The 199,112-nt window shown below is 54.6% G+C and carries 183 protein-coding genes, 12 tRNA genes and 1 pseudogene (1 of these 196 cut by a window edge); 103 read left to right on the plus strand and 93 right to left on the minus strand.

Features of this window, described 5'->3' with window-relative positions; translation table 11 throughout:
• Positions 1 to 48, plus strand: the end of a protein-coding gene (locus ACOTZF_RS05055) for an oxidoreductase (RefSeq protein ID WP_129317854.1). It extends 843 nt beyond the left edge of the window; only the last 48 of its 891 coding nucleotides appear in the window; its start codon lies beyond the left edge, outside the window; the stop codon is at positions 46 to 48.
• Here the strand turns inward: ACOTZF_RS05055 and ACOTZF_RS05060 are convergent.
• Positions 45 to 839, minus strand: coding sequence for an AraC family transcriptional regulator (locus tag ACOTZF_RS05060; RefSeq protein WP_129251551.1), 795 nt, complete (start codon positions 837 to 839; stop codon positions 45 to 47). The two genes, ACOTZF_RS05055 and ACOTZF_RS05060, sit on opposite strands and share 4 nt — an antisense overlap.
• Before the next feature lie 76 nt (positions 840 to 915).
• Here ACOTZF_RS05060 and ACOTZF_RS05065 point away from each other — a divergent pair, with 76 nt between their 5' ends.
• The 15 genes and pseudogenes from ACOTZF_RS05065 (at position 916) to ACOTZF_RS05135 (ending at position 14,465) form a co-directional block, all read left to right on the plus strand.
• A complete protein-coding gene (locus tag ACOTZF_RS05065; RefSeq protein ID WP_421636050.1) occupies positions 916 to 2,895 on the plus strand; it encodes an FUSC family protein in 1,980 nt (659 codons plus the stop codon).
• Positions 2,885 to 3,100, plus strand: coding sequence for a DUF1656 domain-containing protein (locus tag ACOTZF_RS05070; protein WP_058683118.1), 216 nt, complete (start codon positions 2,885 to 2,887; stop codon positions 3,098 to 3,100). Before ACOTZF_RS05065 ends, ACOTZF_RS05070 begins: the two co-directional genes overlap by 11 nt.
• A complete protein-coding gene (locus ACOTZF_RS05075) occupies positions 3,097 to 3,960 on the plus strand; it encodes an HlyD family secretion protein (RefSeq protein WP_129251549.1) in 864 nt (287 codons plus the stop codon). Before ACOTZF_RS05070 ends, ACOTZF_RS05075 begins: the two co-directional genes overlap by 4 nt.
• A gap of 72 nt (positions 3,961 to 4,032) precedes the next feature.
• Complete coding sequence (locus ACOTZF_RS05080; protein WP_129251548.1) at positions 4,033 to 4,470, plus strand: DcrB-related protein; 438 nt, start codon at positions 4,033 to 4,035, stop codon at positions 4,468 to 4,470.
• 17 nt (positions 4,471 to 4,487) lie between these two features.
• A complete protein-coding gene (locus tag ACOTZF_RS05085; protein ID WP_348563259.1) occupies positions 4,488 to 8,726 on the plus strand; it encodes an RHS repeat-associated core domain-containing protein in 4,239 nt (1,412 codons plus the stop codon).
• Positions 8,720 to 9,286, plus strand: coding sequence for a hypothetical protein (locus ACOTZF_RS05090; protein WP_038981060.1), 567 nt, complete (start codon positions 8,720 to 8,722; stop codon positions 9,284 to 9,286). Before ACOTZF_RS05085 ends, ACOTZF_RS05090 begins: the two co-directional genes overlap by 7 nt.
• Positions 9,287 to 9,579: 293 nt before the next feature.
• Complete coding sequence (locus ACOTZF_RS05095) at positions 9,580 to 9,843, plus strand: hypothetical protein (protein ID WP_228486069.1); 264 nt, start codon at positions 9,580 to 9,582, stop codon at positions 9,841 to 9,843.
• A 225-nt stretch (positions 9,844 to 10,068) separates the two neighbouring features.
• Positions 10,069 to 10,626: an imm11 family protein gene (locus tag ACOTZF_RS05100; protein WP_129251547.1), complete on the plus strand. Its 558-nt coding sequence runs from the start codon at positions 10,069 to 10,071 to the stop codon at positions 10,624 to 10,626.
• Positions 10,627 to 10,778: 152 nt separating this feature from the next.
• Positions 10,779 to 11,123, plus strand: a complete 345-nt coding sequence (locus ACOTZF_RS05105; RefSeq protein ID WP_038981059.1) for a DUF7716 domain-containing protein — start codon at positions 10,779 to 10,781, stop codon at positions 11,121 to 11,123.
• A 109-nt stretch (positions 11,124 to 11,232) separates the two neighbouring features.
• Positions 11,233 to 11,817 (plus strand): hypothetical protein, encoded by a 585-nt coding sequence (locus ACOTZF_RS05110; RefSeq protein ID WP_052250602.1) that lies wholly within the window; start codon positions 11,233 to 11,235, stop codon positions 11,815 to 11,817.
• A gap of 161 nt (positions 11,818 to 11,978) precedes the next feature.
• On the plus strand, positions 11,979 to 12,365 hold the full coding sequence (locus tag ACOTZF_RS05115) for a hypothetical protein (RefSeq protein WP_038981057.1): 387 nt from the start codon (positions 11,979 to 11,981) through the stop codon (positions 12,363 to 12,365).
• A 131-nt stretch (positions 12,366 to 12,496) separates the two neighbouring features.
• Positions 12,497 to 13,153, plus strand: a pseudogene (locus ACOTZF_RS05120) (RHS repeat-associated core domain-containing protein); the annotation flags it as partial.
• On the plus strand, positions 13,146 to 13,478 hold the full coding sequence (locus ACOTZF_RS05125) for a hypothetical protein (RefSeq protein WP_038981053.1): 333 nt from the start codon (positions 13,146 to 13,148) through the stop codon (positions 13,476 to 13,478). The pseudogene ACOTZF_RS05120 and the gene ACOTZF_RS05125, both read left to right, overlap by 8 nt.
• A 225-nt stretch (positions 13,479 to 13,703) precedes the next feature.
• Positions 13,704 to 14,090, plus strand: a complete 387-nt coding sequence (locus tag ACOTZF_RS05130; RefSeq protein WP_038981052.1) for a hypothetical protein — start codon at positions 13,704 to 13,706, stop codon at positions 14,088 to 14,090.
• A 90-nt stretch (positions 14,091 to 14,180) separates the two neighbouring features.
• Positions 14,181 to 14,465 carry a hypothetical protein gene (locus tag ACOTZF_RS05135; RefSeq protein WP_129251545.1) on the plus strand — a complete coding sequence of 95 codons (285 nt, stop codon included), beginning with the start codon at positions 14,181 to 14,183 and terminating at the stop codon, positions 14,463 to 14,465.
• Here the strand turns inward: ACOTZF_RS05135 and ACOTZF_RS05140 are convergent.
• A complete protein-coding gene (locus ACOTZF_RS05140) occupies positions 14,462 to 15,361 on the minus strand; it encodes a LysR family transcriptional regulator (protein ID WP_129251544.1) in 900 nt (299 codons plus the stop codon). The two genes, ACOTZF_RS05135 and ACOTZF_RS05140, sit on opposite strands and share 4 nt — an antisense overlap.
• Positions 15,362 to 15,459: 98 nt before the next feature.
• Here ACOTZF_RS05140 and ACOTZF_RS05145 point away from each other — a divergent pair, with 98 nt between their 5' ends.
• Positions 15,460 to 16,182: an SDR family oxidoreductase gene (locus ACOTZF_RS05145; RefSeq protein ID WP_129251543.1), complete on the plus strand. Its 723-nt coding sequence runs from the start codon at positions 15,460 to 15,462 to the stop codon at positions 16,180 to 16,182.
• Between the two features lie 92 nt (positions 16,183 to 16,274).
• Here ACOTZF_RS05145 and ACOTZF_RS05150 read toward each other — a convergent pair whose 3' ends face one another.
• The 3 genes from ACOTZF_RS05150 to ACOTZF_RS05160 all read right to left on the minus strand — a co-directional run bounded on the left by ACOTZF_RS05150 (position 16,275) and on the right by ACOTZF_RS05160 (position 18,412).
• Positions 16,275 to 16,748, minus strand: coding sequence for a GNAT family N-acetyltransferase (locus tag ACOTZF_RS05150; RefSeq protein ID WP_029883730.1), 474 nt, complete (start codon positions 16,746 to 16,748; stop codon positions 16,275 to 16,277).
• Positions 16,749 to 16,846: 98 nt separating this feature from the next.
• Positions 16,847 to 17,302: a hypothetical protein gene (locus tag ACOTZF_RS05155; protein WP_129251542.1), complete on the minus strand. Its 456-nt coding sequence runs from the start codon at positions 17,300 to 17,302 to the stop codon at positions 16,847 to 16,849.
• Between the two features lie 228 nt (positions 17,303 to 17,530).
• Positions 17,531 to 18,412 carry a LysR family transcriptional regulator gene (locus ACOTZF_RS05160; protein ID WP_020684590.1) on the minus strand — a complete coding sequence of 294 codons (882 nt, stop codon included), beginning with the start codon at positions 18,410 to 18,412 and terminating at the stop codon, positions 17,531 to 17,533.
• Between the two features lie 105 nt (positions 18,413 to 18,517).
• Between ACOTZF_RS05160 and budA the strand changes: the two genes are divergently transcribed.
• The 6 genes from budA (at position 18,518) to ACOTZF_RS05190 (ending at position 24,624) form a co-directional block, all read left to right on the plus strand.
• Entirely contained in the window at positions 18,518 to 19,297 is a 780-nt protein-coding gene (budA, locus tag ACOTZF_RS05165; RefSeq protein ID WP_014831009.1) for an acetolactate decarboxylase, read from the plus strand.
• Positions 19,269 to 20,990 (plus strand): acetolactate synthase AlsS, encoded by a 1,722-nt coding sequence (gene alsS / locus ACOTZF_RS05170; protein ID WP_414650489.1) that lies wholly within the window; start codon positions 19,269 to 19,271, stop codon positions 20,988 to 20,990. Before budA ends, alsS begins: the two co-directional genes overlap by 29 nt.
• 20 nt (positions 20,991 to 21,010) lie before the next feature.
• Entirely contained in the window at positions 21,011 to 21,781 is a 771-nt protein-coding gene (locus ACOTZF_RS05175) for a (S)-acetoin forming diacetyl reductase (protein WP_013097651.1), read from the plus strand.
• A gap of 138 nt (positions 21,782 to 21,919) precedes the next feature.
• On the plus strand, positions 21,920 to 22,393 hold the full coding sequence (locus ACOTZF_RS05180) for a cold-shock protein (protein WP_013097650.1): 474 nt from the start codon (positions 21,920 to 21,922) through the stop codon (positions 22,391 to 22,393).
• Between the two features lie 107 nt (positions 22,394 to 22,500).
• Complete coding sequence (locus tag ACOTZF_RS05185) at positions 22,501 to 23,079, plus strand: GNAT family N-acetyltransferase (RefSeq protein WP_129251539.1); 579 nt, start codon at positions 22,501 to 22,503, stop codon at positions 23,077 to 23,079.
• A 384-nt stretch (positions 23,080 to 23,463) separates the two neighbouring features.
• On the plus strand, positions 23,464 to 24,624 hold the full coding sequence (locus ACOTZF_RS05190) for a colicin-like pore-forming protein (protein WP_164989331.1): 1,161 nt from the start codon (positions 23,464 to 23,466) through the stop codon (positions 24,622 to 24,624).
• A gap of 51 nt (positions 24,625 to 24,675) precedes the next feature.
• On the opposite strand, the gene ACOTZF_RS05195 is transcribed toward ACOTZF_RS05190, so the two are convergent.
• From ACOTZF_RS05195 to betI, 4 genes are all read right to left on the minus strand, one after another.
• Complete coding sequence (locus tag ACOTZF_RS05195; protein ID WP_129251537.1) at positions 24,676 to 25,107, minus strand: DUF2569 family protein; 432 nt, start codon at positions 25,105 to 25,107, stop codon at positions 24,676 to 24,678.
• Between the two features lie 456 nt (positions 25,108 to 25,563).
• Positions 25,564 to 27,228 carry a choline dehydrogenase gene (gene betA / locus ACOTZF_RS05200; protein ID WP_038418873.1) on the minus strand — a complete coding sequence of 555 codons (1,665 nt, stop codon included), beginning with the start codon at positions 27,226 to 27,228 and terminating at the stop codon, positions 25,564 to 25,566.
• Positions 27,229 to 27,241: 13 nt separating this feature from the next.
• Positions 27,242 to 28,714, minus strand: coding sequence for a betaine-aldehyde dehydrogenase (gene betB / locus ACOTZF_RS05205; RefSeq protein ID WP_058651703.1), 1,473 nt, complete (start codon positions 28,712 to 28,714; stop codon positions 27,242 to 27,244).
• Positions 28,715 to 28,727: 13 nt separating this feature from the next.
• Positions 28,728 to 29,315: a transcriptional regulator BetI gene (gene betI, locus ACOTZF_RS05210; protein WP_013097647.1), complete on the minus strand. Its 588-nt coding sequence runs from the start codon at positions 29,313 to 29,315 to the stop codon at positions 28,728 to 28,730.
• Positions 29,316 to 29,443: 128 nt separating this feature from the next.
• Between betI and betT the strand changes: the two genes are divergently transcribed.
• Complete coding sequence (gene betT / locus ACOTZF_RS05215; RefSeq protein ID WP_129251536.1) at positions 29,444 to 31,477, plus strand: choline BCCT transporter BetT; 2,034 nt, start codon at positions 29,444 to 29,446, stop codon at positions 31,475 to 31,477.
• 92 nt (positions 31,478 to 31,569) lie between these two features.
• Here betT and entD read toward each other — a convergent pair whose 3' ends face one another.
• Together entD and ACOTZF_RS05225 are read right to left on the minus strand one after the other, a co-directional pair.
• Positions 31,570 to 32,217 (minus strand): enterobactin synthase subunit EntD, encoded by a 648-nt coding sequence (entD, locus tag ACOTZF_RS05220; RefSeq protein ID WP_038981032.1) that lies wholly within the window; start codon positions 32,215 to 32,217, stop codon positions 31,570 to 31,572.
• 82 nt (positions 32,218 to 32,299) lie between these two features.
• Complete coding sequence (locus ACOTZF_RS05225; protein WP_129251535.1) at positions 32,300 to 34,540, minus strand: TonB-dependent siderophore receptor; 2,241 nt, start codon at positions 34,538 to 34,540, stop codon at positions 32,300 to 32,302.
• A gap of 67 nt (positions 34,541 to 34,607) precedes the next feature.
• On the opposite strand from ACOTZF_RS05225, the gene fes reads away from it, so the two are divergent.
• Genes fes through entF form a run of 3 tightly spaced genes read left to right on the plus strand, consistent with a single transcriptional unit; the run spans position 34,608 to position 39,965 of the window.
• Complete coding sequence (gene fes / locus ACOTZF_RS05230; protein WP_277815305.1) at positions 34,608 to 35,885, plus strand: enterochelin esterase; 1,278 nt, start codon at positions 34,608 to 34,610, stop codon at positions 35,883 to 35,885.
• Between the two features lie 10 nt (positions 35,886 to 35,895).
• Positions 35,896 to 36,108 carry an MbtH family protein gene (locus tag ACOTZF_RS05235; protein WP_129251533.1) on the plus strand — a complete coding sequence of 71 codons (213 nt, stop codon included), beginning with the start codon at positions 35,896 to 35,898 and terminating at the stop codon, positions 36,106 to 36,108.
• Positions 36,105 to 39,965: an enterobactin non-ribosomal peptide synthetase EntF gene (entF, locus tag ACOTZF_RS05240; RefSeq protein ID WP_310825186.1), complete on the plus strand. Its 3,861-nt coding sequence runs from the start codon at positions 36,105 to 36,107 to the stop codon at positions 39,963 to 39,965. The genes ACOTZF_RS05235 and entF overlap by 4 nt, the downstream gene beginning before the upstream one ends.
• A gap of 83 nt (positions 39,966 to 40,048) precedes the next feature.
• Here entF and fepC read toward each other — a convergent pair whose 3' ends face one another.
• Genes fepC through fepD form a run of 3 tightly spaced genes read right to left on the minus strand, consistent with a single transcriptional unit; the run spans position 40,049 to position 42,842 of the window.
• Complete coding sequence (fepC, locus tag ACOTZF_RS05245; protein ID WP_129318191.1) at positions 40,049 to 40,849, minus strand: iron-enterobactin ABC transporter ATP-binding protein; 801 nt, start codon at positions 40,847 to 40,849, stop codon at positions 40,049 to 40,051.
• Entirely contained in the window at positions 40,846 to 41,838 is a 993-nt protein-coding gene (gene fepG, locus ACOTZF_RS05250) for an iron-enterobactin ABC transporter permease (protein WP_038981026.1), read from the minus strand. Before fepG ends, fepC begins: the two co-directional genes overlap by 4 nt.
• The gene (gene fepD / locus ACOTZF_RS05255; RefSeq protein ID WP_038981024.1) at positions 41,835 to 42,842 is read right to left on the minus strand and encodes a Fe(3+)-siderophore ABC transporter permease; all 1,008 of its coding nucleotides are present in this window, start codon (positions 42,840 to 42,842) and stop codon (positions 41,835 to 41,837) included. Before fepD ends, fepG begins: the two co-directional genes overlap by 4 nt.
• Positions 42,843 to 42,950: 108 nt before the next feature.
• Here fepD and entS point away from each other — a divergent pair, with 108 nt between their 5' ends.
• The gene (entS, locus tag ACOTZF_RS05260; RefSeq protein ID WP_038981022.1) at positions 42,951 to 44,198 is read left to right on the plus strand and encodes an enterobactin transporter EntS; all 1,248 of its coding nucleotides are present in this window, start codon (positions 42,951 to 42,953) and stop codon (positions 44,196 to 44,198) included.
• 46 nt (positions 44,199 to 44,244) lie between these two features.
• Here the strand turns inward: entS and fepB are convergent, their stop codons facing one another.
• On the minus strand, positions 44,245 to 45,204 hold the full coding sequence (gene fepB, locus ACOTZF_RS05265) for a Fe2+-enterobactin ABC transporter substrate-binding protein (protein ID WP_013097635.1): 960 nt from the start codon (positions 45,202 to 45,204) through the stop codon (positions 44,245 to 44,247).
• Between the two features lie 188 nt (positions 45,205 to 45,392).
• Here fepB and entC point away from each other — a divergent pair, with 188 nt between their 5' ends.
• From entC to entH, 5 genes are read left to right on the plus strand one after another with little or no spacing between them, the layout of a single operon-like run.
• Positions 45,393 to 46,568, plus strand: coding sequence for an isochorismate synthase EntC (gene entC, locus ACOTZF_RS05270; protein ID WP_038418883.1), 1,176 nt, complete (start codon positions 45,393 to 45,395; stop codon positions 46,566 to 46,568).
• Positions 46,569 to 46,577: 9 nt separating this feature from the next.
• Complete coding sequence (entE, locus tag ACOTZF_RS05275) at positions 46,578 to 48,188, plus strand: (2,3-dihydroxybenzoyl)adenylate synthase EntE (RefSeq protein ID WP_108453306.1); 1,611 nt, start codon at positions 46,578 to 46,580, stop codon at positions 48,186 to 48,188.
• Between the two features lie 10 nt (positions 48,189 to 48,198).
• On the plus strand, positions 48,199 to 49,053 hold the full coding sequence (locus tag ACOTZF_RS05280; protein WP_020684613.1) for an isochorismatase: 855 nt from the start codon (positions 48,199 to 48,201) through the stop codon (positions 49,051 to 49,053).
• Complete coding sequence (gene entA / locus ACOTZF_RS05285) at positions 49,053 to 49,805, plus strand: 2,3-dihydro-2,3-dihydroxybenzoate dehydrogenase EntA (RefSeq protein ID WP_129251530.1); 753 nt, start codon at positions 49,053 to 49,055, stop codon at positions 49,803 to 49,805. Before ACOTZF_RS05280 ends, entA begins: the two co-directional genes overlap by 1 nt.
• Complete coding sequence (entH, locus tag ACOTZF_RS05290; protein WP_029883765.1) at positions 49,805 to 50,218, plus strand: proofreading thioesterase EntH; 414 nt, start codon at positions 49,805 to 49,807, stop codon at positions 50,216 to 50,218. The genes entA and entH overlap by 1 nt, the downstream gene beginning before the upstream one ends.
• Positions 50,219 to 50,285: 67 nt before the next feature.
• On the opposite strand, the gene ACOTZF_RS05295 is transcribed toward entH, so the two are convergent.
• Entirely contained in the window at positions 50,286 to 51,398 is a 1,113-nt protein-coding gene (locus tag ACOTZF_RS05295; RefSeq protein WP_129251529.1) for a M20 family metallopeptidase, read from the minus strand.
• Positions 51,399 to 51,690: 292 nt separating this feature from the next.
• Here ACOTZF_RS05295 and cstA point away from each other — a divergent pair, with 292 nt between their 5' ends.
• Together cstA and ACOTZF_RS05305 are read left to right on the plus strand one after the other, a co-directional pair.
• Entirely contained in the window at positions 51,691 to 53,796 is a 2,106-nt protein-coding gene (gene cstA / locus ACOTZF_RS05300; protein ID WP_058683138.1) for a pyruvate/proton symporter CstA, read from the plus strand.
• Positions 53,797 to 53,899: 103 nt separating this feature from the next.
• Positions 53,900 to 54,097 (plus strand): YbdD/YjiX family protein, encoded by a 198-nt coding sequence (locus tag ACOTZF_RS05305; protein ID WP_013097627.1) that lies wholly within the window; start codon positions 53,900 to 53,902, stop codon positions 54,095 to 54,097.
• Here ACOTZF_RS05305 and ACOTZF_RS05310 read toward each other — a convergent pair.
• From ACOTZF_RS05310 to ACOTZF_RS05325, 4 genes are all read right to left on the minus strand, one after another.
• The gene (locus tag ACOTZF_RS05310; RefSeq protein WP_129251528.1) at positions 54,094 to 54,498 is read right to left on the minus strand and encodes a helix-turn-helix domain-containing protein; all 405 of its coding nucleotides are present in this window, start codon (positions 54,496 to 54,498) and stop codon (positions 54,094 to 54,096) included. The two genes, ACOTZF_RS05305 and ACOTZF_RS05310, sit on opposite strands and share 4 nt — an antisense overlap.
• Complete coding sequence (locus ACOTZF_RS05315) at positions 54,479 to 54,775, minus strand: type II toxin-antitoxin system RelE family toxin (protein ID WP_029882114.1); 297 nt, start codon at positions 54,773 to 54,775, stop codon at positions 54,479 to 54,481. Before ACOTZF_RS05315 ends, ACOTZF_RS05310 begins: the two co-directional genes overlap by 20 nt.
• A gap of 183 nt (positions 54,776 to 54,958) precedes the next feature.
• The gene (locus ACOTZF_RS05320) at positions 54,959 to 55,702 is read right to left on the minus strand and encodes an SDR family NAD(P)-dependent oxidoreductase (protein ID WP_129251527.1); all 744 of its coding nucleotides are present in this window, start codon (positions 55,700 to 55,702) and stop codon (positions 54,959 to 54,961) included.
• Between the two features lie 57 nt (positions 55,703 to 55,759).
• Positions 55,760 to 56,848: an oxidoreductase gene (locus tag ACOTZF_RS05325; protein WP_047024254.1), complete on the minus strand. Its 1,089-nt coding sequence runs from the start codon at positions 56,846 to 56,848 to the stop codon at positions 55,760 to 55,762.
• A 159-nt stretch (positions 56,849 to 57,007) separates the two neighbouring features.
• Here ACOTZF_RS05325 and ACOTZF_RS05330 point away from each other — a divergent pair, with 159 nt between their 5' ends.
• The 5 genes from ACOTZF_RS05330 (at position 57,008) to ACOTZF_RS05350 (ending at position 66,161) form a co-directional block, all read left to right on the plus strand.
• A complete protein-coding gene (locus ACOTZF_RS05330) occupies positions 57,008 to 58,510 on the plus strand; it encodes a sugar ABC transporter ATP-binding protein (RefSeq protein ID WP_129251526.1) in 1,503 nt (500 codons plus the stop codon).
• Entirely contained in the window at positions 58,507 to 59,502 is a 996-nt protein-coding gene (locus ACOTZF_RS05335) for an ABC transporter permease (protein WP_058681106.1), read from the plus strand. The genes ACOTZF_RS05330 and ACOTZF_RS05335 overlap by 4 nt, the downstream gene beginning before the upstream one ends.
• Positions 59,503 to 59,521: 19 nt before the next feature.
• Positions 59,522 to 60,586 (plus strand): sugar ABC transporter substrate-binding protein, encoded by a 1,065-nt coding sequence (locus tag ACOTZF_RS05340; RefSeq protein ID WP_029882119.1) that lies wholly within the window; start codon positions 59,522 to 59,524, stop codon positions 60,584 to 60,586.
• Between the two features lie 43 nt (positions 60,587 to 60,629).
• Positions 60,630 to 61,871, plus strand: a complete 1,242-nt coding sequence (locus ACOTZF_RS05345) for an LVIVD repeat-containing protein (RefSeq protein WP_072200471.1) — start codon at positions 60,630 to 60,632, stop codon at positions 61,869 to 61,871.
• A 132-nt stretch (positions 61,872 to 62,003) separates the two neighbouring features.
• Positions 62,004 to 66,161, plus strand: a complete 4,158-nt coding sequence (locus tag ACOTZF_RS05350; protein ID WP_129317877.1) for an Ig-like domain-containing protein — start codon at positions 62,004 to 62,006, stop codon at positions 66,159 to 66,161.
• 30 nt (positions 66,162 to 66,191) lie between these two features.
• Here the strand turns inward: ACOTZF_RS05350 and mtnK are convergent, their stop codons facing one another.
• The gene (gene mtnK, locus ACOTZF_RS05355) at positions 66,192 to 67,391 is read right to left on the minus strand and encodes an S-methyl-5-thioribose kinase (protein WP_040020582.1); all 1,200 of its coding nucleotides are present in this window, start codon (positions 67,389 to 67,391) and stop codon (positions 66,192 to 66,194) included.
• 104 nt (positions 67,392 to 67,495) lie between these two features.
• On the opposite strand from mtnK, the gene mtnA reads away from it, so the two are divergent.
• Both mtnA and ACOTZF_RS05365 read left to right on the plus strand, forming a co-directional pair.
• Positions 67,496 to 68,512, plus strand: a complete 1,017-nt coding sequence (gene mtnA, locus ACOTZF_RS05360) for an S-methyl-5-thioribose-1-phosphate isomerase (protein ID WP_114519091.1) — start codon at positions 67,496 to 67,498, stop codon at positions 68,510 to 68,512.
• Between the two features lie 43 nt (positions 68,513 to 68,555).
• Complete coding sequence (locus ACOTZF_RS05365) at positions 68,556 to 69,026, plus strand: SRPBCC family protein (protein ID WP_020685647.1); 471 nt, start codon at positions 68,556 to 68,558, stop codon at positions 69,024 to 69,026.
• Between the two features lie 65 nt (positions 69,027 to 69,091).
• On the opposite strand, the gene ACOTZF_RS05370 is transcribed toward ACOTZF_RS05365, so the two are convergent.
• The 3 genes from ACOTZF_RS05370 to ACOTZF_RS05380 are packed head-to-tail and all read right to left on the minus strand — an operon-like array spanning position 69,092 to position 70,931.
• Positions 69,092 to 69,634: a 1,2-dihydroxy-3-keto-5-methylthiopentene dioxygenase gene (locus tag ACOTZF_RS05370; RefSeq protein ID WP_058678370.1), complete on the minus strand. Its 543-nt coding sequence runs from the start codon at positions 69,632 to 69,634 to the stop codon at positions 69,092 to 69,094.
• Positions 69,631 to 70,320, minus strand: coding sequence for an acireductone synthase (gene mtnC / locus ACOTZF_RS05375; RefSeq protein ID WP_014831058.1), 690 nt, complete (start codon positions 70,318 to 70,320; stop codon positions 69,631 to 69,633). The genes ACOTZF_RS05370 and mtnC overlap by 4 nt, the downstream gene beginning before the upstream one ends.
• Positions 70,317 to 70,931, minus strand: a complete 615-nt coding sequence (locus ACOTZF_RS05380) for a methylthioribulose 1-phosphate dehydratase (RefSeq protein WP_013097612.1) — start codon at positions 70,929 to 70,931, stop codon at positions 70,317 to 70,319. Before ACOTZF_RS05380 ends, mtnC begins: the two co-directional genes overlap by 4 nt.
• A 122-nt stretch (positions 70,932 to 71,053) precedes the next feature.
• Between ACOTZF_RS05380 and ACOTZF_RS05385 the strand changes: the two genes are divergently transcribed.
• The gene (locus ACOTZF_RS05385; protein WP_040020587.1) at positions 71,054 to 72,214 is read left to right on the plus strand and encodes a pyridoxal phosphate-dependent aminotransferase; all 1,161 of its coding nucleotides are present in this window, start codon (positions 71,054 to 71,056) and stop codon (positions 72,212 to 72,214) included.
• On the opposite strand, the gene ACOTZF_RS05390 is transcribed toward ACOTZF_RS05385, so the two are convergent.
• The 3 genes from ACOTZF_RS05390 to citR all read right to left on the minus strand — a co-directional run bounded on the left by ACOTZF_RS05390 (position 72,215) and on the right by citR (position 75,120).
• Positions 72,215 to 72,841 (minus strand): IbrB-like domain-containing protein, encoded by a 627-nt coding sequence (locus ACOTZF_RS05390; RefSeq protein ID WP_129251524.1) that lies wholly within the window; start codon positions 72,839 to 72,841, stop codon positions 72,215 to 72,217. It lies immediately after the preceding gene.
• Positions 72,826 to 74,049: a phosphoadenosine phosphosulfate reductase gene (locus ACOTZF_RS05395; RefSeq protein WP_129251523.1), complete on the minus strand. Its 1,224-nt coding sequence runs from the start codon at positions 74,047 to 74,049 to the stop codon at positions 72,826 to 72,828. The genes ACOTZF_RS05390 and ACOTZF_RS05395 overlap by 16 nt, the downstream gene beginning before the upstream one ends.
• A gap of 171 nt (positions 74,050 to 74,220) precedes the next feature.
• On the minus strand, positions 74,221 to 75,120 hold the full coding sequence (gene citR / locus ACOTZF_RS05400; protein ID WP_062856827.1) for a DNA-binding transcriptional repressor CitR: 900 nt from the start codon (positions 75,118 to 75,120) through the stop codon (positions 74,221 to 74,223).
• A 638-nt stretch (positions 75,121 to 75,758) separates the two neighbouring features.
• On the opposite strand from citR, the gene ahpC reads away from it, so the two are divergent.
• Both ahpC and ahpF read left to right on the plus strand, forming a co-directional pair.
• The gene (gene ahpC, locus ACOTZF_RS05405; protein WP_008501015.1) at positions 75,759 to 76,322 is read left to right on the plus strand and encodes an alkyl hydroperoxide reductase subunit C; all 564 of its coding nucleotides are present in this window, start codon (positions 75,759 to 75,761) and stop codon (positions 76,320 to 76,322) included.
• 188 nt (positions 76,323 to 76,510) lie between these two features.
• Positions 76,511 to 78,076, plus strand: coding sequence for an alkyl hydroperoxide reductase subunit F (gene ahpF, locus ACOTZF_RS05410; protein ID WP_029882129.1), 1,566 nt, complete (start codon positions 76,511 to 76,513; stop codon positions 78,074 to 78,076).
• A 60-nt stretch (positions 78,077 to 78,136) separates the two neighbouring features.
• On the opposite strand, the gene uspG is transcribed toward ahpF, so the two are convergent.
• Positions 78,137 to 78,565, minus strand: coding sequence for a universal stress protein UspG (uspG, locus tag ACOTZF_RS05415; protein ID WP_013097606.1), 429 nt, complete (start codon positions 78,563 to 78,565; stop codon positions 78,137 to 78,139).
• Positions 78,566 to 78,745: 180 nt separating this feature from the next.
• On the opposite strand from uspG, the gene ACOTZF_RS05420 reads away from it, so the two are divergent.
• On the plus strand, positions 78,746 to 79,984 hold the full coding sequence (locus ACOTZF_RS05420) for a zinc-dependent alcohol dehydrogenase (RefSeq protein WP_013097605.1): 1,239 nt from the start codon (positions 78,746 to 78,748) through the stop codon (positions 79,982 to 79,984).
• 107 nt (positions 79,985 to 80,091) lie between these two features.
• On the opposite strand, the gene rnk is transcribed toward ACOTZF_RS05420, so the two are convergent.
• Complete coding sequence (gene rnk, locus ACOTZF_RS05425; RefSeq protein WP_013097604.1) at positions 80,092 to 80,502, minus strand: nucleoside diphosphate kinase regulator; 411 nt, start codon at positions 80,500 to 80,502, stop codon at positions 80,092 to 80,094.
• A gap of 266 nt (positions 80,503 to 80,768) precedes the next feature.
• On the opposite strand from rnk, the gene ACOTZF_RS05430 reads away from it, so the two are divergent.
• On the plus strand, positions 80,769 to 81,386 hold the full coding sequence (locus ACOTZF_RS05430) for a flavin reductase family protein (RefSeq protein ID WP_038418896.1): 618 nt from the start codon (positions 80,769 to 80,771) through the stop codon (positions 81,384 to 81,386).
• Here the strand turns inward: ACOTZF_RS05430 and rna are convergent.
• The gene (gene rna / locus ACOTZF_RS05435) at positions 81,380 to 82,189 is read right to left on the minus strand and encodes a ribonuclease I (RefSeq protein WP_129317876.1); all 810 of its coding nucleotides are present in this window, start codon (positions 82,187 to 82,189) and stop codon (positions 81,380 to 81,382) included. The two genes, ACOTZF_RS05430 and rna, sit on opposite strands and share 7 nt — an antisense overlap.
• Positions 82,190 to 82,282: 93 nt before the next feature.
• Positions 82,283 to 83,650: an anaerobic C4-dicarboxylate transporter DcuC gene (gene dcuC, locus ACOTZF_RS05440; protein WP_020685657.1), complete on the minus strand. Its 1,368-nt coding sequence runs from the start codon at positions 83,648 to 83,650 to the stop codon at positions 82,283 to 82,285.
• Positions 83,651 to 84,253: 603 nt separating this feature from the next.
• Here dcuC and pagP point away from each other — a divergent pair.
• Positions 84,254 to 84,871: a lipid IV(A) palmitoyltransferase PagP gene (gene pagP / locus ACOTZF_RS05445; protein ID WP_155687007.1), complete on the plus strand. Its 618-nt coding sequence runs from the start codon at positions 84,254 to 84,256 to the stop codon at positions 84,869 to 84,871.
• Between the two features lie 190 nt (positions 84,872 to 85,061).
• Positions 85,062 to 85,271, plus strand: coding sequence for a transcription antiterminator/RNA stability regulator CspE (cspE, locus tag ACOTZF_RS05450; RefSeq protein ID WP_002439184.1), 210 nt, complete (start codon positions 85,062 to 85,064; stop codon positions 85,269 to 85,271).
• A gap of 219 nt (positions 85,272 to 85,490) precedes the next feature.
• Here the strand turns inward: cspE and crcB are convergent, their stop codons facing one another.
• Positions 85,491 to 85,874 (minus strand): fluoride efflux transporter CrcB, encoded by a 384-nt coding sequence (crcB, locus tag ACOTZF_RS05455; protein ID WP_029882131.1) that lies wholly within the window; start codon positions 85,872 to 85,874, stop codon positions 85,491 to 85,493.
• Between the two features lie 67 nt (positions 85,875 to 85,941).
• Here crcB and ACOTZF_RS05460 point away from each other — a divergent pair, with 67 nt between their 5' ends.
• Positions 85,942 to 86,730: a deaminated glutathione amidase gene (locus tag ACOTZF_RS05460; protein ID WP_038980982.1), complete on the plus strand. Its 789-nt coding sequence runs from the start codon at positions 85,942 to 85,944 to the stop codon at positions 86,728 to 86,730.
• Positions 86,731 to 86,855: 125 nt separating this feature from the next.
• On the plus strand, positions 86,856 to 87,059 hold the full coding sequence (gene tatE / locus ACOTZF_RS05465) for a twin-arginine translocase subunit TatE (protein ID WP_013097596.1): 204 nt from the start codon (positions 86,856 to 86,858) through the stop codon (positions 87,057 to 87,059).
• 81 nt (positions 87,060 to 87,140) lie between these two features.
• On the opposite strand, the gene lipA is transcribed toward tatE, so the two are convergent.
• The 14 genes from lipA to leuS form a co-directional block, all read right to left on the minus strand.
• Positions 87,141 to 88,106, minus strand: a complete 966-nt coding sequence (gene lipA, locus ACOTZF_RS05470; RefSeq protein WP_013097595.1) for a lipoyl synthase — start codon at positions 88,104 to 88,106, stop codon at positions 87,141 to 87,143.
• A gap of 207 nt (positions 88,107 to 88,313) precedes the next feature.
• Positions 88,314 to 89,267 carry a YbeF family transcriptional regulator gene (locus tag ACOTZF_RS05475; RefSeq protein ID WP_013097594.1) on the minus strand — a complete coding sequence of 318 codons (954 nt, stop codon included), beginning with the start codon at positions 89,265 to 89,267 and terminating at the stop codon, positions 88,314 to 88,316.
• 291 nt (positions 89,268 to 89,558) lie between these two features.
• Positions 89,559 to 90,200: a lipoyl(octanoyl) transferase LipB gene (gene lipB / locus ACOTZF_RS05480; RefSeq protein WP_129317875.1), complete on the minus strand. Its 642-nt coding sequence runs from the start codon at positions 90,198 to 90,200 to the stop codon at positions 89,559 to 89,561.
• Positions 90,201 to 90,295: 95 nt separating this feature from the next.
• Positions 90,296 to 90,559: a DUF493 family protein YbeD gene (gene ybeD, locus ACOTZF_RS05485; protein ID WP_003858718.1), complete on the minus strand. Its 264-nt coding sequence runs from the start codon at positions 90,557 to 90,559 to the stop codon at positions 90,296 to 90,298.
• 105 nt (positions 90,560 to 90,664) lie between these two features.
• A complete protein-coding gene (gene dacA / locus ACOTZF_RS05490) occupies positions 90,665 to 91,876 on the minus strand; it encodes a D-alanyl-D-alanine carboxypeptidase DacA (RefSeq protein WP_013097592.1) in 1,212 nt (403 codons plus the stop codon).
• A 139-nt stretch (positions 91,877 to 92,015) separates the two neighbouring features.
• On the minus strand, positions 92,016 to 93,128 hold the full coding sequence (gene rlpA / locus ACOTZF_RS05495; RefSeq protein WP_020685663.1) for an endolytic peptidoglycan transglycosylase RlpA: 1,113 nt from the start codon (positions 93,126 to 93,128) through the stop codon (positions 92,016 to 92,018).
• 16 nt (positions 93,129 to 93,144) lie between these two features.
• Entirely contained in the window at positions 93,145 to 94,257 is a 1,113-nt protein-coding gene (gene mrdB, locus ACOTZF_RS05500) for a peptidoglycan glycosyltransferase MrdB (RefSeq protein WP_013097590.1), read from the minus strand.
• Positions 94,258 to 94,259: 2 nt separating this feature from the next.
• Positions 94,260 to 96,161 (minus strand): peptidoglycan DD-transpeptidase MrdA, encoded by a 1,902-nt coding sequence (gene mrdA / locus ACOTZF_RS05505; RefSeq protein ID WP_013097589.1) that lies wholly within the window; start codon positions 96,159 to 96,161, stop codon positions 94,260 to 94,262.
• 28 nt (positions 96,162 to 96,189) lie between these two features.
• The gene (rlmH, locus tag ACOTZF_RS05510) at positions 96,190 to 96,657 is read right to left on the minus strand and encodes a 23S rRNA (pseudouridine(1915)-N(3))-methyltransferase RlmH (RefSeq protein ID WP_003858701.1); all 468 of its coding nucleotides are present in this window, start codon (positions 96,655 to 96,657) and stop codon (positions 96,190 to 96,192) included.
• A gap of 3 nt (positions 96,658 to 96,660) precedes the next feature.
• On the minus strand, positions 96,661 to 96,978 hold the full coding sequence (gene rsfS, locus ACOTZF_RS05515) for a ribosome silencing factor (RefSeq protein WP_003858696.1): 318 nt from the start codon (positions 96,976 to 96,978) through the stop codon (positions 96,661 to 96,663).
• A gap of 268 nt (positions 96,979 to 97,246) precedes the next feature.
• On the minus strand, positions 97,247 to 97,912 hold the full coding sequence (gene nadD, locus ACOTZF_RS05520; protein ID WP_020685664.1) for a nicotinate-nucleotide adenylyltransferase: 666 nt from the start codon (positions 97,910 to 97,912) through the stop codon (positions 97,247 to 97,249).
• Positions 97,905 to 98,936 (minus strand): DNA polymerase III subunit delta, encoded by a 1,032-nt coding sequence (gene holA / locus ACOTZF_RS05525; protein WP_045902312.1) that lies wholly within the window; start codon positions 98,934 to 98,936, stop codon positions 97,905 to 97,907. Before holA ends, nadD begins: the two co-directional genes overlap by 8 nt.
• Positions 98,936 to 99,505, minus strand: coding sequence for an LPS assembly lipoprotein LptE (lptE, locus tag ACOTZF_RS05530; protein WP_421636051.1), 570 nt, complete (start codon positions 99,503 to 99,505; stop codon positions 98,936 to 98,938). Before lptE ends, holA begins: the two co-directional genes overlap by 1 nt.
• A 14-nt stretch (positions 99,506 to 99,519) precedes the next feature.
• Positions 99,520 to 102,102: a leucine--tRNA ligase gene (gene leuS / locus ACOTZF_RS05535; RefSeq protein ID WP_421636052.1), complete on the minus strand. Its 2,583-nt coding sequence runs from the start codon at positions 102,100 to 102,102 to the stop codon at positions 99,520 to 99,522.
• Positions 102,103 to 102,316: 214 nt separating this feature from the next.
• On the opposite strand from leuS, the gene ACOTZF_RS05540 reads away from it, so the two are divergent.
• On the plus strand, positions 102,317 to 102,799 hold the full coding sequence (locus ACOTZF_RS05540; protein ID WP_014831082.1) for a zinc ribbon-containing protein: 483 nt from the start codon (positions 102,317 to 102,319) through the stop codon (positions 102,797 to 102,799).
• A gap of 79 nt (positions 102,800 to 102,878) precedes the next feature.
• Here the strand turns inward: ACOTZF_RS05540 and rihA are convergent, their stop codons facing one another.
• From rihA to miaB, 10 genes are all read right to left on the minus strand, one after another.
• The gene (gene rihA / locus ACOTZF_RS05545) at positions 102,879 to 103,820 is read right to left on the minus strand and encodes a pyrimidine-specific ribonucleoside hydrolase RihA (RefSeq protein ID WP_038985238.1); all 942 of its coding nucleotides are present in this window, start codon (positions 103,818 to 103,820) and stop codon (positions 102,879 to 102,881) included.
• A gap of 120 nt (positions 103,821 to 103,940) precedes the next feature.
• On the minus strand, positions 103,941 to 104,666 hold the full coding sequence (locus ACOTZF_RS05550; RefSeq protein ID WP_014831084.1) for an amino acid ABC transporter ATP-binding protein: 726 nt from the start codon (positions 104,664 to 104,666) through the stop codon (positions 103,941 to 103,943).
• Positions 104,666 to 105,340, minus strand: a complete 675-nt coding sequence (gltK, locus tag ACOTZF_RS05555; protein ID WP_013097580.1) for a glutamate/aspartate ABC transporter permease GltK — start codon at positions 105,338 to 105,340, stop codon at positions 104,666 to 104,668. The genes ACOTZF_RS05550 and gltK overlap by 1 nt, the downstream gene beginning before the upstream one ends.
• Complete coding sequence (locus ACOTZF_RS05560; protein ID WP_013097579.1) at positions 105,340 to 106,080, minus strand: amino acid ABC transporter permease; 741 nt, start codon at positions 106,078 to 106,080, stop codon at positions 105,340 to 105,342. The genes gltK and ACOTZF_RS05560 overlap by 1 nt, the downstream gene beginning before the upstream one ends.
• 155 nt (positions 106,081 to 106,235) lie before the next feature.
• On the minus strand, positions 106,236 to 107,141 hold the full coding sequence (locus tag ACOTZF_RS05565; protein ID WP_014883004.1) for an amino acid ABC transporter substrate-binding protein: 906 nt from the start codon (positions 107,139 to 107,141) through the stop codon (positions 106,236 to 106,238).
• Positions 107,142 to 107,541: 400 nt separating this feature from the next.
• On the minus strand, positions 107,542 to 109,080 hold the full coding sequence (lnt, locus tag ACOTZF_RS05570; protein WP_038985235.1) for an apolipoprotein N-acyltransferase: 1,539 nt from the start codon (positions 109,078 to 109,080) through the stop codon (positions 107,542 to 107,544).
• A gap of 5 nt (positions 109,081 to 109,085) precedes the next feature.
• Complete coding sequence (gene corC / locus ACOTZF_RS05575) at positions 109,086 to 109,964, minus strand: CNNM family magnesium/cobalt transport protein CorC (RefSeq protein ID WP_013097576.1); 879 nt, start codon at positions 109,962 to 109,964, stop codon at positions 109,086 to 109,088.
• A gap of 89 nt (positions 109,965 to 110,053) precedes the next feature.
• Positions 110,054 to 110,521 (minus strand): rRNA maturation RNase YbeY, encoded by a 468-nt coding sequence (gene ybeY / locus ACOTZF_RS05580; protein WP_003858677.1) that lies wholly within the window; start codon positions 110,519 to 110,521, stop codon positions 110,054 to 110,056.
• Positions 110,518 to 111,564, minus strand: coding sequence for a PhoH family protein (locus tag ACOTZF_RS05585; RefSeq protein WP_129317926.1), 1,047 nt, complete (start codon positions 111,562 to 111,564; stop codon positions 110,518 to 110,520). Before ACOTZF_RS05585 ends, ybeY begins: the two co-directional genes overlap by 4 nt.
• A 163-nt stretch (positions 111,565 to 111,727) precedes the next feature.
• Positions 111,728 to 113,152: a tRNA (N6-isopentenyl adenosine(37)-C2)-methylthiotransferase MiaB gene (gene miaB / locus ACOTZF_RS05590; protein ID WP_013097574.1), complete on the minus strand. Its 1,425-nt coding sequence runs from the start codon at positions 113,150 to 113,152 to the stop codon at positions 111,728 to 111,730.
• Positions 113,153 to 113,287: 135 nt separating this feature from the next.
• On the opposite strand from miaB, the gene ubiF reads away from it, so the two are divergent.
• Positions 113,288 to 114,463 carry a 3-demethoxyubiquinol 3-hydroxylase gene (gene ubiF, locus ACOTZF_RS05595; RefSeq protein ID WP_040020616.1) on the plus strand — a complete coding sequence of 392 codons (1,176 nt, stop codon included), beginning with the start codon at positions 113,288 to 113,290 and terminating at the stop codon, positions 114,461 to 114,463.
• Positions 114,464 to 114,568: 105 nt separating this feature from the next.
• Here ubiF and ACOTZF_RS05600 read toward each other — a convergent pair.
• The 12 genes from ACOTZF_RS05600 to nagB all read right to left on the minus strand — a co-directional run bounded on the left by ACOTZF_RS05600 (position 114,569) and on the right by nagB (position 121,434).
• Positions 114,569 to 114,643 (minus strand) — tRNA-Gln (locus ACOTZF_RS05600).
• Between the two features lie 35 nt (positions 114,644 to 114,678).
• Positions 114,679 to 114,753 (minus strand) — tRNA-Gln (locus ACOTZF_RS05605).
• Between the two features lie 39 nt (positions 114,754 to 114,792).
• Positions 114,793 to 114,869: transfer RNA gene (locus ACOTZF_RS05610), tRNA-Met, on the minus strand.
• A 17-nt stretch (positions 114,870 to 114,886) separates the two neighbouring features.
• Positions 114,887 to 114,961, minus strand: a tRNA-Gln gene (locus tag ACOTZF_RS05615).
• 32 nt (positions 114,962 to 114,993) lie between these two features.
• A tRNA-Gln gene (locus ACOTZF_RS05620) sits at positions 114,994 to 115,068 on the minus strand.
• A gap of 23 nt (positions 115,069 to 115,091) precedes the next feature.
• Positions 115,092 to 115,176 (minus strand) — tRNA-Leu (locus tag ACOTZF_RS05625).
• Positions 115,177 to 115,184: 8 nt separating this feature from the next.
• Positions 115,185 to 115,261: transfer RNA gene (locus ACOTZF_RS05630), tRNA-Met, on the minus strand.
• Positions 115,262 to 115,488: 227 nt separating this feature from the next.
• Positions 115,489 to 117,153 (minus strand): asparagine synthase B, encoded by a 1,665-nt coding sequence (gene asnB / locus ACOTZF_RS05635; protein WP_013097572.1) that lies wholly within the window; start codon positions 117,151 to 117,153, stop codon positions 115,489 to 115,491.
• Between the two features lie 249 nt (positions 117,154 to 117,402).
• Positions 117,403 to 118,155 carry a ribonucleotide monophosphatase NagD gene (nagD, locus tag ACOTZF_RS05640; protein WP_013097571.1) on the minus strand — a complete coding sequence of 251 codons (753 nt, stop codon included), beginning with the start codon at positions 118,153 to 118,155 and terminating at the stop codon, positions 117,403 to 117,405.
• A gap of 45 nt (positions 118,156 to 118,200) precedes the next feature.
• Positions 118,201 to 119,421, minus strand: coding sequence for a DNA-binding transcriptional regulator NagC (nagC, locus tag ACOTZF_RS05645; RefSeq protein ID WP_129251521.1), 1,221 nt, complete (start codon positions 119,419 to 119,421; stop codon positions 118,201 to 118,203).
• A gap of 8 nt (positions 119,422 to 119,429) precedes the next feature.
• Positions 119,430 to 120,578 (minus strand): N-acetylglucosamine-6-phosphate deacetylase, encoded by a 1,149-nt coding sequence (gene nagA, locus ACOTZF_RS05650; RefSeq protein WP_013097569.1) that lies wholly within the window; start codon positions 120,576 to 120,578, stop codon positions 119,430 to 119,432.
• 55 nt (positions 120,579 to 120,633) lie between these two features.
• The gene (nagB, locus tag ACOTZF_RS05655) at positions 120,634 to 121,434 is read right to left on the minus strand and encodes a glucosamine-6-phosphate deaminase (protein ID WP_095439891.1); all 801 of its coding nucleotides are present in this window, start codon (positions 121,432 to 121,434) and stop codon (positions 120,634 to 120,636) included.
• Positions 121,435 to 121,763: 329 nt separating this feature from the next.
• Here nagB and nagE point away from each other — a divergent pair, with 329 nt between their 5' ends.
• The 4 genes from nagE to chiQ all read left to right on the plus strand — a co-directional run bounded on the left by nagE (position 121,764) and on the right by chiQ (position 127,769).
• On the plus strand, positions 121,764 to 123,713 hold the full coding sequence (gene nagE / locus ACOTZF_RS05660) for a PTS N-acetyl glucosamine transporter subunit IIABC (protein ID WP_020684946.1): 1,950 nt from the start codon (positions 121,764 to 121,766) through the stop codon (positions 123,711 to 123,713).
• Positions 123,714 to 123,882: 169 nt separating this feature from the next.
• Positions 123,883 to 125,550, plus strand: coding sequence for a glutamine--tRNA ligase (gene glnS, locus ACOTZF_RS05665; protein ID WP_013097566.1), 1,668 nt, complete (start codon positions 123,883 to 123,885; stop codon positions 125,548 to 125,550).
• Positions 125,551 to 125,997: 447 nt separating this feature from the next.
• Positions 125,998 to 127,395, plus strand: coding sequence for a chitoporin ChiP (gene chiP, locus ACOTZF_RS05670; protein ID WP_038418907.1), 1,398 nt, complete (start codon positions 125,998 to 126,000; stop codon positions 127,393 to 127,395).
• A 44-nt stretch (positions 127,396 to 127,439) separates the two neighbouring features.
• The gene (gene chiQ, locus ACOTZF_RS05675) at positions 127,440 to 127,769 is read left to right on the plus strand and encodes a ChiQ/YbfN family lipoprotein (protein ID WP_013097564.1); all 330 of its coding nucleotides are present in this window, start codon (positions 127,440 to 127,442) and stop codon (positions 127,767 to 127,769) included.
• A gap of 105 nt (positions 127,770 to 127,874) precedes the next feature.
• Here chiQ and fur read toward each other — a convergent pair whose 3' ends face one another.
• From fur to ybfF, 4 genes are all read right to left on the minus strand, one after another.
• Positions 127,875 to 128,321 carry a ferric iron uptake transcriptional regulator gene (fur, locus tag ACOTZF_RS05680; protein ID WP_010428651.1) on the minus strand — a complete coding sequence of 149 codons (447 nt, stop codon included), beginning with the start codon at positions 128,319 to 128,321 and terminating at the stop codon, positions 127,875 to 127,877.
• 290 nt (positions 128,322 to 128,611) lie between these two features.
• Positions 128,612 to 129,142, minus strand: coding sequence for a flavodoxin FldA (fldA, locus tag ACOTZF_RS05685; RefSeq protein ID WP_008501067.1), 531 nt, complete (start codon positions 129,140 to 129,142; stop codon positions 128,612 to 128,614).
• A 155-nt stretch (positions 129,143 to 129,297) separates the two neighbouring features.
• Complete coding sequence (ybfE, locus tag ACOTZF_RS05690; protein ID WP_013097563.1) at positions 129,298 to 129,585, minus strand: LexA regulated protein; 288 nt, start codon at positions 129,583 to 129,585, stop codon at positions 129,298 to 129,300.
• 128 nt (positions 129,586 to 129,713) lie between these two features.
• Positions 129,714 to 130,487, minus strand: a complete 774-nt coding sequence (gene ybfF / locus ACOTZF_RS05695) for an esterase (protein WP_129251520.1) — start codon at positions 130,485 to 130,487, stop codon at positions 129,714 to 129,716.
• Positions 130,488 to 130,670: 183 nt separating this feature from the next.
• Here ybfF and seqA point away from each other — a divergent pair, with 183 nt between their 5' ends.
• On the plus strand, positions 130,671 to 131,219 hold the full coding sequence (seqA, locus tag ACOTZF_RS05700) for a replication initiation negative regulator SeqA (RefSeq protein ID WP_020684949.1): 549 nt from the start codon (positions 130,671 to 130,673) through the stop codon (positions 131,217 to 131,219).
• 24 nt (positions 131,220 to 131,243) lie between these two features.
• Positions 131,244 to 132,884 (plus strand): phosphoglucomutase (alpha-D-glucose-1,6-bisphosphate-dependent), encoded by a 1,641-nt coding sequence (gene pgm / locus ACOTZF_RS05705; RefSeq protein ID WP_310824337.1) that lies wholly within the window; start codon positions 131,244 to 131,246, stop codon positions 132,882 to 132,884.
• Between the two features lie 103 nt (positions 132,885 to 132,987).
• On the opposite strand, the gene potE is transcribed toward pgm, so the two are convergent.
• From potE to kdpF, 9 genes are all read right to left on the minus strand, one after another.
• A complete protein-coding gene (potE, locus tag ACOTZF_RS05710) occupies positions 132,988 to 134,301 on the minus strand; it encodes a putrescine-ornithine antiporter (RefSeq protein ID WP_013097559.1) in 1,314 nt (437 codons plus the stop codon).
• Positions 134,298 to 136,496 (minus strand): ornithine decarboxylase SpeF, encoded by a 2,199-nt coding sequence (speF, locus tag ACOTZF_RS05715; RefSeq protein WP_062730145.1) that lies wholly within the window; start codon positions 136,494 to 136,496, stop codon positions 134,298 to 134,300. The genes potE and speF overlap by 4 nt, the downstream gene beginning before the upstream one ends.
• A 255-nt stretch (positions 136,497 to 136,751) precedes the next feature.
• Positions 136,752 to 136,856, minus strand: coding sequence for a leader peptide SpeFL (gene speFL / locus ACOTZF_RS05720; RefSeq protein WP_003858645.1), 105 nt, complete (start codon positions 136,854 to 136,856; stop codon positions 136,752 to 136,754).
• A gap of 279 nt (positions 136,857 to 137,135) precedes the next feature.
• Positions 137,136 to 137,813 carry a two-component system response regulator KdpE gene (kdpE, locus tag ACOTZF_RS05725; RefSeq protein WP_013097557.1) on the minus strand — a complete coding sequence of 226 codons (678 nt, stop codon included), beginning with the start codon at positions 137,811 to 137,813 and terminating at the stop codon, positions 137,136 to 137,138.
• The gene (kdpD, locus tag ACOTZF_RS05730; protein ID WP_129251518.1) at positions 137,810 to 140,497 is read right to left on the minus strand and encodes a two-component system sensor histidine kinase KdpD; all 2,688 of its coding nucleotides are present in this window, start codon (positions 140,495 to 140,497) and stop codon (positions 137,810 to 137,812) included. Before kdpD ends, kdpE begins: the two co-directional genes overlap by 4 nt.
• Positions 140,498 to 141,073: a potassium-transporting ATPase subunit KdpC gene (gene kdpC / locus ACOTZF_RS05735; protein WP_058661449.1), complete on the minus strand. Its 576-nt coding sequence runs from the start codon at positions 141,071 to 141,073 to the stop codon at positions 140,498 to 140,500.
• 12 nt (positions 141,074 to 141,085) lie between these two features.
• A complete protein-coding gene (kdpB, locus tag ACOTZF_RS05740) occupies positions 141,086 to 143,134 on the minus strand; it encodes a potassium-transporting ATPase subunit KdpB (RefSeq protein WP_129317928.1) in 2,049 nt (682 codons plus the stop codon).
• 17 nt (positions 143,135 to 143,151) lie between these two features.
• Entirely contained in the window at positions 143,152 to 144,831 is a 1,680-nt protein-coding gene (gene kdpA / locus ACOTZF_RS05745; RefSeq protein WP_129317929.1) for a potassium-transporting ATPase subunit KdpA, read from the minus strand.
• A complete protein-coding gene (gene kdpF / locus ACOTZF_RS05750) occupies positions 144,831 to 144,920 on the minus strand; it encodes a K(+)-transporting ATPase subunit F (RefSeq protein ID WP_014069365.1) in 90 nt (29 codons plus the stop codon). Before kdpF ends, kdpA begins: the two co-directional genes overlap by 1 nt.
• 309 nt (positions 144,921 to 145,229) lie before the next feature.
• Between kdpF and ACOTZF_RS05755 the strand changes: the two genes are divergently transcribed.
• The 7 genes from ACOTZF_RS05755 (at position 145,230) to nei (ending at position 150,971) form a co-directional block, all read left to right on the plus strand.
• Entirely contained in the window at positions 145,230 to 145,436 is a 207-nt protein-coding gene (locus ACOTZF_RS05755) for a YbfA family protein (protein ID WP_013097552.1), read from the plus strand.
• 236 nt (positions 145,437 to 145,672) lie between these two features.
• Positions 145,673 to 147,085, plus strand: coding sequence for a deoxyribodipyrimidine photo-lyase (gene phrB, locus ACOTZF_RS05760; RefSeq protein ID WP_129251515.1), 1,413 nt, complete (start codon positions 145,673 to 145,675; stop codon positions 147,083 to 147,085).
• A gap of 10 nt (positions 147,086 to 147,095) precedes the next feature.
• Positions 147,096 to 147,839: a type 2 GTP cyclohydrolase I gene (locus ACOTZF_RS05765; RefSeq protein ID WP_023621132.1), complete on the plus strand. Its 744-nt coding sequence runs from the start codon at positions 147,096 to 147,098 to the stop codon at positions 147,837 to 147,839.
• A gap of 14 nt (positions 147,840 to 147,853) precedes the next feature.
• On the plus strand, positions 147,854 to 148,510 hold the full coding sequence (pxpB, locus tag ACOTZF_RS05770) for a 5-oxoprolinase subunit PxpB (RefSeq protein WP_029883019.1): 657 nt from the start codon (positions 147,854 to 147,856) through the stop codon (positions 148,508 to 148,510).
• The gene (pxpC, locus tag ACOTZF_RS05775; RefSeq protein ID WP_013097548.1) at positions 148,504 to 149,436 is read left to right on the plus strand and encodes a 5-oxoprolinase subunit PxpC; all 933 of its coding nucleotides are present in this window, start codon (positions 148,504 to 148,506) and stop codon (positions 149,434 to 149,436) included. Before pxpB ends, pxpC begins: the two co-directional genes overlap by 7 nt.
• Complete coding sequence (gene pxpA, locus ACOTZF_RS05780; protein ID WP_029883020.1) at positions 149,423 to 150,160, plus strand: 5-oxoprolinase subunit PxpA; 738 nt, start codon at positions 149,423 to 149,425, stop codon at positions 150,158 to 150,160. Before pxpC ends, pxpA begins: the two co-directional genes overlap by 14 nt.
• Before the next feature lie 19 nt (positions 150,161 to 150,179).
• Positions 150,180 to 150,971 (plus strand): endonuclease VIII, encoded by a 792-nt coding sequence (gene nei / locus ACOTZF_RS05785; RefSeq protein WP_058682128.1) that lies wholly within the window; start codon positions 150,180 to 150,182, stop codon positions 150,969 to 150,971.
• Positions 150,972 to 151,070: 99 nt separating this feature from the next.
• Here the strand turns inward: nei and ACOTZF_RS05790 are convergent, their stop codons facing one another.
• Positions 151,071 to 152,354: a citrate synthase gene (locus tag ACOTZF_RS05790; protein ID WP_013097545.1), complete on the minus strand. Its 1,284-nt coding sequence runs from the start codon at positions 152,352 to 152,354 to the stop codon at positions 151,071 to 151,073.
• 639 nt (positions 152,355 to 152,993) lie between these two features.
• Here ACOTZF_RS05790 and sdhC point away from each other — a divergent pair.
• From sdhC to sucD, 8 genes are all read left to right on the plus strand, one after another.
• Complete coding sequence (gene sdhC, locus ACOTZF_RS05795) at positions 152,994 to 153,398, plus strand: succinate dehydrogenase cytochrome b556 subunit (RefSeq protein ID WP_044159455.1); 405 nt, start codon at positions 152,994 to 152,996, stop codon at positions 153,396 to 153,398.
• Positions 153,392 to 153,739 carry a succinate dehydrogenase membrane anchor subunit gene (gene sdhD / locus ACOTZF_RS05800; RefSeq protein ID WP_008501088.1) on the plus strand — a complete coding sequence of 116 codons (348 nt, stop codon included), beginning with the start codon at positions 153,392 to 153,394 and terminating at the stop codon, positions 153,737 to 153,739. The genes sdhC and sdhD overlap by 7 nt, the downstream gene beginning before the upstream one ends.
• A complete protein-coding gene (sdhA, locus tag ACOTZF_RS05805) occupies positions 153,739 to 155,505 on the plus strand; it encodes a succinate dehydrogenase flavoprotein subunit (RefSeq protein WP_014831113.1) in 1,767 nt (588 codons plus the stop codon). The genes sdhD and sdhA overlap by 1 nt, the downstream gene beginning before the upstream one ends.
• A gap of 15 nt (positions 155,506 to 155,520) precedes the next feature.
• Positions 155,521 to 156,237 carry a succinate dehydrogenase iron-sulfur subunit SdhB gene (sdhB, locus tag ACOTZF_RS05810; protein ID WP_008501090.1) on the plus strand — a complete coding sequence of 239 codons (717 nt, stop codon included), beginning with the start codon at positions 155,521 to 155,523 and terminating at the stop codon, positions 156,235 to 156,237.
• A gap of 227 nt (positions 156,238 to 156,464) precedes the next feature.
• Positions 156,465 to 159,272: a 2-oxoglutarate dehydrogenase E1 component gene (gene sucA, locus ACOTZF_RS05815; RefSeq protein ID WP_040020635.1), complete on the plus strand. Its 2,808-nt coding sequence runs from the start codon at positions 156,465 to 156,467 to the stop codon at positions 159,270 to 159,272.
• A gap of 14 nt (positions 159,273 to 159,286) precedes the next feature.
• Complete coding sequence (odhB, locus tag ACOTZF_RS05820) at positions 159,287 to 160,507, plus strand: 2-oxoglutarate dehydrogenase complex dihydrolipoyllysine-residue succinyltransferase (RefSeq protein ID WP_013097540.1); 1,221 nt, start codon at positions 159,287 to 159,289, stop codon at positions 160,505 to 160,507.
• A 95-nt stretch (positions 160,508 to 160,602) separates the two neighbouring features.
• Entirely contained in the window at positions 160,603 to 161,769 is a 1,167-nt protein-coding gene (gene sucC, locus ACOTZF_RS05825) for an ADP-forming succinate--CoA ligase subunit beta (RefSeq protein WP_006809579.1), read from the plus strand.
• Positions 161,769 to 162,638 carry a succinate--CoA ligase subunit alpha gene (gene sucD, locus ACOTZF_RS05830; protein ID WP_008501094.1) on the plus strand — a complete coding sequence of 290 codons (870 nt, stop codon included), beginning with the start codon at positions 161,769 to 161,771 and terminating at the stop codon, positions 162,636 to 162,638. The genes sucC and sucD overlap by 1 nt, the downstream gene beginning before the upstream one ends.
• 82 nt (positions 162,639 to 162,720) lie before the next feature.
• On the opposite strand, the gene ACOTZF_RS05835 is transcribed toward sucD, so the two are convergent.
• Positions 162,721 to 163,437 (minus strand): GntR family transcriptional regulator, encoded by a 717-nt coding sequence (locus tag ACOTZF_RS05835; RefSeq protein WP_038986094.1) that lies wholly within the window; start codon positions 163,435 to 163,437, stop codon positions 162,721 to 162,723.
• 171 nt (positions 163,438 to 163,608) lie between these two features.
• Here ACOTZF_RS05835 and mngA point away from each other — a divergent pair, with 171 nt between their 5' ends.
• From mngA to pnuC, 20 genes are all read left to right on the plus strand, one after another.
• Entirely contained in the window at positions 163,609 to 165,525 is a 1,917-nt protein-coding gene (gene mngA, locus ACOTZF_RS05840; RefSeq protein ID WP_013097538.1) for a PTS 2-O-a-mannosyl-D-glycerate transporter subunit IIABC, read from the plus strand.
• Between the two features lie 23 nt (positions 165,526 to 165,548).
• Positions 165,549 to 168,179, plus strand: coding sequence for a mannosylglycerate hydrolase (gene mngB / locus ACOTZF_RS05845; protein ID WP_129317845.1), 2,631 nt, complete (start codon positions 165,549 to 165,551; stop codon positions 168,177 to 168,179).
• Positions 168,180 to 168,849: 670 nt separating this feature from the next.
• The gene (gene cydA / locus ACOTZF_RS05850) at positions 168,850 to 170,418 is read left to right on the plus strand and encodes a cytochrome ubiquinol oxidase subunit I (protein WP_129251513.1); all 1,569 of its coding nucleotides are present in this window, start codon (positions 168,850 to 168,852) and stop codon (positions 170,416 to 170,418) included.
• 15 nt (positions 170,419 to 170,433) lie between these two features.
• A complete protein-coding gene (cydB, locus tag ACOTZF_RS05855) occupies positions 170,434 to 171,573 on the plus strand; it encodes a cytochrome d ubiquinol oxidase subunit II (RefSeq protein WP_013097535.1) in 1,140 nt (379 codons plus the stop codon).
• A 14-nt stretch (positions 171,574 to 171,587) separates the two neighbouring features.
• Positions 171,588 to 171,701, plus strand: a complete 114-nt coding sequence (gene cydX / locus ACOTZF_RS05860) for a cytochrome bd-I oxidase subunit CydX (protein ID WP_003858598.1) — start codon at positions 171,588 to 171,590, stop codon at positions 171,699 to 171,701.
• Complete coding sequence (gene ybgE / locus ACOTZF_RS05865) at positions 171,701 to 171,991, plus strand: cyd operon protein YbgE (RefSeq protein ID WP_038418916.1); 291 nt, start codon at positions 171,701 to 171,703, stop codon at positions 171,989 to 171,991. The genes cydX and ybgE overlap by 1 nt, the downstream gene beginning before the upstream one ends.
• Positions 171,992 to 172,138: 147 nt before the next feature.
• Positions 172,139 to 172,543, plus strand: coding sequence for a tol-pal system-associated acyl-CoA thioesterase (gene ybgC, locus ACOTZF_RS05870; protein ID WP_003858593.1), 405 nt, complete (start codon positions 172,139 to 172,141; stop codon positions 172,541 to 172,543).
• Positions 172,540 to 173,232, plus strand: a complete 693-nt coding sequence (gene tolQ, locus ACOTZF_RS05875) for a Tol-Pal system protein TolQ (RefSeq protein WP_013097532.1) — start codon at positions 172,540 to 172,542, stop codon at positions 173,230 to 173,232. Before ybgC ends, tolQ begins: the two co-directional genes overlap by 4 nt.
• Positions 173,233 to 173,235: 3 nt before the next feature.
• On the plus strand, positions 173,236 to 173,664 hold the full coding sequence (gene tolR / locus ACOTZF_RS05880) for a colicin uptake protein TolR (protein ID WP_003858589.1): 429 nt from the start codon (positions 173,236 to 173,238) through the stop codon (positions 173,662 to 173,664).
• 28 nt (positions 173,665 to 173,692) lie between these two features.
• Positions 173,693 to 174,973, plus strand: coding sequence for a cell envelope integrity protein TolA (tolA, locus tag ACOTZF_RS05885; RefSeq protein WP_102751686.1), 1,281 nt, complete (start codon positions 173,693 to 173,695; stop codon positions 174,971 to 174,973).
• A 133-nt stretch (positions 174,974 to 175,106) separates the two neighbouring features.
• Positions 175,107 to 176,399, plus strand: coding sequence for a Tol-Pal system beta propeller repeat protein TolB (gene tolB / locus ACOTZF_RS05890; RefSeq protein WP_013097529.1), 1,293 nt, complete (start codon positions 175,107 to 175,109; stop codon positions 176,397 to 176,399).
• A 35-nt stretch (positions 176,400 to 176,434) separates the two neighbouring features.
• Positions 176,435 to 176,956, plus strand: coding sequence for a peptidoglycan-associated lipoprotein Pal (gene pal / locus ACOTZF_RS05895; RefSeq protein WP_006177214.1), 522 nt, complete (start codon positions 176,435 to 176,437; stop codon positions 176,954 to 176,956).
• Positions 176,957 to 176,965: 9 nt separating this feature from the next.
• Positions 176,966 to 177,760, plus strand: coding sequence for a cell division protein CpoB (gene cpoB / locus ACOTZF_RS05900; RefSeq protein WP_129251511.1), 795 nt, complete (start codon positions 176,966 to 176,968; stop codon positions 177,758 to 177,760).
• 161 nt (positions 177,761 to 177,921) lie between these two features.
• Positions 177,922 to 177,997: transfer RNA gene (locus ACOTZF_RS05905), tRNA-Lys, on the plus strand.
• 27 nt (positions 177,998 to 178,024) lie between these two features.
• Positions 178,025 to 178,100: transfer RNA gene (locus tag ACOTZF_RS05910), tRNA-Val, on the plus strand.
• Positions 178,101 to 178,103: 3 nt separating this feature from the next.
• A tRNA-Lys gene (locus ACOTZF_RS05915) sits at positions 178,104 to 178,179 on the plus strand.
• A 146-nt stretch (positions 178,180 to 178,325) separates the two neighbouring features.
• A tRNA-Lys gene (locus ACOTZF_RS05920) sits at positions 178,326 to 178,401 on the plus strand.
• A 22-nt stretch (positions 178,402 to 178,423) separates the two neighbouring features.
• Positions 178,424 to 178,499, plus strand: a tRNA-Lys gene (locus tag ACOTZF_RS05925).
• Positions 178,500 to 178,690: 191 nt separating this feature from the next.
• On the plus strand, positions 178,691 to 179,734 hold the full coding sequence (gene nadA, locus ACOTZF_RS05930; RefSeq protein ID WP_058679323.1) for a quinolinate synthase NadA: 1,044 nt from the start codon (positions 178,691 to 178,693) through the stop codon (positions 179,732 to 179,734).
• Positions 179,735 to 179,756: 22 nt separating this feature from the next.
• Positions 179,757 to 180,476 (plus strand): nicotinamide riboside transporter PnuC, encoded by a 720-nt coding sequence (gene pnuC / locus ACOTZF_RS05935; protein WP_020685075.1) that lies wholly within the window; start codon positions 179,757 to 179,759, stop codon positions 180,474 to 180,476.
• On the opposite strand, the gene zitB is transcribed toward pnuC, so the two are convergent.
• The gene (zitB, locus tag ACOTZF_RS05940; RefSeq protein WP_013097525.1) at positions 180,473 to 181,405 is read right to left on the minus strand and encodes a CDF family zinc transporter ZitB; all 933 of its coding nucleotides are present in this window, start codon (positions 181,403 to 181,405) and stop codon (positions 180,473 to 180,475) included. The genes pnuC and zitB overlap by 4 nt on opposite strands.
• Positions 181,406 to 181,511: 106 nt before the next feature.
• A complete protein-coding gene (locus tag ACOTZF_RS05945) occupies positions 181,512 to 181,889 on the minus strand; it encodes a YbgS-like family protein (RefSeq protein WP_020685076.1) in 378 nt (125 codons plus the stop codon).
• Positions 181,890 to 182,193: 304 nt separating this feature from the next.
• On the opposite strand from ACOTZF_RS05945, the gene aroG reads away from it, so the two are divergent.
• A complete protein-coding gene (gene aroG, locus ACOTZF_RS05950) occupies positions 182,194 to 183,246 on the plus strand; it encodes a 3-deoxy-7-phosphoheptulonate synthase AroG (protein ID WP_013097523.1) in 1,053 nt (350 codons plus the stop codon).
• A 61-nt stretch (positions 183,247 to 183,307) separates the two neighbouring features.
• Here aroG and gpmA read toward each other — a convergent pair whose 3' ends face one another.
• The 7 genes from gpmA to modE all read right to left on the minus strand — a co-directional run bounded on the left by gpmA (position 183,308) and on the right by modE (position 191,072).
• Positions 183,308 to 184,060 carry a 2,3-diphosphoglycerate-dependent phosphoglycerate mutase gene (gene gpmA, locus ACOTZF_RS05955; protein WP_008501111.1) on the minus strand — a complete coding sequence of 251 codons (753 nt, stop codon included), beginning with the start codon at positions 184,058 to 184,060 and terminating at the stop codon, positions 183,308 to 183,310.
• Positions 184,061 to 184,280: 220 nt separating this feature from the next.
• Positions 184,281 to 185,324 carry a galactose-1-epimerase gene (gene galM / locus ACOTZF_RS05960; RefSeq protein WP_129251509.1) on the minus strand — a complete coding sequence of 348 codons (1,044 nt, stop codon included), beginning with the start codon at positions 185,322 to 185,324 and terminating at the stop codon, positions 184,281 to 184,283.
• Entirely contained in the window at positions 185,318 to 186,466 is a 1,149-nt protein-coding gene (gene galK / locus ACOTZF_RS05965; RefSeq protein WP_129251508.1) for a galactokinase, read from the minus strand. The genes galM and galK overlap by 7 nt, the downstream gene beginning before the upstream one ends.
• A gap of 3 nt (positions 186,467 to 186,469) precedes the next feature.
• Positions 186,470 to 187,516 carry a galactose-1-phosphate uridylyltransferase gene (gene galT, locus ACOTZF_RS05970; RefSeq protein WP_013097520.1) on the minus strand — a complete coding sequence of 349 codons (1,047 nt, stop codon included), beginning with the start codon at positions 187,514 to 187,516 and terminating at the stop codon, positions 186,470 to 186,472.
• Between the two features lie 9 nt (positions 187,517 to 187,525).
• Positions 187,526 to 188,542, minus strand: a complete 1,017-nt coding sequence (gene galE, locus ACOTZF_RS05975) for a UDP-glucose 4-epimerase GalE (protein ID WP_023622345.1) — start codon at positions 188,540 to 188,542, stop codon at positions 187,526 to 187,528.
• Between the two features lie 201 nt (positions 188,543 to 188,743).
• Entirely contained in the window at positions 188,744 to 190,216 is a 1,473-nt protein-coding gene (gene modF, locus ACOTZF_RS05980) for a molybdate ABC transporter ATP-binding protein ModF (RefSeq protein ID WP_023622344.1), read from the minus strand.
• A gap of 67 nt (positions 190,217 to 190,283) precedes the next feature.
• Positions 190,284 to 191,072, minus strand: coding sequence for a molybdenum-dependent transcriptional regulator (modE, locus tag ACOTZF_RS05985; protein ID WP_040020659.1), 789 nt, complete (start codon positions 191,070 to 191,072; stop codon positions 190,284 to 190,286).
• A gap of 129 nt (positions 191,073 to 191,201) precedes the next feature.
• Here modE and ACOTZF_RS05990 point away from each other — a divergent pair, with 129 nt between their 5' ends.
• The 4 genes from ACOTZF_RS05990 (at position 191,202) to modC (ending at position 194,053) form a co-directional block, all read left to right on the plus strand.
• A complete protein-coding gene (locus ACOTZF_RS05990) occupies positions 191,202 to 191,351 on the plus strand; it encodes an AcrZ family multidrug efflux pump-associated protein (RefSeq protein ID WP_013097516.1) in 150 nt (49 codons plus the stop codon).
• 178 nt (positions 191,352 to 191,529) lie between these two features.
• On the plus strand, positions 191,530 to 192,306 hold the full coding sequence (gene modA, locus ACOTZF_RS05995; RefSeq protein ID WP_040020661.1) for a molybdate ABC transporter substrate-binding protein: 777 nt from the start codon (positions 191,530 to 191,532) through the stop codon (positions 192,304 to 192,306).
• Complete coding sequence (modB, locus tag ACOTZF_RS06000; protein ID WP_013097514.1) at positions 192,303 to 192,992, plus strand: molybdate ABC transporter permease subunit; 690 nt, start codon at positions 192,303 to 192,305, stop codon at positions 192,990 to 192,992. Before modA ends, modB begins: the two co-directional genes overlap by 4 nt.
• A gap of 2 nt (positions 192,993 to 192,994) precedes the next feature.
• Positions 192,995 to 194,053: a molybdenum ABC transporter ATP-binding protein ModC gene (gene modC / locus ACOTZF_RS06005; protein WP_029882496.1), complete on the plus strand. Its 1,059-nt coding sequence runs from the start codon at positions 192,995 to 192,997 to the stop codon at positions 194,051 to 194,053.
• Here modC and ACOTZF_RS06010 read toward each other — a convergent pair whose 3' ends face one another.
• Positions 194,054 to 194,704, minus strand: coding sequence for a pyridoxal phosphatase (locus ACOTZF_RS06010; RefSeq protein ID WP_164989327.1), 651 nt, complete (start codon positions 194,702 to 194,704; stop codon positions 194,054 to 194,056).
• On the opposite strand from ACOTZF_RS06010, the gene ACOTZF_RS06015 reads away from it, so the two are divergent.
• The 4 genes from ACOTZF_RS06015 to ACOTZF_RS06030 all read left to right on the plus strand — a co-directional run bounded on the left by ACOTZF_RS06015 (position 194,703) and on the right by ACOTZF_RS06030 (position 199,037).
• Positions 194,703 to 196,517, plus strand: coding sequence for a recombinase family protein (locus ACOTZF_RS06015; RefSeq protein WP_164989326.1), 1,815 nt, complete (start codon positions 194,703 to 194,705; stop codon positions 196,515 to 196,517). The genes ACOTZF_RS06010 and ACOTZF_RS06015 overlap by 2 nt on opposite strands.
• 1,389 nt (positions 196,518 to 197,906) lie before the next feature.
• A complete protein-coding gene (locus tag ACOTZF_RS06020) occupies positions 197,907 to 198,080 on the plus strand; it encodes a hypothetical protein (protein ID WP_164989325.1) in 174 nt (57 codons plus the stop codon).
• Between the two features lie 78 nt (positions 198,081 to 198,158).
• Positions 198,159 to 198,632 carry an HNH endonuclease signature motif containing protein gene (locus ACOTZF_RS06025; protein ID WP_129317841.1) on the plus strand — a complete coding sequence of 158 codons (474 nt, stop codon included), beginning with the start codon at positions 198,159 to 198,161 and terminating at the stop codon, positions 198,630 to 198,632.
• A gap of 54 nt (positions 198,633 to 198,686) precedes the next feature.
• Positions 198,687 to 199,037 (plus strand): hypothetical protein, encoded by a 351-nt coding sequence (locus tag ACOTZF_RS06030; protein ID WP_421636053.1) that lies wholly within the window; start codon positions 198,687 to 198,689, stop codon positions 199,035 to 199,037.
• Positions 199,038 to 199,112: the final 75 nt, after the last annotated feature.

A 199,112-nucleotide genomic window follows, 5' to 3' on the forward strand; every position in this document is an offset into this window, starting at 1 on the left:
GATGTGATAGTGCCGCTGCTGGCGGCGGGGAGCGAGGGGCCGGGCTAACGGCCGCTGTTTTTCCGTTCGGCAAAGTAGTGCGCGGGCGTGGTGCCCATTGCTTTGCGAAACATGGTGATAAACGCATTCACGGATTCATACCCGAGTTTTGTCGCCACATTCTGCACCGGGGCACCGCTCGCCAGCTCCTGCAGGGCGATAATCAGGTGCAGCTGCTGCCGCCATCGCCCAAAGCTCAGCCCGGTCTCGCGCTGCATCAGACGCGCAAAGGAACGTTCGCTGAGCGCCAGCCGTTTGGCCCAGTCTTTCAGGGTGCTTCTGTCCTCAGGGTGGCTGACCAGCGCGTCGGCCATCGCGCGTATTTTGGGATGCGCCGAAACCGGCAGGCTCAGCTTTTGCTGCGGCATGCTGGTCAGTTCATCAAGCGTTACCCGGGTGAGTCTTGCCGCGTGGCTGTCCGGCGGATAATCAACCTCTTCGCGGGTTAAACGGTCAACCAGTTCCTTAATCAACGGCGAAATTGCCAGGATGCAGCATCGCGCCGGGAGCGCCGCGGCACCGGGCTCAATAAACATATAGTTGAGATGGGCGTTCCAGGTCGCTTTGGCGCTATGCGGAATGCCGCCGGGGATCCAGACCGCGCAGTCTGGCGGCACGATCCAGATATCGTTTTCCGCATAACAACTGACCGCGCCATAGCGGGCAATAATCAGCTGCCCCTTGCGGTGGGTGTGTACCGGCACTTCTGCAGCGTAGTCCACGAAGTCCAGATGACGCGCCACGGCAGGAGAGGCTGTGGCGTCAGGGTCATAGAGCGTATTAGCAAGTTGAGGTTTCATGTTTATGGCAACATTTAGGTATTTTTTGACAGAATAGAGTATTTAAGCGCGCTGACAAGCCGGTAATAATCCCGGCATGAACATCCTCATCTCTCGTTATTTACCAGCCGCACTGCAAAGCGATGCCCGGGCGCTGCTCTATTCCGCAAGGACATTTGCTGCCGCGATGCTGGCGTATTACATTGCGCTGTCGATCGGTCTCGACCGCCCTTCATGGGCCATTATTACCGTTTACATTGTGTCGCAGACGTCGGTGGGGGCATCGCTCAGCAGGGGCCTTTACCGTCTGGCCGGAACCGTAACGGGGGCCTGCGCCACCGTGCTGATCGTGCCCACCTTCGCAAATATGCCGATGGTTTGCAGCGTGGTGCTGACGGGGTGGATCACGTTCTGTCTCTGGTTATCTCTGCTGGAACGCACGCCCCGGGCCTATGCCTTTGTGCTGGCAGGTTACACCGCGAGCCTGATTGGTTTCCCGGCGGTCTCTGAGCCCGGTGCGATTTTTAACATCGCCGTCGTTCGGGTGCAGGAGATTGCGATTGGTATCTTCTGCGCGGCGGTGATTCACCGCTATGTATTGCCTGCGCGTATCTCCGCGCAGTTCAACAGCGCCTTATCGCAGACGCTGCGCACCGCACGCGAGCGGGTAGCCGACACGTTAGCGGGCAAACCCGGTACGGTGACGTCGCCCCTGCATTTTGCGCTGTCGCTGCAGTTCCTGCAGGGAATGAGCCATCATATCCCGTACGATTTCGCCCTTGCCGTTCCGGTACGCCAGGCCCGAAAAGCCATTCATGACCGGCTGGCGCGGTTGATTATGGTGAACTGTGAACTGCGTGACCGCTTACCCCTGACGGCGACAATGCCCGCTGAACTGCAAACCGTGCTGGACGATGTCCAGGCCTGGCTTGCCTGTGACGATGAAGAACAACGAAAACAGCTGGCAGACGCCCTCATTAAGCGTTGCCAGCAGGTCGCTGAGCGCGATGCTTCTCGTGCGCGGAGCCTGAAAGAGGCGGAGCGGGCAAGTTTTACCCGTTATCTGACGGAGGCCGTGCTTCTTTTGCAACAGTGCGATCGTCTTTCAGATGCGATCCACCACAGCCAGTTTGCGTCCGATCGCGTACAGAGCAGCGCGATCAAAGGCTACGTCTTCCACCGCGATCCGCTTACCGCCGCGCGCACGGCGCTGGGGGCGTTCGTCATCATCCTGAGCGGTTGTCTGGTCTGGATTTACTCCGCCTGGCCCGACGGCGGCACGGCAGTTTCGATCCTCGGTGTCTGCTGCACGCTGTTCGGCAGCTTCGACACCCCGGCGCCGCACCTCGTGAAATACATCATCGGCAGCATCTGGGGCGTAGTGATAAGCCTGCTCTACAGCTTTGCGCTACTTCCACAGGTGAGTGATTTCGCCGTGCTGGTGGCGGTACTTGCGCCAGCGTATCTGCTGGCCGGGTCGCTGCAGGCGCGCCCACCCACCACCTTTATGGCGATGGGGATCACCCTCACGCTGCCGGTGCTATCGGAGCTAAGCGCGCGCTACAGCGGCGATTTCGCCGCGGCGCTAAACGCCGCCATTGCTCTCTTTTTCGCGACCGGTTTTGCCGTCATCAGCATGAGCCTGCTGCAAACCGTGCAGGCCGATGCCGCCATCAACCGGCTGCTGAGGTTGTGCCAGCGCGATATCCGCCGCAGCGTGAAAGGAAAAATGCAGAGCGATGAAACCCACTGGATCAATCTGATGATCGACAGGGCGGCCCTGTTACTGCCGCGCTTGCCACGCAGCGGACACGCCACCGAACAGGCGCTTAACCGACTGCTGCACGCGCTGCGGATTGGCCTCTCGGTGCGACACCTCCGCCGTACTGATATGCCGTCGGAGATCAACGCGCTGCTTTATCAACTGACGACGACGTCAGACACCGCCGCCTTACGTGAACGCCTCGCCGCCGCCATTGGCTGCCGTTTGCCTGCGGCTGATGAACAAACGCGGCAGGTTATCGGCAGGCTGGTGGATCTCCACTGCGCATTACGGGGGCCGGACGATGGTCAATGATCTCAATGTCGGGGGCGTATTGCTCCCCGGGTTACTGATGGTGGCGCTCGTGGCACTGGTCTGCACGCTGCTTCTCATACCGCTTTTCTCTCTCAGCAGGCTTTACCGCCGTTTGCCGTGTCGCCCGTTGATGGATGTTTCAACCTGGATCGTTACCTTTTACCTGCTCATGCAGGGGTTAACCGCGTTGGGGTTATTGATATGAAAGCATTACTTTCTCTGCTGGGCCGTTATGCGCTGACGCTCAGCGCCGTTGCGGCGGCAACGTGTCTGGCGTTTATCTTGTGGAAACATTACGCCCAGACCCCATGGACCCGCGACGGACGCGTGCGGGCGGATGTGGTGCAGATAGCGCCGGACGTCTCCGGGCCGGTTATCAGCGTGGCGGTGCGGGATAATCAGTGGGTAAACCAGGGTGATGTGCTCTACAGCATCGATCCGCGCTGGCTCAAACTCGCGGTGGTCAGCGCGCAGGCGGATGTGGAGTCAAAACGCCATGAGATGCTGATGCGCCAGGATGCCGCCCGGCGACGCACGCAGATTAAGGACGCCATCTCCCGCGAGGATTTGCAGCAAACTGGCAGTGCGGCGAACGTCGCGGCAGCCAATTATCATGGCGCACTTGCCGCGCTGGCGCTGGCCGAGCTTAATCTGGCTCACGCCACCGTTCGCTCGCCAGTCTCGGGATACGTCACGCATCTGCGGCTTCGCCCTGGCGATTATGCGACAGCGGGGGAGACAAAGGTGTCCATCGTTGATGCCCACAGCTTTTGGGTGGTGGGATATTTTGAAGAGACCAAACTGCGCCATATCCGCGTGGGGGATAGCGCGCAGGTGGCGCTGATGGGTTATGACCCTGTACTCACGGGGCACGTAGAGAGCATCGGTCATGGGATTGGCGATAACAACGACGAGACCGGCGGGCTGGGTCTGCCCGACGTGGAGCCCACCTTCAGCTGGGTGCGGCTGGCGCAGCGCGTGCCGGTGCGCATTCATATCGACAGCTTACCGAAGGGAGTTGAGCTGGTGGCGGGCCTGTCGGCGAGCGTGGCGGTGGGACAATAATCTGGGGATAGTCAGCCTTAAACACATATGCGAAACTTACCGCTTCTGAAAAAATGTGGTGGGACCCGCTCAATGTCAGAACCATCTTCGCAGTGCCTGTTTAATGAAGGAATGATCGCTTTTCCTGAGGGCTATCAGGATCGTACCGTCAATGTCTTCGCGCCGCCTGCAGCGGATGCGCCAGCATTCAACATCTCCCGTGATACCCTCAACCCCGGCGAAGCGCTTGCCGCGTATATCGATCGCCAGCTCGCCCTGATGGAAAAACATCTCAAGGGCTGGAAGCAGGGTGAACGCAGTGCCGCAACGCTCGGCGACGGCCTTTTGCAGGGTGAAATTATCCACGCCAGCTATCTGCGCGACGGGAAACGCATCTGGCAGCAGCAGGCCGTGTTTAATGCCGAAGGCGATAACATTCTGGTGTTCACCATGACCTGCACCCGTACGCTGGGCGATACGGACTGCGCGCTGTTCGGCGATCTTCTCAGGAGCTTTCGCTTCCACCATTAACACCAGGGATAGTCGTTATGTTTGAAGCTGCACGCGTTGGTGATGATATCGGCCACTCCGGTGCGCTGGCCGGGATGATTGCCGGAACGATTGTCGGTGGCCTGATTGCCGCCGCCGGGGGCATTCTGGCGGGGGCGATGTTTATTGCCGGTCTCGGCGCATCCTGCCTTGGCGTGGGTGTGCTGCTCGTCGGCGCAAGCCTGGCCGTGGGGTATTACACCGGGGAGCTGGCGACCGCCGCCCGGGACAGTATCGCCGACGCCGGGGCATCCAGTATGACGAAGAAAGGCGTCATCACCTCCGGCTCGCCCAATGTGTTTATCAACAGCAAACCCGCAGCCATCGCGACGGACAGCGCGGTGAAGTGCTCGGACGATGGCTCGCAGCAGATGGCCGAAGGCTCTAAGCGTGTCTCGATTAACAGCCAGCCTGCGTCCCGCATCGGGGATCGCACCACCTGCGACGCGAAGGTGATGACCGGCTCGGACAACGTCTTCATCGGCGGCGATCCCCAGCAAACCCTGCCCATTCAGTCTGAAGTGCCCGAGTGGCTCTATAAAGTCTCCGATCTTACTTTGCTGTTCGCCGGGCTTCTCGGCGGGTGGGGCGGTGCGGCCGGCAAAGTCGGGGCGCTCTCTAAGCTGCTGGGCAAAATCCCTGGGATCAATAAGCTGGCCCGTATCGCCTGCCGCGCCGGCACGCTGATGACCGGCGTAGCGGCCGCGGGGATCATCGCCCGTCCGGTGGATATCGTCAGCGGACAGAAGTTTCTCAGCGGGGATGATGAACTCGATTTCGTTCTGCCGTCGCGCCTGCCGGTGCGCTGGCAGCGCTACTGGCGCAGCGGCAACCCCGGTGACAGCGTGCTGGGCCGCGGCTGGAGCCTGTTCTGGGAAAGCCGCCTGGAGCCCTATCAGGACGGGCTGGTGTGGCGTGCGCCGTCCGGCGATTACGTTGCCTTCCCGAACGTGCCGAAAGGGATGCGCACCTACTGCGAGAGCGAAAAAAACTGGCTTGAACATCACCATGACGACAGCTGGTCGGTGTATGACGTCAGCGGCGAGCGCTGGCACTATGCGCCGCTGCAGGATGACGCACCGTCACTGCTTCAGCGCATCTCAGAACCCTGCGGCAACGATATCCTCTTCGAGTGGAATGCGGATAATACCCTGCATGCCCTGACCGACAGCGCGGGCCAGCGCGTGGTCTGCCGCTACGACCGTGACAGGCTCGCCAGCGCCTGGCTGGATGACGAGATTTGCCTGGTCAGTTACGCTTATGATGAACAGCGCCAGCTGGTCTGTGTGACCGGCCGGGGCGGTAGCGTGCGCCGACGCTTCCGCTGGCAGGACGGGCTGATGAGCGCCCACGAGGACGCCAATGGCCTGCTGAGCGAATACCGCTGGCGGGAGATTGACGGCCTGCCGCGCGTGGTCGGTTTCCGCCACAGCGGCGGCGAACAGCTGACGTTTGAATACGATTTTGAAAACGGCATCCGTCGCGCCATTCGTGATGATAGTGCGCAGGCGCACTGGCTGATTGACGACGACGACAACGTCGCGCGCTTCACGGATTACGACGGTCGACAGACGACGTTTGTCTACCGCGACGGCGAGCTCAGCGATGTCATTCTGCCCGGCGGTGCGATGCGCTGCAGTACCTGGGATAAGTATGGCCGCATGACCAGTGAGACGGACCCGGCAGGCCGTCGCACAGAATATTACTGGTATCGTCTGACCGATCGCATCACCCGGACGGTCTACCCGGACGGTACTTCATCGCAGGCGATGTACGACCTTCGCGGTCGTCTGCTGTCGGAAACGGATCCGGCCGGTAACGCCACCGCGTATCACTATCCCGATGAGGAAGAGAACCTGCCGGAGAGCATCACTGATGCCCTCGGCGGCGTGGTACGTCTGGTCTGGAACATCCAGGGGCTGCTGACGCAGCGCACCGATTGCTCCGGCAGCGTGACCCGTTTCAGTTACGACCGTTTCGGGCAGCTGATTGCCAGCGAGGATGCGGAAGGGAATATCACGCGTCGGGAGTGGAACAACGCCGGGCTGCTGAGTGCCGTGATCCATCCGGACGGCAGCCGCGAGTCGCTGGTGTGGAACGAACGCGGCCAGCTCACGGGCTGGCGCGACCCGCTGGAAAGCGAGGTGCGCTGGGCCTATAACGCGCTCGGCCTCCCGGTCAGCCTTACCGACCGTATTGGCCGCGTGCGCCAGTGGCGCTACGACCCGCGCGGTAACCTGCTGCGACTCGATAACGGCAACGGGGCGGAATACCGCTTCACCTATGACGCCGTGGGCCGCCCGCTCAGCGAAACGCGCCCGGACGAGACCGTGCGCCATATGGAATGGGATGCGCGAGGGTTCCTCTGCGCGCTCGAAGAAAACGGCCGACCTGCCGCCGACGGCGGCATTGCCCGTCGCGTCCAGCAGTTCAGCTATGACGACAGCGGGCTGCTGATCGGGCGAACTCAGCGCCACGCGGAGTACCGCTACGTCCGTGACCTGAGCGGCCAGATCACCCGCATCCGTCGCACCCCAACAGCCGAAGGCGTTGCGCTGGGTATCGAAAGCGATGAGATTGCATACCGCCATGATGCCGCCGGGCGCGTGCTGAGCGAATCCGGCATTAACGGCGCGGTGGGCTATGAATGGGATGCCCTGAGCAACCTGACCGGCCTGACGCTGCCCGGCGAGCAAAAGCTGGCCTGGCTGCACTATGGCTCCGGCCATGTCAGCGCCATCCGCTTCGGGCAGCAGTTGGTGACCGAGTTCACCCGCGACCGCCTGCACAGGGAAATTCGCCGCACCCAGGGCGCGCGCGAGCAGCTCCGCCAGTATGACAGCCTTGGCAGACGTACCCTGCAGCGCAGTGAGCTGAGTACGGAGGTGACCCTGCCGGAGCAGGCGATACTGGAACGTCTGTATCGCTACACCGCACGCGGTGAGCTTTCTGGCGTTAGCGACACCCTGCGCGGTGAGGTGGATTACGGCTACGACGCCGAAGGGCGTCTGCTGAAGCACTACGAGGCCCGACAGGGGCACAGCCGCGCGCAGTTCAGCTATGACGCCGCGGATAACCTCGCCGCCAATGACGATGCGGTACCGGTCACGGATAACCGCCTGCAGCACTGGCAGGCGCTGTTTATGAAATACGACCACTGGGGCAACCTGGTCAGCCGCCGCAACGGACTGTATGAACAGCATTATGCGTATGACGCCGAGAACCGGCTGGTATCCGCCCGCGGAACCGGGCCGGAAGGGCGGTTTGAGGCGCGCTATCACTACGACGCGCTGGGCCGCCGTACCCGCAAAATCGTCACCACCGCGCACGGCACCACCGAAACGCGCTTCCTGTGGCAGGGCTACCGCCTGTTGCAGGAGCAGCAGCAAACCGGGCTGTGCAGTACGTATATTTATGACCCGAATGAAGCCTGGAGCCCGCTGGCGCGGGTGGATCACCTTCGTGACCAGAGCAGCGGTGAGATTTACTGGTTCAACACCGACCTGAACGGCGCGCCGCTGGAAGTGACCGACGAACGTGGTGCGGTACGCTGGAGCGGCCAGTACGGCAGCTTTGGCGAGGTACGCCATCAGAGCGAAGGGTTCTCACGGGTTGTGAATCGCACAGCGATGGCGCATCAACCGCTTCGCTATGCAGGGCAGTACGCTGACGGTGAAACGGGGCTGCACTATAACCTGTTCCGCTACTACGACCCGCAGGTCGGGCGGTTTATTGTGCAGGATCCGATTGGGTTGAATGGCGGGTGGAACCTTTATCAGTATGCGCCGAATCCGTTGGGGTGGATTGATCCGCTGGGTTTAATAAATGAATTTGGAATCGCAGGCTATGGAAGCCCCGTCCATGCAAAAGATGGTTTAACTGCACATGAATTATTACAAAATGCATGGCTAAGAAATAATGGCATAATAAAAGGTAGAATGTCTGGTATCGCAACTACCAACCCAGCGATAGCTTTACAAGAAAATGCTATGCATAAAACTATATCTAAATTACAGGCCAAATATGGATTGCATAATCCTAATGTATTAAAAAACCAGACCGCATTGCAGAATATAAACAGGAATACTGCAATTACTCGAAGGGGTATTTACGAAGACTTGGTGAACAACAGAGGTTGGGAACGTCAAAACGCTAAGAAGTTTGCCACTGAAACGGCAATGAAACTTAGAGAAGAGTCTATTGGGTTTGCAAGAAAAAATGGGTTAACAAAATGTTAAAATCTAATCTGATCGCTAAAATAAGTACCCTCCCTGATGGTGATATCATTGGGCGGATTGGTGGAAATATCCCTGAATTCTTTTTAGATAAACTTGATGATATTCAGGGTTATAAGTTTTATTTGACAGTTCAGAATCCTGATGATGGACATGAGTATATTACGATACTTACTCCTGAAGGATATGATGATATGATTGATAACAATATATACCCTAATTGTTCCGTAAAAGTTATTACGCATACTTTTTCTGATGAAAGCAATAATGATGCATTTACGATAAAACACATTAATAAGGCAGCTATTGTTGGGTATGATAAAGTTGAAAGTGAAGAGTTTGATTTTATCACTAAAACTGAAGAAGCAAGGTTAATACAATCGGAAGACTATTATTTTGATTCATTGCAAAAGGATGGTTATAAATTCTTCATGCAAATAGATGAAGATTATTATCCAGATGCATTGCTTGATGGTGATTACATCTTTGGTTACGGTGCTTTGTATTTGTATAAAAAAATATCCGGCGGAAATATTATAGCTGGTTTTTGGCAGTACTCGTAAAGACAAGTGATTAATATAAGCCGGATTAATATTAATTATTCCGGCTTATATAATATAGATGATGTTTTTATGCGGAATGAATTTTTTCTTGATTTTTTACTTACGTCTATAAAATTTCTCTAATTAATAATGGTGTTATTGTCAGGCGTCAGGAAAAGAAATTTTATATAATTTAATAATACTTACGCGCCCGTGTTTAAAATTCTAACTCCGCCAAAATGTTAATGTTTAAAGCTACATAGTTTCAATTGGTTAAGAATGTAATTCGATATGCACAACAGAGTATTGTTGATATGAATATAAAGTCAATAGAAACAAAATATGATATGATTTACGGTCGTGATGCTTTAATAGTATCTAGCACCGAGCTAAAACTTTACCTCTTTATTTTTTTGGTAAATGCTTCTTTAAGTTTATCTTTTTGTAAGCCAAGTATAAAAGATGCTCCTGATGTTCGTATTGAGTTTTTATTCAGTAACGTCGAAATGATGCCTGTATATAAAATAGATGATTATCCTTATGATGGGAATTTAAAGTCGAGCTTTGATTTAATCTAAACTGAAAGAGAAGATGATCTGCAAAGAGTAGTGCTAAGCACATACGACCACGTTTTTGATATTATTGCAAAATGTGAGGTTAATTATCTTTAGATAAAGTCGCGGGGTATATCGTACTCACCCCGTTTAGTAAAATGAGTACAAAAGGTATACAGTTAGAATTAAAGAAATTCAATTAAATTAATATGGCTTCATAAATATATTTTGAAATACAGGGTGTTAAATATGTATTGGTTAAGAATTGCTTCTGATTATCCCGATAGTTATTGGTTTGAATACCAGCACCCTGACATATCTGGAACTACTTTTTCTCAATGTAAATCAATTGAAACTTACGAGGGGCATTTTTTTTCATTAAAATCTAAGGTGAGTGAGAAGGTATTGCTTGCATATGATTTTTATTATAGTGATGGGCCTATATTCATATCATCCAGACTAGCAGCACTAATTTCTTGTTACGATGTTTTTCGGACTGATGTTCAACTTATTGACGCAACTGTATCTGTAAATGAAACCCAACATCAAGGGTATAAAATAATTAATATACTAAGAGAGGTTTCATGCATCGATATGGAAGCTTCAGAAAGCCAACCTATATTAAGTTATTTACCTAATGGTCCAAGGAAGTTTAGTAAAATAGTCTTCAAAGAAAAGGTTGTTGAAGATTTTAGTATGGCAAGATGTAGTGAATATAAATCTTGCATAATTATTTCTAATGAATTTAAAGAGTTCCTTTCTAAGAATAATGTGAAAGGAATAGATTTTGCTGACCCTATTTATTAATGTGAGTGTGTTTTAAATTAGCCAAAATGATCCGGGGGGTAATTTTCCCGGATTATAAAAACCATTTAAATTCCAATTGAATGGAATATATGTTCTTCTCATTAACTACTTGCTTTGCAAAGTATAAAAGATAAGTCTCAAGAATTGTGCGTATGAGTCGGTTAGAATACAGAAAAAATTATGGTTTAGATGACTTAATATATAAATTTATGGGTGGGTATACATTAGATGATTTTTGTGTGTATACAAGAGAATATGAAGCATCTGCGAAAGAAGAGCTTGTTTGTTATTTAGAGAGCTATCCTGTCATTAGTGATGATGATGAGGAAGTATATCCTGATTTTGTTGTCGAAAATTCGCTAGAGCTGTTTTTCTATGGAGAGCAATTTATAGATGTATTACATAATATCTCTATCCAAAGAGAAAAACCATCTGTAGAGGATTTCATATCAGGTTTAAATTTTTATCTCGAGAACGATAACTTCATAGAGCTTTGATTTAAAGAGCGAGAGAGTAATTAAAAATTGATTTTCTTAGCTTGTTTGAAGGTAGTACATACTGAGAATGTTATTTTAAATTGATTGGTTATTACTGAGGGCTATATTTATGGATGCGTCTGAGACCATTGTGAATGAGATTGAAAAAGCATTAAAACAACTTATTGTTATTTGCAATAAATACTCGCTGTCAGGGAGTTTCAGCAACGTCAATGATCTGGACAATGCCTTCCCGCCCAACTTACCTCGTTCGACAGAGGTGGAATTTTTATATGAAAATTATAATCCTGAAAAGTTAAAGATTGAAACAGGCTTCACGCCAATTAAACTTCACTCGGTAAGTGAGCTCTTGAAGGCTCAAAATGGTTATGAGTACTTACCTAACAATTACCTTGTTATTGGTGATGATTTAGGTGGAGGTAAACCTATAATTGCGGTTGTCGATGAAGGGAATACCCCTGTTTATGCAAGTTATGATGTAATTGAACCATTTAAAATAGCTGACAGTCTCTGTGGATTTATATTTTCATTAGCTGAACTCATTGATTTGGTATATGGTCAATACGATATCTTTGATATAGCAGATGATAATGATGAAGTAAAACATGGTTTTATTAATGAGTTGCGGGAAAGAATTGTGCCTCTTATCGGTAATGAAAATTTCAATGCATTTTATAATTATTTTTATGGATAAATTATTTTCTTTCAAAGTAAACCAGTACGGCGTAAATATTATTTTTTAGCGAGGTGATGTTCTCTATGATTTTTACAGGCCTTTTAAGCAAGATTTAAAAGAGTTACGTTGTATCTTTTTTCAAGTAGAATTAATCTAATGCATGAAAGGAGATGGATTATATGCAGACTACGCGAGTAATGGGCGAAGGATATGAACCTAACGTTGAGAAGTTAGGTGACAAACTGATTTATTCATTACCTGTTGAATCGGGATTTGTCAGCTTTTATTTTGAGTTTGATATTCTTCAGACCGATCTTGACGTCCTGCTGTCCGATAATTACCGGCGGGCCGTCCTGGAAGTGACCGCACACACTTTGCTTCAGCACTCGACGTTGAAGGGACATAAACGATTTACTCAGAACGATTTTGATAACCTTATTGCCACGACCCTTCATGCATCGCAAGAGCATCTTAGCTCATTCATTTCTCAGATTAATCGGGAGCACAATATTTCGGTTGAACATTATGTGAATGACATAGTGAATACACGCATAACCAAAGGATGAATATACCGATCCCAGATAAGGTCAACATTCATCTAAAATCACGCTGTATCTACAAATCTATTCAACCTCGTGCTACCCGAAGAGGCCAAATCGATATCGTGATAACCCACGAATGCGACGAGGTGCGCTGAAGCGGGCAGTTCGACAGCTTTGGCGAGGTACGTCATCAGAGCGAAGGGTTCTCACGGGTTGTGAATCGCATGGCGATGGCGCATCAACCGCTTCGCTATGCCGGGCAGTACGCTGACGGTGAAACGGGACTGCACTATAACCTGTTCCGCTACTACGACCCGCAGGTCGGGCGGTTTATTGTGCAGGATCCGATAGGGTTGAATGGCGGGTGGAACCTTTATCAGTATGCGCCGAATCCGCTATCTTGGATCGATCCGTGGGGCTTAAGCGGGGAAGATATATTTATCCATTATACGGATAAGGCTGGCTTAGAACGCATAATGAATACCGGAGTTATTGAACCTAACTCAAAAGGTAAGGTTTATGTTACTGATATATTAATGTCACCTCAGGATGCAATGAGAGATATTTTCATTAACGATCCATTACATACAGGACGTGGCGACTATTCAATTATATTTAAAGCTGATAATTCTCAAATGGGTAACATTATCCAGAGTTCCGAATTAGAATACATTCATTCCGGCCGGTTGAAATTAGGTGAGGTACTACATGCAGGTAAAAATCCTTATGATATTGTATCCCATTTACCTTATGAGCAACGACTGAAGATGAATCAGGAGCAAATAAAGTCCAGAGGAGGTAGGTGTGGCTGATAACCAAGAAAAATCTTTGACTTTAAGTCAAAGTGAGGTAGTCGCCTTGAAAAAAGCGATAATGTATTTGAAATTTTCTTGTGAGGAAACCGAATCTGTAATGTATGCAGGTAGTCCTCTGATTAACTCTATTTTTTCTAAACTAATAAAAATTGATGATTTAGGGCAGCAATCTATTGATTTTTATAATAAAGGCCATGCTGAGAACGAAAGATTTGTTTTGGCTAAATTAGATAAATTAGAACTTGAAAATGGTCGAGAATTTCAAAGTGAAGTGAAGGAAAATTCTTTTAGAGAATGCCTTTTTCCCTTCTCAAGAAAGTAACTTCTGTATTGTAAATGGCCGGTTGGAAAATAATCCTACCGGCTCTTCTTTTAATTCGTAGATACTTAATGTTCCATTAGAGTGCAAAAATTGCTGCACTTCGTTGTGTCTTTCCCGTATTAAGGTTCTATAAGTCAATTCGAAAAATATCAGGGGGTTAAGTTCGAGTCTCTTGAAACAAAGAAAATATCCAACTCATTGAATACAAAATGAAATAGGGGGGTAATGTCACTTAAATTGGATTTTTATGAAGGCGATGAAGGTGTTTCAGTCGATTTAGTATTATCGGCATTTGGTCCTTCTCTCATCCAGTGCATAAACCGTGAATTTGATTCGGTCGATGAAAAAATGAAAAAAGACATCGATTTTATTATTAAGAATCAGAAATATTTTTTCGAGAAAGTCGCAACTGAAACCCAGATATATAGCAAGCGTATATATGGTGCGGAGGCAAACGACTTGATTTTGCTGAAAGTTTATCTTTCTCCAGATGAGGACAATGAATTTGGGTTCATGTTCTCGACCGATTTAGATCAGGAACATGGCGTTGGCATCAAATTTAAAGGGCTTGAAGTGAAGAAAATTATTAGTAGCGAAACAGCATTTTTATAAAATTTAATTATGTCTATCCAATCGGATAGACCACATTACTGTGGCAGTGCTACTGCCTGCTACAGGAGTAGCAGGAACGGGCTTTATATCATGAATATTTACGACCCAAATAAAGCCTTTAGCACATCGCATAATGATCCTCCTGATCAATCCCCCCCCAAATGCACTCACCGGCACGACAAAATGTTTTCAAGATTCTTAGCCAACGTCCTGATCGAACAGGATGCGGCTTTAAAAGCTGCATTGCCGGGTGGCGGCTACGCCTTACCTGCGAAAACCAATCATCAATTGCCATCATCAAACAAACCCGCCTCGACACTCACCGTAGGCCCGTGCAAGCGTAGCGCCGCCGGGCACAGCCACGCCTCCGATTAAGCAGATTGCTGCCGCCATTCCCTGACATAGTCAATCAGGGCGCGTAGCTTTGGCGCAATATTGCGACGCTGAGGGAAGTACAGATAAAAGCCAGGAAAATGGGGAAGAAAATCATCAAGCAATGATACAAGCTGACCTCCTTCAATATACGGCCTGAATGTTTCCTGAGTGGCAAGCGTTATGCCGCCACCGGCAAGTGCCAGCCTCAGCATCAGACGCAGATCGTTAGTTGTAATCTGCGGTTCAATCGACAGGTCGAACGCTTTTCCGTTCTCTTCAAATGGCCAGCGATAAGGCGCAACATCCGGGGCTGGTCGCCAGCCAATGCATCGATGATGCATCAGCTCACGCGGGTGAATGGGTATGCCGTTGGCTGAGAGATAGGAGGGAGAGGCAACCACCATTTCACGTTGCTTTCCGGTAAGCGGAATAGCAATCATATCTTTTTCAATGACTTCTCCGAGCCTCACGCCAGCATCGTAACCTGCTGCCACGATATCAAACTCCTCATCCGTGACAACAATATCAAGCGTCACCGCTGGGTTCGCAGCCGCAAACGAGGCGATTAGCGGACCCGAAAGAAATTCTTCCGCAATCGAGGTCACTGCGATCCTGAGAAGGCCACGTGGCATATCGTCAGAAGCCATATCATCGAATGCGGCTTCAATACCGGCTACCGGTAATGACAGAGATTTATGCAGCCGTTCTCCCGCTTCCGTTAAATTCACTGAGCGTGTCGTGCGCATGACCAGCATTGTCCCAAAGGCATCCTCAAGCCGTCGTATTCCCTGACTGACCGCCGAACGGGTAACGCCCAGCCGTGCCGCGGCCTTACTGAAACTATGCTCTTCTGCCACCGCGATGAAAACGGGTAAAAGGTTAAGATCTATCTTCATTGTTTAACGCTGCTAACCAGTGAGTCCAGTAAAAGCAGGATACTGGAACTAATCATCAAGTTCTATTATCTCTTCGAACCCAACTGAAGGAGAGCATCATGGATAAAGTGATAGTAATCACCGGCGCATCAAGTGGTATTGGAGAAGGCATTGCCAGAGAGCTGGGAACGGCAGGCGCGAAGGTTTTACTGGGAGCACGCAGAGTGGAGCGTACCGAGGCGATTGCCGCTGAAATTTGCAGTGCGGGTGGTATCGCGAAAGCCCAGCAGCTGGATGTCACAAACCGACAGTCTATGGCTGGCTTCGTACAAGCCGCGCTGGATAACTGGGGCCGTGTTGATGTTCTTATCAACAATGCGGGCGTTATGCCGCTTTCACCGCTTTCGGCTGGCAAACAGGATGAATGGGAACGCATCATTGACGTTAATATCAAGGGCGTGCTGTGGGGTATTGGCGCTGTGCTTCCGCTGATGGAAGCGCAGGGATCAGGTCAGATAATAAACATCGGCTCTATTGGTGCACTTTCCGTTGTGCCAACGGCGGCAGTGTATTGTGCCTCTAAATTCGCGGTACGGGCTATTTCAGATGGTTTACGACAGGAAAGCTCTAAAATTCGCGTTACGTGCGTTAATCCTGGCGTAGTGGAAAGTGAACTGGCATCAACCATTACCCATGCAGAAACCATGGCGGCGATGAATGTTTACCGCGCTGTTGCACTTCAACCTGCTGACATTGCCCGTGCCGTAAGGCATATCATTGAGGCACCGGAAAGCGTTGATACAACAGAAATCACCATCAGACCAACTGCATCTGCAAACTGAAGCACAACGCGGATCATTACATTCATTTTTATCTAAAAATATATTATCCGGTAATGCATGCCTGGCTGATAGCGTTTGCAATTGTTTTAGGTCTATTTATCAGTCAGGCTTTTTCCACCGGTGTAAATATCAGGACGCGTAATAGTCCATGCATAGTTTTCTCTGTTTACCGGCTCGTAGCCAAACTTTTCATAAAGCCAGGGCGCTGTGGTTGTAAATAACATCACCCTGCGGAGCCGATCAAAAATGGGGTGACTATGTATGCATTCCATAACCCATCTTCCGAGCCCTTCACCCTGGTATTCTTCAAGCACATAAACATCGCAAAGGTAGGCGAAGGTAGCGTAATCTGTTATCAGGCGAGCAAAACCAATCTGATTTTCTTTATGGTAGACGCCGAAGTTAAGGCTGTTTTCGACTGACGCAGAGACAATATCCAGAGGAATGCCTTTTGCCCAGGTCGATCTCGTTAAATATCGATGGATGGCCTGTACATCCAGTTTTTCTCTGTCTGTACTCACCAGGTAGTTATTCTTACTCCATTCATATTTCTCTGAAATATTCACTTTTGTCCTGCCCGTAAGTGAGTGGGGAAATCTACCTTATCATTCGCTATCGAAATTGTAATGCCTGAATCGTCCGGGATTATCAGCCGCTACCTGGCTCAGTGCGCCGGGATATAAGGCTCTTTCACAAACTCCGCCAGCAGCCAGACCATATCGTGCAGCAGCCCGGTCAGGTCTTTTGCCACGTCCGCAGGCAGCGTACCGCCCCTTACCGCACGCGTAAGTGCCAGCGCATAATCCACCTGCAACGTCGTCTCCTGCCAGCAGTCCGGCACACAGGAAACGATCTTTTCCCCCGCAATCAGTTGCTCAACCAGATGCGAGGGGAGTTCTGCATCGCAACGTTCACGCAGGCGTTTCAGTACCGCCAGCAGACGCTCGCAAAGGATGGCATGGGTAAAGGCATCGTCGGTTTCAACCAGCACGCTGACACAGGCGGCGCAGCTGTCTGCCAGTTCGAACAGATCCGCAGAATCGGGAAGGGGCAGATGAGTAAGGTGATACACCGCGCTTTCTTCAGCGAGCGAGTAAGAAAATCCAGGGAGAGTCGTCATTGGGCATCCTCTTCAGGTAAAAATGTCGCGTCATGCTTGTGGGTTCCTGGCCCCGGTTGCGGATGTGCCGCAACGCAGGCACTTTACGGCGGCAAAAAAAGGAAGGAAAGGGATGCCCATGAATTACATAAGGTTGCTTGCAGGTTTGCGAGGCGGCTTCCAGAAGGGAATTGCCGGATGGCGGTTACGCCGTATCCGACCTACAAAAACCACCAACCAAACCGGCCTCTACTCCTCGCTTATCATCGTCAAGAACCGCTTCACCGTCCGCGAGCGTTCAAAGCGCCGCCAGCAGAGCGCGATATCGGTATAAAGCTCCGGTGAGCTCAGCGCGTGGTAGGTGACATTCGGCGGAGAGATGGCCGCCATCGATTTCGGCACCAGCGCGAAGCCGCCGCCTGCAGAGACCATGCTCAGGGAGGACGAGAGCTGAGACGACTGCAGCGCGTGCTGTACGTCTATTCCGGCCCGTTCGCAACAGCTGTAAACCCGGTCGAACAGGCCGGGCGCGACCTCCTGCGGGAACAACACCACTGGCGTATCCCGGAGCTGCTCCAGCGCCAGATCGCCGCTTGTTGCGAGCGGATGGTCGCGATGCAGTGCCACCACCATCGGCTCCCGGTCGAGGATTTTTAACTCGAATGCCTTGCTGCTCTCGCACGGCAGCCGCACGAAGGCGATATCCAGTTCCCCCTCCGCCAGCATCGCCGTCAGCGAAGACATATTGGCCTCCACCTGGTGTACCTGCACCGCCATGTTCTGTACCTGAAACTGACGAATGAGCGCGAAAATTTTGGGATGAAAAGCATCTGAACTGGTGATGCCAATCGACAGGTTGCCGTTCAGACCGCGCGCGATGCCGCGGGCTTTCTCCAGCGCGGCGTCGCTCAGCGCCAGGATCTTACAGGCATCCTCGTAGAAGGCTTCTCCCGCTTCGGTTAGCTCCACACCTCTCGTCAGACGCCTGAACAGCGGCGTGCCCACTTCCTCTTCGAGCCGTTTGATCTGCTGACTCAGAGGAGGCTGTGAAATACCCAGCGCTTTGGCCGCCCTGGTGAAGTGTCGCTCGCGTGCAACCGCGACAAAATACCGCAGATAACGAAGTTCCATATCAAAAACGTCTCAAACCAGCATGGATTCTATATTGGAACTCTCTGCTGAATCGGGTCAACATTTATTTAACCTTTATAAATAAAGTTGAAGAGGACGAGCATGATGATGCACTCATCTGCCTGCGACTGTGAGGCGAGCTTATGCGAGACCCTGCGCGGGTTCTCCGCTAAACATCCTGACAGCGTGATCTATCAGACATCGCTAATGAGCGCCCTGCTAAGCGGTGTCTACGAGGGGGACACCACCATCGCCGATCTGCTGGCACATGGTGATTTTGGTCTGGGCACCTTCAACGAGCTGGACGGCGAAATGATTGCCTTCAGCAGCCAGGTGTACCAGCTGCGCGCCGACGGCAGCGCACGCGCCGCGAAGCCAGAGCAGAAAACGCCGTTCGCGGTGATGACCTGGTTCCAGCCGCAGTACCGCAAAACCTTTGATGCGCCGGTCAGCCGTCAGCAGATCCACGACGTGATCGACCAGCAAATTCCCTCGGATAACCTGTTCTGCGCGCTGCGCATCGACGGTAACTTCCGCCACGCCCACACCCGTACCGTACCGCGTCAGACGCCGCCATACCGCGCGATGACCGACGTGCTGGACGACCAGCCGGTGTTCCGCTTTAACCAGCGCGAAGGGGTGCTGGTTGGGTTCCGCACGCCGCAGCATATGCAGGGCATCAACGTGGCCGGCTATCACGAACATTTCATTACCGACGACCGTCAGGGCGGGGGACATCTGCTGGATTACCAGCTGGAGAGCGGCGTGCTCACCTTTGGCGAAATACACAAGCTAATGATTGATCTGCCCGCCGACAGCGCGTTTTTACAGGCCAACCTTCACCCCAGCAATCTTGATGCAGCGATCCGTTCCGTCGAAAACTAACAGGAGAACTACCGTGAACAGTGAGAAACAGTCACGTCAGTGGGCGCACGGCGCCGATATGGTTGTCGGCCAGCTGGAAGCGCAGGGCGTGAAGCAGGTGTTCGGGATCCCGGGGGCGAAAATCGACAAAGTCTTTGACTCCCTGCTGGATTCGTCCATCGAAATCATCCCGGTACGCCACGAGGCGAATGCGGCGTTCATGGCGGCGGCGGTAGGGCGTCTAACCGGCAAGGCAGGGGTGGCGCTGGTTACCTCCGGGCCGGGCTGTTCGAACCTGATCACCGGCATTGCCACCGCCAACAGCGAAGGCGACCCGGTGGTGGCGCTGGGCGGAGCGGTGAAGCGGGCGGATAAAGCCAAACTGGTGCACCAGAGCATGGACACGGTTGCCATGTTCAGCCCGGTCACCAAATACGCAGTGGAAGTCAGCTCTCCGGATGCGATTGCTGAGGTGGTATCGAACGCGTTTCGTGCCGCCGAGCACGGCAGGCCGGGGGGCGCGTTCGTCAGCCTGCCGCAGGATATTATTGACCAGCCCGCCACGGGCGCGATTTTACCGGCCAGCGGGCCGGCGCTGATGGGCCCGGCTCCCGAATCGGCCATTAACGATGTGGCGAAGCTCATCGACAAAGCCAAAAACCCGGTGATCCTGCTGGGGCTGATGGCGAGCCAGCCTGCCAACAGCGCGGCGCTGCGTAAGCTGCTGGAGAAAAGCCGTATTCCGGTCACCAGCACCTATCAGGCCGCCGGGGCGGTGAACCAGGAGCACTTCACCCGCTTTGCCGGACGCGTCGGTCTGTTCAATAACCAGGCGGGCGACAGGCTGCTGCATCTGGCGGATCTGATTATCTGCATCGGCTACAGCCCGGTGGAGTATGAGCCTTCCATGTGGAACAGCGGCGACGCCACGCTGGTGCACATTGACGTGCTGCCGGCCTATGAAGAACGCAATTATGTACCGGATCTGGAGCTGGTGGGGGATATCGCCGAAACGCTGAACCTGCTCGCTAACCGGATCGATCACAAGCTGGAGCTGAGCCAGCGTGCGTCAGAGATCCTGGTCGATCGCCAGCATCAGCGCGATCTGCTCGATCGCCGCGGTGCCTCGCTCAACCAGTTTGCCCTGCATCCGCTGCGTATCGTGCGGGCCATGCAGGACATCGTGAATAACGACGTGACCCTGACCGTCGACATGGGCAGCTTCCACATCTGGATCGCCCGCTACCTCTACAGCTTCCGGGCGCGTCAGGTGATGATCTCCAACGGTCAGCAGACCATGGGCGTTGCGCTGCCGTGGGCTATTGGCGCGTGGCTGGTCAACCCCGGGCGCAAAGTGGTCTCGGTGTCCGGCGACGGCGGCTTCCTGCAGTCAAGCATGGAGCTGGAAACCGCCGTGCGTCTTAACGCCAACGTTCTGCACATCATTTGGGTGGATAACGGCTACAACATGGTCGCCATTCAGGAAGAGAAAAAATACCAGCGCCTTTCCGGCGTGGAGTTCGGCCCGGTCGATTTCAAAGCCTATGCCGATGCCTTTGGCGCCAGGGGCTTTGCCGTGGAGAGCGCCGATGCCCTTGAACCGACGCTGCGTGCGGCGATGGATGTGAATGGCCCGGCCGTGGTGGCCATTCCCGTTGACTACAGCGATAACCCGCTGCTGATGGGCCAGCTCCATCTCAGCCAGATTTTGTGACTCACTATAAGGACAGAGAAATGCAAAAAGTTGCTCTCGTAACCGGCTCAGGCCAGGGGATTGGTAAAGCGATTGCGCTGCGCCTGGTGAAAGATGGCTTTGCTGTCGCTATCGCCGACTATAACGATGAGACGGCGCGAGCCGTTGCCGATGAAATCATCCGTAACGGCGGTAATGCCATCGCCGTGAAGGTGGATGTCTCTGACCGCGACCAGGTGTTTGCGGCGGTTGAGAAAGCCCGCACCGCGCTGGGCGGTTTCAACGTGATTGTGAATAATGCCGGGATTGCGCCGTCTACGCCCATCGAATCCATCACGCCGGAGATTGTCGACAAGGTCTACAACATCAACGTCAAAGGGGTGATCTGGGGCATGCAGGCCGCGATTGACGCGTTTCGCAAAGAGGGACACGGCGGCAAGATCATCAATGCCTGCTCCCAGGCGGGCCATACCGGTAACCCCGAACTGGCGGTATACAGCTCCAGTAAATTCGCGGTTCGTGGCTTAACCCAGACCGCAGCACGGGATCTCGCGCCGCTGGGGATCACCGTTAACGCCTACTGCCCGGGCATCGTGAAAACGCCAATGTGGGCGGAGATTGACCGTCAGGTGTCTGAGGCGGCAGGTAAACCGCTTGGCTATGGCACCGAAACCTTTGCCAAACGTATTACGCTTGGCCGCCTGTCCGAACCGGAAGATGTCGCCGCCTGCGTTTCGTATCTCGCCGGGCCAGATTCCGACTACATGACCGGCCAGTCTCTGTTAATCGATGGTGGGATGGTGTTCAACTAAAAACGTAATACTAATAAGCTCTGACATGAGTTTTCCCCTGCCCCCGTGCAGGGGCTTTTTTTTGTCTCCTCCGCCATTGTGCATTACACTGCGCGCTGCAAAACTTTAGTCATGACGATTTGACAGGCGGTAACAGCGATGAACGGTACAATCACAACGTGGTTTAAAGATAAAGGCTTTGGATTTATCAAAGATGAAAACGGTGACAACCGCTATTTTCATGTGATTAAGGTCGCCAACCCTGATCTGATCAAGAAAGATGCGGCGGTGACTTTTGAGCCAACCACCAATAACAAAGGCCTTTCCGCCTATGCGGTGAAGGTGATCCCGGAAAGTAAATACCTCTATATTGCAGGCGAGCGCGTGAAGCTCACCTCCATCAAATCCTTCGTGGTGTTTAGCGAAGAAGAGCCTGCGGATACGGGCATCGACAAAGAGAACGCGGTGCTGTCTGTCGGGCTGCTGATGAATAACATCAAACCGAAAACCGACAAAAAGCCGGGCGAAATGCGCACGGTGAAGAAGCTGGCGATCACCACCTTCCAGAACACCACGCTGATCTTTACCGAAGATGAAATCGATATCGACGCTACGGTTAAGCTGCTGAAGTAATTTGTTGCCGGGTGGCGTTTCCGTCTAACCCGGCCTGTAAATCCTCCCTTCTCGCCCGCTTTTTAACCTGCTATAACAAACTCCTTACCTTTCAGGGAGTCATCGCCGTGCCCGAAATCAATCAACATGGTCAAACCGTTAACGATATCGTCCCGGACTGGAAATGCGCCCGGGTCTTAACCCGCACCCAGCCTGAAAGCGTGGAAGCCACCGTGCACTGGGTGCTCGGCAAGATAATGGATGACGATCTGGTTCCGTTTGCGGTAATCGATTTACGCACTGAAAAAGCTGTAGGGCTGGTGAGCTACATGGCGATTGAGCGGTTTCAGGACTCGGTGGAGATCGGCCGCGTCACCTGGTCGCACAGGATGAAAGTCACCCGCATCGGCACCGAAGCGGTGTGGCTGGTGTTGAAAAATGCCTTTGATCACAAGTACCGTCGGCTGGAGTGGAAGTGCGATTCGATGAACACCACCTCACGTAGTGCGGCGGAGCGGCTGGGGTTTGTCTGGGAAGGGTGCCTGCGTCAGAAACTGGTGCGTAAAGGGCGTAACCGCGACAGCGATATGCTTTCAATTATTGACGGCGAATGGCCGCAAAGGGATGCGGAGCTGCGCGCCTGGCTGGCGGCGGAGAATTTTGACGGGGAAGGGCGGCAGATTAAGCGGTTAGAGTCGTTTCGCTAGCTACATGCACGCATTCTAGTTCTTGAGGACTTGTTTTCATTTTAGTTTCTGGCAGGGAATCCTTTCTCCTTTGAAACGCTGACAAGAAGGTATGTCTCAGGATTTTTCTGCACTTCTCTAGGTTTCCATGGAGTATGTTCATTATCCTTGAGATTGTTTGTGCGTTATAACAACTCTGAATGATATTTTGAGGCAATATATCACATTCATGATGAAACTGATTGTGATAAATTTACCGTGTAAATATTATTCTATATTGTTATTGTTTTAGACAAACTATTAAATGGTTATTTAATAATCTCGATCAAGATTTATCATCATATTAGCTAGTACTGTCACGAGACTCGATTTTTAGTCAATATTCTGAATGAGAAGGAGTGATAAATGGCTTGGACTGGATTTGGTGGTGGTTGGTCTAATGGTGTTCATAGTGGCGGTGATGATTCAGGTAGTATTGGAGGGGGAGGTATTCAACTCGATGGAAAAGGTAATCCAGTAAATACAAGAGCGCCAAATGCAAATGATATTGTCTCGCAATTTAATAGCTATGGAGGGACACAGATCACTTCTAGTCAAGTATCAAATATAAGAAGTGATGGGTATGGAGGGTATGCTGCTGATATTGCTGGACAGACGCATACGGTTTCATCAGAAACAGGCTCAGAAACCTCAAATACAGTTTCTGGATTTACAGGTGTATCTACAAGTTCAAATGGAAATGCTAATGGTTGGAATAATGTTACATATCAGATTCAACAGGGGAGGATCCCTTCCGATTTTTCACTGAAACATGGTAAGGTCGGTATCATAGTGGATGAAAAATTCATAGAGATTCCTTCTTTAACTTCGGCATACAATCAAGGTAAGGCGCAAAGAAAATCTGCAGATGAAAAGAAGGTATTAGAAAAAACAAGTGAAATTATTGTCGGCTCAGGGGAAAAGATTAGTCATAAACTTAATGTGCATTTTGCTACAATATCGAAAGAACTTGCAGATGAAATTAAGCGTTTTCAGGGAAAGAAAATCAGAAAATCAGCTGATGCTATGAAAACCATTAATAAGATTATAAATGACCCCAACCCACGAATGAAACTCAGTAATGCCGACAAGGCTAGCGTGATCAAAGCATTAAAGTCATTTAATCTAAACACCTTCGCCAGTAATTTTAAAAACCTTGGGACGTCCTTTAAAGTTGCGGATATTGTAATGAAAGGTCAGACTATAATTGATAAAACGATTATAGGTTTTGAAACCGGAAACTGGTCTCCTCTTATGCTGGAGATTGAAACTATGGCTATTGGCAGCGTATTTAGCAGCGCTACTATAGGAATAGTTGGTGCTATAATCACAGCATATCTGGCACCCTCATCCTTGTTAGCATCGGCATTAACTATTGCTGCCGTTATTGCATTTAGTATTTTAGCATCTTACATAGATACAAGTTTAATAGAAAAAATTAATACTTATTTAGTTCCGAGGACGGGGACAAAAATTCCTTCAAAGCTTCCCGCTAACGATATTAGTAGGCATTTAAATAGTAAGTAAAATCTATAAATAATTATATGTCCGTCATATTTAGAATGACGGACGGTTACATTATCGATCAAAAACGGTATCAATCCGTTTTGATAAAAGGAAATAGGGTATTAACACTATAACATCGAAACTTAATGATACTAATATACCAATCTCTTTTAGTTCAAGTTGTATGTCAAGCATTAACCATGAATAAAATATTAAAGGAGCATTTGTTGCTATATTTACAAGGTAATATAATATCATTATGTATTTGGTTTTTTTTAGTTTTTTGAAAAATGAAAAAGTGGCAGTGTACAGTGTTAATAAATATACAAAAGAACCTGTTAATATTATTATCGCGAGCCAGCTTGAAACTGGTTCGTTATGATAAAATTTAGAAATAAATAATGCTATAATCCCCAGAGCATTTAATGACCCCGACACGCAAGATATAACAAGCCCCGCAGCAGGGAAGTACAAAAAACCATTTATTTTTTTATTTTCAGTCATGAGTTACCCTAACTAAAGTTATAGACATTCTTAAATTATCATTTCAGCCTTCAGTTGGGATAGTAAACCACCGCACATAAGGATGTAAATCAGAAATATTTTTTGGATAACTGGTTACGTTAAATTATCTAACTAATGGCGTTGTGGTCTCTTTTCAAATTTGTGAATGTTTTGCATTTGTGAGTTTAAATCCATACCAAATTGTAATGACTGTGGAATGGTGTTTGGTCGGGTATTCGGCGAATGTAAATATTTAAGAAAAGATCCAAAAGGAAATTTACTTCGCATTCTTTAGAGAATTTATATCGAGGAAGTAATTTGAATGTTCCGTCATGAAACGTTAAATTTTTCAAGGAGTTTGCACCCATAAACATATGGTTTGTATAATAACCTGGTTCGTTATGACCTTAATGAGAAACTTTTTAAAGTAACCCCTCTTGTGAGGGGCTCGATCTATCATCGGCGAACCGGCGCTCCGTTCGCCACGTAATACGCCGCCGTACTCTTCGCCAGCGGCTCACGCCCGCGAATGGCATCAGCAATTTTCTCACCGATCATAATTGTGGTGGCGTTCAGGTTGCCGGTGATGATCTGCGGCATGATCGACGCATCCACCACGCGTAACCCTTCGAGCCCGTGAACGCGGCCTTCGCCATCGACTACCGCCATCTCGTCATAGCCCATTTTGCAGCTTCCACACGGGTGGAAGGCGGTTTCGGCGTGGTTGCGCACAAACTCGTCCAGCTGTTCGTCGGTCTGGCACTCAACCCCCGGGCTGATTTCGCGGCCACGGTATTTGTCCAGCGCGGGCTGATGCATGATTTCGCGGGTGATGCGGATCGCATCGCGGAATTCCTGCCAGTCCTGCTCGTGGGACATATAGTTGAACAGGATTGCCGGATGCTGGTGCGGATCGCGCGATTTAATACGCACGTGCCCACGGCTTGGTGAGCGCATCGACCCAACGTGACACTGGAAGCCGTGCTCTTTCACCGCGTTGGAGCCGTTGTAGTTAATCGCCACCGGCAGGAAGTGATACTGAATGTTCGGCCACTCGAACTCCTCGCGGCTGCGGATAAACCCACCCGCCTCGAAGTGGTTGCTCGCCCCCACGCCGGTGCCGCCAAACAGCCACTCGGCGCCAATCTTCGGCTGGTTCCACCACTGCAGGGCAGGGTAGAGGGAGACCGGCTCTTTGCATTCGTACTGGAGATACATCTCCAGGTGATCCTGCAGGTTTTCGCCCACGCCGGGCAGGTCATGCACCAGCGGAATATCAAACTGCTTCAGCAGTTCCGCGTTGCCCACGCCGGAGCGTTGCAGGATCTGCGGAGAGGCAATCGCCCCGGCGCACAGCAGCACCTCTTTGTTTGCCGATGCTTTGGACGGGATGGTGCTTTCGCCTTCCAGCCACTCGACGCCCACGGCGCGCTTGCCGTCAAAGAGAATGCGATCGGTCATGGCATGGGTGCGGATGGTCAGGTTCGGGCGCTGCTTCGCCTGGTCCAGATAGCCGCGCGCGGTGCTGGCGCGTCGGCCCTGCGGTGTGACCGTTCTGTCCATCGGGCCGAAGCCTTCCTGCTGGTAGCCGTTGAGATCGTCCGTGCGCGGGTAGCCCGCCTGTACGCCCGCTTCCACCATTGCCTCAAACAGCGGGTTCACGCCCGGTTTGGAGGTGGTGACGCTCACCGGGCCGTCGCCGCCGTGGTAGTCGTTCGGACCCACGTCGCGAGTTTCAGCCTTACGGTAGTAGGGCAGGCAGTTGAGGTAGCTCCAGTGCTCCAGACCCGGCTCTTTCGCCCAGTTGTCCAGATCCATCGCGTTGCCGCGCACGTAGCACATGCCGTTGATGAGCGACGACCCGCCAAGCCCTTTACCGCGTCCGCATTCCATGCGGCGGTTATTCATATAGGGCTCTGGCTCGGTTTCGTACGCCCAGTTGTAGCGCTTGCCCTGCAGCGGGAATGCCAGTGCGGCAGGCATCTGGGTGCGGAAGTCAAAGCGGTAATCCGGGCCGCCCGCTTCAAGCAGCAGAACGGTGGTATCCGGATCTTCAGTCAGTCGTGTTGCCAGAACGTTGCCGGCAGAGCCGGCACCAATAATGATGTAGTCAAATTGCAAAAAAACCTCCCGGTTAAAATATGGACTGGAATTTACCCATCTCAACCTGGATGGACTTCACCTGGGTGTAACTCTGGAGCGTCATCACGCCGTTTTCACGGCCGATACCGGAGTGTTTGTAGCCGCCAACCGGCATCTCTGCCGGGGATTCACCCCAGGTGTTGATCCAGCAAATACCCGCCTCAAGCTGATTAATCGCGCGATGGGCCCGGTTCAGATCGGCCGTCACGATGCCTGCCGCCAGCCCGTAGTCGGTATCGTTGGCGCGGCGGAGAGCTTCTTCTTCAGATTCATAGGTGAGGATGGACATCACCGGCCCGAAGATCTCTTCGCGCACAATGGTCATCTCGTCGGTGCAGTCGGTGAACACGGTCGGAGCGACCCACGCGCCGTTGTCAAAGCCTTCGCCCTTCAGCACGTCGCCGCCGCACAGCACGCGCGCACCTTCCTCTTTGCCTTTGGCGATATAGCGCAGCACATTGTCGCGGTGCGGGAAGCTGACCAGCGGGCCAAAGTTGGTGTTTTCATCGAACAGATCGCCCGCGCGGATGCGGCCCACGCGCTCAACAATTTTCTGCTCAAACGCGGCCTTGAACTTCGCGGGTACGAACACGCGGGTGCCGTTGGTGCAGACCTGGCCGGAGCTGAAGAAGTTGGCCATCATCGCGATGTCGGCAGCGAGATCGAGATCCGCATCGTCAAACACAATCAGCGGGGATTTGCCGCCCAGCTCCATCGTCACCTCTTTCAGGGACGAGGCCGCCGAGTTCGCCATCACCTTTTTGCCGCTGGCGACGCCACCGGTGAAGGAGACTTTCGCGATGCCCGGGTGTTCGGTCAGGTACTGGCCGGTCTCCGCGCCTACGCCCGGCAGAACGTTAAACACGCCGTCCGGCAGGCCCGCTTCGGTGTAGATTTCCGCAAGCTTCAGGGCGGTGAGGGGGGTGACTTCGCTCGGCTTGAAGATCATCGCGTTGCCCGCCGCCAGCGCCGGGGCGGATTTCCACAGGGCGATCTGGATCGGGTAGTTCCACGCGCCAATACCCGCCACCACGCCCAGCGGCTCGCGACGGGTGTAGACGAAAGAGGTATCGCGCAGTGGGATCTGGCTGCCTTCCAGCGCCGGGATCAGCCCCGCGTAGTACTCCAGCACGTCCGCACCGGTGACGATATCCACGGTTGAGGTTTCCGAATACGCTTTACCGGTGTCGAGGGTTTCCAGCTTCGCCAGTTCGTCGTTCCGCTCGCGCAGGATATCGACGGCGCGACGCAGAATGCGCGAGCGCTCCATGGCGGTCATTGCCGCCCAGATTTTTTGCCCTTGCCGGGCACTCTGGACGGCGCGATCGACATCTTCGCGCCCGGCGGCCTGTACGGTCGCCAGAACGTCGCCGTTAGCCGGGTTAATGGTCTCGAAGGTGCGACCGCTGGTGGCGGATGTATAACCACCATTGATATAAAGCTGCTGTTCTGCCATTCGGGACATAAATTCTCCTCGGTTATTCGGTCGGTAAATGCTGGCTGATAAAGTGGCTGGTGAGCGACTGGGCTACGTTTTTATCCAGTGGTTTGCCGCTTAGCGCGGCGCGCAGCCACAACCCGTCGATCAGCGCTGCAAGCCCGTAGCCCGCCTCCTGCGCCTGTTCACGCGGCAGTTCGCGGCGGAATTCGTACACCAGGTTTGAAAGCAAACGGCGGCTGCTTACCTGTTGCAACCGGTAGAGCATCGGCTGATGCATGCTGCTCGCCCAGAAGGCCAGCCAGGCTTTCATTGCCGCGCTGCTGATCTGGGTTTCATCAAAGTTGCCGCCGACAATCGCCTGCAATCGTTGCTCTGCGCTGCCATCCGGCAGGGCATGCAGGCGGCTCAGAACCGCGTCGCGCAGCTGGCCGGTGATGTCGCGCATGGTCGCTTCCAGCAGGCCATTTTTATCTTTGAAGTAGTGACTGATGATCCCGGTTGAGACTCCCGCCCGACGGGCGATCTGCGCGATGGTTGCGTCATGCATTCCCACTTCATTTATTGCTTCCAGCGTGGCGTTGATCAGTTGCCTGCGCCGGATCGGCTGCATCCCCACTTTGGGCATTTTTGCCACTCCATTCATCAGCGTTGGTTAACCATTAAAGCGGTTTTTGATTGGACGTTCAATATAAAATGTGTCTTAATTGTTGCGGATTTGGATTTTAATAGTTACAAAAACAGTGGGGATACTGGATGACAGATCTTTCGCAAGACAGAGAAAAGGACAAAATCAATCCGGTTGTTTTTTATACATCCGCAGGACTGATTTTGTTGTTTTCCCTGATGACGATCTTCTTTAGCGACTTCTCTGCCGAGTGGATTGGGCGCACCCTGAACTGGGTGTCGAAGACCTTCGGCTGGTACTATTTGCTGGCGGCGACGCTCTATATTGTCTTTGTTGTTTGCATTGCCTGTTCGCGCTTTGGTTCGGTGAAGCTCGGGCCCGAGCAGTCAAAACCCGAGTTTAGTCTGTTAAGCTGGGCGGCGATGCTGTTTGCCGCCGGTATCGGCATCGACCTGATGTTCTTCTCCGTGGCCGAACCGGTCACGCAATATATGCAGCCGCCGGAAGGGGCAGGGCAGACGATGGAGGCCGCGCGCCAGGCGATGGTCTGGACGCTGTTCCACTACGGACTGACCGGCTGGTCGATGTACGCCCTGATGGGCATGGCGCTCGGATACTTTAGCTATCGTTATAATTTACCCCTCACCATCCGCTCCGCGCTGTACCCGATTTTCGGTAAAAAGATAAACGGCCCGATAGGGCACAGCGTCGATATTGCGGCGGTGATCGGCACCATCTTCGGTATTGCCACTACGCTCGGGATTGGCGTGGTGCAGCTCAACTACGGGCTGAGCGTGCTGTTTAATATCCCGGATTCGCTGGCGGCGAAAGCCGCGCTGATCGCGCTGTCGGTGATTATCGCCACCATCTCGGTCACTGCCGGCGTGGATAAGGGGATCCGCGTGCTCTCCGAGCTGAACGTCGCGCTGGCGCTGGGGCTGATTTTGTTTGTGCTGTTTGTGGGCGACACCTCTTTCCTGCTCAATGCCTTAGTGCTGAACGTGGGCGATTACGTGAACCGCTTTATGGGCATGACGCTGAACAGCTTCGCCTTTGACCGCCCGGTGGAGTGGATGAACAACTGGACGCTGTTCTTCTGGGCGTGGTGGGTGGCGTGGTCGCCGTTTGTCGGCCTGTTCCTGGCGCGTATTTCACGTGGTCGCACCATCCGCCAGTTTGTGATGGGCACGCTGATCATTCCGTTCACCTTTACCCTGCTGTGGCTGTCGGTCTTTGGCAACAGTGCGCTGCATGAGATCATCCACGGCGACGCGGCGTTTGCGCAGGAGGCGATGGCGCACCCGGAGCGCGGATTCTACAGCCTGCTGGCGCAATACCCGGCGTTCACCTTTAGCGCCTCCGTTGCCACCATTACCGGCCTGCTGTTTTACGTCACCTCGGCGGATTCCGGTGCGCTGGTGCTGGGGAACTTCACCTCGAAGCTGAAGGACATCAACAGCGATGCGCCAAACTGGCTGCGTATCTTCTGGTCGGTCGCCATCGGCCTGCTGACGCTCGGCATGCTGATGACCAACGGGATTTCCGCCCTGCAGAACACCACGGTGATCATGGGGCTGCCGTTCAGCTTTGTGATCTTCTTTGTGATGGCCGGGCTGTATAAATCGCTCAAGGTGGAAGACTACCGCCGCGTCAGCGCCAGCCGCGATACCGCGCCGCGTCCGATGGGCGCCCAGGACAGACTGAGCTGGAAGAAGCGTCTCTCGCGCCTGATGAACTACCCGGGCACTCGCTACACCAGCCAGATGATGGAGACGGTCTGCTTCCCGGCAATGGAAGAGGTGGCGCAGGAGTTGCGATTACGCGGTGCCTACGTGGAGCTGAAAAACCTGCCGCCGGAAGAGGGCGAGACCCTGGGGCACCTGGATCTGCTGGTGCATATGGGCGACGAGCAGAACTTTGTCTATCAGATCTGGCCGCAGCAGTATTCGGTGCCCGGGTTTACCTACCGCGCGCGCAGCGGCAAATCGACCTACTACCGGCTGGAGACCTTCCTGCTGGAAGGCAGCCAGGGGAATGATTTGATGGACTACAGCAAGGAGCAGGTGATAACGGATATTCTGGACCAGTATGAACGGCACCTGAACTTTATCCATCTGCACCGGGAAGCGCCGGGGAATAGCGTGATGTTCCCGGATGTGTAAGCGAATCGCATTCTAAATTGATGCCGGGTGGCGGCTTCGCCTTACCCGGCCTACCGCGAGTCAACTTTGTAGGCCTGATAAGCGAAGCGCCATCAGGCTTGTAGCAGCGTCAACACGCTGTCATCCCTTTTGTGCCAGAAGAGGGTGAAACGTGTGCCCTCCGCATATTCTCCAGCCGGGTGTGAAAGCACCAGCACAAGGGTTTTATCATCTAACGCTGCGACTCTCGCACAGTCAAAACCCATGTAAATCTTTACCTGCGGAAACAGCGCTTTAAACAAACTTTCTTTCGCGCTAAACGCGAGCGTCAGCGCCTGTGCAAAAGGGTAGCCTGAACACGTTAAACACGCCGCTTCCTTCGCATTGATAATACCGTCCTGGATTTCATGGGCTTCACGCTCGGAAAGGATCGCCTCTGTATCGATACCTACAAGGGCATGAGGATGGTGAACCACAACCGCCATCGCCTGCGTGCCGCTGTGAGTGATGCTACCCGAAACCCCGTGCGGCCAGAGCGGTTCGCCGCTGGGGCCGATGCCGGGAACGGCGTGGCCAGGTAAGGCATGCGCGGCGGCGATGCGGCCCGCCAGATGCTCGGCTTTGCGTTTGCGTCCGGCGTCAGCCAGCTGTGCGTGATGGGGGAGCCAGAGGAGATCGGCGTCGGTGAAGGTGGTGGGGGCGAAGGTGATGCGGTGAACGGTGAGGCTGGCGAGAACGAACGTGCTGTGGGTTGTGTGCATGGTTTTCCCTTCAGAATTGTGCGGCCTGTTGCCCTCACCCCGGCCCTCTCCCACAGGGAGAGGGGGGAAGTCACTGCCTGTATCAGAATCGGGTATTCACGCTCATATACCACGTGCGGCCTGGCTCATTATAGGTATAAGCCCCTGCGCCGTACATATAGGCACCCGTCGAGGTATTCCCGGTGGTCTGGGCATTACCCGCACGCCACTGACGTTTGTCGAAGACGTTATCCACGCCGCCGGTCAGGCTGACATTTTTGGTCACGTCCCACGTCGCGCTCAGGCCAAGGATGCTATACGGGCTGACCTCGTCTTTCTCTGATCCGGTCACCGGCTGACCTTTGTAGTTATACTTCTTCGGCTGCTGCTTGCCGTACCAGGTGAAGGTCGACTGGAGCGACACATCCTGATGCACCTGCCAGCTCAGGGTAGAGTTCAGCGTGTACTCCGGGATGATCGACAGACGGTCGCCGGTCTCCTTGTTCTTGCTCTGCAACATGTAGGTGATGTTGTTGGTCCAGTTGATGGTATCGCTGACCGGCACGTTCAGGGAACCTTCCAGGCCTTCAACCACCGCTTTCGGCACGTTCTCCCACTGGTAGATATCGGTGGTGACTTTGCTGGTGGAGGTCTGGCCGATTGGCGCATAGCCCGCTTCAATCTTGTTGCGATAGTCGTTGCGGAACCAGGTCACGCCCGCCAGCCAGCCGTCGCGTTTCCACTCCAGACCAATCTCTTTGTTGATGCTGGTTTCGGCTTTCAAATCGTCGTTACCCATCATGTAGCAGCCCACGCCGTCAGAGCTTGCGTAGCAGCCCTGGCCCTTGCTGTATAACAGGTAGTTCGGGTTGGTCTGGTACAGGCTCGGTGCTTTGTAAGCACGCGCAATACCCATCTTCAGGGTGAAATCATCCCCCAGACCCTGCGACAGGTTCAGGGACGGGCTCCAGTTGTTACCCACGATGGTGTGATGGTCGAAGCGCAGCGCCGGGGTCAGCATGGTGCTGTCGGTCAGCTCCATATTGTTTTCCGCAAACAGGGAGAAAATCTCTGCGGAGGTATACGGGCTGCGATCGTCGCTCATCCCTGGAATGGTCCCGCCCTGCAGGGTTTGCGAGAAGGAGGTGGAATCCTTCATGCGCTGCTGGTTCCACTCGGTGCCCAGCGTCAGGTTCTGGTTGACGATGAAATCAATCGGCAGGTTGATCTCACTGTGCAGCATGACGTCGGCCAGGTCGGTATCGGTGAATTTATCGCTGTTGAACAGCCCTTCGGTTCCTCCGGCCAGCCCTTCACCCAGACGCGAGTTGCGGGTGTGTTCGTACTGCGCCCAGTTGCTGGTGGTAATGCCGTTATCCCAGCCGCCATTCCACGTGACGGCGAAGTTCTGACGATAGATACGGTTGGTCTCTTTACCGTAGTTCTTCTTCACCAGCGCATTGTCGTTGTTGGTGTTCTGGGTATCACCGGCGTAGAGGTTGTTCTGGCGGCTGTAGCCCGCTTCAAACTCCAGAGACTGCATTGGCTCAAAGTCCCAACGCACCACGCCATTGATGTCTTTGTTTTCTACCCCTTCACGGCCTGCAGGCAGGGTGTTGGCATAGGCGCCGGTACGCTCGGACTGATGGCCCTGGTTGATGTCCCACGCATCGGCCTGGGTTTTGTCGAGGTTACCGTACATGCGGAAGCTGAAGTCGCCGCCCAGCGGGCCGCTCAGGCTGAAGTTGGTGCGTTTTGTGGAACCTTCATCCTTGTGTTCAGGCGCGTTCAGATAGGTGTTCCAGGAGCCGTGCCACTGGTCGTCGAATTTTTTGGTGATGATGTTCACCACGCCACCTGCCGCACCGTTGCCGTAACGCGCGGCGGCCGGGCCACGGATCACTTCAATACGCTCGATCATCTCAGGCGGTACCCAGCCGGTATCACCGCGGGTGTCGCGCTCGCCGCGCCAGCCCAGACGAATCGAGTTACGGCTGGTCACCGGCTTGCCGTCGATCAGGATCAGGGTGTTTTCCGGGCCCATACCGCGGATATCAATCTGGCGGTTGTTACCGCGCTGGCCGCTGGTGGAGTTACCGGTCAGGTTAACGCCCGGCATGGTGCGGATGATTTCAGACACGTCACGCGCGGGCGGATTTTTACGGATCTCATCGGCGGTAATGGTGGAAACCCCCGGCGCCTGCAAATTCTGCTCGGCGGCGGTGATCACCATGGTGTCTTCATGCTGCGCGGAGGCGGTATTGTCGTCTGCCATGGCAGGCAGCGCGACGCCATAAATCCCTAAATTGACCAGCAAGGCCAGAGAGTGAATCTTTTTATTCATTGGATGTCCCGCTTTTATGGTTTCTTATGAACGCGCTTCCCACAGCGCGGGCATTACGCTATTGCAAATGCAAATAGTTATCAATAATATTATCAATAAAATTTGTCCTGAAACAAAAAAGACTGTTAAACATGAGGTTAGAAGGGTGACGGTGTTAACAACGGGAAGTGAAGCCTGGTGGCAGTCGAAAAACGGCCCGGAATGGGTGCGTGAACAGGGGAAATATCGGGTCACCTTCTGGTGGCGCGATCCGGCGGGAACGCAACACACCTCGGCGGTGAAACGCGTCTGGCTGTATATCACCGGCGTAACCGATCACCATAAAAATGCCCGCCCACAATCCCTCGAACGCATCCCGGATACCGACGTCTGGCAATGGCAGGGCGAGTTCAGCCCCCAGTGGCGCGGCAGCTACTGCTTTATCCCTTCAGAGAATACAGACGATTTTGCGCCCGATGTGTTTCACGGTGAGCAGCCGGATCGCCTGGCGCTGCGCGAAGGCTGGCGCAAGCTGCTGCCGCAGGCAATGTCCGACCCGCTTAATACCCAGAGCTGGCGAGGCGGGCGAGGGCATGATGTCTCTGCGCTGGAGATGCCCGACGCTCCGGTGCAGCCCGGCTGGGATCGCTCCAATACGCCATACCGGCAGCCGGTATGCATTGACTGGCAGAGCAATCGACTGGGCAACCGTCGTCGCGTCTGGATATTTACCACTGGCGATGACGATCCGGAACGCCCGCTGGCGGTGCTGCTCGACGGCCAGTTCTGGGCCGAGAGCATGCCCGTCTGGCCAGCGCTGACGGCGCTTACCCTCGGACGTAAACTGCCGCCTGCCGTCTACGTTTTAATCGATGTGATAGATATGGCGCATCGCAATAACGAATTGCCCTGTAACCCCGATTTCTGGCTGGCGGTGCAGGAAGAACTTCTCCCTCTTGTAAAACAACGCACGCCATTCAGCGACCGCGCAGACCGTACGGTGGTCGCAGGCCAGAGCTTCGGCGGTCTCTCCTCGCTTTATGCCGCACTAAACTGGCCGCAGCGTTTTGGCTGCGTGCTGAGCCAGTCCGGCTCTTACTGGTGGCCGCATCGCGGCGGGCAGCAGGAAGGGCTGCTTATCGCGCAACTGAAAGCGGGTGAAAAAACCGCACGCGGCCTGCGCATCGTCCTTGAGGCCGGGTGCAACGAGCCGCTGATTTACCGCGCGAATCAGGCCATTTACGACGAACTGCACACACAGCAGCAGGTTTACTGGCGTCAGGTTGACGGCGGACACGACGCGCTTTGCTGGCGCGGTGGGCTGACGCAGGGGCTGATGACCCTCTGGCAGCCGCTTATTCACTAACGGAGTCTGTATGGAATTCAGCAATCCTTTCGATAATCCGCAGGGGCAGTTTGCTATTTTGCGTAACGATCAGGGGCAGTACAGCCTGTGGCCGCAGCAGTGCGAATTGCCCGCAGGCTGGCGCATGGTATGCGACGCGCAATCGCAGGACGCATGCCAGCAGTGGCTGGCCGAACACTGGCAGACGCTCAGCCCCTCTAATTATGCGGGGGAGCATGCATGAACCGTCTGCCGCTTGTTGCCGCCCAGCCGGGCATCTGGATGGCGGAGCAGCTTTCCAGCCTGCCGAACGCCTGGAGCGTGGCACACTACACCGAACTGAAAGGCGATATTGACGCACCGCTGCTGGCAAAAGCCATTGCCGAAGGCATGATGCAGGCCGACACTCTGCGCATGCGCTTCACCGAGGATAACGGTGAGGTGTGGCAGTGGGTGGATGCATCAATGACGCTGCCTGAACCGGAAATCGTGAATGCCGGTTCCCATGACGCCGCTGTGGCGCTGATGGACGCCGACCTTAACCAGAACCTTCGTGTCGACAGCGGTCAGCCCCTGGCGTTTCACCTGCTGATTCAGATCGGTCCGCAACACTGGTACTGGTATCAGCGCTATCACCATTTAGTGGTCGATGGCTTCAGCTTCCCGGCGATTACCCGCCAGATCGCCGCGATTTATGCCGCGTGGAAGAGGGGTGAGCCCACGCCTGACTCCCCGTTTACGCCGTTCGCCGGGGTGGTGGAGGAGTATCAGCGCTACCGCGACAGCGAGGCGTATCAGCGCGACGGTGCCTTCTGGGCTGAGCAGCGCAAACAGCTTCCTTCTCCGGTCTCGCTTTCCTCTGCGCCGCTGCCTGGGCGCGCCGCCACCACCGACATCCTGCGCCTGAAAATCGCCGCCGATGGCCGCGCCTTCGGCCAGCTTGCGCAGGCCGCAGGACGGGTACAGCGCACCGATCTGGCGCTTGCGCTGGTGGCGCTGTGGCTGGGCCGTCTCACCGGACGGCTGGACTACGCCGCCGGGTTTATCTTTATGCGCCGCATGGGCTCCGCTGCGCTGACCGCGACCGGCCCGGTGCTCAACGTGCTGCCGCTGGCGGTGAACATTCATCCGCACGAGAGCCTGCCGGAACTGGCGCAGCGCCTGGCAAACCAGCTGAAAAAAATGCGTCGCCACCAGCGCTACGACGCCGAGCAGATCGTGCGCGACAGCGGGCGTGCCGCGGGTGATGAAGCCCTGTTCGGCCCGGTGCTCAATGTCAAGGTATTCGATTATCAACTGGACATCGACGGCGTGGAGGCCACCACCCACACGCTGGCCACCGGCCCGGTGAACGATCTGGAGCTGGCATTGTTCCCGGACGAGCAGGGGGGGCTGAGCATTGAGATCCTCGCCAATAAACAGCGCTACGATGAAACCACGCTGGCCCGTCACGTGGCGCGCCTGAATGCGATGTTGACGCAATTTGCCGCTAACCCGGACCTGCGCTGCGGCGAGGTTGAAACGGTCTCAGAGCAGGAATACCAGCAGCTTACACGCATCAACGATACCGGGCTGGCGCTACCGTCCACCACGCTTGCGGAACTGGTGGCGGAACAGGCGAGCAAAACGCCGGACGCGCCCGCACTGGCGGATGCGCACATCGAGCTCAGCTATCGCCAGATGCGCGAGCAGGTGGTGGCACTGGCGCATCTGTTGCGTGAGCGCGGCGTGAAACCGGGCGACAGCGTGGCGGTGGCGCTGCCGCGCTCGGTATTCCTGACGTTAGCACTGCACGGCATTGTGGAGGCGGGGGCCGCGTGGTTGCCGCTGGATACCGGCTACCCGGACGATCGTCTGCGGATGATGCTGGAGGACGCGAAGCCGTCGCTGCTTATCACCACCGACGAACAGCGTCCGCGCTTTAGCGATCTGTCCGTCGGGACGTTTAGTTACAACACACTATTACCGGCTGCAGAGGCTGAACCGCTGCGGCTGGCGAAGCCGGAGCAGACGGCGTACATCATCTTTACGTCGGGCTCGACAGGGCGTCCGAAAGGGGTAATGGTCGGGCATACCGCCATCGTTAACCGTCTGAAATGGATGCAGGATCACTACCCGCTTACGGCGTGTGACGTGGTGGCGCAGAAAACACCGTGCAGCTTTGACGTGTCGGTCTGGGAGTTCTGGTGGCCGTTTATCGCCGGGGCGAAGCTGGTGATGGCCGAGCCGGACGCGCACCGTGATCCTCAGGCCATGCAGCAATTCTTTGCGCACTATGGCGTCACCACCACCCACTTTGTGCCGTCGATGCTGGCGGCGTTTGTCGCCTCGCTGACGCCGGAAAACGCCGACTGCTGTAAGAGCCTCAGGCAGGTATTCTGCAGCGGGGAAGCACTGCCGACGGAACTTTGTCGCGAATGGGAGCGGCTCACCCACGTGCCGCTGCATAACCTCTACGGCCCGACGGAAGCGGCGGTGGACGTTAGCTGGTATCCGGCATTTGGACCAGAGCTGGCGGCAGTTGCAGGTAACAGCGTGCCGATCGGTTTCCCGGTATGGAACACCGGGTTGCGGATCCTGGATGCGATGATGCGCCCGGTACCGTTTGGCGTGGCGGGCGATCTCTATCTCACCGGCATTCAGCTGGCGCAGGGGTATCTGGGGCGTCCGGATCTCACCGCCAGCCGCTTTATTGCCGATCCGTTCGCGCCGGGCGAGCGGATGTACCGTACCGGTGACGTCGCCCGCTGGCTGGACAACGGCGCGGTGGAGTATTTAGGCCGCAGCGACGACCAGCTGAAAATTCGCGGCCAGCGCATCGAGCTTGGCGAAATCGACCGGGCGATGCTGGCGCTGCCCGACGTGGCTCAGGCGGTGGCGCACGCCTGCGTGTTCAACCAGGCGGCGGCCACGGGCGGCGATGCCCGTCAGCTGGTGGGATATGTGGTTTCTGAATCCGGCTTACCGCTGGATCGCGACGCGCTGCTTGCCTCACTCAGATCGCAATTGCCGCCGCATATGGTGCCGGTGGTGTTACTGCAAATCAGCGCACTGCCGTTAAGCGCAAACGGCAAACTGGATCGCAAGGCGCTGCCGCTGCCGGAACTGACCAGCAAAACCAGCGGACGCGCACCGGAAAGTGCAACCGAAATTGCCGTCTCGCAGGCGTTTGCGTCTTTGCTGGGCTGCGTGGTAAACGACATCGAAGCCGACTTCTTTGCCCTCGGCGGCCACTCGCTGCTGGCGATGCGCCTGGCCGCACAGCTCAGCCGTACGTTCGCCCGCAAGGTGACGCCGGGGCAGATAATGGTCGCCTCTACGGTCTGCAGGCTGAGTGCTCTGCTGGATTCGCCGATAAGCGACGAGCAGGCACAGCGTCTGGGTTATGAAACCTTGCTGCCGCTGCGCGTAAGCGACGGCCCGACGCTGTTCTGCTTCCATCCGGCTTCCGGTTTTGCCTGGCAGTTCAGCGTGCTGGCGCGCTACCTTAGCCCGCGCTGGTCCATTACCGGAATTCAGTCGCCGCGCCCGGAGGGGCCGATGCAGCAGTGTGCGGATCTGGATGGGGTGATTGAACATCATCTGACTACGTTACGTGGCCGGCAGCCCCATGGGCCGTATTACCTGTTCGGCTACTCGCTTGGCGGCACGCTGGCGCAGGGGATTGCCGCGCGTCTGCGTCAACAGGGCGAAACCGTCGCCTTCCTGGGTCTGCTGGATACCTGGCCACCGGAAACCCAGAACTGGGCGGAAAAAGAGGCCAACGGACTCGACCCGGCGGTGCTGGCCGAAATTGAGCGCGAGCGACAGGCGTTTATCGCTGCCCAGCAGGGGCAGGGCTCCAGCGCGCTATTCAACGCCATTGAAGGTAACTACGCCGACGCGGTGCGGCTGCTCACCACGGCGCACAGCTCGCGGTTTGACGGGAAAGCAACGCTGTTTGTTGCCGAGCGCACGCGAACGATGGATCCGCAGGTGGCGTGGTCGCCGTGGGTAAATGAACTGGAGGTATACAGCCAGGATTGCGCCCATGTGGACATCATTTCGCCGCAGGCGTTTGAGAAGATTGGGCCGGTGTTGCAGAAGATGTTGGGGGAGTGATTTCCCCTCACTCTAACCCTCTCCCATGGGGAGAGGGGATGGTTTGCTCCCTCTCCCTGTGGGAGAGGGCCGGGGTGAGGGCATCAGCGCGCACGCTTTCCAAGCGGCACCACCAGCGGCGTGCCCGCCACCGGGTCGTCAATAATCATGCAGCGCATGCCGTAGATCCGCTCGATAAGCGCTGGCGTCACAATCTCCTTCGGCGCGCCCTGCGCCACAATTTCGCCGTCGCGCAGTGCAATTAAATGCGTGGCATAGCGGCAGGCCTGATTCAAATCATGCAGCACCGCCGCCAGGGTGTAACCCTGCGTGCGGTTGAGCTCGCTCAGCAACTCGAGCAGATCGATCTGATGGCTGATATCAAGCCAGGTCGTCGGTTCATCCAGCAGCATAATGGAGGTCTCCTGCGCCAGCACCATCGCGATCCACGCCCGTTGACGCTGGCCGCCGGAAAGGGTGTCCACGCTCTGCCGGGCGAGGTCCGTAATGCCCGTTGCCTGCATCGCGCGGTTAACCGCGTCTTCATCTTCCTTGCGCCAGCGGGTAAACAGCGGCTGGTGCGGATAGCGTCCGCGTGAGACCAGCTCCTGCACCGTGATGTCTCCCGGCGTGGTGGCGTTTTGCGCCAGCAGCCCGATGCGCCTGGCCACCTCTTTACTGGCAAAGCGCTGGATCTGCTCGCCGTCGAGGAATACCTGGCCTTCAACCGGTGTCATCAGGCGGCTGAGGGTGCGCAGCAGGGTCGACTTGCCGCAGCCGTTCGGGCCGATAATCGCCGTGAAATGGCCGTCAGGAATGTTGACGGTTAAGTCATGGGCAACGATTTTTTTGCCGTAACCGAGAGTAAGGCTTTCGCCGCGCAAGCGGGGGGTTGAATCGGTCATTTCTTGCGTGACTCCTGAACGAGCAAGACGATGAGGTAAATCCCGCCAAGGCTGACGGTGACAACGCCCACCGGAAGTTGATAAGGCATAAACAGCCGCTGGGCGCAGAGATCGGCGGCCAACAGTAACATTGAGCCGCACAGCGCCGCCTGGGTTAAGCCCCAGCGGGCCGTACCGCTAAGACGACGCGCAATGTGCGGGGCGACAAGGGCGATAAAGGAGATGGGGCCGGCAATCGCGGTGGAGGCCGCGGTGAGCAACACGGCGACCAGCATCAGCATCAGACGCGAACGCTCAACGCCGACCCCCAGCGCACAGGCGCTGTCGTCACCCATTTCCAGCAGCCGCATGCGCCGCACCAGCAGCAGCGCGGCGATAAACATCAGCAGAATCAATGGCGCGGCAGGCCAGACTTTGCCCCAGGTCAGGCCGTTGAGGGAACCGGCATACCACAGCCCGGCCGACAGCGCTGTTTCCAGCGAAGCCTGCAGCAGCAGCCAGGTATTGAACGCCATCAGCATGGCACGCACGCCGATACCGATAATGATCAGGCGGAAAGTGTCGATACCGTTGCGCCAGGCAAGCAGCCAGATCACCAGCGCGGTCAGTATCCCGCCGGTCATCGCCGTCACGGTGATGGCCGTCAGATGCTGACCAAACAGCACCATCGCGACCAGCACGCCGCTCCAGGCGCCGGTGTTGAGACCCATTACATCCGGGCTACCGAGCGGATTGCGCATCAGCGACTGGAAAATCGCGCCGCTGACGCCAAGCGCGGCACCCACCAGTATCGCCATTGCTACGCGCGGCAGTCGCCACTCCGTCACCACCATCGTGACAGCGCGCGGGGCGCTGCCGGTGAGCGCGTTAAACACCTGGGCCAGATCGAGCGTCACTGCGCCGCTGCACAGGCTTGCGATCGCCAGCATCAGAATGGCGATAACCAACAGCGAAACGCTGACGATCAAACGACGAGAGGGGGCCATCATGCGCCACCTCCGCGTTTACGTCGTACCAGGAAGATCAGGACCGGCGCGCCGATAAAGGCACTCACCACCGAAACGCGCAGTTCGCCGGGAACCAGAAGACGCCCGACAACATCAGCGAACAAGAGCAGGGCCGGGGTTGCCAGCAGCGTCACCGGCAGCGACCAGCGGTGATCGGCCCCCACCAGCCAGCGCGACAGATGCGGCATCATCAGCCCGATAAAGGCAATCGGGCCGACCACTGCCGTCGCACTGCCGCACAGCACGGTGATGACCACTAATCCCGTCAACTGGGTTCGTGCCACGCGGTTGCCGAGCGCGGTAGCGGTGTCGCTGCCAAGGCTCAGGCTGTTCAGCGCCCGGCTTAAACCGAGTGCCACGGCGGCGGCAATCATCACCGGGATGACCACCACCTTAAGCGTCTCCAGCGTGCGGATATCCAGCGAACCGGCCTGCCAGAAGCGGAGCTGATCGTAAACGTCCGGGTTAAGCAGGGCGATGCCGTTAGATAACCCTTCCAGCACGGCGGCAAGCGCCACGCCCGCCAGCGTCAGACGTACCGGGCTAAGCTGCCCGCCGCCCTGGCTGCCAGTGAAGGCGACAATCAGCGAGGCCGCCAGCGCGCCGCAAAAGGCCATTACCAGTTGTTCTGAGGGAGAGGTAAACCCGAACAGCGCCGCACCAAGCACAATGGCAAAGCTGGCACCGCTATTCACGCCAAGAATGCCGGGGTCGGCCAGCGGGTTGCGGGTAAGGGTTTGCATAAGTGCCCCCGCAAGGCCCAGTGCGCCACCGGCAAGTAATCCGGCCAGGGTACGGGGCAGGCGGGCATCCAGCACGATGGTGCAGTCGGCGCTCTGACAGGTACCAAAGAGCGCATCAACAATCACGGAGGCGGGCAGCGGTTTCGCACCAACCAGCAGACTGAGCGCCATCGCAAGGATTAACAGCAGCAATAACACGGGCACGGCAACGGCGCGCACCGCAGAAGAAGAGGAAAACGACATAGCAACATCCATGATTTGATAATAATAGTGATTATCGTTATCTATCTTATTTGGCTATGTTAGCATGTGCGCCCATGGAATGGGTAGAAATAGACTCAAGGTCTTGTCATGAATCAAAAATCCTGGCTGATTAACCTCAGCCTGCTGAAGACGCACCCGGCGTATCGCGCCGTGTTTATCGCGCGTTTTATCTCCATTTTGTCCCTCGGCCTGCTCGGCGTTGCCGTCCCGGTACAGATCCAGACGTTGACGCACTCCAGCTGGCTGGTCGGGCTGTCGGTCACCTTAACCGGCGGGGCGATGTTTATCGGTCTGATGATCGGCGGCGTGCTGGCCGACAGGTACGAACGCAAGAAGCTGATCCTGCTGGCACGCGGCACCTGCGGGGTGGGGTTTGTCGGATTGTGCCTGAACGCAATGCTGCCAGAACCCTCCTTACTCGCCATTTACGCCCTCGGGCTGTGGGATGGTTTCTTTGCTTCGTTAGGCGTGACGGCGCTGCTGGCCGCCACGCCCGCGCTGGTAGGGCGTGAGAATTTGATGCAGGCGGGGGCAATTACCATGCTTACCGTCCGTCTTGGCTCGGTGATATCGCCGATGGTGGGCGGCCTGCTGCTGGCCACCGGTAACGTGGCGTGGAACTACGGCCTCGCGGCTGCGGGGACGTTTATTACCACCTTAACCTTGCTGCGTCTGCCGCTTCTGCCACCGCCACCGCAGCCGCGTGAGCATCCGCTGAAATCGCTGATGGCGGCGATCCGGTTTCTGTTCAGCAACCCGCTGATTGGTGGTATTGCGCTGCTCGGTGGTCTGCTGACGATGGCGAGCGCCGTACGCGTGCTGTACCCGGCGCTGGCGGGGGTGTGGCAGATGAGCGCCTCAGAGATTGGCGTGCTGTACGCCGCCATTCCGCTCGGCGCGGCGTGTGGTGCGCTAACCAGCGGCAGGCTGGCGCAGAGCGCGCGTCCAGGGTTGATTATGCTGTTGACGACACTGGCGTCGTTTATCGCGATGGGGTTCTTCAGCCTGATGCCGGTCTGGGCGCTGGGTGTGCTGTGTCTGGTGCTCTTCGGCTGGCTGAGCGCCATCAGTTCTCTGTTGCAGTACACCCTGATCCAGACCCAGACGCCGGAGGGGATGCTCGGGCGCATCAACGGCCTGTGGACCGCGCAAAACGTGACGGGCGATGCCATTGGCGCGGCGATCCTCGGTGGGCTGGGGGCCGTCATGACACCGGTGGCTTCGGCGAGCACCAGCGGGTTTGCGTTAGCCGTTGTAGGTGGGATCCTGTTAATGGTATTAGCAGAATTGCGCCGGTTCCGGCAGGAGGTTGTATTGAACGACGGTGCGGCCTGATGCCCTCACCCCGCCCCTCTCCCACGGGGAGAGGGAGGGAAAATGCCTACTTAAACAATGCATTTAATCTCTCTAACACCAGCATCGCGCTGTAATAATCCAGGCGGAACGTCTCCGTTCCCAGTGCCCACACGCGTTTATTCTTCACCGCAGGCAGGTGAGCCAGCAGCGGGTTGGCGTAAATCGCTTCAACGTCTTTTTGATCGCCGGCAAACAGGAACAGGCCTTCACCGTTCAGCCCGGTAGCCAGATTTTCACCGCCTAACTGGATGATGTCGTGACGTTTGCCCTGACTTTTTGATGTGTGCAGCCCGGCAGGCAGTTCGGCCAGGGTAAAGCCTAACTGGTGCAACAGCTGGCCCTGGGCAGACTCCGCGGTCCACAGGTTAGCGCTGTGCGCGGCAGCGGTGTACACAATGGCGTTCACCGGTTGCGGCGGCAGCGTCATCTGCTGTTTCACCTGCGCGAGTTGTTTATCGAATGCTGCAATGCGTTCGGCGGCCTGTTTTTCCTGTCCGGTTATCGTGCCTAACTGCTTCAGCAGTTCCTGCCAGCTTTTGTCGTCGTAGTTGATGATGAGCGTCGGCGCGATGGCGGAGAGCTGATCGTACAACGCCAGGGCCGAATCTCCGCCGGTCGCGCTAATCAGAATCAGATCCGGCATCTGCGCCGCCACCGCTTCCGCACTCGGCTCGCCAATGTACAGGCGCGCCACGTTGCGCTGTTTCGCAATATCACCCCACTGACGTAAAAAGCCCTGCGCATCCGCCACGCGGTTATTGGGCGTGGTCGCCCCGCTGGCCACTACCGGAGCGTCAATCGCCAGCAATGAGCCGGTCAGGGTCACGCTGGTGGAGACAATGCGCGTGGGTTTGCTCTCCAGGGTATGCACGCCGCGGCTGTCGGTTACCTGACGCGGCCAGTCGGCGGCGATGGCTGAGGTTAGTCCTAAAACAAAACATCCCGTTAAAAGAAGGGCATTACGGCAAACGGCGGGGAATTTCACAACGCGGCATCCTGTTCTCTTTGAGGTTAATGCTTCTCATTTTCATGATTGCGGCGAGGGGATGCAAGCGATACTCGCACAAGATGTTCGCTCTGCGGTTGACACCGGCGCGATGTGGGATTAGGTTAGCCAACGAAAATATAAATGATAATCATTATTGCTTCTTTTATCATTTTATGGAGGATGATATGGATACGTCCCTGGCTGAGGAAGTTCAGCACACCGCGACCACGCTGCCATCAGACAGCTTTTTCTTTATGTCGCCTTACCGCAGTTTTACCACGTCAGGCTGTTTTTCCCGTTTCTCTGAACCCGCCGAGGGCGGTGATAACCCGTCGGGGGCCTTCCAGCAGAAACTGGCTCAGGCTTTCCGCAACGCGAAGGCCAGCGGCATTGCCCATCCCGTGATGGTGGGAGCCATCCCGTTCGATACCCGCAAGCCCTCATCCCTGTTTATTCCGCAGCACTGGCAGACCTTTTCGCGCCCGGCGCGTCAGCAGTCCGCGCGCTATTTTTCCGCTTCCCAGGCGTTGAGCGTGGAAACCCGCACTGAGATCCCGCCGCAGCCCGTGTTTGAAGAGATGGTTGCCCGTGCGGCAGCGCTCACCGCCACGCCACAGGTGAACAAAGTGGTGCTGTCGCGGCTGATTGATATTGCGACGGATAAAACGATTGATAGCGGCGCGCTGATGGAGCGACTGATCGCCCAGAATCCGGCCAGCTTCAACTTCCATGTGCCGCTGGAAGATGGCGGCGTGCTGCTGGGCGCGAGCCCGGAACTGCTGCTGCGTAAAGAGGGGACACACTTTAGCTCTCTGCCGCTGGCGGGCTCTGCGCGTCGTCAGCCGGATGACGTGCTGGATCGCGAGGCGGGTAATAAGCTGCTGGCCTCCGAGAAGGATCGCCACGAGCACGATCTGGTGACCCAGGCGATGAAAGCCATTCTGGCACCGCGCAGCCATCATCTCAGCATGCCAGCTTCCCCGCAGCTGATCACCACCCCAACGCTCTGGCATCTGGCGACGCCAGTGGAAGGGGAGGCCCGTGAAAATGAGAACGCCCTGACTCTGGCCTGTCTGCTGCACCCGACGCCTGCGCTGAGCGGTTTCCCGCATCAGGCGGCAAAAGAGCTGATTGCCGGGCTGGAGCCGTTCGACCGCGAACTGTTTGGCGGCATCGTTGGCTGGTGTGACAGCGAAGGCAACGGCGAGTGGGTGGTGACCATCCGCTGCGCGCGTTTGCTTAAAAATCGCGTTCGCCTGTTTGCCGGTGCGGGCATTGTGCCAGCCTCCTCCCCGGTGGGCGAGTGGCGCGAAACCGGGGTGAAGCTCTCCACCATGCTCAACGTTTTTGGTTTGCACTGAGGAATCATCATGACCATCCCCTTTACCCGTTGGCCTGAGGAGTTTGCCCGGCGTTACCGTGAAAAAGGCTACTGGCAGGATCTGCCGCTGACCCACATTCTGACCGACCACGCGGAGAAAGATACCGTCGCCATTATTGACGGTGAACGTCACCTGACCTGGCGCGCGTTCAACCAGGCGGTGAATAACCTGGCCTCCGTCCTGCAGGAGCAGGGCGTGCGTCGTGGCGAGACCGCGCTGGTTCAGCTCGGCAACGTGGCTGAGTTTTACATCACCTTTTTCGCGCTTCTGCAGGTGGGTGTGGCTCCGGTGAACGCGCTTTTCAGCCATCAACGTAACGAGCTGAACGCCTACGCCGCACAGATCAAACCCGCGCTGCTGATTGCCGACCGCGAGCACGCCCTGTTTGCAGGCGATGATTTCCTGAACCGTTTTGTGGATGAACATCGCTCAGTGCGTGTTGTCCTGCTGCGTGGCGATAACGGCGCACATGCCCTGGAGGCGGCCATCGCCCACCCGGCGGCCCATTTCATCCCCAACCCCACGCCCGCCGACGAAGTGGCGTTCTTTCAGCTTTCAGGCGGCAGTACCGGCACGCCAAAGCTGATCCCGCGTACGCATAACGATTACGACTACAGCATTCGTCGCAGCAACGAAATTTGCGGCATTACCGCGGATACCCGCTATCTGAATGCGCTACCGGCGGCCCATAACTACGCCATGAGTTCCCCGGGTTCGTTAGGGGTATTCATGGCTGGTGGCTGCGTGGTGCTGGCGCACGATCCGAGCGCCACGATCTGCTTCCCGCTGATTGAACGCCATCAGATTAACGTCACCTCGCTGGTACCCCCGGCGGTCAGCCTGTGGCTGCAGGCGATTGCCGACGGCGCGGGCAATGCGCAGCTTAAATCGCTGAAGCTGCTACAGGTGGGGGGCGCACGCCTCTCCGCCACGCTCGCCGCGCGTATTCCGGCGGAAATTGGCTGCCAGCTACAGCAGGTGTTCGGCATGGCGGAAGGGCTGGTGAATTACACCGCTCTCGACGATACCCCGGATCGCATCATCCACACCCAGGGCCGTCCGATGTGCCCGGATGACGAAGTGTGGGTGGCGGACGAGCACGGCAACCCGCTGCCGCGTGGCGAAACAGGACGTCTGATGACCCGTGGGCCGTACACCTTCCGCGGCTATTTCAACAGCCCGGAACACAACGCCAGCGCCTTTGATGCCAACGGGTTTTACTGCTCCGGCGATCTGATTGCCATCGACGAGCAGGGGTACATCACCGTGCAGGGGCGCGAGAAAGATCAGATCAACCGCGGCGGGGAGAAGATCGCCGCTGAAGAGATCGAAAACCTGCTGCTGCGCCATGAGGCGGTGATCCACGCCGCGCTGGTGAGCATGGAGGACAGCCTGTTGGGCGAGAAAAGCTGCGCGTTTCTGGTGGTGAAACAGCCGCTGCGCGCGGTTGAGGTGCGTCGCTTCCTGCGCGAGCAGGGCGTTGCCGAATTCAAACTGCCGGATCGCGTGGAGAGCGTGGATGCGCTGCCGTTAACGCCGGTCGGCAAAGTCGATAAGAAACAGTTGCGCCTGTGGATCGCTGAACGCGCCCGGGCCTGAGGAACAGAGTATGGCTATTCCAAAATTAACCGCTTATGCGCTGCCAACTGCCGCAGAGTTGCCGACAAGCAAAGTGAACTGGGCGTTTGAGCCTGAACGTGCCGCGCTGCTGATCCACGATATGCAGGAGTATTTCCTGAACTTCTGGGGCGAAAACAGTGCGATGATGCAACAGGTGGTGGCGAACATCGCCAGGCTGCGCGCGTACTGTAAAGCGCACAACATTCCGGTTTACTACACCGCCCAGCCGAAAGAGCAGAGCGACGAAGACCGCGCCCTGCTGAATGACATGTGGGGCCCGGGCCTGACCCGATCCCCGGAGCAGCAGCGCATCGTCGCTGAACTGACCCCGGACGAAGCGGACACCGTGCTGGTGAAGTGGCGCTACAGCGCGTTTCATCGCTCGCCGCTGGAGCTGATGCTGAAAGAGACAGGCCGCAATCAGCTGCTGATCACCGGCGTGTATGCTCACATCGGCTGCATGACCACCGCCACCGATGCGTTTATGCGCGACATCAAACCCTTCTTTATTGCCGACGCGCTGGCAGATTTCACCCGCGAAGAGCACCTGATGTCGCTCAACTATGTGGCGGGGCGTTCCGGCCGCGTGGTGATGACCGATGACCTGTTGCCGTCGGTTCCGGCCTCAAAAGCGGCGCTGCGTGAGCTCATCCTGCCATTACTCGATGAAACCGACGAACCGATGGATGATGAAAACCTGATCGACTACGGCCTGGATTCGGTGCGCATGATGGCGCTCGCCGCACGCTGGCGTAAAGTCCACGGCGATATCGATTTCGTGATGCTGGCAAAAAATCCGACCCTCGACGCCTGGTGGGCGCTGCTTTCCCGCGAGGTGCAGTAATGGTTGTTGATTTCACCGGCAAAACCGTCTGGGTGACAGGGGCGGGCAAGGGGATTGGTTATGCGACGGCGCTGGCTTTTGCCGACGCGGGCGCGAAGGTGACCGGATTCGATCTGGCCTTCCCGCAGGGAAATTATCCGTTTGCTACCGAAACGCTGGACGTATCTGACGCGGCGCAGGTGAGCGATGTCTGCGGGCGATTGCTCGCCGTAGAGGAACGTCTGGACATACTGGTCAACGCCGCCGGCATTCTGCGCATGGGCGCCACGGACCAGCTTTCGCAGGAGGACTGGCAGCAGACGTTTGCGGTCAACGTTGGCGGGGCGTTTAACCTCTTTCAACAGACGATGGGCCAGTTCCGTCGTCAGCAGAGCGGGGCGATTGTCACCGTGGCGTCCGACGCGGCCCATACGCCGCGCATCGGGATGAGTGCCTATGGCGCCTCGAAAGCGGCGCTGAAAAGCCTGGCCCTCACCGTCGGGCTGGAGCTGGCGGGCAGCGGCGTGCGCTGTAATCTGGTGTCGCCGGGGTCAACGGATACCGATATGCAGCGCACCCTGTGGACCTGCGACGATGCGGAGCAGCAGCGCATTCGCGGTTTTGGCGAGCAGTTTAAGCTGGGGATCCCGCTCGGGAAAATTGCCCGTCCTCAGGAGATTGCCAGCACGATCCTGTTCCTGGCCTCCGATGCTGCCAGCCATATCACCCTGCAGGATATCGTGGTGGACGGCGGCTCCACGCTGGGGGCGTAATGATCTGGAAACGCCATTTATCGTTAGATGCGCTGAACGCCACCAGCCAGAACACGCTGGTGGCGCATCTGGGCATCGTTTATACCCGCCTTGGCGACGATACGCTGGAAGCGGAAATGCCGGTGGATACGCGCACCCATCAGCCGTTTGGCCTGCTGCACGGTGGCGCGTCGGCGGCGCTGGCGGAAACGCTGGGCTCGATGGCCGGTTTTCTGATGACCCGCGACGGGCAGAACGTGGTGGGAACGGAGCTGAATGCCACCCATCATCGTGCGGTAGCGCAGGGGACCGTGCGCGGCGTGTGTCAGCCGCTGCATCTGGGTCGATCCAGCCAGAGCTGGGAGATTGTGGTGTTCGACGAGCAGGGACGGCGGTGCTGTACCTGCCGGTTGAGTACGATGGTGCTGGGGTAATGTTGTGCGGCCTGTTGCCCTCACCCTAACCCTCTCCCACAGGGAGAGGGGACGGTGTAGTACAAAATTAGAGCATTGAGACGACGCGTTTAAGTAACCGAATTCGCGGCGCAATGGACGCTTTGTCCAGCCACTCCGCCGGGCTGTGGAAGCCCGCGCCAATCGGCCCTAAGCCGTCAAGCGTGGGGATACCCAGCGCAGCGGTGTGGTTGGCATCGCTGCCGCCGCCGACCGCCTGCCAGGTAATGGCGATGCCTTCCGCTTTACCTGCCGCTTCAACCTGCTGCATCAGTGCCTGAGTCGCAACGCTTGCTGCCATCGCCGGTTTGTGATTGACCCGCGTCAGCGTCGTCGTCACGCCGTCTAAAAAGCCTTTTTCACATAAGGCTTCCAGCGCCTGATTCACCCGGTCGTACTCGTCGTTTTCCCAGAAGCGAACGTCGAGCTCGGCCACGGCGTTGTCCGCCACCACGTTTGCCGCGCTGCCGCCGCGAATCACCCCTACGTTGAGTGTGGTGCCGCGCGACCCGTCGCTCAGCGCATTCAGGGCAACGATGCTGTTTGCCAGCGCTGTGATTGCCGAACGGCCTTTTTCCGGGTCGTTACCCGCGTGTGCCGCCACGCCCTTGAAGGTGAGGTGATAGCCCGCCATACCTTTACGGGCTTTCACCAGAGAGCCATCAGCACGGGCAGCTTCGCACACCAGCACGCAGCGGGAGCGTTGTGCCAGTGCACCGATCCATTCGTGGGAGTATACCGAGCCCGTTTCTTCGTCCGGATTCATCGCGACCGCAATTGCCAGGCGATCTTTATCCGTAGGATCTAGCTCGCGCATTGCCCACAGAATATTGAGCAGTCCGCTTTTCATATCAGACACGCCGGGGCCGTAGAGACGCGTATCGTCCTCGCTCAACGGGCGTTCGGCCACGGTGCCGGGGGCAAAAACGGTATCAAGATGGCCGACCAGCAGCACGTCGAACTGCTCTGCTTGCGGCTTGTTGCTGACGAAGAGGCCCGGGCCAACTTTCTCGCCCAGGTTTACCTGCCCGGTATGCCAGCCTTCGCGTTGCCAGAGAGATTCTAAAATACCAGCCACGGCGGCAACGCCCGCGATGGTCTGGGTGCCGCAGTCCACGTTCACCAGGCTTTTCAGCTCTTCAATGTAGCGATCCAGATTCATTTCCTTTTCCTTGTAAGCGGTAAGCGCGCGATCGCGCAGGGTCATTCTGGCGAGGTTGAGCGTAAAAAAAATGATACAAATCATCCCGTAAGGTTGAGCCAGGACGAAAAACGCAGAAGTGTGACCGATGACAGCGACGGGGTTGTTTCAGCCTGAAAGTGATCGACTTAACACTGTGGTGTAAATCTCTGGTTTGACCACGCATTATTGCGTTTCAAAGTTGTTAAATTTTACGCGTTGTTCTAGAAACAAAATGTAACATCTCACTGTTCCACAACAACGGACAACAACTATGAACAACTCAGGGAAATACCTTACATGGGCACTGCTTTCCGTTGTGGGAGCTTTTGCCCTGGGCTATATCGCCCTCAACCGGGGGGAACAGATCAATGCGCTCTGGATTGTCGTTGCCTCCGTCTGCATTTATCTGATCGCGTATCGTTTTTATGGTCGCTATATCGCCAAAACGGTGCTGGCGGTTGACGGCACGCGCATGACGCCCGCCGTTCGTCATAACGACGGGCTGGACTACGTTCCGACCGATAAGAAAGTGCTGTTCGGTCACCACTTTGCGGCGATTGCCGGGGCAGGCCCGCTGGTGGGGCCGGTGCTGGCGGCGCAGATGGGCTATCTGCCGGGGATGATCTGGATCCTTGCCGGCGTGGTGCTGGCGGGGGCCGTACAGGACTTTATGGTGCTGTTCGTCTCCACCCGTCGCGACGGCCGTTCGCTTGGCGAGCTGGTGAAAGAGGAGATGGGCGCGACGGCCGGGGTGATTGCGCTGGTGGCGACCTTTATGATCATGGTGATCATCCTTGCGGTACTGGCGATGATTGTGGTGAAAGCGCTGACCCACAGTCCGTGGGGGACTTACACCGTCGCGTTCACCATTCCGCTGGCCATTTTTATGGGGATCTACATTCGCTACCTGCGTCCGGGACGCATTGGTGAGGTGTCGGTGATTGGTCTGGTGCTGCTGGTGTTCGCCATTATCTCCGGCGGCTGGGTGGCAGAGAGCCCAACCTGGGCACCGTTCTTCGACTTTACCGGCGTACAGCTGACCTGGATGCTGGTGGGGTACGGGTTTGTGGCCGCGGTGCTGCCGGTGTGGCTGCTGCTGGCCCCGCGTGATTACCTTTCCACGTTCCTGAAAATTGGCACCATCGTCGGGCTGGCTATCGGTATTTTGATCATGCGCCCGACGCTGACCATGCCAGCGTTAACCAAATTCGTTGACGGTACGGGCCCGGTCTGGACCGGTAACCTGTTCCCGTTCCTGTTTATCACCATCGCCTGTGGTGCGGTGTCTGGCTTCCACGCGCTGATTGCCTCCGGGACCACGCCGAAGATGCTGGCGAATGAAAATCAGGCTTGCCTGATTGGCTACGGCGGCATGCTGATGGAGTCCTTCGTGGCGATCATGGCGCTGGTCTCTGCCTGCATTATCGACCCGGGCGTCTACTTCGCGATGAACAGCCCGATGGCGGTTCTGGCTCCGGCGGGCACCGCCGACGTGGTGGCATCCGCAGCACAGGTGGTAAGCGGCTGGGGCTTTGCCATTACCCCGGATACGTTATCGAGTATCGCCAGTGAAGTGGGCGAGCAGTCGATTATCTCCCGCGCGGGTGGCGCGCCTACGCTGGCGGTGGGCATGGCCTACATCCTTCACGGTGCGCTGGGCGGGCTGATGGATGTCTCGTTCTGGTATCACTTCGCCATTCTCTTTGAAGCGCTGTTTATTCTGACGGCGGTGGATGCGGGGACGCGTGCGGCGCGCTTTATGCTGCAGGATCTGCTGGGCGTGATCTCCCCGAACCTGAAGCGTACCGATTCGCTCCCGGCGAACCTGCTGGCAACGGCCTTGTGCGTGCTGGCGTGGGGGTACTTCCTGCATCAGGGCGTGGTGGATCCGCTGGGCGGTATTAACACGCTGTGGCCGCTGTTTGGTATCGCTAACCAGATGCTGGCAGGGATGGCGCTGATGCTGTGTGCGGTGGTGCTGTTCAAGATGAAGCGCCAGCGTTATGCCTGGGTGGCGCTGCTGCCTACTTCCTGGCTGCTGATTTGTACCCTGACGGCGGGCTGGCAGAAAGCCTTCAGCCCGGACAATAAAGTGGGTTTCCTGGCGATTGCCAATAAGTTCCAGGCGATGATCGACAGCGGTAAAATTCCGGCGCAGTATACAGAATCACAGCTGTCGCAGCTGGTGTTTAACAACCGTCTGGATGCCGGGCTGACCATCTTCTTTATGGTGGTGGTCGTGGTACTGGCGTTGTATTCTCTGAAGACCGCGCTGGCGGCGCTGAAAGAAGACAAGCCGACAGCGAAAGAGACGCCTTACGAGCCAATGCCTGAAAACCTGGAAGAGATTGTCACCCAGGCCAAAGGGGCGCATTAACCTGTGTGCCGGGTGGCGCTAGCGCTTACCCGGCCTACATTTCTTATCCTCCCTCTCCCTTTGGGAGAGGGCCGGGGTGAGGGAAACAAACGAGAAATGACTTATGTTCGACACCCTTTCCAAAGCAGGTAAATACCTGGGCCAGGCCGCCAAAATGATGATTGGCGTGCCGGACTACGACAACTACGTCGAGCATATGCGCGTCAACCATCCGGACCAGACGCCAATGACCTACGACGAATTTTTCCGCGATCGCCAGGATGCCCGTTACGGCGGCAAGGGCGGGGCGAAGTGCTGTTAACCCTCTTTCGGTAAATAGAGGCTGATCTGTTCCTGTTTACAGCCGTAGATCGCCGCCAGCTTTTCACGGGTGCGCTTTTGCGGACGGGAGTCCAGCGCTTCCAGCTGTGATACGGCAGACTGGGTGATGCCGAGTTTCTCTGCTACCTCCTGCTGGGACATGCCGCGCAGGATGCGCCAGGCGGCCTGCAGGCTGACGTTCTGCCAGGTCATGATGCTGCAAACCTCACCTGGAAGTTCAACGTCATCCAGCTCGTCGTGTTCGACTTCAATATCCTCCAGATCGTCGTCGGTTTCGTCGTCGATTTCCGCCATCTGCAGGCACATACGAAAATATTCATCATAGGGAATAACCACGTACTGCGTTTGTCCGTTGTCGTCCTTAATTAGCTGAACAGCCATAGGTGGCTTTCTCCTCGTGCAGGTAAGTTGTTGATGTTCTGCGCTTAACGGCCAAAACATAACAATGGTTATCGGGTTCGTCCCGAAGCGTATAGACGATGCGGTAATCGCCAACGCGTAGCCGGTAGTGATCTTCTGTCGCCGATATTTTTTTGATATCGGGCCGGGGAGCCGAGCGGTCATCCAGCTCAACAAGCTTCAACTCAATGCGACGCTGATATCGCTCGTCAATCTTTAAAAATGCCTTCTTTGCCCCATTGGACCAGACAATCTTCATCCGTACCTCCACTGTACGCCCACACAAAGTATAAGGAAATAATAAGACTATTAGATAAATTCCGAATTTCTTATGGGCTACTGTAGAGCGGAGAACAAATGCAGGTAAGAGGCAAAACGCAAACCGTCGAGGCGGTGCGAAAACGCCTCTGCCGGGCGACAGAGGCTTGCAGAAAATGTGCGATCAGGCGTTCAAACCGCCGTCCACATCCAGCCCCGTACCGGAGATCTGTCCGGCGGCCGGGCTGGCGAGGAAGGTGACCGCCGCCGCGATATCTTCCGGTTGCCCGTAATGACCGACGGCAATCATCTGACGCTGGGCTTCTGCCTGTTCGCCGACCTCCGGGTTCATATCGCTGTTGGTCGGGCCGGGATGCACCAGGTTCACGGTAATACCGCGGGGCCCCAGATCCCGCGCCAGACCGCGCGTGAAGGAGTTAAGCGCGGATTTGGTCATGGAGTAGACGGAGATACCCGGCATCGCCACGCGGTTTGCCAGACAGCTACCGATATTGATAATGCGTCCGCCGTCAGACATGTGTACCAGCGCTTCCTGCGTGGCGATCACCACGCCGCGAATGTTGACGTTAATCAGGGCATCGATATCCGCCAGCGTCATGGACTCCAGCGGGCCGCCGCGGGCGATACCGGCGTTATTGACCAGAATGTCCAGCCCGCCGAGGGTGCGCGCCGCATGGGTGACCGCGTCCTGAATAGCCTCTGCGCTGGCGCTGTCGGCCTGAACCGCCTCACTGTGCCGCCCCAGCGCGCTTATCTCATCGACCACGGCCTGGGCTTTATCGACGGACTTTTCATACGTGATAACCACATCGGCACCGGCGCGTGCCAGCGACAGCGCGATAGCACGGCCCAATCCCCGGCTGGCACCGGTAACCAGCGCTTTCTTACCTGTTAAATCGATCTGCATGATGACCTCGTTGCGAGAGTGGTGAGAATCATCATTAGGTATAGTCGCTCGGCGCGTTTAACGGCTGAAGGATTCCACTTTCTCGAACGCCGCGCGCAGAACGTCAGGTGTGAGCGCCACGGGCAAATAGTGAATCGACTCCACCGGGCGCAGGGTGTGATTGATGACCTTGTCCAGTTCGTCACGGTTGTTGATATCCACCTCCAGCTCGCGAAGCCGGGTCGGCAGGTTAAAGCGCTGATACGCGGTGATAAGCTGCGCCAGCACGTCGTCCTGACCGAGCAGGGCGCTTTGCACCAGAATGCCGTAGGCCACTTTGGTGCCGTGTAGGTATTTTTCCGTCTGCGGCAGGACGGTTAAGCCGTTATGCACCGCATGTGCCGCCGCCACGCGTGTATAACGTTCGCCGAGCCCACCGACCATGCCGCCACCGGCAATAATGGCATCCACCACATCCCTGAATGCCTGCGTTGCTTCGCCGCGCTGCTGGTCAGCCAGCGCGTCCTCGCTGCGTTCCAGCAGCACGTCGCGGATAGCCAGCGCGCCGTTAATCCCCAGACGTACGGTCAGCGGCAGGTGTTCAGGCTGCGGTGCGAGTACAACCGCTTCATACCACTTCGCCAGGGTATCGCCGATACCAGCCAGCAGGTATTCCGCCGGGGCGTTAAGGATGATTTGCGGCTCCACCAGCACCAGGAAGTTGGCATCGTCGAAAATTTCAAACTGCAGCGCCTGCCCGGCATCGTTGTACCAGACGGAGAGCGGCGTCCATGCCGCACAGGTAGCGGCGATGGTCGGGATACCCACGAACGGAACGCCCAAACGACGCGCCACGGCTTTGACCGTATCCATCACCGCTCCGCCGCCAACACCAATCACCACGGCCGCCTCGCTGCCGGATTCATTCACCAGATGGGTGACGTCACGCTCGCTGCAGTGGCCTTTGAACAACAGGTGTTTTGCGCCGGGGGCCGCAAAGCTCTCCGGCAGGTAGGGACGTGCGCCTTCAAGCGCGCGTTCGCCGTAGATCCACACCGCGCGGGAAAGCTGCTCCGGGGTGAAGAAGTCATGCAGATGCGCAAGGCTTCCGGGATGAGAAAAGTAGTTCGCCGGGCCGGGAACGACGCGGATATCGGTGTTGCTCATGGTGTTGTCCTTTTTTAGCAAGCGCTAACCCGATGTTATGTCTGGACATCCGGATGGCTAATAATATTTGGCTTTATCTTATGCCTTTTCTGTCGTTGTCAGTCAACCGGAGCTGTGAAAAATTCAATAAATCAAACTATTAATGAGGATCCTACGCGGATGGTTTCCAGTCGCCTTGAGATGCGCGGTATCAGCCTGGCCTTTTCCGGCTTTCAGGCGCTGTCGCGCGTGGACTTTACCCTGAACGGCGGATCGGTGCATGCATTGACCGGGGCTAACGGCGCGGGGAAATCGACGCTGATGGCGGTGCTGTGCGGAACGCACGATCGCTATGAGGGGGAGATCTGCATTAATAACCAGCCGGTGACGATCCGCGAACCGCTCGATGCCAAACGGCTGGGGATCCACCTTGTGCAGCAAGAAGTGGACGTGGCGCTGGTTCCGGGGCTGAGCATCGCTGAAAACATCATGCTCGACCAGCTGGCGCAGCCGGGACATCGCTACCGCTGGCGTGCTATTCGTCAACAGGCGAAGCAGGCGCTGGCGCAGCTCGACGTTACGCTGGACGTTCGCCGTTCCATCGACAGCTGTTCGTTGGCTGAAAAACAGCAGATCCTGCTGGCGCGGGCGCTGTCGCATCACTGCCGTTTTTTGATCCTCGATGAACCTACCGCACCGCTGGATGCCCACGACAGTGAACGCCTGTTCGCGGTGGTGCGGCGTTTAAAGCAGCAGGGCATTGGCGTGGTGTTTATCTCGCACCGCATTCATGAGCTGAAAGCCATCTGTGACACCTTAACGGTGCTGCGTGATGGCAAGCTGATTGAGACCGGCCCGATGGCGGATCTCAGCGGCGAAGCGATCGTCGAGAAGATGCTCGGCCACGAACTGAGCGATATCTACCCGCCAGCCCGTCCTGTGCATAGCGACGAGACGCTGCTGCGGGTTGAGGGGCTGCACGACGACGCGTTGCTGAAAGATATCTCCCTGAATCTGCGTAAAGGCGAAATCCTTGGCATTGCCGGTCTGGCGGGCGCAGGCAAAACCGAACTCTGCAAGGCGCTGTTTGGTGCCAGCAAAAGCCGGGTGGAGCGTGGCGAGCTCAATCATCAGCCCTGGAAACCGCGCGATCCGGCCGATTCTGTGCTGCGCGGGCTGGCGCTGGTACCGGAGGAGCGGCGCAAGGAGGGGATTTTCATCGACGAGCCGGTGAGCATGAACCTGGCCGTGACGGCAGATAACAGCTTTTCGCGCTGGAGTCTCTTTGGTCATCGTCAGGCGTGGCGCTGGGCGGAAGAGGTGATAGCCCGCGTTGGCGTGCGAACACGCGGGCCGGGGCAGGCTTTACGTCGGCTTTCTGGCGGTAACCAGCAGAAGGTTGCTATTGGCAAATGGCTGCGCAATGACGCCAGCGTGCTGATATTTGACGAGCCGACCAAGGGCGTTGACGTCAAAGCGAAGACCGATCTGTTTCAACTGATCGACGGCCTGGCCCGCGAGGGGAAAGGGGTGATTTACGCTTCGGGCGAATTTGCCGAGCTGGTGGGGCTGTGCGATCGCATCTGCGTGCTCTGGGACGGACGCATCGTGGCGGAAATCCCCGGGGCCGAGGCGCGGGAAGAGACACTACTTTATTATTCAACCGGAGGAACGGCGTCGTGAGCAAAGCCCTTTCAGTGACCGCGGCGGCGTCTGGCCGTCAACAGATTTTCGATTTTCTCTACCGGTGGGGTATGTTGCTAACCGTGGTGGCGCTGGTGGTGGTTTTTGGCCTGGCGTCGGACAGCTTCCTCGACCCGAACAACATCATCAACATTCTGCGCTCGATTGCCATCGTCACGGTGATTGCCATTGGCGTATCGATTTCACTCACCGTGGGCGGGTTTGATCTCTCCGTCGGCTCAACGGCGTCGCTGGCGAATGCGCTGGTGATTTCGCTCTTCGTCTGGCACGGCTTCGGCACCACCGAGTCGATCCTGATCACCCTCGCGCTCTGCACGCTGGTCGGGTTGTTTAACGCCTTTCTGATCGTCATCCTGCGCATCCCGGACATGCTCGCCACGCTTGCCAGCCTGTTCGTCATTCAGGGCGTGGCGATGACCTACAGCTACGGCGGGTCGATTACCGAGAACATGGTGCTGCCGAGCGGTGATATGGCGGAAGGAACCATTCCGGCGGCGTTCAGCCTGCTGGGGCAGGTGCCGACCATCGTCATCATCATGCTGGCGGTGACCCTACTGGCACAGCTGGGATTGTCACTGACCACCCACGGCCGGCGCATGTACGCCATCGGCGGTAACCCGGAGGCGGCGCGCCTTTCAGGCATTCGCACCACGCGTTACAAGGTCGCGGCCTACGTGCTTGCCTCGCTGCTGGCCGGACTGGGCGGGATTTTGCTGGCCTCGCGCATTGGGTCGTCGCAGGTGAATGCGGGCGGCGGGTATCTGATGGACGCGGTGGCGGCAGCGTGGATCGGCTTTTCGCTGGCCGGTTCCGGCAAGCCGAACGCGCTGGGAACGCTGGTGGGGGCGGTCATTCTGGGCGTGCTGTCGAACGGGCTGGTGATGCTCTCCGTACCGTATTACGCCATGGACATTATAAAAGGGCTGGTGCTTGCCGTGGCGCTGGCGATTACTTACATACAAAAACGCTGACAACACAACGGGATAAAAAATGAAAAAGATTGCACTCTCTTTGGTGGCTCTTGGGTTACTCACCTCTCTGCCGGGCTTTGCGGCCACGCCCGCACCGGTTCCGGCGGCCATTGCCAACCACGACGGCCCCATTCGCATTGCGGTGATCCGCAACCTTGGCTCGGATGACAACACCACGCAGTTTGTCGCTGGGGCGATTCAGGAAGGGAAAAAACTTGGCTTTAAGGTCAGCACCTTTTTAAGCAACGGTGACGACGCAAAATTCCAGGACTTTGTGAATCAGGCGATCAGCCAGAAATATGACGGGATTATTCTCTCTCAGGGGCGTGATCCGTATGCGACCGCGCTGGTGAAGAAGGCGGTGGATGCCGGGATTAAGGTTTCGGTGTTTGATACCGCCGTCAACGGCGAGATCCCAGGCGTGACGGTCACCCAGCAGGACGATGCCTCCCTGACGAATCTCTCCTTCGGCCAGCTGGCGAAAGATTTCAACGGCAAGGCCAATATCGTCAAGCTGTGGGTCGCCGGTTTCCCGCCGATGGAGCGTCGTCAGGCGGCGTATAAGGAACTGCAGAAACAGTACCCGAATATCAAAGAGCTGGAGTCTATTGGCGCGGTGTCGTCGGACGTGCAGGGCGATACCGCCAACAAGGTCGGGGCAATTCTGGCGAAATACCCGAAAGGTAAAATCGACGCTATCTGGGGCACCTGGGACGCCTTCAGCCAGGGGGCGTATAAAGCCCTGAAGGAGAATGGCCGCACTGAAATCAAGCTCTACAGCATCGACATCTCCAACCAGGATTTACAGCTGATGCGCGAGCCGGGAAGCCCGTGGGCAGTGAGCGTGGCGGTGGATCCAAAGCTGATTGGGGCAACTAACGTGCGTCTGATCGCCAACAAGATTGCCGGAGAGCCGACGCCTGCGACCTATGATTTTAAAGCAGCGGCGATCCCGCAGGCGCTGCTGACCGCCCAGCCGGGTGCGGTGAACGTGGCGTCGCTGGGGAAAATCATTCCGGGCTGGGGACAGACCGAAGACTTTATTGCGCCGTGGTTTGCGACGCTGGAAGCGAAGTCAAAATAGTACCCGGTAAGGCGCAGCCGCCACCCGGCGAAAGGAGCTAAAGGTGACAACATTACCCACCCCTGAATACAGCCGCAATATGCGGCTGATTGGCCATAGCGACCAGGGCGGTCGCCCGGACGGCGTGCAACTGATGGTGCACCGCGGTTATGCGTATATTGGCCATATGGTGTCGCAGGGCTTTTCGATTGTTGACGTGCGCGACCCGAAAAACCCGAAAGCGGCGGGTTATGTGCCCGCGCCGCCCGGCACCTGGAATGTGCATTTGCAGGCACACGACGATTTGCTACTGGTGATTAACGCCCGGGATCTGTTTGCCGATGCCCGCTTCGCCGATGAAAAGGTCTACTACACCCGTCAGGTGGGGGAGACCGTCAGCGACGTGCAGGACAAAGGCTGGAGCGCCGGGCTGCGCGTGTTTGATATCTCCACGCCGGACAGGCCGCGTGAAATCGGCTTTCTGTCGTTAAATGGCATTGGCATTCACCGCATCTGGTACGTCGGCGGTCGCTGGGCCTATGTGTCGGCGCTGATCGACGGCTTTACCGACTATATCTTCCTGACCATCGACCTGGCCGATCCGCGTAAGCCCGAAGTGGCAGGGCGCTGGTGGTTGCCGGGCATGAATCAGGCCGCAGGTGAACGGCCAGAGTGGCCGGAAGGCAAACGCTACGCGCTGCATCATGCCATTATTGCCGGGGATACGGCTTACGGCAGCTGGCGTGACGGTGGTTTAACGCTGCTGGATGTGAAAGATCGCACTCAGCCGAAGCTGATTAGCCACCGCAACTGGAGCCCGCCGTTTGGTGGCGGGACGCATACCGCGCTGCCGCTGCCGGACCGCGATCTGCTGGTGGTGCTCGACGAAGCGGTGCTCGACAACCAGGAGGACGGCGAGAAGTTCATCTGGCTGTTTGATATCCGCGAGCCGTCGAACCCGGTAAGTATCTCCACCTTCCCGCAGCCGGATGAAAGAGACTACGTGGCGAAAGGCGCGCATTTCGGCCCGCATAATCTGCACGAGAACCGGCCGGGAAGCTTTGTCAGCTCCACGCTGATCTTCGCCACCTTTCAGAATGCAGGGGTGCGTGCGTATGACATTTCGAACCCCTATCGCCCGGTGGAAACGGGGGCGCTGGTACCTGCTGCACCCGAAAGGATGATGGATACACGCCCGAATCGCCCGCAGGTGATCCAGTCGTGTGATGTTTTTGTGGATGCGCAGGGAATTATTTACAGCACGGATTATAACGGCGGGTTGTCGGTGATTGAATATTGGGGCTGAAAGGGAATGGGGAACTGAAATATATTTATTAGGTGAATGCTTATATTTATAGATTCTTAAAATAAACGCGCCGACTTTATCTTTAAGTCCTGATACGTACTATGGCTCTTTTTTTATTCAAGGATGAATTTAATGAGCCTGAAAAAATGTGCAGCCTGGTTGCAAATAGCACTGCAACTCCTTCCGCCGTCGTTATTTTCGCTGGGCGCGACGCCCGTCGCCGCGCAGGATAAGGTAGCCGAGCCGCAAACCACCGAGCGGGTAGTGGCACAAACCGCAGTGCAGGCGGGGTCACTGTTGGAGAGCGGCAGTGGCCGTTCTGTCGCCAGCGCAATTACGTCCCAGGCAACAAATACCGCCACGCAGGAAATTGAGTCCTGGTTAAATCAATTTGGTACCACGCGTCTGAATATCGGTACTGATGAGCATTTTTCCATTCAGGACGCGGAGTTAGATCTGCTTATCCCTTTATACGAGCAAAAAACGTCGCTGGTGTTCACCCAATTGGGGGGACGTCGTCACGACGACAGAAATATCGTTAATGTCGGGTTTGGCTACCGTGAATTTAATACCGCATGGATGTGGGGCGTGAATACCTTTTACGATCGCCAGGTTTCGGCGAATCAGCATCAGCGCCTTGGTGTTGGAGCCGAGCTAGGCTGGGACTATCTGCGTCTTTCAGCCAACGGCTACTACCGTTTAAGCGACTGGATGTCTTCGTCCCGCTATCGCGATTATGATGAGCGCGTGGCGAACGGCTTTGACCTGCGTGCAACCGGGTATCTTCCCGCCTATCCGCAGCTTGGGGCGAACCTCGTCTACGAACAATACTATGGTCAGCACGTCGGGCTTTTCGGTGACGATGAGGACGATCGTCAGAAAGATCCTTACGCCGTAACCGTTGGACTGAGCTACACGCCCGTTCCGCTGATTACCCTGGGTGTAAACCAAAAAATGGGTAAGGGCGAGGCATCGGATACGCAGTTTAACCTTGCGGTCAACTGGGCGCCGGGCGTGCCGCTGCGCACGCAGCTTGATGCGGACCAGGTGGGGGCACGCCGTACGCTGCTGGGGTCACGTCAGGAGCTGGTCGATCGTAATAACAATATTGTCCTGGATTACCGTAAGCAGGAGCTGATTTCGCTCGCACTGCCAGAAAACATTGCCGGGAATGAAAATGCCCGCCAGACCGTAACCGCGAAGGTTAAAACGAAATACGGGCTCGAACGCATCGACTGGCAGGGTGACAATTTGATACGTAACGGCGGCAAAATCACACCGGGTGCCGATCCGGCCCAGGTGGTGATTACGCTTCCAGCCTGGAAAAATGGCGATTCCAACGCGTATACGTTAACCGCAACGGCCTGGGATAAGCACGGTAACGCTTCTGATACCGCGCGGATGACGGTGAACGTAAACGGCATGGATGTGACCACGCTGCAGCCCAGCCTGACGGCGTCTCCGTCCCGCTTACCGGCGGATGGCACCAGTCAGTCGGTATTAACATTGACGTTAAAAACCGCATCCGGCGAGACCGCAACCGGGCTATCGGAGCGTCTTGGCGCATCGATCACCCTGAAAAATGCCGTTACAGGCACCGCGGCGCCTGTCGCACCGCAAATAAGCGCGTTTCGCGAAACGAGCAGCGGCGTATACAGCGCAACGCTTATCAGCGGAACCGCGCCTGCCACCCTCACCATTCAGACGTTCATCGATGGCAATATTAAGCTTGCTACCGCCTCTGTGACTGAAGAGGCGGTGTCCGAGGTTGTGGAACTTGCATCACTCAGTCCGTCGGCCGTAAGCGCACCGGCAGACGGCGTAACGCCAATTGTCGTTGTGGCAAGCGTTGTCGATCGGTCCGGCAATCCCGTTTCGGGGCAAGAGGTGAAATGGACAGCGGATAACGCTGCGGTTCAGCTGTCTGCTGAACGCACCCTCACCAATGAGCAAGGGCAGGCCAGCATTCAACTCATTAGCCGTGACGTGGTTGCGACGACAGTGAGTGCGCAACTGGCGGACGGTAACCCGCTCTCTACCCCGACGCTAAAATTTGTTGCGGACAGCGCCAGCGCACAGGTGAGATCGGTCAATGTCGATAAAACCCGCATTGTTGCCAATAACAGCGACAGCGTAACGTATACCGCGCAGGTCGCAGATAACAGCAATCATCCGCTTGAAGGCGTGACGGTTAACTGGACGGTGAAGCGGGAAGATGGCACGACCGCAGGAAGCAAAACCTCGGTTACCGACGCCGCCGGAAACGCCACGTTGTCGCTGTCGTCAGCAAAAACGGGCGTTGCCTGGGTTTATGCTGATGTAAATCAGCAGAATGCGGTGAAAGCGGAAGCCGTAACGTTTGTCGCAGACACCAGCACGCAGCGTATCGCCGCCGTGGTGGCCGATAAGCAACAGGCCGTGGCCAACGGCAGCGACAGTATTACCTGGACGGCGCAGGTGCGCGATCTGCAGGGTAACGCCATTTCGGGCGTAGAGGTTAACTGGTCGGCAGATAACCCAGACGTTAAGCTTGCCGCCAGCAGTACGCGGACGGATGCGCAGGGCAATGCCTCGCTGGTGGTTACCTCGCTGAAATCAGGCAACGTTGTAATCACGGCTCAGACCGCTGAAAGTGCACCCGTTCGTGCTGACAGAGCAACCTTCACGGCCGATCTCACGACCGCGAAAATGACGGAGATGGCCGCCGACAGCGTGACGGCTGTGGCCAATGGTACCGACGGTATCACCGTGCGCACTACCGTTGTGGATGCCAATGACAACCCGGTTGACGGAGCGAAGGTTGGCTGGGCGGTGAGCCCTTCCGGCGCGACGTTGTCCGATACGAGCAGCGTGACGAATGCATCGGGTGAGGCGAGCGTGACCTTACGTTCTGAAACCGCGGGGGAATATTCTCTTCAGGCCACGTTCGGCAGTAACACGTTACGCGTGACAAAACTGACCTTCACCGGTGACACCACCACGGCAAAGCTGGCTACCCTCACGGCGGATAAAACGACCGGCATTGTGGCTGACAGCGATACCGTACTGTTAACCGCAACCGTGGTGGATAGCCATCAGAACCCTGTACCAGGCGTTGCCGTTAACTGGAGCAGCAGTGATGCGGCTGATGTGACCCTGACGCCCGTTTCAGCAATGACCAATGCGCAAGGGCAGGCTGAAACGCGCTTCTCATCGCGCAAAGCGGGCAACATGACGGTTACCGCGACGGTGAATGGTAGCGGTCAGACGCTTACTCTCTCCGTGACCGGTAATCCGGCGACAGCGCAATTTACGAGCCTGAGTGCGGATAAAAAAGAGGCGGTGGCTGACGGGAACGCGACCATACGCTGGACCGCCACCGTCGAAGACGCCAACCATAACCCGCTTAGCGGTGTGGATGTGGCGTGGCGTGTAGATAACAGCAGCGTGAAGCTTGCCAGCGCCAGCACAAAAACCAACGAAGCGGGTCAGGCGGTTGTAACGGCGTCAACGACAACGGCCGGAACGGCAACGGTTAGCGCAACAGTTGTCGGTTCAACGGCGGCGATAAACGCGGAGCCGGTAACATTTATTGGCGATGCGACTACCGCCAGGGTTGAGAGCCTCAAGGCCAGTTCTGACCACGCGGTAGTCAACACCGACCGCATTACCTACACCGCAGTGGTGAAAGACGTAAACGGTAATGCCGTCAAAAATGCGACGGTCAACTGGAACACCACGCTTAATACCCTTTCAGCGCAAACCAGTGTGACCAATGGCAGCGGCGTGGCGACCGTGAAGCTGAGTGGTCCGGATACCGGTACGGCGAAGGTGAGTGCAGAGAGTAATAACACCACTAAAACCGATCAAACGGTTGTGTTTATTGCCAGCTATTCAGCCATGTGGAGCGTCACCGGTTCGACAAGCGCATTCAGTACGGGCGCAATATTTGGCTTCCCTTCGCTTGGGTTTGTGGCAACGGGAAGTACGCAGGGGCCGACGTCCCTGGTATGGACCGCCGAAGGTTACAGCACGCTTGTCGTGCCGATGAAGGATGAACAAGGCAATACCCATGACGTGAAGATACGCGCGCAGCGCAGATCGGATTGCTCCACCCGTCCGTTCAATGTGGCGGTTCTGTGTAGCAGTTGGGAAACCACAGGCTATAGCGCCAGCCTTAAGTATGTTGAGGCCGATAACCCGGATCTCCCGAGCGGGGTTTACCGGGGGGATATCAAGTTTGCCGGTAAAGACTGGCATTCGTCGTGGTCTCTCGATTACACCATGACCACCACGCTCACCAAAAACTGATGCAAAAACCTCCCGAAAGGGAGGTTTTTTTTAACTGTACTGGCGCACTCTTGCCACCAGCTCTTCCACGCTGTCGATGCGATCGGCAATCACAATCAGCGCTTTACCCAGCGTGATGGCGTGGCGCAGACATTCGTGGCGCATCGCGTCGTCCTGAATGGTATCGATGTCCGCGACGTGAGACAGCCCCACACTGCGGCGGATCAGCTCCGTTCCGCAGAAACCAATGGTATCTCGCCAGACCTTTTTCAAAAATTCAGAGGCATAGCCCGGCGCACTCAGCGCGGCATCCCGGGTTTTCTCGTGCGCCAGCGCCTGGAAGCGCTCCGCAAAGGTATTCCATAACGCCTGAATGTCGATCAGACGCTGTTCCCGGGCGGCAGCGGCATCGCGGATGCCTAAATGCCCCGGCAGGCCACAGAAGTTCAGCAGCAGGTTGCCGATGGCGGTGCCCACGTCAAACCCAATCGGGCCAAAGTAACCGAATTCGGCGTCGATTGCTTTCAGACTGCCCTCGGCCACGAAAATCGATCCGCTGTGGATATCCCCGTGCAATAGCGCTTCGGCGTGGGAGAAGAAGCGATGCTTCAGGGAGGCCACGGCAATTTTCAACTGGGCGTCGTCGCGCAGGGCGGCGACATCGTTTTCCAGCTCAGCCGGATAGTTGTTGCGCTCGTGGATCTGGTACGGATCGTTAAAGAACAGATCTTCAGTGATCTCGCACATCTCCGGGTTAATGAACTGGGCAACCTGCGCTTTTTTCTGGTGCGGGTGCAGGTAAAAATCGCTGGTGTGGAACAGCGTGTGCGCCAGGTACTCCCCCAGTTGACGCGCAGCCTGCGGGTAGGCGTTATTCTTAATCAGCTCCCCGCGCCAGATGCGATGGTCGGAGAGATCTTCCATCACCATGACCGCCAGTTCCGGGTCAAAATGATGAATTTTCACGGTATGCTGCGGGCTGTGCTTGTAATGCTCCACCAGCGTTTGCGCCTCAAGACGGGCGCGGTCCAGCGTCAGCGGCCAGGACTCACCGACGCAGCGAACGTATGGCAGCGCCTGTTTTACGATGATGCGGCTCACGCCCTGAGCATCGAAAATTTTGAAGACCAGATTGAGGTTGCCGTCGCCCACTTCCTGCGCCTCTACCAGTGATGATGGATTATCAAGGCCGCCAAACTGCCTGGCATACTCCACGGCGTCCTGGGCGGTAAAGGTACGGTATTGCGACATTGCCTGCTCCTCACTGATTTGCGAATAAAGACATTTAGACGTCTATACATCTGGATTTCATCCTGACACAATGTGCTACAACAACGCAACAGGGAATTAACGACATGCAGACATTACAGACGACCAGCCTGCGGGTGGCGGATAATCAGCTCTTTATTCTCGACCAACAGGCCCTTCCGCAGGAGAAACGCTGGCTTGATGCCTCAACGGTTGAGGCGCTGGTGGGGCATATTCACGCCCTTAGGGTGCGCGGTGCGCCGCTGATTGGTCTCTCTGCAAGTCTGCTGCTGGCGCTGCTGGCGGAAAAGGGGAAAAGCCGCGACGAGCTGGCGCTGGCGCTGGAAACGCTGCGCGCTGCACGCCCGACGGCGGTCAACCTGATGAACAATCTCGACCGCATGAAGCAGGCGCTCTGGCAGGAAGATTTCGTTCCGGCGCTGGTGACGGAAGCTCTGCGACTGATTGACGAAGACAGGCAGCTTTGTGACGCCATTGCGACAGCGGGCAGCGCGCTGGTGAAGCCCGGTAGCCGCTTGCTGACCCACTGTAACACTGGCGGTCTGGCGACCGCAGGCGTCGGCACTGCGCTGGGTGTTATTGCTCGCGCACATCAGGAGGGCAACGTCAGCAACGTCTGGGTGGATGAAACCCGTCCGCTGCTGCAGGGCGGCAGGCTGACCGCGTGGGAGCTCGGCGAGCTGGGCGTGCCGTATCAGCTGATTACCGACTCCATGGCCGCCAGCCTGATGGCAAAAGGGGAGGTGGATGCCGTGTGGGTGGGGGCAGATCGTATTGCCGCCAACGGCGATGTGGCGAACAAAATCGGCACCTATTCTCTGGCGGTGCTGGCGAAATTTCACGGCATTCCGTTCTATGTCTCCGCCCCGCAAACCACCCTCGACCCGGCGTGCCCGAACGGTGAGGCGATCCCGATTGAGCAGCGCGCGGCCAGTGAAGTGACGGGCGTGGCGGGAAGCTTCGGCGCGGTACAGTGGGCACCGGAAAATGCGCAGGTTTACAACCCGGCGTTTGACGTCACCCCAGCCTCGCTGATAAGCGGCTGGGTACTGGATACGGGCGTGGTCACGCCGGAAGCGGTAGCAAACGGGAAATTCGCCTGAGTCCGGCTATCCTTGTAAGGGGTTCCCCTGAGAGGACAACATCGTGACGCTCGATCCCGAAACAGACTTAAAACTGGAACGCGTGGTGGATGCACCGCGCGACCTGCTGTGGCTTTGCTGGACGACGCCAGAGCACATCAAAAACTTCTTTATTCCTGCCCCCCATAAAGTGACCGAATGCGACCTCGACCTGCGCGTGGGTGGACGGTTCAATACCGTTTTCGACGTGGACGGGCAAAAAATGGACAATAAAGGTGTTTTCCTGGAAATCGATCCCGGTAAAAAACTGGTCTTTACCGACGGCTATACCGAAGGGTGGAAACCAGCCGAAAAGCCGTTTATGACGGCGATTTTGTTGCTGGAAGATCTTGGGGAGGGCAAAACCCGCTATACGGCGATTGCGCGCCATCCCACGAAAGAAATCCGTGAGCAGCATGAACAGATGGGCTTCCATGAAGGCTGGGGGATCGTGCTGGATCAGCTGGTGGGGTATGTGAAGGGATTGAAGCATTGAAAATAGAGCGGCCTGATGCCCTCACCCCAGCCCTCTCCCACAGGGAGAGGGAGCAATGCTTTCACCTATGCCAGACGCGGATACGCTTCCGCAATCGCATCACCGGTAAACTGCGCCACCCAGCCCTCCGGATTATCGAATATACGGATGGCCGTAAAGTTTGGCTCTGAGCCCATATCAAACCAGTGCGGTGTGCCTGCTGGCACCGAAATCAGGTCGTTTTTCTCGCACAGCACCTGATACACCTCATCGCCAATGTGCAGGCAGAACAATCCCGCGCCTTCCACGAAAAAGCGCACTTCATCTTCGCCGTGGGTGTGCTCGTTGAGGAATTTGGCGCGCAGCGCTTCTTTTTGCGGATTGTCGGCACGCAGGCTGATCACATCCCAGCTCTGATAGCCTTTCTCCGCGACCAGCTTGTCGATGGCATGCTGGTAAGCGTCAATGACCACTTCTGGGGCAGGGTCGCACCCTAAATCACGGTCAGCCGCCCAGCGTTCAAAACGCACGCCTTTGGCGTTGAGCTGTTGGGCGATCTCGGCGGCGTCGGTGCTGTGCCACAGGTGCTTACTCGCGTCTTTATCGGAATAAATGGTTAATGCGCTCATGAAGGGATCTGCTCCGGGTTAATCTCGTCGAACTGGTGAACCTGATGATGATGGCTTGCACCGTCATCATCACCGCGAATCAACTGCAGGGTGCGAAAACCGGCCTGCTCGGCGGCGTCCAGCTCCTGATGGATATCCGACAGGAACAGGATCTGCGACGGGGCAATGCCCGTCTGCGCCGCAATATTCTGATAAGACTGCACCTCACGCTTGGCACCAATATGGGTATCAAAGTAGCCGCTGAACAGATGAGTAATATCACCTTCATCGCTGTAGCCAAATAACAGTTTCTGCGCAGCGACGGAGCCAGAGGAATAAACATAGAGATCAATTCCTTGCGCTTTCCATTTTTCCAGCGCGGGCAGCACGTCCGGGTAGAGATGGCCGGTAAAGTCGCCGTTGACGTAACCGTCGTGCCAGATAATTCCCTGCAGGGCCTTCAGCGCCGTCGATTTACGGTCTTCATCCATAAAGGTGAAGAGGGTCTCGATAAGATCGCTGACGCTGGCGTGCGGAGCGTCGATTTCATCGCGCAGGTTGTCCAGAATCGATTTGACCGGCTCGGCGTACTGCTGGGCGGTGACGAAGGCCGCCAGACGCTCACGCGCATAAGGGAACAAAACATCATGGACAAAACGGATATCGCTGGTGGTTCCCTCAATATCCGTCACAATCGCGCGAATCATATCTTCTCCAGTTGTCGTAAACGCATTTCGCATTCAAATAAGAATTCCAATCCTTCCAGATGACGGCGGGCTTCGGCCACATCACGTCCCCAGCAGGTTAAGCCATGGCCGCGCAGAAGAAAACCATAATTAAGCGGGCGCTCCTGGGCGTAATGGGCGATTCGCGAAGCGAGGGCGTCTATATCCTGGTCGTTATCGAATACCGGAATGGCAACCGTAGCCAGATGCGTGGTCTGCCCGGTGAGGGATTTTTGCATCTCAAACCCGCTGATGTGCAGCTCCGCCTCTTTCACCAGCCGCGAGAGCACCGTGGCGTTCACCGTGTGGACGTGCAGTACGGCGTTGGCCTCCGGGAACAGGCGATAGATGAGCGTGTGTAACCCGGTTTCGGCCGAAGGTTTACGGCCAGAGGGCGCGCGATTGGTGGCGATCTCCACCTGCAAAAAATCATCCGGCGTGAGGCTGCCTTTGTCTTTGCCGGATTCACTGAGCCAGCACAGGTTTTCATCCTGACGTACCGACATGTTGCCGCCGGTGGCGGGGGCCCAGCCTTTGGCACCAATCCAGCGGCAGGCTTCGACCAGTTGCGTGAGTTGCAGGTTGTCTGTCATTTCCTTTTACCCTCTCGGTCAGGAATATTCATATTGTTTAGACGTCTAAGCGTCTTGATTGCCAAAGACTAACATCGTGTTATAGTGGCAGCAACATAAGTATTACAAGCAGGCACCCCACAATGAGCAATAACGCATTGATTCCGCAAAGCAAACTTCCCAACCTGGGCACCACTATCTTTACGCAGATGAGCGCTCTGGCCCAGAAGCACAACGCCATTAACCTCTCGCAGGGGTTCCCGGATTTTGATGGTCCAGGCTATTTGCAGGAGCGTCTGGCCTGGCACGTTGCCCAGGGGGCGAATCAGTATGCGCCGATGACCGGTGTGCAGGCACTGCGTGACGCCATTGCGGATAAAACGGCGGAATGCTATGGCTATCAACCGGATGCCAACAGCGACATTACGGTGACGGCAGGTGCGACTGAAGCGCTGTATGCGGCCATCACCGCGCTGGTTCGCGCGGGCGATGAGGTTATCTGCTTTGACCCAAGCTACGACAGCTATGCGCCTGCCATCGAACTGTCCGGCGGCGTGGTGAAGCGCGTGGCATTACAGCCGCCGCATTTTCGCCCCGACTGGCAGGCGTTTGCTGCGCTGCTGAGCGACAACACCCGGCTGGTCATTCTGAATACACCACACAACCCGTCGGCGACCGTGTGGCAGAAGAGCGATTTCGCCGCGCTGTGGCAGGCCATTGCGGAACATGAAATTTATGTCCTGAGCGACGAAGTGTATGAGCACATCTGCTTTGCCGGGGAAGGGCACGTCAGCGTGCTGGCCCATCCGCAGCTTCGCGAGCGCGCTGTGGCGGTGTCGTCATTCGGTAAAACCTATCATATGACCGGCTGGAAGGTGGGATACTGCGTGGCGCCGGCGGCCATCAGCGCGGAGTTGCGTAAAGTGCACCAGTACCTGACGTTTGCGGTGAACACGCCAGCCCAACTGGCGCTGGCCGATATGCTGCGCGCTGAGCCTGAGCATTACCGTGAGTTGCCCGAGTTTTACCGCGCACGCCGGGATCGGTTTGTGAGTGCCCTGAGTCAGAGCCGTCTGGAGATCCTGCCGTGTGAAGGCACCTATTTCCTGCTGGCCGATTACAGCGCCATCTCCGATCTGGACGACGTCAGTTTTTGCCAGTGGCTGACCAAAGAGGTGGGCGTGGCGGCGATCCCGTTATCCGTCTTTTGCGCCGATCCCTTCCCGCATAAGCTGATTCGTCTCTGCTTTGCGAAACAGGAATCGACGCTGCTGGCGGCGGCAGAGCGTCTTAACGCGATCTGATTATTTGACCGTCCAGGCTTCTGAGTAACGTCGGTCTGCAAAGAGTTCCAGCAGACCGTTGATTTGCTTGAGGCGTAATACCTCGTCGCTATCCATTCCCAGTTCCTGACTGATTCTCTCGTCGTCCCAGCCAAGCTGCACCAGCTCGCGGACGATATCGGACATCGCATTAATTTGATGGCGGCCGCGCGCCCGATTGTGGCGAATGGTGGCCGCTATCCGGTCGAACTTTTTCTGCCGCTCTTTACGCAGACAGGTGACAGGCAGATAGCCTTTAAGCTGGCGTTTCAATACCGCCCGGTTGGACCCAATTTCATGCCGATGGAAGCCGTCGACAATTTCATAATGCCGGGCCTCACTTTTCGTCACTACAATGGGTTGGGTAAAACCGTCCATCTCCAGGGATTTACAGAGCAGCCGTTTTTCCGGCGGGGCAACGTTGTTGGGGTTGTAATCGTTCGCGGTAATCTCGTCCTGTTTGATCCACAGCACGCAGTCGACAGGCTGTTCGCGAAAAGGGCTATTTTCATGGATGGCCTGGCGAAAGGCGTTAATGGCTTCAATGCGTTTATCTTCGGGAAGAGACTGAAGATAATTTTTCATCTCGTTAATTAATTGCTGCTGCATAAGATCCCCCACTCCTTGCGTTTTGATTTCATCCGTTCGCTGTAACGCTGGTAATGCCTGGGTTTGTTCGGACTGAATGACAGCGCCCGGCACCAGTAGTCATTGTTGAGTAATACCTTGCACACGCGTCGCCAGGACGGGATATCTTTGGCGCCGATATCGCCCTCCTGGGTGTCGGGAATATCGGCCATGCCTCTCTTCTGATACCAGTGCAAATAGATCGCGATTTTATTGCGGTAATGTTCCGCAGTGGTGTGCGGCATGCTGTCGAGAAGCAGCATGGCGTATTCCCGCCAGCTGAGCGCGTCGGGTTTCAGAATTTTGCGGTGGCCATAGAAGTGATTGTCCTGCCCCGCGTAGACCCCGCCACTGTGCACGCCGTTTACCCGCTCACACATCGCCGCCCAGCGTTCGGGCTCCACAACATGATAGAGCCACAACCCCTGACGCTGCTCCGGGCCAAAGGGTTCACAGATGCGCATATAGCGCGGCGGCACGCCAGCCTGAAACATCAGGTCGTAAAGCGGGTTATAGCACCCGCCCGTTTTCGCAAACCAGGTCCAGATATCGGCGGTTTTCCAGTCATAAAGCGGATAGACATACCAGGCGTGCCCGCCAGGGGCGACGGTGGTCCAGGGTTTGTCATCGGCAAAGCGCTGCTTTCGTGCGTTAGCGATCGTCAAAAAGCGATTGTAGGATTCATCGGCACGAATACCGATCATCATTGCTGCCGGGCGCCTTTTGGCAAACCAGTCGGAAAATTCACGAACAAAGGCCTCGAAGGTCATGCCGGACTGGTAGAACGAGAAGTAATCTGGATCGGTTACCGCCTCTTCCGGGGGCGTGCGTACCCAGTTTTTACCCGGCTCCCAGCACTGCCATTCGGGCTGGAATTGTGAGAGTGAATTTTGCGTGGTCAACGGGAGCGCTACCCACCAGCATTTTTCAATCACATCGGCGTATTGTGCGATCATGTTATTCACATGCTGAATGGTACAGGTGAACTGTGCTTCCCAGTCGATAAATAACAGACAGATTTTCTTTCTCATTTTTCGGGCTTGTTGGGCCGTTAAATGGAACATAATGGTGGAATCTTTTCCGCCAGAAAATGAAACACAGACCCTTGGCAGATTCTCAAGCGTCCATGTTATACGCTCTGTCGCAGCGTCAAGGACATTTTGATTAAGTGGATGCTTATAAATTGACAAAGGCAACTCCTCCTGGAAATAAATACCGGACGTTCATGTCAATGCAGGAGAGAGAATAATAGTAGTGAAAATAAAGGCAGGTAAATCAAAAAAGGCAGATTTTTTATTATCTATAAATGAGGGTTATATTTTGAAGAGAGAAATGGCTGTAAATATCACAGCCATTCGGATTTATTTTTGCGTAATCTGCTCAACAAACTTCGAGAAAACCGAGCTGTTAAGCGCTGAGCGGTTATAAACCATGAAGACTTCCATTTGAGGCAGCGTGAAGGGGGCGTCCACTTTTTTCAGTCGCAATACCTCACGGTATTTTTCATACAGGACTTCCGGGATATATCCCACTAAATGCGATGCGCTGATCATGGCCATGATTGAAAAGAGAGAGTCACAGCGAAAACCGATTGTCCTGTCGGCATGCACTTCCTCAGTCTTTGACTGATAGTGTTTCACACCCGCTTCATCGCTCAGGAAGATCGAAAACTTCTCTTTCTGCAGCTCTTCCAGGGTAGCGGTCTCCTGCAGACGGGGATGATCCTGGCTGCACACCAGAATCATTCGGTAATTAACATAGGGAACGCACACCATTGAGCGATTGTTGATAGGCGCAATGGAGAAAATTAAGTCTGCTTTACGGTAGGCAAGCAGGTCTTCTGCAGAATCCGCGGACAGCAGCATGTCATGAAGCTCTATTTCATAATTGTGCTCTCGCATCAATAGCTTCATGGGGCTGAGCAGATTGTCGGTTGTCAGTACCTGCGGGCAGTAGATGACAAAATTCTTTTTGAGCGATGAGCCATGCATGATGTTGATGGTCTGCTCAAGCTGATTGAGGTTTTGCTCAAGATGATGATGCAAATTTGCCCCGACGGTGGTGGGAGTGATCCCTTTTCCCGAACGGATAAACAGCGGATCGTTCAGCTGGTTACGCAGTCGCTGCAGGGATTGACTGACCGCGGAAGGCGTTATGTAGAGCGTTTCTGCTGCCTTGCTGATGCTCAGGTGTTGGTAGATGCATTCGAAAATGACCAGCAGATTGAGATCGAATTTTTTTAAGTCGTAAAGATTTGCCATGTTTCATCCTGAGTGTGCTGCGTTGCGTTATCACATCACTGATAACTATAGAAGGAACGTAACCATTTACCATCCTTGATGGTTAGCTCGCTTAATTATGATTGAAAACCAACTTAATATATCACGAACGTAGATTAATGAAATAGAACTTCAATAGTGGTTAAGATATTTTTACCTTTAAAATAGAAAACAGAACTGAATAAAAATAGTCAGATTTATATATGGACAAGTAATTATCACGCATTTTTATTTTTACTGGCGTGAGCATTAGCGGCGATGGGGAATGCTTAGTTTGGTAAAACCTATCACAGCCATAGATATGATTATCCCTTCAATCCATTGCCCTGTCCCGACACGAGTGCTGTAATCGGGGGGCTGTAACGACCTTGATATAAAGGTATGTAGAGCGCAACGCAACGCCAGTCTCACTGGCACTGAAAGTTCCTGTGGAAAGTTCAGGTATCAGGGCCGCCCACCAGGGCGGCCTTTTTACTTTCGGGCTTTTATTCATTGGGTTCACAACGTTGTCTTGTTCGGGTTGTTAGGTATGGCTGATTGATTTGATAAAGCAAACGCATTAGCCCATGTAGCGAAAGTTCGTTACCTTACATCTCAACGAAAACACGGAGGAAGTACAGATGTCTTTGATTAACACCAAAATTAAACCTTTCAAAAACCAGGCGTTCAAAAACGGCGAATTCATTGAAGTCACTGAGAAAGATACCGAAGGCCGCTGGAGCGTGTTCTTCTTCTATCCGGCTGACTTCACTTTCGTTTGCCCGACCGAACTGGGTGACGTAGCCGATCACTACGATGAACTGCAGAAGCTGGGCGTAGACGTGTACTCTGTCTCTACCGACACCCACTTCACCCACAAAGCGTGGCACAGCAGCTCTGAAACCATCGCGAAAATCAAATACGCGATGATCGGTGACCCGACTGGCGCCCTGACCCGTAACTTCGACAACATGCGTGAAGATGAAGGCCTGGCAGACCGTGCGACCTTCGTTGTTGACCCGCAGGGCATTATCCAGGCTATCGAAGTTACCGCTGAAGGTATCGGCCGTGATGCATCTGACCTGCTGCGTAAAGTGAAAGCCGCTCAGTACGTGGCGTCTCACCCAGGTGAAGTGTGCCCGGCGAAATGGAAAGAAGGCGAAGCGACGCTGGCTCCATCTTTAGACCTGGTCGGCAAGATCTAAGTCTGTAAAGTCTGGCGGCGCTGCGCTTGCACAGGCCTACAGTATCGTAGGCCGGGTAAACGACGTGCCACCCGGCAACCCATGGGCGCCCCCCGCGCCCATTTCATTCCAGCACCATGATGCAAGTTGCATTCAGGCCGCCCGTATAAGGCAGCTTGCATGATGACGTTTTTAGAGAGGGAAGAACAATGCTCGACACTACAATGAAAACCCAGCTCAAGGCATACCTTGAGAAACTGACCAAACCTGTTGAGCTGATTGCCACGCTGGACGACAGCGCTAAATCGGCAGAAATCAAGGAACTGCTGGCGGAGATCGCCGAACTGTCACCGAAAGTGACCTTCAAAGAAGCGAACGATCTGGCGGTGCGTAAGCCATCTTTCCTGATCACCAACCCGGGCTCTGATCAGGGGCCGCGTTTTGCCGGCTCACCGCTGGGCCACGAATTTACCTCACTGGTGCTGGCTCTGCTGTGGACCGGTGGGCATCCGTCGAAAGAGGCGCAGGCGCTGCTGGAGCAGATCCGCGATATCGACGGGGATTTCACCTTTGAAACGTACTATTCACTCTCCTGCCACAACTGCCCGGACGTGGTGCAGGCGCTGAACCTGATGTCAGTCCTGAACCCGCGTATTAAACACACCGCAATTGATGGCGGCACTTTCCAGAACGAAATCACCGATCGCAACGTGATGGGGGTTCCGGCAGTGTTCCTGAATGGGCAGGAGTTTGGCCAGGGCCGTATGACCTTGTCCGAAATTGTGGCCAAAGTGGATACCGGCGCCGAAAAACGTGCCGCAGAAGAGCTGAACAAGCGCGATGCGTATGATGTACTGATTGTCGGCTCTGGCCCGGCGGGCGCCGCGGCAGCGGTCTATTCCGCACGTAAAGGTATTCGTACCGGTCTGATGGGCGAACGCTTTGGCGGCCAGGTGCTGGATACCGTGGATATCGAAAACTACATCTCTGTGCCGAAGACCGAAGGCCAGAAACTGGCTGGCGCACTTAAAGCGCACGTCAATGATTACGCAGTGGATGTGATCGACAGCCAGAGCGCCAGCAAGCTGGTTCCTGCCGCAGTCGAAGGTGGCTTACACCAGATTGAAACTGCTTCCGGCGCGGTGCTGAAAGCCCGCAGTATTATCATTGCCACCGGTGCCAAATGGCGCAACATGAACGTGCCGGGTGAAGATCAGTATCGCACCAAAGGCGTGACCTACTGCCCGCACTGCGATGGTCCGCTGTTTAAAGGCAAACGCGTGGCGGTGATTGGCGGTGGTAACTCCGGTGTCGAAGCGGCTATCGACCTGGCGGGCATTGTTGAACACGTTACCCTGCTGGAATTTGCACCAGAGATGAAGGCAGACCAGGTTCTGCAGGATAAAGTACGCAGCCTGAAAAACGTCGACATCGTGCTGAATGCGCAGACCACGGAAGTGAAGGGCGACGGCAGTAAAGTCACCGGTCTGGAGTACCGCGACCGCGTCAGTGGCGATGTGCACAGCGTTCCGCTTTCGGGGATCTTCGTGCAGATTGGTCTGCTGCCAAACACCACCTGGCTGGAAGGCGCCATTGAGCGTAACCGCATGGGCGAGATTATCATCGATGCCAAATGTGAAACCAGCGTGAAGGGCGTATTTGCAGCGGGCGACTGTACTACCGTGCCGTACAAGCAGATCATCATCGCGACCGGTGAAGGGGCGAAAGCGTCTCTGAGCGCGTTCGACTACCTGATTCGCACCAAAACAGCATAATAAAAGTCAGTAAGACTGCACCTGCACCAGGAGAGGCCACCATAAGGTGGCCTCTTTTTTTTATCTCACGACCATCACCGGAATGTGGGTGTGACGGATAACGCTGGAGGCGTTTGAACCCAGCAGATGCGTGGTAATGGACGGATTGCGTGAACCGATAACCACCACGTCGGCGTTCAGCTCGCTCGCCAGCTCGTTAACGGCATCGCGCACGCTGCCAAACCGGACATGCGTTTTAATGCGGGAAGGATCGATGGTGAAGTGCCCGACCATCGTTTGCAGGCGATTTTCCGCCTCATGCTGCAGATGCTCTTCAAAGCGGCGTACATCGGCGGCAAAGCGATGCAGACTCAGGCTGGCAGAACCCGGCAGCACGTGTAGAAGATGAATAATCCCGTCCTGCTGCGCCAGAAATTCCGCATGGCGTACGGCCTTGTCGCTCAGCTCCATCTCAAAAACATCAACCGGCATAATAATTCTCTGATACATACCCGTTTCTCCTTGTTTATAAACGCTGGAATCATTCAACCATAAAATGAATATGGTTTTTGTAAGCGCTGCGGCACTTTTCTGTTTTTCCCAGGATAAATCTCAAAAGCCCGCTAATCCCGGGCAGTTCGTCAGGGAACGCTACCCTTAAATACTTACCCGGATCCTTTCGGAGGTCGCATGAAAGCACTCACGTACCACGGTCCACATCATGTTCGTGTCGAGAATGTCCCCGATCCTGTTATTGAACAACCTGACGATATTATCCTGCGCGTAACGGCCACGGCGATCTGCGGATCGGATCTGCATCTCTACCGCGGGAAGATCCCCAAAGTTGAACACGGCGATATTTTTGGCCACGAGTTCATGGGCGAAGTGGTGGAGACGGGCAGGGAAGTGAAGACGCTGCAAAAAGGCGACCGGGTGGTGATCCCGTTTGTCATCGCCTGTGGTGACTGCTTCTTTTGCCGCCTGCAGCAGTACGCGGCCTGCGAGAGCACCAACGCCGGGCAGGGCGCCGCGCTGAATAAAAAGCAAATTCCCGCGCCCGCCGCGCTGTTTGGCTACAGCCATCTTTATGGCGGCGTGCCCGGTGGACAAGCGGAATACGTTCGGGTGCCCAAAGGAAACGTCGGGCCGTTCAAAGTGCCTCAGCTGCTCTCCGATGATAAAGCGCTGTTCCTCTCCGATATCTTGCCTACCGCGTGGCAGGCGGCGAAAAATGCCCAGATTGAAAAAGGCTCCAGCGTCGCCGTTTTTGGTGCAGGGCCGGTGGGGTTACTGACCATCGCCTGCGCGCGGCTGTTAGGTGCCGAACAGATCTTTGTGGTTGACCATCACCCGTATCGTCTGCGTTTTGCCGCAGAACGCTACGGCGCTATCCCCATCAACTTTGATGAAGACAACGACGCAGCGGAAAAAATCATTGAGCAAACCGCAGGCCAGCGCGGCGTGGATGCCGTCATTGATGCCGTGGGGTTTGAAGCCAAAGGCAGCACCACGGAAACCATCCTCAGCAACCTTAAAATTGAGGGCAGCAGCGGTAAAGCGCTGCGTCAGTGTATTGCTGCTGTGCGAAGGGGCGGGGTGGTGAGCGTGCCCGGCGTGTATGCGGGCTTTATCCATGGCTTCCTGTTTGGTGATGCCTTCGATAAGGGGCTCAGTTTTAAGATGGGCCAGACCCACGTCCACGCCTGGCTTGGCGAGTTGTTACCGCTGATCGAAAAAGGGCTGCTGACGCCGGAGGAGATTGTCACCCACTATCTGCCGCTGGACGATGCCGAACGCGCCTACCGGATCTTTGAAAAACGGGAGGAGGCGTGCCGGAAGGTGATTCTGGTGCCCGGTGCAGAAACGCCGGAAGCGGCGGAACAGCAGGTTAAAGGGCTGGTGAATGCGTTTCCGGGTGGGGTGGTTTAAGACGGTTCCCTTACCTGCGGCACGATATAGGACGTCCAGGTGAATCTGCGGAAAGAGGATGCGCAGGCATCCTCTGTGCAACGCGGGTCGCGCTTGTTCAGATGGGATTAACGCAGGTAATCGCCTGCCGCTTCTGGCTGGTAGAGCAACGCCAGCACTTCCAGATGGGTCGAGGCACCGCCCGGCAATTCCCAGTGAATGGTATCCCCCGTACGCAGGCCCAGCAGGGCCGCGCCGACCGGTGCCAGCACGGAAAGCTGAGCGCTGCTGTCGGTCATTTGCGCCGGGTAGACCAGCGTGCGGGTTAACTCTTCGCCCGTTGTCAGGTTGCGGAATTTGACCTGGCTGTTCATGGTGACCACGTCATGCGGCATGGACTCCGGGGTACACATCTGCGCCCGGTCGAGCTCTTCATTCAGGGCATCGGCTACCGGGAGCGAGGCGAATTCTGGTTTTTCCAGAAGTCGGTCAATACGTTCTGCGTCAAGTTCATTGATAATGATGGTGGGTCTGGACATTTTTTACTCCATGTCGTTAATGCTGCGTGTAACGCAGAAACCAATCCAAAAGAAAACCCTCGCCGTCTGGCAGCGAGGGTTTAACTCTCCCGATGATACTGTCTGCGCACGCAACTTTGAAGTGATAGAGGTCACATTCATGGGCCATATGAATTTTCGCTGAAATTTATTCAGTCTGCATTTCTGGCGGATTGCGTTACGCTGAACGTTCTGAATCAGGATAGTGGGTAAACGCAGTTCGCGTCTGCCCCTTATAAGAGAGCGCTATGTACTTTTATCAACCGTCACAGGGGCATGGCCTGCCGCATGACCCGCTGAATGCCATTATTGGTCCGCGTCCGATTGGCTGGATCTCCTCCTGCGACCAGGCAGGACAGATCAACCTGGCACCGTATAGCTTCTTTAACTGCTTTAACTACCGCCCGCCGATTATTGGCTTTTCCAGCAACGGCTGGAAAGACAGCGTGCGTAATATTAACGAAACGGGTGAGTTTGTCTGGAACCTTGCCACGCGCGATCTGGCTGAGGCGATGAATCTCACCTCCGCTACGCTGCCTCACGATCAAGACGAGTTCTCTTTTTCCGGATTGACGCCAGCGGCAAGCCAGCTTGTAAAGGCGCCACGCGTGGCCGAGAGTCCGGTGAACTTTGAGTGCCGCCTGTCGCAGTGTATTCAGCTGACCGGCGCCGACGGCACGCTGGTTGACACATGGCTGGTGCTGGGCGAAGTGGTGGGGATTCATATTGCCGAATCGCTGCTGGAAGAGGGGATCTACCAGACGGCGAAAGCGCAGCCCATCCTGCGTGCGGGTGGGCCGACGGCCTATTATGGCATCAGTGATGAACACCGCTTCGATATGGTGCGCCCGATTGTGGATCAGTAACCCACTTTATCGATAACAAACTGTTTGCCACAGTTACCCGGATGTGGCTGTGGCGCAAAAGAGCCGGCAGACAGCGGGTTATTAATGGTGCTGGCCTTAAGCGAGATCTGCATTTCGGTCAGGTAGGCCGGATTACCATTGCAGGTCAGTTTGAACGCTTTGACGTTGTCTTTGCTCCAGCTTTTCGCCACGGCGTTATCAAAATCTTTACGGCTTACCGTTTTACCGTAGTTATCCGCCAGGAATTTACCCTCCGCGCTGTTTTTTATCTCCTGATTCATCCGCACCATGGTGCCGAAATAGGCGTCAGGATCAAAGCCGAAGCAGACGCCGTGTTTGGCGTACTCATAGCGTTCTAGGCAGGAGTTACCGCCAGCCCCGGGCATGACGCTGTTCAGCTTTGCGGCACCCGACAGTGATAGCCCGGTTTCGGCGGCTGAGCATTTGCGGCTGGCTTTGGCTTCCGGCATGTTCGGGATTGGGCGGGTCGCGCAGCCAAAACGCATCCAGCGGCGTTCATCCACGCCGCGTGCGGCGATGGATTTTGGCAGGCCAGGCCATAATCCGTGTACGGTCAGATAATCGGTCTTGTTATTGCTCTCTTTTTGCAGACGGCACTCTTCGGGTTCGTTACGGTTACGTTCAGCCATGCTCTGGCAGAACCCGGTTTGCCAGGAAAGCGCCAGAACGTAGCGATCGAAATCGCCATACTGCGTGGCTTTGAGCGGATCCGCCTGCGCGGAGAAGACACAGAGTGCAAGCGCCATGGCGCCAGACGGGATAATGATATCCTTCCTGAACATGTGATTTCCTGATGGGTTAACGCGATAGATTTCTGGAAGTTATTAAAGCACAAAAAGCGCCCGCAGGCGCTTTTTGGATATCGGTCATTTTACTCAGGCTGCGCCAGGAACCAGCACTTCGGTTGCGATAATCACGATGATCAGGCCCACAAGCACCGGGACCGACGTGCGTTTTACCACTTCGAACGGCGAGATTTTTGCCATCCCGGCGACCGCGACTACGACACCTGATACCGGCGAAATGGTACGACCGAGGTTAGACGCCTGAAGCATGGGAATGGAGAGGTAAGCCGGGTTAATACCGGAAGAATGTGCCAGTTTTGGGATCATCTCAACGAAGGCGTAGAACGGCGCGTTGCCTGAACCGGTGGTCATAGCTGCCAGCATGGTCAGCACCACCAGTACCAGCATCAGGATAATGCTGGCAGAGCCGAACGACGTGGCGATGGAGATGAGGCTCTGAATAAAGCCGATAGTGCTCAGACCCTGCGCGAAGACGCCTGCCGCCACCAACAGCATCACGACGCCTGCAAACGCATCGGCCATACCGCGATACGCCACTTCCAGGCCAGAAAATACCTTCTGAGTGTTGAAACCGCGAATAAATTCCAGCATGGCGGCCAGCAGCATACAGATAACCAGAATGGTAATGATGTGCAGCTGTGGTCCCCATTTGCCGTCAAAAATCAGCACGCCGATGATAGGCGTGAACGGCAGAATGGAATAGAACGCCGGGGCGGTGGTGGTGATTTCATTCACGTCCATCATTTCGTGGCTGATGTGCTCTTTTTTATCGAGATAACGCTGCCAGAAGAAATGCGCGATGCCCATGCCCACGATAGCCACAATGGAAATCGGCAGCGTGGTTTTAAAGGCGAAATCGATGAGTGACATTTCCGCGGCTTTCGCCGCCAGTACGACGTCGCCAGAGGTAGGGGAGAGAATAATGGCCGCCGGAGAGGCGCAGATAGCCGCCGCTGCACCACGGCTAATGCCGACGTTAACCATCACCGGGAACAGGGTAGCCATTAACAACACCCCCAGGCCAGTGGCTGACGACACGGCCAGCGACATCAGACAGGCGAGGAAGTAGGCTGCCACCATCAGCAGATACGGGGAGTTGATGTACTGCAGCGGCCTGGAGGCCAGCTTCACGACCATATCGTTGGCCCCAATATGGGTCATGTAGGCGGCAAAACCGCACAGCATCATGATCATCATGCCCAGATCGCCACCGCGGCTCATGAGCAGAATTTTAATGTATTCAACAATGTCTGTGGCGGTATACCCGGTGCTGGCTGCGCTGGCGGGTAAGACCTGGTGACCCATCAGGGCGCTAACGATCAGCAAGGCCAGGCCGCCGACAAATAACACGCCCGTGGCGGAATACCCCTTAATGATGTAGCGTGCTACACCGACAATGACGACGACTCCGATAAGGAGCTCGAAAAACGTAAGCATGATTTCCCCTGTATCCTTGCTGCCCGAGAGCACAAATAATCAATAAAAAAGAAGGATGAGAATGTGCCGAATTAATGGCCAGTCCTTGCTGATTAAAATCAATAAATATACTACTAAAGCAGATGTTAGCGATATTTTTGCCATGGTGATGGCAATAATGACATATGGGTATTGACCGGTGACAACAGTGGAGTATGTCATTTAAATGCTAATGAGTTGTTAATTTATTGATTCTATATTAACACGTTCTTGAATAAGTATTAACACGTTCTTGAATAAGAGGGGAAAAGACTTTTCCTGCCGGTGCGCGTTGGTGAGTGGGTCAGTACAGCGTTTCGTGAGAAAGGGGCTGAGCAGCACGAAAACACTGGCTGTAGAGGCTAATGATAATCTTTATACCTTGCAGACAGGGCGTTATGTTTGTCCTGAAAGCCATATTAACTGAAGGGTTATTTTTACCGGTAGGCATTATTAAAAAAGGTTTGAACGCGCCCGTGAGATGATTATTCAACAGGCCGCCGTGCCGCTCTCAGAATATTCTCGCAAAGTGGCTGATTAATTAGGAGTAATGCCGATGCCGTTAAGGCTCCATTCAACTATTGTATGGTAAACTTTGCCTCGAATACTAAGAATGGTAATTGCATTGTGATCGTACGTAATAAATTTTTCTTCATTTTTCTGTTTATTTTTGCACAGTTAACGCTCTCTTCTGTGGCACAGGCTGAAGAGAACGCGACGGATAAGGGCTGGTTCTCCACCTTTACGGATAATGTTTCGCAGACCTGGAATGCGCCAGAGCACTATGATCTCTACGTGCCGGCCATCACCTGGCATGCACGCTTTGCCTACGACAAAGAAAAGACCGATAAATATAACGAACGCCCGTGGGGGGCAGGTTTTGGTCAGTCGCGCTGGGACGAAAAGGGCAACTGGCACGGTATTTATCTGATGGCCTTTAAAGACTCCTTTAACAAATGGGAACCGATTGGTGGCTATGGCTGGGAGAAAACCTGGCGTCCGTTAGCTGACGACAACTTCCACGTTGGCCTGGGCTATACCGCCGGGGTGACTGCACGCGACAACTGGAACTATATCCCCATTCCGGTTCTGCTGCCGCTGGCCTCAATTGGTTATGGCCCTGCAACGTTCCAGATGACCTACATTCCCGGTACGTACAACAACGGTAACGTTTACTTCGCCTGGATGCGTTTTCAGTTTTAACTGAAAAAAGCTGACAAAGCGGTGAAAAAATGCGCAGTCGTTGATTCATATGGGATAAAAATCCGCCAGCGAAAATTAACGCGACTTTAGTCACTTTTTATCAAAGATCCGCTGGACAAAAGGTCCCACAATTGTTGTACTGGTAACCGACACAGCATTTGTGTCGTTTTTTAATGTAAAGGTAATTTTGATGTCTAAGATTAAAGGTAACGTTAAGTGGTTTAATGAGTCCAAAGGATTCGGTTTCATTACTCCTGAAGATGGCAGCAAAGACGTGTTCGTACACTTCTCTGCAATCCAGTCTAATGGTTTCAAAACTCTGGCTGAAGGTCAGCGTGTAGAGTTCGAAATCACTAACGGTGCCAAAGGCCCTTCTGCTGCTAACGTAATCGCTCTGTAATTCAGACGCGTCAGCAAGAATTTCAAAACCCGCTCACTGAGCGGGTTTTTTTCGTTTTGCATCAGCCAAGCAGATACATCTTCAGGAAGCTGGCAACGATCAGCACGCTCAACAACACCACGCCTGCGCTCATCAAACTCTCTTTCATTCTGTCACCCTCGTTCTGCATTGGCACCAGAGTGACAGAGAAAAATTAAGCCAACATTAACGCTTCGGCAGTTAGTGGGGGCTGGCGGAAGAAAATAGCCAGAATGCGATCCCGGTCATCGCAAAAGAGCCGAGCATATTTATCGCAACGTTCAGCAACGCCCAGCCGATACGGCCTTCCTGAAACAAAAACACCGTTTCCGCAGAAAAGGTGGAGAAGGTGGTTAAACCGCCGCAGAACCCGGTGGTAATCAATACTTTCCACATGGGATCGATGTGCGTCATACGGTTAAACCAGGCCAGACCCATGCCAATGATAAACGCACCAATCAGGTTTGCGGCCAGTGTTCCCATTGGAATCGCCTGATGCAGTGGATTAAACCGCATACTCAGGAACCACCGCGCAACGCTCCCCGTCCCCCCACCAATAAAAACAGCTAAAAGGAGTTGTAACACTGTAAATACCTGCTATTTGATGTGTAAGAGTGGCGAGTTTAACGCTGTTTATAATCAGGGGACAAATATGTATGTTGCGGTAGGGCAGTTTGCGGTCACGCCTCGCTGGCATGAGAATGCGGCGCAGTGTGTCTCGCTGATGAAACAGGCACAACAGAAGGGGGCGTCGTTGCTGGTGCTGCCGGAAGCCTTGCTGGCTCGCGATGATAACGACCCGGATTTATCGGTGAAATCCGCGCAGCCGCTTGATGGCGCGTTTTTACAGCAATTACTGGCCGAGAGTGCGGGTAATGACATGACCACAATGTTGACGGTCCATGTGCCGTCAACGCCTGGCCGGGCAGTTAACACACTGGTAGCCATCCGTGGCGGCGTCATCATCGCCAGCTATGCCAAGCTTCATCTCTATGATGCGTTCAGTATCCAGGAGTCGCGCCTGGTTGACCCGGGGGAGTGCGTTCCGCCCCTGATCGCGGTTGATGGTTTAAACATTGGGCTGATGACCTGCTACGATTTGCGTTTTCCTGAGCTGGCGTTGAGCCTGGCATTACAGGGAGCGGATGTGCTTGTTCTGCCTGCCGCGTGGGTTAAAGGGCCGCTGAAAGAGCATCACTGGGCCACGTTGCTTACGGCGCGCGCGCTGGATACCACCTGTTATGTGGTCGCGGCAGGGGAGTGCGGCAATAAAAATATCGGGCAGAGCAGGGTGATTGACCCGCTGGGCGTCACGATTGCCGCCGCAGCGGAAGGTCCGGTTTTACTGATGGCGGAGATAATTTCAGAAAGGATAGCGCTTGCACGGCAGCAATTACCTGTTCTTCGCAACCGACGTTTTGCGCCACCGCAATTATTGTGATGTTTTTTTCAACAATGCTTGATTCACCTTGTTACAGGTTGCTATTGTGTGCACGCGCCAAATGACCGTTAATATGATCCGGTTTTGACGCTGAATGCAGCCTGTTTTAAGTAAAGAAGGTATCTATGGGTGAGATTAGTATTACCAAACTGCTGGTGGTTGCCGCACTGGTCGTCCTGCTGTTTGGTACCAAGAAGTTACGCACGCTGGGTGGTGACCTGGGTGCCGCCATCAAAGGCTTTAAGAAAGCGATGAACGACGATGACGCGGCAGCGAAGAAAAGCGCCGAGGATACCGTTCCGGCTGAAAAGCTCTCTCACAAAGAGTAACGGCAATGCCTTAAGGCTTGCGAAAAAAAACCGGCTCAACAGGCCGGTTTTTTTGTATTCCTGTAAGTGAATATTACAGGGTTATTTAACTTCTTCGCCTTTTGCCTGCATATCGGCATGGTAAGAGGAACGCACAAACGGACCGCAGGCAGCATGGGTGAAGCCCATCGCCATCGCTTCCGCTTTCATCTCATCAAATTCATCCGGGCTAACGTAGCGCTGCACCGGCAGGTGATGACGGCTTGGCTGCAGATACTGGCCCAGCGTCAGCATGGTCACGCCGTGGCGACGCAGATCGCGCATCACTTCGATGATTTCGTCATTGGTCTCACCAAGACCAACCATCAGACCTGACTTGGTAGGAATATGTGGATGCGCTTCTTTAAAACGCTCCAGCAGCTTCAGGGACCAGTTGTAGTCAGCACCCGGACGCACCTGACGGTAGAGACGCGGTACGTTCTCCAGGTTGTGGTTAAAGACGTCTGGTGGCGTTGCGGTCAGGATATCCAGCGCGCGGTCCATACGACCACGGAAATCCGGCACCAGCGTCTCAATCTTAATGTTCGGGCTTTTCTCGCGAATGGCAGTAATGCAGTCAGCAAAGTGCTGAGCACCCCCATCACGCAGGTCATCACGGTCAACGGAGGTAATGACCACATAACGCAGCGCCATATCAGCAATGGTCTGCGCCAGTTTTTGAGGTTCGTTTGCATCCGGCGCCACCGGGCGGCCATGAGCAACATCGCAGAACGGGCAACGGCGGGTACAGATAGCACCCAGAATCATAAACGTCGCGGTGCCGTGGTTGAAACACTCAGCAAGGTTCGGGCAAGAGGCTTCTTCACATACAGAGTGAAGGCCATTCTTACGCATCGCCGCTTTGATCCCCTGGATACGCGAAGAGTCGGCCGGAAGTTTGATTTTCATCCATTCCGGTTTTCTTAACAGCGCCTCGCGCTCTGTAGCCACGTTTTTAACCGGGATAAGGGCCATTTTATCGGCATCGCGGTATTTAACACCGCGTTCCATCACAATGGGTTTACTCATAGCGTGCGTGTTCCAGTTGCGAATATCGAAGGAAAGCGTTTCAATTCAAGGGAATGTTGTATTTATCAACTATTTTTGAACGAACGACAGGCAGTATATCATTGAAACGGTCGTTAAAGCAGCCTGCCAGGTCGCCAATTTGTAAAATAGTTGTTGTTTTGTGCCTTTTGCCCTGCGTGCGGCAGGGGCTTGTGCTGTGTCAACCTGTCAGAAGGCCTGGCGGATGATGCGGATCACATTTTCAAGTACCGGATCGCGCAGACTGAGCTTATTGTAATGCAGTGAAATCTCAATAGATTCTGCATTCAATTGGCTGAGCGGAATGCTCTCCAGCGGCCAGCATTTCCGCAGCAGATGATACAGGCGCGAAGGCATGATGCAGAGCATGTCACTGCTGCCAATCAGGGACGCGGTAGTGAACATATTGTAACTGCTGAAGCTTATCTGGCGCTCCGGGAAAATGTCATCGATACGCTGGCGCAGCGCATGATGTGACTGTCCTTCCGTCATAAATGACGAGTGATCGTAGTTACGCAGATTTTCTATGGTGAGCGGCTCGCTGAGCACCGGATGCTGCTGGCGACAGACCAGCACCAGGTTGTCGGCATAGAGGACATTTTGCCCCAACGCGCGGGCGCTGAAGCTGCCGCTGTCGATAATTAAATCGGTCTGGAACTGGGCAAGCTGCACGTCAGGTTCGCTGATCGGTACATTACGCAGCAGCAGCTGCGGCGCATGCTCTTTTACGGCCTGGTAAATGGCAGGCATAACCAACACCCCCACAGAGGGAGAGCAGCCGATGGTGATGGTTCGTTGTTTGTCGTAGCTTCCGGTTAAATCCAGCGCGCCCAGAATCGACTCCAGCCCCTGGCTGATGTACTCATGCAGATGCGTGGCGTAAGCCGTGGGGGTGACACCCTGTCCCTTACGAATAAATAACGGGTCCGGAAATATAGCGCGCAGCTTTTGAATTGACTGGCTTATTGCAGAGGGCGTGAGATTAAGAATTTTCGCAGCGTTAACGATACCCTTATGGACATATACCGCCTCAAAAATAGTCAATAAATTGAGATCAATATTACGTAAAGTCCGAAAAATTTGCGGCTTGTCTTCGCCACCGGGTTCATTCAGGCGTTTGGCTGGTAAATTATTATACTCCACGCTTTTACTCCGTACACATTCACAACATGAATGATAGTTGAATTTATTTATTATGCTTGTAGAGATTCGTAAAGTGTTGGTTTTGTTTCACTTGTTTATCAAAAACAACCAGTTGAGTGATTATCACGCAAGTTACTTAGGTCCTGCACGCAGCGCTGACGGGAGGCTAAATAATATGGATCGGTAATATTCGAGCGCTTCGAAAATATAGAATATGCGGATTATTGTAAAGTGTAAAAGCGGCAATTAAATCGTGGCCCGTCAAATTATCGAGCCACGATGTATAATATATTAAGCAGTGATATATTCGTGCGGGGGATTGTTAAGTAGTGCTAACATATTAGCTAAAAGCACAGGACGGATATTTTCTGTTGTTGCCGTATCAACCCACTGGCACATTTGCGTCATTTCCATCCCGGCATAGCCGCAGGGATTGATGCGCTGGAAGGGCTTCAAGTCCATATTAATGTTCAAAGCCAGCCCGTGAAACGAGCAGCCTTTACGGATACGCAGCCCCAGCGAGCAGATCTTCATCTCGCCCACGTAGACTCCCGGTGCGTCGGCCCGCGGATGTGCATCAATACCGTATTCCGCCAGCGTGTTGACGACCGTTTGCTCAAGCAGAGTGACCAGTTCACGTACGCCCAGCTTTCTGCGTTTGAGGTTCAGGAGAACGTACATCACCTGTTGCCCTGGGCCATGGTACGTAACCTGCCCGCCGCGGTCGCTCTGAATAACCGGGATATCGCCCGTCATCAATAAATGTTCCGCTTTTCCCGCTTGCCCCTGCGTAAACACTGGCAGGTGTTCTACCAGCCAGATTTCATCAGGGGTGGTGTCATCGCGTAAGTCGGTGAAGTCATGCATAGCCTGGGAGACAGGCTCATAAGGTTGCAGCCCGAGATGACGGACAAGAATTTTATCCTGATACAAAACGACGTCTCCGAAGACGAGGGACAAAAGATGAGGGGGAGTATATCACAGCGGGGGAGAGGGGTTACCCGGCAAACCGGGTAACCGCAGAGGGACTACAGCACCATACGAACAATTTCGATATTGCCGAGCTCTTCGTACAGCGTCTCAACCTGCTCAATGTGTGTTGCGGTAATGGTAATAGATACCGAGTGGTAGTTGCCCTTGCTGCTTGGTTTTACTGACGGAGAGTAGTCACCCGGCGCATGGCGCTGTACCACTTCAACCACCTGATCAACCAGCTCAGGTTTCGCCAGACCCATTACTTTGTAAGTAAATGGGGTAGGGAATTCAAGCAGTTCGTTAAGTTTGGTTTTCATGTCAGCTCCGGCGTAACGTCAAAAAGAATAACTCCCACGTCAGGTGGGAGTTATCAGGATACTTAGTATATGGGGATCAAAATCACACTTTCAAGTGTTCGATTTTTAGCCAAACCAGTGATGGAACATCAATTTAATGTAATCAATGATTTTGCCGAAGAAATTGCCTTCAGGAATTTCCTGCAGGACAACCAGCGGGCGCTGATCGATAGTTTTGCCATCCAGCTGGAAGTTAATGGTGCCTACAACCTGGTTTTTCTGCAGCGGTGCATGCAGCTCGGTGGTGTTCAGCACGTAGCTGGCTTTCAGGTCTTTCATGCGTCCGCGTGGAATGGTCAGGTACAGATCTTTGTCCACGCCCAGGGAGGCGCGATCGTTATCACCGAACCAGACCGGCTCAGAGGCAAACTCTTTGCCTGCTTTCAGCGGGTTCACGGTTTCGAAGAAACGGAAGCCCCAGGTCAGCAGTTTTTTGCTTTCTGTCTCACGGCCTTTAAAGGTACGACCGCCCATCACGGCAGAGATCAGGCGCATCTGACCTTCGGTTGCAGAGGCGACCAGGTTGTAACCCGCTTTGTCGGTATGACCGGTTTTGATGCCGTCAACGTTCAGGCTGTTATCCCACAGCAGGCCGTTACGGTTGGTCTGGCGAATACCGTTGAAGGTAAACTCTTTCTCTTTATAGATGGCGTATTCGTTCGGTACATCGCGGATCAGCGCCTGGCCAATCAGCGCCATATCGCGCGCAGAGCTGTACTGACCCTCCGCATCCAGGCCGTGAACGGTCTGGAAGTGGCTGTTTTTCAGGCCCAGCGCAGAAACGTAGCTGTTCATCAGGCCCACAAACGCATCCTGGCTGCCCGCAGCGAAATCGGCCATGGCGACACAGGCGTCGTTACCGGACTGCAGGTTGATACCACGAATCAGCTGAGAGACAGGAACCTGCATACCCGGTTTCAGGAACATTAAAGAGGAGCCTTTAAAGACCGGGTTCCCGGTTGCCCACGCATCGTTACCGATGGTGACCAGGTCTGTTTCTTTAAATTTACCGGCCTTCATCGCCTGGCCGATAACGTAGCTGGTCATCATTTTCGTCAGGCTGGCCGGATCGCGGCGGGCATCGGCATTCTGTTCTGCCAGAACTTTGCCAGAGTTGTAATCGATCAGGATGTAGGATTCCGCATCGATTTGCGGAACGCCAGGGATCATGGTCTTGATGTTCAGGTCATCGGCGTGAGCTGCGGAGAGCGCAGCAGCGCAAAGGGCCGTGGTCAGCGCCATGCGCTGCACAAAACGAGCAGAAAAAGTGGTCTTCATGGTCAGAACTACGACATCCGTGATGGAATTAAAAAAAGTGCCTTACTATAGCAAATGCTATTCAGGCAGGCATCCGACTTTAAGCATGAGTTTGTGAATGACTTTTACACAAACTGACAATTCGGATGCCGCCGATACATTACTTCGCTACAGCGATAAATGACTGGAGTTGCGCTTCATTTTGCAGACGCTGCTGCAGGGTCGCTGCCTGCGATTTGCTGGCAAACGGTCCCATCTGAATACGCCACACCGCCCCGTTTTGTTCAACGCGGCCTGGAACGCCAAACTGCTGGCTCAGGCGCTGTTGATACTGCTGCGCGCGGGCCTGATCGCTGACGGCGCCCACCTGAACGACAAAGCCGCCGCTGGAAGCGGCAGCAGGCGCTGCTACCGCCGCGCTCTGGGTCGTTGCCGGAGCGGTGACGGGGGCAGGCTGCTGCGCGACGGGGGCGGCAACAGGCGCCGGGGTAGGCTCACTGCCTTCCAGCACGCCGGAGGCCAGGGTCGTTGGAGCCCCCAGGAAACCGCTACTCTTTACCGGTGCGCCAGTGCTGTCATCGCTTTGCAACGTGTCGTTGCTGATAGGGCGCACTTCGCCTGCTGGCTGAGAAGGCTCGGCCGGCGATGAGACGCTCCCCATGCCACCGTCAAGATTCGGACGGTCGGGAAGGGCGTAGGTCTGTTTCGCCACTGTCGTACACGCGGTACCCGGCCCGGAGAGCGAGCCATCCGGTGCCACGATAATGGGGTCGATACGAACCTTGGTATTGTTCGAGGTGTTCAGGCGGTCGGCGGAGGCGCGCGACAGCGAAATCACACGGTCGTTACCGTACGGACCGCGATCGTTAATGCGGACTACGATCATACGGCCATTCGCCAGGTTGGTGATACGCGCGTAGCTTGGGATAGGCAGCGTCGGGTGTGCCGCAGTGAGTTGCGTCGGATCGAACGCTTCTCCTGATGCCGTCAGGTTGCTCCCGGGTTCCGCATCATAAATGGCGGCGAAACCCGCCTGGCTGAAACGGGAAGGGTCCTGAACGATTTTGTAGCTTTTGCCGTCGCGCTCATAATCCTGATTCGCGCTGGCGTTGAGCGGTTCATAAACGGGATCGGCGCCGCTGATTTCAACGATTGGGCCATTACACACCGCAGGCTGCGGCGGCGCGACGGTTGCCTGTTGCTGACCATCATCACTTGTGCACGCCGCAAGCAAACTTGCCGCAATGCAGATCCCCAGCCACTGCTTACGCATTCCGAACCCCTTATTTTTATACGCTTTTTGACAACATTTTTCTGTGGGTATGGATCGACATCACGATACCAAACCCGGCCATCAACACGATCAGTGCCGAGCCTCCGTAACTCACCAGCGGAAGCGGAACGCCTACAACCGGCAGAATACCACTCACCATACCAATATTTACGAAGACATAAACGAATAAAATCAACATTAACCCGCCCGCCATGACGCGGCCAAAGGTGGTTTGCGCGCGCGCGGCAATCCACAACCCGCGCATGATTAACAGTACATACAGCGCGAGTAAGATCAAGATGCCGACCAGCCCAAGCTCTTCCGCCAGGACCGCAAAGATAAAGTCGGTATGGCGCTCTGGTAAGAACTCCAGCTGCGACTGGGTGCCGTGCAGCCATCCTTTACCGCGCAGGCCACCGGAGCCAATCGCGATCTTGGACTGAATAATATGATAGCCCGCACCCAGCGGATCGGTTTCCGGATCGAGCAGCATCATCACGCGCTGGCGCTGGTAATCATGCATCAGGAAGAACCAGAGAATAGGGATGAACGCGGCAACCAGCACCACCGCAATACCAATCAGACGCCAGCTCAGGCCCGACAAGAAGAGAACAAACAGGCCGGAGAGTGCGATGAGGATCGAGGTACCAAGGTCAGGCTGCGCCGCCACCAGCAACGTTGGCAGGAAAATCAATACCAGCGCGATGGCCGTGTTTTTCAGTGATGGCGGACAGACATCGCGGTTGATAAAGCGTGCCACCATCAGTGGAACGGCGATTTTGGCAATTTCCGAGGGCTGGAAACGAACTACACCCAGATCCAGCCAGCGCTGTGCGCCTTTGGAGATGGCCCCAAAGGCATCTACCGCAACCAGCAAAATAATACAGAAGATGTAGAGATAGGGGGCCCAGCCTTCGTAGACGCGTGGCGGGATCTGCGCCATGACGACCATAATGACCAGCCCCATCGCGATCTGGCCAATCTTGCGCTCCATCATGCCGATGTCCTGGCCACTGGCGCTCCAGATAACCAGAGCGCTGTAGACCAGCAGAGCCAGCAGGATCAGCAGCATGGCTGGGTCGATGTGGATTTTATCCCACAGCGATTTTTTATTTGGATTATCCGTCATGATTATTGGTCCTCCGCCGCAGCGGCCGCCGGGTTTTCAGCCGGCAGTTCGGTGTTGTTATCACCCAGCATGATGTGGTCGAGGATTTGGCGCATGATGGTGCCCACGGCTGGCCCTGCGCCGCCGTTTTCCAGAATCATTGCCACCGCCACCTGCGGGTTATCATAGGGTGCAAATGCCGTCATGAGCTTATGGTCACGCAGTCGTTCGGCAATGCGGTGCGCGTTATAGGTTTCGTTGGCCTTCAGGCCGAAGACCTGCGCCGTACCGGATTTGGCGGCCACTTTATACGGCGCTCCGGCGAAATACTTATGCGCGGTACCGTTCGGGCGGTTTGCCACCCCGTACATCCCGTCTTTGGCGATCTCCCAGAAGCCGGAGTGAATATCCCCCACTGGCGGTTCATGCGGCTGGATCCACGGCACTTTTTTGCCCTCTTCAACGGTACTTTGCAGCAGGTGCGGGACTTTCACCACGCCGTCGTTGATGAGGATCATCATCGCTTTGTTCATCTGCAGCGGGGTTGCGGTCCAGTAGCCCTGGCCGATACCTACCGGAATGGTATCACCCTGGTACCACGGTTTCTTAAAGCGCTTTAGCTTCCACTCGCGGGTTGGCATGTTGCCGGAGCGTTCTTCGGCGAGATCGACCCCGGTGTAATGGCCGTAGCCAAATTTGCTCATCCACTCTGACAGGCGGTCAATACCCATGTCGTAGGCCACCTGATAGAAGAAGGTATCCGCAGACTCTTCCAGCGATTTCGTCACGTTCAGATGACCGTGGCCCCATTTTTTCCAGTCGCGATAGCGTTTCTCTGAACCCGGTAACTGCCACCAGCCCGGGTCAAACAGGCTGGTGTTGCGATTGATGACACCCGCGCTCAGCGCCGAGACGGCGACGTAAGGTTTCACCGTGGACGCCGGCGGATAGACCCCCTGCGTGGCGCGGTTGACCAGCGGCGTGTTCGGGTCATTAAGCAGGCCGGAGTAGTCCTTACTGGAAATTCCATCGACAAAGAGGTTAGGGTCGTAGCTTGGCATGGAGACCATCGCCAGTATGCCGCCGGTACGCGGATCGGTCACGACAACTGCCGCACGGCTGCCCGCCAGTAAGGTTTCAATATACTGCTGGAGTTTCAGGTCGAGCGTCAGGTAGACGTCATGTCCTGCCTGCGGCGGCACCTCTTTCAGCTGACGAATAACGCGGCCACGGTTGTTAACTTCCACCTCTTCATAGCCGGTCTGCCCGTGCAGGACATCTTCGTAATAGCGTTCAATTCCCAGCTTACCGATATCGTGCGTCGCGGCGTAGTTTGCCAGCTTGCCGTCTTTATCGAGACGCTCAACGTCTTTGTCGTTGATCTTGGAGACGTAGCCGATTACGTGCGTCAGTGCGGAACCGTAAGGGTAGTAGCGACGCTTGTAGCCTTTCACTTCCACACCGGGGAAACGGTACTGGTTGACGGCAAAGCGGGCGACCTGGACTTCCGTCAGGTTGGTTTTAACCGGAATGGAGGTAAAGCGGTGAGAACGGGCGCGCTCTTTCTTGAACGCAGCGATATCGTCATCGTTAAGATCGACAACGCTTCGCAATGCTTCCAGCGTATCCTGCACGTTGTCGACTTTTTCCGGCATCATCTCAATCTGGTAGATGGTGCGGTTTAAGGCCAGCGGGGTGCCGTTACGGTCGTAAATAATGCCGCGGCTGGGGGCGATAGGCACCAGCTTGATGCGGTTTTCGTTTGAGCGCGTCTGGTAATCGGTATAGCGGACAATTTGCAGATTATAAAGGTTGGCGATCAGCACGCCGGTAAGCAGCAAAATCCCCGTAAAGGCGACCAGCGCCCGGCGCACAAACAGCGCGGACTCAGCCGTATAGTCGCGAAAAGAATTCTGTAGTTTCATCCGCTGCTTAATCTACCCTGGTCAGTCATTACTCGCGGTGATAGGGGTGGTTGGTAGTAATGCTCCACGCGCGGTACAGGCTTTCTGCCACCAGTACCCGAACGAGCGGGTGGGGAAGCGTCAGCGCGGAGAGAGACCAACTTTGTTCTGCCGCCGCTTTACAGGCAGGGGACAACCCTTCAGGCCCGCCAATCAACAGACTGACGTCACGACCATCCTGCTTCCAGCGCTCCAGTTCGTGCGCCAGCTGCGGCGTATCCCAGGGCTTGCCTGGAATATCGAGGGTCACGATGCGGTTTTTGCCTGCGGCAGCCAGCATCAGTTCTCCCTCTTTATCAAGAATGCGTTTAATATCCGCGTTCTTGCCGCGCTTTCCGGCGGGGATCTCCACCAGCTCGAACGGCATATCTTTAGGGAAACGACGCAGATATTCAGTAAAACCGGTTTGTACCCAGTCCGGCATTTTGGTGCCGACGGCGACCAGCTGCAACTTCACGCATTAACCCCAGAGTTTTTCCAGCTCATACAGGCGACGGCTCTCTTCCTGCATGACGTGGACAATCACATCGCCAAGATCGACAACCACCCAGTCAGCGGTCGCTTCACCTTCAACACCGAGCGGTAACAGCCCTGCTGCACGTGATTCCTGCACAACATGATCGGCAATTGAAACCACATGGCGAGTAGACGTACCGGTGCAGATGATCATGCAGTCGGTGATGCTGGATTTACCCTTAACGTCGATAGCGATGATGTCCTGACCTTTCAGGTCATCAATTTTGTCGATAACAAAATCCTGGAGTGCTTTACCCTGCAAGTTTTCCCCCTGGGTGAATGAGATTGTGCAACTATGAATTCGTAGCCAGACAGTATACCTGAACTGACGCCCCTGTCGGGACAAATGTCACCGGCCGGGCTTTTGAAGGCGGGTATCATCCCACCCTCCGCCGGAGATTGCATCGCCATTTTTGTAAAACAATTTCTGTAAAGCAATGAGCGGCGGGAAAGTCTGGCAGCGGAGGATAACAGTATGGCTTACTCTGTCAAGGCAGGATAATCAATAAGGCGCTTTTTGTGCGCCCGGATTATGCGTCTGCGCTTTTCTGATACAACCCGTGCGCGTGGATATAGTCCAGCACTGACGATGGCAGGAGATCGTCACAGGCTAAACCGTGCTGAAGCCGGTCGCGAATGATTGTCGCAGAAATATCAAACCACGGCGTCTCCGCCAGATAGATCTTCCCGGCAGGTTGATTATGCAGATCTTCCACATTGTCGGTCAGATGAGCCTCCAGCCACTGCTGATACTGTTCTTCACGCATGGTCAGCGGATAGCCCGGACGGCGGCAGACGAGGAGATGGCTGTTCTCCAGAATGGTTTCATACTGGTGCCAGGTGGGGAAGTTGAGCAGAGAATCCTGGCCGATGATAAAGGCCAGCGGTTTGTCCGGCCCCTGTTCGGCCCGCCACTCCTGTAGCGTTTGCGAGGTCCAGGACGGGGTGTCGCGACGGAGTTCACGCTCGTCCAGGCTGAAGAGCGGTTTATCCGCAATGGCCAGGGCGAGCATCTCTTTTCGCTGCTCGCTGGTGGCCTCAGGCTGAGGCCGATGTGGCGGAACGTTATTGGGCATGATAATCACGCGCTGAAGACCAATCAGATTCGCCAGAATTTCAACCGGTTTCAGATGACCGTAATGAACCGGATCAAAGGTGCCACCGTACAGGGCCTGTAGAGAGTGCATGCTATCCATCGATAAATACATCTGCCAGCGCCTTGTGGCAGAGCAGCAGAGAAAGGCTTTCCAGTTCCGCCCAGACGGACTGGCCGTAATCTTGTTTTAACGTGAGCTCTGCGCGCATCAAAAGCTGTACCGCCTGGCGCAGCTGTTCATGGCTCAGACGATTAATGGCCTCGGTGGTCATCGCCCGACGGTTTTGCCAGACACGGTGTTTGTCGAACAACGAACGCAATGGCGTATGAGCAGACTGGCGCTTGAGCGTGATGAGCAGCAGCAGTTCACGCTGCAGCGTACGCAGCAATATAACCGGTTCGCTACCCTCAAGGCGTAGCTGCTGCAAAATATGCAGGGCACGTTTGCTCTTTGCCATCAGCAGCGCATCAACCCAGTGGAACGGCGTGAAGTGTGCAGCGTCGTTAACCGCCTGCTCCACGCGCGGCAGAGTCAGCTTGCCATCGGGCCAGAGGAGGGCGAGCCGGTCCAGCGCCTGGGCCAACGCCAGCAGGTTGCCTTCATAGCAGTAGCACAGCAGCTGATTCGCTGCGTCGTCCAGTTGCAGGTTATTCTGCTTCGCTCTTGCCGCCACCCATTTCGGCAGATGGGTCTGCTCAGGCGTCTGGCAGGTGACCAGCACGGCATGAGTGGCGAGTTGGGTAAACCACGCGGCGTTTTCCTGCGCTTTGGTGAGCTTGTTGCCACGCACGATTAACAGCAGATCGCTGTGCAACAGGCTGACCAGCGTCGCCAGTTGTTCATTGATGGCCGCGTTCGGACCATTCTCTGGCAGCAGGATCTGGATGGTCTGGCGTGATGCAAAGAGACTCATCGCCTGGCAAAGGGAGAAGAGGGCATTCCAGTCGGTATTGTTATCCAACTGGACGGTGTGGTGTTCATCAAAGCCCTGAGCGGCGGCGGCATGTCGCACGGCATCCAGGCTTTCCTGAAGCAAGAGCGGGTCGTTACCCAGTAGCAGATACGCCGCGCGCAGCCCTTCATTGAGCTGCGCGCGGAGTTGTTCAGGATACAGCCTGATCATCAGTTACCCATGGAGGTAGAAACAGGAGGCGTGTTGGCATCCGGTTTGTCGATGATGTCAGAACCCTGTCTTGTCGTTGCGGCAATGCCTGGCAGCTTACGGATCAGCTGTTCTGCGGCCTTGTCGTACATTTCGTTAATGATAATCTGCTGCTCAGCATCTTTTGCCAGCGCCGTTTGCGGGTTATCAAAGAACGAGCGGTACACTTTGGTATTGATAGGGAAAATGTCTTTACCCGGGATCAATACTGCCGCGTTCACCGTCAGCACCATTTGATATTCCGCAGTACGTCCATCCTGGAAGATCGACGCGGTATCTTTAGCCAGCGATGAGCTTAAGATACGTAATGACGGTACATCCTGGCGCAGGGTGCCTTTTTCGATCAGTTGAACATCGTTCAAACGCAGCTGGTTACGCACTGCCCGGCTGAGTAGACCATTCGGATCCCCTGAGTCGAAAATCATCGTTTTCATCTCAGCGGGCACCGCCGTGGTATTGCGCAGGTGCCAGCCACACCCCGCGGTGACCAGCACCGCCAGAGATAAGAGTATTGTTGCCAGTTGTCGCACGTTTCCTCCCGCGCTTAGCCAACGACCAGATTCAGCAGTTTACCCGGTACGTAGATCACTTTACGTACGGTAACGCCCTCAAGATATTTCGCCACCAGATGTTCCTGGCCAGCACGCTCACGAACCTGTTCTTCGGTTGCATCAACGGCGACGGTAATTTTACCGCGTACTTTACCGTTGACCTGTACCACCACCAGCGTGGTGTTTTCCACCATGGCGGATTCATCAGCAACCGGCCACGGCGCGTTGTCGATATCGCCTTCGCCTTTCAGCTCCTGCCACAGGGTGAAGCTGACATGCGGGGTGAACGGGTTCAACATGCGCACGACGGCCAACAGTGCTTCACGCATTAAGGCACGATCCTGCTCGCCTTCCTGCGGTGCTTTCGCCAGCTTGTTCATCAGTTCCATAATAGCCGCAATTGCGGTATTGAAGGTCTGACGACGACCAATATCATCGGTCACTTTTGCAATCGTTTTATGAACATCACGACGCAGCGCCTGCTGATCTTCAGTCAGGGCAGCAACGTTCAGTGCTGGTGCGTCGCCCTGAGCGGTGTGTTCGTAAACCAGTTTCCAGACGCGTTTCAGGAAGCGGTTCGCCCCTTCAACACCGGACTCCTGCCACTCCAGGGTCATGTCTGCCGGAGAGGCAAACATCATGAACAGACGCACGGTATCCGCGCCGTAGCGCTCAACCATCACCTGCGGGTCGATGCCGTTGTTTTTGGACTTGGACATCTTGCTCATGCCGGTATACACCAGTTCATGACCTTCGGCGTCTTTCGCCTTCACGATACGGCCTTTCTCGTCGCGCTCAACAATCGCATCAACCGGAGAGACCCAGTTACGTTCGCCGTTCGCACCCACATAGTAGAACGCATCTGCCAGTACCATGCCCTGACACAGCAGCTGTTTCGCTGGCTCGTCAGAGTTCACCATGCCTGCGTCACGCATCAGCTTGTGGAAGAAGCGGAAGTAGAGCAGGTGCATGATGGCATGTTCAATACCACCGATGTAGATGTCTACCGGCAGCCAGTAGTTTGCCGCGTCGGAATCCAGCATCCCTTCCTGATACTGCGGGCAGGTGTAGCGGGCGTAGTACCAGGAAGACTCCATAAAGGTGTCAAAGGTGTCGGTTTCACGCAGCGCAGGCTGACCGTTAACGGTGGTTTTTGCCCACTCAGGATTGGCTTTGATCGGGCTGGTGATGCCATCCATGACCACATCTTCCGGCAGGATAACCGGGAGCTGATCTTCAGGGGTTGGCATTACGGTGCCGTCTTCCAGCGTGACCATCGGGATTGGCGCACCCCAGTAACGCTGACGGGAAACGCCCCAGTCGCGCAGGCGGTAGTTCACTTTACGCTCGCCCACACCCAGCGATGCCAGTTTGTCGGCGATGGCGTTGAAACCCTCTTCGAAGCTCAGGCCGCTGAACTCACCAGAGTTAAACAGCGTGCCTTTTTCCGTCAGTGCTTGCTCAGACAGGTCAGGTTCAGAGCCGTCAGCCGCCAGAATAACGGCTTTGATCGGCAGGTTGTATTTGGTGGCAAATTCATAGTCGCGCTGGTCGTGACCCGGAACAGCCATCACGGCACCGGTACCGTATTCCATCAGCACGAAGTTTGCTGCCCAGACCGGAATCGCTTCGCCAGTCAGTGGGTGCTTCGCATAGAAGCCCGTGGCAACGCCTTTCTTCTCCATGGTCGCCATGTCGGCTTCTGCCACTTTCGTGTTGCGGCATTCGTCGATAAAGGTAGCCAGCTCTGGGTTATTTTCGGCAGCTTTCTGCGCCAGCGGGTGACCTGCGGCCACGGCCAGATAGGTCGCGCCCATGAAGGTATCAGGACGGGTGGTGTAGACGGTCAGAGTCTGATCGTAGTTCTCAACGTTGAAGGTGATCTCCACGCCTTCAGAACGGCCGATCCAGTTGCGCTGCATGGTCTTAACGGTATCCGGCCAGTGGTCCAGCGTGTCCAGATCGTTCAGCAGTTCGTCAGCGTAAGCGGTGATTTTGATAAACCACTGTGGGATCTCTTTACGCTCAACTTTGGTGTCGCAGCGCCAGCAGCAGCCGTCGATAACCTGTTCGTTCGCGAGAACGGTCTGGTCGTTCGGGCACCAGTTAACGGCAGACGTCTTCTTATAGACCAGGCCTTTTTTGTACAGCTCGGTGAAGAACTTCTGTTCCCAGCGATAGTATTCCGGGGTACAGGTCGCCAGCTCGCGGCTCCAGTCATAGCCAAAGCCCAGCATTTTGAGCTGGTTTTTCATGTACGCGATGTTGTCGTACGTCCACGGCGCTGGCGCCGTATTGTTTTTGACCGCCGCGCCTTCTGCAGGCAGACCGAATGCATCCCAGCCGATTGGCTGCAGCACGTTTTTGCCCAGCATACGCTGGTAGCGTGCAATCACATCACCGATGGTGTAGTTACGCACGTGGCCCATGTGTAGTCGACCAGAAGGATAGGGAAGCATCGACAGGCAGTAATACTTCTCTTTGCTCTCGTCTTCGGTTACTTCAAAGGTACGCTTCTCGTCCCAGTGTTGCTGGACTTTTGATTCTATCTCTTCCGGGCGGTATTGCTCTTGCATGGCAGCCAGTGGTCCTGTTTTCAATACAGCTACAAATGTAGCCAATGGATGTGGTATTTCAGATCCGCATAGCATAGCCCAAACGTCCGCGTCAAAACAGCCTTTCGCACAAATGCGCTTTGCAGGAATTTACCGGGTCTGTGGTTCACCTGACAAAGCGGCGATGAAATAAGGTCTATTATTAGAAATAGTTACTTACCCGGGAGGCAAAATGATGAACAAGGTTGCTCAATTTTACCGCGAACTGGTGGCAACACTGACGGAACGGCTGCGTAACGGCGAGCGTGATATCGACGCGCTGGTGGAACAGGCGCGTGCGCGCGTGACGCAAACGGGTGAGTTAACGCGAACCGAAGTGGAAGAGGTGACGCGCGCCGTGCGTCGTGACCTCGAAGAGTTCGCGCGCAGTTACCAGGAGAGCCAGGACGAGGTGACCGACAGCGTATTTATGCGGGTGATCAAGGAGAGCCTCTGGCAGGAGCTGGCGGATATTACCGATAAAACACAGCTGGAGTGGCGTGAAGTCTTTCAGGATCTGAATCATCACGGCGTGTATCACAGCGGCGAAGTGGTGGGGCTGGGAAATCTGGTCTGTGAGAAATGCCATCACCATATTGCCGTTTATACACCGGAGGTGCTGTCACTCTGTCCGAAGTGCGGGCACGATCAGTTCCAGCGTCGGCCGTTTGAGCCCTAGGTAAAAGCAAAACGGCAACCACGTTGCCGTTTTTAGTGTTTGCTCCCTCTCCCCGTGGGAGAGGGTTGGGGTGAGGGCATCAGGCCGCACTATAGTAAGCCAGCCTCTCCGCCAGCAAATCCACAAACGCCTGCCGATCGATATCCACCATTAGCGTGGTATTCGGTTTATTGCCCGTCAGCGAATAGTAATCCACCACCGTCATCCCCTGGGTGTATTTCCCCTGGGTCTCCACACCAACCCAGCGCTCTACCGTGGTAAATATCTCAGGCTTCAGCAGCCAGGCAATGGTGCACGGGTCATGCAGCGGCGCGCCGTGGAATCCCCATTTCTCGGCTTTGTGATATTCCATAAAGAAGTCGAGCAACTCGGCCACGGTCGTGGCAACCGGGTTGCCAATCGCACGAAAACGCTCGATGTCATTCGCCATAATCTGCGCCCGGTGGGTAACATCCAGCCCGGCCATCACAATCGGCAAGCCCGACTGGAAGACGATCTCCGCCGCTTCCGGGTCGACAAAGATGTTGAACTCCGCCGCAGGCGTCCAGTTACCCAGCCCCATGGCTCCGCCCATAATCACGATACGGGCAATTTTGCTGTGCAGTTCAGGATGGCTGTTCAGCAGCAGCGCAACGTTGGTTTGCGGGCCCGTTGCTACCAGCGTGACGGGTTCGGCACTCTCGCGTAGTACCTTTGCCATCAGCTCCACGGCGGTACAGGATTGCGGGGCGAAACCCGGTTCCGGCAGCGCCGGGCCGTCCAGGCCGCTTTCTCCGTGTACGTTGTCGGCAATGATCAATTCACGCATCAGCGGTTTGACCGCGCCACCGGCCACAGGAATATCGGTGCGCTTTAGCAAGGTCAGCATACGCAGGACGTTGCGCAGGGTTTTATCCGGCGTCTGGTTGCCGGCAGATGAGGTGACAGCTTTGACTTCAAGTTCAGGGGAGGCAAGTGCAAGGACGAGGGCAATCGCGTCATCATGACCCGGATCGCAATCGAGAATAATAGGCTGTGCCATAGCGTTCTCCATACGTAGCGTTATTTTGTGACAAGGTTAACGCTGCAATGTGACGCCGACGAGAAGCAGAGCGTGAAAGCGTGAGACAGTGCGCAATCCGCAGATTGCGCACTGAGAAGATTAATGCAGGATTTTGGCCAGGAAGTCTTTAGCGCGTTCGGATTTCGGGTTGGCGAAGAACTCTTCTTTCGGCGAGTCTTCAACGATCTTGCCTTCATCCATAAAGATCACGCGGTTTGCCACTTTGCGGGCGAAGCCCATTTCGTGGGTCACCACCATCATGGTCATCCCTTCGTGGGCCAGTTCAACCATGACGTCCAGCACTTCGTTGATCATTTCGGGATCGAGTGCGGAGGTCGGTTCGTCGAACAGCATTGCCACCGGATCCATACACAGTGCGCGAGCAATCGCCACACGCTGCTGTTGGCCGCCGGAAAGCTGTGCCGGGAACTTATCGGCGTGCGCAGAAAGCCCCACGCGATCCAGAAGCTTCAGCCCTTTCTCACGCGCCGCTTTTTTGTCACGCTTAAGCACTTTCACCTGCGCCAGCGTCAGGTTCTCGATGATGGAGAGGTGAGGGAACAGTTCAAAATGCTGGAACACCATCCCCACGTGGGAGCGAAGCTGGGCAAGGTTGGTTTTCTTGTCGTTCACTTTGGTGCCGTTAACAACAATTTCACCCTGCTGCACAGGCTCCAGACCATTAACCGTTTTGATCAGCGTCGATTTACCGGAACCGGACGGCCCGCACACTACCACCACATCACCTTTTTTGACTTCGGTGGAGCAGTCGGTCAGCACCTGAAAGTGCCCATACCATTTAGAAACATTTTTCAGGGAAATCATTATACCGTCCTTTTCTTCAGCCAACTGACCAACAGCGACGCGCTTAAACTAATCACAAAATAGACCGCACCTGCGAAGAGCACCATCTCAACCTGCGTACCATCGCGCTCACCGATGGTGGACGCAGTACGGAAGAAGTCTGCCAGGCTCAGGACATATACCAGAGAGGTATCCTGGAACAGCACGATGCCCTGGGTCAGCAGGAGGGGAACCATGGCGCGAAACGCCTGCGGCAGAATAATGAGTTGCATGGACTGCCAGTGGGTCATCCCCAGCGCCAGCGCCGCGCTGGACTGCCCGCGTGAGATACTCTGTATGCCCGCACGGATGATCTCGGAATAGTAAGCGGCCTCAAACATGGAGAACGCAACCATCGCGGAAATCAGGCGGATATCGGTTTTCGGTGACAGTCCCAGAACGTTTTGCAGGAATCCGGGAACAATAAGGTAAAACCACAGCAGCACCATTACCAGCGGAATAGAACGGAAAACGTTAACGTAGGCAGTGGCAAACCAGGCGAGCGGTTTAAAGCTCGACAGGCGCATTACCGCCAGCAGGGTGCCCCAGACGATACCGACGATGATGGCGATCGCCGTGATTTTTAAGGTGATCACCAGGCCATCCAGCAGGTACGGCATGGAAGGAACAATGGAACTCCAGTCAAATTCGTACATTATTTGCCCCCCAGATTGCCCGGCAGGCGAATTTTGCGTTCAACCAGGTTCATCACCAGCATGATGAAAGCGTTAATCAGAACATACGCGAGCGTAATTGCCGTGAAGGATTCCCACGCGTGGGCGGAATAATCCAGCAGTTTACCCGCCTGTGCCGCCATATCGACCAGACCGATCGTGGAGGCGATGGCCGAGTTTTTGACCAGGTTCATCATCTCTGAGGTCATCGGTGGAACAATGACGCGGTAGGCGTTAGGCAGCAGGACGTAGCGGTAGGTTTGCGGTAGCGTTAACCCCATCGCCAGACCCGCGTTCTTTTGTCCACGCGGCAGCGACTGAATAGCGGCGCGTACCTGCTCGCACACGCGTGCGGCGGTAAACAGCCCCAGACACATCATCGAGGAGACAAAGAACTGTACGTTAGGATCCAGTTCCGACTTGAACCACATGCCAATATTTTCCGGCAGCAGTTCAGGAACGACCAGATACCAGGTAAAGAACTGCACGATCAGCGGAACGTTACGGAACAGTTCCACATACAGCGTGCCGATAGAAGAGAGAAAACGGTTAGGGACGGTGCGCAGAATACCGAACAGTGAACCGACAAGGAACGCAATAATCCACGCCGTTATCGATAACGCAACGGTAACCTGAAAGCCGCTCCACAGCCAGCCAAGATAGGTTGTGTTGCCGAACGGGGCTTGTTGCAGAAATATGCCCCAGTTCCAGTCTATTGACATAATAAACTCCAGAAAAAAAAGGGTAGCAGCGCTACCCTCGAAGATTGGTGAGAAGCTCATTTTTCGCGCTGAGTGGGGAACGACCACTCAACGTATAGTCTGTCCATGCTTCCCGACAATCGAGAGGGCAGGAGATCCTGCCCCTGTAGTTCTAATTAGTTAAGAGCCTTGTCATTTGGTGATTTGAACAGTGCTTTCATGTCGTCAGACAGTTCAAAGTTCATGTTGAGATTTTTGGGTGGAATTGGGTTCTTGAACCATTTGTCGAACCATTTTTCCGCTTCACCGGAGGTTTGCACCTGGGCGATGGTGTCATCGATCAGCTTCTTAAACTGCGGATCGTCTTTACGCAGCATACAGCCGTAGGCTTCTTTCGACTGGGCGGTACCAACGATATCCCAGTTGTCCGGTTTCTTCGCTTTTGCACGTTCGCCAGCCAGCAGAGCATCATCCATCATAAACGCGACGGCACGGCCACTTTCCAGCGTACGGAAGGAGTCACCATGGTCTTTCGCGCTGATGATGCGCATATCCATTTTCTTCTCGTCGTTCAGCTTGTGCAGCAGCACTTCTGAGGTTGTCCCGGAGGTCACAACAACGGCTTTGCCTTTCAGGTCAGCAAAATCTTTGATGTCGCCGCCTTTTTTGGTCAGCAGACGGGTCCCCACCACAAAGATGGTGTCGGAGAAGGCGGCCTGTTTCTGACGCTCAAGGTTGTTGGTGGTTGAGCCACACTCAAAATCGAAGGTGCCGTTTTGCAGCAGTGGGATACGGTTCTGCGAGGTGATTGGAATCAGTTTTACCTGCAGGTCGGGTTTGTTCAGCTTTTTCTTCACGGCCTCAACGATGGCGTTAGAGTAGTCCTGTGAATAGCCCACGACTTTTTGCGTGTTGTCGTAGTAAGAGAACGGGACAGAAGATTCACGGTGGCCGACCACGATCACGCCGTTTTTGGCAATCTTGTCGAGAGTGCTGCCGGCTGCCGGCGCATCTTCAGCGTGTACAACGCCTGCGGACATCCCCATTACCAGCATTGCTGTGGCCAGTTTACGTAATTGCATACCCAACTCCTTTCTTATCAGCGTCAGTGACGCATTGATACCCATTGTGATGTTGTTATATCTCGCGCTATGCGAGTGCAGTGTTATGCAAGCTTGTTAACATTTAGTCTGGCTTAATGTAAAGATTTTGCTGCGTTATTGTTTATTTTTGCGAAGCGCGCCGCACCATTCCGAGGCAGAAATCTCTCGTTGCACCGTTTCGGTGCTACCGGTGAACTATGCTGGTGCGACAAGGTTGCACACGAAGCCAAACTGCGTTTACCTGAATAAACAAAGCAATAGGCGTGCCAGAATTGAAATTTGGGAGGGAACTGTCGGGTGGCGGCTACGCCTTACCCGACCGACGAAGCGAAATGTAGGCCGGGTAAACGTCAGCGCCACCCGGCAACAGAAGGTAAGATTAGCGACGACGCTGACGAAGGCTCATCAGCACAGCCCCAAAGCCAAACAGGGCGGTCAGGATCCACAGCGGCCAGTTGCCGGTGCGGGCATATGGCGTCAGGCCGCTTGTCGGCGTGACTTTAGCCGTCAACACGTCGCGCGTAAACTGCGGGATCATGGCCTGAATTTCACCCCGCGGTCCAATCACGGCGGTGATGCCATTGTTGGTGCTGCGCAACAGCGGACGCGCCAGCTCCAGTGAACGCATCCGCGCCATCTGGAAGTGCTGCCACGGACCAATCGACTTACCGAACCAGGCATCATTAGAGATGGTCAGCAGGAAGTCCGTATCCGGACGGAAGTTATCGCGCACCTGTTCACCGAGGATGATCTCGTAGCAAATGGCCGCCGTCAGGGCAAAGCCGTGTGCATGCAGCTGCGGCTGCACATACGGCCCCCGACTGAAAGAGGACATTGGCAGGTCAAAGAATGGTGCCAGCGGACGCAGAATCGATTCCAGCGGAACAAACTCGCCAAACGGAACAAGGTGATTCTTGTTATACCGGTCAGTCGAGGTGTAGCTGTACTCGCTGTCTTTGCCGAGCGTAATGATGGTGTTGTAGGTATCGTAGCGGTTCTGCTGATTCAGACGCGCATCCACAATCCCGGTGATCAGCGTACTGTCGCGCGCGCGCAGCAGATCGTTCATCATGTTGAGAAACGGCTGCTGGTTAATTTCCAGATCCGGAATGGCAGATTCAGGCCAGATGATCAGCTGTGATTTACCCATCACCTCTTCAGTGGCGTTGGCGTAAATTTTTAGCGTGTTCAGCAGCTCTTTTTCATCCCACTTCATCGCCTGCGGAATATTTCCCTGCACCATCGATACCTGTGTGGCGCGCTCTGGCATCAGGGTATACCACTGGATATAACGCAGCGGGAAGGGTAGAGCGAAAAGAACCAGCGCCACCACCAGCGGTTTCCAGTTACGCGTGACCAGCGCCAGCACCAGCAGGCCGCTCACCACCATCAGCAGGAAGTTAATGGCTTCAACACCCATTACCGGCGCCAGACCTTTCAGCGGGCCGTCAATCTGGCTGTAGCCAAACTGCAGCCACGGGAAGCCGGTCAGCACCCAGCCGCGCAGAAACTCGGTAATCTGCCAGACCACGGGAGCCGCAATGGCAACGCGCAGCCAGCTGGTTTTAGGCCACAGGCGGGAGAGAATGCCCGCAAACAGACCGGTGTAGAGCGAGAGATAGGCGGCCAGCAGAACCACAAGGAAAACGTTAACCGGCCCCGGCATACCTCCAAACTGGGCGATGCTGACGTAGACCCAGTTGATGCCGGATCCAAACAGCCCCAGCCCCCAGAAGTAGCCAATGGCTGCAGCCTGAACGGGACGACGATTCAGGGTTAACCCCTGTAACCCCATCAGGGAGAGAATGGCTGCAGGCCAGATATCGTAAGGAGAAAAAGCCAGCGTACCGCTGGCTCCAAGTAACAGCGCCAGCAGCAAACGGACGCGCTGGCGTTCAAGCAGTGGGGCAAATGCCATTTACATTAATCTTCCAGTTTTGGCACCGGTGAGTCGTCCGGCGTTCTGACATGAACCTGTATAATACGTCGGCTGTCGGCCATCGCCACTTTGAACTGGTAACCATCGATGTCAACGGTTTCGCCGCGGGCAGGAAGATGACCAAAGGCCTGCATCACCAGCCCACCAATGGTATCCACCTCTTCATCGCTGAAGTGGGTGCCGAAGGCGTCGTTGAAATCCTCAATGGAGGCCAGAGCGCGAACGGTCCACGTATGGCGGCTAAGCTGACGGAAGTCGATATCTTCTTCTTCGTCATACTCGTCTTCGATCTCGCCCACGATCAGCTCAAGAATATCCTCGATCGTGACAAGGCCTGACACGCCGCCAAATTCATCAATTACAATCGCCATGTGGTAACGCTGGGAGCGAAACTCTTTCAGCATCCGATCCACACGTTTACTTTCCGGCACAACCACGGCCTGGCGTAACACTTTTTCCATGCTGAAGGCTTCGGCATCGCTGCGCATAAACGGCAGCAGATCTTTGGCCATCAAAATCCCTTCGATGTGATCTTTGTCTTCGCTGATGACCGGGAAACGGGAGTGAGCGGATTCGATAATCACATCGAGGCATTCATCGAGGCTCTGGTTACGTTTCAGGGTAATCATTTGCGAGCGGGGGATCATGATATCGCGAACGCGCTGGTCGGCGATGTCCATTACCCCTTCGAGCATTTCGCGCGTATCTTCGTCGATAAGATCGTTTTGCCCGGAATCACGAATCAGCTCCAGCAGTTCATCACGGTTTTTGGGCTCACCATGGAAAAGCTGGCTCAGAATGAGGGAGAAAAATCCCTTTTTACTGTTTGTCGTGTCGCTACTGTGTGAATTGTCGTCGCTCATGGCGTTTGTTAAGGGTTCTCTCGTCAGTTCAATGTTTACCGCCGCGCTATTTCCTTACGCGGCGGCATGTTAGTCAGTCGGTTGTCTGACTATTCTTTCTCGGCAATGTACGGATCCTCATAGCCCAGAGCAAGCATTATCTCTGTCTCAAGGGACTCCATCTCTTCCGCTTCGTCATCTTCAATATGATCGTAGCCCAGCAGGTGCAGGCTTCCATGGACGACCATATGCGCCCAGTGGGCCTCGAGCGGCTTTTGCTGCTCTTTGGCTTCCTGTTCCACCACCTGACGGCAGATGATCAGATCGCCGAGCAGCGGCATTTCAATACCCGGTGGGGCTTCGAACGGGAAAGAGAGCACGTTGGTTGGCTTATCTTTCCCGCGGTAGGTCAGGTTAAGCTCATGGCTTTCTGCTTCATCCACCAGGCGAATCGTGACTTCTGACTCTTCCTGAAACTGGGGGATAACAGCATCCAGCCATTTCTGAAACTGCGCCTCTTCTGGCATGCCGGAATTATCTTCACAGGCCAGCTGTAAATCGAGGATCACCTGACTCATTTCTGTTCTTGCTCCTGCGCTTCGCGCTTACGTTCTGCGGCCAGTTCGGCCTTACGCTTCTGATCGGCCTCTTCCCAGGCTTCATAGGCGTTAACGATACGCGCGACCACCGGGTGGCGTACCACGTCTTCACTGTGGAAGAAGTTAAAGCTGATTTCGTCCACCTCAGCCAGCACTTCGATGGCGTGGCGCAGGCCCGATTTGGTGCTGCGCGGCAGGTCAATCTGGGTGACGTCACCGGTGATAACCGCTTTCGAATTGAAGCCGATACGCGTCAGGAACATCTTCATCTGTTCGATGGTGGTGTTCTGGCTCTCATCCAGAATAATGAACGCATCGTTAAGGGTACGGCCACGCATGTAGGCCAGCGGGGCGACTTCAATCACGTTACGCTCAATAAGCTTCTCAACTTTCTCAAAGCCCAGCATTTCGAACAGCGCGTCGAACAGTGGGCGCAGATAAGGATCCACCTTCTGACTCAGGTCCCCCGGCAGGAAGCCGAGTTTTTCACCCGCTTCAACCGCCGGGCGGGTCAGCAGAATACGGCGGATCTCCTGGCGCTCCAGCGCATCAACCGCAGCGGCGACGGCCAGATAGGTTTTACCTGTACCCGCCGGACCTACGCCGAAGGTGATGTCATGGTCGAGAATGTTGGCAATGTACTGCGCCTGGTTCGGTGTACGCGGCTTAATGACGCCACGTTTGGTCTTGATATTGATGGCTTTGCCATAGTCCGGCACGCTTTCTGCGCTCTGCTCAAGCACGCGCGCCTCTTTAATGGCGAGGTGAATTTGTTCCGGTTCGATATCCTGAATTTCGCCACGCATCGGGGCGGTATCAACATACAGGTTACGCAGGATGTCCGCAGCCGCATTGACGCAGATAGGGCGTCCGGTGAGTTTGAAATGATTATCGCGACGATTGATTTCGATACCCAGACGTCGCTCCAGTTGTTTGATGTTGTCATCAAACGGCCCGCACAGGCTCAGCAGGCGAGCGTTGTCTGCGGGCGTTAGGCTAATTTCAAGCGTGTCTATGTTCAAACTGTTCCTCTTTGATTGGTTAACTGGCCCGGCGCCCTCAGGCGTAATAAAACGGTCATTACCGAAATTATTCACGCCATGGAAAAAAGGCGCAAGCGTTGCGGAAGATATTGGGGACGTTGAGAGGAAATACAAGGCCTGCCGGGAAGGCAGGCCTGAAGGATTATGGCTGGTAAACCCGAACGCCAGAATCGTTTTCTTTACGCGTGCGGGAAATGACGGATTCAGGCGATTGCGCAATGCGCAGCCCCATCTCATCTTCGGTGCGCACCAATTTTCCGCGCAGCGAGTTGGTCAGCACTTCCACAATCTCGACGTCCACAAATTTACCGATCATGTCCGGGGTGCCTTCGAAATTCACCACGCGGTTGTTTTCGGTACGGCCTGAGAGTTCCATGATGCTCTTACGGGAGGTGCCTTCCACCAGAATACGCTGAACGGTGCCGAGCATGCGGCGGCTCCAGGCGTTGGCCTGCTGGTTGATACGCTCCTGCAGAATGTACAGACGCTGTTTTTTCTCTTCTTCCGGGACATCGTCAACCATATCGGCCGCCGGTGTGCCAGGGCGCGCAGAGAAGATGAAGCTGTAGCTGACGTCAAAATTCACTTCGCCGATGAGCTTCATGGTGCGCTCGAAGTCGTCAGCGGTTTCACCAGGGAAGCCAACGATAAAGTCGGAACTTATCTGGATATCCGGACGCGCTTCACGCAGCTTACGAATGGTGGATTTGTACTCCAGCACCGTATGCGGACGCCCCATCAGGTTCAGCACGCGGTCAGAGCCGCACTGAATCGGCAAATGCAGGAAGCTCACCAGCTCCGGCGTATCGCGGTAAACGTCGATAATATCGTCGGTGAATTCCATTGGATGGCTGGTGGTAAAGCGAATACGGTCGATACCGTCAATCGCGGCCACCAGGCGCAGCAGTTCAGCAAAGCTGCCGGTGGTGCCGTCGTAGTTCTCACCACGCCAGGCGTTAACGTTCTGCCCCAGCAGGTTCACCTCGCGTACGCCCTGTGCGGCAAGCTGCGCGATTTCAAACAGAATATCGTCTGCCGGGCGGCTCACTTCCTCACCACGGGTATAAGGCACCACGCAATAAGTGCAGTATTTGTTGCAGCCTTCCATGATTGAGACGAACGCGGTCGGGCCATCCGCACGCGGCTCGGGCAGACGGTCAAATTTTTCGATCTCCGGGAAGCTGACATCAACGACCGGACTACGATCGCCGCGCACCTTGTTGATCATTTCCGGCAGGCGGTGCAGGGTCTGGGGGCCAAAGACAATATCCACATAGGGGGCTCTCTGACGAATCAGCTTACCTTCCTGCGACGCGACGCATCCACCCACACCGATGATCAGGTCCGGATTTTTTCGTTTGAGAAGTTTCCAGCGACCTAAAACGTGAAAAACTTTTTCCTGCGCTTTTTCACGAATTGAGCAGGTATTCAGCAGCAGCACATCGGCTTCTTTCGCATTTTCAGTCAGCTGGTATCCGTGGGTGGTATCCAGCAGATCGGCCATCTTGGATGAATCGTATTCGTTCATCTGACAGCCCCAGGTTTTTATATGGAGTTTTTTAGTCATCGACTTGCTCAGCTCAGGATTGCAAGCCGTGTATTGTAATGCTTTGGTGGGGTTGTGACCAGTGTGAAGGTTATGCGTCTCAGGACCGCAAAAATCCGGTAAACTTAAGGGATTCTCCAATAAGGAAAAGTGACCATGACACTCCAACACACCGAAATTGCCGTTGTCGGCGGCGGTATGGTCGGCGGCGCGCTGGCGCTGGGGCTGGCGCAGCAGGGATTTGAGGTAACGGTTATTGAGCAGGCGGCTCCTGCTGAGTTTGACCCGACGGCAAAGCCGGATGTCCGCATTTCCGCCATCAGCGCGGCCTCTGTCGATCTGCTTCGCGGGCTGGGCGTCTGGGAGGCGGTGCTTGATATGCGGGCTCACCCTTACAGTCGCCTTGAAACCTGGGAATGGGAAAATGCCCACGTCGCGTTTGATGCCGCCGAGCTGAAGCTGCCGCATCTGGGCTATATGGTGGAAAACAACGTCCTCCAGCGGGCGCTCTGGCAGGCGCTGGAGGCGCATCCGAAGGTGACGCTGCGTGTTCCTGCGTCGCTGAAGGCGCTGCATTTTCACAATAGCGGCTACACGCTGACTCTCGACAGCGGCGATGAACTGGCCGTGAAGCTGGTCATTGGGGCTGACGGTGCTCACTCGCAGGTCAGACAGATGGCGGGCATCGGTGTTCATGCCTGGCAGTATGAGCAGTCCTGTATGCTGATCACCGTTCAGTGTGAAAATGCGCCGGGAGAGAGTACCTGGCAGCACTTTACCCCGAATGGTCCGCATGCCTTTTTACCGCTGTTCGATAACTGGGCATCGCTGGTGTGGTACGACAAACCGGCGCGCATTCGCCAGCTACAGGGACTTTCAATGGAGCAGTTGCAGCGTGAAATTCTGCAACACTTCCCGGCCCGTCTGGGACATATCACGCCGGTTGCCGCAGGGGCGTTTCCTCTTACACGTCGCCATGCGCTGCAGTATGCCCGTGAAGGGCTGGCGCTGGTGGGCGATGCGGCGCACACCATTCATCCTCTGGCGGGGCAGGGCGTGAACCTCGGGTATCGTGACGTTGACGCTTTACTGGATGTGCTGGGCAATGCACGCGCGCATGCGGAAGCCTGGTCAAGCCATCACGTACTCAAGCGCTACCAGACGCGACGTATGGCGGATAACTTCATCATGCAGTCTGGGATGGATCTGTTCTATGCCGGTTTCAGCAATGATCTGGCCCCGGTGCGTATTCTGCGAAACATTGGATTGATGGCGGCGGAACGCGCTGGCGGCTTGAAGCGTCAGGCGCTTAAATACGCTCTGGGACTCTAATCCTTTTACCCTCTCCCCGTGGGAGAGGGCCAGGGTGAGGGCATCAGGCCGCACAATTCTGTACAAAAACAAAAAAGCCCGCAGAGCGGGCTTGTTTGTTTTAAGTGGCTGGGGTGCAGGGATTCGAACCCCGGAATGCTGGTATCAGAAACCAGAGCCTTACCGCTTGGCGACACCCCAATTGCGTTAAACGTACTGCTTAACGACTTTTAAATTGGCTGGGGTACGAGGATTCGAACCTCGGAATGCCGGAATCAGAATCCGGTGCCTTACCGCTTGGCGATACCCCAACAATTTTTTATTACCGAAACAGATCGATAATCTTAATATGGTGGCTACGACGGGATTCGAACCTGTGACCCCATCATTATGAGTGATGTGCTCTAACCAACTGAGCTACGTAGCCAGTACTGCGTTCTTCGATGGCTGGGGTACCTGGATTCGAACCAGGGAATGCCGGTATCAAAAACCGGTGCCTTACCGCTTGGCGATACCCCAATACCGCGGAGAACCGCATGATCGAAGAAATATGGCTGGGGTACCTGGATTCGAACCAGGGAATGCCGGTATCAAAAACCGGTGCCTTACCGCTTGGCGATACCCCATCCGTGCAACGCTTACCTGGGAATGGTGCGGGAGGCGAGACTTGAACTCGCACACCTTGCGGCGCCAGAACCTAAATCTGGTGCGTCTACCAATTTCGCCACTCCCGCAAAAAAGATGGTGGCTACGACGGGATTCGAACCTGTGACCCCATCATTATGAGTGATGTGCTCTAACCAACTGAGCTACGTAGCCATCTTTTTTTCGCGTTACCTTATCGGCGTTGCGGGGCGCATTATGCGTATAGACCCTTGCAGCGTCAACACCTTTTTCAACGAAAATGGCCGGAATGTGACTGTTTGGTTAGGTTGCGAACAGCGTGACCGAATATTCGGCAATTATTGGTTATTAATCGATTTTAGACGGTGAAATGTAAGGCAAATAAAAACAGGCCCCGCAGGGCCTGATGTTCAAATACGTGTTTATTTATAGGCAGACTGGTGAACGCCTACCGCACGTCCTGATGGATCGTTCATAGCTTTGAAAGATTCATCCCATTCAATGGCTTTCGCTGAAGAGCAGGCCACTGATGGACCGCCTGGCACACACTCAGCAGCACTCGGTACCGGGAACAGCTCTTCGAAGATCTCACGGTACAGATACGCTTCTTTAGAGCCTGGCGTGTTGTACGGGAAGCGGAAGCTTGCTGTTTCCAGTTGTTGGTCTGAAACCTGTTTCGCGGCCACCTCTTTCAGGGTGTCGATCCAGCTGTAGCCAACGCCATCCGAGAACTGCTCTTTCTGACGCCACGCCACGCTCGCCGGCAGGTAGGATTCAAAACATTCACGCAGGATATGTTTTTCCATTTTACCGTTGCCGCACATTTTGTCCTGCGGGTTAATGCGCATGGCCACGTCGAGGAATTTTTTATCCAGGAACGGAACGCGCGCTTCAACACCCCATGCGGACATCGCTTTGTTAGCACGTGCGCAGTCAAACATGTGCAGCGCCTGCAGTTTACGTACGGTCTCTTCATGCAGCTCTTTCGCGTTCGGCGCTTTATGGAAGTACAGGTAACCGCCAAACACTTCATCAGAGCCTTCGCCTGACAACACCATCTTGATGCCCATTGCTTTAATCTTACGGGACATCAGGTACATAGGGGTGGAAGCGCGAATAGTCGTCACATCATAGGTTTCAATGTGATAGATCACGTCGCGGATCGCATCCAGACCTTCCTGCACGGTGAAATGAATTTCATGGTGCACGGTGCCGAGGTGGTTCGCCACGTCCTGCGCGGCTTTCAGATCCGGTGCACCTTCCAGCCCGACGGCAAAGGAGTGCAGCTGCGGCCACCAGGCTTCTGAACGCTCCTGATCTTCCACACGACGCGCCGCAAATTTTTTAGTAATGGCTGAAATAACGGAGGAGTCCAGTCCGCCGGAGAGCAGCACACCGTAAGGCACGTCTGACATCAGGTGGCTTTTAACGGAATCTTCCAGCGCCTGACGCAGCTCGGCTTTGTCAGTCACGTTGTCTTTTACCGCGTCATAGTCAAACCAGTCGCGCTGGTAGTACTGACGGATTTCGCCATCTTTGCTCCACAGGTAACTACCTGCCGGGAACTCTTTAATGGTGCGGCATACCGGCACCAGCGCTTTCATTTCAGACGCAACATAGAAGTTGCCGTGTTCATCATGGCCCATATACAGCGGAATGATACCAATGTGGTCGCGGCCGATCAGATAAGCGTCTTTTTCGCTGTCGTACAGGGCGAATGCAAACATACCCTGCAGGTCGTCCAGGAACTCAGGGCCTTTCTCCTGATACAGCGCCAGAATGACTTCACAGTCAGAGCCGGTCTGGAAGGCGTAACGATCGCCATATTCGGCACGCAGCGCCTGATGGTTATAAATTTCACCGTTTACAGCCAGCGCGTGTGTTTTTTTCTCGTTATACAGCGGCTGTGCACCGGCGTTGACGTCTACAATCGACAGACGTTCGTGAGCCAGAATTGCTTTGTCACTGGCGTAAATACCGGACCAGTCCGGGCCGCGATGGCGCATCAGGCGGGACAGCTCGAGTGCTTTTTTACGCAGTTCGCCCGCGTCAGTTTTAATATCCAGTACGCCAAAAATTGAACACATAACCTTCTCCGTTAACCCTGTTGCTTTGTAATGTTGCTTGCTTATGAAAATGCCGCAAAGGAGAAGAGCGCGCAAGGGTTTTACCGGGTTAAACGAAAATAGTGCAATGGTGATTGCGGAATGTTGAAAAAAGAGTATGTCATGAACAGTTTTATTGATGATTATTCAATGAATTGGCGTTTTTGTTAGATGTGATTTTATTGGACGGGGCTATAAATGAAAAACCACGCCCTGAGGCGTGGTTGGGAATCAGATAATGTCAATCTCGTCGACGGAGGGGTAGATCCAGCTCGGCCGGAACGGCATCGAATCAATGTCATCAAGTTGAGAGACACCGGAGAGCACCAGAATGGTCTCCAGACCCGCCTGGAAACCGGCCAGAATATCGGTGCGCAGGTTATCACCGACAATCACCGTCTCTTCAGAGTGGGCCTGCATCGTGTTCAGCGCGGCACGAATGATCCACGGGCTCGGTTTACCGACCACAAACGGCTTACGACCGGAGATTTTTTCGATACCGGCGCACAGTGCGCCGCAGGCCGGATAGAAACCACGGCCGTGCGTATCCGGGTTGGTGGCGATAAAGCGCGCGCCGCTGGCGACAAAGTAGGCGGCCTTATGCATCATCTCCCAGTTAAACGAGCGCGTTTCGCCGACGATCACAAAGTCCGGGTTCACATCGGTAATGGTAAAGCCTGCTTTATATAGCTCGTGGATCAGCGCACCTTCACCGACCACGTAGGCTTTTTTCCCTTCCTGACGCTTCAAAAAATCTGCCGTCGCCATTGCGGAGGTATAAAACACGCTGTCCGGTACGTTAATGCCCGCAGTGGCAAAACGGTTCGCCAGATCCTGACCGGTTTGGGAAGGGTAGTTCGTGAGAAGAACCAGCGGCATTCCTTTGTCGATGATGCGGTGTAGAAACTCCGCAGCACCTGGCACGGCGACGTTGTCGTGCATCAGCACGCCGTCAATATCACAAATTACATTCTTAATGGTCATGAACAATCCGACATCAAAAAAAGAAGGCGTTACTATAAGTCCCGATTAGCTTTCCAGCAAATGCTGCAACAGGATCCCGTTGAGCATGGCGCGTTTGACCAGCGCAAACGCGCCAATCGCAGAGCGGTGATCCAGCGTCGAACGCACGACCGGTAAATTCTGACGAAACGCTTTCAACGCCTGGGTGTTAATGCAGCCTTCAATCGCGGGCAGTAACACTTTTTCCGCCTCGACGATTTCACCTGCAATCACCACTTTTTGTGGATTAAAAAGGTTGATGGCAATGGCAATGGTTTTGCCGAGGTGGCGCCCGACCTGTTCGATCACTTCGCAGGCCAGCGCATCGCCTTTATTGGCGGCTTTGCAGATGGCGCCGATTTTACAATCATCCAGCGTCACGCGGCTCTGGTAGCCTTGTTCCAGCAGATGACGGACGCGATGCTCAATGGCCGCGTTGGCGGCAACCGTTTCAAGACAGCCAAAATTACCGCAGTGGCAGCGCTCGCCAAGCGGTTCCACCTGGATATGACCAATCTCGCCCACATTGCCGTTACGGCCAATAAAGATACGTCCGTTGGAGATAATGCCCGCCCCGGTACCGCGGTGAACACGCACCAGAATAGAGTCTTCACAGTCCTGACTCGCACCAAAGTAGTGCTCGGCCAGCGCCAGCGAGCGGATGTCGTGACCCACAAAGCAGGTCACTTTAAAGCGCTTTTCCAGCGCCTCCACCAGCGCCCAGTTCTCGACCGGGATATGTGGCATATAACGAATGACACCGCTTTCCGGATCAACCAGCCCGGGCAGGATCACCGAAATGGCGATGAGCTCGCGGATCTTGCGCTGACAGATTTCGATAAAGTGCGCGATGGTATTGAGCAGCGCGTGCTCCAGTGTCTCCTGGGTGCGCTCCGGAAGAGGGTAGTGCTCTTCGGCAATGGCTTTACTGCTCAGATCGTAAAGCGTCAGGGTGGTGTCATGGCGACCAAGACGAACGCCAATGGCCTGAAAATTGCGGGTTTCGGTGATGATGGAAATTGCGCGGCGGCCCCCGGTGGAGGCCTGCTGATCGACTTCTTTGATCAGGCCGCGCTCAATAAGCTGACGTGTAATTTTTGTCACGCTGGCGGGAGCAAGCTGGCTTTGTTCGGCTATCTGAATACGTGAGATTGGCCCGTGTTGGTCAATCAGGCGATATACCGCCGCGCTGTTAAGCTGTTTAACGAGATCGACATTACCGATTTGAGCTTGTCCGCCTGGTGTCATACTTTTACTTACTCAGTGACGACCTCGTTACCATTAACGATGGTCTTAATAATTTTATAATCGTGTGTGAATGCCGTCAGGTTTGCAACCATGCCTGGTGCAATTCCGCCAAGCTGTTTATCCACGCCGATGGCACGCGCAGGATAAAGGGTTGCCATGCGCAGCACTTCTTCAAGCGCAATGCCGCAATGCTCGACCAGGTTACGCACGCCTTCAATCATGGTCAGGGAGGAGCCGCTCAACGTACCGTTTTCATCCACACACAGTCCGTTGCGGTAGTATATTGTTTTACCGGCAAAAATGAACTGCTCAATATTTGCACCTGCCGGTGCGGTGGCATCCGTCACCAGGCAAAGCTTGTCACCTTTCAGCCGCTTGGCGTTGCGAATGTTGGTGTAATCGACGTGTAAACCGTCCGCGATGATGCCGCAGTAAACGTCTGGCTCATCCAGAATCGCCCCAACCAGCCCCGGTTCACGACCCGTGATATACGGCATGGCGTTATACAGGTGTGTCGCAAAGGTAATACCCGCACGGAAACCGGCTTTTGCCTCTTTCAGCGTGGCGTTTGAATGTCCCGCTGACACGACAATCCCGGCGGCGGCCAGTTTGCTGATCACGTCAGTACCGGTCATTTCAGGTGCCAGCGTCACTTTGGTGATCACATCCGCATTGGCACACATATAGTCGACCAGTTCGGCATCAGGTTTACGCACGTAATCCGGATTATGCGTCCCTTTCTTCACCATATTCAGCCATGGCCCTTCAAGGTGCAGACCCAGAGCCTGATTTGGGTGTTTCGCCAGGTATTCACGCATAACGCGGATACCCTGTTTCATCAGCTCATCGCTGCTGGTGATGAGGGTTGGCAGATAGCTGGTGCAGCCCGATTTCTCGTTCGCTTTCTGCATGATTTCCAGCGTTTCGACGGTGACGGCGTCTGCGGTGTCGTTAAACTGCACACCGCCGCAGCCGTTCAGCTGTACGTCGATAAAACCGGGGGAGATTACTGCTCCATTGAGTGAGCGCTGTTCAATCTCCGGCGGCAGCTCTGCCAGCGGACAAACACGTTCAATCAGGCCATTGGCGATAACAATCGCATGGTCATCCAGAATTTCATGGCCGGTATAAATCCGACCGTGGGTTAAAGCGTACATAACGACCCCCGGTTAAAAAAAGCGGCCGCCTCTTCATGAAGAGGCGGTTATTCAATTACAGACCTTTGATGTTCTCAGCTTCTAACTCGTTGAAGTATTTCAGCGTCTTCACCTTCAGTTCCATCGTGGACGGTTCGTCACAGATGATGACGGATTTTGGATGCAGCTGCAGGCAGCTGATGGTCCACATGTGGTTTACGTTGCCTTCAACGGCAGCCTGGAGCGCCTGCGCTTTCACGCTGCCCAGGACCAGAATCATCACTTCTTCGGCATCCAGCAGCGTGCCGACACCGACGGTCAGGGCATATTTAGGAACCTGGTTCACATCGCCATCAAAGAAGCGGGAGTTTGCCACGCGCGTGTCATGGGTCAGCGTTTTAATACGGGTACGGGACGCCAGTGACGACGCGGGTTCGTTAAACGCGATATGACCATCGTTACCCACACCGCCCATAAACAGGTGGATTTTACCGTAAGAACGGATTTTTTCTTCATACTGACGGCATTCTGCGTCAATATCAGGCGCGTTTCCATTCAGCAGATTAATGTTTTCAGCTGGAATATCAACGTGATCAAAGAAATTACGGTGCATGAAGCTATGGTAGCTTTCCGGGTGATCCTTCGGTAAGCCGACATATTCATCCATGTTGAAGGTGACAACGTGTTTGAAGCTAACCTGGCCTGCTTTGTGCATCTCTACCAGTGCTTTATATGCGGTCAGCGGTGTGCCGCCGGTAGGGAGGCCAAGTACGAAAGGACGATCGGCGGTTGGTTTGAAGGCGTTAATACGGTTAACGATATGGCGAGCGGCCCATTTACCGACTTGTTCAGCAGTTGCCAGGGGAATCAGTCTCATTGTTCACCTCAAGAGTTTAAGTAGAAGAGTGGGCGGATGGGTATCGGGACCTGATACTTAAGCGTAACCTGGAACCTTTCAGGCCGGATCAATCCGTCTTGATTTTTCGAATGATAAAATAAGTTTTCGATGTTAGCCAGTGAAAGGGAGGGTTATAAACGATATTTGGTGACAAAAATCACAAAAAGTACGCTTTTAATTTGTGATACGAATTAATTTTTCACACACTCACAATGCCAGTGAATCATCAACTGTATTTCTAGTTCGTGACACAATAAAAAACATAGTTAATGCACGAGCCTTAACAAGGGTCTCGTAGGGGGAATAGGATGAATATTTTAGGTTTTTTCCAGCGCCTCGGTAGGGCATTGCAGCTCCCTATCGCCGTGCTACCGGTTGCAGCACTGCTGTTGCGATTCGGGCAACCCGATCTTCTTAACGTGCCGTTTATCGCGCAAGCGGGTGGTGCGATATTTGACAACCTGGCGCTGATTTTCGCCATCGGCGTGGCGTCCAGCTGGTCTAAAGACAGCGCGGGTGCCGCGGCGCTGGCAGGGGCAGTCGGTTATTTCATCCTGACCAAAGCGATGGTAACCATCAACCCTGAAATCAACATGGGTGTTCTGGCGGGTATTATTACCGGTCTGGTCGGCGGTGCAGTGTACAACCGTTGGGCGGGTATCAAACTGCCAGATTTCCTGAGCTTCTTTGGCGGAAAACGCTTTGTTCCGATTGCGACCGGCTTTTTCTGTCTGATTCTGGCCGCTATCTTTGGTTATGTCTGGCCGCCGGTACAGCATGCCATTCATGCAGGCGGTGAGTGGATCGTGTCTGCGGGCGCAATGGGTGCAGGTATCTTCGGTTTCATCAACCGTCTGCTGATCCCAACCGGCCTGCATCAGGTTCTGAACACCATCGCATGGTTCCAGATTGGTGAGTTTACCAACGCGGCAGGTACCGTATTCCACGGTGATATCAACCGCTTCTACGCGGGTGACGGCACCGCGGGCATGTTCATGTCTGGTTTCTTCCCAATCATGATGTTTGGTCTGCCGGGCGCTGCGCTGGCAATGTATCTGGCCGCGCCAAAAGCGCGTCGCCCAATGGTTGGCGGCATGCTGCTCTCTGTTGCGGTAACGGCGTTTCTGACCGGTGTTACTGAGCCACTGGAATTCCTGTTCATGTTCCTGGCTCCGCTGCTGTACCTCATGCACGCGGTGCTTACCGGTATCAGCCTGTTTGTGGCCACTCTGCTGGGCATTCACGCGGGCTTCTCCTTCTCTGCCGGTGCGATCGACTACGTGTTGATGTACAACCTGCCGGCAGCCAGCAAAAACGTCTGGATGCTGGTTGTGATGGGCCTGGTGTTCTTCGTTGTCTACTTCCTCCTGTTCAGCGCGGTTATTCGTATGTTTAACCTCAAAACGCCGGGTCGCGAAGATACTAAAGATGACGTCGTAACCAGTGAAGCAAACAGCAATACCGAAGAAGGGTTGACCCAGCTGGCAACCAGCTATATCGCCGCGGTAGGCGGTACCGACAACCTGAAAGCCATTGATGCTTGTATTACCCGTCTGCGTCTGACCGTTGGCGACTCTGCGCGCGTAAGCGATGCCATGTGCAAACGCCTGGGCGCGTCTGGTGTGGTGAAACTGAACAAACAAACCATCCAGGTTATTGTGGGTGCGAAAGCCGAATCTATCGGCGATGAAATGAAAAAAGTGGTTGCCCGTGGACCGGTCGCTGCTGCCTCAACGGATAGCGCGCCTGTTGCTGATGCTCCGGTTGCTAAACCGCAGGCTGTACCAAACGCCGCTACTATCGCCGCGCTGGTTTCACCGGTTACGGGTGAGGTGGTCGCGCTTGAGCAGGTACCTGACGAAGCGTTTGCCAGCAAAGCGGTCGGTGACGGTGTTGCGGTGAAACCAACGGAGAAAACCGTTGTGTCTCCTGCGGCGGGCACCATCGTGAAAATCTTCAACACCAACCACGCGTTCTGCCTCGAAACCGAAAAAGGCGCGGAGATCGTGGTTCATATGGGTATTGATACCGTTGCGCTGAACGGCCAGGGCTTTACTCGCCTGGTGGAAGAGGGCGCAGAAGTGGTTGCAGGTCAGCCGATTCTGGAAATGGATCTGGACTTCCTGAACGCCAATGCCCGTTCGATGATAAGCCCGGTGGTATGCAGCAACATCGACGACTTCAGCGGCCTGGTGCTTCAGGCGAAAGGTCAGGTGGTTGCGGGGCAAACGCCACTGTATGAGATTAAAGGCAAGTAATCGCTCCTGAGTAGAGTCATGCCTTAAGCGGCGGGGGAGATCCTCCGCCGCTTTTTTTTGCAGCAAATGCCCCCATTATTTTCTTCCGGGACGTTTTAAGGGTTGTCACTACGTCCGGCTTATAAGATCATATGCCGTTATACGTTGTTTACGCTTTGAGGAATCCACGATGAGTGAGGCAGAAGCCCGCCCGAGTAACTTTATTCGTCAGATCATCGATGAAGATCTGGCCAGTGGTAAGCACACCACAGTGCATACGCGTTTCCCGCCGGAGCCTAATGGCTACCTGCACATTGGTCACGCCAAATCGATCTGCCTGAACTTTGGTATCGCACAGGATTACCAGGGGCAGTGCAACCTGCGTTTCGATGACACCAACCCAGTAAAAGAAGACATCGAATACGTTGAGTCCATTAAGAACGACGTGCAATGGCTGGGCTTCAACTGGTCTGGCGATATCTGCTACTCCTCTGACTATTTCGATCAGCTGTATGCCTATGCCGTTGAGCTGATCAATAAAGGTCTGGCCTACGTTGACGAGCTCTCTGCGGATGAAATCCGTGAATACCGCGGCACGCTGACGGCACCGGGTAAAAACAGCCCGTTCCGCGATCGCAGCGTGGAAGAGAACCTGGCGCTGTTTGAAAAAATGCGTGCTGGTGGCTTCGAGGAAGGTAAAGCGTGCCTGCGTGCCAAAATCGATATGGCATCACCGTTTATCGTGATGCGCGACCCGGTGCTGTACCGCATTAAATTCGCTGAACATCACCAGACCGGTAACAAGTGGTGCATCTACCCGATGTACGACTTCACCCACTGCATCAGCGATGCGCTGGAAGGCATCACCCACTCGCTGTGTACGCTGGAATTCCAGGACAACCGTCGTCTGTACGACTGGGTGCTGGATAACATCACGATTCCGGTGCATCCGCGTCAGTACGAGTTCTCTCGTCTGAATCTGGAATACACCGTGATGTCCAAGCGTAAGCTGAACCTGCTGGTGACCGATAAGCACGTTGAAGGCTGGGACGACCCACGTATGCCGACCATCTCTGGTCTGCGCCGTCGCGGCTATACCGCGGCGTCAATCCGTGAGTTCTGCAAACGCATTGGCGTGACCAAGCAGGATAACACCATTGAGATGGCGTCTCTGGAATCCTGCATTCGTGAAGATCTGAACGAAAACGCGCCGCGCGCGATGGCCGTTATCGACCCGGTAAAACTGGTTATCGAAAACTATCCGCAGGGTGCGAGCGAAATGGTCTCGATGCCTAACCATCCGAACAAACCGGAGATGGGCAGTCGTGACGTACCGTTCAGTGGTGAAATCTGGATCGATCGTGCTGACTTCCGCGAAGAAGCGAACAAACAGTACAAGCGACTGGTGCTCGGTAAAGAGGTGCGTCTGCGTAACGCCTATGTGATCAAGGCTGAGCGCGTAGAAAAAGATGCGGAAGGCAACATCACCACGATCTTCTGCACATACGATGCCGAGACCCTGAGCAAAGATCCGGCGGACGGTCGTAAGGTGAAAGGCGTGATCCACTGGGTCAGTGCATCACACGCGCTGCCGGTAGAGATTCGTCTGTACGATCGTCTGTTCAGCGTGCCTAACCCAGGCGCAGCAGAAGACTTCCTGGCGACCATTAACCCGGAATCGCTGGTCATCAAACAGGGTTACGCTGAGCCATCCCTGAAAGCGGCTGAGGCGGGTAAAGCGTTCCAGTTTGAACGTGAAGGTTACTTCTGCCTGGACAGCCGTCACAGCACCGCTGAAAAACCGGTATTTAACCGTACGGTCGGTCTGCGTGATACCTGGACGAAAATCGGCGAATAATAACGCCGCGCTGGTCAATGAGAAACAAACGCCGCGTAATGCGGCGTTTTTTTATAGAGTGATCATGCCTTTAAAGCAGTAGCCAAATAGCGTTTATAAAAATAACAGGTCAATGTGGTGCTACTTATTTTTTTTAAAAAAAAGTTTATCCCCTTTCAAAAGTCTGACACACCGTAAAAAGAATATGATTTAACGCGTTACTTATTGAAAATCGGCCTTTTCCCCCGCCAGTTCTGGCATCCCGTTAAATGTTACAAAGCACTACCAATTATGTGCTCTTCGTCATAATCCTGAGTATTAGCCACCGAAAAGCATTGATAATTCGCGTCACGAAAAATAACCTAAAGACGGTAGTTATTCGAGGGTATTTCCGACTACCCCTGACCATCAGGTCTTTTATATTTTTCGCCGTTTTAGGCGTTTTAATTCGTCAAAGAGGAATAATCTATGCGTACGTTCAGTGGCAAACGTAGTGCGCTGGCGCTGGCTATTGCCGGTGTGACAGCAATGTCAGGCCTGGTGGTGACGCCAGACGCTAAAGCAGCAGGTTTCATCGATGATTCAACCCTCACGGGCGGTATTTATTACTGGCAGCGTGAACGTGACCGTAAAGATGTCACGGAAGATAAATATAAAACGAACCTTTCTCACTCTACCTGGAACGCCAACCTGGATTTCCAGTCTGGTTACGCTGCCGATATGTTCGGCCTGGATATTGCCGCCTTTACGGCAATTGAAATGGCGGAAAATGGTGACAGCGGCCACCCGAACGAAATAGCCTTCTCCTCCAGTAATAAAGCGTATAAAGAAGACTGGTCTGGAGATAAAAGCGGTATCAGCCTGTATAAAGCTGCCGCGAAATTTAAATACGGCCCGGTATGGGCGCGCGGTGGTTATATTCAGCCAACCGGTCAAACCCTGTTAGCACCGCACTGGAGCTTTATGCCAGGTACCTATCAGGGGGCAGAAGCGGGCGCCAATTTTGATTACGGTGACGCAGGTGCGTTGAGCTTCTCGTATATGTGGACCAACGAGTATAAAGCGCCGTGGCATATCGAAATGGACAAGTTCTACCAGAACGATAAAAAGACCAAAGTGGATTATCTTCACTCGCTGGGCGCGAAGTACGACTTTAAAAATGATTTAGTGCTTGAAGCGGCATTTGGTCAGGCGGAAGGTTATATCGATCAGTATTTTGCTAAGGCCAGTTATAAATTTGACATCGCGGGTAGCCCGCTGAGTACCAGCTACCAGTTCTACGGTACGCGAGATAAAGTCAGTGATGGTGGCGTGAATGATATTTATGACGGCACGGCGTGGTTGCAGGCGCTGACCTTCGGCTACAAAGTCGGTCAGGTAGATTTGCGTCTTGAAGGAACGTGGGTAAAAGCGGAAGGGCAGCAGGGCTACTTCCTGCAGCGTATGACCCCAACCTATGCCTCTTCAAACGGTCGTCTGGATATCTGGTGGGATAACCGTTCCGACTTCAACGCCGATGGCGAAAAAGCAGTCTTCTTCGGCGCAATGTATGATCTGAAAAACTGGAACCTGCCAGGCTGGGCGGTGGGGGCATCTTACGCCTACGCATGGGATGCGAAGCCTGCTGATATGGCAACGCCAGACGCATACTACGATCCAAACTATCGTCTCAAAGAATCCGCTTACAGCCTGGATGCGATCTACACCCTGCAGGATGGTCGCGCCAAAGGTACTATGTTCAAACTGCACTTTACACAATACGACAACCACTCCGATATCCCGAGCTACGCGGGCGGTTACGGCAACATCTTCCAGGATGAACGCGACGTGAAATTCATGGTTATCGCACCGTTCACCATCTTCTGATGACTCGTCCGGCGGGGTAATTCCCGCCGGACCGGAGACTACATATGAAAAAGATTGTAATCGTCGCGTTGCTGGCATCGGGACTGGTGGCTTGTGCGCAGAATCAGGCCCCGAAAGAGGACTCCCGTCTGAAAGAAGCCTACAGCGCGTGTATCAATACGGCGGAAGGTTCGCCGGAGAAGATCGAAGCCTGTCAGAGCGTGCTGAATGTGCTGAAAAAAGAGAAAGCGCATGAACAGTTCGCAACCCAGGAGAATATTCGCGTAATGGATTATCAGGCCTGTATCCAGGCGCGTAAAACCGGTAACGATCAGGAAGTCGCGAAGCGTTGCGATCAGATCTGGAAAGAGATTCGCAGCAACAACAGCCATTAACCCGCTGTTATCATGCCCGGTAGCGCTGCGCTGCCGGGCTTTTTTTTGCCAGACCGCAGGCAAAAAAAAGCCAACCTTGCGGCTGGCTCAGAGTATGAAACGTGTTTATTTCGCGTCGTGCGCGTGATCGTCTTCGCGGCAATCGCCTTCAGCGCAGTGACCATACAGGTACAGGCTGTGGTTCGTCAGGCGGATACCGTGACGTGCGGCGATTTCACGCTGGCGGGATTCAATGGAATCATCGCTGAATTCAATGACCTTGCCGCAATCCAGGCAGATCAGGTGATCGTGGTGATGCTGTTGAGTCAGTTCGAATACAGATTTACCGCCTTCGAAATTATGACGGGTGACAATGCCCGCGTCATCAAACTGGTTCAGCACACGATAGACGGTTGCCAGCCCAATCTCTTCGCCCATGTCGATAAGACGCTTATAAAGGTCTTCCGCACTGACATGGTGATTGTCTGGACCCTGAAGCACTTCAAGGATTTTTAACCGAGGAAGCGTAACTTTCAGGCCAGCCTTCTTTAATGCGGTATTGTTGTCAGTCATGCGGAATCTGTCCTGTTGCTAAACGATTCACTTCTGTAGGAAGTGACAGAAATTGCACCCGGGATAATGCGTCTCATTATAGAACTGCCATGGCTAAATGAAAACTGCAAGTCTCAGGTAAAGTATGCTTATAAAAACGTGGTATCACCAACAAACTTGCATTGTGAAAGCCACGTTTTATCAGGGGGTCATTGTACAGGTCTGGGCGAAAAAGTTAAAAGATTGTAGCAATTAATTTAATCGGTTTGACCTGGTTTATGGGCGCAACCACCGTTGCGCCGCAAGAATCATCAGGCGTTGAGAATATCGTCCAGGTGCAGCTCTTCACGGATCTGCTTAACCCATTTTTCAACGCGCTCGGCGGTCAGTTCTGGCTGACGATCTTCGTCAATCGCCAGACCCACGAAGTGATCGTCGTCTGCCAGACCTTTAGACGCTTCGAAGTGGTAACCAGCGGTAGGCCAGTGACCTACAATAACGGCACCGTTTGGCTCAATAATGTCGCGGATGGTGCCCAGCGCATCACAGAAGTACTCTGCATAGTCTTCCTGGTCGCCGCAGCCAAACAGGGCAACCAGCTTGCCGTTGAAATCCACCTCTTCCAGCGTTGGGAAGAAATCATCCCAGTCACACTGGGCTTCACCGTAATACCAGGTCGGAATACCCAGCAGCAGGATGTCATAGCCTTCGAGATCTTCTTTGCTGCTCTTGGCGATGTCGTGCACATCGGCAACGTCTTTACCGAGCTGTTTCTGAATGTTTTTTGCGATATTTTCGGTATTGCCGGTATCACTGCCGAAGAAAATGCCGATAATTGCCATGAGTAAAATAACCTCTTGATACTTAATGGTATGGTGGCGCAATTTGTCCACGGATAAAGGCAATAATAGCAGAACAGGCAACCCTGCGGAAACAGCTATCGCGCAGGACTGCACTCTGTGCTACATGAAAAGGGTAATAAAGGGATTTTTCGGACTTATGCCTTACTGCGCATGGTCTCGAGTTGGGTGAGTAACATCTCTTCGATCAGCTCGCTGCGGCTGATATTACGCGCGTCAGCCAGTTCGTTTAGCGCATCGACAGCGTCGGCGTTGAGCTTCAGTTCGACACGCTTAAGCCCACGATTTTTATCGCGTTTAAGCTGGTTGCGTTTATTAATACGCAGCTGTTCGTCGCGCGAAAGCGGATTCGTTTTTGGTCGTCCCGGTCGACGCTCATTCGCGAACAGATCTAGTGTCGTACGGTCCGTTTGTTCTTTGGCCATGATTCTGAGACTTCGGGGGAAACACGCCGCCCTGCTAATGCCTGGGCGATAAGCGCGCCATCATACATCACCAAAAACGGCACGCCAACGACTGGAAGCCCGCAGCCTTCCAGTCGCTCTCTTTTTAATCAATTTGCCGTATCAGTCAGATAGCGGCGAATGGCGCGTAAGACGGCGTCTGGTTTTTCCGCATGAACCCAATGTCCGGCGCCAGCTATGACATGAGCGCGTGCCTGCGGGAATTGCGCCAGCAGGGTATCGCGACAGGCGTCGGTAACGTAGGGCGAATTGCCGCCACGAATGAAGAGGGTAGGGTGCGGCCATGCCGGAACGGTTTCCCAACCAACGATGTTATCGTACTGCTCCCACAGCACCGGCACGTTGAACCGCCACTGGCCGTCAACGAACGATTTCAGCAGAAACTGGATAACCCCTTCTTCATCCAGATGCTCACGCATAACGACGGCTGCCTGTTGGCGCGTCGAGACGCCAGCGTTGGTCACCGCGTTGATGGCGGCGAAAATCTCATCATGGCGACGGACGTTGTAATCCACCGGGGCGACATCTATGACCACCAGGCCACTTATTCTGTCTGGTGCCAGAGCCGTCAGGGCCATGACCGCTTTGCCGCCCATTGAATGCCCGATCAACGTCACTTTCTCGAGAGTGTTGGCATCCAGCGTATCCAGCAGATCCTGCGCCATGGCCGCATAGGTCATCTCTTCTGAACGCCCGGAAAGGCCATGATTTCGCATATCCACTTGCAAAATATCGTGATCGGTAACCAGATCGCGTGCCAGCACGCCCAGGTTATCCAGGCTGCCAAACAGCCCGTGAACCAGTACGATGGGAGGATTCGTGTTCGGCGATTGTGCAGATTGCGCTCGGGTATTCAATTTCATGGCAAAGTTCTTTTTTTAGGTGTGACAGGTTAGGGTATTATGTTGACCATTCTGCCGCCCGGCTGCAAGGTTCCAGTTTAATCTGACTTTTGCCGCCAACCTGGTTTGACGCTATCCGCTGTTGGGATTTGACTTTATAATCTCAACGACTTGTATTCAGATAAGATATCGCACTGGATTAAGATGAAAACAATCGAAGTTGATGACGAACTCTATCAGTTTATTGCCAGCCAAACGCGGCATATCGGGGAGAGCGCGTCCGACATTTTACGGCGTATGCTTAAAATTTCCGCCGCCTCACCGTCTGCTACCCCAGCCACTAAAGATGTCGTGTCTCAGCCGAGTGTTGTTGCACAAGCAAAACCTGCCGTCGTGCAGGTGAAAGACAAAGTACGTGCGATGCGCGAGCTGCTGCTGTCTGATGAATATGCAGAGCAGAAAAAAGCGGTCAACCGCTTCATGCTGGTGCTGTCTACACTTTATTCACTGGATAACAAGGCGTTTGCTGAAGCGACTGAGTCGCTGCACGGTCGCACGCGCGTCTATTTCGCGGGCGACGAGCAGACGCTGCTGCAAAATGGCAACCAGACCAAACCTAAACATGTCCCTGGCACACCGTACTGGGTCATCACCAATACCAATACGGGCCGCAAGTGCAGCATGGTTGAACACATCATGCAGTCCATGCAGTTCCCGGCGGAATTGATTGAAAAGGTTTGCGGTACAATTTAACCCTTGCATCAGAAGGACCCGGTAATGGCAAATCACAGCCGTGCAGGCCAACCTGCACAACAAAGCGATTTGATTAACGTCGCTCAGCTGACCGCGCAGTATTATGTGCTGAAACCGGTCGTGGGCAACGCAGAACACGCAGTGAAGTTTGGGACATCAGGCCATCGCGGTAGCGCGGCACGCCATAGCTTTAACGAACCGCACATTCTGGCCATTGCTCAGGCCATCGCGGAAGAGCGCGCCAAAAATGGTGTTACCGGTCCGTGCTACGTGGGGAAAGATACTCACGCCCTGTCTGAACCGGCATTCATTTCCGTGCTGGAAGTTCTGGCGGCGAACGGCGTTGATGTAATTGTGCAGGAAAATAACGGTTTCACCCCAACGCCTGCCGTTTCTAACGCTATCCTTGTGCACAACAAAAAAGGTGGCCCACAGGCTGACGGTATCGTTATCACGCCTTCTCACAACCCGCCGGAAGACGGTGGTATCAAATACAACCCACCTAACGGTGGCCCGGCAGATACCAACGTCACCAAAGTGATGGAAGACCGCGCCAACGCCTTAATGGCCGATGGTCTGAAAGGCGTTAAGCGTATTTCTCTGGATGCGGCCATGGCGTCCGGCCACGTGAAAGAGCAGGATCTGGTGCAGCCATTCGTGGAAGGGCTGGCGGATATCGTCGATATGGCGGCTATCCAGAAAGCCGGCCTGAAGCTGGGTGTGGATCCGCTGGGCGGCTCCGGTATTGAATACTGGAAACGCATTGCAGAGCATTACAAGCTGGATCTGACCATCGTTAACGATCACGTCGATCAGACCTTCCGCTTTATGCACCTTGATAAAGACGGTGCGATCCGTATGGACTGCTCCTCTGAGTGCGCGATGGCAGGCCTGCTGGCACTGCGTGACAAATTCGATCTGGCCTTCGCCAACGACCCGGATTATGACCGCCACGGTATCGTTACCCCGGCCGGGCTGATGAACCCAAACCACTACCTGGCTGTGGCAATCAACTACCTGTTCCAGCACCGCCCGCAGTGGGGCAAAGAGGTGGCTGTGGGTAAAACGCTGGTCTCTTCAGCCATGATCGACCGCGTGGTTGACGCGCTGGGTCGCAAGCTGGTGGAAGTGCCGGTTGGTTTTAAATGGTTTGTTGATGGTCTGCATAACGGCAGCTTCGGCTTTGGTGGTGAAGAGAGCGCGGGGGCATCCTTCCTGCGTTTCGATGGCACACCATGGTCAACCGACAAAGACGGTATCATCATGTGTCTGCTGGCGGCGGAGATCACCGCGGTCACCGGCAAGAACCCGCAGGAACACTACGACGAGCTGGCGGCGCGCTTTGGTGCTCCGAGCTACAACCGTATCCAGGCAAGCGCGACCTCCGCACAGAAAGCAGCCCTGTCTAAACTCTCTCCGGAGATGGTCAGTGCCAGCACGCTGGCCGGTGATCCCATCACGGCCCGTCTGACGGCAGCGCCGGGTAACGGTGCCTCTATCGGTGGTCTGAAAGTGATGACCGAAAATGGCTGGTTCGCCGCGCGTCCATCCGGTACGGAAGATGCGTACAAAATCTATTGTGAAAGCTTCCTCGGCGCTGAGCATCGCCAGCAGATTGAGAAAGAAGCGGTAGAGATTGTCAGCGAAGTGCTGAAAAACGCGTAAGTGGTGTTCGGTGCGGGCTGATGCCCTCACCCCGGCCCTCTCCAACAGGGAGAGGGTGAAAACACTAAAAACGGCAACCCCTGGGTTGCCGTTTTGCTTTTACCTAACTATGTTTATTCTTCAATTCAAACCGCGGTGAGACCAGCCCGTACAGCGTCCAGCCCATAAAGGTCACCATCGCACCATAAAGCATCGCCTCCTGGCCGGATGAGTAGAGCGCATAGAAGCTGTAAATCGCCCCAATCAGCGCCACAATATTGGCCGCCCGTGCTTTGCGGGGATCAACTTTCGCCACCTTCTGAATGATCACCAGCGCCGCCATCGACAGAATATATGGAATGATATTCGTCACCACCGCCAGGTTGACCAGCACGTTGAACTGGCTGTTCAGCGACGGGCTAATGGTCATCAGCGACAATCCGCTCTGGAAGATGACAATGGCCAGCATGCCCTGCACCGGCGCATCGGCTTTGGTCACCCGGGAGAAGATTTTCGGGAAGTAACCTTCGTCAGCCGAAGATTTAAACACCTGCGCGATGGTGAACTGCCAGCCGAGGAGTGAACCGCAACAGGACATGACCATCAGCCCCATGATCACTTTCCCGACTTCCGGGGTGAACATCTGCGCGAAGGCCAGCCCAAACGGCGCCGTGGAGTTAGCCAAATCCATGTTCGGTACGATACCGGCAATAACGTTAGTGGAGACGATATAGATCACCGCCGCGCCCAGCGTTCCGCCAAGAACGGCAATCGGGACGTTCTTTTCCGGGTTCTCTACCACTTCCGCGTTTGCGCAGGCGGATTCCAGACCGAGGAAGGCCCACAGCGTCATGGCGATAGAGGACCCCACAGCGGAAAAGAACGGCACATGGTGCGGGTTCCAGGAGTTCGCGTACAGGGTCGGACTGAACCAGAACCAGCCGATGATGCACAGCCCGACAACCGGGATAATCACGCCCCAGACGGTGATGCTACTCAGCTGGCCGGTGATGCGCGCGCCGCCAAAGTTGGCCACGGTGCAGATCCACAATACGCCGATGGTGGCCAAACCAATTTGCACCGGGCTGAGCGTGGCACCAAACAGCTCCGTACCGTAACCCACGGCGGAGATGGCAATCGCCACGTTGGCGATCAGCAGCGACACGCCATAGGTGTAGTTAGCCATAAAGTTGCCAGATTTGCCGAAGGCGTATTCGGCGTAGCCGCCCATCCCGCCTGACTTACGGCTGAACATTCCGCATTTGGCAAATGCCCATGCCAGCGCCATGGAGCCGACCGCGGTTACCAGCCAGGAGATAATCGAAATGGTACCCACCTCGGCAAGTTTGGTGGGCAGCATAATAATCCCTGACCCCATCATGTTAACCATGGTGAGGATGGTCAGTTGCACCACGCCCATCTTGTTGGACTTACTCATAATTTTTCTCCTTTCAGCAGCGCGGGCTGAGCGGCGGGTTGTTTGATGACGTTACAGCGAACCTGTTTGCGTCCGTCACACTCCTCGACGTACACACCCTGTAGTTCCGGTGCGAAGCCCGGTAAAAGGTTGATACCCTCTTCCAGCGCGGCAAAGTAGCGCAGGACGGAGCCTCCCCAGACTTCACCCGGAACCACGCACAGCACGCCTGGTGGGTAAGGCAGGGCGCCTTCGGCGGCAATGCGGCCTTCCGCATCACGCAGCGAGACCAGTTCAACCTCACCACGCAGATACGCATAGTTTGCGTCCTGCGGGTTCATCATCACGCGAGGGAAGTGAGACTTGCGGAACATCTCTTTTTGCAGCTGTTTCACGTTATGGCGGGCGTACAGTTCATGCATCTCCTGGCATATCTGGCGCAGGGTATAACCGGCGTAGCGTTCCGGGTATTGCTTACAGATAGACGGAAGCACCTCTTTTAATGGCGCATCGGTCTGAAGCAGTTTTTCGAAACGCACCAACTGTGCCACCAGCTGCTGCAGCTTGCCCATATCTTCCGCAGGGGTCAGCAGGAACAGGATCGAGTTGAGATCGCATTTCTCCGGCACGATGCTGTTTTCACGCAGGAAGTTAGCCAGGATGGTGGCGGGCACGCCGAAATCCTCATACTCGCCGGTACGGGCGTTGATGCCCGGCGTGGTCAACAGCAGTTTGCACGGGTCGATAAAGTATTGATGCTCGGCATACCCTTCAAAAGCGTGCCAGTTTTCACCCGGCACAAAGTGGAAGAAGCGCAGGTCGGTGGCAATTTCAGCCGTGTCCCAGCTTTCCCACGGACGGCCATCTACCAGCTCCGGCACGAACGGGCGAATAAACTGGCAGTTCTCCAGGATCAGCTTGCGTGCTTCAATGCCGGTAACCACGCAGTCCATCCACATATTGCGGCCACTCTGCCCCTCGTGCATGCGGGCGTTGATATCCAGTGCGGCAAACAGGGGGTAGAACGGGCTGGTGGAGGCGTGCATCATAAAGGCGTTATTCAGGCGCTTGTGCGGGACATAGCGCGGTTGGCCTTTAATATGGCGGTCTTTCTTGTGAATTTGCGAGGTCTGCGAAAAACCCGCCTGCTGTTTATGGACCGACTGCGTAACCAGAATCCCCGGATCGTTTTCGTTCAGCTCCAGCAGCAGCGGAGAGCAGTCGGCCATCATCGGAATAAATTGCTCGTAGCCCACCCAGGCAGAATCGAACAGGATGTAGTCGCACAGGTGACCAATTTTATCGACGACCTGGCGGGCGTTATAAATGGTGCCATCGTAGGTGCCCAGCTGGATCACCGCCAGACGGAACGGACGTTCGTCACGCGCACGACCCGGCGCCACTTCCGATACCAGCTCGCGCAGGTAGCTCTCCTCAAAGCAGTGGGCATCAATGCCACCAATAAAGCCGTACGGGTTGCGCGCAGTTTCCAGATAGACCGGCATGGCACCCGCCTGAAGCAGGGCTCCGTGGTGGTTGGATTTATGGTTATTACGATCGAACAGCACCAGGTCGCCGGGGGTGAGCAGGGCGTTTAGCACCACTTTGTTGGATGATGAGGTACCGTTCAGCACAAAGTAGGTTTTATCCGCATTAAACACTTTCGCCGCGTGTTGCTGGGCAATGCACGGCGCGCCTTCATGAATCAGCAGATCCCCCATGGCCACGTCGGCGTTGCACAGATCGGAGCGGAAAAGCGTTTCGCCGAAGAAATCGACAAATTGATTACCGGCAGGATGACGGCGGAAAAATTGCCCACCCTGATGCCCCGGACAATCAAATGCGCTGTTGCCCTGATTCACGTAGTCGACCAGTGCGCGGAAAAACGGGGGGCGTAGCTGGGTTTCGTACTTCTGCGCGGCCGCTTCCAGTTGACGTCCGTAAAAGTCGTTACTGGTCTCTGAACACTCAAACACACCGTGGATGCGCGATAAATATTCAGCCGGAATGAACTCTTCTTTATGTGTCGCAATAAATACGGGAATACCAAACCCGGTAGCTTCTATTTCTTCCAGAGTGCCACTGGAAATATCGCTCACGGCCAGAACAATGGCGGCGACGTCAATATAATCAGAGGTGCTGACATCTACCAGTTCACGGTGAGTGGTAAAGCAATCAGGGCATGCACGGCTGGCTGCAATTTTTAAACTTTTCATCTTTCTCTCTTTATTTAAGGCAATATACGTCCCTCGATTTCTCGCTAGAAAGAAATCGATAATGTCCGGAAAAAAAGCAAAGTGTGGCCGCTGATAAAAAATCAGTAAGTTGCTTTTTAATGAATGATATTCAGTCCGCCCGGCTGCGGATAAGTCTGAATTAAATTGAATGAACGCACGCCTTCACAGGCAACGGCCTGTAAAATAGAGTTTTTTCAGGTTAACCTGCAAGCGGGTGCGCCAGAAGTCGAAGGACTACCGGGCATTAAAGAGATGGAAGTCAAAGCAGTTTCGGTGGGCAAACATCATGATATGTGTTGTCCGCCTTATATGGGGCATCAAGCGATTATTGTTTTCCATGTTTCATTTTCCTTTCAGTAATTGAAAGCATGGTCATTTTATCCAGGAAAAAGCGATTAACTGTGAATCAGATCACCCTTAACCGATCAAATTAGAAATAATTATTCGTTTTAGATGAATATCGCAGATCAAAACACTGGTTTGTTGATGATGCGTTAACGGATTGTGTTGTTTGTGTTTTGGATGAGCAAAAATAAGCCAAAATTATCGCTTATGGCTTATTTAAACGGAATTATGTGGGTGGGTTTGTTTTTATTGGAAATAAAATTGAATAGTTATTCAAAGCATAAACCGATAACCGATACCGGTTTCAGTTAATAAATGGCGAGGACGTGCGGGGTCGGTTTCAAGTTTCTGGCGCAGGTGGCCCATATATATGCGTAAATAGTGACTATGTTCCACGGCGTTGGGTCCCCACACCTGAGCCAGCAGCTGACGTTGGGTCAGCACCTTACCGTGGTTGTTGAGCAAAACCGCAAGCAGGCGGAACTCTATCGGCGTGAGATGGATCTCCTCTTCACCGCGCACAATACGTCGCGAAGCGAGATCAACGTGCACATCACCGAAAGTATACGTTGGGTCGGCAGGCGTGGCGGCACCGTGGCGACGCAGCGCCACACGAAGGCGAGCCTGTAACTCACCAATCCCAAAAGGTTTAATAAGATAGTCGTCCGCCCCGGCATCCAGCGCGGCGATTTTATCTGACTCTTCGGTGCGTGCGGAGAGCACCAGAATGGGCATCTGGCTCCACTGGCGCACCTCGCGAATAAAATCGATACCGTCGCCATCCGGCAAACCGAGATCGAGGATCACCAGGTCCGGCTTGCGGGTAGCGGCTTCAATCAACCCGCGCTGGAGCGTACCGGCATCATGAACGCGCAGACCGTCACCTTCCAGCGCAGCGCGCAGAAACCGGCTAATGGCGAGTTCATCTTCTACAATCAGGACGTTGATCACAAATCCTCTGGTAATTCATCAAGTTCTGGCGGGGTGTCCAGAGGAAGTGTAACACAAAAACGTGCACCTCCTTCCGGGCGGTTCTCCGCCGAAATGGTGCCGCCATGGACGTCAATAATGGCCTGGCAGATCGCCAGACCCAGCCCAACCCCCGGAATGGCAGACTCTTTATTGCCCCGTGAGAATTTTTCGAATATCGCTTTTTCCTGCCCGGAAGGAATACCGGGTCCGGTGTCCCAGACATCGAGCCGCAGGGTGTGATCTTCCACCGAAGCATTCACCCCAATTTGCGCGTGTGCTCCGGCATATTTACCCGCATTTTCCAGCAGATTAATTAACACCCGCTCAAACAGCGGGCCATCAACGTGAATTAATGTCAGGGGATCGGGCATGTTCAGGGCGATATGCCGTCCGCCGAGACCGGGCTCCAGCATTTTCAGCGCGCTTCCTACCACTTCCTCAAGCGTGAGCCACTCTTTTTTGAGGTTGAACCCACCAGACTGTATCCGCGCCATATCGAGCAGGTTATTCACCAGCCGCGTGGTGTTCAGCACGTGCTGGCGGATCTCGCTGGCCTGCAGGGCGTGTTTTGAACCTTCCGCCGCCAGATCCAGGGTCAGAATTTCCGACTGGCCAAACAGCACGGTGAGAGGCGTGCGAAGATCGTGTGAGAGCGCTGCCAGCAGCGAGTTGCGAATGCTTTCGCGCTCGCTTGCCAGCCGGGCCTGTTCTTCGCTGGCCGTCAGCGCCAGCCGCTCCAGGGCGCTGGCAACCAGCAACGTAAAGGTCTCGAGCAGCCTCTGCTGCTCGGGGATCATCAGCTGGCGCAGATTAGAAGGCTCGACGATGACCAGCCCCTGATTTTTATCCGCACTGCGCAGCGGCAGGATCTGATACGGCACGCCGGGGAGGGTGTCTGTCCCTGCGCCTGCCGGTAACCCTTTATCGAAGCTCCAGCGTGCAATGGCCTCATCCCACGGCGTCATGCCCGTGGCCGACGTCAGCGGGCGCAGCTTACCGTGCTCATCCGGGAGTAAAATCAGGTTGCTGGCGTTAAATGTCGAGCGGATAAACTGCTCGCTGGTCTGGACGATATCCAGCGGCGTGCGGCCTACAGCCAGCGATTTAGACATCTCGTATAAATGTCGGGTGCGCTGTTCGCGATAGCGGGCGATACGCGCCTGATAGCGAACGCCTGCCGTCAGATTCCCGATCACCAGCCCGACGGTGAGCATGACGGCAAACGTGAGGACGTACTGTACATCCGAGACGGCAAGCGTTCCGCGCGGGTCGATAAAGAAGAGATCGAAGCTGATGACGTTAATCACCGTTGCCAGGACTGACGGCCATCGCCCGTAAAAGAGCGCCACCACCACCACGCCGAGCAGGTAGATCATCACCAGGTTGGCGGCATCAAACGCAATCAGCCACTGGCTGGCAATAAAGGTAATCAGGGCGCAAAGCACGACGGCGATAAGGCAACCGCGAAGCTGGATGCGCCATTTATCGGTGAACGTGCGGCTGTCTGGCGCGCGGTTGGGTAACGGCGTGGGTTTGTCGTCCAGCGCCACGACCACCAGATCCAGGTCGGGCGCACGCCGGGCCAGCTTGTCGGCAAACGATTCGCGGCTAAACCAGCGCCGGTGCTGGCGACGACCAATGACAATTTTGCCCAGGTTGTGCTCACGTGCGTAGCGCAGAATAGCCTTATCTTCCTGCGGATCGGAGAGGGTCGCGGTTTCCGCCCCCAGCTCCTGGGCCAGGCGCAGCGAACTCAGGATCGCGCGACGCTGGTTTTCTGGCAGGGCGTGAAGCTGCGGCGTTTCGACATACACCGCATGCCAGACGCTGCCAAATTTCGCAGCCAGCCGGGCGGCGGTACGAACAAGCTTCTCATTGCCGCTACCGTGACCAATGCACAGCAGGATGGCATCCCGCGTATGCCAGACGCGTTCCTGTCCTTGCAGGTCGCGCCAGGCACGCATCTGGTCATCCACGCGATCGGCGGTGCGGCGCAGGGCCAGTTCGCGCAGGGCGATCAGGTTGCCTTTACGAAAGAAGTGTTCGATGGCGCGTTCGGCCTGGCCTGCAATATAGACTTTCCCTTCATGCAGGCGCTGGCGCAGATCGTCTGGCGGCAGATCCACCAGCACCACTTCATCAGCGGAGTCAAAGAACGGATCCGGCACCGTTTCGCGCACCTGAATGCCGGTCACGCCGCTGACCACGTCGTTCAGGCTTTCAAGATGCTGAACATTCACCGTGGTGAAGACGTCAATCCCGGCTTCAAGTAGCTCTTCTACGTCCTGCCAGCGTTTGGGGTGACGCGAGCCTGGCGCATTGCTGTGCGCCAGTTCGTCCATCAGAATAAGGGCGGGGCGGCGGGCGAGGGCGGCGTCGAGATCAAACTCCGTCACCAGCCTGCCACGATGGCTGATACGGCGAGGAGGCTGCGTGGCCAGCCCCTTTAACAACGCCGCGGTCTCTTTACGGCCGTGGGTTTCCACCACGCCGATCAGAATATCGAGCCCCTGAGCCCGAAGCCGCTGAGCTTCTGTCAGCATGGCGAAGGTTTTCCCGACGCCCGCGCAGGCACCGAAGAAAATTTTCAGCTTGCCGCGATGGGCTTCAGCTGTCTGTTCCAGCAGCCTGTCAGGATCCGGGCGCAAGGGCTCGTCGGTCATTTAGTTATTCCTTAGCGCGTCCAGCGCCAGATTCAGCTCAACAATATTCACTACCGGCATGCCAATGAAACTGACCAGCGGCTTTTGCGTGTGCGTTGCCACCAGCTGACTGACCTGCTCGACGCTCAGATGACGGGCAGCGGAGACGCGCGGTATCTGCCAGGCCACCGCTTCAGGCGTCAGGCTGTAGTCCAGCCCACTGGCGGAGGCAGTCACCAGTTCCACTGGAATCTCCCGGCTGGCCTGCGGGTTGGCACTGCGCAGGACCGCCACACGCTCAGCGATGGCTTTGTCCAGTTCAGGATTACTGCCCGCCAGGTTGCTCCCGCCGGATGCCATCGGATTATACGGGCTATCGGCGGTAGCGGAAGGGCGTCCCTGAAAGTACCGGGCATCCGTAAAGTTTTGACCAATCAGGCGGGAGCCGCGGTTTTCACCCTGCTGTATGATCAGCGAGCCATTGGCCTGATCCTTGAACCACCACTGGCCCAGCGCGGTGGTCAGCAGCGGGTAAAGCCCACCGGTAATGAGAGACAGCAGAATAAACAGAAGTATAGCGGGACGTAACATCGTCATTTGATTCACCTTTTAAACCAGCCCGAACAGCGTTAACAGCAGGTCGATAGCTTTAATCCCGATAAAGGGCACCAGCAGCCCGCCCAGCCCGTAAATCCACAGGTTACGGCGCAGCATGGCAGCAGCCGTCAGCGGTTTATAGCTCACCCCTTTCAGCGCCAGCGGGATCAGGAAGACAATAATCAGGGCGTTGAAAATCACCGCGCTGAGAATGGCCGAAGACGGGGAGTGCAGATGCATCACGTTCAGCGCGTTTAGCTGCGGATAGGTGGCCGCGAACGCTGCGGGAATAATGGCGAAATACTTCGCCACGTCATTGGCGATACTGAACGTGGTCAATGACCCGCGCGTCATCAGCATCTGTTTACCGATATGCACCACTTCAATCAGCTTGGTCGGGTTAGAGTCAAGGTCGACCATGTTGCCCGCCTCTTTTGCTGCCTGGGTACCGGAGTTCATCGCCACCGCCACGTCGGCCTGTGCGAGGGCAGGGGCGTCGTTGGTGCCGTCACCGGTCATCGCGACCAGACAACCTTCCGCCTGGTACTGACGGATCAACGCCAGTTTGGCTTCCGGTGTGGCTTCCGAGAGGAAATCATCCACGCCCGCCTCTGCGGCAATCGCGGCGGCAGTCAACCGGTTATCCCCGGTGATCATCACCGTTTTGATCCCCATTTTACGCAACTGGGCGAAACGCTCTTTAATGCCGCCTTTGACGATGTCCTTCAGCGCAATCACCCCCAGCACATTCGCCCCTTCGGCTACGACCAGCGGTGTGGCCCCCTGGCGGGCAACGCTCTCAACCAGATTGTCCACTTCCGGTGGAAAATGGCCGTTGTTGGCTTCAATGTGGCGACGAATGGCATCAACGGAACCTTTACGGATCATGCGCTCCTGAATGTTGATACCGCTCATTCGGGTTTGTGCCGTGAAGGGGACAAAAGTGGCGTGCAGGCTCTGCACATCACGCTGGCGCAGATTAAAGCGCTGTTTCGCCAGAATAACGATGCTGCGGCCTTCCGGCGTTTCATCGGCAAGAGACGAGAGCTGGGCGGCATCGGCCAGCGTTTTTTCATCCACGCCCGGGGCAGGTAAAAACTCGGAGGCCTGGCGGTTGCCGAGGGTGATGGTCCCGGTTTTATCCAGCAGCAGCACATCCACGTCACCGGCGGCCTCTACGGCGCGTCCGCTGGTGGCGATAACGTTCGCGCCCAGCATGCGGCTCATACCCGCCACGCCAATAGCGGAGAGCAGGCCGCCGATGGTGGTTGGGATCAGGCAGACCAGCAGCGCCACCAGCACGGTGATGCTGACCGCGGTGCCCGCATAGCTGGAGAAGGGCCACAGCGTGGCGGTAGCCAACAGGAAGACGATGGTCAGCGCCACCAGCAGAATGGTGAGGGCAATTTCGTTGGGTGTTTTACGACGCTGCGCGCCTTCTACCATGGCGATCATCCGGTCGAGGAAGGTTTCACCCGGGTTGACGCTGCACTGGATCACCAGCCAGTCGGAGAGAATACGCGTCCCGCCCGTGACCGAGGCGAAGTCACCGCCAGATTCACGAATGACCGGCGCGGATTCCCCGGTAATGGCGCTCTCGTCTACCGAGGCGCCCCCTTCAATGACTTCGCCATCACAGGGGATGATGTCACCGGCTTCCACCAGCACCACATCGCCTTTACGCAGCTCATCTGCCGGCACGTGGTCCATCTGCGCGCCGTATTTTGGCTCACGTAATTTACGTGCGAAGGCGGTCTTTTTTACCCCTTTCAGGCTGTTGGCCTGCGCTTTACTGCGGCCTTCCGCCAGCGCCTCGGCAAAGTTGGCAAACAGCACGGTAAACCACAGCCACAGGCTGATGGCTGCGGTGAACATCGCATTGCCCGGGAGGTGACCCGTTCCCATGGCAATCGCCAGGACGGTAGTCAGCACGCTGCCTGCCCAGACGATAAACATCACCGGGTTGTGCCACTGTACGCGCGGGCTCAGCTTTTTCACCGCATCCATGAGGGCCTGACGAACTAACGACGGTTCGAACAGGGCCAGTTGTTTACGACTCATGACAATTCTCCGCAAAATCAGCGTAAAGAGAGGGTTTCCGCGACCGGGCCTAACGCGAGGGCGGGGATAAAGGTCAGGGCGCCTACCAGCAACACGGTGCCGATCAGCAGGCCAATAAACAGCGCACCGTGTGTCGGTAATGTACCGGTGGTGGTCGGTTGGATTTTTTTATTCACCAGCGATCCGGCGATGGCCATCACCGGCACAATCACGCCGAAGCGGCCGACAAACATGCAGAAAGCCAGCAGACAGTTCCAGAAAGGCGAATTGGCGCTTAAGCCTGCAAAGGCGCTGCCGTTGTTGTTCGCCGCAGACGAGACGGCGTAGAGCACTTCACTAAAGCCATGGATACCCGGGTTAAAGATGCCGCTGCGCCCGGCTTCGGTCATCAGTGCCAGCGCGGTGCCGAGCAGCACGAGGGCAGGCGTGACCAGAATGGCCAGCGCGGTTAATTTCATTTCCCGGACGTCGATTTTTTTGCCCAGGTATTCCGGGGTACGGCCAATCATCAGACCGGCAATAAACACCGCCAGCAGCACAAACAGCAGCATGCCGTAAAGACCAGAGCCCACGCCGCCAAACACCACTTCGCCAATCTGCATCAGCCACATTGGGATCATGCCACCCAACGCCGTAAAGGAGTCATGCATGGCGTTAACCGCCCCGCACGAGGCTGCGGTGGTGACCACGGCAAACAAACTGCTGGACAGGATGCCAAAGCGACTCTCTTTCCCTTCCATGTTGATCGCGCTGTCAGCGCCCAGCGTCAGGAAATGCGGATTACCTTTCCATTCCGCCCACATCACCAGCGCGACGCAGACCACGAAGATCAGAGACATGGTCCACAGAAGGGTGCGTCCCTGACGGCGGTCGTTGACCACATCGCCAAAGGCAAAACAGAGCGCGGAGGGGATCAGGAAGATCGCCAGCATTTCGACAAAGTTGGTCAGCGCTGTTGGGTTTTCAAACGGATGCGACGAGTTGGCGTTGAAGAAGCCACCGCCGTTAGTCCCGAGCATCTTAATGGCTTCCTGCGAGGCCACCGGCCCCATAGGCAAAAGCTGTTTTGCCCCTTCCAGAGAGGTATACGGCGCGTAGGGCAGCAGGTTTTGCAGGGTACCTTGCTGAATAAAGAACAGCGCGATAATGAGGGCAGCAGGGAGCAGTATCCACAGCGTGATGCGTGTCAGATCGACCCATGCGTTGCCCAGCGTGCTGATATTTTGACGTGCAAAGGCACGCGTGAGCGCGAAGATCACCGCAATGCCGGTGGCAGCAGAGAGGAAGTTTTGCACGGTTAACCCGGCCATCTGGCTAAAGTAGCTCAGCGTGGTTTCCCCGGCATAGGACTGCCAGTTGGTGTTAGTGACAAAGCTGACTGCCGTGTTCAGCGCCAGATGCCAGGACAGACCCGGCAACTGCTGTGGATTGAGCGGTAAGCTCCCCTGCAGCATCAGCATGGCGAAAAGGGCGACAAGGCCGACAATATTCAGCAGCAGGATCGCCATCAGATACTGGCGCCAGTTCATTTCCCCCTCCCGAATGCCCAGAACGCGCCAGATCCCTTTTTCAACGCGACCTGCCACTGGCAGCGCCACGTTGTTAATCATCCTTGCCAGCACTGTTCCCAGCGGTCTTGCTAGCAGGAACAACACCCCTAAAAAACTGGCAATAAGCAAAAACGCCTGAGCAGCCATCAGAATGCCTCCGCATTAATCAGGGCATAAACCAGATAACCCAATAACAGGAATACCAGCACGATGCCGGCAATAAGGCCTGCACTCACAATCCACCTCCGGGTGACATTTGTATTTGTGCTAACAGTAGGATTTATGGCGCAAAGATTTCGCAAAAATCAGGACGAGGGGTGTAAAAAAAGTATAAAAATGGCAAAGCCCATAATTTAACTATTGATAAGTAAATCGTTAACTTTTTTGTAACTTAATTACGGTGTGAATGTAAATTTTGGCTAAACGGATAAAAATAAGTGGTCGGATGAGTAGTAAAATTACAAACAAAGCGATATTATTTTAGCCAGGTCACAGTTTTTGAATTTTCCGGAGTCAGTTTCCGGCCAACTACAGGGGAGAAAAATATGGATCTTTATAAAGAGTATCCGGCTCATATCGTGTTCATGCGTCGCGCTTTCGCCGTAGTGGCTGGCGTGCTGGCCCTGCCGGTGATGTTGTTCTGGAAAGATCGCGCACGTTTTTACAGCTATCTGCACCGCGTCTGGGCAAAAACCAGCGAGAAGCCGGTATGGATGGATCAGGCCGAAAAAGCGACCTGTGATTTCTACTAATAAAAAGACTACACACAGCAATAAACAAACCGCCTACAGCAATGTGGCGGTTTTTTTTGTCCCTCCGGATTCGCGGTTCGTTGGGTGGTTTTCAGGCATATCTTCTTATTCTGAGTCATCAACAGCCACTACCTTATTTCATCCTGTCTACACTTCATGGCAAAGTAGTTCAATGCGTGCCTTTTTCGTTTTACGGCATGCCCTTACGGACATAATGGACAATTGCCTGGAGTTTTATGCCCACCCATCTGGTTTGGTTTCGCGCGGATCTGCGCCTGCATGACAACATCGCCCTGGCGGCGGCCTGTCGCTCTGAACACGCCCGCGTGCTGGCACTGTTTATCGCTACTCCCGGACAGTGGCAGCAGCATGATATGGCCCCCCGACAAGCCGCTTATCTCTGTTCGCATCTGAATGCCCTGCAACGTTCGCTGGCGGAAAAAGGCATTCCGTTGATTTACAAAGAGGTCAGCGATTTTACCGCTCAGCTCAGCGCGGTACAGGAGGTGTGTCAGCAGAACGACGTTACGCATCTTTTTTACAACTACCAGTACGAATTCAATGAACAGCAGCGCGATCGCGAGCTTGAGCGCATCCTCGGGGATGTAGAGTGTCAGGGATTTGATGACAGTGTCATGCTGGCGCCGGGCAGTGTGATGACCGGCAATCGCGAGATGTATAAGGTCTTTACGCCGTTTAAAAATGCATTTATCAAACGGCTGAAAGAGGCGTTGCCGGAGTGTGTTGCCGCGCCATCTGCGCGAGGGGAGTGTGTAAACGACCTGCCTGAACTGACGTTTGACTATCCGCAACAGGCGTATGACCACTCTTTATTCCCGGCTGATGAAAAAGCGGCAATCGCGCAGCTGCGCCAGTTCTGCAAAACGGGGGCGGCCGCTTACGAGGCACGCCGGGATTTCCCCGCCATTGAAGGTACCAGCCGGTTGTCGGCCTGTTTAGCGCTGGGCGTGCTTTCTCCGCGCCAGTGTTTACACCGTCTTCTGGCAGAGCAGCCCCAGGCGCTGGAGGGGGGCGCTGGCTCGGTATGGCTTAACGAGCTTATCTGGCGCGAATTCTACCGTCATCTGATGACGTATCACCCTGAATTATGTAAACATCGTCCTTTCATTCGCTGGACCGAAAATGTGCAGTGGCAGCAAAACGAGATGCTGCTGCAGGCCTGGCAAAAAGGTGAAACCGGCTACCCGATTGTGGACGCCGCGATGCGCCAGCTGAATGAAACCGGATGGATGCACAACCGCCTGCGGATGATTACCGCCAGCTTCCTGGTGAAAGATCTGCTTATCGACTGGCGTGTCGGGGAGCGGTATTTTATTTCTCAGCTGATCGATGGCGATCTCGCGGCGAATAACGGCGGCTGGCAATGGGCGGCCTCGACCGGAACCGATGCGGCACCTTACTTCCGGATTTTTAATCCCACCACGCAGGGACAAAAATTTGATGCGGACGGGACGTTTATCCGCCACTGGTTGCCTGCGCTGAAAGCGGTTCCCGCTAAGGCGATCCACGACCCGTGGGCATGGGCGGACAAACAGGGCGTAACGCTCAATTATCCTCGTCCGATTGTTGAACATAAACAGGCGCGCGTCGCCACGCTGGCGGCGTACGAAGCGGCCCGCAAAGCGTAAGAGAGTCATGATGAAAAATACCGAACTGGAAAGTCTGATCAACGAAAAACTGAACAGCAGTGCCTTCAGCGACTACGGCCCGAACGGGTTACAGGTTGAAGGGCGCGACACGGTGCAAAAAATTATCACCGGTGTGACCGCCAGTCAGGCGTTGCTGGATGAAGCCGTGCGTCAGGAGGCCGATGCGGTCATCGTCCATCACGGCTATTTCTGGAAGAATGAATCACCGATCGTTCGCGGCATGAAGCGCAACCGTCTGAAAACGTTGCTGGCAAATGATATCAACCTCTATGGCTATCACCTGCCGCTGGACGCTCATCCCGAGCTTGGCAACAACGTCCAGCTCGCGCAGCTGTTAGGGATCACCGTAATGGGTGAAATTGAGCCGCTGGTACCGTGGGGCGAGCTGTCGATGCCGGTACCGGGTCTTGAGCTGGCCTCCTGGATTGAAGCTCGTCTGGGCCGCCGTCCACTGTGGAGCGGCGATACCGGCCCGGATACGGTGAAGCGTGTCGCCTGGTGCACCGGTGGCGGTCAGGGCTTTATCGATAGCGCCGCGCGTTTTGGTGTTGATGCCTTTATTACCGGGGAAGTCTCCGAGCAGACCATCCATTCAGCCCGTGAACAGGGGCTGCATTTTTACGCGGCAGGTCACCACGCCACCGAGCGCGGCGGCATTCGCGCCCTGAGCGAATGGCTGACCGAAAATACCGATCTGGATGTCACCTTTATTGATATCCCTAACCCGGCCTGATGAGAGGTACCTGAGTGCAGCGAGCGCGTTGTTATCTTCTGGGGGAAACGGCGGTGGTGCTGGAGCTGGAGCCGCCCGTCACCCTTGCTACCCAAAAGCGTATCTGGCGGTTAACGCAGCGTCTGGTGGATGTGCCGGAGGTGGTTGAAGCGATCCCGGGGATGAATAACATCACCGTGGTGCTGCGTAATCCGCATATGCTGGCACTGGATGCCATTGAACGTTTACAGCGCTGGTGGGAGGAGAGCGAAGCGCTGGAGCCGGAATCCCGCACGATTGAGATCCCGGTGGTGTATGGGGGCACAGGGGGACCCGATCTTGGCGTGGTGGCTGAACACAGTGGGCTAACCGAAAAACAGGTCGTTGAGCTGCACGCCTCTGTTGATTATGTGGTCTGGTTTTTGGGATTCCAGCCGGGCTTCCCGTATCTGGGCGGACTCCCTTCGGCACTGCATACGCCACGTCGCGCTGAGCCGCGCCTGAGCGTGCCGGCGGGTACCGTCGCGATTGGCGGCGAACAGACGGGCATTTATCCGCTGGCGTCGCCGGGGGGCTGGCAGCTTATCGGACACACGTCGATGCCGTTATTTGAACCGGGCCTGGACTCGCCGGTCCTCCTGCGTCCTGGCGACACCCTTCGCTTTATTCCGCAGAAGGAGGGGGTATGTTAACGCTTATTCGCGCCGGGCTTTACACCTCTGTTCAGGATGCGGGTCGCTTTGGCATGCGCCAGTCTGGCGTGAGCTACTGTGGCGCGCTGGACAGGCCAGCACTGGAGATTGCCAATGTGCTGGTGGGCAATCCCGGCAATACGGCTGCGCTCGAAATTACGCTGGGGCAGTGTGTCATTGAATTTAGTCAGGAGACCTGGTTTGCGTTAACCGGCGCCGGGTGCGATGCCACGCTTGATGGCAAAGCGGTCTGGACCGGCTGGCGGCTGCGGGCAAAAGCCGGACAGCGTTTAACGCTTAAGCGTCCTCAGCATGGGGTTCGCAGTTACCTTGCCGTTGCCGGTGGGATTGACGTGCCGGAGGTGCTGGGCTCATCCAGTACCGATCAGAAAGCCGGAATTGGCGGCCACGAAGGACGTTTGTTGCGCGATGGCGATCGTCTGGCGATAAAACCGTCAACGCGGCACTTTTCAACCGCGCAGGGTGTAAAACAGCTCCTGTGGGGAAACCAGATCCGCGCCCTGCCGGGGCCGGAGTATCAAGAATTTGATGAGGTGTCTCAGGAGTCTTTCTGGCGCTCGCCGTGGAAGATTAGCCCGCAGAGTAACCGCATGGGGTATCGTCTTCAGGGGCAGCCGCTGACCCGTACGACGGACCGCGAACTGCTTTCACACGGTCTGTTGCCCGGCGTCATTCAGGTACCGGGTAACGGTCAACCGATTGTGTTGATGAACGATGCACAGACCACGGGCGGTTACCCGCGCATCGCCTGCATTATTGAGGCCGATCGCTACCATCTGGCGCAAATCCCGCTCGGACAGCCGATTCACTTCGTGCAATGCTCCCTGGAGGAGGCGCTGAAGGCGCGGCAGGACCAGCAGCGTTATCTGGAACAACTGGCGTGGAGGCTTGATGGTAAAGATTGATTTAAACGCCGATCTGGGCGAGGGCGGCAGCGCCGACGCTGAACTGATGACCCTGGTCACCTCGGTGAATATCGCCTGCGGTTTTCACGCGGGTGATGCCCAAACGATGCTGGCTAGCGTGCGCAATGCCATCAAAAACGGCGTAGCGATAGGGGCGCATCCGAGCTTCCCTGACCGGGAGAATTTTGGTCGCACGGCGATGGATCTCCCGCCCGAGACGGTCTACGCCCAGACGCTTTACCAGATTGGCGCGCTCGAGGCGATTGTGCGTTCGCAGCAGGGCGCGCTGCGCCACGTGAAGCCGCACGGCATGCTCTATAATCAGGCGGCGAACGACCCCGCGCTGGCTGAGGCCATCGCCCGGGCGGTGTTCGATTGCAACCCACAACTGATCCTGGTTGGCCTGGCGGGGAGCGAGCTGATTCGCGCCGGTCAGCGTCTGGGGTTAACCACCCGCCAGGAAGTGTTTGCCGACCGAGGCTATCAGCCCGACGGAACCCTGGTTCCCCGTTCCCGGCCCAACGCGCTGATCACCGATGAGTCTCTGGCGCTGGCGCAGACCCTTCAGATGGTGCGCGAGGGAACAGTAACAACGGTTGAAGGTAATACTGCCAGCGTTCAGGCTGACACAGTATGCTTACACGGTGATGGCGAGCACGCGCTGCAGTTTGCCCGCCGCTTACGGGCGGCGTTTGCAGAGCAGGGGATCCTCGTCAGCGCCTGAAAATCATAAGGATAAAGAGATGCCAGAAGGCCCGGAGATCCGCCGCGCTGCGGATAGCCTCGAGGCGGCGATAAAAGGCAAACCCCTGACGGACGTCTGGTTTGCTTTTCCTCAACTGAAGCCGTTTGAAGCACCGCTGGTGGGACAAACGGTGACCCACATCGAAACGCGGGGAAAGGCGTTACTCACGCATTTTTCTCATAACCTGACGTTATACAGCCACAACCAGCTTTATGGCGTCTGGCGGGTGGTTAACGCCAACGAGCAGCCGCAAACCACCCGTGTGCTGCGCGTCAGGCTGCAAACCGCGGATAAAGCGATTTTGCTGTATAGCGCGTCTGATATCGAAATGTTAACGCCGGAGCAACTGCTTACGCACCCGTTCTTACAGCGGGTCGGGCCGGACGTGCTGGATATGCGTCTGACGGCGAACGATGTCAAAGCCCGCCTGTTATCCCCTAAATTCCGCAACCGGCAATTTTCCGGGCTACTGCTCGATCAGGCGTTCCTGGCCGGATTAGGCAATTACCTTCGCGTCGAAATTCTCTGGGAGGTCGGGCTGGCACCGCAGCACAAAGCGTCGCAGTTGAGGGATGATCAGCTGGAAGTGCTCTCTCACGCGCTGCTGGATATTCCGCGGCTATCGTACAACACCCGCGGCGTGGTAGATGACAACAAGCATCACGGGGCGCTATTCCGCTTTAAGGTGTTTCATCGGGCGGGGAAGAGGTGCGAGCGGTGCGGTGGGGTGATTGAGAAGACAACGCTCTCTTCACGACCGTTTTACTGGTGTCCCGGGTGCCAGAGGTAAAAAGTAAAACGGTAACCCTCAGGTTACCGTTTTTAATGTTTTCACCCTCTCCCGGTGGGAGAGGGCCGGGGTGAGGGCATCAGGCCGCACCCACGTCTTTTAGCGCTTAAGATCAGACTTAAAATCACGCTGCTCGTAGCCGGTATACAGCTGACGAGGACGGGCGATTTTCATGCCTTCGCTGTGCATTTCGTTCCAGTGCGCAATCCAGCCCACGGTACGCGCCATGGCGAAGATCACGGTGAACATGGAAGACGGAATGCCCATCGCTTTCAGAATAATGCCAGAGTAGAAGTCTACGTTCGGGTAGAGTTTCTTCTCGATGAAGTACGGGTCGTTCAGCGCGATGTGTTCCAGCTCCATCGCCACTTCCAGCAGATCGTCTTTGGTGCCCAGCTCTTTCAGCACTTCGTGGCAGGTTTCACGCATCACGGTTGCACGTGGGTCGTAGTTTTTGTACACACGGTGACCGAAGCCCATCAGACGGAAGGAGTCATTCTTGTCTTTCGCGCGGCGCACGAATTCAGGAATGTGCTCAACGGTGCTGATCTCTTCCAGCATCTTCAGTGCAGCTTCGTTCGCGCCGCCGTGCGCCGGTCCCCACAGGGAGGCGATGCCCGCAGCGATACAGGCGAACGGGTTCGCACCTGAAGAGCCTGCGGTACGGACGGTGGAGGTAGAGGCGTTCTGTTCATGGTCAGCGTGCAGGATCAGAATACGGTCCATCGCGCGTTCCAGCACGGGGTTCACTTCGTACTCTTCGCACGGCGTGGAGAACATCATGCGCAGGAAGTTACCGGCATAGGAGAGGTCGTTACGTGGGTACACGAACGGCTGACCGATGGAGTATTTGTAACACATCGCTGCCATGGTTGGCATTTTGGACAGCAGGCGGAACGCGGCGATATCGCGGTGGCGTGGGTTATTCACGTCAAGGGAGTCGTGGTAGAACGCCGCCAGCGCACCGGTAATCCCGCACATCACCGCCATCGGGTGAGAGTCACGACGGAACGCATGGAACAGACGGGTAATCTGCTCATGGATCATGGTGTGACGGGTGACGGTGGTTTTGAATTCATCATACTGAGCCTGCGTCGGCTTTTCGCCGTTCAGCAGGATGTAGCACACTTCCAGATAGTTGGATTCGGTGGCTAACTGATCGATGGGGAAGCCGCGATGGAGCAGGATACCTTCGTCACCGTCAATGTAGGTGATTTTGGATTCGCAAGATGCGGTAGAGGTAAATCCAGGGTCAAAGGTGAACACTCCTTTGGAACCCAGCGTACGGATATCAATAACATCCTGACCGAGCGTGCCTTTTAGCACATCCAGTTCAATAGCATCACCACCGTTGAGAGTGAGTTTTGCCTTTGTATCAGCCATTTACGGTCTCCTTAGCGCCTTATGCTTAAGACTGCGCTTTACCGGATTTGCTTTCAGCTGTTAATCACCGTTACCAGATTGTTATTTGGCTTACCGCTCAGCTCACGAGGACAAACCAGGGTACAGAGCTATGGCGCCTTGCAGGTAAACGAATGAAATATCAGTGAAACAACAGCAAATCAGCGTTTTTGCAGTCCGAATTTTTCAAACCTGTATATCACTAATAACTGTCCTGATAACTTCGGTCAATACCATCACACTGTTACATAACTATTTGTCAGGTGAAAGAGAGACCTCATAACTTTTGCGCATTATATGCCTTTTCTGATGACGTTTGTAACAATATTGTTTAACATTTGTCAAATCAGATGATTAAAAATTAAAAAGATGTTGTTATCGTGACCCTGATCACTGTTCCAGAGAAAACCCGACAAACTGTATGTAGGTTAATTGTAATGATTTTGTGAACGGCCTATACTGCCGCCAGGTCTCCGGAACACCCTGCAATCCCGAGCCACCCAGCGTTGTAACGTGTCGTTTTAGCATTTGGAAGCAATGTTTTGCATGACGCGCAGTTATAGAAAAGGAACGCTGTCTGACCCGCATCGCAGTCCGGAGGAAGGAAACAATAAGAACAGCATGTGGGCGTTATTCATGATAAGAAATGTGAAAAAACAAAGACCTGTCAATCTGGATCTCAAAACGATCCGGTTCCCCGTAACAGCAATAGCGTCCATTCTGCACCGTGTATCGGGTGTGATTACGTTTGTGGCGGTAGGCATTCTGCTGTGGTTACTGGGCACCAGCCTCTCTTCTCCTGAAGGATTCCTCCAGGCCTCTGCCATCATGAACAGCTTCTTCGTGAAATTCATCATGTGGGGCATTCTGACTGCGCTGGCGTACCACGTTGTGGTGGGTATTCGCCATATGCTGATGGACTTTGGTTACCTGGAAGAGACTTTCGAAGCCGGGAAACGTTCCGCTAACATTTCATTTGTGATTACAGTCGTGCTTTCACTTCTCGCAGGAGTTCTCGTATGGTAAGCAACGCCTCCGCATTAGGACGCAACGGCGTACATGACTTCATTCTGGTCCGTGCTACCGCCATCGTTCTCACCCTCTACATCATCTATATGATCGGTTTCTTCGCGACCAGCGGCACGCTGACGTGGGAAATCTGGAGTGGGTTCTTCGGATCTGCCTTCACCAAAGTGTTCACCCTGCTGGCGCTGTTCTCCATTCTTATTCATGCCTGGATTGGCATGTGGCAGGTGTTGACCGATTACGTTAAACCGCTGGCGATTCGCCTTCCTCTGCAACTGGCCATTGTCGTTGCACTGGTGGTTTACGTTATTTATGGATTCGTTGTGGTGTGGGGTGTGTAATGAAACTGCCAGTCAGAGAATTTGATGCTGTTGTGATTGGTGCGGGTGGCGCAGGTATGCGCGCCGCGCTGCAAATTTCCCAGAGCGGCCAGACCTGTGCGCTGCTCTCTAAAGTATTCCCGACCCGTTCCCACACGGTATCTGCGCAGGGCGGTATTACCGTTGCGCTGGGTAACTCCCATGAAGATAACTGGGAATGGCACATGTACGACACGGTAAAAGGGTCCGACTACATCGGCGACCAGGATGCCATCGAATATATGTGTAAGACTGGCCCGGAAGCGATTCTGGAGCTGGATCATATGGGTCTGCCGTTCTCCCGTCTGGAAAATGGCACCATCTATCAACGTCCGTTTGGCGGCCAGTCGAAAAACTTCGGCGGCGAGCAGGCGGCACGTACCGCGGCAGCGGCTGACCGTACCGGTCACGCGCTACTGCATACTCTGTATCAGCAGAACCTGAAAAACCACACTACTATCTTCTCCGAGTGGTATGCGCTGGATCTGGTGAAAAACGCCGATGGCGCGATTGTTGGTTGTACCGCGCTGTGCATTGAAACTGGTGAAGTGGTCTACTTCAAAGCGCGCGCAACCGTGCTGGCGACCGGCGGTGCAGGGCGTATTTACCAGTCCACCACTAACGCCCACATCAATACCGGTGACGGCGTTGGGATGGCTATCCGCGCTGGCGTGCCGGTGCAGGATATGGAGATGTGGCAGTTCCACCCAACCGGTATCGCCGGTGCGGGTGTTCTGGTGACAGAAGGCTGCCGTGGTGAAGGCGGTTACCTGCTGAACAAACACGGCGAACGTTTCATGGAACGTTATGCCCCGAATGCGAAAGACCTGGCGGGTCGTGACGTGGTGGCGCGTTCCATCATGATCGAAATCCGTGAAGGTCGCGGCTGTGATGGCCCATGGGGTCCACACGCCAAGCTGAAACTCGACCACCTGGGTAAAGAGGTATTGGAATCCCGTCTGCCGGGTATTCTGGAGCTGTCCCGTACCTTCGCCCACGTCGACCCGGTGAAAGAGCCGATTCCGGTTATCCCTACCTGCCACTACATGATGGGCGGTATTCCGACCAAAGTGACCGGCCAGGCATTGACCGTAAACGAGCAGGGCGAAGATGTGGTCATTCCAGGCCTGTTCGCGGTAGGCGAAATTGCCTGTGTGTCCGTACACGGTGCCAACCGTCTGGGGGGGAACTCCCTGCTGGACCTGGTGGTGTTTGGTCGTGCGGTGGGTCTGCACCTGCAGGAATCCATTGCCGAACAGGGCGCGCTGCGTGACGCCACTGACGACGAAATTGATGCATCGCTTGAGCGTCTGAACCGCTGGAACGGTAACCGTAACGGTGAAGATCCGGTGGAAATCCGCAAAGCGCTGCAGGAATGTATGCAGCACAACTTCTCGGTATTCCGTGAAGGTGACGCGATGGCGAAAGGTCTTGAGCAACTGAAAGCGATCCGCGAGCGCCTGAAAAACGCCCGTCTGGATGATACTTCCAGCGAGTTCAACACCCAGCGCGTTGAGTGTCTGGAGCTGGATAACCTGATGGAAACCGCGTTCGCAACCGCGATGTCGGCCAACTTCCGTACCGAAAGCCGTGGCGCGCATAGCCGCTTCGACTTCCCGGATCGTGACGATGAAAACTGGCTGTGCCATTCCCTGTATCTGCCAGAGTCGGAAACCATGACGCGCCGTCAGGTGAACATGGAACCGAAACTGCGTCCGGCGTTCCCGCCGAAGATTCGTACTTACTAATGCGGAGACAGGACAATGAAACTCGAATTCTCAGTTTATCGTTATAACCCGGATGTAGATGACGCTCCGCGCATGCAGGATTACACGCTGGAAGCGGAAGAAGGTCGTGACATGATGCTGCTGGATGCGTTAATCCAGCTGAAAGAAAAAGATCCGACACTGTCGTTCCGTCGCTCCTGCCGTGAAGGGGTGTGTGGCTCTGACGGCGTCAACATGAACGGCAAAAATGGTCTGGCCTGCATCACGCCAATTTCCGCGTTGCAACGCCCGGGCCAGAAAATTGTTATCCGTCCTCTGCCAGGCCTGCCGGTCGTGCGTGATTTGGTGGTAGACATGGGGCAATTCTATGCACAATATGAGAAGATTAAACCTTACTTATTGAATAATGGGCAAAATCCACCCGCTCGTGAGCATTTACAGTCTCCTGAGCAGCGTGAAAAACTCGACGGCTTGTATGAGTGTATTCTCTGTGCATGTTGTTCAACGTCGTGCCCGTCGTTCTGGTGGAACCCGGACAAGTTCATCGGCCCGGCCGGTCTGCTGGCTGCCTATCGCTTCCTGATCGATAGCCGCGACACCGAAACCGATAGTCGTCTGGAAGGTTTAAGTGACGCTTTCAGCGTATTCCGCTGCCATAGCATCATGAACTGCGTCAGTGTGTGTCCGAAGGGGCTGAACCCGACGCGCGCCATCGGCCATATTAAGTCGATGCTGCTGCAGCGCAGTGCGTAAGTAAGTAGTGAGAGGGGGCGCTGTTCCCCCTCACCCTAACCCTCTCCCAAAGGGAGAGGGGATAGATTGCAGAAACCTTTAAAAACTGCCCTGAAGTCTAGACAGTTTCTAAAGGTTCCTTCGCGGGCCAAATGAAAAGAGCTCGCAGGTGAACCCCGGCACGTACACGCGGTGTGCGTGGTAGTTTCTACGGCGAAAGTAAGCATAAAAATGCTTAAGGGATCACGATGCAGAACGGCGCAATGAAAGCCTGGCTGGACTCTTCTTACCTCTCTGGTGCCAACCAGAGCTGGATAGAACAGCTCTATGAAGACTTCTTAACCGATCCTGACTCAGTGGACGCAAACTGGCGTTCCATGTTCCAGCAGTTGCCTGGCACGGGAGTCAAACCGGATCAATTCCATTCCAAAACACGTGATTATTTCCGTCGTCTGGCGAAGGATGCCTCACGTTACTCTTCTGCGATTTCCGACCCTGACACCAACGCGAAGCAGGTTAAAGTCCTGCAGCTTATTAACGCTTATCGCTTCCGCGGTCACCAGCATGCGAATCTCGATCCGCTGGGACTGTGGAAACAAGACCGTGTGGCGGATCTCGATCCGGCGTATCACGATCTGACCGAGGCCGATTTCCAGGAAAGCTTTAACGTAGGTTCTTTTGCCATCGGTAAAGACACGATGAAGCTGGGCGATCTGATCGACGCCCTCAAGCAAACCTACTGCGGCTCCATCGGCGCGGAATACATGCATATCACCTCTACTGAAGAGAAACGCTGGATCCAGCAGCGCATTGAGTCCGTGGCGGGCCACGCGACGTTCTCTTCTGAAGAGAAAAAACGCTTCCTTAACGAACTCACGGCAGCTGAAGGTCTTGAGCGCTATCTGGGCGCAAAATTCCCGGGCGCAAAACGCTTCTCGCTGGAAGGCGGCGATGCGTTAGTGCCAATGCTGAAAGAGTTGATTCGTCATGCAGGCAAGAGCGGTACCCGTGAAGTGGTACTGGGCATGGCGCACCGTGGTCGTCTGAACGTGCTGGTTAACGTGCTGGGTAAAAAACCGCAGGACCTGTTCGACGAATTCGCGGGCAAACATAAAGAACATCTCGGCACCGGTGACGTGAAGTACCACATGGGCTTCTCGTCTGATATCGAAACCGAAGGCGGTCTGGTTCACCTGGCGCTGGCGTTTAACCCGTCGCACCTGGAGATCGTCAGCCCGGTAGTTATCGGTTCCGTGCGTGCGCGTCTGGATCGTCTGGACGAGCCAAGCAGCAACAAAGTGCTGCCAATCACCATTCACGGTGATGCGGCGGTCACAGGGCAGGGCGTGGTTCAGGAAACCCTGAACATGTCCAAAGCGCGTGGTTATGAAGTGGGCGGTACCGTTCGTATCGTCATCAACAACCAGGTGGGCTTCACAACGTCTAACCCACTGGATGCGCGTTCAACCCCTTACTGCACCGACATCGGCAAGATGGTACAGGCGCCAATCTTCCACGTGAACGCGGATGACCCGGAAGCGGTCGCCTTCGTGACCCGTCTGGCGCTGGACTTCCGTAACACCTTCAAACGCGATGTGTTCATCGACCTGTTCTGCTACCGCCGTCACGGCCACAACGAAGCCGACGAGCCAAGTGCAACCCAGCCGTTGATGTACCAGAAAATCAAAAAACACCCGACGCCGCGCAAAATCTACGCTGACAAGCTGGAAAGCGAAAAAGTGGCGACGCTGGAAGATGCGACCGAAATGGTCAACCTCTACCGCGACGCGCTGGATGCGGGTGAGTGCGTGGTGAAAGAGCTGCGTCCGATGAACATGCACTCCTTTACCTGGTCGCCGTACCTCAACCACGAGTGGGATGAGAGTTACCCGAACAAGGTCGAGATGAAGCGCCTGCAGGAGCTGGCTAAACGCATCAGCACCGTGCCAGACGCCATCGAGATGCAGTCTCGCGTGGCAAAAATTTATGCTGATCGTCAGTCTATGGCGGCAGGTGAGAAGCTGTTCGACTGGGGCGGTGCAGAAACGCTGGCTTACGCGACGCTGGTTGACGAAGGTATTCCTGTTCGTCTGTCCGGTGAAGATGCGGGCCGTGGCACCTTCTTCCACCGCCACGCGGTAGTTCACAACCAGTCTAACGGTTCAACCTACACCCCGCTGCAGCACGTGCATAACGGTCAGGGCCAGTTCAAGGTCTGGGACTCCGTGCTCTCTGAAGAAGCGGTGCTGGCCTTCGAATACGGTTACGCTACCGCAGAGCCGCGTACGCTGACCATCTGGGAAGCGCAGTTCGGTGACTTCGCCAACGGTGCTCAGGTGGTTATCGACCAGTTCATCTCTTCTGGCGAACAGAAATGGGGCCGTATGTGTGGCCTGGTGATGCTCCTGCCACATGGTTATGAAGGCCAGGGTCCTGAGCACTCCTCCGCGCGCCTGGAACGTTATCTGCAGCTCTGCGCTGAGCAGAACATGCAGGTTTGCGTACCGTCCACCCCGGCTCAGGTTTACCACATGCTGCGTCGTCAGGCGCTGCGCGGTATGCGCCGTCCGCTGGTGGTCATGTCACCAAAATCCCTGCTGCGTCACCCACTGGCGGTGTCCAGCCTGGATGAACTGGCGAATGGCACCTTCCTGCCTGCCATCGGTGAGATTGATGAACTGGATCCGCAGGCTGTAAAGCGTGTGGTGATGTGTTCTGGTAAGGTTTATTACGACCTGCTGGAACAGCGCCGTAAGAACGATCAGAAAGATGTCGCCATCGTGCGTATCGAACAGCTTTATCCATTCCCGCACCAGGCGGTGCAGGAAGCGCTGAAACCGTACGCTCACGTGCATGATTTTGTCTGGTGCCAGGAAGAGCCGCTCAACCAGGGCGCATGGTACTGCAGCCAGCATCATTTCCGTGAAGTGATTCCATTTGGGTCTGCCCTGCGTTATGCAGGTCGCCCGGCCTCCGCCTCTCCGGCGGTAGGGTATATGTCCGTTCACCAGAAGCAGCAACAAGATCTGGTCAATGACGCGCTGAACGTCGATTAATTAAAGGATACATAATGAGTAGCGTAGATATTCTTGTTCCCGACCTGCCTGAATCTGTAGCAGATGCGACCGTCGCTACCTGGCATAAAAAACCAGGCGATGCCGTTAAGCGCGATGAAGTGCTGGTAGAAATCGAAACTGACAAAGTGGTACTGGAAGTACCGGCTTCGGCGGATGGCGTTCTGGACGCGGTGCTGGAAGACGAAGGCACCACCGTAACCTCTCGCCAGATCCTGGGTCGCCTGCGTGAAGGCAACAGCGCGGGCAAAGAGTCCAGCGCGAAGTCTGAAGAGAAAGCCTCTACGCCGGCTCAGCGCCAGCAGGCTTCTCTGGAAGAACAGACCAACGACGCGCTCAGCCCGGCGATCCGTCGCCTGCTGGCTGAACACAGCCTTGACCCGGCAGCCATCAAAGGTACCGGTGTAGGCGGTCGTCTGACCCGTGAAGACATCGACAAACACCTGGCGAAAGCGCCTGCTCAGGCAGAAGCGAAAGCCCCTGTGGCAGCACCAGCAGCACAGCCTGCTCTGGGTGCGCGCAGTGAAAAACGCGTGCCAATGACTCGCCTGCGTAAGCGTGTGGCAGAGCGTCTGCTGGAAGCGAAAAACTCCACCGCGATGCTGACCACCTTCAACGAAGTGAACATGAAGCCAATCATGGACCTGCGTAAGCAGTACGGTGACGCGTTTGAAAAACGTCACGGTATCCGTCTGGGCTTTATGTCCTTCTACGTGAAAGCGGTTGTTGAAGCGCTGAAACGCTACCCGGAAGTGAACGCGTCCATCGATGGTGATGACGTGGTTTACCACAACTATTTCGACGTCAGCATGGCGGTGTCTACGCCACGTGGTCTGGTGACTCCGGTTCTGCGTGATGTGGATACCCTGGGTATGGCCGACATCGAGAAAAATATTAAAGAGCTGGCCGTGAAAGGCCGCGACGGCAAGCTGACCGTAGACGACCTGACCGGCGGTAACTTCACCATTACCAACGGCGGCGTATTTGGCTCGCTGATGTCTACCCCGATCATCAACCCGCCGCAGAGCGCGATCCTGGGTATGCACGCCATTAAAGATCGTCCGATGGCGGTAGACGGTAAAGTGGAGATCCTGCCAATGATGTATCTGGCGCTCTCTTACGATCACCGTCTGATCGACGGCCGCGAGTCCGTGGGCTTCCTGGTAGCGATTAAAGAGCTGCTGGAAGATCCAACGCGTCTGCTGCTGGACGTCTAGTCCCTTTTAGCATCACCTGCCCTGTAGGCCGGATACGCCTTGCACCGGCCTGCTGGTTTGAAGATAACGATTACCCTGAAGGATGGATAGAACACATGAACTTACATGAATATCAGGCCAAACAGCTGTTTGCCCGGTATGGCTTACCGGCTCCGGTGGGTTATGCCTGTACTACCCCGCGTGAAGCAGAAGAAGCCGCATCTAAAATCGGTTCCGGCCCGTGGGTAGTTAAATGTCAGGTTCACGCTGGTGGCCGTGGTAAAGCGGGCGGTGTGAAGGTTGTTAAGAGCAAAGAAGAAATTCGTGCATTTGCTGAACATTGGCTCGGCAAGCGTCTGGTCACTTACCAGACAGATGCGAATGGCCAGCCAGTCAACCAGATCCTGGTTGAAGCGGCAACCGACATCGCGAAAGAGCTGTATCTGGGCGCGGTGGTAGACCGTAGCTCGCGTCGCGTGGTGTTCATGGCGTCTACCGAAGGCGGCGTGGAAATCGAAAAAGTGGCAGAAGAGACGCCACACCTGATCCATAAAGTGGCTATCGATCCACTGGCAGGTCCAATGCCTTACCAGGGCCGTGAGCTGGCGTTCAAACTGGGTCTGGAAGGCAAGCTGGTTCAGCAGTTCACCAAGATCTTCATGGGTCTGGCGACCATCTTCCTGGAGCGCGATCTGGCGCTGATCGAGATCAACCCGCTGGTGATCACCACTCAGGGCGATCTGATCTGCCTCGATGGCAAACTGGGTGCTGACGGCAATGCCCTGTTCCGCCAGCCGGATCTGCGCGAAATGCGTGACCAGTCTCAGGAAGACCCGCGTGAAGCACAGGCTGCTCAGTGGGAACTGAACTACGTGGCGCTGGATGGCAACATCGGCTGCATGGTTAACGGTGCGGGCCTGGCGATGGGCACCATGGACATCGTTAAGCTGCACGGCGGCGAGCCAGCGAACTTCCTCGACGTAGGCGGTGGCGCAACCAAAGAGCGCGTAACCGAAGCGTTCAAAATCATTCTCTCTGACGACAACGTGAAAGCCGTTCTGGTGAACATCTTCGGCGGTATCGTACGTTGCGACCTGATCGCAGACGGCATCATCGGCGCGGTAGAAGAAGTGGGCGTTAACGTTCCGGTTGTTGTGCGTCTTGAAGGTAACAACGCTGAACTCGGCGCGAAAAAACTGGCTGACAGCGGCCTGAATATTATTGCAGCGAAAAGTCTGACGGATGCAGCTCAGCAGGTTGTTGCCGCAGTGGAGGGGAAATAATGTCAGTTTTAATCAATAAAGATACCAAGGTTATCTGCCAGGGCTTCACCGGTAGCCAGGGGACTTTCCACTCCGAGCAGGCGATTGCCTACGGTACGCAGATGGTTGGCGGCGTAACACCAGGTAAAGGTGGCACCACGCACCTGGGCCTGCCGGTGTTCAACACCGTGCGTGAAGCCGTAGAAGCGACGGGCGCAACCGCGACCGTTATCTACGTTCCGGCACCGTTCTGCAAAGACTCCATTCTGGAAGCGATCGACGCTGGCATCAAACTGATCATCACCATCACTGAAGGTATCCCGACGCTGGATATGCTGACCGTGAAAGTGAAGCTGGACGAAGCGGGCGTGCGCATGATCGGCCCGAACTGCCCGGGCGTGATCACCCCAGGCGAATGCAAAATCGGCATCATGCCAGGTCACATTCACAAGCCGGGTAAAGTGGGCATCGTTTCCCGTTCCGGTACGCTGACCTATGAAGCGGTTAAGCAGACCACCGACTACGGCTTCGGCCAGTCCACCTGTGTGGGCATCGGCGGTGACCCAATCCCTGGCTCTAACTTCATCGACATCCTGAAGCTGTTCCAGGAAGATCCACAGACCGAAGCGATCGTCATGATCGGTGAGATCGGTGGTAGCGCGGAAGAAGAAGCGGCTGCTTACATCAAAGAACACGTAACCAAGCCAGTAGTCGGTTACATCGCGGGTGTGACCGCGCCGAAAGGTAAGCGTATGGGTCACGCAGGCGCGATTATCGCCGGTGGTAAAGGTACGGCTGATGAGAAATTCGCAGCGCTGGAAGCCGCAGGCGTGAAGACCGTTCGCAGCCTGGCGGATATCGGCGAAGCACTGAAATCCATCATTAAGTAAGTCCTCTCTGCGCCCTGAAAGGGGCGCGTTGAAATAAAAAATGTCCGTTTCGACATGGTTGGCCGCTGTAAAGCGGCCTTTTTTATTGCCTGCGTTTCGCCACGAGGGTGAATTTGTAATCGTCGGTATTGAACACGTTGCGGCTGTATTCGAAAACCCGGCCATCATTCAGGAAACCGCGGGAGACTTTTTCCAGGATCGGTTTTGCCGGATCGAGCGCCAGCGCGGCAATCGCCTCTTCTGAGGGCATGACCGGCACCAGCTCCTGTTCACTGCGATCGATGACCAGCTTTTTGATCTGTTCAACGTAGTGGTATTTCGACTTTTCCATCACTTCCCAGGTGAGGTCGGGGAACATCGCCAGCGGCATCCAGGTTTCTTCCAGGTTTACCGGCTTCTGCTTGATGAAGCGTACGCGCTTGACGTGCCAGACCTTATCATCCTCGCCAATTGCCAGCGTAGCCGCGAGTCTTGTATCGGCTTTTACCACTTCAAAAATTTTAACGTCGCTGTGCGTATCAACGTTGCGATCCGCCAGTTTTTCGTAAAAGCCGGTGAGCTGGTAAATGTCGTAATTGACCCGCTCCTCTTTCACATATGAACCACTGCCCTGGATGCTTTCGATGATCTGTTCGTCGGCAAGCAGTTTCAGGGCCTGCCGGACGGTGACGCGGCTGACGCTAAACGCCTCCTGAAGGCTGGATTCCGTTGGTAGCGCGTCACCCGGTTTTAATTCTCCGGCGTTAATTTTTTCGCGGAAGACATCCGCTATCTGCCGGTATCGCGGTTTATTGCCCATTTTATCGCGCCTGATTAATACCTTTTCAGAGAATTATGCATTCAACTAATGATTTGTAAATAATACAAATTAAATACAAATGTTGATGTTAGTGAAAATGATCACATAAATGTATTATCCTCTCTGCCACAATCCTCCGCAGACTATAACGATGCAACTGTGAGGATCTCTATGAACCTGACGACCCTGACCGATCCGCGTGCTGTCTGCGTTCAGGCGCAGTTTACCCGCCGTGATGAGGCAATACGTCAGCTCGCGATGCGGCTGGAGGCGCTGGGCAAAATCACTGACGCCGAGGCTTTTCTGGTGGACGTTTTTCAACGGGAATCGCTTGGCCCAACCGCGCTGGGTGAGGGGCTGGCTGTCCCCCATGGCAAATCGGCCACGGTAAAAGAGGCGGCATTTGCCGTCGCAACGCTGTGCGAGCCGCTGGAATGGGAAGGGGTGGACGGGCCGGAAGAGGTCACGCTCATTTTCCTGCTCGCGATCCCTCCGGCGGAAGCCGGATCAACGCATATTGAGGTGTTAACGGCGCTCACGTCTCGCCTGGCGGATGACGATCTCAGGGCCCGCGTAATGGCGGCGACCACGGCCGAAGGTGTGCTGACCGCGCTGGACGCCGCACCCGGGGAGCAGGCCGACGCCATCCAGGAGAGTGCCCCGACTATTGTCTGCGTTACCGCCTGCCCGGCCGGGATTGCCCACACCTATATGGCGGCGGAGTACCTGGAAAAAGCGGGACGCAGGATGGGCGTCAACGTGGTGGTGGAAAAGCAGGGGGCGAACGGTATTGAGGGACGCCTCACCTCGCAGCAACTGCAGGAGGCCAGAGCATGTATCTTTGCCGCAGAAGTGGCGATCAAAGAGAGTGAACGCTTTGCGGGGATCCCCACCGTTTCCGTACCCGTTGCGGAACCACTACGCCATGCTGAAGCGTTAATAGAACGCGCGCTGGCGTTAAAGCCTGCCGACGCTGCGCGGCATGCGCCCGTCGATACTGAAACAAAAAAGAGTGTCAAAACCGAGCTCAAGCAGGCGCTCCTGAGCGGCATCTCCTTTGCGGTGCCGTTGATTGTTGCCGGTGGTACGGTGCTGGCCGTGTCGGTATTGCTGGCGCAAATCCTGGGGCTGCAGCACTTGTTCGATCAGGAAAATTCGTGGCTGTGGATGTACCGCAAGCTTGGCGGCGGCATGCTTGGTATGCTGATGGTTCCCGTTCTGGCGGCGTATACCGCTTATTCACTGGCGGATAAACCGGCGCTGACGCCGGGTTTCGCTGCCGGTCTGGCTGCCAATATGATTGGTTCCGGTTTTCTGGGGGCCATCGCAGGCGGGCTGATTGCGGGCTACCTGATGCGCTGGGTGAAAAATCACATACGCCTCAGTAGCCGCTTCAACGGCTTCTTAACCTTTTATCTTTATCCGGTTATTGGCGTGCTGGGCGCAGGCAGCCTGATGCTGTTTGTGATCGGCGAACCGGTGGCCTGGATAAACAACGCGCTCACCGCCTGGCTTAATGGTCTTTCTGGCGCGAATGCGCTGCTCCTGGGCGCGATCCTTGGCTTTATGTGTTCGTTCGATTTGGGCGGGCCGGTCAACAAAGCCTCCTACGCGTTCTGCCTCGGGGCGATGGCCAACGGGGTATATGGCCCCTATGCGATTTTCGCCTCCGTCAAGATGGTCTCGGCCTTTACCGTGACGGCGTCAACGATGCTGGCGCCGAGATTGTTTAAGCCGTTTGAAATTGAAACCGGCAAATCAACGTGGCTGCTTGGCCTCGCGGGCATTACCGAAGGGGCGATACCGATGGCGATTGAAGATCCCCTCCGCGTCATTGGCTCATTTGTGCTGGGCTCCATGGTGACAGGGGCGATTGTTGGCGCGATGGGGATCGGCCTGTCCACGCCGGGCGCAGGCATTTTCTCGCTCTTTTTACTTCATGATGCAGGGCTGAGCGGTGTGGTTGCAGCGGCAGGCTGGTTTGGCGCGGCGCTGGTGGGGACCGCTATCTCCACATTTATTCTGCTGCTCTGGCGACGTCAGGCGGTCAAAACGGGCAAATACATCACTGAAGACGCCATACCGTAAAACGCACAACACAGGAAACGAAGATGAAAGCTGTATCTCGCGTTCATATCACGCCGCATATGCACTGGGACCGTGAGTGGTACTTCACCACCGAAGAGTCGCGTATTCTTCTGGTCAATAATATGGAAGAGATCCTGACCCGTCTGGAGCAGGACGAGGCCTATAAATATTACGTTCTCGACGGTCAGACGGCAGTGCTGGAGGATTACTTTGCCGTCAAGCCCGAAAACCGCTCGCGGGTGAAGGCACTTGTCGAGCGCGGAAAACTGATTATCGGCCCGTGGTATACCCAGACCGATACCACGATCGTCAGCGGCGAGTCGATTGTCCGCAACCTGATGTACGGTATTCGCGACTGTATGGCGTTCGGCGAGCCGATGATGATCGGTTATCTGCCGGATTCGTTTGGGATGTCAGGCCAGCTTCCGCATATTTATAACGGCTTTGGCATTACCCGCACGATGTTCTGGCGCGGCTGTTCTGAACGACACGGTACCGATAAAACCGAATTTCTCTGGCAGAGCCAGGACGGCAGTGAAGTGACGGCACAGGTGCTGCCGCTGGGCTATGCGATTGGTAAGTACTTACCTGAGGATGAGGCCGGGTTACGAAGACGGCTCGACAGTTATTTCGAGGTCCTGGAAAACGCCTCCGTCACCAAAGAGATTTTGCTGCCCAACGGCCACGACCAGATGCCGCTGCAGCAGAACCTTTTTGCGGTGATGGAGAAGCTTCGTGAAATCTATCCGCAACGTCAGTTTGTGATGAGCCGCTTCGAGGAGGTGTTTGACCATATTGAGGCGCGGCGCGATGAACTGGCGACGCTGAAAGGGGAGTTTATCGACGGGAAATACATGCGTGTGCACCGGACAATCGGCTCCACGCGCATGGATATTAAAATCGCCCATGCGCGTATCGAGAATAAAATCGTCAACGTGCTTGAGCCGCTGGCGACGCTTGCCTGGACTCTCGGCTTCGACTATCACCACGGTCTGCTGGAGAAAATGTGGAAAGAGATCCTCAAGAATCACGCCCACGACAGCATCGGCTGCTGCTGCAGCGATAAGGTGCATCGCGAGATTGTCTCCCGCTTTGAGCTGGCTGAGGATATGGCAGACAACCTGGTGCGCTTCTATATGCGCAAGATTGTCGACAACATGCCGCAATCCGACGCCGATAAGCTGGTGATGTTCAACCTGATGCCCTGGCCGCGTGAAGAGGTGATGAACACCACGATTCGGCTGCGCGCCAGCCAGTTTCGTCTGCGTGATGAGAAAGGCAACGAGATCCCGTATTTCATTCGCAGCGCGCGCGAGCTCGACCCTGGTCTCATTGACCGGCAGATTGTCCATTACGGCAACTACGAACCGTTTATGGAGTTTGATATCCAGCTCAGCCAGATCCTGCCGTCGATGGGCTACCGTACGCTGTTTATAGAACCGCGCGTAGCCGGAAAGGTGCTCTCTCCGGCGCAAAACACCGGTGCTTTAATCGAAAATGCTTTCTGGCAGATTGATATAAACGACGACGGTACGCTGCGTCTGCGCGACAAAGAAACCGGCCTGATTTACGACCGGGTACTGGAGATTGAAGAGAGTTCGGATGATGGCGATGAGTACGACTACTCGCCTTCACGGAAAGAGTGGAGACTCACTTCAGCACAGGGCGAGCATCAGGTTGAGGTCATACACGAAGCCTGGCAGAGCAGGGCGGTGATCCGCCACCGTATTGCTGTACCGGCAAACCTCTCTGAACGCGCTGCACGTCAGCGAAAGGGTTCTCTTGATGTGGCATTTGACATTACGCTCAGCCACAACAGCAGACGTATTGATGTGGCGGTGCGTCTGGATAACCAGGCGGATGACCACCGCGTTCGGGTGCTGATCCCCACACCGTTTACGACTCAGCACGTGCTCGCGGATACGCAGTTTGGCACCATGACTCGCCCCGTGCAGGACGCTGCGATGCAACGCTGGCAGGAAGAGGGCTGGAAAGAAGCGCCCGTTCCTGTCTGGAATTTGCTCAACTATGCCGTGCTGCAGGAAAAGCGAAACGGGCTTGCGCTGTTTACAGAAGGACTACGTGAATTTGAAGTGGTGGGCGATACCAAAAAAGCCTTTGCGCTGACTCTGCTGCGCGGCGTGGGGTTACTCGGAAAAGAAGATTTGCTGTTGCGCCCTGGCAGACCTTCGGGGATCAAGATGCCCGTCCCGGATTCCCAGATGCGTGGTCCGTTAACCTGCCGTTTTAGCCTGTTCAGTTTCAGTGGCACCCCTGAAAGCTCGGGCGTCACGCAGCAGGCTAAGGCGTGGTTAACGCCGGTGCAGTGCTATAACAAGATCCCCTGGGATGCGATGAAATTAAACCGTGCGTCGTTCACCACGCCGGAAAGTTACAGTCTGCTGGCGCTTTCCCCGACGGGATGCGTGCTCAGCGCGCTCAAAAAAGCGGAAGATCGGGATGAACTTATTCTTCGCCTGTTCAACCCTTCGGAGTCCAGCGTCTGCGAGACGACGTTATCCGTTAACCCGGCGTTGAAACGGTGCGGCGAAACGGACCTGAATGAACGGTTACTGGATGATCGTAAAGAGCAGGGGATTACCGGCACGTTCAGACCGGGGCAGTCACGAACCTTTAGCATTCTTCTTGCCTGAAAAACGAAAAAAGGCTGCCAAGTGCAGCCTTTTTTCATTAAATAGTCACGCTACGGTGTTAACTTATAGAGCGCGAAAAGTAAATTAAATGTAATTTCGAAGGGTTGCAGTCAAACTCTGGAAAAATAACCTGGCCCGACTACGCTTTAAGGATTGCCCTGCGTCTAAAAGGTGTTTTTCTTTTGCGTTAATTAAAATCACTTCTGTTTATATTTTTTCCCTTCTTCGATAACCAATCACAGCTTTGTATGCACATATCGTTAACATGGTTTTTACCATTCTTACCGCGTTTAAACATAGTTAACATCGGTCGTTGTTTTTGATTTAAATCAAAGTTTAATCCTTGGAAAAAGGTGCTTAAAAGCGCTAAATTGTCCCCGATCAAAATGGTCGAAAAGTGGTAATTTTGCTATAAATTGATCGCCGTCGAAAAACGTAAATATGATTCAATAAAAACCTGTTTATTGTAAGGGTTTTGCAGCGTATTATATTTGCGGGACCAATTTGAGTTTTTTATTAACGTATTTGTAACCTTTCATCACTGCTTTTTCATTCTGTAGAGAATAGGCAACGAAGAAGGGGAGCAGATAACTTTGTATTGGGGCATGCGTGTGGATCCTTTTCCTGGGGTTCACTCTCGGAGTCTTCATGCGATGAGCAAGGAGTCATAATGTTAGACGTAGTCGAACTGTCGCGCTTACAGTTTGCCTTGACCGCGATGTACCACTTCCTGTTTGTGCCGCTGACGCTCGGTATGGCGTTCCTGCTGGCCATCATGGAAACGGTATACGTTCTGTCCGGCAAACAGATTTATAAAGATATGACCAAGTTCTGGGGCAAGTTGTTTGGTATCAACTTCGCACTGGGCGTGGCTACCGGTTTGACCATGGAGTTCCAGTTCGGGACTAACTGGTCATATTATTCCCACTATGTAGGGGATATCTTCGGTGCGCCGCTGGCCATTGAAGGTCTGATGGCCTTCTTCCTCGAATCCACCTTTGTAGGTCTGTTCTTCTTCGGCTGGGACCGTCTGGGCAAAGTCCAGCATATGGCGGTGACCTGGCTGGTGGCATTAGGGTCTAACCTGTCCGCGCTGTGGATCCTGGTGGCAAACGGCTGGATGCAGAACCCGATTGCGTCTGATTTCAACTTCGAAACCATGCGTATGGAGATGGTCAGCTTTGCCGAGCTGGTCCTGAACCCGGTTGCTCAGGTTAAATTCGTCCACACCGTGGCCTCTGGCTATGTGTGCGGCGCGATGTTCATTCTGGGCATCAGCTCCTACTATATGCTGCGTGGTCGTGACTTCGCCTTCGCTAAACGTTCCTTTGCTATCGCTGCAAGCTTCGGTATGGCTGCCATCCTCTCCGTTATCGTGCTGGGTGATGAATCCGGTTATGAAATGGGTGACGTACAGAAAACCAAGCTCGCCGCAATCGAAGCTGAATGGGAAACCCAACCGGCCCCGGCTGCCTTTACCCTGTTCGGTATTCCGGACCAGGACGCCCAGGAAAACCGCTTCGCCATTCAAATTCCTTATGCGCTGGGTATCATCGCCACCCGTTCTGTTGACAAACAGGTGACGGGTCTGAAAGAGCTGATGGAGCAGCACGAAGGCCGTATCCGTAACGGTATGAAAGCCTACGCTCTGCTGGAACAGCTGCGTGACGGTTCTACCGACCAGGCCGTTCGTGACCAGTTCAACGACGTGAAGAAAGATCTGGGCTACGGTCTGCTGCTGAAACGCTATACCCCGAACGTCTCCGACGCGACGGAAGCGCAGATCCAGATGGCAACCAAAGACTCTATTCCACGCGTAGCGCCACTCTACTTTGCATTCCGTATCATGGTAGGCTGCGGCATCATCATGCTGCTGATCATTGCGGCGTCCTTCTGGTCTGTGATTCGTAACCGCATCGGCGAGAAAAAATGGCTGCTGCGTACGGCGCTGTATGCTATCCCGCTGCCGTGGATCGCAATTGAGTCCGGCTGGTTTGTTGCGGAGTATGGACGTCAGCCATGGGCGATTGGTGAGGTGCTGCCAACGGCGGTGGCCAACTCCTCGCTGACAGCAGGCGATCTGATCTTCTCAATGCTGCTGATCTGTGGTCTCTACACCCTGTTCCTGGTGGCTGAACTGTTCCTGATGTTCAAGTTCGCGCGCCTTGGCCCAAGCAGCCTGAAAACCGGTCGCTATCACTACGAGCAGTCCGGTGTGACTACTCAGCCGGCACGCTAAGACAGGAGTCATCAAATGATCGATTATGAAGTATTGCGTTTTATCTGGTGGCTGTTGATCGGTGTTCTGCTGATCGGTTTTGCTGTCACGGATGGTTTCGACATGGGGGTGGGGATGCTCACCCGTTTCCTCGGTCGTAATGACACCGAGCGTCGAATCATGATCAACTCCATCGCCCCACACTGGGACGGTAACCAGGTGTGGCTGATCACCGCAGGCGGCGCGCTGTTTGCTGCCTGGCCGATGGTTTACGCGGCTGCGTTTTCCGGTTTCTACGTGGCGATGATTCTGGTTCTGGCGTCTTTATTCTTCCGTCCGGTCGGTTTCGACTACCGTTCCAAGATTGAAGACACCCGCTGGCGTAACATGTGGGACTGGGGCATCTTCATTGGTAGCTTCGTTCCACCGCTGGTGATTGGTGTGGCATTCGGTAACCTGCTACAGGGTGTACCGTTCCACATGGACGAGTACATGCGTCTTTACTACACCGGTAACTTCTTCCAGCTGCTGAATCCGTTTGGTCTGCTGGCAGGCGTAGTCAGTGTGGCGATGATCATCACCCAGGGCGCAACCTATCTGCAGATGCGTACTGTTGGTGAGCTGCATCTGCGTTCTCGTGCAACGGCTCAGGTTGCTGCCCTGATCACACTGGTCTGCTTCGCGCTGGCAGGTGTTTGGGTGGTCTACGGTATTGATGGTTACGTGGTGACGTCTGCGATTAACCACGTCGCGCCGTCTAACCCGCTGACCAAAGAAGTGGCGCGTGAGGCCGGTGCATGGCTGGTGAACTTCAACGCGATGCCTGTGCTGTGGGCTATTCCGGCGTTGGGTGTGTTGCTGCCGCTGCTGACGGTTCTGACGTCTCGTCTGGAAAAAGGCGCTCTGGCGTTCGTGTTCTCATCACTGACGCTGGCGTGCATCATCCTGACTGCAGGTATCGCTATGTTCCCATTCGTGATGCCATCCAGCACCATGCTGAATGCTAGCCTGACCATGTGGGATGCAACCTCCAGCCATATGACGCTGAACTTAATGACTTATGTTGCTTGCGTGTTCGTTCCGATTGTTCTGGCCTACACCATCTGGTGTTACTGGAAAATGTTCGGTCGTATCACTAAAGAACATATCGAAAGCAACACCCACTCTATGTACTAAGTAAGGAGCTGAATATGTGGTATTTCGCATGGATTTTAGGGACGCTTCTTGCCTGTGCTTTTGGTGTCATCACTGCCCTGGCGCTTGAGCACGTTGAAGCGACCAAAGCGGGTGAAGAAAAACACTAATGAATATTATCGCAACGTTATATGCGGTAATGGATAAGCGCCCGTTACGGGCGCTTTCTTTAGTGATGGCATTACTGCTGGCAGGGTGTATCTTCTGGGACCCTTCGCGTTTTGCAGCGAAGACCAGTGAGCTTGAGATCTGGCACGGCTTTCTCATTATGTGGGCGGTGTGCGCAGGTGTGATCCACGGCGTAGGCTTTCGTCCGAAAGCGATTCACTGGCAGGGCATTTTCTGCCCGCTTATTGCCGATATCGTGCTGCTTGCTGGATTGATTTTCTTCTTCTTCTGAATAAGAAATGTCCGTTAACCATATGGGCTTACCCGAGCCCATAAAAATTTACTCTCCGTTTACTTTCTCCCATTCCAAACCATCATTCCCGCGCGTATAGTAGCGAAGTTTAAAGCATAAACTTTTGTTGCATTACCGGGATGTAAAGTGAATACAACGCTGTTTCGATGGCCGGTTCGTGTCTATTACGAAGATACCGATGCCGGTGGTGTGGTTTACCACGCCAGCTACGTTGCTTTTTATGAACGGGCACGCACAGAGATGCTGCGCCATCATCACTTTAGTCAACAGGTACTGTTGGCTGAGCGAGTTGCCTTTGTGGTACGCAAGATGACGCTTGAGTATTTTGCGCCTGCCAGACTCGACGATATGCTCGAAGTCCAAACTGAAATTACATCAATGCGCGGAACCTCGCTGGTTTTCACGCAGCGGATAGTCAATGCAGAGAACACCGTACTGAACTCAGCTGAAGTACTGATTGTCTGTGTTGATCCAACCATAATGAAGCCTCGTGCGCTTCCTAAGTCTATTGTCGCGGAGTTTAAGCAGTGACTGACATGAATATCCTTGATTTGTTCCTGAAGGCAAGCCTTCTGGTTAAACTTATCATGCTGATTTTGATTGGTTTTTCAATCGCATCCTGGGCCATCATCATCCAGAGAACGCGTATTCTCAATGCGGCTGGCCGTGAAGCGGAAGCGTTTGAAGACAAGTTCTGGTCGGGTATCGAACTGTCCCGTCTGTATCAGGAAAGTCAGGGTCGTCGCGATAGTCTCGCTGGCTCCGAACAAATTTTCTACAGCGGATTCAAAGAGTTTGCCCGTCTGCACCGTGCGAACAGCCATGCACCTGAAGCGGTGGTGGAAGGGGCCTCGCGTGCGATGCGTATCTCCATGAACCGCGAGCTGGAAAATCTTGAAACGCACATTCCTTTCCTGGGAACGGTGGGGTCCATCAGCCCGTATATCGGCCTGTTTGGTACGGTGTGGGGGATTATGCACGCCTTTATCGCGCTGGGCGCAGTGAAGCAGGCGACGTTGCAGATGGTTGCACCGGGTATTGCAGAAGCACTGATTGCAACCGCTATCGGTCTGTTTGCGGCAATCCCGGCGGTTATGGCTTACAACCGTCTGAACCAGCGCGTGAATAAACTGGAACTGAACTACGACAACTTCATGGAAGAGTTCACCGCGATTCTGCACCGTCAGGCGTTTACCAGCACCGAGAGCAACAAGGGGTAAACCATGGCCAGATCGCGTGGACGAGGTCGTCGCGAGCTCAAGTCCGAAATCAATATCGTTCCGCTGCTGGACGTACTGCTGGTGTTGCTGCTGATCTTTATGGCGACAGCGCCCATCATTACCCAGAGCGTGGAAGTTGATCTGCCGGATGCGACAGAATCACAGGCGGTAAGCACCAATGACGATCCTCCGGTCATCATTGAGGTTTCCGGCGTAGGGCAATACAGCGTCGTGGTAGAGAAAGATCGTATGGATCAGCTACCGCCGGAGCAGGTGATTGCTGAAGCGCAACGACGCCTGGAGTCAAATCCGAAAACGGTCTTCTTAATCGGTGGTGCGAAAGACGTGCCTTACGATGAAATTATTAAAGCGCTGAACTTGCTACATAGTGCGGGTGTTAAGTCTGTCGGCTTAATGACTCAGCCTATTTGATCATCCGCGTAGTTTTTGGGAACCGATAGTGTCAAAGGCAACCGAACAGAACGACAAGCTTAAGCGAGCGATAATCGTCTCCGCAGTGCTGCATGTGATCCTTTTTGCAGGGCTGATCTGGAGTTCGTTCGACGAGCATATTGATGCATCAGGCGGCGGTGGCGGTTCTTCTATCGACGCCGTCATGGTGGATCCCGGTGCGGTCGTGCAGAACTATAACCGTCAGCAACAGCAGCAGGCGAGTGCAAAACGGGCTGAAGAGCAGCGAGAAAAACAGGCGCAACAGCAAGCGGAGGAACTGCGTGAAAAGCAGGCCGCCGAGCAGGAACGTCTGAAGCAGCTTGAGAAAGAACGTTTGCAGGCGCAGGAAGCCGCGAAAGAGCAGGCAGAACAGCAGAAGCAAGCCGAAGAGGCCGCGAAGAAAGCCCAGGAACAGCAAAAGCAGGCGGAAGAGGCGGCAGCGAAAGCCGCAGCGGATGCCAAAGCACAGGCTGATGCCCAGGCGAAATTAGCGGCAGAAGCGGCGAAGAAAGCCGCTGCCGACGCCCAGAAGAAAGCGGAAGCGGAAGCCGCGAAGAAAGCCGCCGCTGATGCTCAGAAGAAAGCGGAAGCGGAAGCCGCGAAAAAAGCCGCTGCTGATGCTCAGAAGAAAGCGGAAGCCGAAGCTGCGAAAAAAGCGGCTCAGGAAGCCGAGAAGAAAGCGGCTGCCGAGGCTGCGAAGAAAGCCGCCGCTGCCGAGAAAGCTGCCGCAGAAAAAGCCGCCGCTGCTGAAAAAGCGGCTGCGGAGAAGAAAGCTGCCGCCGAGAAAGCGGCTGCCGACAAAAAAGCTGCAGCTGAGAAGGCTGCTGCCGATAAAAAAGCGGCTGCTGAAAAAGCTGCAGCGAAAAAGGCTGCTGCAGAGAAAGCTGCTGCCGCTGCGGGCGTTGACGATCTGCTGGGCGATCTCAGTTCCGGTAAGAATGCGCCGAAAACAGGCGGTGGGGCGAAAGGAAACAACGCAGCACCGACAGGAAGTGGTAACACTAAGAGCAACGGTGCGACAGGGGCTGAAATCAATGGCTATGCTGCGCAGATTAAATCCGCTATCGAAAGCCGATTCTATGATGCGTCTTCCTATACCGGTAAAACGTGTACGCTGCGTATAAAACTGGCGCCGGACGGCATGCTTCTTGATATTAAGTCTGAAGGTGGGGATCCCGCTTTGTGTACTGCAGCTCAGGCTGCAGCACGTCAGGCGAAGATGCCTAAACCACCGTCTCAGGCAGTCTACGAAGTCTTTAAAAATGCACCGCTGGACTTCAAACCTTAAGTTACATTTTCCCCGTGCAAACGGGGAAAAATAGACCAGGTTTAGTCACAGGGTTTAGTAGTTTTGTCTATTTGGGTTTGTTAACATTCTGCTAAATTATCGTGGGTAAGGTTACCCAGATAAGGGAGATATGATGAAGCAGGCATTACGTGTAGCATTTAGTTTCTTAATGCTGTGGGCAGCTGTACTGCACGCAGAAGTACGTATCGAGATCACCCAGGGGGTGGACTCGGCACGCCCAATCGGTGTAGTTCCATTCCAGTGGGCTGGCCCTGGTGCGGCGCCTGAAGATGCCGGCGGCATCGTGGCAGCTGACCTGCGTAACAGCGGTAAATTCAACCCGTTAGATCGTTCTCGTCTGCCTCAGCAGCCGGGTAGCGCGCAGGAAGTTCAGCCTGCCGCGTGGTCTGCACTGGGCATTGATGCCGTGGTTGTGGGTCAGGTTACCCCTAACCCGGACGGCTCTTACAACGTGGCCTGGCAGCTGGTGGATACCGGTGGTGCACCGGGTACCGTTCTGGCTCAGAACTCTTACAAGGTCACTAAACAGTACCTGCGCTATGCGGCTCACGCTGCCAGCGATGCGGTATTCGAAAAACTGACCGGTATTAAAGGTGCGTTCCGTACCCGTATCGCCTATGTGGTACAGACCAACGGCGGCCAGTTCCCGTATGAGCTGCGCGTCTCTGACTACGACGGTTACAACCAGTTCCTGGTGAAACGCTCTTCTCAGCCACTGATGTCTCCAGCCTGGTCTCCGGACGGGTCTAAACTGGCTTACGTGACCTTCGAAAGCGGTCGTTCTGCGCTGGTTATCCAGACGCTGGCTAACGGTGCTGTTCGTCAGGTGGCGTCGTTCCCGCGTCACAACGGTGCGCCTTCGTTCTCGCCGGACGGCTCTAAGCTGGCCTTTGCGCTGTCCAAAACCGGTAGCCTGAACCTGTACGTGATGGACATTGGTTCTGGTCAGATCCGTCAGGTGACGGATGGTCGCAGCAACAACACGGAACCATCCTGGTTCCCGGACAGCCAGAACCTGGCGTTTACCTCTGACCAGGCAGGCCGTCCACAAATCTATAAAGTGAACATCAACGGCGGGGCTCCGCAGCGTATCACCTGGGAAGGCTCTCAGAACCAGAACGCAGATGTGAGCAGCGACGGTAAATTTATGGTAATGGTCAGCTCCAACGGTGGGCAGCAGCACATTGCCAAACAAGATCTGGTAGCGGGTGGCGTCCAAGTTCTGTCGTCAACGTTCCTGGATGAAACGCCAAGTCTGGCACCTAACGGCACTATGGTAATCTACAGCTCTTCTCAGGGGATGGGATCTGTGCTGAATCTGGTTTCTACAGATGGGCGTTTCAAAGCGCGTATTCCGGCAACTGATGGACAGGTAAAATCCCCTGCCTGGTCGCCGTATCTGTAAATAATAATTAATTGATTACTAAAGGAATCATAGAAATGCAACTGAACAAAGTGCTGAAGGGGCTGATGATCGCTCTGCCTGTAATGGCAATCGCAGCGTGTTCTTCTAACAAGAACGCCAGCAATGACCAGAGCGGCGAAGGCATGATGGGTGCCGGCACCGGTATGGACGCGAACGGCAATGGCAACATGTCCTCTGAAGAGCAAGCGCGTCTTCAGATGCAGCAGCTGCAGCAGAACAACATCGTTTACTTCGATCTGGATAAATACGACATCCGTTCTGACTTCGCTGCGATGCTGGATGCTCACGCTAACTTCCTGCGTAGCAACCCGTCTTACAAAGTCACCGTAGAAGGTCACGCGGACGAACGTGGTACTCCAGAGTACAACATCTCCCTGGGTGAACGTCGTGCTAACGCTGTTAAAATGTACCTGCAGGGTAAAGGCGTTTCTGCTGACCAGATCTCCATCGTTTCTTACGGTAAAGAAAAACCTGCAGTACTGGGTCATGACGAAGCGGCTTACGCCAAAAACCGTCGTGCCGTACTGGTTTACTAAGAGAATTGCATGAGCAGTAACTTCAGACATCATCTGTTGAGTCTGTCGTTACTGGTTGGAATAGCGGCCCCCTGGGCCGCTTTTGCTCAGGCACCAATCAGTAGTGTCGGCTCAGGCTCGGTGGAAGACCGGGTCACTCAACTCGAGCGTATCTCTAACGCTCACAGTCAGCTTTTAACCCAACTCCAGCAACAACTTTCCGATAACCAAACTGATATTGACTCCCTCCGTGGTCAGATTCAGGAGAGCCAGTATCAGCTTAACCAGGTTGTGGAACGTCAAAAGCAGATCTTGCTGCAGGTTGATAGCCTGAGCAGCGGGGGGGCAGCAGCGCAACCAGCAGCGGGCGATCAAAGCGGAGCGGCCACAGACGCGCCAGCGCCTTCAGCCGATGCCTCTGCTGCGACAGGGGCGCCTGTGCAGAGCGGTGACGCGAACACGGATTACAACGCGGCCATTGCACTGGTACAGGATAAATCGCGCCAGGATGATGCTATCGTTGCGTTTCAGAACTTCGTTAAGAAGTACCCGGATTCCACTTACCAGCCAAACGCAAATTACTGGCTGGGTCAGTTGAATTACAACAAGGGTAAAAAGGACGATGCGGCGTTTTATTTCGCTTCTGTGGTGAAAAATCACCCGAAATCGCCAAAAGCGCCTGATGCGATGTTTAAGGTCGGCGTGATCATGCAGGACAAAGGTGACACTGCGAAAGCCAAAGCGGTTTATCAGCAGGTGGTTGCAAAATTCCCGGGCACGGAAGGGGCCAAACAGGCGCAAAAACGTCTGAGTTCGATGGGATGATTATCGCATGACCAGAAATCGCGTTATTTCTGGTCGTGCAGCATGATTACTAAGCAGTTAAGTGATCTTCATCGAAATTTTTGTTGCGCAGAATTCTTAAATCAGTAATATATGCCGCCGTTGCCACGGGATATCAAACAACGTGAAAGCAGCGTAAAAGTGGGTCGTTAGCTCAGTTGGTAGAGCAGTTGACTTTTAATCAATTGGTCGCAGGTTCGAATCCTGCACGACCCACCACTTAAAGCAGTTCCGGCAGTACAGAGTGGGTGATTAGCTCAGTTGGTAGAGCATCTCCTTTACACGGAGGGGGTCGGCGGTTCGAGCCCGTCATCACCCACCACTCGGGTCGTTAGCTCAGTTGGTAGAGCAGTTGACTTTTAATCAATTGGTCGCAGGTTCGAATCCTGCACGACCCACCAATTTTAATGTCTTACTCAGATATTAAACGTGAAGGATAACGTTGCTTTAGCAACGGCCCGAAGGGCGAGGCGAAGCCGAGTCATCCTGCACGACCCACCACTTCAAACGTGGAACCGAGTAAAATCTTCGAAGTCAGCACCCGAATGGGTCGTTAGCTCAGTTGGTAGAGCAGTTGACTTTTAATCAATTGGTCGCAGGTTCGAATCCTGCACGACCCACCACTTCGAAGAAAAATCCCGCAAGGGGTCGTTAGCTCAGTTGGTAGAGCAGTTGACTTTTAATCAATTGGTCGCAGGTTCGAATCCTGCACGACCCACCAATGTTAAAAAGCGCCCTAAAGGCGCTTTTTTGCTATCTGCAATACAACAAATGCTCCGCACATCTATTCCCGGTGACTTTTCACTCCAGATTCGCTATCTTGTTTAGTATACAAAACACAGTTGCCCTGCGTTTTGCTATGTCAGGCAAAAGAAAGGCAATATTGTTAAGCCAGTAAAACGAGAAGCCATAATGAGCGTGATGTTTGATCCTGAAGCCGCAATCTATCCCTTCCCGCCGAAGCCTGTTCCGCTGAGCATGGATGAAAAGCAGTTCTACCGTGAGAAAATCAAGCGTCTTCTCAAAGAGCGAGATGCCGTGATGGTGGCACATTACTACACCGACCCGGAAATCCAGCAGCTGGCGGAAGAGACCGGAGGCTGTATTTCTGACTCTCTGGAGATGGCGCGCTTTGGTGCAAAACATCCTGCTTCCACGCTCCTGGTTGCGGGGGTGCGTTTTATGGGGGAAACGGCAAAAATCCTTAGCCCTGAAAAAACCATCCTGATGCCAACGCTGAACGCGGAGTGTTCACTGGATCTCGGCTGTCCGATTGACGAATTCTCGGCCTTCTGCGATGCCCATCCTGACCGGACCGTGGTGGTGTACGCCAATACGTCCGCTGCAGTGAAAGCGCGCGCAGACTGGGTTGTTACGTCGAGCATCGCCGTTGAACTGATTGAGCACCTGGACAGCCTGGGTGAGAAGATTATCTGGGCACCCGACCGCCATCTGGGAAGCTACGTCCAGAAGCAGACCGGGGCAGACGTGCTCTGCTGGCAGGGCGCCTGCATCGTTCATGACGAGTTCAAGACGCAGGCACTGTCCCGCATGAAGGCGCTTTACCCTGATGCCGCTATTCTTGTTCATCCTGAATCACCGCAGTCGATTGTCGACATGGCCAATGCCGTGGGTTCAACCAGCCAGCTTATTAATGCTGCCAGAACGTTGCCGCATAAGCAGCTTATCGTGGCGACCGATCGCGGTATCTTCTACAAGATGCAGAAGGCCGTGCCGGAGAAAGAGCTCCTCGAAGCGCCAACCGCAGGCGAGGGGGCCACGTGCCGCAGCTGTGCGCACTGCCCGTGGATGGCGATGAACGGCCTGAAAGCGATTGCCGAAGGGTTAGAAACCGGCGGTGCGTCGCATGAAATCCATGTGGATGCCGCTCTGCGTGAAGGCGCGTTAGTTCCACTTAACCGCATGCTGGATTTTGCGGCTACACTACGTACTTAATTCACTACGTCCCGGGGAAAAGATGGATTTTTTTAGCACACAAAACATTCTGGTTCATATACCGATTGGTGCAGGTGGCTATGACCTGTCATGGATTGAGGCCGTTGGCACGCTGGCGGGATTACTCTGTATCTGGCTCGCAAGCCTGGAGAAGATCAGCAATTACGCGTTCGGGCTCATTAACGTTACGCTGTTTGCGATTATCTTCTTCCAGATCCAGCTCTACGCAAGCTTGCTTTTGCAGCTGTTCTTTTTTGCGGCCAATATCTACGGGTGGTACGCGTGGTCTCGGCAGAACAGCCAGCAGGAGGCCGAGCTGCAGATCCGCTGGTTACCCTTGCCGAAAGCCATCGCCTGGTTTGTCGCGTGTGTGGTCGCCATTGGTTTAATGACGGTCTACATCAACCCGGTATTTGCTTTCCTGACCCGTATTGCTGTGGCGGCCATGTCCGGCATCGGGTTACAGGTGACAATGCCTGTGCTTCAACCGGATGCTTTCCCGTTCTGGGATTCCTGCATGATGGTGTTGTCCATTGCGGCGATGATCCTGATGACCCGTAAATACGTTGAGAACTGGCTGCTGTGGGTCATCATCAATGTCATCAGCGTGGTGATTTTCGCCCTGCAGGGCGTCTATGCGATGTCTCTGGAATATCTGCTGTTGACCTTCATTGCCCTGAACGGAAGCCGGATGTGGATTAACAGCGCGCGTGAGCGAGGCTCTCACGCGCTCTCCAGTTAATGGTGGTGATGATGTGAATGGTCGGACTGCGCCTCATTCAGGTGGCAATCCGGCCCGTTACAGGGCTGGTACTCCATCTGGATGGTCGCGTGACCAATTTCATAGTGATGTTCAAGAAAGTGCTGGATGCGTTCGAGCAGCGCATCGTGGTCGTGCGGCGGGATCACCTGGACGTGCAACGTCATAACCGGTTTCTCGCCCACCAGCCAGACGTGCACGTGGTGGACGTTACGTACTTCAGGAACTGAACGATGCAGATTACGCTTTAACTCGGCGATATCCACAGAGGCGGGCGCCCCCTCCAGCAACTCATTGACGCTCTCCTTCAATAGCCGCCAGGCGCTGCGTAACACCAGACACGAGACCAGTACAGAAAGAATAGGGTCGACAGGCGTCCAGCCGGTGTAGAGGATCACCAGTGCGGCAACAATGGCTCCCACCGAGCCCAGTAAATCTCCCATCACATGCAGAGCCGCGGCGCGTACGTTAAGGTTCTTTTCACCACTGCCGCGATGCAAAATCCAGAAGGCCAGAAGATTGGCAAGCAGCCCCGCCACGGCGATCGCCATCATTGTCATCCCGGCGACCGGCTGAGGGTGTCTGAAGCGCTGAATGGCCTCCCAGACGATAAGAAGGGTAATGACCACCAGCGCAATCGCATTAACAAACGCGGCAAGCGTCGTCAGCCTCAGCCAGCCGAATGTATGGCGTGCATTAGGAGGACGACGGGCAAACTGTACGGCCAGGAGGGCAAAAAGCAGCGCTGCTGCATCGGTAAGCATATGTCCGGCGTCAGCCAGCAGCGCCAGGGAGCCGGAGATCAAACCGCCGATGACCTCAATAATCATGAAGGTGGCGGTAACGCCGAAGGCCAGCAGCAAGCGTTTAGCGTTGTCGTCGCCGGAGGCGTGGGAATGTGTGTGAGCCATGTTATCTTTCCTGATTCGTTATTGTTATTAGTGTAGCGTTTTTAATAAGTTACTCAAAAAGAAAGGAGAGCCTGAGCTCTCCTTTCGCAGTTAAATCAATAACCGGTTACTGGGTTGTACCATCCGTTTTGGTATTGGCATCATCGCCCACTTTGTCATTCGCGTCCGGGCAACGGCCGTCTTTACACATTGTGTTTTTGTGAACCTCATCCTTGCTCATATTGTCATGATTCATGGTGCCGGAGTCGGTACCATCAGGGTGCAGCATCGTGCCGCCGGTATTCGTGTTGCCGTTATTAATTTGGCTGTTATCGACATTGTTCGGGGCGACATTCTGTTTGGCATCAGGGGCCACCTGGCCTGCTGACGCAGCCGCGTTAGCATCGCCGTTACCCGATGAGCTCGTTTCAGCCGCAAGAACGCTGCCGCTTGCCAGGGTGAGGGTTGCCGTCAGGAAGAGAGTTGCCAGTTTCGTCATTTTCATCATGGTGCTCCTGTTCTTGTCGTTACGCTGGATAACATTCTCCAACAGTGCATCTTTTTCAGAGGCGAAAGATCCCGCCAGACGGACTTACGTCAGTAGGGAATCGCGTTTAATAAAGCAAAAATGGTTGTTACAGTTAAAAAGCTTAGGTTAGATCTCGTTTTTCGCTATTTTGTGGCGATTTTTAGGCGAATTCCAGGAATTATCTGCGTGAAGTGTAAAACCGTGTTTACACTTCCTGGTCGACAAGATAGATTGAAAGGATTGCTTTCATTACAAAAGATATGGCAGAGCTGGAAAGAAGATGAATTATCAGAACGACGATTTACGCATTAAAGAGATCAATGAGTTATTACCTCCTGTAGCACTCCTTGAGAAATTCCCCGCCACTGAAAATGCCGCAAACACGGTTTCTCATGCTCGTAAAGCGATCCACAAGATCCTGAAAGGTAATGACGATCGTCTTCTGGTGGTGATTGGCCCGTGCTCAATCCACGATCCTGCCGCGGCAAAAGAGTATGCCGCGAGACTGCTTAAGCTGCGCGAAGAGCTTAAAGATGAGCTGGAAATTGTGATGCGCGTGTACTTTGAAAAGCCGCGCACCACCGTTGGCTGGAAAGGGCTGATTAACGATCCGCATATGGACAACAGCTTCCAGATTAACGACGGCCTGCGTATTGCGCGCAAGCTGCTGCTGGAGATTAACGACAGTGGCCTGCCAGCCGCCGGTGAGTTCCTGGATATGATTACGCCACAATATCTGGCAGACCTGATGAGCTGGGGCGCCATTGGCGCGCGTACCACTGAATCTCAGGTTCACCGTGAACTGGCGTCCGGCCTCTCTTGCCCGGTGGGTTTTAAAAACGGTACCGATGGCACCATCAAAGTCGCTATTGACGCCATCAATGCGGCAGGGGCACCACACTGCTTCCTGTCCGTGACCAAATGGGGTCACTCTGCCATTGTTAACACCAGCGGTAACGGTGACTGCCATATCATTCTGCGCGGCGGTAAAGAGCCTAACTACAGCGCAAAACATGTCGCGGAAGTGAAGGTCGGGCTGGAAAAAGCGGGGCTGCCGCCTCAGGTGATGATCGACTTCAGCCACGCCAACTCCAGCAAGCAGTTTAAAAAGCAGATGGAAGTCGGCGCAGATGTTTGTCAGCAGATTGCTGGCGGCGAGAAAGCGGTGATAGGGGTGATGATTGAAAGCCATCTGGTTGAGGGTAACCAGAACCTCGAAGGCAGCGAGCCGCTGGTCTATGGCAAGAGCGTGACGGATGCCTGCATTGGCTGGGAAGATACCGACGCCATCCTGCGTCAGCTGGCGAATGCGGTAAAAGCCCGTCGCGGTTGATTCTCCCGGCTCAAATAAAAAAGCGCGGAAGGCTCCGCGCTTTTTTTATGTCCGGCGAAAATTACTTCGCTTTACCCTGGTTCGCAACAGCCGCGGCTTTCGCTGCGATCTCATCCGCGTTACCCAGATAGTAGTGTTTGATTGGCTTGAAGTTTTCGTCGAACTCATACACCAGCGGTACGCCAGTCGGGATGTTCAGTTCGAGGATCTCGTCTTCACCCATGTTGTCCAGGTATTTCACCAGCGCACGCAGGGAGTTACCGTGAGCGGCGATGATCACGCGCTCACCGCTTTTCAGGCGTGGCAGAATGGTTTCGTTCCAGTAAGGAACAACGCGGTCAATGGTCAGCGCCAGGCTCTCGGTGGTTGGCAGCTCAGCGTCGGTCAGTTTCGCGTAACGCGGGTCGTGGCCCGGATAGCGCTCGTCATCTTTGGTTAGCTCTGGTGGGGTTACCGCGAAGCCGCGACGCCACTGTTTAACCTGCTCGTCACCGTACTTCTCAGCGGTTTCGGCTTTGTTCAGACCCTGCAGCGCACCGTAGTGACGCTCGTTCAGTTTCCAGGATTTCTCAACCGGCAGCCAGGCCTGATCCAGCTCGTCCAGCACGTTCCACAGGGTGTGGATGGCACGTTTCAGCACAGAGGTGTAAGCAAAATCAAAGCTGAAGCCTTCTTCTTTCAGCAGTTTACCTGCTGCTTTTGCTTCGCTTACGCCTTTCTCAGACAGATCAACGTCGTACCAACCGGTGAAGCGGTTTTCGTTGTTCCACTGGCTTTCGCCGTGGCGCACCAGAACCAGCTTAGTAATAGCCATCTCTTACTCCTCAAGCATTTTTAGAATGATAACAATTCTCATTATATTGCCGTGGCCGTGCCAGCAGCAACGCTTAACCCTAACCATAGCGAAAATAGTCTCTGAGTGTAAGGTGCTTGTGAATCCAGGGTTATGATTTTGTCTGCGATTGGCGCTATTTTCAGCAAGGCGTGCAGAAAAAAGCCCTCCAGGGGAGGGCTGACGATGTTGCGGCCGGAGGTTAAGCGTGCGGAGTAAAATGATACTCGGTGACGCTGACGTACTCTTCACCCGGGCGCAGCACACAGTCCGGCTGTGGCCATTCGGGATGGTTCGGGCTGTCCGGCAGGAACTCGCTTTCCAGCGCCAGACCTTGCCAGTCGCTGTACTCGCCGTGCTCACGTGCGGTTGTCCCGCCAAGATAGTTACCGGAGTAGAATTGCAGGGCAGGGGCGCTGGTGTAGACCGTCATCTGCAGTTTTTCATCCGCAGACCAGACCTGTGCAGCAGGCTGTTTCACATCGCCTTGTGCGTGCAGCAGGAACGCGTGGTCGTAACCTTTCACCTTGCGCTGATCGTCATCGCTCAGGAAATCCTGGGCGATGGATTTTGCGTTGCGGAAGTCAAAGCTGGTACCTTCCACGGGCTTCAGCCCCTGATACGGAATGCCCATCTCGTCCACCGGCAAATAGGCATCCGCAAGGATCTGCAGCTTATGGTTACGCACATCGCACTGATTACCGTCCAGATTGAAGTAGGCGTGGTTGGTCAGGTTGACCGGACAAGGCTTATCGACCGTCGCACGGTATTCAATGGCGATACGGTTGTCGTCGGTCAGCGTAAAGCGTGCAAACGCGGTAAGGTTACCCGGGAATCCCTGGTCGCCATCCAGCGAGTCAAGTGAAAATAGCACTCCCCGGTCGTTTTGCTGGACAATTTTCCAGCGGCGTTTGTCAAATCCTTCCGGTCCACCATGCAGCTGGTTCTCACCCTGGCTTGGCAGCAACGTGTAGCGAACACCGTCGAGCTCAAAACGGCTTTTCGCAATGCGGTTCGCATAGCGCCCGACGGACGCGCCAAGATAGGCGGCCTGGTTGATATACTGCTCAGGCGAGGCGCAGCCGAGAAGGGTTTCGCGCACGCTGCCGTCTGGCATTGGTACGCGGGCGGAAAGTAGGGTGGCACCCCAGTCCATGAGCGTAACAACCATCCCCGCGCTGTTGCGCAGGGTTAACAGGCGATACGGCAGACCATCCGGTGCGAGGGTTGGCGTTTCGTTTAGCACTGTCCGGCTCCTTGTGATGCTTTACAAACATAGAACGTTTCTTTAATGCCCGTTTTGGCTTCGTACTGTTTCTCCACCGCCGACTGGACGGCCGGGACGAGATCTTCCGGCACCAGAGCGACGATGCAGCCACCAAAACCACCGCCCGTCATGCGTACACCGCCTTTATCGCCGATGACCGCTTTGACAATCTCCACCAGGGTGTCGATTTGCGGAACGGTGATTTCGAAGTAATCGCGCATGGAGGCGTGGGACTCTGCCATCAGTTCCCCCATACGTTTCAGGTCTCCTTTTGCCAGCGCGGAAGCGGCTTCAACGGTTCGGGCGTTTTCGGTCAGCACATGACGAACGCGTTTTGCCACTACCGGATCCAGCTCGTGCGCCACTTTGTTGAATTCATCAAGCGTCACGTCGCGCAGGGCCGGCTGCTGGAAGAAGCGTGCGCCGGTTTCGCACTGCTCGCGGCGGGTGTTGTACTCGCTGCCCACCAGCGTACGTTTAAAGTTGCTGTTGATAATCACGACCGCGGCACCCTTTGGCAGGGGAACGGCTTTGGTTCCAAGCGTTCGGCAGTCAATCAGTAACGCATGCTCTTTTTTGCCCAGCGCGGAGATAAGCTGGTCCATGATGCCGCAGTTGCAGCCCACAAACTGATTCTCCGCTTCCTGGCCGTTCAGTGCGATTTGCGCCCCGTCCAGCGGCAGATGGTACAGCTGCTGGAAGACGGTTCCCACCGCCACTTCCAGGGATGCCGACGAGCTTAAACCGGCCCCTTGTGGCACGTTGCCGCTGATGACGAGATCTGCACCGCCAAAATTCTTGTTACGCTTTTGCAGATGTTTCACCACGCCGCGCACATAGTTGGACCACTGCTGGCTGTCGTGGATAACAATCGGGGCATCGAGGGAAAACTCGTCCATCTCATTACCGTAATCCGCCGCAATCACGCGCACTTTGTGGTCATCGCGCTTTGCGCAGGCGATCACCGTCTGGTAATCAATGGCACAGGGCAGAACAAAACCGTCGTTGTAGTCGGTGTGTTCACCAATCAGGTTTACGCGGCCAGGTGCCTGGATAACGTGGGTGGCAGGGTAGCCAAATTTTTCAGCAAACAGGGATTGTGTTTTATCTTTCAGACTCATTTATTAGACTCCTGATTCGCGATAATGGACATCGCTAACGGCACGCAGGCGTTCTGCGGCCTGTTCTGCCGTCAGGTCACGCTGGGTTTCCGCCAGCATTTCATAGCCCACCATAAATTTACGCACCGTCGCAGAACGCAGCAGCGGCGGATAGAAATGGGCATGCAACTGCCAGTGTTGATTCTCTTCGCCGTTAAACGGTGCGCCGTGCCAGCCCATTGAGTACGGGAAGGAGCACTGGAACAGATTGTCGTAACGGCTGGTCAGCTTTTTCAGCGCCAGCGCAAGATCGTCACGCTGTGCGTCGCTGAGATCCGTAATGCGCTGAACATGTGCTTTAGGCAGCAGCAGCGTTTCAAAGGGCCACGCCGCCCAGTACGGCACAACGGCCAGCCAGTGTTCCGTTTCGACCACAGTACGGCTACCGTCGGCCAGTTCACGCCGGGTGTAGTCCACCAGCATCGGGGAGCCGTTTTCCGCGTAATAGGCTTTTTGCAGGCGATCTTCTCGTTCGGCTTCGTTGGGCAGGAAACTGTTCGCCCAGATCTGCCCGTGTGGATGCGGGTTAGAGCAGCCCATCGCGGCGCCTTTATTTTCGAATACCTGCACCCACGGATAAGTCTGGCCCAGCTCCGCAGTTTGTGCCTGCCAGGTGCTCACCACCTCTTTCAGCGCATCAACGCTAAGCTCCGGTAGCGTTTTGCTGTGATCGGGCGAGAAGCAGATCACGCGGCTGGTTCCCCGGGCGCTTTCACAACGCATCAGCGGATCATCGCTCTGCGGCGCGTCCGGCGTGTCGGTCATGAGCGCGGCAAAATCGTTGGTGAAAACGAAGGTGCCTTTGTAGTCCGGGTTTTTATCTCCCGTTACGCGGGTGTTGCCCGGACACAGGAAGCAGTCCGGGTCGTGCTGTGGCAGCGTCTGTTTTGCAGGCGTCTCTTGCGCCCCCTGCCAGGGGCGCTTGGCGCGATGCGGAGACACCAAAATCCATTGCCCGCTAAGCGGGTTAAAACGACGATGCGGATGATCGACGGGATTGAATGAAGTCATGACGGATCCTTAGTCCGGATAACCTTGTGGGTGGCGAGACTGCCAGTGCCAGGTATCCTGTGCCATTTCATCCAGCGTGCGGGTAACACGCCAGTTAAGCTCTTTATCGGCTTTGGTTGCATCAGCCCAGTATGCCGGGAGGTCTCCTTCGCGGCGGGGGGCGAAGTGATAGTTGACCGGCTTACCGCAGGCTTTGCTGAAGGCGTTAACCACATCCAGCACGCTGCTGCCAATACCGGCGCCGAGGTTGTAAATATGCACGCCCGGTTTGTCGGCCAACTGCTGCATTGCTGCCACGTGGCCGTCGGCCAGATCCATAACGTGGATGTAATCACGCACGCCGGTGCCATCTTCAGTTGGATAGTCATTGCCGAACACCGCCAGCGACTCGCGGCGGCCCACCGCCACCTGTGCGATATACGGCATCAGGTTATTTGGAATACCCTGCGGATCTTCACCCATATCGCCTGACGGATGGGCGCCGACCGGGTTGAAGTAGCGCAGCAGGGCGATGCTCCACTCCGGTTGTGCTTTTTGCAGGTCGGTCAGGATCTGTTCCACCATCAGTTTGCTTTTGCCGTACGGGCTTTGTGGCGTACCGGTGGGGAAGCTTTCAACGTAAGGAATTTTGGGCTGATCGCCGTAGACGGTGGCGGATGAGCTAAAGATGAAGTTTTTGACGTTCGCCGCGCGCATGGCGGAGATAAGACGCAGGGTACCGTTGACGTTGTTGTCGTAATACTCAAGCGGCTTCGCGACCGACTCACCGACCGCTTTCAGGCCAGCGAAGTGGATCACCGTTTCAATGGCGTGGTCGTGGAGGATCTCGGTCATCAACGCTTCATTGCGGATGTCACCTTCGACGAAAGTCGGCTGTTTTCCGCCAAGACGTTCAATCACAGGCAGCACGCTGCGCTTACTATTGCACAGGTTGTCGAGGATGATGACATCATGACCGTTTTGCAGCAGTTGCACACAGGTATGACTTCCTATGTAACCGCTACCACCTGTTACCAGAACTCGCATATTTCGCTCCATTAGGCTTATGGTATGTAATAACCATAGCATAACAGAGACGTGAAAAGTGTGACATGGGATAAATTAGTGGAATCGTTTACACTGTTTTTCAAACCCGCTTTTTTTTGATCCACTCGCATTGTAGATCAAAGAGATAAAGAAGTATCACTGCAGGTTATCTGAAAAGCGGAGGGCGGCGCCCTCCGGAAGTTAATCGATTTTGCTCAGCAGGTAGCGATAGTGCTCACCGTCCGGGATAAACTCCAGACGGTGCGTGATGCAGGCCGGTGCGTCTTCAGCATGATGTGAGACAAACAGTAACTGGGTCTCACCTTCGCCAATCAGCACATCCACAAAGCGACGGATCAGCTGGCGGTTCAGCGGATCCAGCCCCTGAAGCGGCTCATCGAGGATCAGCAGGGTCGGGTGTTTCACCAGCGCCCGGACGATCAATGCCAGACGCTGCTGCCCCCAGGACAGACTGTGAAACGGCGCGTCAGCGACCCGGTTGTCCATCCCCAGAATATCCAGCCACTGCTGGGCCAGCTTGTGCTGTTTGTCCGATACCGCCTGATAAATACCGATGGAATCAAAGTACCCGGAGAGGATCACATTGCGTACGGTGGTGCTGACCCGGTAATCCAGATGCAGGCTGCTGCTGACATAGCCGATATGCTTTTTGATATCCCAGATGGTTTCACCGCTTCCGCGACGGCGGCCAAACAGGGTCAGATCGTTACTGTAGCCCTGCGGGTGATCGCCGGTGATCAGACTCAGCAGCGTCGATTTCCCCGCGCCGTTGGGACCGACAATCTGCCAGTGTTCGCCCGGATTAACCGTCCAGCTGAGATGATTCAGGATCGGACGATCGTCATAAGAGACCACCCCGTCACGCAGCACAATCCGCGGCTGATTGGGATCTAAAGCGAGACGTACCGAAGGGGCATCGGGTTCGGGCAGGGTAATGCCGTCGAGCTTTTCGCTGTGCGCCAGTTGGGCAATCAACGCCTGCTTCAGCAGTACCGATTTTTCGCCGGTTTCGGTAAGGCTGCAGTCCGCCAGCACCCCGGCGTTCTGCACAAAATCCGGGATTTCATCAAAACGGTTAAGCACCAGCACAAGGGTGTAGCCCTGCTGGTTAAGCGAGGCCAGCAGGTCCGCCAGCTGGGCGCGGGACTGCACGTCCAGACCGTCGAACGGCTCATCCAGGATTAACAGCTCAGGTTCACTCATCAGCGCCTGGCAGAGCAGCGTTTTACGCGTCTCGCCGGTAGAAAGGTATTTGAAGCGGCGGTTGAGAAGGGCGGTGATGCCAAACTGCTCCGCCAGCTGCTGACAACGGGCAGGATTGTTGACTTCATCCTGAATAATTTCTGCCGTTGTGCGGCCCGTGTCTTCTTCGCCCGGGCTGAGGAGGTCCGTGTTGTTACGCTGCCATTCATCGCTCACCAGCTTCTGCAACTGTTCAAACGACAGGCGCGTCGTACGCGTAAAATGGCTCTGGCGTTCACCTTTAAGCAAGGTGAGCTCTCCGGCCAGCGCCCGGGCCAGCGCGGACTTGCCGCTTCCGTTGGTGCCCACAAATGCCCAGCTTTCACCCGCATGGAGTGTTAAATCTGGCAGCGTCAGCGTTCGGGTATCGCCAAGACGAAACGTACCTTGCGAAATATGCAATGATGACATGATTTATCCCATTTTTTGCAGCATCAGATGTCAGGGATACTCACTGTCGACACGCTTGTCAATCCGCTCAGCACAATGTGGCGATAATTACCCGGTCTGCGTTGAAATATGCGGTGACTACAGCACCTTCTTCTAATTCGTGCGCCTCGCTCAGGGCAACCGTCGCGCACAGCACCTGGCCGTCCGGCAGGGTCATCAGGACCTCACACTGCGCTTCACCACGTTCAATGTGCTGGATGGTGCCCTGCAGCTGGTTGTCTGCCGCTTTGGCGCGTTCGGCATCGCGCGTCACTGCGACCCACGGCGCTTTCAGCAACACCAGCACCTCCTTGCCTTCATCCAGCCCCAGACGCTCTCCGCTTTGGGCGGTAATCGCGGCTTTCAGGCGGGTGGTGCCGTCGGCAAGCAGGATCTCGATATGTTGCTGGACCTGCCCGTTATCGCGTGCGGTGACCGTGCCAAACCACTGGTTGCGGGCGCTGGTCTGGAGTGAGAAGCGAGAAATGGCGGCTAACAGGCTGTCCAGCGGGAGGTTATCATCGTCACTTAGCACATCGAACGCTTTCTGCTGGATCTGGGCCAGCAGGTCATAAAGCTGAATCAGACGCTGGCCGTAGCGGGTCAGCACGGCGCCACCGCCCCCTTTGCCGCCCGTGGCTCGCTCAACCAGCATCTGCTCGCTCAGGGTATTCATGTCATTGATCGCGTCCCAGGCGCTTTTATAACTAATGCCCGCGTTCTTTGCCCCCTGGCTTATTGAACCCGTTTGTTCTATTTGTTTAAGCAGGGCGATACGTCGCGGATCGGCGAAAAGCTTCTGCTGAAGTCGTAGGGTAAGGAGAATTTCAGCCTGCATAACGGAGTGTCCTGACAAAAGGGCTATTGTGAACCAAATGGCACAGGGCGCAAAGGGGACCGCACAAAAGGGGATGTTTTTCTTACTTTTCAGGGTAGAATAAGCCGTCCACAATATCTGGAGAAAACCATGTTAGAGTTGTTGAAAAGTCTGGTATTCGCCGTGATCATGGTACCAGTAGTGATGGCCATCATCCTCGGTGCCATCTACGGCCTGGGTGAAGTGTTCAACGTCTTTTCGAACATTGGTCACAGAGACCGCGCTAAAAAGCAGCACTGATTCCCCACAAAACGCCCGGCTTGCCCGGGCGTTTTGCTCTCAAGTATTTTTCGTCATCGCCGATATGATTTAAAGCATCCGGTAATTGTACCTCTTGATCGGTACGATTTAACGCTGGGATATCTCCGGCGTTGTCGTTATATTATTGCGTATATAACGAAACTCACAGGAGCTACAGATGGCACGTACAGGGTTACGCTTTTTCGCAGGGGCAACGCTGGCACTTTCGCTAACCGGACACGCGCTGGCCGACGAAGGTAAAATTACGGTTTTTGCGGCGGCGTCGCTGACGAATGCGATGCAGGATATTGCTGCTGCGTATAAAAAAGAGAAGAACATCGACGTCGTCTCCTCTTTTGCGTCTTCTTCTACACTGGCGCGCCAGATTGAAGCGGGGGCACCGGCCGATCTGTTCATCTCTGCCGATCAGAAATGGATGGATTACGCCGTTGATAAGAAAGCCGTGGATACCACAACCCGCGAAACGCTGCTGGGGAATAGCCTTGTCGTGGTCGCGCCAAAAGCCAGTCCGCAGGGTGACATCACCATCAACAAAGAGACTCACTGGACGCGTCTTCTGAACGGTGGCCGGCTGGCAGTGGGCGATCCGGACCATGTACCGGCTGGGATTTACGCGAAAGAGGCCCTGCAGAAACTGGGCGCGTGGCAGACACTGTCTTCAGATTTGGCGCCGGCGGAAGACGTACGCGGTGCGCTGGCGCTGGTGGAACGCAATGAGGCTCCGCTGGGCATTGTCTACGGCTCGGATGCCGTTGCCAGCAAGGGGGTCAAAGTGGTTGGCACGTTCCCGGAAGACGCCCACAAGAAAGTGGAATATCCTGTTGCGATTGTTGATGGACATAAAAATGCGACCGTGACGGCCTTCCAGGCGTACCTGAAGGGGCCGGAAGCGTCCGCAATCTTTAAACGTTATGGATTTACGACTCACGAATGATATTGACCGATCCTGAATGGCAGGCTGTACTGCTGAGCCTGAAAGTCTCTTCCCTGGCGGTTGCGCTAAGTTTGCCCTTTGGGATCTTCTTTGCCTGGTTGCTGGTGCGCTGTAAGTTTCCCGGCAAAGCGCTACTTGACAGCGTTCTCCATCTTCCGCTGGTGTTGCCGCCCGTCGTGGTGGGATATCTGCTGCTGGTGTCCATGGGCCGACGCGGGTTTATCGGCCAATGGCTGTACGACTGGTTCGGGCTGACCTTTGCCTTTAGCTGGCGCGGTGCGGTGCTGGCCGCGGCGGTGATGTCATTTCCGCTGATGGTGAGGGCTATCCGCCTGGCGCTGGAAGGGGTGGATATCAAACTGGAACAGGCCGCCCGCACGCTGGGGGCCGGGCGCTGGCGCGTCTTTTTCACCATTACGCTACCGCTCACGCTGCCGGGCATTATTGTCGGTACGGTACTGGCCTTTGCCCGTTCGCTGGGTGAATTCGGTGCCACCATTACCTTTGTTTCGAACATCCCCGGTGAAACGCGGACGATCCCTTCGGCCATGTATACGCTGATACAGACGCCGGGTGGCGAAGGTGCTGCGGCGCGTCTGTGTGTTATCTCAATTGTGCTGGCGCTGATATCGCTGCTGGTCTCTGAATGGCTGGCGCGACTCAGCCGCGAGCGGATGGGGAAATAGTTATGCTGGAACTTCATTTCACCCAGACGCTGGGAAACCACACCCTTACACTGGACGAGACGCTGCCTGCCACCGGCATCACCGCCATCTTTGGGGTCTCCGGCGCCGGGAAAACCTCGCTCATTAATGCGATCGGTGGCCTGACACGTCCTCAGGCAGGGCGCATTGTGCTGAATAATCGCGTCCTGAATGACGTTGAAAACAAGATTTACCTGACGCCGGATAAACGGCGTATTGGCTATGTGTTTCAGGATGCGCGGTTATTCCCGCACTACAGCGTGCGCGGGAATCTGCGTTATGGCATGGCCAAAAGCATGGCCGCGCAGTTTGACAAGCTGGTGGCGCTGCTGGGCATTGAGCCACTGCTTGACCGGTTGCCTTCCTCGCTCTCCGGCGGTGAGAAACAGCGAGTGGCGATAGGGCGCGCGTTGCTCACCGCCCCCGAACTCCTGCTGCTTGATGAGCCGCTGGCCTCGCTGGATATTCCGCGTAAACGTGAACTCCTGCCGTATCTCCAGCGCCTGGCGCGTGAAATCAAGATCCCGATGCTGTACGTCAGCCACTCCCTGGATGAAATTCTGCATCTGGCGGATAACGTACTGGTACTTGAAAACGGCAGCGTAAAGGCGTTTGGCAATCTTGAAGAGGTCTGGGGCAGTAGCGTCATGCACCCGTGGCTGCCCCGGGAGCAGCAGAGCAGTATCCTGAAGGTGAGCGTGCTGGAGCACCACCCGCATTACGCGATGACCGCCCTGGCGTTGGGCGACCAGCACCTGTGGGTGAATAAAATCGACAAGCCCCTGCAGTCGGCGCTGCGTATTCGTATTCAGGCGTCGGATGTCTCTCTGGTTTTACAGCCTCCGCTGCAGACCAGTATCCGAAATATCCTGCGCGCGAAGGTCGCCGAGTGTTTTGATGATAACGGTCAGGTAGAGGTGCAGCTTGAGGTGGGGAGCAGGACGCTTTGGGCACGGATCAGCCCGTGGGCCAGGGATGAGTTAGGGATCAAACCTGGCCTGTGGCTTTACGCGCAAATCAAGAGCGTCTCCATTACCACCTGATTACAGCAGGTGGGTATAAATATACTGCGCGATGCTGTCGGTGGTGTTATCGCCAATCACCACGTTAGCGCGCGCTTTCACCGCGTCATCGGCATTGCCCATTGCCACGCCCGTTCCGGCGGCTTCCAGCATGCTGATGTCGTTGTAGTTATCGCCAAAGGCGATCACATCCTGCATTGACCACCCCTGAGACTCCACGAACTGCGTCAGGCGTTTACCTTTGCTGTTGCCTTTACGGGCAATATCCACCTGGTCATGCCAGGACCATTCGCACTCCAGACCCAGCGCCTGTTCAACGTGTTTCGCGAAGGTATTCAGTTTGGTGGTATCTTCATCGGTCAACGCGAATTTCCAGATAGCCTCAACATCCTGAGCCGCCTGGCGCAGGGAAGAGACCTGGGTAAAGACCGGACGCTGCGCTTCTGGCAGAGACTGAGCCCAGTTGGTGGTGCGGATAACGTGGCCGGTCGGGCGCTCATAGACCATCGCATTATCGACATACATCAGGCCGTGGATCGCATGTTCATCCAGCAGATCAATTAACTGCAATGCCTGGGGAACCGGCAGCGGGTCGGATTCTAAAACCTTTTTTGCTTGATAATCATACAAGTGTGTTATGCTTATACAAACAGAAATTAAAAGGTTTAACATGAAAAAAGTATTTGTGTATCATCGTGTTAGCTCGGATCAGCAGCTCGATGGGTTAGGAATCGCACGCCAAGCAGAACTATTAGAAGGCTACTTAGAGCGTACTGGCATTTGTGCGGACATGGATGATCCAGCCCCAGTAGTACTATCGGATCAAGGTGTCTCAGCCTTTAAGGGTTTAAACATCTCTGAGGGTGAGTTAGGGGCATGGATGGAACAAGTACGTTATGGTATGTGGGATAGTTCTATATTGGTAGTGGAATCTATAGACCGCTTTAGCCGCCAGAACCCGTTTGATGTGATGGGTTACATCAATGCTCTAATGGCACATAACGTAGCTATTCATGATGTAATGGCTAACATAGTTATCAGCCGTAGTAATTCTAAAGATCTACCTTTTGTAATGATGAATGCTCAACGGGCATATGATGAATCTAAGTATAAAAGTGATCGTATTCGTAAAGGGTGGGCGAAGAAACGCGAACAAGCATTCAACAAAGGTACTATAGTAACTAATAAACGTCCTCAATGGATCGAAGTAGAAAATGATAAGTATGTGCTTAATCATAAAGCGGCAGTAGTTAAAGAGATATTTGCTCTTTATCAAACTGGCATGGGATGCCCCACGATTGCTAAACAACTTCAGACGAAAGAAGGTGAGCAATATAAATTTAATCGTCCGTGGACTGGTGAGCTTGTACATAAAATTCTTACTAATCGCCGCGTAACTGGTAAGATTTTCATTTCTGAAATCATCCGTAATCATGATGATATTGATAATCCAGTAACTCAGAAAAAGTACGATATGGACGTGTACCCTGTAGTAATTAGTGAAGATGAATTTGAATTAGTACAGGAATTGCTAAAATCTCGTCGTCCTAATGCTGGTCGTATTACTGTGAAGAAAGAAGGGCAGGAAGAAGTACTGATTAAAAGTAATTTGTTTAGTGGTATCGCACGTTGTACAGAATGCGGCGGGTCAATGTATCATAATGTGGTTCGTGCTAAACGTACACCAAAGAAAGGCGATCCGAAAATCGAGGAATATAGATACATTCGTTGCCTCAACGAACGTGATGGACTTTGCGAAAATAAAGCTATGACCTATGAAACAGTAGAGCGTTTTGTAGTAGAGCATTTATTAGGCATGGATCTAAACACTGTGATTAAAGAACAAGAATTCAATCCTGAAATTGAAGTGATACGTATTCAAATTGATCAAGTTAAGGATCAGATCACTAACTATGAAAATGGTATTGAACGGCGTAAAAATGCTGGTAAAGCTGTCTCTTTTGAAATGCGGGAAGAATTGGATGATGCCAAGTTAGAGTTAGAAAAATTATTAGCACGTCAGGCTTCATTAGCTACAGTACAAGTAGATGTACCAGTACTACAGGATGTTAATGTTGCTGAATTATATAATGTGAATAACGTCGACATACGCACACGTTATGAGAATGAACTTAACAAGATTGTTTCTAATATTAGTCTAAAGCGTAACGGCAATTTTTACACAATTGACATTATCTACAAGCAGAACGAGCTGAAAAGGCATGTCCTTTTTATAGAGAATAAGAAGAAAGAACAAAAGTTAATCAGTGAGGTGATCATTGAAAATGTTGATGGTACTAAATTCTATTACACACCATCTTTCGTAATTAGTGTTAAAGATGGTGAGATCCGTTTTCAGCAGACTAAAGAAGATCTTACAATCATTGATTACTCGCTATTGCTGAACTATATAGATGCTGTAGATCGATGTGATGCCGTAGGTGTTTGGATGCGAAACAATATGAGTTTCTTATTCACTAAGTAACGAGTATCCTAAACATAAAACGAAAGAAACCTCTTAATTAACTGGTAACGTCAGCAGAGCCATCAAAAATGCTATTTTAGAATCTTGCTTCAGCCGTGAAGATTTTTTGAAAAACACAAAGTTGAGTAATGATAGTATTTCTCTTTTAAAAATGTAACTAACAATCGTTACATGTATTTTTGTGATAAATCTAACGTTACTTCCAAAGTACATAGCGATGTACTTGAAAGTAGTCTATAGTTAAATTGACAATAATAATAAAGTAGTATCAGTTGAGTAGTTAGCAGTACTTTGATGATAGTTATCATGGGACGTAAGCGAAATACGATACATTTTTTTGCCCTGCTAGTATTTGATGGTATTAGCAGGGTGTTTTTATGTTTGAAGAACAATAGTAAAGCTAACTATCATTAACGTTGAATAGTAAAAGCTATCATAAATCGAAACGCAGACTATCTAACTTTCTGAGAACTATCTGATTATTTTAAAAACAAGATTTATACGTTTTAAAATTAATTTTGGCCTCGTGTACGCTCGTATACGAGGCTTTTTCGTATATGGCAATGCGTTGGTGTGGTTTTGTAATAGAGCCTCTCAAAACGCGTTACAGCGAAGATTTGCGTTAAGTGATTTGTGAGGGTGACTGATATTAGGCGATGTGAGATTTTTCTTGGTGAAAAAACCTTCTATTTGATATAATACAAAAGCCAAAATTCCTGTTGGTGAATGGTAGTACTGAAATAAGGTTGCCGCCTCTACCGTTTGTCGACGGTTAAAGGTACATTACCTTCTTATAGCCCCTGAAAAGATTCAGGGGCTATAAGTATTGAAATGTTCTAACCTGGTATGTTCATATCAGTACTTCTATTACAATAACTCACATGATTACGCCTCTTTATATAAATAAATGTATACAATACAGGAGGCGTATACATGCTAAAACTTTTAATTGAATTCTTACTATTCCCAATCTACACAATACTAGTATTGATGTTTATGATTCTCACAGTACTAGCACTTCCAATAAAGATACGATTTGTAGAACGTCACGTAAGACAATACATAAATAAAAGTACTAATGTATTACGCAAGAAAAAAACCTAAGAATTTTGGATCGGGTGATTTTTTCACGGTATAATGTAGGTATCTACAACATATTTGGGACAGACGCAAAAAATGTCCTATAATATAGATATGGCTTTTTGAATGATCGAAAATGTTCACCTAGCCGAACTGCGAAGTATAATTCAATTCTCCAGCCATCAGAGACTAAATAGATGGTAACATTATAATTCTCCTATATTGCTAAAGTATAGCCCCCTAAAAAGGGCTATCTTTTTTGCTTGGGATAAATAACGTATACGTATACAAATTACATGAGTTAATTAAATGAATAATAATAAATCTAAGGATAGAAAAGATAACGTAATAACCGCACGTTTATCTAATTCACAGGTTGAGGTACTAAAGAAATTGATTGATGAAGGTAAGGTATCAAAAGGTACTCTATCTTCTGCTGTAGGTTACTTAATTGATCAGTACATTGTACTAAACAGTAAGTAATTAATTGGTTGTCTACTAACCACACAATAAGTAGAAACGCGATTACAGGAAGTAACGCGGGTAATATGGAAGTTATATATGAAAATATGGAAAGAAACGAAATATGAATATTATGTAGTAAGTAATGAAGGTGATGTATTCAATACTAAGACAGAAACACTACTAAAGCTAACCCCTTCAAAATCTAATGGGTACTACAAAGTAACACTATCTGTCAAAGGTGGTGATAGTAGAACTGTAGAAGTTCATCGACTAATCGCAGAAACTTTTATTGAACGTGATGAATCATTGAAATTAGTTGTTGATCATATTGATGGTAATCCTCTAAACAATCACGTGGATAACCTACAATGGATTACACAAAAAGAGAATATGGCTAAAGCGAAAAATAAACGTAGCTGGAATAGATTCACCGAAGAAGAGAAAGCACAAATCATTGATGCGTGGAATACTGGAAAGTACTCATACATTGGGATTACATCTCACTTCAATCAACTATGGAACCGTAATACTACACGACATAGTTACACAAGAATTATCAAAAAAGCATAATAACTTAGGGGCTATCATGTAGGAGTGACAGCCCCATATTAAAGGGGAATTATAATGGCAAGAAAAGAAACAATACACAATAATCAAATGATCCAGAATGAACTACGTTTCATTTGCTTTAATTCACTATCTAGTGAAGCAAAAGAAGTAATGCGTGGAATAATCCAGGAAAGTACTTTTCTAGGTAAACACCGTGTACCGGAAGAAGATGTATTTGCGATAGTAAAGAATGCTCCTGAATTCAGTGAAGTGATGGTATTTGAACATCTAAAATTATTCAGGCAGAATAAAAATCAAAAATATCCAGATAGTAAATCATCGCGTGAAAAGTACAAACGCATAGCAACGCTAGTATCACAGGCGTTTGAAGTACTAGTAAAGGAAGTGACCTGCCCCCACGATTAGATACAACACTCAGTTAGTAACGTCGGAATCTTCATTCTCAGAATGACCCTTTCTCCAGCCCGCTGCAAATTCAGA

The organism is Enterobacter cloacae complex sp. SHL021, assembly GCF_049237765.1.
Lineage (GTDB): Bacteria > Pseudomonadota > Gammaproteobacteria > Enterobacterales > Enterobacteriaceae > Enterobacter > Enterobacter cloacae.

Excerpts from the sequence above, each read along its gene's own strand:
- ACOTZF_RS05835 (WP_038986094.1), bottom strand. The coding sequence starts at position 163,437 with ATGGGCAATAAACCGCGATACCGGCAGATAGCGGATGTCTTCCGCGAA.
- ACOTZF_RS06020 (WP_164989325.1), top strand. The coding sequence starts at position 197,907 with ATGAATAATAATAAATCTAAGGATAGAAAAGATAACGTAATAACCGCA.
- ACOTZF_RS05100 (WP_129251547.1), top strand. The coding sequence starts at position 10,069 with ATGTATTGGTTAAGAATTGCTTCTGATTATCCCGATAGTTATTGGTTT.
- ACOTZF_RS05070 (WP_058683118.1), top strand. The coding sequence starts at position 2,885 with ATGGTCAATGATCTCAATGTCGGGGGCGTATTGCTCCCCGGGTTACTG.
- betT (WP_129251536.1), top strand. The coding sequence starts at position 29,444 with ATGACAGATCTTTCGCAAGACAGAGAAAAGGACAAAATCAATCCGGTT.
- fldA (WP_008501067.1), bottom strand. The coding sequence starts at position 129,142 with ATGGCAATTATCGGCATTTTCTTCGGCAGTGATACCGGCAATACCGAA.
- nagA (WP_013097569.1), bottom strand. The coding sequence starts at position 120,578 with ATGTACGCTTTAACCCACGGTCGGATTTATACCGGCCATGAAATTCTG.
- ACOTZF_RS05350 (WP_129317877.1), top strand. The coding sequence starts at position 62,004 with ATGAGCCTGAAAAAATGTGCAGCCTGGTTGCAAATAGCACTGCAACTC.
- sucC (WP_006809579.1), top strand. The coding sequence starts at position 160,603 with ATGAACTTACATGAATATCAGGCCAAACAGCTGTTTGCCCGGTATGGC.
- tatE (WP_013097596.1), top strand. The coding sequence starts at position 86,856 with ATGGGTGAGATTAGTATTACCAAACTGCTGGTGGTTGCCGCACTGGTC.
- ACOTZF_RS05160 (WP_020684590.1), bottom strand. The coding sequence starts at position 18,412 with ATGGAACTTCGTTATCTGCGGTATTTTGTCGCGGTTGCACGCGAGCGA.
- ahpC (WP_008501015.1), top strand. The coding sequence starts at position 75,759 with ATGTCTTTGATTAACACCAAAATTAAACCTTTCAAAAACCAGGCGTTC.
- lnt (WP_038985235.1), bottom strand. The coding sequence starts at position 109,080 with ATGGCATTTGCCCCACTGCTTGAACGCCAGCGCGTCCGTTTGCTGCTG.
- mngA (WP_013097538.1), top strand. The coding sequence starts at position 163,609 with ATGAACCTGACGACCCTGACCGATCCGCGTGCTGTCTGCGTTCAGGCG.
- entA (WP_129251530.1), top strand. The coding sequence starts at position 49,053 with ATGGTTGTTGATTTCACCGGCAAAACCGTCTGGGTGACAGGGGCGGGC.
- nei (WP_058682128.1), top strand. The coding sequence starts at position 150,180 with ATGCCAGAAGGCCCGGAGATCCGCCGCGCTGCGGATAGCCTCGAGGCG.
- sdhD (WP_008501088.1), top strand. The coding sequence starts at position 153,392 with ATGGTAAGCAACGCCTCCGCATTAGGACGCAACGGCGTACATGACTTC.
- galK (WP_129251508.1), bottom strand. The coding sequence starts at position 186,466 with ATGAGTCTGAAAGATAAAACACAATCCCTGTTTGCTGAAAAATTTGGC.
- ybfE (WP_013097563.1), bottom strand. The coding sequence starts at position 129,585 with ATGGCCAAAGAACAAACGGACCGTACGACACTAGATCTGTTCGCGAAT.
- cstA (WP_058683138.1), top strand. The coding sequence starts at position 51,691 with ATGAACAACTCAGGGAAATACCTTACATGGGCACTGCTTTCCGTTGTG.
- sdhA (WP_014831113.1), top strand. The coding sequence starts at position 153,739 with ATGAAACTGCCAGTCAGAGAATTTGATGCTGTTGTGATTGGTGCGGGT.
- kdpC (WP_058661449.1), bottom strand. The coding sequence starts at position 141,073 with ATGACGATGTTACGTCCCGCTATACTTCTGTTTATTCTGCTGTCTCTC.
- ACOTZF_RS06030 (WP_421636053.1), top strand. The coding sequence starts at position 198,687 with ATGGCAAGAAAAGAAACAATACACAATAATCAAATGATCCAGAATGAA.
- pgm (WP_310824337.1), top strand. The coding sequence starts at position 131,244 with ATGGCAAATCACAGCCGTGCAGGCCAACCTGCACAACAAAGCGATTTG.
- ACOTZF_RS05110 (WP_052250602.1), top strand. The coding sequence starts at position 11,233 with ATGGATGCGTCTGAGACCATTGTGAATGAGATTGAAAAAGCATTAAAA.
- ACOTZF_RS05755 (WP_013097552.1), top strand. The coding sequence starts at position 145,230 with ATGGATCTTTATAAAGAGTATCCGGCTCATATCGTGTTCATGCGTCGC.
- leuS (WP_421636052.1), bottom strand. The coding sequence starts at position 102,102 with ATGCAAGAGCAATACCGCCCGGAAGAGATAGAATCAAAAGTCCAGCAA.
- kdpA (WP_129317929.1), bottom strand. The coding sequence starts at position 144,831 with ATGGCTGCTCAGGCGTTTTTGCTTATTGCCAGTTTTTTAGGGGTGTTG.
- holA (WP_045902312.1), bottom strand. The coding sequence starts at position 98,936 with ATGATCAGGCTGTATCCTGAACAACTCCGCGCGCAGCTCAATGAAGGG.
- pxpA (WP_029883020.1), top strand. The coding sequence starts at position 149,423 with ATGGTAAAGATTGATTTAAACGCCGATCTGGGCGAGGGCGGCAGCGCC.
- ACOTZF_RS05295 (WP_129251529.1), bottom strand. The coding sequence starts at position 51,398 with ATGAATCTGGATCGCTACATTGAAGAGCTGAAAAGCCTGGTGAACGTG.
- ACOTZF_RS05390 (WP_129251524.1), bottom strand. The coding sequence starts at position 72,841 with ATGCAGCAGCAATTAATTAACGAGATGAAAAATTATCTTCAGTCTCTT.
- ACOTZF_RS05065 (WP_421636050.1), top strand. The coding sequence starts at position 916 with ATGAACATCCTCATCTCTCGTTATTTACCAGCCGCACTGCAAAGCGAT.
- modB (WP_013097514.1), top strand. The coding sequence starts at position 192,303 with ATGATATTGACCGATCCTGAATGGCAGGCTGTACTGCTGAGCCTGAAA.
- betI (WP_013097647.1), bottom strand. The coding sequence starts at position 29,315 with ATGCCCAAAGTGGGGATGCAGCCGATCCGGCGCAGGCAACTGATCAAC.
- sucD (WP_008501094.1), top strand. The coding sequence starts at position 161,769 with ATGTCAGTTTTAATCAATAAAGATACCAAGGTTATCTGCCAGGGCTTC.
- galE (WP_023622345.1), bottom strand. The coding sequence starts at position 188,542 with ATGCGAGTTCTGGTAACAGGTGGTAGCGGTTACATAGGAAGTCATACC.
- ubiF (WP_040020616.1), top strand. The coding sequence starts at position 113,288 with ATGACACTCCAACACACCGAAATTGCCGTTGTCGGCGGCGGTATGGTC.
- ACOTZF_RS05310 (WP_129251528.1), bottom strand. The coding sequence starts at position 54,498 with ATGGCTGTTCAGCTAATTAAGGACGACAACGGACAAACGCAGTACGTG.
- ACOTZF_RS06025 (WP_129317841.1), top strand. The coding sequence starts at position 198,159 with ATGAAAATATGGAAAGAAACGAAATATGAATATTATGTAGTAAGTAAT.
- nagC (WP_129251521.1), bottom strand. The coding sequence starts at position 119,421 with ATGACACCAGGCGGACAAGCTCAAATCGGTAATGTCGATCTCGTTAAA.
- lipA (WP_013097595.1), bottom strand. The coding sequence starts at position 88,106 with ATGAGTAAACCCATTGTGATGGAACGCGGTGTTAAATACCGCGATGCC.
- gltK (WP_013097580.1), bottom strand. The coding sequence starts at position 105,340 with ATGTACGAATTTGACTGGAGTTCCATTGTTCCTTCCATGCCGTACCTG.
- ACOTZF_RS05420 (WP_013097605.1), top strand. The coding sequence starts at position 78,746 with ATGAAAGCACTCACGTACCACGGTCCACATCATGTTCGTGTCGAGAAT.
- citR (WP_062856827.1), bottom strand. The coding sequence starts at position 75,120 with ATGGCAAATCTTTACGACTTAAAAAAATTCGATCTCAATCTGCTGGTC.
- ACOTZF_RS05085 (WP_348563259.1), top strand. The coding sequence starts at position 4,488 with ATGTTTGAAGCTGCACGCGTTGGTGATGATATCGGCCACTCCGGTGCG.
- seqA (WP_020684949.1), top strand. The coding sequence starts at position 130,671 with ATGAAAACAATCGAAGTTGATGACGAACTCTATCAGTTTATTGCCAGC.
- ACOTZF_RS05565 (WP_014883004.1), bottom strand. The coding sequence starts at position 107,141 with ATGCAATTACGTAAACTGGCCACAGCAATGCTGGTAATGGGGATGTCC.
- entH (WP_029883765.1), top strand. The coding sequence starts at position 49,805 with ATGATCTGGAAACGCCATTTATCGTTAGATGCGCTGAACGCCACCAGC.
- speFL (WP_003858645.1), bottom strand. The coding sequence starts at position 136,856 with ATGGAAAACAATAATCGCTTGATGCCCCATATAAGGCGGACAACACAT.
- dacA (WP_013097592.1), bottom strand. The coding sequence starts at position 91,876 with ATGAAGACCACTTTTTCTGCTCGTTTTGTGCAGCGCATGGCGCTGACC.
- chiQ (WP_013097564.1), top strand. The coding sequence starts at position 127,440 with ATGAAAAAGATTGTAATCGTCGCGTTGCTGGCATCGGGACTGGTGGCT.
- nagD (WP_013097571.1), bottom strand. The coding sequence starts at position 118,155 with ATGACCATTAAGAATGTAATTTGTGATATTGACGGCGTGCTGATGCAC.
- alsS (WP_414650489.1), top strand. The coding sequence starts at position 19,269 with ATGCAGCGATCCGTTCCGTCGAAAACTAACAGGAGAACTACCGTGAAC.
- ACOTZF_RS05135 (WP_129251545.1), top strand. The coding sequence starts at position 14,181 with ATGAATATTTACGACCCAAATAAAGCCTTTAGCACATCGCATAATGAT.
- modC (WP_029882496.1), top strand. The coding sequence starts at position 192,995 with ATGCTGGAACTTCATTTCACCCAGACGCTGGGAAACCACACCCTTACA.
- chiP (WP_038418907.1), top strand. The coding sequence starts at position 125,998 with ATGCGTACGTTCAGTGGCAAACGTAGTGCGCTGGCGCTGGCTATTGCC.
- mngB (WP_129317845.1), top strand. The coding sequence starts at position 165,549 with ATGAAAGCTGTATCTCGCGTTCATATCACGCCGCATATGCACTGGGAC.
- cydB (WP_013097535.1), top strand. The coding sequence starts at position 170,434 with ATGATCGATTATGAAGTATTGCGTTTTATCTGGTGGCTGTTGATCGGT.
- pnuC (WP_020685075.1), top strand. The coding sequence starts at position 179,757 with ATGGATTTTTTTAGCACACAAAACATTCTGGTTCATATACCGATTGGT.
- dcuC (WP_020685657.1), bottom strand. The coding sequence starts at position 83,650 with ATGCTTACGTTTTTCGAGCTCCTTATCGGAGTCGTCGTCATTGTCGGT.
- zitB (WP_013097525.1), bottom strand. The coding sequence starts at position 181,405 with ATGGCTCACACACATTCCCACGCCTCCGGCGACGACAACGCTAAACGC.
- uspG (WP_013097606.1), bottom strand. The coding sequence starts at position 78,565 with ATGTATCAGAGAATTATTATGCCGGTTGATGTTTTTGAGATGGAGCTG.
- ACOTZF_RS05075 (WP_129251549.1), top strand. The coding sequence starts at position 3,097 with ATGAAAGCATTACTTTCTCTGCTGGGCCGTTATGCGCTGACGCTCAGC.
- nadA (WP_058679323.1), top strand. The coding sequence starts at position 178,691 with ATGAGCGTGATGTTTGATCCTGAAGCCGCAATCTATCCCTTCCCGCCG.
- ACOTZF_RS05145 (WP_129251543.1), top strand. The coding sequence starts at position 15,460 with ATGGATAAAGTGATAGTAATCACCGGCGCATCAAGTGGTATTGGAGAA.
- entE (WP_108453306.1), top strand. The coding sequence starts at position 46,578 with ATGACCATCCCCTTTACCCGTTGGCCTGAGGAGTTTGCCCGGCGTTAC.
- sdhC (WP_044159455.1), top strand. The coding sequence starts at position 152,994 with ATGTGGGCGTTATTCATGATAAGAAATGTGAAAAAACAAAGACCTGTC.
- ACOTZF_RS05430 (WP_038418896.1), top strand. The coding sequence starts at position 80,769 with ATGTACTTTTATCAACCGTCACAGGGGCATGGCCTGCCGCATGACCCG.
- cpoB (WP_129251511.1), top strand. The coding sequence starts at position 176,966 with ATGAGCAGTAACTTCAGACATCATCTGTTGAGTCTGTCGTTACTGGTT.
- galT (WP_013097520.1), bottom strand. The coding sequence starts at position 187,516 with ATGACTTCATTCAATCCCGTCGATCATCCGCATCGTCGTTTTAACCCG.
- sucA (WP_040020635.1), top strand. The coding sequence starts at position 156,465 with ATGCAGAACGGCGCAATGAAAGCCTGGCTGGACTCTTCTTACCTCTCT.
- rihA (WP_038985238.1), bottom strand. The coding sequence starts at position 103,820 with ATGGCACAGCCTATTATTCTCGATTGCGATCCGGGTCATGATGACGCG.
- phrB (WP_129251515.1), top strand. The coding sequence starts at position 145,673 with ATGCCCACCCATCTGGTTTGGTTTCGCGCGGATCTGCGCCTGCATGAC.
- ACOTZF_RS05180 (WP_013097650.1), top strand. The coding sequence starts at position 21,920 with ATGAACGGTACAATCACAACGTGGTTTAAAGATAAAGGCTTTGGATTT.
- ACOTZF_RS05550 (WP_014831084.1), bottom strand. The coding sequence starts at position 104,666 with ATGATTTCCCTGAAAAATGTTTCTAAATGGTATGGGCACTTTCAGGTG.
- mrdA (WP_013097589.1), bottom strand. The coding sequence starts at position 96,161 with ATGAAACTACAGAATTCTTTTCGCGACTATACGGCTGAGTCCGCGCTG.
- fepC (WP_129318191.1), bottom strand. The coding sequence starts at position 40,849 with ATGACCGATTCAACCCCCCGCTTGCGCGGCGAAAGCCTTACTCTCGGT.
- rna (WP_129317876.1), bottom strand. The coding sequence starts at position 82,189 with ATGTTCAGGAAGGATATCATTATCCCGTCTGGCGCCATGGCGCTTGCA.
- ACOTZF_RS05155 (WP_129251542.1), bottom strand. The coding sequence starts at position 17,302 with ATGACGACTCTCCCTGGATTTTCTTACTCGCTCGCTGAAGAAAGCGCG.
- entD (WP_038981032.1), bottom strand. The coding sequence starts at position 32,217 with ATGCACACAACCCACAGCACGTTCGTTCTCGCCAGCCTCACCGTTCAC.
- cydA (WP_129251513.1), top strand. The coding sequence starts at position 168,850 with ATGTTAGACGTAGTCGAACTGTCGCGCTTACAGTTTGCCTTGACCGCG.
- corC (WP_013097576.1), bottom strand. The coding sequence starts at position 109,964 with ATGAGCGACGACAATTCACACAGTAGCGACACGACAAACAGTAAAAAG.
- ACOTZF_RS05315 (WP_029882114.1), bottom strand. The coding sequence starts at position 54,775 with ATGAAGATTGTCTGGTCCAATGGGGCAAAGAAGGCATTTTTAAAGATT.
- ACOTZF_RS05380 (WP_013097612.1), bottom strand. The coding sequence starts at position 70,931 with ATGACAGACAACCTGCAACTCACGCAACTGGTCGAAGCCTGCCGCTGG.
- kdpD (WP_129251518.1), bottom strand. The coding sequence starts at position 140,497 with ATGACCGACGAGCCCTTGCGCCCGGATCCTGACAGGCTGCTGGAACAG.
- modE (WP_040020659.1), bottom strand. The coding sequence starts at position 191,072 with ATGCAGGCTGAAATTCTCCTTACCCTACGACTTCAGCAGAAGCTTTTC.
- fepG (WP_038981026.1), bottom strand. The coding sequence starts at position 41,838 with ATGATGGCCCCCTCTCGTCGTTTGATCGTCAGCGTTTCGCTGTTGGTT.
- asnB (WP_013097572.1), bottom strand. The coding sequence starts at position 117,153 with ATGTGTTCAATTTTTGGCGTACTGGATATTAAAACTGACGCGGGCGAA.
- budA (WP_014831009.1), top strand. The coding sequence starts at position 18,518 with ATGATGCACTCATCTGCCTGCGACTGTGAGGCGAGCTTATGCGAGACC.
- entC (WP_038418883.1), top strand. The coding sequence starts at position 45,393 with ATGGATACGTCCCTGGCTGAGGAAGTTCAGCACACCGCGACCACGCTG.
- modA (WP_040020661.1), top strand. The coding sequence starts at position 191,530 with ATGGCACGTACAGGGTTACGCTTTTTCGCAGGGGCAACGCTGGCACTT.
- ACOTZF_RS05540 (WP_014831082.1), top strand. The coding sequence starts at position 102,317 with ATGAACAAGGTTGCTCAATTTTACCGCGAACTGGTGGCAACACTGACG.
- ACOTZF_RS05140 (WP_129251544.1), bottom strand. The coding sequence starts at position 15,361 with ATGAAGATAGATCTTAACCTTTTACCCGTTTTCATCGCGGTGGCAGAA.
- pal (WP_006177214.1), top strand. The coding sequence starts at position 176,435 with ATGCAACTGAACAAAGTGCTGAAGGGGCTGATGATCGCTCTGCCTGTA.
- cydX (WP_003858598.1), top strand. The coding sequence starts at position 171,588 with ATGTGGTATTTCGCATGGATTTTAGGGACGCTTCTTGCCTGTGCTTTT.
- fepD (WP_038981024.1), bottom strand. The coding sequence starts at position 42,842 with ATGTCGTTTTCCTCTTCTTCTGCGGTGCGCGCCGTTGCCGTGCCCGTG.
- ACOTZF_RS05095 (WP_228486069.1), top strand. The coding sequence starts at position 9,580 with ATGAATATAAAGTCAATAGAAACAAAATATGATATGATTTACGGTCGT.
- ACOTZF_RS05320 (WP_129251527.1), bottom strand. The coding sequence starts at position 55,702 with ATGCAGATCGATTTAACAGGTAAGAAAGCGCTGGTTACCGGTGCCAGC.
- nagE (WP_020684946.1), top strand. The coding sequence starts at position 121,764 with ATGAATATTTTAGGTTTTTTCCAGCGCCTCGGTAGGGCATTGCAGCTC.
- ybfF (WP_129251520.1), bottom strand. The coding sequence starts at position 130,487 with ATGAAATTGAATACCCGAGCGCAATCTGCACAATCGCCGAACACGAAT.
- mrdB (WP_013097590.1), bottom strand. The coding sequence starts at position 94,257 with ATGACGGATAATCCAAATAAAAAATCGCTGTGGGATAAAATCCACATC.
- rlpA (WP_020685663.1), bottom strand. The coding sequence starts at position 93,128 with ATGCGTAAGCAGTGGCTGGGGATCTGCATTGCGGCAAGTTTGCTTGCG.
- ybeY (WP_003858677.1), bottom strand. The coding sequence starts at position 110,521 with ATGAGTCAGGTGATCCTCGATTTACAGCTGGCCTGTGAAGATAATTCC.
- ACOTZF_RS05340 (WP_029882119.1), top strand. The coding sequence starts at position 59,522 with ATGAAAAAGATTGCACTCTCTTTGGTGGCTCTTGGGTTACTCACCTCT.
- entS (WP_038981022.1), top strand. The coding sequence starts at position 42,951 with ATGAATCAAAAATCCTGGCTGATTAACCTCAGCCTGCTGAAGACGCAC.
- nadD (WP_020685664.1), bottom strand. The coding sequence starts at position 97,912 with ATGGATAGCATGCACTCTCTACAGGCCCTGTACGGTGGCACCTTTGAT.
- sdhB (WP_008501090.1), top strand. The coding sequence starts at position 155,521 with ATGAAACTCGAATTCTCAGTTTATCGTTATAACCCGGATGTAGATGAC.
- ACOTZF_RS05305 (WP_013097627.1), top strand. The coding sequence starts at position 53,900 with ATGTTCGACACCCTTTCCAAAGCAGGTAAATACCTGGGCCAGGCCGCC.
- speF (WP_062730145.1), bottom strand. The coding sequence starts at position 136,496 with ATGAAAAGTTTAAAAATTGCAGCCAGCCGTGCATGCCCTGATTGCTTT.
- ACOTZF_RS05370 (WP_058678370.1), bottom strand. The coding sequence starts at position 69,634 with ATGAGCGCATTAACCATTTATTCCGATAAAGACGCGAGTAAGCACCTG.
- ACOTZF_RS05235 (WP_129251533.1), top strand. The coding sequence starts at position 35,896 with ATGGAATTCAGCAATCCTTTCGATAATCCGCAGGGGCAGTTTGCTATT.
- ACOTZF_RS05090 (WP_038981060.1), top strand. The coding sequence starts at position 8,720 with ATGTTAAAATCTAATCTGATCGCTAAAATAAGTACCCTCCCTGATGGT.
- rnk (WP_013097604.1), bottom strand. The coding sequence starts at position 80,502 with ATGTCCAGACCCACCATCATTATCAATGAACTTGACGCAGAACGTATT.
- odhB (WP_013097540.1), top strand. The coding sequence starts at position 159,287 with ATGAGTAGCGTAGATATTCTTGTTCCCGACCTGCCTGAATCTGTAGCA.
- tolB (WP_013097529.1), top strand. The coding sequence starts at position 175,107 with ATGAAGCAGGCATTACGTGTAGCATTTAGTTTCTTAATGCTGTGGGCA.
- ACOTZF_RS05225 (WP_129251535.1), bottom strand. The coding sequence starts at position 34,540 with ATGAATAAAAAGATTCACTCTCTGGCCTTGCTGGTCAATTTAGGGATT.
- ACOTZF_RS05990 (WP_013097516.1), top strand. The coding sequence starts at position 191,202 with ATGTTAGAGTTGTTGAAAAGTCTGGTATTCGCCGTGATCATGGTACCA.
- ACOTZF_RS05105 (WP_038981059.1), top strand. The coding sequence starts at position 10,779 with ATGAGTCGGTTAGAATACAGAAAAAATTATGGTTTAGATGACTTAATA.
- ACOTZF_RS06010 (WP_164989327.1), bottom strand. The coding sequence starts at position 194,704 with ATGTTAAACCTTTTAATTTCTGTTTGTATAAGCATAACACACTTGTAT.
- aroG (WP_013097523.1), top strand. The coding sequence starts at position 182,194 with ATGAATTATCAGAACGACGATTTACGCATTAAAGAGATCAATGAGTTA.
- ACOTZF_RS05080 (WP_129251548.1), top strand. The coding sequence starts at position 4,033 with ATGTCAGAACCATCTTCGCAGTGCCTGTTTAATGAAGGAATGATCGCT.
- glnS (WP_013097566.1), top strand. The coding sequence starts at position 123,883 with ATGAGTGAGGCAGAAGCCCGCCCGAGTAACTTTATTCGTCAGATCATC.
- ACOTZF_RS05130 (WP_038981052.1), top strand. The coding sequence starts at position 13,704 with ATGTCACTTAAATTGGATTTTTATGAAGGCGATGAAGGTGTTTCAGTC.
- ACOTZF_RS05195 (WP_129251537.1), bottom strand. The coding sequence starts at position 25,107 with ATGACTGAAAATAAAAAAATAAATGGTTTTTTGTACTTCCCTGCTGCG.
- ahpF (WP_029882129.1), top strand. The coding sequence starts at position 76,511 with ATGCTCGACACTACAATGAAAACCCAGCTCAAGGCATACCTTGAGAAA.
- modF (WP_023622344.1), bottom strand. The coding sequence starts at position 190,216 with ATGTCATCATTGCATATTTCGCAAGGTACGTTTCGTCTTGGCGATACC.
- ACOTZF_RS05765 (WP_023621132.1), top strand. The coding sequence starts at position 147,096 with ATGAAAAATACCGAACTGGAAAGTCTGATCAACGAAAAACTGAACAGC.
- ACOTZF_RS05460 (WP_038980982.1), top strand. The coding sequence starts at position 85,942 with ATGTATGTTGCGGTAGGGCAGTTTGCGGTCACGCCTCGCTGGCATGAG.
- gpmA (WP_008501111.1), bottom strand. The coding sequence starts at position 184,060 with ATGGCTATTACTAAGCTGGTTCTGGTGCGCCACGGCGAAAGCCAGTGG.
- ACOTZF_RS05330 (WP_129251526.1), top strand. The coding sequence starts at position 57,008 with ATGGTTTCCAGTCGCCTTGAGATGCGCGGTATCAGCCTGGCCTTTTCC.
- ACOTZF_RS05790 (WP_013097545.1), bottom strand. The coding sequence starts at position 152,354 with ATGGCTGATACAAAGGCAAAACTCACTCTCAACGGTGGTGATGCTATT.
- ACOTZF_RS05945 (WP_020685076.1), bottom strand. The coding sequence starts at position 181,889 with ATGAAAATGACGAAACTGGCAACTCTCTTCCTGACGGCAACCCTCACC.
- ACOTZF_RS06015 (WP_164989326.1), top strand. The coding sequence starts at position 194,703 with ATGAAAAAAGTATTTGTGTATCATCGTGTTAGCTCGGATCAGCAGCTC.
- ACOTZF_RS05560 (WP_013097579.1), bottom strand. The coding sequence starts at position 106,080 with ATGTCAATAGACTGGAACTGGGGCATATTTCTGCAACAAGCCCCGTTC.
- ACOTZF_RS05190 (WP_164989331.1), top strand. The coding sequence starts at position 23,464 with ATGGCTTGGACTGGATTTGGTGGTGGTTGGTCTAATGGTGTTCATAGT.
- mtnK (WP_040020582.1), bottom strand. The coding sequence starts at position 67,391 with ATGTCGCAATACCGTACCTTTACCGCCCAGGACGCCGTGGAGTATGCC.
- pagP (WP_155687007.1), top strand. The coding sequence starts at position 84,254 with ATGGTAAACTTTGCCTCGAATACTAAGAATGGTAATTGCATTGTGATC.
- ACOTZF_RS05325 (WP_047024254.1), bottom strand. The coding sequence starts at position 56,848 with ATGAGCAACACCGATATCCGCGTCGTTCCCGGCCCGGCGAACTACTTT.
- ACOTZF_RS05385 (WP_040020587.1), top strand. The coding sequence starts at position 71,054 with ATGAGCAATAACGCATTGATTCCGCAAAGCAAACTTCCCAACCTGGGC.
- fes (WP_277815305.1), top strand. The coding sequence starts at position 34,608 with ATGCAAATAGTTATCAATAATATTATCAATAAAATTTGTCCTGAAACA.
- betB (WP_058651703.1), bottom strand. The coding sequence starts at position 28,714 with ATGTCCCGAATGGCAGAACAGCAGCTTTATATCAATGGTGGTTATACA.
- ACOTZF_RS05060 (WP_129251551.1), bottom strand. The coding sequence starts at position 839 with ATGAAACCTCAACTTGCTAATACGCTCTATGACCCTGACGCCACAGCC.
- fur (WP_010428651.1), bottom strand. The coding sequence starts at position 128,321 with ATGACTGACAACAATACCGCATTAAAGAAGGCTGGCCTGAAAGTTACG.
- potE (WP_013097559.1), bottom strand. The coding sequence starts at position 134,301 with ATGAGTAAGTCCAACAAGATGGGCGTGGTGCAACTGACCATCCTCACC.
- mtnC (WP_014831058.1), bottom strand. The coding sequence starts at position 70,320 with ATGATTCGCGCGATTGTGACGGATATTGAGGGAACCACCAGCGATATC.
- nagB (WP_095439891.1), bottom strand. The coding sequence starts at position 121,434 with ATGAGACTGATTCCCCTGGCAACTGCTGAACAAGTCGGTAAATGGGCC.
- cspE (WP_002439184.1), top strand. The coding sequence starts at position 85,062 with ATGTCTAAGATTAAAGGTAACGTTAAGTGGTTTAATGAGTCCAAAGGA.
- ybeD (WP_003858718.1), bottom strand. The coding sequence starts at position 90,559 with ATGAAAACCAAACTTAACGAACTGCTTGAATTCCCTACCCCATTTACT.
- tolR (WP_003858589.1), top strand. The coding sequence starts at position 173,236 with ATGGCCAGATCGCGTGGACGAGGTCGTCGCGAGCTCAAGTCCGAAATC.
- entF (WP_310825186.1), top strand. The coding sequence starts at position 36,105 with ATGAACCGTCTGCCGCTTGTTGCCGCCCAGCCGGGCATCTGGATGGCG.
- pxpC (WP_013097548.1), top strand. The coding sequence starts at position 148,504 with ATGTTAACGCTTATTCGCGCCGGGCTTTACACCTCTGTTCAGGATGCG.
- ACOTZF_RS05175 (WP_013097651.1), top strand. The coding sequence starts at position 21,011 with ATGCAAAAAGTTGCTCTCGTAACCGGCTCAGGCCAGGGGATTGGTAAA.
- ybgE (WP_038418916.1), top strand. The coding sequence starts at position 171,701 with ATGAATATTATCGCAACGTTATATGCGGTAATGGATAAGCGCCCGTTA.
- ACOTZF_RS05115 (WP_038981057.1), top strand. The coding sequence starts at position 11,979 with ATGCAGACTACGCGAGTAATGGGCGAAGGATATGAACCTAACGTTGAG.
- miaB (WP_013097574.1), bottom strand. The coding sequence starts at position 113,152 with ATGACTAAAAAACTCCATATAAAAACCTGGGGCTGTCAGATGAACGAA.
- kdpB (WP_129317928.1), bottom strand. The coding sequence starts at position 143,134 with ATGAGTCGTAAACAACTGGCCCTGTTCGAACCGTCGTTAGTTCGTCAG.
- mtnA (WP_114519091.1), top strand. The coding sequence starts at position 67,496 with ATGCAGACATTACAGACGACCAGCCTGCGGGTGGCGGATAATCAGCTC.
- ACOTZF_RS05280 (WP_020684613.1), top strand. The coding sequence starts at position 48,199 with ATGGCTATTCCAAAATTAACCGCTTATGCGCTGCCAACTGCCGCAGAG.